The sequence below is a fragment of the Streptomyces sp. NPDC097640 genome, from assembly GCF_040302705.1.
In the GTDB taxonomy this organism is placed as follows: Bacteria; Actinomycetota; Actinomycetes; order Streptomycetales; family Streptomycetaceae; genus Streptomyces.
In genome coordinates this window covers 188,279-418,964 of record NZ_JBEOSB010000001.1, presented here as the reverse complement: position 1 = coordinate 418,964, position 230,686 = coordinate 188,279, and the positions used below count along the sequence as shown (strand labels likewise).

Annotated in this window: 170 protein-coding genes and 4 pseudogenes (2 of these 174 cut by a window edge); 75 read left to right on the top strand and 99 right to left on the bottom strand. The window is 71.0% G+C overall.

What is annotated here, in order from left to right:
* Positions 1-730: the 3' portion of an alcohol dehydrogenase gene (locus ABTY62_RS01310; RefSeq protein ID WP_352127248.1), read on the top strand. The gene continues 296 nt to the left of window position 1, outside the view; only the last 730 of its 1,026 coding nucleotides appear in the window; its start codon lies off the left edge, out of view; the stop codon is at positions 728-730.
* Here ABTY62_RS01310 and ABTY62_RS01305 read toward each other — a convergent pair.
* From ABTY62_RS01305 to ABTY62_RS01285, 5 genes are all read right to left on the bottom strand, one after another.
* Positions 717-1,934 (bottom strand): cytochrome P450, encoded by a 1,218-nt coding sequence (locus tag ABTY62_RS01305; RefSeq protein WP_352127247.1) that lies wholly within the window; start codon positions 1,932-1,934, stop codon positions 717-719. The two genes, ABTY62_RS01310 and ABTY62_RS01305, sit on opposite strands and share 14 nt — an antisense overlap.
* Positions 1,935-1,973: 39 nt before the next feature.
* A complete protein-coding gene (locus tag ABTY62_RS01300) occupies positions 1,974-3,368 on the bottom strand; it encodes an NAD(P)/FAD-dependent oxidoreductase (protein ID WP_352127246.1) in 1,395 nt (464 codons plus the stop codon).
* Positions 3,358-3,585, bottom strand: coding sequence for a ferredoxin (locus ABTY62_RS01295; protein WP_352127245.1), 228 nt, complete (start codon positions 3,583-3,585; stop codon positions 3,358-3,360). Before ABTY62_RS01295 ends, ABTY62_RS01300 begins: the two co-directional genes overlap by 11 nt.
* Before the next feature lie 147 nt (positions 3,586-3,732).
* Positions 3,733-4,365 (bottom strand): UbiX family flavin prenyltransferase, encoded by a 633-nt coding sequence (locus ABTY62_RS01290; protein ID WP_352127244.1) that lies wholly within the window; start codon positions 4,363-4,365, stop codon positions 3,733-3,735.
* 103 nt (positions 4,366-4,468) lie between these two features.
* A complete protein-coding gene (locus tag ABTY62_RS01285; protein WP_352127243.1) occupies positions 4,469-5,983 on the bottom strand; it encodes a UbiD family decarboxylase in 1,515 nt (504 codons plus the stop codon).
* 239 nt (positions 5,984-6,222) lie between these two features.
* Here ABTY62_RS01285 and mdlC point away from each other — a divergent pair, with 239 nt between their 5' ends.
* Positions 6,223-7,806 (top strand): benzoylformate decarboxylase, encoded by a 1,584-nt coding sequence (gene mdlC, locus ABTY62_RS01280; RefSeq protein ID WP_352127242.1) that lies wholly within the window; start codon positions 6,223-6,225, stop codon positions 7,804-7,806.
* A 51-nt stretch (positions 7,807-7,857) separates the two neighbouring features.
* On the top strand, positions 7,858-8,613 hold the full coding sequence (locus ABTY62_RS01275) for an SDR family oxidoreductase (RefSeq protein ID WP_352127241.1): 756 nt from the start codon (positions 7,858-7,860) through the stop codon (positions 8,611-8,613).
* A gap of 7 nt (positions 8,614-8,620) precedes the next feature.
* Here ABTY62_RS01275 and ABTY62_RS01270 read toward each other — a convergent pair whose 3' ends face one another.
* The 3 genes from ABTY62_RS01270 to ABTY62_RS01260 all read right to left on the bottom strand — a co-directional run bounded on the left by ABTY62_RS01270 (position 8,621) and on the right by ABTY62_RS01260 (position 12,280).
* Positions 8,621-9,778: an ArgE/DapE family deacylase gene (locus ABTY62_RS01270; protein ID WP_352127240.1), complete on the bottom strand. Its 1,158-nt coding sequence runs from the start codon at positions 9,776-9,778 to the stop codon at positions 8,621-8,623.
* A gap of 79 nt (positions 9,779-9,857) precedes the next feature.
* Positions 9,858-11,123 (bottom strand): M20 family metallo-hydrolase, encoded by a 1,266-nt coding sequence (locus tag ABTY62_RS01265; RefSeq protein ID WP_352127239.1) that lies wholly within the window; start codon positions 11,121-11,123, stop codon positions 9,858-9,860.
* A 20-nt stretch (positions 11,124-11,143) separates the two neighbouring features.
* Complete coding sequence (locus ABTY62_RS01260) at positions 11,144-12,280, bottom strand: diaminopropionate ammonia-lyase (RefSeq protein WP_352127238.1); 1,137 nt, start codon at positions 12,278-12,280, stop codon at positions 11,144-11,146.
* A gap of 118 nt (positions 12,281-12,398) precedes the next feature.
* Between ABTY62_RS01260 and ABTY62_RS01255 the strand changes: the two genes are divergently transcribed.
* On the top strand, positions 12,399-13,337 hold the full coding sequence (locus ABTY62_RS01255; RefSeq protein ID WP_352127237.1) for a LysR family transcriptional regulator: 939 nt from the start codon (positions 12,399-12,401) through the stop codon (positions 13,335-13,337).
* 48 nt (positions 13,338-13,385) lie between these two features.
* Here the strand turns inward: ABTY62_RS01255 and ABTY62_RS01250 are convergent, their stop codons facing one another.
* Positions 13,386-14,099 carry a GntR family transcriptional regulator gene (locus ABTY62_RS01250; protein WP_352127236.1) on the bottom strand — a complete coding sequence of 238 codons (714 nt, stop codon included), beginning with the start codon at positions 14,097-14,099 and terminating at the stop codon, positions 13,386-13,388.
* A gap of 211 nt (positions 14,100-14,310) precedes the next feature.
* Here ABTY62_RS01250 and manD point away from each other — a divergent pair, with 211 nt between their 5' ends.
* The 9 genes from manD (at position 14,311) to ABTY62_RS01210 (ending at position 25,919) form a co-directional block, all read left to right on the top strand.
* Entirely contained in the window at positions 14,311-15,519 is a 1,209-nt protein-coding gene (manD, locus tag ABTY62_RS01245) for a D-mannonate dehydratase ManD (protein ID WP_352127235.1), read from the top strand.
* Positions 15,516-16,409 carry a mannitol dehydrogenase family protein gene (locus ABTY62_RS47465; RefSeq protein WP_502997380.1) on the top strand — a complete coding sequence of 298 codons (894 nt, stop codon included), beginning with the start codon at positions 15,516-15,518 and terminating at the stop codon, positions 16,407-16,409. The genes manD and ABTY62_RS47465 overlap by 4 nt, the downstream gene beginning before the upstream one ends.
* Positions 16,410-16,421: 12 nt before the next feature.
* On the top strand, positions 16,422-16,970 hold the full coding sequence (locus tag ABTY62_RS47460; RefSeq protein WP_502997385.1) for a mannitol dehydrogenase family protein: 549 nt from the start codon (positions 16,422-16,424) through the stop codon (positions 16,968-16,970).
* An 85-nt stretch (positions 16,971-17,055) separates the two neighbouring features.
* On the top strand, positions 17,056-18,450 hold the full coding sequence (locus ABTY62_RS01235; protein WP_352127234.1) for an MFS transporter: 1,395 nt from the start codon (positions 17,056-17,058) through the stop codon (positions 18,448-18,450).
* A complete protein-coding gene (locus ABTY62_RS01230; protein WP_352127233.1) occupies positions 18,447-19,505 on the top strand; it encodes an L-idonate 5-dehydrogenase in 1,059 nt (352 codons plus the stop codon). Before ABTY62_RS01235 ends, ABTY62_RS01230 begins: the two co-directional genes overlap by 4 nt.
* Positions 19,506-19,713: 208 nt before the next feature.
* Positions 19,714-22,017: a xanthine dehydrogenase family protein molybdopterin-binding subunit gene (locus ABTY62_RS01225; RefSeq protein ID WP_352127232.1), complete on the top strand. Its 2,304-nt coding sequence runs from the start codon at positions 19,714-19,716 to the stop codon at positions 22,015-22,017.
* Positions 22,014-22,946, top strand: coding sequence for an FAD binding domain-containing protein (locus ABTY62_RS01220; protein ID WP_352127231.1), 933 nt, complete (start codon positions 22,014-22,016; stop codon positions 22,944-22,946). The genes ABTY62_RS01225 and ABTY62_RS01220 overlap by 4 nt, the downstream gene beginning before the upstream one ends.
* Positions 22,943-23,425 carry a (2Fe-2S)-binding protein gene (locus tag ABTY62_RS01215; protein ID WP_352127230.1) on the top strand — a complete coding sequence of 161 codons (483 nt, stop codon included), beginning with the start codon at positions 22,943-22,945 and terminating at the stop codon, positions 23,423-23,425. Before ABTY62_RS01220 ends, ABTY62_RS01215 begins: the two co-directional genes overlap by 4 nt.
* 187 nt (positions 23,426-23,612) lie before the next feature.
* The gene (locus ABTY62_RS01210) at positions 23,613-25,919 is read left to right on the top strand and encodes a FlgD immunoglobulin-like domain containing protein (RefSeq protein WP_352127229.1); all 2,307 of its coding nucleotides are present in this window, start codon (positions 23,613-23,615) and stop codon (positions 25,917-25,919) included.
* A gap of 38 nt (positions 25,920-25,957) precedes the next feature.
* Here ABTY62_RS01210 and ABTY62_RS01205 read toward each other — a convergent pair whose 3' ends face one another.
* Positions 25,958-26,578: an L-threonylcarbamoyladenylate synthase gene (locus ABTY62_RS01205; RefSeq protein ID WP_311721988.1), complete on the bottom strand. Its 621-nt coding sequence runs from the start codon at positions 26,576-26,578 to the stop codon at positions 25,958-25,960.
* A 155-nt stretch (positions 26,579-26,733) separates the two neighbouring features.
* Here ABTY62_RS01205 and ABTY62_RS01200 point away from each other — a divergent pair, with 155 nt between their 5' ends.
* A complete protein-coding gene (locus tag ABTY62_RS01200; protein WP_352127228.1) occupies positions 26,734-27,564 on the top strand; it encodes a phytanoyl-CoA dioxygenase family protein in 831 nt (276 codons plus the stop codon).
* A gap of 124 nt (positions 27,565-27,688) precedes the next feature.
* On the opposite strand, the gene ABTY62_RS01195 is transcribed toward ABTY62_RS01200, so the two are convergent.
* The 4 genes from ABTY62_RS01195 to ABTY62_RS01180 are packed head-to-tail and all read right to left on the bottom strand — an operon-like array spanning position 27,689 to position 33,462.
* Entirely contained in the window at positions 27,689-30,283 is a 2,595-nt protein-coding gene (locus ABTY62_RS01195; protein ID WP_352127227.1) for a glycoside hydrolase family 3 C-terminal domain-containing protein, read from the bottom strand.
* Positions 30,284-30,338: 55 nt separating this feature from the next.
* Positions 30,339-31,250, bottom strand: coding sequence for a carbohydrate ABC transporter permease (locus ABTY62_RS01190; RefSeq protein WP_352127226.1), 912 nt, complete (start codon positions 31,248-31,250; stop codon positions 30,339-30,341).
* The gene (locus ABTY62_RS01185) at positions 31,250-32,149 is read right to left on the bottom strand and encodes a carbohydrate ABC transporter permease (protein WP_352127225.1); all 900 of its coding nucleotides are present in this window, start codon (positions 32,147-32,149) and stop codon (positions 31,250-31,252) included. The genes ABTY62_RS01190 and ABTY62_RS01185 overlap by 1 nt, the downstream gene beginning before the upstream one ends.
* The gene (locus ABTY62_RS01180) at positions 32,146-33,462 is read right to left on the bottom strand and encodes an extracellular solute-binding protein (protein WP_352127224.1); all 1,317 of its coding nucleotides are present in this window, start codon (positions 33,460-33,462) and stop codon (positions 32,146-32,148) included. The genes ABTY62_RS01185 and ABTY62_RS01180 overlap by 4 nt, the downstream gene beginning before the upstream one ends.
* 262 nt (positions 33,463-33,724) lie before the next feature.
* On the opposite strand from ABTY62_RS01180, the gene ABTY62_RS01175 reads away from it, so the two are divergent.
* Both ABTY62_RS01175 and ABTY62_RS01170 read left to right on the top strand, forming a co-directional pair.
* Complete coding sequence (locus ABTY62_RS01175) at positions 33,725-34,756, top strand: LacI family DNA-binding transcriptional regulator (protein WP_352127223.1); 1,032 nt, start codon at positions 33,725-33,727, stop codon at positions 34,754-34,756.
* 36 nt (positions 34,757-34,792) lie between these two features.
* A complete protein-coding gene (locus tag ABTY62_RS01170; RefSeq protein WP_352127222.1) occupies positions 34,793-37,102 on the top strand; it encodes a beta-xylosidase/alpha-l-arabinosidase in 2,310 nt (769 codons plus the stop codon).
* A 21-nt stretch (positions 37,103-37,123) separates the two neighbouring features.
* On the opposite strand, the gene ABTY62_RS01165 is transcribed toward ABTY62_RS01170, so the two are convergent.
* Both ABTY62_RS01165 and ABTY62_RS01160 read right to left on the bottom strand, forming a co-directional pair.
* Entirely contained in the window at positions 37,124-37,867 is a 744-nt protein-coding gene (locus tag ABTY62_RS01165; protein WP_352127221.1) for an SDR family oxidoreductase, read from the bottom strand.
* 49 nt (positions 37,868-37,916) lie between these two features.
* Positions 37,917-39,314, bottom strand: a complete 1,398-nt coding sequence (locus tag ABTY62_RS01160; protein WP_352127220.1) for a DHA2 family efflux MFS transporter permease subunit — start codon at positions 39,312-39,314, stop codon at positions 37,917-37,919.
* Between the two features lie 119 nt (positions 39,315-39,433).
* Between ABTY62_RS01160 and ABTY62_RS01155 the strand changes: the two genes are divergently transcribed.
* The 5 genes and pseudogenes from ABTY62_RS01155 (at position 39,434) to ABTY62_RS01135 (ending at position 43,178) form a co-directional block, all read left to right on the top strand.
* The gene (locus ABTY62_RS01155) at positions 39,434-39,769 is read left to right on the top strand and encodes an ArsR/SmtB family transcription factor (RefSeq protein WP_352127219.1); all 336 of its coding nucleotides are present in this window, start codon (positions 39,434-39,436) and stop codon (positions 39,767-39,769) included.
* Between the two features lie 76 nt (positions 39,770-39,845).
* Positions 39,846-41,045 (top strand): NAD(P)/FAD-dependent oxidoreductase, encoded by a 1,200-nt coding sequence (locus tag ABTY62_RS01150; RefSeq protein WP_352127218.1) that lies wholly within the window; start codon positions 39,846-39,848, stop codon positions 41,043-41,045.
* A gap of 97 nt (positions 41,046-41,142) precedes the next feature.
* The gene (locus ABTY62_RS01145) at positions 41,143-42,039 is read left to right on the top strand and encodes an RNA polymerase sigma-70 factor (protein ID WP_352127217.1); all 897 of its coding nucleotides are present in this window, start codon (positions 41,143-41,145) and stop codon (positions 42,037-42,039) included.
* Positions 42,040-42,135: 96 nt separating this feature from the next.
* Positions 42,136-42,522 (top strand): annotated as a pseudogene (locus ABTY62_RS01140) (phosphotransferase); the annotation flags it as partial.
* 140 nt (positions 42,523-42,662) lie between these two features.
* On the top strand, positions 42,663-43,178 hold the full coding sequence (locus ABTY62_RS01135; protein WP_352127456.1) for a DUF6328 family protein: 516 nt from the start codon (positions 42,663-42,665) through the stop codon (positions 43,176-43,178).
* A 79-nt stretch (positions 43,179-43,257) separates the two neighbouring features.
* Here ABTY62_RS01135 and ABTY62_RS01130 read toward each other — a convergent pair whose 3' ends face one another.
* From ABTY62_RS01130 to ABTY62_RS01115, 4 genes and pseudogenes are all read right to left on the bottom strand, one after another.
* Positions 43,258-44,043, bottom strand: coding sequence for a GvpL/GvpF family gas vesicle protein (locus ABTY62_RS01130; protein ID WP_352127216.1), 786 nt, complete (start codon positions 44,041-44,043; stop codon positions 43,258-43,260).
* A 245-nt stretch (positions 44,044-44,288) separates the two neighbouring features.
* On the bottom strand, positions 44,289-44,669 hold the full coding sequence (locus ABTY62_RS01125; RefSeq protein WP_352127455.1) for an ArsR/SmtB family transcription factor: 381 nt from the start codon (positions 44,667-44,669) through the stop codon (positions 44,289-44,291).
* Between the two features lie 54 nt (positions 44,670-44,723).
* Positions 44,724-45,176 (bottom strand): annotated as a pseudogene (locus tag ABTY62_RS01120) (tellurite resistance TerB family protein); the annotation flags it as partial.
* Between the two features lie 161 nt (positions 45,177-45,337).
* The gene (locus ABTY62_RS01115; protein WP_352127215.1) at positions 45,338-46,012 is read right to left on the bottom strand and encodes a CBS domain-containing protein; all 675 of its coding nucleotides are present in this window, start codon (positions 46,010-46,012) and stop codon (positions 45,338-45,340) included.
* Positions 46,013-46,261: 249 nt separating this feature from the next.
* Here ABTY62_RS01115 and ABTY62_RS01110 point away from each other — a divergent pair, with 249 nt between their 5' ends.
* Positions 46,262-47,434 (top strand): Acg family FMN-binding oxidoreductase, encoded by a 1,173-nt coding sequence (locus ABTY62_RS01110; protein WP_502997379.1) that lies wholly within the window; start codon positions 46,262-46,264, stop codon positions 47,432-47,434.
* On the opposite strand, the gene ABTY62_RS01105 is transcribed toward ABTY62_RS01110, so the two are convergent.
* A complete protein-coding gene (locus ABTY62_RS01105) occupies positions 47,435-48,019 on the bottom strand; it encodes a TetR/AcrR family transcriptional regulator (protein ID WP_352127213.1) in 585 nt (194 codons plus the stop codon).
* A 90-nt stretch (positions 48,020-48,109) separates the two neighbouring features.
* Between ABTY62_RS01105 and ABTY62_RS01100 the strand changes: the two genes are divergently transcribed.
* The gene (locus ABTY62_RS01100; RefSeq protein ID WP_352127211.1) at positions 48,110-48,928 is read left to right on the top strand and encodes an SDR family NAD(P)-dependent oxidoreductase; all 819 of its coding nucleotides are present in this window, start codon (positions 48,110-48,112) and stop codon (positions 48,926-48,928) included.
* A 35-nt stretch (positions 48,929-48,963) separates the two neighbouring features.
* On the opposite strand, the gene pdxA is transcribed toward ABTY62_RS01100, so the two are convergent.
* Together pdxA and ABTY62_RS01090 are read right to left on the bottom strand one after the other, a co-directional pair.
* On the bottom strand, positions 48,964-49,977 hold the full coding sequence (gene pdxA / locus ABTY62_RS01095; protein ID WP_352127210.1) for a 4-hydroxythreonine-4-phosphate dehydrogenase PdxA: 1,014 nt from the start codon (positions 49,975-49,977) through the stop codon (positions 48,964-48,966).
* Between the two features lie 34 nt (positions 49,978-50,011).
* On the bottom strand, positions 50,012-51,238 hold the full coding sequence (locus tag ABTY62_RS01090) for a four-carbon acid sugar kinase family protein (protein WP_352127209.1): 1,227 nt from the start codon (positions 51,236-51,238) through the stop codon (positions 50,012-50,014).
* Between the two features lie 356 nt (positions 51,239-51,594).
* On the opposite strand from ABTY62_RS01090, the gene ABTY62_RS01085 reads away from it, so the two are divergent.
* The 5 genes from ABTY62_RS01085 to ABTY62_RS01065 all read left to right on the top strand — a co-directional run bounded on the left by ABTY62_RS01085 (position 51,595) and on the right by ABTY62_RS01065 (position 57,607).
* Complete coding sequence (locus tag ABTY62_RS01085) at positions 51,595-52,575, top strand: aldo/keto reductase (RefSeq protein ID WP_352127208.1); 981 nt, start codon at positions 51,595-51,597, stop codon at positions 52,573-52,575.
* A 43-nt stretch (positions 52,576-52,618) separates the two neighbouring features.
* Complete coding sequence (locus ABTY62_RS01080) at positions 52,619-53,404, top strand: HpcH/HpaI aldolase family protein (protein ID WP_352127207.1); 786 nt, start codon at positions 52,619-52,621, stop codon at positions 53,402-53,404.
* Entirely contained in the window at positions 53,404-54,357 is a 954-nt protein-coding gene (locus ABTY62_RS01075) for a phosphoglycerate dehydrogenase (RefSeq protein WP_352127206.1), read from the top strand. Before ABTY62_RS01080 ends, ABTY62_RS01075 begins: the two co-directional genes overlap by 1 nt.
* Positions 54,358-54,441: 84 nt before the next feature.
* The gene (locus ABTY62_RS01070; RefSeq protein ID WP_352127205.1) at positions 54,442-55,872 is read left to right on the top strand and encodes an Nramp family divalent metal transporter; all 1,431 of its coding nucleotides are present in this window, start codon (positions 54,442-54,444) and stop codon (positions 55,870-55,872) included.
* 256 nt (positions 55,873-56,128) lie between these two features.
* Entirely contained in the window at positions 56,129-57,607 is a 1,479-nt protein-coding gene (locus ABTY62_RS01065; protein ID WP_352127204.1) for a short-chain fatty acid transporter, read from the top strand.
* On the opposite strand, the gene ABTY62_RS01060 is transcribed toward ABTY62_RS01065, so the two are convergent.
* Complete coding sequence (locus ABTY62_RS01060; protein WP_352127203.1) at positions 57,586-57,867, bottom strand: ACT domain-containing protein; 282 nt, start codon at positions 57,865-57,867, stop codon at positions 57,586-57,588. The genes ABTY62_RS01065 and ABTY62_RS01060 overlap by 22 nt on opposite strands.
* A 131-nt stretch (positions 57,868-57,998) precedes the next feature.
* Here ABTY62_RS01060 and ABTY62_RS01055 point away from each other — a divergent pair, with 131 nt between their 5' ends.
* The 3 genes from ABTY62_RS01055 (at position 57,999) to ABTY62_RS01045 (ending at position 61,870) form a co-directional block, all read left to right on the top strand.
* Positions 57,999-58,460: an Lrp/AsnC family transcriptional regulator gene (locus ABTY62_RS01055; protein WP_352127202.1), complete on the top strand. Its 462-nt coding sequence runs from the start codon at positions 57,999-58,001 to the stop codon at positions 58,458-58,460.
* 53 nt (positions 58,461-58,513) lie between these two features.
* Complete coding sequence (locus ABTY62_RS01050) at positions 58,514-59,494, top strand: formylglycine-generating enzyme family protein (protein WP_352127201.1); 981 nt, start codon at positions 58,514-58,516, stop codon at positions 59,492-59,494.
* A 108-nt stretch (positions 59,495-59,602) separates the two neighbouring features.
* Positions 59,603-61,870 (top strand): arylsulfatase, encoded by a 2,268-nt coding sequence (locus ABTY62_RS01045; protein ID WP_352127200.1) that lies wholly within the window; start codon positions 59,603-59,605, stop codon positions 61,868-61,870.
* A gap of 72 nt (positions 61,871-61,942) precedes the next feature.
* Here ABTY62_RS01045 and ABTY62_RS01040 read toward each other — a convergent pair whose 3' ends face one another.
* Genes ABTY62_RS01040 through ABTY62_RS01005 form a run of 8 tightly spaced genes read right to left on the bottom strand, consistent with a single transcriptional unit; the run spans position 61,943 to position 70,582 of the window.
* Positions 61,943-62,740 carry an SDR family NAD(P)-dependent oxidoreductase gene (locus ABTY62_RS01040; protein ID WP_352127199.1) on the bottom strand — a complete coding sequence of 266 codons (798 nt, stop codon included), beginning with the start codon at positions 62,738-62,740 and terminating at the stop codon, positions 61,943-61,945.
* Positions 62,741-62,745: 5 nt separating this feature from the next.
* Positions 62,746-64,248, bottom strand: coding sequence for an aldehyde dehydrogenase family protein (locus ABTY62_RS01035; protein WP_352127198.1), 1,503 nt, complete (start codon positions 64,246-64,248; stop codon positions 62,746-62,748).
* Positions 64,249-64,250: 2 nt separating this feature from the next.
* Positions 64,251-65,084 (bottom strand): ATP-binding cassette domain-containing protein, encoded by an 834-nt coding sequence (locus tag ABTY62_RS01030; protein WP_352127197.1) that lies wholly within the window; start codon positions 65,082-65,084, stop codon positions 64,251-64,253.
* The gene (locus ABTY62_RS01025) at positions 65,077-66,117 is read right to left on the bottom strand and encodes an ABC transporter ATP-binding protein (RefSeq protein WP_352127196.1); all 1,041 of its coding nucleotides are present in this window, start codon (positions 66,115-66,117) and stop codon (positions 65,077-65,079) included. The genes ABTY62_RS01030 and ABTY62_RS01025 overlap by 8 nt, the downstream gene beginning before the upstream one ends.
* Positions 66,114-67,007, bottom strand: coding sequence for an ABC transporter permease (locus tag ABTY62_RS01020; RefSeq protein WP_352127195.1), 894 nt, complete (start codon positions 67,005-67,007; stop codon positions 66,114-66,116). The genes ABTY62_RS01025 and ABTY62_RS01020 overlap by 4 nt, the downstream gene beginning before the upstream one ends.
* A complete protein-coding gene (locus tag ABTY62_RS01015) occupies positions 67,004-67,954 on the bottom strand; it encodes an ABC transporter permease (RefSeq protein WP_352127194.1) in 951 nt (316 codons plus the stop codon). The genes ABTY62_RS01020 and ABTY62_RS01015 overlap by 4 nt, the downstream gene beginning before the upstream one ends.
* A 16-nt stretch (positions 67,955-67,970) precedes the next feature.
* Positions 67,971-69,503, bottom strand: a complete 1,533-nt coding sequence (locus ABTY62_RS01010; protein ID WP_352127193.1) for an ABC transporter substrate-binding protein — start codon at positions 69,501-69,503, stop codon at positions 67,971-67,973.
* Between the two features lie 5 nt (positions 69,504-69,508).
* Positions 69,509-70,582 carry an isocitrate/isopropylmalate dehydrogenase family protein gene (locus ABTY62_RS01005; RefSeq protein WP_352127191.1) on the bottom strand — a complete coding sequence of 358 codons (1,074 nt, stop codon included), beginning with the start codon at positions 70,580-70,582 and terminating at the stop codon, positions 69,509-69,511.
* Positions 70,583-70,731: 149 nt separating this feature from the next.
* Here ABTY62_RS01005 and ABTY62_RS01000 point away from each other — a divergent pair, with 149 nt between their 5' ends.
* Together ABTY62_RS01000 and ABTY62_RS00995 are read left to right on the top strand one after the other, a co-directional pair.
* Positions 70,732-72,222: an amidase gene (locus ABTY62_RS01000; RefSeq protein ID WP_352127190.1), complete on the top strand. Its 1,491-nt coding sequence runs from the start codon at positions 70,732-70,734 to the stop codon at positions 72,220-72,222.
* On the top strand, positions 72,219-72,986 hold the full coding sequence (locus ABTY62_RS00995; RefSeq protein ID WP_352127189.1) for a FadR/GntR family transcriptional regulator: 768 nt from the start codon (positions 72,219-72,221) through the stop codon (positions 72,984-72,986). Before ABTY62_RS01000 ends, ABTY62_RS00995 begins: the two co-directional genes overlap by 4 nt.
* A gap of 9 nt (positions 72,987-72,995) precedes the next feature.
* On the opposite strand, the gene icmF is transcribed toward ABTY62_RS00995, so the two are convergent.
* Both icmF and ABTY62_RS00985 read right to left on the bottom strand, forming a co-directional pair.
* Positions 72,996-76,226: a fused isobutyryl-CoA mutase/GTPase IcmF gene (gene icmF / locus ABTY62_RS00990; protein WP_352127188.1), complete on the bottom strand. Its 3,231-nt coding sequence runs from the start codon at positions 76,224-76,226 to the stop codon at positions 72,996-72,998.
* Between the two features lie 109 nt (positions 76,227-76,335).
* Positions 76,336-77,097, bottom strand: coding sequence for a helical backbone metal receptor (locus tag ABTY62_RS00985; RefSeq protein WP_352127187.1), 762 nt, complete (start codon positions 77,095-77,097; stop codon positions 76,336-76,338).
* A 100-nt stretch (positions 77,098-77,197) separates the two neighbouring features.
* Here ABTY62_RS00985 and ABTY62_RS00980 point away from each other — a divergent pair, with 100 nt between their 5' ends.
* Complete coding sequence (locus tag ABTY62_RS00980) at positions 77,198-77,818, top strand: TetR/AcrR family transcriptional regulator (protein ID WP_352127186.1); 621 nt, start codon at positions 77,198-77,200, stop codon at positions 77,816-77,818.
* A 50-nt stretch (positions 77,819-77,868) separates the two neighbouring features.
* Here ABTY62_RS00980 and ABTY62_RS00975 read toward each other — a convergent pair whose 3' ends face one another.
* Positions 77,869-79,047 (bottom strand): YbfB/YjiJ family MFS transporter, encoded by a 1,179-nt coding sequence (locus ABTY62_RS00975; RefSeq protein ID WP_352127454.1) that lies wholly within the window; start codon positions 79,045-79,047, stop codon positions 77,869-77,871.
* A gap of 240 nt (positions 79,048-79,287) precedes the next feature.
* Between ABTY62_RS00975 and ABTY62_RS00970 the strand changes: the two genes are divergently transcribed.
* From ABTY62_RS00970 to ABTY62_RS00955, 4 genes are all read left to right on the top strand, one after another.
* On the top strand, positions 79,288-80,211 hold the full coding sequence (locus ABTY62_RS00970) for a LysR family transcriptional regulator (RefSeq protein ID WP_352127453.1): 924 nt from the start codon (positions 79,288-79,290) through the stop codon (positions 80,209-80,211).
* Between the two features lie 195 nt (positions 80,212-80,406).
* Positions 80,407-81,114, top strand: coding sequence for an SDR family NAD(P)-dependent oxidoreductase (locus ABTY62_RS00965; RefSeq protein ID WP_352127185.1), 708 nt, complete (start codon positions 80,407-80,409; stop codon positions 81,112-81,114).
* A gap of 12 nt (positions 81,115-81,126) precedes the next feature.
* Positions 81,127-81,495, top strand: a complete 369-nt coding sequence (locus ABTY62_RS00960; protein ID WP_352127184.1) for a nuclear transport factor 2 family protein — start codon at positions 81,127-81,129, stop codon at positions 81,493-81,495.
* 14 nt (positions 81,496-81,509) lie between these two features.
* The gene (locus ABTY62_RS00955; protein WP_352127183.1) at positions 81,510-82,481 is read left to right on the top strand and encodes an aldo/keto reductase; all 972 of its coding nucleotides are present in this window, start codon (positions 81,510-81,512) and stop codon (positions 82,479-82,481) included.
* Positions 82,482-82,523: 42 nt separating this feature from the next.
* Here ABTY62_RS00955 and ABTY62_RS00950 read toward each other — a convergent pair whose 3' ends face one another.
* The 5 genes from ABTY62_RS00950 to ABTY62_RS00930 form a co-directional block, all read right to left on the bottom strand.
* Positions 82,524-83,111, bottom strand: a complete 588-nt coding sequence (locus ABTY62_RS00950) for a histidine phosphatase family protein (RefSeq protein ID WP_352127182.1) — start codon at positions 83,109-83,111, stop codon at positions 82,524-82,526.
* A gap of 31 nt (positions 83,112-83,142) precedes the next feature.
* Entirely contained in the window at positions 83,143-84,792 is a 1,650-nt protein-coding gene (locus ABTY62_RS00945) for a pyruvate, phosphate dikinase (RefSeq protein ID WP_352127181.1), read from the bottom strand.
* Positions 84,789-85,415 carry a transcriptional regulator gene (locus ABTY62_RS00940; RefSeq protein WP_352127180.1) on the bottom strand — a complete coding sequence of 209 codons (627 nt, stop codon included), beginning with the start codon at positions 85,413-85,415 and terminating at the stop codon, positions 84,789-84,791. Before ABTY62_RS00940 ends, ABTY62_RS00945 begins: the two co-directional genes overlap by 4 nt.
* Positions 85,416-85,563: 148 nt before the next feature.
* Positions 85,564-86,928 (bottom strand): hypothetical protein, encoded by a 1,365-nt coding sequence (locus ABTY62_RS00935; protein WP_352127179.1) that lies wholly within the window; start codon positions 86,926-86,928, stop codon positions 85,564-85,566.
* The gene (locus ABTY62_RS00930) at positions 86,925-87,407 is read right to left on the bottom strand and encodes an Lrp/AsnC family transcriptional regulator (protein WP_352127178.1); all 483 of its coding nucleotides are present in this window, start codon (positions 87,405-87,407) and stop codon (positions 86,925-86,927) included. Before ABTY62_RS00930 ends, ABTY62_RS00935 begins: the two co-directional genes overlap by 4 nt.
* 79 nt (positions 87,408-87,486) lie before the next feature.
* On the opposite strand from ABTY62_RS00930, the gene ABTY62_RS00925 reads away from it, so the two are divergent.
* Positions 87,487-88,545 (top strand): Glu/Leu/Phe/Val dehydrogenase dimerization domain-containing protein, encoded by a 1,059-nt coding sequence (locus ABTY62_RS00925; protein WP_352127177.1) that lies wholly within the window; start codon positions 87,487-87,489, stop codon positions 88,543-88,545.
* A gap of 21 nt (positions 88,546-88,566) precedes the next feature.
* Here ABTY62_RS00925 and ABTY62_RS00920 read toward each other — a convergent pair whose 3' ends face one another.
* A complete protein-coding gene (locus ABTY62_RS00920; protein WP_352127176.1) occupies positions 88,567-89,415 on the bottom strand; it encodes a PhzF family phenazine biosynthesis protein in 849 nt (282 codons plus the stop codon).
* Between the two features lie 165 nt (positions 89,416-89,580).
* Here ABTY62_RS00920 and ABTY62_RS00915 point away from each other — a divergent pair, with 165 nt between their 5' ends.
* Complete coding sequence (locus ABTY62_RS00915) at positions 89,581-90,051, top strand: PaaI family thioesterase (protein ID WP_502997378.1); 471 nt, start codon at positions 89,581-89,583, stop codon at positions 90,049-90,051.
* Between the two features lie 12 nt (positions 90,052-90,063).
* Here the strand turns inward: ABTY62_RS00915 and xynC are convergent, their stop codons facing one another.
* The 14 genes from xynC to ABTY62_RS00845 form a co-directional block, all read right to left on the bottom strand.
* Entirely contained in the window at positions 90,064-91,269 is a 1,206-nt protein-coding gene (gene xynC, locus ABTY62_RS00910; RefSeq protein WP_352127452.1) for a glucuronoarabinoxylan endo-1,4-beta-xylanase XynC, read from the bottom strand.
* A gap of 214 nt (positions 91,270-91,483) precedes the next feature.
* Positions 91,484-92,368, bottom strand: coding sequence for a DMT family transporter (locus tag ABTY62_RS00905; RefSeq protein ID WP_352127173.1), 885 nt, complete (start codon positions 92,366-92,368; stop codon positions 91,484-91,486).
* Positions 92,369-92,374: 6 nt separating this feature from the next.
* Positions 92,375-93,271: a DMT family transporter gene (locus tag ABTY62_RS00900; RefSeq protein ID WP_352127172.1), complete on the bottom strand. Its 897-nt coding sequence runs from the start codon at positions 93,269-93,271 to the stop codon at positions 92,375-92,377.
* A 97-nt stretch (positions 93,272-93,368) separates the two neighbouring features.
* Entirely contained in the window at positions 93,369-94,376 is a 1,008-nt protein-coding gene (locus tag ABTY62_RS00895; RefSeq protein ID WP_352127171.1) for an ABC transporter substrate-binding protein, read from the bottom strand.
* The gene (locus ABTY62_RS00890) at positions 94,369-95,169 is read right to left on the bottom strand and encodes an ABC transporter ATP-binding protein (RefSeq protein ID WP_352127170.1); all 801 of its coding nucleotides are present in this window, start codon (positions 95,167-95,169) and stop codon (positions 94,369-94,371) included. The genes ABTY62_RS00895 and ABTY62_RS00890 overlap by 8 nt, the downstream gene beginning before the upstream one ends.
* A gap of 8 nt (positions 95,170-95,177) precedes the next feature.
* Positions 95,178-96,035 carry an ABC transporter permease gene (locus ABTY62_RS00885; protein ID WP_352127169.1) on the bottom strand — a complete coding sequence of 286 codons (858 nt, stop codon included), beginning with the start codon at positions 96,033-96,035 and terminating at the stop codon, positions 95,178-95,180.
* The gene (locus ABTY62_RS00880) at positions 96,032-97,072 is read right to left on the bottom strand and encodes an LLM class flavin-dependent oxidoreductase (protein WP_352127168.1); all 1,041 of its coding nucleotides are present in this window, start codon (positions 97,070-97,072) and stop codon (positions 96,032-96,034) included. The genes ABTY62_RS00885 and ABTY62_RS00880 overlap by 4 nt, the downstream gene beginning before the upstream one ends.
* The gene (locus ABTY62_RS00875) at positions 97,069-97,704 is read right to left on the bottom strand and encodes an OsmC family protein (protein ID WP_352127167.1); all 636 of its coding nucleotides are present in this window, start codon (positions 97,702-97,704) and stop codon (positions 97,069-97,071) included. The genes ABTY62_RS00880 and ABTY62_RS00875 overlap by 4 nt, the downstream gene beginning before the upstream one ends.
* An 18-nt stretch (positions 97,705-97,722) precedes the next feature.
* Positions 97,723-98,889, bottom strand: coding sequence for an alkylhydroperoxidase domain protein (locus ABTY62_RS00870; protein ID WP_352127166.1), 1,167 nt, complete (start codon positions 98,887-98,889; stop codon positions 97,723-97,725).
* Positions 98,886-99,974, bottom strand: coding sequence for an LLM class flavin-dependent oxidoreductase (locus ABTY62_RS00865; RefSeq protein ID WP_352127165.1), 1,089 nt, complete (start codon positions 99,972-99,974; stop codon positions 98,886-98,888). Before ABTY62_RS00865 ends, ABTY62_RS00870 begins: the two co-directional genes overlap by 4 nt.
* Positions 99,974-100,720, bottom strand: a complete 747-nt coding sequence (locus ABTY62_RS00860) for an ABC transporter ATP-binding protein (RefSeq protein WP_352127164.1) — start codon at positions 100,718-100,720, stop codon at positions 99,974-99,976. The genes ABTY62_RS00865 and ABTY62_RS00860 overlap by 1 nt, the downstream gene beginning before the upstream one ends.
* Entirely contained in the window at positions 100,717-101,595 is an 879-nt protein-coding gene (locus ABTY62_RS00855) for an ABC transporter ATP-binding protein (RefSeq protein ID WP_352127163.1), read from the bottom strand. Before ABTY62_RS00855 ends, ABTY62_RS00860 begins: the two co-directional genes overlap by 4 nt.
* Positions 101,592-103,409 (bottom strand): ABC transporter permease, encoded by a 1,818-nt coding sequence (locus tag ABTY62_RS00850; protein ID WP_352127162.1) that lies wholly within the window; start codon positions 103,407-103,409, stop codon positions 101,592-101,594. The genes ABTY62_RS00855 and ABTY62_RS00850 overlap by 4 nt, the downstream gene beginning before the upstream one ends.
* Positions 103,410-103,419: 10 nt before the next feature.
* Entirely contained in the window at positions 103,420-104,562 is a 1,143-nt protein-coding gene (locus ABTY62_RS00845; protein ID WP_352127161.1) for an ABC transporter substrate-binding protein, read from the bottom strand.
* A 431-nt stretch (positions 104,563-104,993) separates the two neighbouring features.
* On the opposite strand from ABTY62_RS00845, the gene ABTY62_RS00840 reads away from it, so the two are divergent.
* Positions 104,994-105,626 (top strand): VOC family protein, encoded by a 633-nt coding sequence (locus ABTY62_RS00840; RefSeq protein ID WP_352127160.1) that lies wholly within the window; start codon positions 104,994-104,996, stop codon positions 105,624-105,626.
* Positions 105,623-106,282 (top strand): GntR family transcriptional regulator, encoded by a 660-nt coding sequence (locus ABTY62_RS00835; protein ID WP_352127159.1) that lies wholly within the window; start codon positions 105,623-105,625, stop codon positions 106,280-106,282. Before ABTY62_RS00840 ends, ABTY62_RS00835 begins: the two co-directional genes overlap by 4 nt.
* Here the strand turns inward: ABTY62_RS00835 and ABTY62_RS00830 are convergent.
* The 3 genes from ABTY62_RS00830 to ABTY62_RS00820 form a co-directional block, all read right to left on the bottom strand.
* On the bottom strand, positions 106,279-106,878 hold the full coding sequence (locus ABTY62_RS00830; RefSeq protein ID WP_352127158.1) for an exonuclease domain-containing protein: 600 nt from the start codon (positions 106,876-106,878) through the stop codon (positions 106,279-106,281). The two genes, ABTY62_RS00835 and ABTY62_RS00830, sit on opposite strands and share 4 nt — an antisense overlap.
* A gap of 65 nt (positions 106,879-106,943) precedes the next feature.
* The gene (locus ABTY62_RS00825) at positions 106,944-107,996 is read right to left on the bottom strand and encodes a ketoacyl-ACP synthase III family protein (RefSeq protein WP_352127157.1); all 1,053 of its coding nucleotides are present in this window, start codon (positions 107,994-107,996) and stop codon (positions 106,944-106,946) included.
* 318 nt (positions 107,997-108,314) lie between these two features.
* The gene (locus ABTY62_RS00820; protein ID WP_352127156.1) at positions 108,315-108,923 is read right to left on the bottom strand and encodes a TetR/AcrR family transcriptional regulator; all 609 of its coding nucleotides are present in this window, start codon (positions 108,921-108,923) and stop codon (positions 108,315-108,317) included.
* Positions 108,924-108,969: 46 nt separating this feature from the next.
* On the opposite strand from ABTY62_RS00820, the gene ABTY62_RS00815 reads away from it, so the two are divergent.
* From ABTY62_RS00815 to ABTY62_RS00805, 3 genes are all read left to right on the top strand, one after another.
* Entirely contained in the window at positions 108,970-109,434 is a 465-nt protein-coding gene (locus ABTY62_RS00815) for an SRPBCC family protein (protein ID WP_352127155.1), read from the top strand.
* A 322-nt stretch (positions 109,435-109,756) separates the two neighbouring features.
* Positions 109,757-111,523, top strand: coding sequence for an ABC transporter ATP-binding protein (locus ABTY62_RS00810; protein ID WP_502997377.1), 1,767 nt, complete (start codon positions 109,757-109,759; stop codon positions 111,521-111,523).
* Between the two features lie 146 nt (positions 111,524-111,669).
* The gene (locus ABTY62_RS00805) at positions 111,670-113,211 is read left to right on the top strand and encodes a helix-turn-helix domain-containing protein (protein WP_352127153.1); all 1,542 of its coding nucleotides are present in this window, start codon (positions 111,670-111,672) and stop codon (positions 113,209-113,211) included.
* Between the two features lie 229 nt (positions 113,212-113,440).
* Here ABTY62_RS00805 and ABTY62_RS00800 read toward each other — a convergent pair whose 3' ends face one another.
* On the bottom strand, positions 113,441-114,700 hold the full coding sequence (locus ABTY62_RS00800) for an MFS transporter (protein WP_352127152.1): 1,260 nt from the start codon (positions 114,698-114,700) through the stop codon (positions 113,441-113,443).
* Between the two features lie 54 nt (positions 114,701-114,754).
* Positions 114,755-115,636, bottom strand: coding sequence for a LysR family transcriptional regulator (locus ABTY62_RS00795; RefSeq protein WP_352127151.1), 882 nt, complete (start codon positions 115,634-115,636; stop codon positions 114,755-114,757).
* A 97-nt stretch (positions 115,637-115,733) separates the two neighbouring features.
* Here ABTY62_RS00795 and ABTY62_RS00790 point away from each other — a divergent pair, with 97 nt between their 5' ends.
* Positions 115,734-116,225 (top strand): GNAT family N-acetyltransferase, encoded by a 492-nt coding sequence (locus ABTY62_RS00790; protein WP_352127150.1) that lies wholly within the window; start codon positions 115,734-115,736, stop codon positions 116,223-116,225.
* Between the two features lie 28 nt (positions 116,226-116,253).
* Here ABTY62_RS00790 and ABTY62_RS00785 read toward each other — a convergent pair whose 3' ends face one another.
* On the bottom strand, positions 116,254-117,627 hold the full coding sequence (locus ABTY62_RS00785) for an MFS transporter (protein ID WP_352127451.1): 1,374 nt from the start codon (positions 117,625-117,627) through the stop codon (positions 116,254-116,256).
* Between the two features lie 174 nt (positions 117,628-117,801).
* On the bottom strand, positions 117,802-119,379 hold the full coding sequence (locus tag ABTY62_RS00780; RefSeq protein ID WP_352127149.1) for an FAD-dependent monooxygenase: 1,578 nt from the start codon (positions 119,377-119,379) through the stop codon (positions 117,802-117,804).
* Between the two features lie 452 nt (positions 119,380-119,831).
* Here ABTY62_RS00780 and ABTY62_RS00775 point away from each other — a divergent pair, with 452 nt between their 5' ends.
* Together ABTY62_RS00775 and ABTY62_RS00770 are read left to right on the top strand one after the other, a co-directional pair.
* The gene (locus ABTY62_RS00775; protein WP_352127148.1) at positions 119,832-120,812 is read left to right on the top strand and encodes a LacI family DNA-binding transcriptional regulator; all 981 of its coding nucleotides are present in this window, start codon (positions 119,832-119,834) and stop codon (positions 120,810-120,812) included.
* 241 nt (positions 120,813-121,053) lie between these two features.
* Positions 121,054-122,508 (top strand): cellulose-binding protein, encoded by a 1,455-nt coding sequence (locus ABTY62_RS00770; RefSeq protein ID WP_352127147.1) that lies wholly within the window; start codon positions 121,054-121,056, stop codon positions 122,506-122,508.
* 42 nt (positions 122,509-122,550) lie between these two features.
* Here ABTY62_RS00770 and ABTY62_RS00765 read toward each other — a convergent pair whose 3' ends face one another.
* Complete coding sequence (locus ABTY62_RS00765; RefSeq protein WP_352127146.1) at positions 122,551-124,497, bottom strand: glycoside hydrolase family 84 protein; 1,947 nt, start codon at positions 124,495-124,497, stop codon at positions 122,551-122,553.
* A 280-nt stretch (positions 124,498-124,777) separates the two neighbouring features.
* Between ABTY62_RS00765 and ABTY62_RS00760 the strand changes: the two genes are divergently transcribed.
* From ABTY62_RS00760 to gnd, 3 genes and pseudogenes are all read left to right on the top strand, one after another.
* A complete protein-coding gene (locus ABTY62_RS00760; RefSeq protein WP_352127145.1) occupies positions 124,778-126,121 on the top strand; it encodes a serine/threonine-protein kinase in 1,344 nt (447 codons plus the stop codon).
* Between the two features lie 45 nt (positions 126,122-126,166).
* Positions 126,167-126,346 (top strand): annotated as a pseudogene (locus ABTY62_RS00755) (D-2-hydroxyacid dehydrogenase); the annotation flags it as partial.
* Positions 126,347-126,444: 98 nt separating this feature from the next.
* On the top strand, positions 126,445-127,896 hold the full coding sequence (gnd, locus tag ABTY62_RS00750; protein ID WP_352127144.1) for an NADP-dependent phosphogluconate dehydrogenase: 1,452 nt from the start codon (positions 126,445-126,447) through the stop codon (positions 127,894-127,896).
* A 46-nt stretch (positions 127,897-127,942) separates the two neighbouring features.
* On the opposite strand, the gene ABTY62_RS00745 is transcribed toward gnd, so the two are convergent.
* Both ABTY62_RS00745 and ABTY62_RS00740 read right to left on the bottom strand, forming a co-directional pair.
* Positions 127,943-128,602 (bottom strand): DsbA family oxidoreductase, encoded by a 660-nt coding sequence (locus ABTY62_RS00745; RefSeq protein ID WP_352127143.1) that lies wholly within the window; start codon positions 128,600-128,602, stop codon positions 127,943-127,945.
* Entirely contained in the window at positions 128,599-128,808 is a 210-nt protein-coding gene (locus ABTY62_RS00740; RefSeq protein WP_352127142.1) for a hypothetical protein, read from the bottom strand. The genes ABTY62_RS00745 and ABTY62_RS00740 overlap by 4 nt, the downstream gene beginning before the upstream one ends.
* A gap of 130 nt (positions 128,809-128,938) precedes the next feature.
* On the opposite strand from ABTY62_RS00740, the gene ABTY62_RS00735 reads away from it, so the two are divergent.
* A complete protein-coding gene (locus ABTY62_RS00735) occupies positions 128,939-129,568 on the top strand; it encodes a TetR/AcrR family transcriptional regulator (protein ID WP_352127141.1) in 630 nt (209 codons plus the stop codon).
* A 26-nt stretch (positions 129,569-129,594) separates the two neighbouring features.
* On the opposite strand, the gene ABTY62_RS00730 is transcribed toward ABTY62_RS00735, so the two are convergent.
* A complete protein-coding gene (locus ABTY62_RS00730) occupies positions 129,595-131,214 on the bottom strand; it encodes a tannase/feruloyl esterase family alpha/beta hydrolase (RefSeq protein WP_352127140.1) in 1,620 nt (539 codons plus the stop codon).
* 437 nt (positions 131,215-131,651) lie between these two features.
* Here ABTY62_RS00730 and abc-f point away from each other — a divergent pair, with 437 nt between their 5' ends.
* The 4 genes from abc-f to ABTY62_RS00710 all read left to right on the top strand — a co-directional run bounded on the left by abc-f (position 131,652) and on the right by ABTY62_RS00710 (position 136,357).
* Positions 131,652-133,286 (top strand): ribosomal protection-like ABC-F family protein, encoded by a 1,635-nt coding sequence (gene abc-f, locus ABTY62_RS00725; RefSeq protein ID WP_352127139.1) that lies wholly within the window; start codon positions 131,652-131,654, stop codon positions 133,284-133,286.
* 79 nt (positions 133,287-133,365) lie between these two features.
* Positions 133,366-134,979, top strand: coding sequence for an ABC-F family ATP-binding cassette domain-containing protein (locus ABTY62_RS00720; RefSeq protein ID WP_352127138.1), 1,614 nt, complete (start codon positions 133,366-133,368; stop codon positions 134,977-134,979).
* Positions 134,980-135,080: 101 nt separating this feature from the next.
* Positions 135,081-135,644, top strand: a complete 564-nt coding sequence (locus ABTY62_RS00715) for a CGNR zinc finger domain-containing protein (RefSeq protein WP_352127137.1) — start codon at positions 135,081-135,083, stop codon at positions 135,642-135,644.
* A 143-nt stretch (positions 135,645-135,787) separates the two neighbouring features.
* Positions 135,788-136,357, top strand: a complete 570-nt coding sequence (locus ABTY62_RS00710; protein WP_352127136.1) for a hypothetical protein — start codon at positions 135,788-135,790, stop codon at positions 136,355-136,357.
* A gap of 289 nt (positions 136,358-136,646) precedes the next feature.
* Here ABTY62_RS00710 and ABTY62_RS00705 read toward each other — a convergent pair whose 3' ends face one another.
* Together ABTY62_RS00705 and ABTY62_RS00700 are read right to left on the bottom strand one after the other, a co-directional pair.
* Positions 136,647-136,841, bottom strand: coding sequence for a hypothetical protein (locus ABTY62_RS00705; RefSeq protein WP_352127135.1), 195 nt, complete (start codon positions 136,839-136,841; stop codon positions 136,647-136,649).
* Positions 136,842-137,094: 253 nt separating this feature from the next.
* A complete protein-coding gene (locus tag ABTY62_RS00700; protein ID WP_352127134.1) occupies positions 137,095-137,544 on the bottom strand; it encodes a hypothetical protein in 450 nt (149 codons plus the stop codon).
* Between the two features lie 350 nt (positions 137,545-137,894).
* Here ABTY62_RS00700 and ABTY62_RS00695 point away from each other — a divergent pair, with 350 nt between their 5' ends.
* The 5 genes from ABTY62_RS00695 (at position 137,895) to ABTY62_RS00675 (ending at position 142,136) form a co-directional block, all read left to right on the top strand.
* Positions 137,895-138,773: an alpha/beta fold hydrolase gene (locus ABTY62_RS00695; protein WP_352127133.1), complete on the top strand. Its 879-nt coding sequence runs from the start codon at positions 137,895-137,897 to the stop codon at positions 138,771-138,773.
* A complete protein-coding gene (locus tag ABTY62_RS00690; protein WP_352127132.1) occupies positions 138,773-139,357 on the top strand; it encodes a hypothetical protein in 585 nt (194 codons plus the stop codon). Before ABTY62_RS00695 ends, ABTY62_RS00690 begins: the two co-directional genes overlap by 1 nt.
* Positions 139,357-140,922: a hypothetical protein gene (locus ABTY62_RS00685; protein WP_352127131.1), complete on the top strand. Its 1,566-nt coding sequence runs from the start codon at positions 139,357-139,359 to the stop codon at positions 140,920-140,922. The genes ABTY62_RS00690 and ABTY62_RS00685 overlap by 1 nt, the downstream gene beginning before the upstream one ends.
* 29 nt (positions 140,923-140,951) lie before the next feature.
* Positions 140,952-141,635 (top strand): DUF169 domain-containing protein, encoded by a 684-nt coding sequence (locus tag ABTY62_RS00680; protein WP_352127130.1) that lies wholly within the window; start codon positions 140,952-140,954, stop codon positions 141,633-141,635.
* A gap of 336 nt (positions 141,636-141,971) precedes the next feature.
* A complete protein-coding gene (locus ABTY62_RS00675; protein ID WP_352127129.1) occupies positions 141,972-142,136 on the top strand; it encodes a hypothetical protein in 165 nt (54 codons plus the stop codon).
* A gap of 22 nt (positions 142,137-142,158) precedes the next feature.
* Here ABTY62_RS00675 and ABTY62_RS00670 read toward each other — a convergent pair whose 3' ends face one another.
* From ABTY62_RS00670 to ABTY62_RS00650, 5 genes are read right to left on the bottom strand one after another with little or no spacing between them, the layout of a single operon-like run.
* Positions 142,159-143,346, bottom strand: a complete 1,188-nt coding sequence (locus ABTY62_RS00670; protein WP_352127128.1) for a glycosyltransferase — start codon at positions 143,344-143,346, stop codon at positions 142,159-142,161.
* A complete protein-coding gene (locus ABTY62_RS00665) occupies positions 143,343-144,176 on the bottom strand; it encodes an alpha/beta fold hydrolase (RefSeq protein WP_352127127.1) in 834 nt (277 codons plus the stop codon). The genes ABTY62_RS00670 and ABTY62_RS00665 overlap by 4 nt, the downstream gene beginning before the upstream one ends.
* Before the next feature lie 2 nt (positions 144,177-144,178).
* Positions 144,179-144,514, bottom strand: coding sequence for an acyl carrier protein (locus ABTY62_RS00660; protein ID WP_352127125.1), 336 nt, complete (start codon positions 144,512-144,514; stop codon positions 144,179-144,181).
* Complete coding sequence (locus tag ABTY62_RS00655) at positions 144,504-149,027, bottom strand: beta-ketoacyl synthase N-terminal-like domain-containing protein (protein WP_352127124.1); 4,524 nt, start codon at positions 149,025-149,027, stop codon at positions 144,504-144,506. The genes ABTY62_RS00660 and ABTY62_RS00655 overlap by 11 nt, the downstream gene beginning before the upstream one ends.
* An 8-nt stretch (positions 149,028-149,035) precedes the next feature.
* Entirely contained in the window at positions 149,036-155,935 is a 6,900-nt protein-coding gene (locus ABTY62_RS00650) for an SDR family oxidoreductase (RefSeq protein ID WP_352127123.1), read from the bottom strand.
* Between the two features lie 535 nt (positions 155,936-156,470).
* Between ABTY62_RS00650 and ABTY62_RS00645 the strand changes: the two genes are divergently transcribed.
* The gene (locus ABTY62_RS00645; RefSeq protein ID WP_352127122.1) at positions 156,471-157,310 is read left to right on the top strand and encodes an SGNH/GDSL hydrolase family protein; all 840 of its coding nucleotides are present in this window, start codon (positions 156,471-156,473) and stop codon (positions 157,308-157,310) included.
* Positions 157,311-157,642: 332 nt separating this feature from the next.
* Positions 157,643-158,233 carry a TetR/AcrR family transcriptional regulator gene (locus ABTY62_RS00640; protein WP_352127121.1) on the top strand — a complete coding sequence of 197 codons (591 nt, stop codon included), beginning with the start codon at positions 157,643-157,645 and terminating at the stop codon, positions 158,231-158,233.
* A 980-nt stretch (positions 158,234-159,213) separates the two neighbouring features.
* Here ABTY62_RS00640 and ABTY62_RS00635 read toward each other — a convergent pair.
* The 12 genes from ABTY62_RS00635 to ABTY62_RS00580 all read right to left on the bottom strand — a co-directional run bounded on the left by ABTY62_RS00635 (position 159,214) and on the right by ABTY62_RS00580 (position 195,841).
* Entirely contained in the window at positions 159,214-160,794 is a 1,581-nt protein-coding gene (locus ABTY62_RS00635; protein WP_502997376.1) for an MFS transporter, read from the bottom strand.
* Complete coding sequence (locus tag ABTY62_RS00630) at positions 160,763-161,530, bottom strand: thioesterase II family protein (protein ID WP_352127119.1); 768 nt, start codon at positions 161,528-161,530, stop codon at positions 160,763-160,765. Before ABTY62_RS00630 ends, ABTY62_RS00635 begins: the two co-directional genes overlap by 32 nt.
* An 11-nt stretch (positions 161,531-161,541) precedes the next feature.
* Entirely contained in the window at positions 161,542-162,687 is a 1,146-nt protein-coding gene (locus ABTY62_RS00625) for a class II histone deacetylase (RefSeq protein WP_352127118.1), read from the bottom strand.
* Positions 162,684-162,992 carry a hypothetical protein gene (locus ABTY62_RS00620; RefSeq protein WP_352127117.1) on the bottom strand — a complete coding sequence of 103 codons (309 nt, stop codon included), beginning with the start codon at positions 162,990-162,992 and terminating at the stop codon, positions 162,684-162,686. The genes ABTY62_RS00625 and ABTY62_RS00620 overlap by 4 nt, the downstream gene beginning before the upstream one ends.
* 51 nt (positions 162,993-163,043) lie before the next feature.
* Positions 163,044-166,874: an aminotransferase class I/II-fold pyridoxal phosphate-dependent enzyme gene (locus ABTY62_RS00615; protein WP_352127116.1), complete on the bottom strand. Its 3,831-nt coding sequence runs from the start codon at positions 166,872-166,874 to the stop codon at positions 163,044-163,046.
* Positions 166,871-167,992: a DNA alkylation repair protein gene (locus ABTY62_RS00610; RefSeq protein ID WP_352127115.1), complete on the bottom strand. Its 1,122-nt coding sequence runs from the start codon at positions 167,990-167,992 to the stop codon at positions 166,871-166,873. Before ABTY62_RS00610 ends, ABTY62_RS00615 begins: the two co-directional genes overlap by 4 nt.
* Positions 167,985-174,083, bottom strand: a complete 6,099-nt coding sequence (locus ABTY62_RS00605; protein WP_352127114.1) for a beta-ketoacyl synthase N-terminal-like domain-containing protein — start codon at positions 174,081-174,083, stop codon at positions 167,985-167,987. The genes ABTY62_RS00610 and ABTY62_RS00605 overlap by 8 nt, the downstream gene beginning before the upstream one ends.
* 3 nt (positions 174,084-174,086) lie before the next feature.
* Positions 174,087-183,110: an SDR family NAD(P)-dependent oxidoreductase gene (locus ABTY62_RS00600; protein WP_352127113.1), complete on the bottom strand. Its 9,024-nt coding sequence runs from the start codon at positions 183,108-183,110 to the stop codon at positions 174,087-174,089.
* The gene (locus ABTY62_RS00595) at positions 183,107-192,298 is read right to left on the bottom strand and encodes an amino acid adenylation domain-containing protein (RefSeq protein WP_352127112.1); all 9,192 of its coding nucleotides are present in this window, start codon (positions 192,296-192,298) and stop codon (positions 183,107-183,109) included. Before ABTY62_RS00595 ends, ABTY62_RS00600 begins: the two co-directional genes overlap by 4 nt.
* Positions 192,299-192,300: 2 nt before the next feature.
* Positions 192,301-193,515: an aromatic ring-hydroxylating oxygenase subunit alpha gene (locus tag ABTY62_RS00590; RefSeq protein WP_352127111.1), complete on the bottom strand. Its 1,215-nt coding sequence runs from the start codon at positions 193,513-193,515 to the stop codon at positions 192,301-192,303.
* Positions 193,516-193,892: 377 nt separating this feature from the next.
* Positions 193,893-195,134: an NAD(P)/FAD-dependent oxidoreductase gene (locus ABTY62_RS00585; RefSeq protein WP_352127110.1), complete on the bottom strand. Its 1,242-nt coding sequence runs from the start codon at positions 195,132-195,134 to the stop codon at positions 193,893-193,895.
* Positions 195,135-195,682: 548 nt separating this feature from the next.
* The gene (locus tag ABTY62_RS00580; RefSeq protein ID WP_352127464.1) at positions 195,683-195,841 is read right to left on the bottom strand and encodes a hypothetical protein; all 159 of its coding nucleotides are present in this window, start codon (positions 195,839-195,841) and stop codon (positions 195,683-195,685) included.
* Between ABTY62_RS00580 and ABTY62_RS00575 the strand changes: the two are divergent.
* A pseudogene (locus tag ABTY62_RS00575) lies at positions 195,788-196,639 on the top strand (carboxyltransferase domain-containing protein); the annotation flags it as partial. The gene ABTY62_RS00580 and the pseudogene ABTY62_RS00575 sit on opposite strands and share 54 nt — an antisense overlap.
* 328 nt (positions 196,640-196,967) lie before the next feature.
* Positions 196,968-198,038, top strand: coding sequence for a hypothetical protein (locus tag ABTY62_RS00570; RefSeq protein WP_352127109.1), 1,071 nt, complete (start codon positions 196,968-196,970; stop codon positions 198,036-198,038).
* 116 nt (positions 198,039-198,154) lie between these two features.
* On the opposite strand, the gene ABTY62_RS00565 is transcribed toward ABTY62_RS00570, so the two are convergent.
* Positions 198,155-198,820: a TetR/AcrR family transcriptional regulator gene (locus ABTY62_RS00565; RefSeq protein ID WP_352127108.1), complete on the bottom strand. Its 666-nt coding sequence runs from the start codon at positions 198,818-198,820 to the stop codon at positions 198,155-198,157.
* A gap of 81 nt (positions 198,821-198,901) precedes the next feature.
* Between ABTY62_RS00565 and ABTY62_RS00560 the strand changes: the two genes are divergently transcribed.
* Both ABTY62_RS00560 and ABTY62_RS00555 read left to right on the top strand, forming a co-directional pair.
* The gene (locus ABTY62_RS00560) at positions 198,902-200,329 is read left to right on the top strand and encodes an FAD-binding oxidoreductase (protein ID WP_352127107.1); all 1,428 of its coding nucleotides are present in this window, start codon (positions 198,902-198,904) and stop codon (positions 200,327-200,329) included.
* Positions 200,330-200,338: 9 nt separating this feature from the next.
* Positions 200,339-200,968: a TetR/AcrR family transcriptional regulator gene (locus tag ABTY62_RS00555; RefSeq protein WP_352127106.1), complete on the top strand. Its 630-nt coding sequence runs from the start codon at positions 200,339-200,341 to the stop codon at positions 200,966-200,968.
* Positions 200,969-201,044: 76 nt separating this feature from the next.
* Here ABTY62_RS00555 and ABTY62_RS00550 read toward each other — a convergent pair whose 3' ends face one another.
* Both ABTY62_RS00550 and ABTY62_RS00545 read right to left on the bottom strand, forming a co-directional pair.
* The gene (locus tag ABTY62_RS00550; protein WP_352127105.1) at positions 201,045-201,995 is read right to left on the bottom strand and encodes an NADP-dependent oxidoreductase; all 951 of its coding nucleotides are present in this window, start codon (positions 201,993-201,995) and stop codon (positions 201,045-201,047) included.
* A 288-nt stretch (positions 201,996-202,283) separates the two neighbouring features.
* Positions 202,284-202,952: a TetR/AcrR family transcriptional regulator gene (locus tag ABTY62_RS00545; protein ID WP_352127104.1), complete on the bottom strand. Its 669-nt coding sequence runs from the start codon at positions 202,950-202,952 to the stop codon at positions 202,284-202,286.
* Positions 202,953-203,127: 175 nt separating this feature from the next.
* Here ABTY62_RS00545 and ABTY62_RS00540 point away from each other — a divergent pair, with 175 nt between their 5' ends.
* The 4 genes from ABTY62_RS00540 to ABTY62_RS00525 all read left to right on the top strand — a co-directional run bounded on the left by ABTY62_RS00540 (position 203,128) and on the right by ABTY62_RS00525 (position 209,863).
* Entirely contained in the window at positions 203,128-206,064 is a 2,937-nt protein-coding gene (locus ABTY62_RS00540) for an alpha-glucuronidase family glycosyl hydrolase (protein WP_352127103.1), read from the top strand.
* Between the two features lie 52 nt (positions 206,065-206,116).
* Positions 206,117-207,244 (top strand): substrate-binding domain-containing protein, encoded by a 1,128-nt coding sequence (locus ABTY62_RS00535; RefSeq protein WP_352127450.1) that lies wholly within the window; start codon positions 206,117-206,119, stop codon positions 207,242-207,244.
* Between the two features lie 222 nt (positions 207,245-207,466).
* On the top strand, positions 207,467-208,474 hold the full coding sequence (locus ABTY62_RS00530) for a glycosyl hydrolase 53 family protein (protein WP_352127102.1): 1,008 nt from the start codon (positions 207,467-207,469) through the stop codon (positions 208,472-208,474).
* Between the two features lie 3 nt (positions 208,475-208,477).
* Positions 208,478-209,863 carry a right-handed parallel beta-helix repeat-containing protein gene (locus tag ABTY62_RS00525; protein ID WP_352127101.1) on the top strand — a complete coding sequence of 462 codons (1,386 nt, stop codon included), beginning with the start codon at positions 208,478-208,480 and terminating at the stop codon, positions 209,861-209,863.
* 135 nt (positions 209,864-209,998) lie between these two features.
* On the opposite strand, the gene ABTY62_RS00520 is transcribed toward ABTY62_RS00525, so the two are convergent.
* Positions 209,999-210,796, bottom strand: a complete 798-nt coding sequence (locus ABTY62_RS00520; protein ID WP_352127100.1) for an AfsR/SARP family transcriptional regulator — start codon at positions 210,794-210,796, stop codon at positions 209,999-210,001.
* 614 nt (positions 210,797-211,410) lie between these two features.
* Here ABTY62_RS00520 and ABTY62_RS00515 point away from each other — a divergent pair.
* Complete coding sequence (locus tag ABTY62_RS00515) at positions 211,411-211,926, top strand: flavin reductase family protein (protein ID WP_311721798.1); 516 nt, start codon at positions 211,411-211,413, stop codon at positions 211,924-211,926.
* A gap of 200 nt (positions 211,927-212,126) precedes the next feature.
* Complete coding sequence (locus ABTY62_RS00510) at positions 212,127-213,038, top strand: ArsR/SmtB family transcription factor (protein ID WP_352127099.1); 912 nt, start codon at positions 212,127-212,129, stop codon at positions 213,036-213,038.
* Between the two features lie 61 nt (positions 213,039-213,099).
* Here the strand turns inward: ABTY62_RS00510 and ABTY62_RS00505 are convergent, their stop codons facing one another.
* Positions 213,100-214,590 carry an amino acid adenylation domain-containing protein gene (locus ABTY62_RS00505; RefSeq protein WP_352127098.1) on the bottom strand — a complete coding sequence of 497 codons (1,491 nt, stop codon included), beginning with the start codon at positions 214,588-214,590 and terminating at the stop codon, positions 213,100-213,102.
* A gap of 208 nt (positions 214,591-214,798) precedes the next feature.
* Complete coding sequence (locus ABTY62_RS00500) at positions 214,799-215,428, bottom strand: TetR family transcriptional regulator (RefSeq protein ID WP_352127097.1); 630 nt, start codon at positions 215,426-215,428, stop codon at positions 214,799-214,801.
* A 201-nt stretch (positions 215,429-215,629) separates the two neighbouring features.
* Here ABTY62_RS00500 and ABTY62_RS00495 point away from each other — a divergent pair, with 201 nt between their 5' ends.
* On the top strand, positions 215,630-216,619 hold the full coding sequence (locus tag ABTY62_RS00495; RefSeq protein ID WP_352127096.1) for a LysR family transcriptional regulator: 990 nt from the start codon (positions 215,630-215,632) through the stop codon (positions 216,617-216,619).
* Positions 216,620-216,748: 129 nt separating this feature from the next.
* On the opposite strand, the gene ABTY62_RS00490 is transcribed toward ABTY62_RS00495, so the two are convergent.
* Entirely contained in the window at positions 216,749-219,307 is a 2,559-nt protein-coding gene (locus ABTY62_RS00490; RefSeq protein WP_352127095.1) for an FtsX-like permease family protein, read from the bottom strand.
* On the bottom strand, positions 219,307-220,101 hold the full coding sequence (locus ABTY62_RS00485; protein WP_352127094.1) for an ABC transporter ATP-binding protein: 795 nt from the start codon (positions 220,099-220,101) through the stop codon (positions 219,307-219,309). Before ABTY62_RS00485 ends, ABTY62_RS00490 begins: the two co-directional genes overlap by 1 nt.
* A 65-nt stretch (positions 220,102-220,166) precedes the next feature.
* Here ABTY62_RS00485 and ABTY62_RS00480 point away from each other — a divergent pair, with 65 nt between their 5' ends.
* Positions 220,167-220,316 carry a hypothetical protein gene (locus ABTY62_RS00480; RefSeq protein ID WP_352127093.1) on the top strand — a complete coding sequence of 50 codons (150 nt, stop codon included), beginning with the start codon at positions 220,167-220,169 and terminating at the stop codon, positions 220,314-220,316.
* A gap of 284 nt (positions 220,317-220,600) precedes the next feature.
* Here ABTY62_RS00480 and ABTY62_RS00475 read toward each other — a convergent pair whose 3' ends face one another.
* The 6 genes from ABTY62_RS00475 to ABTY62_RS00450 all read right to left on the bottom strand — a co-directional run.
* Entirely contained in the window at positions 220,601-221,623 is a 1,023-nt protein-coding gene (locus tag ABTY62_RS00475) for a methyltransferase (RefSeq protein WP_352127092.1), read from the bottom strand.
* Between the two features lie 129 nt (positions 221,624-221,752).
* A complete protein-coding gene (locus ABTY62_RS00470; RefSeq protein WP_352127091.1) occupies positions 221,753-222,721 on the bottom strand; it encodes an ATP-binding cassette domain-containing protein in 969 nt (322 codons plus the stop codon).
* Positions 222,718-222,933 carry an MbtH family protein gene (locus tag ABTY62_RS00465; RefSeq protein WP_311721788.1) on the bottom strand — a complete coding sequence of 72 codons (216 nt, stop codon included), beginning with the start codon at positions 222,931-222,933 and terminating at the stop codon, positions 222,718-222,720. The genes ABTY62_RS00470 and ABTY62_RS00465 overlap by 4 nt, the downstream gene beginning before the upstream one ends.
* Before the next feature lie 25 nt (positions 222,934-222,958).
* Complete coding sequence (locus ABTY62_RS00460) at positions 222,959-224,188, bottom strand: cytochrome P450 (RefSeq protein WP_352127090.1); 1,230 nt, start codon at positions 224,186-224,188, stop codon at positions 222,959-222,961.
* A 40-nt stretch (positions 224,189-224,228) separates the two neighbouring features.
* Positions 224,229-225,047: an ABC transporter permease gene (locus ABTY62_RS00455; protein ID WP_352127089.1), complete on the bottom strand. Its 819-nt coding sequence runs from the start codon at positions 225,045-225,047 to the stop codon at positions 224,229-224,231.
* A gap of 37 nt (positions 225,048-225,084) precedes the next feature.
* Positions 225,085-230,686, bottom strand: the end of a protein-coding gene (locus tag ABTY62_RS00450; RefSeq protein WP_352127088.1) for a non-ribosomal peptide synthetase. It continues 6,188 nt past the right edge of the window; the window shows 5,602 of its 11,790 coding nt (coding positions 6,189-11,790); its start codon lies off the right edge, out of view — the gene reads right to left on this strand; the stop codon is at positions 225,085-225,087.

Genomic DNA, 230,686 nt, shown 5'->3' with positions numbered 1-230,686 from the left:
CCGGCCCTGCCGCGAGGGCGACTTCATCGTGTGCCAGAACCTGAAGGTCCCGGGATGGGCGTACGACGGAGGCTTCGGCGAGCAGGTGATCGCCCCCGCCGACGCCCTGGCCCGGATCCCCGACGGACTGTCGGCGAGCGATGCAGGGCCGATGGCCTGCGCGGGCGTGACCACGTACAACGGGCTGCGGCGCAGCTCCGCCCGGCCGGGCGATCTGGTCGCCGTGCTCGGCCTCGGCGGCCTCGGGCACCTGGGGGTGCGGTACGCGGTGGCGATGGGCTTCGAGACCGTGGGGATCGCCCGCGGCGCCGAGAAGGCCGACTTCGCCAAGCGGTTGGGCGCCCACCACTACATCGACAGCACCTCCGGGACGCCGGTCGCCGAGGCGCTCCAGTCCCTCGGCGGCGCCAAGGCCGTCCTGGCCACCGCCGGGAGCTCCGAGGCCATCACGGCCACCGTGGACGGCCTGGCCCACCGCGGGGAGCTGGTGGTGATCGGAGCGGACGCCGCACCGATGGCCATCACCCCGGCCCAGCTGCTCATGCACGCCCGCGTCGTCCGGGGCCACCCGTCGGGCACCTCCCAGGACGTGGAGGACACCATGGCGTTCAGCGCCCTGCACGGCATCCGCCCGATGACGGAGACCGTGCCGCTGGACCACGCCGACGAGGCCTACCAGAAGATGCTCGCCGGCCAGGCCCGTTTCCGGATGGTGCTCACGACAGGCTGATCGCCACGGGAAGGTGGCGGGGGCCGCGCAGCACGGCGTTGGCGCGGTACGGCGGCGGGTCCTCCAGCAGCCGGAAGTCCTTGACCCGGCGGAAGAGTTCGGGGAGGGCGAGGTGTGCCTCGATGCGGGCGAGCGGGGCGCCGAAGCAGTAGTGGATGCCGGTGTAGAAGCCGAGGTGCTGGTTGTCCTTGCGCTCGGGCGTGAACCGGTCGGGGTCCTCGAAGCGTTTCGGGTCGCGGTTGGCCGCGGCCAGCATGAGCCAGACCGGGGAGCCCTTGGGGATGGTGGTGTCGGCGACGTCGATGTCGGCCAGGGCGGTGGTCCACGGGACGAACTGCACCGGGGGCTCGTAGCGCAGCACTTCCTCGATGAGCGGGGTGGCCAGGTCCGGCTCGTTCTGGAACCGCCGGAGGATGTCGGGGTGGCGCAGCAGGGTGAGCGTGGTGTTGGTGATCAGGTTGACGGTGGTTTCGTGGCCGGCGACCAGGAGCAGCACCGCCGTGGCCACCAGATCCGCCGGTGTCATGCTGCCGCCGGGGCCGGTCTGGGGGGCGAGCGCGCTGAGGATCCCGGGGCGGGGATGGCGGCGTGAGTCGTCGATCAGGTCGGACAGGTAGGCGCCCATCGCCTGGCGTGCCGTGTCTGCCTTCTCCTTACCGTTCTCGCCGGGGTGGGGGTCGACTCCGGCCGCCAGGGCGTCGGCCCAGCCGTGGAAGCGCGGCTCGTCCTCACGTGGCACGCCGAGGACCTTGCAGATGGCCGTGACCGGAAGGGGGTAGGAGAAGTCGTCGACGATGTCGACCTGGTCCTTGCCTTCGAAGGTGTCGAGCAGTTCGGTGACCACCTTGGCCAGGTCTGCTTGCAGGTCGTAGAGGAACCTGGGGCTGTTCGGGGGGCCGAACGGGCAGTTCGCCGCATTGCGCAGCCGGTCGTGTTCGGGTGGATCGGTGAAGATGAAGCTCAGCGGCAGGCCCGTGTTCTCCTCCGATTCCCCGGGGCGGGCGCAGCCGGCCCCGCGGTGGCGTGTGTCGTTGCTGAGCCGTGGGTCGTTGGCCAGGCTCCTCACCTCGTAGTAGGTGCTGACCAGGTAGGTGCCGTCGTCCTCCCGGATGACCGGCTGCTTGCGCAGCTCCGCGTAGAGCGGATACGGATCGGCCCGGTTGGCGTAGTCGTTGATGCGTTCGGACATGCTGCCGAGCGTCATGGTGTCTCCTAGGGGCTTCGGGCGGTCCAGGGCCGGTGGTCAGGCCCGCGACGGGACGAACTCGATACGCCGCTCGCTCGGTGAGTGACCCGTCAGCGTGACGGTGGGCTGGTGGGTGGGGAGGTGGGGGTCGGGCAGGGCGGGATCGATCGGCTGCGGCGCTTCCGTCCGGCGGTCGACCAGGGGATAGTCGGGCGGGAACGGCGCGCCGCGCTCGATCCGCTCCCGGTAGAACCCCAGCCACTTCGCCCGGTCGAAGAAGGCGGCGGCGATGACACGGCCGCGGTATCCGTACACCGCGACGAACGCCTTCTCGGCGAGTGCCCCTTGGGCGATGACCAGTTGGTCGCCCATCGTGGGGACGCCCACGGATTTGATGTTGACGCCGAACTGGACGGACCAGAACGTCGGCAGCCATAGATGCGGACTGCGGTCGGGAGCCGCGCAGATCATGTTGTGGGCGGCGATCTCGGCCTGTTCGACCGCGTTGCCCCAGTGTTCCAGCGCCAGGAACTGGTAGTCGAACAGCGGATGGGGGCTGCGTGCGACGTCACCGGCGGCGTAGATGTCATCGGTGACGATGCCGTTGACGTCGAACACCCGGCATCCGGCGTCGCAGGCGATCCCCCGGGGACCCGCGGCCACCCCGGAGCCGGCGAGCCATTCGGTGTTCCGGATGGCGCCGAGCGCGGTCACCGCCACGTCCACGTCGATCGCCGCGCCATCGGACAGATGGGCGCGCCTGAGCCGTCCGGCCTCGTCGCCCTCCAGCGCGGTCACGCTGGTGCCGCAGCGCAGGTCCACCCCGCGATCGCGCTGAAGCCGGGCCGCCACCTCGCCGACGACCCCGCCGAGCGCGCCCACCAGCGGTGTCGGGCCGCGTTCTGCGACGGTGACCGCAAGGCCCCGCTCCCGGCAGGCGGAGGCGACCTCGGACCCCGTGAAACCGGCGCCGATCACCAGCACCCGGGACGGGCCGGCGGCCAGCTTCCGGTACAGCCGGGCGGCGTCGTGGCGGGTACGCAGCACGAACACCCCGTCCAGCGCCTCCTGTTCGGGGTAGAACCAGGGGCGCGCCCTGGTTCCGGTGGTGATCAGCAGCCGGTCGTAGGCAACCGTGTCGTTGTTGGCCAGGCGTACCTGCTTGGCGTCCCGGTCCAGGCTCTCGGCGGCGACGCCCAGCCGCCACTCGGCGTCGATGTCGCGCCGCCGCGGCAGCGCGGTGTCCTCGGCGTCCGCCCGCCCCAGCAGCACCTGCTTGGACAGCGGCGGCCGGTCGTACGGCTCGTACGGCTCATCGCCGATCATGGTCAGGGAACCGGTGAACCCCGTCTCGCGCAGGGTCTCCGCCGCGCGCAGACCGGCCAGCGAGGCACCGACGACGACGATGCGGCCCGCTCGCCGAAGGACCTCGACATCGCTCTCAGCCGACACGGGGTTCCACCCCCTTCGTCGGCTCGTCGGAGTAGTCGACGAGGATGGCCTGGACCGGACAGGCCGCCGCGGCCCGCTCCACCAACTCGCGCTGCGCCTCGTCGAACTCCGGCGAGAACAGCAGCGCCTCTTCGCCGTGCAGGGCGAACACGTCCGGGGCGAGGAACACGCACTGCGCGAACCCCTGGCACCGATTGAGGTCGACGACAAGTCTCATCTGGAACCCGCTCCCTGCTCGGGCCGCGGTCACCGCAGACTACGCGGCCCCTGCGCTTGGTCCACACGATTGGTCGGCATGCCTCCCCACCAGGATCGACCCCCCGGGAGCGGATCGCAAAGCGGGAACGGCTGTGGCCGGCCTGGTTTATCGCGTTTGCGTGTGCTCGCGTCGCGCCGTGGTGTCGCTGCCGTCCCACTGGTAGCGATCCGTGCCGGCCAGGCCCAGGAACTGCAAGACGCGTTCGACGAACTCCTCCCGCAGCTCCTCGAGTGTCTCCGGCACGTTGTAGTACGTGGGGATCATGGGGTACACGGTGGCTCCCGCCTCGGTGACGGCGACCATGTTGCGCAGATGAATGAGATTCAGTGGCGCTTCCCGGAGGCAGAGGACGAGTTTCCGCCGTTGCTTCAGCATCACATCCGCGGCTCGCTCGACGAGGCTCTCCGTATGGCCGTGAGCGATGCGTCCGATGACGCCGACCGCACACGGCATAATGATCATTGCGTCGGTCGGGTAGCTGCCGCTGGTCACCGGTCCTGACATATCGGCCGGATCCAGGAAGCGTACTTTCGGTGATGTCGCGTCCAAAGCCTCGACCACCGAGTCCGGATCTTCACCGGTGCGGAATTCGAAGGCCACCAGTTTGCGCCCATTGGCCGACACCAGAAGATTGACATGGCCGACCCGGTCGTCCCGCTGAAGCGCGGCGAGCAGGCACTTGGCCACACCGGTGCCGCCCGCTCCTGTGACAGCAACCGTCACATTCTGCTGGGTCACGAGTGTCCCTTTCCTGGCTCATCCCCGTGGTTGAGGACCGCTGTCCGTCACGGTCCGAGAGGCACGCTGATCGGTACCTCGCCGTGTGATCGCCGAAACCCCGTCATTCACCCGGGCGGCGTCCGCCTGCCGCCTCGGACTCGGACTGAGACTCCGACTCGGCGGCGAGGACCTTGGCGCGCACATCCGCCGGGTAGACGCCGTCGAAGGTCGCGGGCGGGACGCGTCCGCTTCCCACCGCCGGGAGCAGCGCGTCGTGCACGACGACGGCACCCCAGCCGTTGTGGAGTTCCTCCTCGAGGAAGCACGGGTACCACGGCATGATCGGCCCGTGCCACTGCTCCTGGCGGAGTGACGGATGCACCCTGGTCGCCAGCGCCCACAGGAGATCCGCGTCATTCGACGGATCCACATCGTCGTCGAGTACGTAGACGACCGGGGAGAGCCGGCCGACGCGGGTGCCGTTCAGTACCTCACCGACGCGGTGCACGAATCGCGCGCTGTCCATCCCCGGCAGCACATCGCGCCAGTTCTGCGGGACCGTGATCACCGTCCAGAAGCAGGCGGCGCCGAGCGGCAGCCAGGCAGTCGTGATGGGCAGTCCCGCCTTCCGCAAGACCGCGACGGCCTCTGCCGAGATACCGGCGGCCGGTGCGACATGCGAGTCGTCCACAGGCCGTCCGGCGGCGGCCAGCGGCCAGATGGGGTTCCCCCGGTACGTGATCGCTTCGATGCCGAACAGCGGCTGTGGCGACGTCTCGGGCAGCGCCCAGCCGTGGAACTCGGCGAACGGGCCTTCCACGGCATCACGCGTCGCGGACAGACGCCCCTCGATGACGACCTCGGCGGAGGCCGGCACTTCCAGGTCGTTCGTCTCACACCTCACCACGTCGACGGGTCTGCCCAGCACCGCTCCGAGATACGCGCCCTCGTCGACCTCGGTCGGGACGGTCATTCCGCCGACGACGGAAACACCCGGGTCGCCGCCCTGGACGAGGGCGTAGGGCATCGGCTCGCCGAGGGCCTCCCACTCGCGCCAGATCATGCCGAGGTGCTGGCTCGGCAGCACCAGTCCGGTCATGTGCCGGTCGTCGATCATCATGATGCGAGAAATGGACCAGTTCGTCCAGCGGCCGTCCGGTGTCCTCGCGACGATCACACCCCACGTGTTGACGTAGGGGCCGCCGTCGTCCTGGTGAACGAACGGGATCGGAAATCGGCCGAGACGAGCCTCGTCACCCAGCAGGATGTTCTCCTTGCAGGGCACCGAGTCGGCTGCCACACGCCGCGGCGGGAGCAGTTGCCTGGCGCCTGCCTCCCTGAGACATTCGACCAGCTCGGCAGGGGTCGTCGTATACGGCAGGCCGAGGGAGAGGGAGATCCGCGCCAGCGGATTCCCCGGAACGCTCGAGAGTGCGCCGGGGGCTCCGATCATGCGGAATCCCTCTCCGACTCCGTCGAGGTGCTCGAAGAACGGGGCGGGCCGGCCGTTCTCGGTGGAGCGTCGCGTGACGGCCGCCGCTTCCAGGTTCGGATCGATCACGCGGGAGATGCGCTGAACATCTCCCAGCGCGTCGAGCGCGGAGATATAGGACCGGAGGTCGGTGATGTCGGCCATCAGTTCCTCACTCCTTTCGATTCGGATGGGTGAGGCATGGGTGAGGGATGGGTAAGGCATGCCGCTCTTTCAGCGTGCCGTCGGCGGCGCGATCCTGCCGGGCGCCCAGTGGCTGCCGCGCGGTCCACCCCGTAGCGTCGGGATTACCGACGCGCACATGGCCGCGTCTGAAGGAAAAGCCACCGTGCTCGCACGAAAGGTGGCAGCTCACGATGACCGCACAACGCACCGTCCGAAGCGTGACCTACGATCTGCTGCGCTCCTTGGGGCTCACCACCGTCTTCGGCAACCCCGGCTCGACCGAACAGCCCTTTCTTCAGGAATTCCCCGACGATTTCACCTACGTACTGGCGCTCCAGGAGGCCTCCGTCATCGCGATGGCCGACGGCTTCGCCCAGGTCACCGGGCGCCCGGCCCTGGTCAACGTGCACTCCTCGGCAGGTCTGGGAAACGCCCTGGGAAACCTGGTGGCGGCGTACCACGGCAGCACTCCCCTCATCGTCACCTCGGGGCAGCAGCACCGGGAGCTGGTGATCGGCGATCCGTACCTGGGCAACCGTGAGGCCACCACCATGCCGAAGCCCTGGGTGAAGTGGTCGTACGAGCCCGCGCGCGCCGAGGATGTCCCGGAGGCGTTCATGCGGGCCTACGCGATGGCCTTGCAGCCGCCCGCGGGGCCGGTCTACCTGTCGATCCCCTTGGACGACTGGAAGCGGCCGCTGGCCGGCTACACCCGCGTCCGGACGGTCGGCAACCGGGTCGCCCCGGACCCGGACCGCCTGCGGCAGTTCGCCGACCGCATCTCCGCCAGCAGCCGCCCCGCGCTGGTCTTCGGGCCGGAGGTGGACCGCGGCGGCGGCTGGGACACGGCGATCGCCCTGGCGGAGAAACTGCGCGCGGCCGTCTACGGCGCCCCGCTGCTGGACCGTGCCTCCTTCCCCGAGGACCATCCCCTCTTCCGCGGGCCGCTCGGGATGTCCGTGAAGACCATCAGCGACCGGCTGACCGGGCACGACCTGGTCGTCGTCATCGGCGCCGAGGCGTTCCGGTACTACCCCTACATCCCCGGCGACTACCTCCCGGCAGGCACCGAACTGCTCCAGATCACCGCGAACCCCGAGGTCGCCGCGGCGGCGCGGGTGGGCGACAGCCTCCTCGGCGACACGCATACGGCGATCGGCCTGCTGCTGAACATGGTGGCGGACGGCTCCGCGCGCACCGCCCCGGCGCCGATGGAGCGGCCACGGGAGCTCCCGCGGACGCCCGACAGCCCGCTCACACCGCCGGAGGTCTACGCAGCGCTCAGCAGAGTCAGGCCGGCCGACGCCGTCATCGTCAACGAGTCGACCTCCACCATGGCGCAGCAGGTCGAGTGGCTTCCGACGGTCAGGACCGGCTCGTTCTTCGCCACGGCCAGCGGCGGTATCGGCTGGGGCACACCGGCCGCGGTGGGAGTGGCCCTGGGCGACCGGGACAGGGGCGTCGAACGGTCCGTCCTCGGCCTGATCGGCGACGGCTCGTTCCAGTACTCCGTACAGGCCGTCTGGACCGCGGCTCAGCACAACCTGCCGATCGTCTATGTGGTCATGCGCAACGGCGAGTACTCCATCCTCAAGAGCTTCGCGGTGCTGGAGGAGACACCGGGCGTCCCGGGCCTCGACCTGCCCGGTCTCGACATCGCCACCGTGGCCCGGGGCTTCGGCTGCCGCGCGGTCGATGTCAGGACCACGGAGGACCTGGAGCACGAGCTCACGGAGGCCCTGGCCGCCGACACCACCACGGTCATCGTGGTGTACACGCAGCCGCAGAAGGCAATGCTGTAGCGCAGCCGACGCGTGCGACGGTGTGCACGCACGAACGATGGGATCTCTGCCGTGCTGAAAGACACCACAGCCGTCGTCACCGGCGCCTCCAGCGGCATCGGCGCCGCCGTCGCGCGAGCACTCGCCGCGGAAGGGGCCACGGTCGCCCTGCTCGCGCGGCGCCGCGACAAGCTGGCCGAACTCGCCGAGACCATCAACACGCGCGACGGCGGCCGGGCGCGGATGTACGAGGCCGACGTCACGCATGCCGACGCTGTACGCGACACGATCGACGCCGTGGCCCGCGACTGCGGCGGCGTCGACATCCTGGTCAACAACGCCGGGGGCGGCTCCTGGGGGCCCGCTGTCACCGCCGAACTGGCCGACTGGCACAACACGGTCGAGCTGAACGTCAACGGAGTGCTCAACGCCACCCACGCCGCACTGCCGCACCTCACCCGCGCCGCCGCGACCCACGGGCGTGGTGTCGCCGACATCGTGACCATCAGCTCCGTCGCCGGGCGCAGAGTGCCCAGCGCGAACAGCAACGTCTACTCGGCCACCAAGCACGCCGTCGGCGCCTTCTCCGAAGCCCTCCGGCAGGAACTCGCCGAGCAGCATGTACGCGCCGGCCTGGTGGAACCCGGCATCGTCGCCACCGAGCTCACGACCAGCGGCCACGCCTACACGCCCGAAGCGGCGAGCGTCGCCGGATACGGCCCGCTCCAGCCGGACGACATCGCGGCCACCGTCGTGTTCATGGTGACCCGCCCGCGCCACGTCGCCCTCAACGAGCTGCTCGTACGGCCGACGGAACAGACCAACTGACCAGGGCTCAGGAGCAGAAGTCCGCGATGGCGGCGGTGAGGATGCCGGTGAGGCGGTCCAGCGAGGCGAGGTCGACGTACTCGGTGGCCGCGTGGGCGCCCGCCCCGTCCACGCCGAAGAGCAGACAGGGGATGCCGGCGCGGTCCAGGAGGGCGCAGTCGGTCCAGAAGGCTTCGGCGCGCACCGCGGGCGGGTGGCCGAGGGTCTGCTCGGCGTGGCGGGCGAGGGTGCGCACGATCAGGGCTTCGGGGTCGGCCGCGAAGGGCTCGCGGTGCAGGCCGCGGGCCAGGCGGTAGCGGAAGTCGGGGACCGTGGCGGCGAGGCGGTCGAGAACGGTGGTCAGTTCGCGCTCGACGCTGTCGGCGTTCTCGCCGGGGACGGTGCGGCGCTCCAGGGTGATGCGGCAGTGCGCCGGGTAGGTGGAGGGTTCCTCGCCGCCGCGGATGACGGAGGCGTGCACGGTGCCGGTGCCCAGGAGGGGGTGTGCCGGGCCCTGTGCGAGGCGCTGTGCCAGTTCTTCCAGGGCGACCAGGAAGTGGCCGGCCTTGGCGATGGCGTCGATGCCGAGTTCGGGGCGTGAACCGTGGGCGGCGCGGCCTTCGATCTCGACGTCGAACCAGGCGAAACCCTTGTGGGCGAGGGTGACTTCGAGATGGCTCGGTTCGGTGACGACGGCCGCGTCGGCGGTGAAGGACTCCAGCACCTCCTCGGTGCCCGAGCTGCCGTGCTCCTCGTCGGCGACGCAGGCGAGGATGACATCGCCGCGCAGGGGTCCGTGGGCGGTGGCGCGGGCGGCAGCGACCATCATGGCCGCGATGCCGCCCTTCATGTCGAAGGCGCCGCGGCCGTACATCCTGCCGTCGCGGATGCACGGGTCGAGCGGGTCGCCGTCGTAGTCGGCGAGGCTGACGGTGTCGAGGTGTCCGTTGAGCATGAGGGAGCGGCCTCCGCCGGTGCCGCGGGCGACGGCGACGAGCGAGGGCCGGCCGGGGCGCTTCTCCAGGCGGTGGACCTCGAAGCCGCGGGCGGCCAGCCATGCGCCGCAGAAGCCGGCGATGGCGGCCTCGCCGCCCCCGCCGGGGACGAGGTCCGGGTTGACGGAGTCGATGGCGATCAGCTCGGCCAGCAGGCGGCCGGGGTCGGTGTCCGGGGGCTCGGGGGGCATCGAGGACCTTTCGAAGTTCGGCTGCCGGCCGGGGATTCAGCGGCAGGGCGGTGAGTGAGGCAGGCGGGCCGCCGTGGGGTCAGTCCTGGTCGGCCAGGCGCAGGAGGGTGGTCGCCAGGACATCGACGCCGTGGGCGCATGCCTCGGGGGTCGAGTACTCGCGGGGGTTGTGGCTGATGCCGTCGTGCTCTCCCCGCACGAAGATCATGGCGGTGGGGCAGAGCGCGGCGATCTCCTGGGCGTCGTGTCCGGCGCCGGACAGCAGGGAGATGTGCTCCAGGCCGTGGTCGTCGGCGGCCTGCGCGATGGTCTTCCGCACCCCCTCGTCGAAGGGGACGTAGACGGTCCTGGCCATGCGCCGGGTGGTCAGCGACAGGCCCGGTTGGCTGCCTTCCAGGTCGTGGAGGAACGTGGCGAGGGCCTTCTCGGCGCGGGCCATCTGAGTGTCGTCGGGGTTGCGCAGGTCGACGGTCATCTCGGCGCGGGCCGGGACGATGTTGGTCAGATCCGGGTGGACGACCAGATGGCCGACGGTGGCGCGCAGCTCGCCGTACTCACCGGAGTCGACCAGGGCCCGCAGGTGGACGACGATCTGCGCGGCCGCGAGGCCCGCGTCGGCGCGCAGGTGGGTGGGGGTGGTGCCGGCGTGGGCGGCGCGGCCGTGGATGGTGATCTCCTGCCAGGAGATGCCCTGCACACCGGTGACGACACCGATCTCGACGCCGTTCTCGGCGAGGACCGGCCCCTGCTCGATATGGCACTCGACGTAGGCGTACGGCGGGGCGAGGTGCACATCAGCGGGGCCGTCGAAGCCGGTGCGGGCGAGTTCGCCGCCGAGGGTGCGGCCGTCGCGGTCGGTCAGGGCGCGTGCGTACTCCACGGTCAGGCGGCCGGCGGCCACGGCGCTGCCGAGCATGTCGGTGCCGAAGCGGACGCCTTCCTCCTCGGTGAAGATGCCGACCTCGACCGGGCGGCGGGTGCGGATGCCGCGCTCGTTCAGGGTCCGTACGACCTCGATGCCGCCCAGGACGCCGAGGCAGCCGTCGAAGGCGCCGGCGGTGGCGACGCTGTCGATGTGCGAGCCGGTCAGCACCGGGGCCGCGGTGGGGTCGGTGCCCTCGCGGCGGCCGTAGATGTTGCCCATCCGGTCGATACGGACGGCCAGTCCGGCCTCTTCCATCCAGGCGATGACCTGGCGGCGGCCGGCCGCGTCGGCGTCGGTCAGGGCGAGGCGGTTGACGCCGCGCAGGCCGGTGCGCTCGTCGTCGTAGGCGCCGATCTCGGCGAGGTCCATGAGGGACTGCCACAGGCGTTCGCCGTTGACAGTGATCTTCGGGCTGGTCATGGCTTGTCTCCGGGGGGTGGTCAGAAGCGGTGTGCGCCGTGGGCGGTGGTGGAGTGCGGGTTGGCGGCCGTGCCCTCGGTGCTCAGCAGGACGACCGTCGACGTCGCGCCGAGGCCCAGCGCCGTACGGCGGTCTTCGGCGCCCGCGCCGGTGAGCACCGCGCGCAGACCGGCGAGAGCCGCGGCCCCGCACGGGCCCGAGGACACGCCGAGGGCGTCGAGGCGGGCGGCCGCGAGGGCGCTGTCGTCGTCGGGGATGGCGACCGCGGCGTCCAGCCCGCCGCGCAGGTAGGGCCAGGCGATGCTGGACGGGGTACCGCAGTTGAGTCCGGCCATGGTGGTGTCGCCGGTGGTGACGCTGACGGGTGCACCGTGGGTGAGGCTTTCGAGCACGCAGGCCGCGGACTCCGGCTCCACCGACAGCAGCGCCGGAGCCCGCCCGGAGGGGTGGCTGCGGTAGTGCGTGATCACGGCCTGGGCCAGCGACCCCACGCCCACCGGGACGGCGACGAGGTCGGGTCCGTCGGCGGCTCCCTGTGCCGCCAACTGCTCGTCGATCTCCGCGCAGAGGGTGGAGTAGCCCTCGACGATCCAGCCCGGGATCTGCTCATAGCCGGGCCAGGCGGTGTCCTGGACCAGGACCGCGTCCGGCGCGGCGGCCGCCCGGGCCGCCCGGCGTACGGCCTCGTCGTACGCCCCCTCGACCTCGGTGACCTTCGCCTGCTCGGCGACGATGGCCGCCACGGCCCCCGCGTGCACGCCCCGCGGGACGAAGACATGGGCGCGCTGCCCGAGCAGGCGTGCCGTGCGGGCCACCGCGCGGCCGTGGTTGCCGTCGGTGGCGGTCACCAGGGTGACCGGGCCCGGCGCCCGGCCGCTCGCGGCCCGCTCGGCCAGGGTGCGGTGGACCGCCCAGGAGGCGCCCAGCGCCTTGAAGGCGGGCAGCCCCAGACGGCAGGACTCGTCCTTGACGAAGACCCGGCCGACCCCCAACTCGTAGGCCAGAGCGGGTAGTTCGTGCAGTGGGGTGGGTGAGTAGGCGGGCAGCGCGGCATGAAAGCCCCGCACCTCGGCGGGTGCCGGATCACACCGCCAGGTACGGGCGCCGGGCCGCGTCAGCCACGGCAGCGCGCGGGGGGAGGAGAGGTTCTCAAGCACACGATCAGGGTCCGGCACCCGCCCAGGATCGGTCCAGCGAATGTTTTCGACGTATACTCATCGGGAAAACCGACCATTGAAGCCGCCGCTGCGCGATGGCGGGGAAACCGGACCGGCGATGTTCGATCTGCACCGGCTGCGCCTGCTGCGCGAGCTCAAGCACCGCGGCACCCTGGCGGCCGTCGCCTCGGCCCTCTCCTACGCGCCCTCGTCCGTCTCCCAGCAGCTCTCCCAGCTGGAAGCCGAAGTCGGCGTCCCGCTGCTGGAGCCGGTCGGGCGGCGGGTGCGGCTGACCGAGCAGGCCGAGATTCTCGTCGCCCACACCGAAGCCGTACTCGAACGCCTGGAGCGCGCGGAGGCCGACATCGCCACCTCGCTGACCGAGCTGACCGGCACCCTGCGCATCGCCTCGTTCCAGACGGCGGCCCTGGCCCTGGTCCCGGCCGCGCTGGGCCTGCTGCGCGATCGGCACCCGAGCCTGCGCGTCCATGTCACGCACATGGAACCGGAGAAGTCCCTGCCCGCCCTGCTGGCCCGCGACTTCGACCTGGTCCTCGCCGAGGAATACCCCGGCAACCCCAATCCGCGCTCCGCCGAACTCGAACAGGAGGACCTGCTCGACGACCCCCTCCACCTCGCCCTGCCCGAACCGGTCGTGGGGCCGGGCACCGACGGCCCGATGGCGGCGCTGCGCTCGCTCGCGGACCACCCCTGGGTGATGGAACCCGAGGGCACGGCCGCCCGGCACTGGGCCACGGCCCTGTGCCGCAACGCCGGGTTCGAGCCCGACGTACGGTTCGAGACCACCGACCTCCTGCTCCACCTCCGCCTCGTCGAGCAGGGGCACGCCGCGTCTTTCCTGCCCGAGCTGGTCTGGAACGGACAGCCCCGGACCGTCACCCTGCGGCAGCTCCCCCGCGGCCAGCGCGCCCGCCGCATCTTCACCGTCGTACGCCGCGGGCGCAGCCGGCACCCCGCGGTCCTCGCGTGCCGGGACGCCCTCCACCGAGCGGTCGCCCTGGACTCCGGCCGGGCATCGGGAAAGCCCGGGAACTGAACCAGCGCCGGGTGCTGGTCATACGGGACACTCCTGGACCCGTCCGGGTCACTCCCAGACCACGACGTTGCGCCGCACCGGCACCCCCGAGGGGTCGGAGGCGAACAGTTCGGGTGAGTGGGCGCGGATGCGCTCGATGTCGCTGAAGACCGCCCTCAGATGAGTGCGCATGGAGGTGCGGGCGAGCTGGACGTTCCCGCCGAGCACCGCGTCGAAGATCTCGTGGTGCTGGGCGGCGAAGACGGCCGGGGACACGTTCTCATGGAGACCGAGGCGCCGGGCCCGGTCCAGATGTCCCTTGGCCGCGGCGACCGTGGACCAGACGTTGCCGTGCCCGCTCAACCGCATCAGGCCCTGGTGGAAGGCCTCGTCCAGCTCGAAGAACTCCTCGAGGCCGAGGTCCGCGCGCTGCTGGCGTTTCAGGTTGTCCCGCAGCTCCTCGACGACCGCGGGGTCGAGCTGTGGGGGCAGATCGTCCAAGGAGGTCAGCTCGACGGCCTCCCGCAGAAATTGCGCGTCCGCGACCTGCGCCGGGTCCACCCGGGACACGAATGACCCGATCTTCGGGAAGATCTGCACCAGGCCCTCCTGGGCCAGCAGGATCAGGCTCTCCCGCACCGGTGTGCGGCTCACGCCCAGGGACGCCGCGAGTTCGTTCTCCGACAGGGCGGCGCCCGGGGCGAGTTCGAGGGTCAGAACCATCTGACGCAGCTTGAGGTAGATAGCGCGCCGACTCGTCCGACGGCGGTTCGATTGAGCCATGCGCCCATCGTACGTATCGGCGGAGCCCGCCAGGCGCCGGTCGGGGAGGTGTGGGCCGACTTTGGGACGCCCGTAAAAACGTGGTGACGGGAGTATTGCCGACGAGCACGACAGGTGCTTGTATACAAGCACTGCGCGACAGGAACTGCCCGACCGATGGCGGACGCCGGTCGGGCAGCCTTGTACCACCGCGCCGCGAGGAGAGCCCCCATTGAGCAAGATCGAACGTGTCGACGTGTTCGTCGCATCCCCCGGGCGCACCTTCGTCACGCTGCGCATCACCACCTCGGACGGGGTGACCGGCCTCGGCGACGCCACGCTCAACGGCCGTGAGCTGTCCGTGGCGAGCTATCTGCGCGACCACGTGGCTCCGCTGCTGATCGGCAAGGACCCCGCCCGCATCGAGGACATGTGGCAGTACCTGTACAAGGGCGCGTACTGGCGTCGCGGGCCCGTCACCATGACCGCCATCTCCGCCGTCGACACCGCGCTGTGGGACATCAAGGGGAAGACCGCCCGGCTGCCCGTCTACCAGCTCCTCGGCGGCCGGTCCCGTGCCGGCGTCCTGGTGTACTCGCACGCCAGCGGCGCCGACGTGCCCTCGCTGCTCGACGACGTCGAGCGCTATCTGGAGCTGGGCTACAAGGCCGTCCGGGCGCAGGCCGCGGTGCCCGAGGTCGGTGGCACGTACGGGGTCCGCAAGGGCAAGGTCTACGAGCCGGCCGCGACCGATCTGCCCGACGAGCAGCCCTGGGACACCGAGGCCTACCTCGGCTTCGCGCCCGCCTACCTGGAGGCGGTGCGGGAGCGCTTCGGCTTCGGCTTCCACCTCCTGCACGACGTGCACCACCGGCTGACCCCGATCGAGGCGGCCCGCTTCGGCAAGAGCGTCGAGGCCTGCCGACTGTTCTGGATGGAGGACCCGACGCCGGCCGAGAACCAGGAGGCGTTCCGGCTCATCCGGCAGCACACCACGACCCCGATCGCGGTGGGCGAGGTGATGAACTCGATCTGGGACGTCCAGCAGCTGATCACCGAGCAGCTCATCGACTATGTGCGCACCACCGTCGTCCACGCGGGCGGCATCACCCACCTGCGGCGGATCTTCGACCTCGCGGCGCTCTACCAGGTGCGCACCGGCTCCCACGGCGCGACCGACCTCTCGCCCGTCAGCATGGCCGCCGCCGTGCACCTCGACGTGACGGTGCCGAACTTCGGCATCCAGGAGTACATGGGCCACGCCGACGAGACCCACGAGGTGTTCCGCAGCGGGGTCACGTTCGCCGACGGCATGCTCCACCCGTCCGAGGAGCCGGGTCTGGGCGTGGAGTACGACGAGAGGGCCGCCGAGCGCTTCCCCTACCAGCGGCGCTACCTGCCGGTCGCGCGCCGCCTCGACGGCTCGGTGCACGACTGGTGAGCGCCACCGCCCTCCCCGCGCTGAACCGCGCGGGGCTCTCCCGCCTCGCCCCCGAGGCGCGCCCCGCGGTCGACCCCGCCGAGTTGCGCGCCAGGGTCGTCCACTTCGGGCTCGGCGCCTTCCACCGGGCGCACCAGGCGGTCTACACCGAGAACGCCGCCGCCCGGTCCGGCGAGCCCTGGGGCATCACCGCCGTCGCGCCCCGGTCGGCGGAGACCGTGCGCGCGCTGCGGGACCAGGACTGCCTCTACTCGTGCACCGAACGCCGCCCGGCGGGCAGCGTCACCCGCGTCGTGGGCTCGGTCGTCGGCGCGCTCGCGATGGGGCCGGACGCCGAGGCCGTCGACGCCCTGCTCGCCGACCCCGAGGTGACCGTGGTCACCCTGACCGTCACGGAGAAGGGCTACCACCGCTCGCCGCTGACCGGCGGTCTGGACACCGCGGCGGCACCGGTCGCCGCCGACCTCGCCGCGGCCCCCGGCGGCCACCTCGCCACCGTGGTGGGCCGGCTGGCCGCCGGGCTGGCCGCGCGGATACGTGGCGGCGCGCCGCCGGTCAGCGTGGTGTCCTGCGACAACATGGCGGGCAACGGCGCCGCGCTGGGCCGGGTCGTCCATGACTTCGTCCGGGCCTCCGCCTGGCCGGACCGCGACACCATCCTGGCCGAAATGGCCGAAAGCGTCGCCTTCCCGGCTACCGTCGTGGACCGGATCGTGCCCGCCACGAGCGAGGCCGAGCGGTCCGCCGCCGCTGCCGCGCTCGGGGTGCACGACGCGCTCCCCGTGACGGGTGAGCCCTACCGTCAGTGGGTGCTGGAGGACTCCTTCGCCGCGCCCCGGCCGCCCTGGGAACGGGACGGCGCCCTGTTCGTCCCCGACGTCGCGCCGTAGCAGCTCACCAAGCTGCGGCTGCTGAACGGCTCCCACTCGGCGCTTGCCTACCTCGGCCTGGCCGCCGGGTGCGCCACCATCGCCGACACCATGGCGGCGGACTGGGGCGAGCGCCTGGTCCGGGCGCTGTGCGCGGAGGTCGCCCCCACCCTCCCCGCCGACGGCCCCGACCCGGTCGCGTACGCCGACGATCTCGTCGTACGGTTCCGCAATCCCGCGATGCGCCACCTGCTGCGGCAGATCGGCTCCGACGGCTCTCTGAAGATCACCGAGCGCTGGCTGCCCGCCCTGCGCGAGCTGCGCGCCCGCGGCGCGGCCACCCCGGTGCTGGAACTCGCCCTCGCCGCCTGGGCACACGCCACCCGCCACGCCCACGGCACCCTCGCCGACCCCGCGGCCGAGGCGCTCGCCGCCTGCTGGGAACCGTCGGACCGGCCCTCGGCGGCGGTGCGCGCGCTGCTGCGCCTGCTCGGCGCGGCGGACCTGGCGGACGACGACGCCCTCGTCGCCGCCGTCGCGGACCGGCTGCCCGCGCTCCGCTCGGGCCGCGTGGAGATCTGAGCCGGCCCGGCCGCCGGCCCGCCCACCGCACATCACCCCTCCCCCGAACACCGCTCACCGTCGTCCCCGAACAACGGAGTTCACCATGCAGGACAGCACCATGACCGAGGAGCAGGCGCGCCCCGCGCAACGCACCACGAGCGATCTGGCCAGAGCCGCCGTCTCGGGCTGGCTCGGTACGGCCATGGAGTTCATGGACTTCCAGCTCTACTCGCTGGCCGCCGCGATCGTCTTCAACAAGCTCTTCTTCCCGGACGTCAGCCCCGCCATCGGCCTGATCGCCGCCATGGCCACGTACGGCGTCGGCTACGTCGCCCGGCTCGCCGGCGCCGTCTACTTCGGGCGGATGGGCGACCGCATCGGCCGCAAGAAGGTCCTGTACCTCACCATCCTGCTGATGGGCGCCTCCACCACCCTCATCGGCGCCCTGCCCACCTACTCCGCCATCGGCGTCGCGGCGCCGATCCTGCTCGTCGCGCTGCGGCTGGTGCAGGGCTTCGGCGCGGGCGCCGAGATCGCCGGGGCCACCGTGCTGCTCGCCGAGTACGCCCCCGTCCGCCGGCGCGGCCTGGTCTCCTCGCTGGTCTCGCTCGGCACCAACTCCGGAACGCTCGCCGCCTCGGGCCTGTGGGCCCTGCTGCTCGGCGTGCTCAGCGAGGAGCAGCTGCTCTCCTGGGGCTGGCGGCTGCCCTTCCTGCTGAGCTTCGCGCTGATGCTGTTCGCGTTCTGGCTGCGCCGTGGCCTCAAGGAGAGCCCGGTCTTCGCCGAGCGCGCCGACGTGGTGGACGGCGTGGCCCTGCGCCGCGACGAGGTCGAGTCCGCCATCGCCGAGGCCGACGACCACCGGGGCGATGTGCTGGCGGCCGGTGTCCGGCAGCGCAAGGGCAAGGCGTTCTTCCTCGCGCTCGGACTGCGCTTCGGCCAGGCGGGCAACTCCGGGCTCGTCCAGACGTTCCTCGTCGGCTACATCGCCACCAACCTCGCCGTCGGCAAGACCGTCCCCACCGACGCGATCATGTACGGCTCGCTGCTGGGCTTCGTCACCGTGCCGCTGATCGGCCTGCTCGGCGACCGCTTCGGACGCCGGGTGCTCTACCTCACGCTCACCGTGCTGACCATGGCAGCGGCCTTCCCGGCGATGCTCCTGATCACCTCCGGCTCCACCCCGGGCGTGCTGATCGGCATGGTGCTCGCCCTGAACGTCGGTGTCCTCGGGCTGTTCTCGCTGGAGAGCGTGACGATGGCCGAACTCTTCGGCGCCCGCTCCCGGTTCACCCAGCTCGCGCTCGCCAAGGAGATCGGCGGGATCCTCGCCACCGCGATCGGCCCGGTCCTGGCGGCCACACTCACGGCCGTCACCGGCAGCTGGTGGCCGATCGCGGCGATGCTCGTCGTCTACTCGCTCATCACCTTCGTCAGCGCGCTGCTCTCCCCCGAGACACGCGGACGCGACCTGGTCCGGCTGGAGGACGCCGCATGAGTACGGCCACGGGAGACCGCCGTATGCGGGCGGTCGTGGTGCACGGCCCCGGCGATGTGCGCGTCGACGAACGGGCCCGGCCGGTGCCGGGCCCCGGCGAGGTCCTCCTGGCCCTGGAGTGGGGCGGGATCTGCGGATCCGACATCGCCTACTGGAAGAAGGGGGCGTCCGGTACGGCCTCGCTCACGCACCCGCTGGTGCTCGGGCACGAGGTCGCGGGCCGGATCGCCGCGCTCGGCCCCGGGGTCACCGGCCTCGGCGAAGGGCAGCCGGTCACCGTCCACCCGGCGCAGCTCGTCGGCGACGGCGTGCTGCCGGAGCGGATCGCCGGACGCACCAACCTCTACCCGAGCGTCCGCTACTTCGGCTCGGCGGCCTTCGACCCGCACACCGACGGCGGGTTCAGCGAGTACCGGGCGGTCCGCGCGGACCAGATCCGGCCGCTGCCCGACGGCGTCGACACCGAACGCGGCGCCCTGGCCGAGCCGTTGGCGGTCGCCCTGCACGCCGTCGGCCGCGTCCCCGACCTGCGCGGCCGTACCGTCCTGGTCAACGGCGCGGGACCGATCGGCTCGCTGGTCGTCGCCGCGGCCCGGCACCGCGGGGCGGGCACGGTCGTCGCCACCGACCTGGCGGCGTCCTCCCTCGCCGTCGCCCGCGCCATGGGCGCCGACGAGACCCGCGACCTCTCGCGCGGCGACGGCCTGCCGCAGGACGTGGACCTCGTCTTCGAGGCCTCCGGCGCCCCGGCCGCGCTCGGCCCGGTCCTGCGCGCCACCTCCCGCGGCGGCACGCTCGTCCAGGTCGGCAACCTGCCCGGTGCCCCTGCCCCGGCGGTCCTCGGTGACCTGGTGACCCGCGAGATCACCTGGATCGGCTCCTACCGCTTCGTCGACGAGATCGACGACGCCCTGCGCGCCCTGCGGGACGGTCTGGATGTGACGCCGCTGATCACCCACCGCTTCCCGCTGGAACGGGCGGAGGAGGCACTGGCCGTCGCCGCCGACCCGCACAGCGGCAGCAGCAAGGTCATGCTGCGGCTGACCGCACCATGAGGCCCGCACCATGAGGCCCGGCGCATGAGACGCGGTTCATGAGGCGCGGCGCGCCCCTCCCGGGCGCGCCGCTCCCCGCCCCGAACGCCCGGCACGGTCGGCATGCGGGTGGCCCTCAGCGGTGAGAAACTCGTACCACCGCGCGTATGAGCGCGTATGAGGCGCCCTCGCCACCCGTCGCAACGACACCAGGCGCAGAGGGGTAGTCGTGGATCAATGGACCAGGCGCGAGGACAAACGGCTTCTCACCGGAAGCGGCCGCTTTGTCGCCGACATCGATGTGCCCGGCTGTCTGGACGCCGTGTTCGTCAGGAGCCCCGTCGGCCATGGCACCCTGCGCGAGATGGACTGCGCCGCCGCCCGCGCGGTGCCGGGAGTGGTCGGGGCCTGGTCCGCCGCGGACTTCACCGACCTGCCCGCCTGCGCGCAGTCGGCCGCCGGCCTCCAGGATCTGCCCCCGGTGCCGTACACCTTGCTCGCCAAGCTGTCCACGGAGGAGTCGGTGACCGGCCGCGAGTGGCCGGCGCTGGTGAAGGACCGGGTCCGGTTCGCGGGCGAGGCGGTCGCGGTGGTTCTGGGCGAGGACCGCTACCGGGCCGAGGACGGAGCGGCGGAGATCGACTTCCGGATCGATCCGCTGCCGGCGGTGGTGACACCGTCCGCGGCGGCGGACGACCGGGTTCGTCTGTTCGACGGCTTGAGCAACGTCGCGTTCGAAGGGGATGCCGGCAGGCCCGTCGAGGAGTCGACGTGGCGGGAGGCGGCGGTCGTCGTGGAGGGCCGGTACCGTCAGCAACTGCTCATGCCCACCCCGATGGAGTGCCGGACCATCCTCGCCGTGCCCGAGGGAGACCGGCTGACCGTGTGGTCGGGGCATCAGATGCCGCACCGGCTGCGCCGTGAACTGGCCGCGTTGCTGGGGTTGCCGACCGACCGGCTGCGGGTGGTCGTCCCGGACACCGGAGGAGCGTTCGGGTCGAAGAGCGCCTCGTTCCCGGAGTTCGTGGTGGTCGCCTTCCTGGCGATGCGGCTCAAGCGGCCCGTGCGGTGGATCGAGGACCGTCTGGAGTCCATGGCGGTCGCGACCCGGGGCCGGGGACAGGATCAGCGGGTACGGCTCGCCGCCGACGGTGAGGGGCGGCTGCTCGCCTACGAGTTGACGGTCGACGCCGATGTCGGCGCGTATCCGCACCTCGGGGTGGGGCTGCCGATGCAGACCGCCTGGATGGCACCGGGTCCGTACGCCACCCCCGAGGTGCACGCGACCGTCCGCTCGGTGCTGACCAACACGATGCTGACGTATCCCTATCGCGGGGCGGGCCGTCCTGAGGCCGCGATCGCTCTGGAGCGGGCGATAAACAACCTGGCCCGTCGGCTGCACACGGACCCTGCGGAACTGCGGCGGCGCAACTTCATCCCGCCCGAGGACTTCCCCTACGAGACGCCCACGGGCCGGCGCTACGACAGCGGGAACTACGCCGCCACGCTCGACCTGGCGCTGGAGACCGTCGGCTACGACGAGTGGCGGGCCGAGCAGGCCCGGCGCCGCGCCGACCCGGACGCCCTGCCCCTGGGCATCGGTCTGTCCTGCTACGTGGAGCGCTCCGGCGGTGAGCCCGGAGGGCTGCACGAGTTCGGGAGCATCGAGGCCGACGAGGACGGCACGATCATCGTCCGTTGCGGGGCCGCGTCGAGCGGCCAGGGCCACGAGACGGTCTTCCCCGCGCTGGTCGCCGAGACCCTGGGCGTCGAGGGGCGGCGGGTCCGGCTGGTCGAGGGGGACACCGACGAACTGGCCGAAGGTCTCGGCTCCTTCGCCAGCAGGTCGGCGCAGGTGGCCGGAGCGATGCTCCAGCACGCCTCCCAGCTGCTCATCGACGAGGCCCGCGACCGGGCCGCACGGCTGTGGCGGGTGCCGGTCGAGGAGGTGGAGTGGTCCCACGGCGCCGTACACCACGGCTCGGCGGCCACGGACGTGGCCGAACTGGCCAAGGCCACGGGTACGTTGCGGGTGGAGGACAGGTTCGAGTCGGGCATGGCGTTTCCGTTCGGCGCCCATGTGGCGGTGGCCGAGGTCGATCCGGAGCTGGGCACCGTGCGGCTGCTGCGGGTGGTGGCGGTGGACGACTGCGGCGTGGCGCTCAATCCCACTCTCGTGCACGGCCAGGCGTTCGGATCGGCCGTGCAGGGGATCGGCCAGGCGCTGTACGAAGGCATCCCCTACGACGACGCCGGCACACCGATGCTGGCCAACGGCCTGCTGGACTATCTGGTGCCGACGTTCACGGAGATCCCACCGCTCGAGATCAAGGACACCTGCACACCGAGTCCCAGCACGCCGCTGGGCGCGAAGGGAGCGGGCGAGTCGGGCTGCATCGGCACCCCGGGCGCGGTCGTCAACGCGGTGGTCGACGCCCTCCAGGTCGCCGACCCCGCCCTGCTTCAGATGCCGCTCACCCCGGATGTGGTGTGGCGGGCGGCCCGCGCCCCCAAGTTCGAGGAGGCCCGGTGAAGCCCGCCGCCTTCGACTACGTCGCGCCGCACACGGTGCCCGAGGCCGTCGAGGCGCTCGGCGACTCCGGGCGCGTGGCCCAGGTTCTCGCCGGTGGCCAGAGCCTGATCCTCGAGATGCACCTGGAGCGCGTCCACCCCGGCCTCGTGGTCGACATCAACCGCGTCCCGGCGCTCGACGAGATGCGGGTGTACGACCACTCGCTGCGGGTCGGCGCGCTGGTGCGGCATCAGGTCTTCGAGTCCCCCGGGGCCGTACCGGGTCCGCTCGGCGCGCTCTTCTCACGCGCCGTCGTGAACATCGCCCACCCTCCCATCCGCGCTCGCGGCACCATGGTGGGCAGCTTCGCCTGGGCGCATCCCGCCTCCGAGTGGTGTGCCATCGGTGTCGCCCTGGACGCGGACGTCGAACTGCACGGCCCGGACGGCGCTCGCGAGGTGGCGGCCCGCGACTACTTCCACGGACCGTACCGGACCGCGCGGCGCCCGGAGGAACTGATCACCTCGGTGCGCTACCCCCTGCTCGGCGACGACACGGGGGTCGGCTTCCTCGAGCACCGGCGCACCCACTTCTGTTTCGCGCAGGTGGCCGTCGCGGCGGCCCTGACCATCGGCGACGGGGTGATCCGCGAGGCGCGGATCGGGCTGGTCAACTGCGCCGACCGGCCGGTGCGGGCACGCGCGGCGGAGCAGCTGCTGACCGGCGCCGAGGCCGGCCCCCTCCCGGTCGGCCACCGGATTCCGGAGGGCCACCCGTTCGCCCGCGCCGGCCGGACGGCCGCGGCGGAGGACGCCTCGCCCGTGGCCGAGCCGTACGCCGATCTCGAGTACCGGCGACAGGCCATCGCGGTCCTGGTGGCCAGGACACTGAGCCAGGCAGCGGCGGACCAGCGGTCGCGGGCCGCCGCGGGCAAGGGAGATCCCCCATGAAGATCACCCTCAATGTGAACGGTGACGCGTACCCGCTCGACGTCGAGCCACGGCGCATCCTCGCCGACGTACTGCGCGAGGACTGCGGTCTCACCGGTACACATCTGGGCTGCGAGCACGGCGTCTGCGGCGCCTGCACGGTACTCGTCGACGGCAGCGCCGTCCGCTCCTGCCTCATGTTCGCCGTGCAGTGCGACGGCAGCTCGGTGCGCACCGTGGAAGGGCTCTCGGGGCCCGATGGCGAGCCACACCCCCTCCAGCGCGCCTTCTCGGCCGAACACGCCCTCCAGTGCGGGTTCTGCACGCCGGGGTTCCTCATGGTGGCCGCCGGAGCAATGGAGGCCGACCCCGCGCTCGGTGACGACCCGGAGGCCGTCGCGGGCCTCGTGGGCTCCAACCTCTGCCGGTGCACCGGCTACGAGCCCATCAGGCGCGCCATCGCCCGCGCCGCCCGGGAACGGCAGAACACCGCCACCTGACGAACCGGCCGACGGGCGTCTGCCCGCGGCGCGGCCACTTTTCCCCCGCCTTCGGCGCAATCTTCTGAAACAGCCGCCGCGGCACGGACGTTGTCCCTACCCTGACGTGGGCCTCGCATGATCGGCAGGCCCACGGGTGACCAGGAGGCGACGGGTCGCCACTGGTCGATCAGCGAGGGGGAAAGAAATGACCCTACGGCAAAGACGTCTCAGACGCTCGGCGCGCTCCGCGACCCTGGTCGCGGTCACGCTCACGCTCGCCTCGGGCGTGGCCGTGTCACTGCCGCCGGCCACCGCCCGGGCGGCCGACGCCACCGAGGTGGTCATACCGTCGCCCGACGCCTACGACGATCGGGCCGAGGCGCTGCTGTCCACCGGCGACACCGGTGTGCTGCACCAGGAGCAGGGCTCCAAGAGCTATCTGTGGACGAATACGTATAACCGGCAGACCATTCCCGTGAAGGCGCTGGACGGTGTGGACCGGGAGTCGATCTTCTCGCACCACGACCAGAGCAACCGCGTCGCCTACGCCACCACCGATGCGGACGGCGCGACCACGATCACTCTGCTCAACGTCGACCAGAACACCAAGTCCACCCTGAGACTGCCGGACGGCTACGCGCACCCCCAGGTGTACGGCGGGTTCGTCCTCGCCACCCGGACCCTGGAGGACGGCACATACGAACTGCGGGTGCTGCGGCCCCGCGCCGGGAACACGCCCTACGACGTGCAGGTGCAGCTGCCCGCGGGCGCCACCGCCGAGTCCGAGCCGGTGGTGCTCGGCGGCGAGAGCACCTCGCTCCTCATCCCCTACCGCACCGGCTCCACCCACGGCTACGGCATCCTCAACGGCATCACCGGCACGGTCGCCCCGCTGCCGGTCACCGGCGAGGCGAGCAGCTTCCGCCTCACGCGCGACACGGTGACCTGGTTCAGCCGCCAGGACGAGCAGGGGGTGCGGGTGCTGCCGCGCGACGGCAGTACGACGACACCGCGGGTCGTCGCGCTCACACCGGGGTCCCCCGACAGCGAGATCACCGCCTACACGGTGGGCCGGAACGTGCTGTGGTACGAAGGGGACCGCGGACCGCTGCGGCTGACGCCGATCGACGGGGCGGAGACCTCACGCGTCCTGCTCACCGATATCGAACAAGGTCTCCAGGGGTCCAACAGCACGCTCACCGCCCTGGGCCGCGACGCGGACGGCACGCGCGCCATCCACCGCTTCACCGTGGACGGCAGCGGGCTCGTGTTCGATCAGCAGCTGCGCGTGGTGGCGCCGGTCACGGTGGCCTACGGCTCGATCCAGGCGCTCGGCCTGGACCGGGGAACCGTCCGCTACGTCAACGCGCTTCAGGAGACACAGCGGCTGCACGGCAAGGACGTCGGCACCGGGCTGGACCCGGCCGCCGGGGACGATCTGCCGGTGTACGGCGACTCCGCACCGGGGCGGTTCGCCGACGGTGGCGACGAGGGCCTGGCCCGGCTGGTGGCGGACCCGGACAACGGCGGCAAGGACGTGCTGGTGACGGGTGACGACCCGGACCGGCCCGTCGACCGGCTGCCGCTGCCCGGCGCGGACGGCCGGATCCTGGACGTCTCCCCCGAGTACGTCCTCTATGAGTCGCAGGGCCCGCTGAAGCGGCAGTACGTCATCGACATCGTTCGCGACCGGATCGTCCGGGAACAGGCCGCGCAGGCCGCGGCCCTGGACTACGCCACTCTCTGGACGCCGTCCCCGGACCGGCCCGGCACCGTGATCGCCACCGATCTGCGGACCGGGAAGCAGACCGGCACCGTGTCGCTCGGCGCGTCGTGCACACCTGAGGAGCTCCAGAGCAACGGCACGCTCCTGTACTGGAGCTGCCCCGAACAGGACCAGGCCGGCATCCAGGACCCGGACACCGGGACGACCTACCCCGCCCCGGCCACCGGAGCCCTCCTCGGTGACGGTTTCCTCGCCGACCACAACACCGTCGACGGAGCGCTCGGCCTGACCGGCCTCAACGAGGACGGGACCACCACCGATCTGGGCACCGTCCTCGGGATGATGCCCACCTCCGCCGCCGACAGCCGGGGCGTCACCTGGGCGGTGGACCGCCGCGCGGGCAAGCTCGCCTATGTGGACAGGGCGGAGACCGTGCACGTCTTCGCGCCCCAGCACGGCGTCTCCGCGCTCTCCGTACCCGACCGCAGCGCCCCCGCCACCTGGGACCACGGCGCGGAAACGGCCTCCTGGAACGCCCAGTGGTGGCTGTCCAAGCCGGCCGCCTCCTGGAAGCTGACGCTGCACAACGACGACACCGACACCGAGGTGCGCACCTGGACCGGCACGTCGGCCACGAGCACCGTCAAGGTCGCCTGGGACGGCACCACCGCCGAGGGCCCCGCCGCGCCCGACGGCGCCTACACCTGGACCCTCACCGCCGCCCCCGCCGACGGTCAGGGTGACCCCGTCACCGTCTCCGGGGCGCTCACCGTCACCGGTTCATAAGGCAGGACGACGTCGGGTCGGCGGAACGCGGCCACGGGCTACTCGAACCGGGCCGTGTCGCCCGCCCCTCGGCGTACGATCTCGGCTTCGCCGCTGGAGAAGTCGATGACCGTGGTCGGCTCGGTGCCGCAGTCTCCCGAGTCGACCACGGCGTCCACCACATGGTCGAGCCGGTCCTTGATCTCCCAGCCCTGCGTCATCGGCTCGTCCTCGCCGGGCAGCAGCAACGTACTGGAGAGCAGCGGCTCACCGAGTTCGGCGAGCAGGGCCTGGGCCACGGCATGGTCGGGAATCCGCACGCCGACCGTCTTCTTCTTCGGGTGCGGCAACTGGCGCGGTACGTCCTTCGTCGCGGGGAGAATGAAGGTGTAGCTGCCGGGCGTCGCCGCTTTGATCGCACGGAACACGTCTTTGTCGATATGCACGAACTGACCCAGCTGAGCGAAATTCTGGCACACCAGGGTGAAGTGGTGACGGTCGTCGAGGTTCCGGATCGACCGGATCCGACCGATACCGTCGCGGTTGCCCATTTGGCATCCCAGCGCGAAACAGGAGTCCGTCGGATAGGCGATGAGCTCGCCGGAGCGGATCCTGTCGACCACATTGCCGATGGTGCGCTGCTGGGGGTTTTCGGGGTGTACGTCGAAATACTTCGCCATCCGCCGAGCCTACGTCATCGCGGTCAGCATGCTGTTCCGCGGCGCCTATCGCTTCTTTTCCATTCGAATATCATGGCGTGAAATCGAAAGCCCTGATCACCGATATGCCCGATTACGTCGCGACGAAGCCACTTTCACCCTGGAGGTTCGCGTCCATGGCCGGTGCCGCAGTCACCTCGCTCTCCGCCCTCAAGTCCGCCTACCGGACCCATGGTTGGTGTGAACCCCCGTACCGGTTCAGCGGCGAGGCCGTCGAACTGATACGGGACCGCGTACTGGCCATGAGCCGGGAGCGCAGGCCCGAGGTCGTCCACGAGCAGGACAGCGGGATCGCCCGCGCCATTCACGGCTGTCACGCCTTCGACGAGGTGTGCGCGGCCCTCGTCCGCCTGCCGTACCTGGTCGCGCTGGCCGAGGAGTTCCTCGGCGGGCCCGCGTACGTCTACCAGTTCAAGGTCAACCTGAAGCAGGCGCACGAGGGGGCCGCCTGGCCGTGGCACCAGGACTTCGCGTTCTGGCACGAGGAGGACGGCATGCCGCGTCCGGACGCCGTGAACATCGCCATCTCCCTGGACGACGTCCACGAGGGCAATGGCCCGCTCATGGCCATACCCGGGTCGCACCGGCTCGGTCTGCTCGACCTCCCCGAGGGCCGGGCGGAGAACGACGCGGAATCCGACTGGCGCACGCATGTGTCGGCGGATCTCGCCTACACCGTGAACGGCCACCGGGCCGAGAACCTGATCCGCGAGAAGGGACGGAAGCTGTTCCTGGGCCCGCAGGGCTCCCTTCAGGTGTTCCACCCCAGCGTCGTCCATTCCTCGACGAACAATCCGTCACCGGACCGCCGCGCGTTACTCCTCATCACCTACAACGCCGTCGACAACGCCCCGGCGCATCCGACCCGTCCCGCCTTCCTGGTCTCCAGGGACACGACGCCCGTCGTGAGTCGGGCCGATGAGCGCCTCGGCCTCGTGGCGGTATGAGGCGCCGGCTCAGCGCTTCGCGTCGTGTCCCTCGTAGCTGAACCATGCGGAAGGCTCCTCTTGTGGTGGCGCTGGTGAGCGGGGGCCGCCGGGCGGGCGCTGGTCGCCCGCCCGGCGGCTCTCGTCAGCGGACGTCGACCCAGCCGGCGAACCGGGCGTCGGCGGCGGAGGTTCCGACATACACGGGTGTCCGGCCCTTCGGCGTCACCCAGGTGTCCCGTGCCTCGTCGAAGTAGGACACCGCGCTCCGGTCGATGCCGACCGTGACCCGCCCCTCCCCGCCGGGCTTCACCTCGAGGGCACGGAAGCCGGCGAGTTGCCGGGCCGGTGTGTCGGCCCGGGTGGGCAGGTGTCCGACGTACACCTGGACCGTCGCCCTGCCCTGCCGTGCGCCGGTGTTGCGCACATCCACCCGTACGCGGCCGACGGTGTCACCGGACGCCGCGGCCGTGATCGCGGCCCGGGTGGCGAAGTGTCCGTAGGACAGCCCGTATCCGAAGGGGAACAGCGGCTTCTGCCCCGTCTTCTGGTACCAGCGGTATCCGACATAGATGCCCTCGGCGTACGACTGGGCCGGGCCGCCGGCCGTCACGGTGCCCGGATACGTCAGCGGGGTGTTCGCCGCCGCGGGGCCCTGCGCGTCCGAGGCGGGGAAGGTGACGGGCAGCCTGCCGCCGGGGTCGGTGTCGCCGTAGAGGACGCGGGCGAGGGCGGTGCCGAACTCCTGGCCGGGATACCAGGCCTGGACGACGGAGTCGACCTTGTCGAGCCAGGGCATGAGCACGGGGCCGCCGGTGTTGAGGACGACGACCGTCCGGGGGTTGGCCCGCGCCACCGCCTCGATGAGCTGGTTCTGGTCACCGGACAGGGCCAGGGTGGAGTGGTCCATTCCCTCGCCCGAGGCGCTCTGGGCGAACACCACGGCCACCTCGGCCTTCCGGGCCGCGGCCACGGCGGCCGGGATCCGCGACTGCGCGGGGGTCTGCCAGCCGAGGCTCAGGGAGGGGCGTCCGAGGGAGGCGGCGTAGTCGACGCGGATGTCGGCCGGGCGGCCCGCCGTGAGCTCGACAGTGCCCTGGATCGGGTACTGCGGCCCCGCGAGGAAGGAGGCGCCCTCCCGGTATCCGGTGGCGATCTTTTTGCCGTCGATGTACAGGGACGCGATGCCGCGACCCAGCATGGTGAACCGGTACAGGCCGGTCTCGGGCGGGGTGAGCGTTCTGCTCCAGCGCACGGAGTACGACGATGCCACTCCCGCCGGGGGCGTGGTGAGCCCCGGGCCGGTCTCGGTCCGCGTGGCGGCCGGGCTGCCGCTGAAGTCGGTGTTGTTCCAGTAGGCGGCCGTCACACCGGGGCTCTTGCCGTCCCCGGCGGTGAGGGCCCCGGTGGGTATGGAGGTCTTCGCGTGGGTGTCCCCGGCGGAGCCCTGGGCCGCGGTGACCGTGGCGCCTTCACCGGCGCGCGCGGAGATCCCCTCCAGCGGGGTGACGTTGCCGCCGACCGTGGTCGGGACGGCCGCGGAGCCGCCGTTCGTGTAGACGGCGTCCTCGCCCGACGGGCCGATGACCGCGATCGAGGCGTCGCGCTGCCGGGTCAGGGGGAGCGTGTCGTGCCTGTTGCGGAGCAGCACCATGGAGTCCGCGGCCACGTCGGCGGCCAGCGCGCGGTGTTCGGCCGTGCTCACGACGTCCTGTGCCTGGTCGACCGGATGGTCGAAGAGGCCGGAGTCGAAGATCGCGAACAGTGTGCGGCGCACGATGTCGTCGAGCCGGGACTGCGGCACGGCCTTGGAGGTGAAGATGTCGGCGGTCCGCCCGCCGCTGCCCTGGTCGTACTGGGGGATGTCGACGCCCGCGTTGGCGGCGGCGGCCTGGTCGCGCACCGCGAGACCGTAGTCGGGGGTGACGACGCCGTCGTACTGGGACTTGAGCCGGTCGAGCAGTTGCTTGTTCTCGCAGGCCTGGGTGCCGTTCACCCGGTTGTAGGAGCACATGACGGCGTCGGCCCCGCCCTTGGTGACCAGGCGGTCGAAGGGCCTGCCGTAGATCTCGCGCAGGGCGCGCTCGGAGACCTTGACGTCGACGCCCCCGGTGCGCCCGGAGGCGGTGGTGAGACCGGTGCGGTAGTACTCCTGGCTGTTGCCGGCGTAGTGCTTCGCGGTGACCAGGACGTTGTGCGCCTTGGCCGCGGCGGCCTCGGCGGTCGCCAGCTCACCGACGAGATAGGGGTCTTCGCCGAGGTTTTCCGCCTGGCGTCCCGCCAGCGGTGTGCGGGTGACATCGGCGGCCGGTCCGAGCCAGACGTTGCGGCCCTTGCCGCGCAGTTCATCGGCGATCGCGGTGCCGATCGCCCTGGCGTGTCCGGTGTCGAAGGTGGCCGCGAGCGCCTGCGAGGAGGGGAACGCGGTGGTTCCGGAGAGTCCGATCCCGCTGGGGCCGTCGTGCGAGTTCAGCAGCGGAACACCGTACTTGGCCAGTGGCGCGAGATCGTCAAGCGCCACCGCGATCTTCTCGTCCTGGGTCAGGACCGACAGCAGTTCGCCGGCGCGGGCCCGGGCCGACTGGTGCGGGTCGCGCCACGGCTGTCCGGCCTCGGCCGGCCGGGCGGTGGCGGGGGTGGCCGCGGTGACCATCGCCAGCACGGAGGCCACGGCGAGCCCCGCCAGGACGCTGGAGCGCCCGGCTCTCTTTCCTGATGTTCTCCGGGATGGGTACGGCATGGCATCACTTCCTGGTGATCGCTGAGTGCCTGAGGTGTGCTCTGGGGGGTGGTCGCTACTTGCCGAAGCCCGCGGTCAGGCCGCTGATGAGCTGGCGGCGGCCCACGATGTACAGGGCGAGGATGGGCATGGTGGACAGGACGACCGCGGCGAGGACCGCGGGGACGTTGACCGTGAACTCGCCCTGGAAGCCCCACACGAACAACGGCAGGACGCGCTTGTCGGGGCTCTGGGTGAGGATCAGCGGGAAGAGGAAGCCGTTCCAGACGTTGAGCGCGTCGTAGATCGTGACCGTGATCAGGGCGGGCCGGGAGAGGGGCAGCGCGAGGCTCCACAGCATGCGCCAGTGTCCGGCGCCGTCGGCCCGCATCGACTCGTACAGCTCGTCGGGGATGTCGCGCAGAAAGTTGACCAGGATGATCACGGTGATCGGGATCGCGAACGCCGCGGAGGGAAGCACGATCGCCGCGAGGGTGTCGTACATCTGCGCCTTGGCGATCAGGTAGTACACCGGGATGATCGTGGCTTGCAGCGGGATGGCGAGGCCGAGCAGAAAGACGCTGAAGGCCCAGCGCAGCGCCCGGCTCGTGCCGCGCACGATCGCGTACGCCGCCAGGAAGGACACCGCGAGCGTCAGCAGTGTCGCTCCGGCCGTGACCACGACGCTGTTCCACAGGTAGTGCGTGAAGTCGTTGTCGAGGACCTGGCGGTAGTTGTCCAGGGTCGGGTGTGTGGGCAGCGCGAGGGGGTTGGCGTCGAAGAAGCCCTCGCGGGTGCGCAGGCTGGTGACGACCACCCAGTACACCGGCACGAGGACGATGGCCAGCCAGACCAGTCCGCCCAGGGCGCCGAGGGGGTTGGTCCGGCGCAGTCGTGCCAGGCGTCCGGGTGACGCCGACAGCCCGGCGGCCGGGCGGGGCCGGCTGGTCCCGGTGTCTGCCTGCGGGACGTGGGAGAGGGCGGACATCACATACCTGCCTGCTGGCTTCGCATGCGCGAGAAGCCGGAGAAGCGGACGACGATCAGCGAGATGAGGAGTCCGGCGGCGACCAGGATGACGGAGATGGCGCTGGCCAGGCCCATCTCATTGCTCTGGAAGCCGGTGATGTACATGTCCAGCGGAAGCAGCCGGGTGGCATAGCCGGGGCCGCCTCCGGTGAGGACGAACACCAGGTCGAAGTAGGTCAGCGAGCCGACCAGCATCAGCGTCGAGGAGGTGACGATCGTGTAGCGCAGCTGGGGCAGGGTGATGTGCCAGAACTGGGCGAGCCTGCCCGCGCCGTCGATGGACGCGGCCTCGTAGAGGGAGGCGGGGATCTGCCGGGCGCCGGCCTGGTAGAGCAGGGTGTGGAACGGCACGAACTGCCAGGCGATGACGAACACGACCGCGTAGAAGGCGAGTTGGGGATCGCCCAGCCAGTTCTGGTTCAGCAGGGGCAGGTTCAGTCCGGCGCCCAGGCCGAAGTTGGGGTCCAGGAGGTTCTTGAAGATGATGGCGATCGCGGCCGAGGAGATCAGCAGCGGGACGAAGTAGAAGACGGCCAGCAGGGCGCGGTAGCGCTGCCTGCCCGCGACGAAGACGCCCAGCAGCAGGCTGATCGGGGTCTGCACCAGCCAGGAGACCAGCATGAACTTGGCGGTGAGCCATAGGGCGTGGCGGGTGACATCGCTGGTGAGGGCCGTGTGCCAGTTGTCGGTGCCGGCCCAGGCCGGGGCGCCCAGGCCGTCCCAGCGGGTGAAGCTCAGATAGCCGACGATCGCCATGGGCACGAGCGCGAACAGGGCGAACAGGGCGAGTGCCGGGACGGCCATGAGGAAGGGCGGGCCGCCCCGCCGGCCGGCCGGGGTTGCTTTGGTGGCGCTCATCCGGCTGCCTTGTCCATCTGCTCGCAGAATGTCTCGGGGCTGATCTGCCCGAGGAAGAGCTGGTCGAGGTGGGTGAGCAGGTCGTTGCCGAGTTCGGGGGCGAGCGCCTGGTCCCAGGAGAGCTGGAAGTTCTCGGCGTCGCGGGTCAGGTGGTAGACGTAGGTCGTCCAGTCCGCGTTGTCGCCGGCCTTGAGCTCGGCGTCCAGGCCCTTCACGGGAGGGACGTCGCCGTTCTTGAGGAGGTTGTCGACGTAGGTGTCGTTGTAGACGCCGTCCTTGAGGTACGACACCGCGGCCTTCTTCTCCTTGGGGCTCGCCTGCGCGGACATGGAGGAGAAGTTGGCGGGGTTGCCGACGACGTCGCCCGCGTCGCCCTTGCCGCCCGCGACGGCCGGGAACGAGGACCAGCCCAGGTGTCCCTCGGAGACGAACTTCGGGGAGCCGGTGGCGATGGTGCTGAACGCCCAGCTGCCCTGGAGGGTCATCGCGGCCTTGCCGGTGTACACCTGGGCCTCGGCCTGGCCGGTGTCGGCGGTGACGGAGGTGAAGCCCTTGGCGAAGCCACCGGCGTCGACCAGCTGCTTGATCATCCGGGCGGCCTCGAGGACGGCCGGGTCGGACCAGGCGCCCTTCTTCCCGGCCGCGATGTTCGCGAACACCTCGGGTCCGCCGATGCGGTCGACCAGGTACTCCAGCCACATCAGGTCGGGCCATTTCGACGCGCCGCCCATGGAGAGCGGGGCGATGCCCCGGGCCTTGAACTTCTTCACCAGGGCGAGCAGCTCGTCCCAGGTCTTCGGCGGCTGTGCGCCCACCTTCTCGAACAGCTGCTTGTTGTAGTAGAGGACGACGGGCTGCACACCGTTGACCGGGACACCGTAGACCTTGCCGTCGAAGGTGGTGGACTTCAGCACGGACGGGAAGATGCGGTTCTTCCACTGCGGGCTCTTGTTCAGCTCGGGCGTGAGATCGGCGACCTTGCCCGCGTCGACATAGCTCTTCAGCCCGCCGCCGCCCCAGTTCTCGAAGAGCACCGGGCCGTTGCCGGCGCCGACGGCCGTGCGCAGCTTCTGCTTGTAGGGGTCGTTCTGGAAGTACTGGATGTCGATCTTGCGGTCCGGGTGGGCCTTGTTCCACTCGGTCGCCGAGGCGCGGAAGGTCGCCTCGGAGCCCTGGGTCAGAGCCCAGACCAGGGTGTCGCCACCGGAGCCGCCCCCGGCGGCGCGCCCGCCGCTGCCGCAGGCCGATACGGTCAGGGCCAGGGCGGCGGCAGCCGCGGTGCCCATGACACGGATGGGAATTCTCGTGGCCATCGTGAGCTCCTTCGCTCTCCAGAGGTTCGTTCGCGTGCTGCGGCACCGCCGTCGCGGCTTGCCGTTTCGCGGCTCGAAACTTTTCGAAACCTCTGCGTTTTCTGGCCGACAAAGTAGGAGGGCGTCGAGTCGAGGTCAAGACGTGGGCGGCATTCAATTTCCCAGAGAGCACGGGATTCTCCCCGCAGCGCACCCGAAAACCACTCTGGACCACGTCGAAACCTTGCGCTAACGTCCCTCGTACATCACCGAAAGGAACAGCATGGCGAAGCGAGGCGTCGAGCGAAGCCGGACGACGCTGACCGGCATCGCCGAAGCAGCCGGAGTCTCCGTGGCCACGGTGTCGAAGGTGGTCAACGGCCGCAGCGACGTATCCCCGGAGACCCGCGCACGCATCGAGCGGCTGCTGGTCGAGCACGACTACGTCGCGCGCGGACCAGGCGGCGCCCAGGCGCCGGTACGCACCATCGACCTCACCTTCGACCAGCTGGTCAACCCCAACAATCTGGAGATCACCAGAGGGGTGACCGAGGCGGCGGCCGAGGCGGGCGTCGATGTCGTCATCGGGGTGACACCCGACGATCCACTCGGTGCCACCTGGGCCCGGAAGATCACCAACGCCGGGCGGGAGGGCCTCATCCTCGTGACGTCCGAGCTCACCCCTCGGCAGCGGGCCCAGTTCGCGCAGGCCGGCATCCCGCTGGTGCTGGTCGACCCGATGAACGTGCCCGACGACAGCGTGCCGAGCATCGGCGCCACCAACTTCAGCGGTGGCATGGCCGCCACCGAACACCTGCTGAAACTCGGCCACCGACGGATCGCGATGATCGAGGGCCGGCACGACGCCGTGTGCAACACCGCCCGGCTGCACGGCTATCAGGCCGCGCTGACCGGCGCCGGTGTCACTCCGGACCCCCGCCTCATCAAGCGAGCCGACTTCCGCTTCGAACCCGCCTACCGGGCCGCACTCGAGCTCTTCGCCATGGACGACCCGCCCACCGCGGTCTTCACCGGCAACGACCTGGAGGCGTTCGGCGTCATCGAGGCCGCCCGGGCACACGGACTCCGTGTCCCGGAGGACGTCAGCGTCGTCGGCTTCGACGACGCCTCCGCGGCCGCCACCTCCGCCCCGCCACTGACCACCGTCCGTCAGCCCTTCGCCGAGATCGGCCGCGCCGCGCTGCGCACCCTGCTACGGCTCTCCCGCGGCGAACCGCTGGACAGCCACCGCGTGGAGCTGGCCACCCAGCTGATCGTCCGGGCCTCCACCGCCCCGCCGCCCACACGCTCCTGACTCCGCGTCCGGAGCCACCATCCCGAGGGACCCACCATGACCACACCTTGGGCCGATCCGGCCTGCCCGCGCGACGACAGGGTCGAGGCCCTCCTCACGGAGATGACCCTGGAGGAGAAACTCGCCCAGCTCGGCAGCGTCTGGCCCGGCGTCGAACGCGTCAGCGGCAATGTGGCGCCCATGCAGGACGTGTTCGCCCGGCACACCGACTTTCCCGCGGCGAGCAAACACGGCCTGGGCCACCTCACCCGCCCGTTCGGCACCAAGCCGGTCGAACCCGCCGACGGCGTACGCCACCTCGCCGCGCTCCAGCGCGGGTTGCGGGAGACCACCCGGCTCGGCATCCCCGCCATCGCGCACGAGGAGTGCCTGACCGGATTCACCGCCTACCGCGCCACCGTCTTCCCCGCCGCGCTCGCCTGGGCCGCCGCCTTCGACCCGGAGCTGGTCGAGCGCATGGCGCACGCCATCGGTACGAGCATGCGCCAAGTCGGCGTGCACCAGGGCCTGTCCCCCGTCCTGGACGTCGTCCGCGACTACCGCTGGGGGCGGGTGGAGGAGACCCTCGGCGAGGACCCCTACCTGGTGGCCACCACCGGCACCGCCTATGTGCGCGGCCTGGAGAGCGCCGGGATCATCGCCACCCTCAAACACTTCGCCGGCTACTCCGCCTCCAAGGCGGCCCGCAACCACGCCCCGGTCTCCATGGGCCCCCGTGAGTTCGCCGACGTCATCCTGCCTCCGTTCGAGATGGCCATCCGTGACGGCGGGGCGCGCTCGGTGATGAACTCCTACGCCGATGTGGACGGCATGCCGGCCGGAGCCGACGCCGGACTCCTCACCCGGCTGCTGCGCGAGGAGTGGGGTTTCGAGGGCACGGTCGTGTCCGACTACTGGTCCGTCGCATTCCTGCGCACCATGCACCGCATCGCGGCGACGGACGGGGAGGCCGGCGCCCGGGCGCTGGAGGCGGGCATCGACGTCGAGCTGCCCGACACCCTCTGCTACGGCGAGCCCCTCGCCGAGCTCGTCCGCGACGGCACCGTACCGGAGCACCTCGTCGACCGGGCGGTGCGCCGAGTGCTCCGACAGAAGGCCGAACTCGGCCTGCTCGACGCCGACTTCAGCCCCGACATCGAAACCGCCGACGGACCGGTCGACCTGGACCCGCCCGCCCACCGGGCCATCGCCCGCGAGCTCGCCGAGCAGAGCATCGTGCTGCTCGACAACCGAACCGGCGTGCTGCCCCTGGCCGCGGACACCGCCTCCATCGCCCTCGTCGGCCCCTGCGCCGACGACCCCAACGCCTTCTTCGGCTGCTACTCCTTCCCCAACCACGTCCTCCCCCACCACCCAGGCCACGACAACGGCGTCGAGACCCGCTCCCTGCTCCATGCCCTCGCCGCCGAGCTGCCCGGGACATCGATCACGTACGAGCGCGGCTGCCCGGTCAAGGACGCGGACCGCAGCGGCTTCGACGCGGCGGTGGCGGCGGCACGCGGAGCGGATGTCTGCGTCGCCGTGGTCGGCGACCGCGCCGGCCTCTTCGGCGGCGGCACCTCGGGCGAGGGCTGCGACGCCGAGGACCTCTCCCTGCCCGGGGTGCAGGCGGAGCTGGTGGCGGCCCTGCTGGACACCGGCACCCCGCTGGTGCTGCTCGTGGTCTCCGGCCGCCCGTACGCCCTCGGCGCCCACGCCGACCGCGCCGCCGCCGTCGTCCAGGCGTTCTTCCCCGGCGAGGAGGGCGGAGCCGCACTGGCCGGAATGCTGTCGGGCCGTGTCACCCCGTCGGGCAAGCTGCCGGTGCAGATCCCGCGAACGCCCGGCGGCCAGCCCGGGACCTATCTGCACGCCCCGTTGGGCGGCAACAGCCAGGGCGTCAGCAACCTCGACCCGACTCCGGCCTACCCCTTCGGCCACGGCCTGTCGTACACCACCGTCGCCTATGACGAACTGACCGTGAGCTCCGAGGAGATGGCCACCGACGGCGAGGTGGAGGTCAGCTGCGTCGTCCGTAACACCGGCGACCGCGCCGGCGCCGAGGTCGTACAGCTCTACACCGCCGACCCGGTGGCCCGACTCCCCCGCCCCGTGACCCAGTTGACGGGCTACTCACGCGTCCGGCTGGCCGCGGGCGAGCAGCGCCGGGTCACCTTCCGCCTGCACGCCGACCGGCTCGGCTACACCGGCCCCGACCTGCGCCGCATCGTCGAACCCGGCGAGATCACCGTCATGGTCGGCGCCTCCCGCACCGACATCCGCCTCGTCGCCACCGTCCACCTCACCGGACCGGTCCGCCAGGTCGGCCACGACCGAGTCCTGCGGACACCGGCGCATATCGACTGAGCAGGCCACGCCGCACGACGGTCACCAAGCGACCGGCCCGAGGCGGTCGATGAAGGTCCCGGTCGGCCCGTCGGCGTCGAGCGTCGCGAGCCTGACGATCGAGTCGGTGCCCTCGGTGACGGTGAGCTGGCCGGTGTGGTGGTTCATATCGGTGGCGGCGAATTTGCGGTTGGCGACTTCTCCGGGGGTGGCGACGTTGAACTTGATCTCCGGGAGGGCTTGGGCATACCGGACGGTAATCATGTTCAGCGCCGCTTTCGACGAGCTGTAGGCGAGCTCGTGCATCGCCGAGACCGGCTGGTCCGGATCGGTCACGACCGCGAAGGAGCCGCCACCGCTGGACACCATCACCACCCGCGGCTGCTCCGCCGCCCGCAGCAGCGGCAGGAACGCATGCGTCACCCGGATCGGGCCGTAGACGTTGGTGTCGTAGACGTCATGGATTTCGTCGGCCGTCGCGTCCGCGGGCGCGACGATGTGTCCGGGCGCGCCCGCGTTGTTGATGAGCACATCCAGGCGGTCGGTGTGCTCGTGGACGAGCCGTACCGCGCCGGCCACCGACTCGTCCGAGGTCACGTCCAGCGGGACCATGACCACGTTCACGCCGCCGGCGGTCAGTTTGCCGGCGGCCTCCCGTCCTCGGCTCTCGTCACGCGAGCCGAGAAACACCGTCCAGCCCAATTCGCCGAGGCGCCGGGCCGCTTCGAAACCGAGTCCCTTGTTGCCTCCGGTGATCAGCACCGAGGTCTGCTGCGAGTTCGTCATGCCCACCGGACACCACTCCCCCCTCGGCTGTGACATGGTGTGACCGGCTTCACAGTGATGTGCGACTGCGGCTTCCGTCGCGCCGCGGGGGCGTGGAAGACCGCGACGCGGGCTCGGACTTCGCCAGCCACAGGCCGGTGAACACGGCGCCGGCCATCGTGACGGCGCCGGCCGCGACGAAGGCGCTGTTGAGGCCGGCCTCGAAGGACGCCCCGCCCGCTTCCCGGGTGCGGACGATGGCTCCGAGCACCGCCACGCCGAGCACCGCACCGATCTGCCGGGTGGTGCTGCTGATGCCCGACGCGAGGCCGCCCTCCTGCGGGCTGACCGCCTGGATGGCGGCGCCGGTCAGCGGGGACATGGTCAGAGCGAAACCGATGCCGACGATCGCCAGCCGCCACCACACATTCCCGTAGCCGGTGTCCGCGTGTACGGAGCCCAGGGCCAGCAGCCCGAGACCGGCCAGGGCCAGACCGGTGGTGACCACGATCCGGAAGCCGTACTTCGCGGCCAACCGGCCCGCATACGGGCTGACGATCACCATGGCGAGGGAGGCGGGCAGGGTCTCCAGGCCGGCGAGCAGAACCGAGCTGCCCTGCACGTACACGAAGAACTGGGAGAAGAAGAAGGAGGAACCCATGAGCGCGAAACCCACCACGACCATGGCCGTGTTGGACACCGTGAACAGTCGCTGCCGGAACAGCCGCAGCGGCAGCATCGGCGTCGAACGACGTCCTTCGACGGCGACGAAGACGGCGAGGATCACCACCGCGGCGGCGAAGCTGCCCAGGATCACCGGCGAGGTCCAGCCGAGGGAACCGCCCTCGATCAGCCCGTAGGCCAGCGCCCCGACTCCCAGGACGGACAGGACCGTCCCCGGGATGTCGATCGCCGGCGCGTCCGGATTACGGGACTCGCCCAGGACGCGCAGACCGGCCAGCAGAAGGACCGCGCCGATCGGCGCGTTGACGACGAAGATGGCGGGCCAGCCGAAGGCATCCACCAGAATGCCGCCTGCCAACGGCCCGGCGGCCAGGCCGATTCCGCTGAATCCGGCCCACAGCCCGATCGCCTTGACTCGTTCCTGCGGAACGGGGTACGCGGCGGCGAGCAGGGCCAGCGAGGCGGGGCTCAGCGCCGCGGCCCCGATGCCCTGCGCCACCCGTCCCACGATCAGCCACCCGATCGACGGTGCGGCGGCGCACATCCCGGACGCGGCGGTGAACACCACGACGCCGGCCAGGAACACCCGCTTGCGGCCGAAGCGGTCGGCGAACACGCCGCCGGACAGCAACAGCATGGCGACCAGCAGCACATAGGCGTCGACGATCCATTGCAGACCGTTCAATTGGGTGTGCAATCGCTGCTGCATATCGGGCAGCGCCGCGCCGACGATGGTGCTGTCGAGCAGCACCATGAACTGGCCCAGGCAGGCCACTGTCAGCAACGCCGCCCGGTTCGATCGAATCCCTAAAGCCACAGCTGTTCCCCTCCGATGGTGCGGGTGCACCCCGGAAAGATAGTTCCATAATCCCGAACTGTCGAACGATGGGATACCGTGCAGGCATGCGACCGCTACCCCAGCCCGCACGCGAGTCATTGACCCTCGCGCCGCTGCTGCACGCACTCGGCGATCCGGTGCGCCTGGAATTGGCGCGGCGGGCCCTGGGCCATCCCGAGTCGACCTGTTCCGCCCTCGCCGACGGCCTGGACGTGCCGGTGTCGACGCTGTCCAACCACTGGCGGATCATGCGCGAGGCCGGGCTGATCAGCATGACCGTCGACGGCAGACACCGGCGGATCCGGCTCCGCGCCGACGATCTGGGCGACCGCTTCCCCGGCCTGCTCGATCCGATCCTGCGCCTCGCCGCGGCCGAGTCGCCGAAGCCTCTCACGGAGTGATCTGCCTCACATGCCGTCACAATGACCGAACACGCGGTGTCTTGAGGCCGAGCCCCGAAGAGACGGAGGAGACACCGTGACTGGCAACACCGAAGTGGTCGTGATCGGCGGCGGATACGCCGGTGTCCTGGCGGCCAATCGCCTGACGCAGCGCGACGACGTGGCAGTGACGCTGATCAACCCGCGTTCGACCTTTGTCGAGCGGGTTCGCCTGCACCAGGTGGCGGGCGGGTCCCACACGGCGGTCGTCGACTACCGGGAGGTCCTGCACGAGCGCGTCCGGCTGGTGGTCGACACCGTGACGCGGATCGACGCCCCCGGGCGCGGTGTGACGATGGCGAGCGGCGGCGTGGTCGGCTACGACTACCTGATCTACGCGGTGGGCAGTGGCAGCGCCGACCCGGGCGTGCCCGGAGCGGCCGAGTTCGGCTACCCGGTCGCCACCCTGGAGGAGGCGCAGCGGCTGCGGACGGCCGTCGACGCCGCGCCCGCGACGGCCGCGGTGGCGGTGGTGGGCGCCGGTTCGACCGGTATCGAGACCGCCGCCGAACTGGCCGAACAGGGCCGCCCGGTGACCCTGGTGTGCGGCGGGGCGCTGGGCCCGTATCTGCATCCGCGGGTTCGGCGCTCGGTGGCCAAGCGGCTGGCCAAGCTCGGTGTGACCGTGCTCGAAGGCCCCGACACCAAGGTGACCGCGGTGACCCGCGACACCGTGCGGCTCAGCGGCGGCCACACACTGCCGAGCACGGTGACCGTCTGGACCGCCGGGTTCGGCGTGCCGGACCTGGCCGAGCACAGCGGGCTGAGCACCGACGCCGCCGGCCGCCTGCTCACCGACGAAACGCTGACGAGCGTGGACGACGTACGCATCGTCGCGGCCGGGGATTCGGCGGCACCGTCGGATCTGCCGCTGCGCATGAGCTGCCAGACCGCGCGTCCGCTGGGAGCGCACGCCGCCGACACCGTGCTGGCCCGGATCGCGGGTGCGCGGCCCGCGGCCATCAACGTGGGCTTCTTCGGCCAGTGCATCGCCCTGGGCCGTCGCGCCGCCACCGTACAGCTCGCTTCCAAGGACGACACCGCCAACAAGTACTCCATCGGCGGCCGCCTCGCCGCCGGGATCAAGGAGCGCGCCTGCCAGGGCGTCGTCAAGGAACTGGCGGACGAGGCGCGCAAGCCCGGTTCGTTCACCTGGCAGTTCAAGGACGACAAGCGCCACCAGGTGCTGCGGACCAAGCGCGGCCAGGCGCCGGCCACCGCCGGTCAGGCCGGCTAGACCACGCGTCGGCAGCCGGCCGCCGAGCACATTCGAGGAGAGAAAGGATCTTGCTGTGGATGCACGCTCGACGGCCTCCGGCACCCCAGGACGGGACATGAGCGACCACGCCGCCGGTCCGGCGACCGAGGCGTTCGTCGCCCACCGCAACCTGCTTTTCACCGTCGCCTACGAGATGCTCGGCTCGGCGGCCGATGCCGAGGACGTCCTCCAGGAGACCTGGCTGCGCTGGGTCGACGTCGACCAGGACCAGGTACTCGACCAGCGCGCCTACCTGGTCCGCATCACCACCCGGCAGTCACTCAACCGGCTGCGCACCATGAAACGCCGCAAGGAGGCATACGTCGGCCCCTGGCTGCCCGAGCCGTTGCTCACCACGCCGGACGTGGCCGACAACGTCGAACTCGCCGAAAGCGTGTCGATGGCGCTCATGCTCGTCCTCGAAACCCTGTCGCCCACCGAGCGCGCCGTCTTCGTCCTGCGCGAGGCCTTCGGCATCGGCTACGACGAGATCGCGGCCGCGGTCGACAAAAGCCCCGCCGCCGTCCGCCAGATCGCCCACCGCGCCCGCCGGCACATCGAGGCCCGCCGCCCCCGCGCGGTGGTCTCCGCGAGCCGGACCCGGGCGGCTCTGGAGGCGTTCCGGCAGGCGCTGGAAACCAGGGACCTCCAGGGGCTGCTCGACGTGCTCGCGCCCGAGGTCGTCGTCGTCAACGACGGCGGTGGCATCAAGCAGGCCGCGCTGCGACCGGTCATCGGCGCCGAGAAGGTGATCCGTTTCCTGGCCGGCGGCCTCGGCAGGACCGCCGCCACGGTCACCGTCGGCCCGACCACGGTCAACGGCAACCCGGGGCTCGTCTTCCGCCTGGACGGCGAGATCGACGGCGTCATGGCGGCCCGCGTCGAGGACGACCGCATCACCGGCCTCTACTACGTCCGCAACCCGGAGAAACTGACCCGCGTCGAATCCGAGACGCCGCTCACCCTGCGATGAACACCGGGTCGCCGAGTCGCGGACTGAGGCGTCAGCGTCGAGCGGGCCGGGGGTTTCCTCTCCGCGCGTAGTCGCCGAGATCACGATCCCGGACCGAACAACACGGTCTTCGTGGGCGGCCTGCCCGCGGCCTTCATCGATTTGGACACCGCGGCCCCCGGCGACCCGCTCGAAGACCTCGGATACATGGCCTGGACTTGGTGCGTCTCGTCCAAACACGATGCCCCACACCCCGACGAGCAAGGTGCGCAGGTACGGATCCTTGCCGACGCCTACGGACTCGACGCGCATGCGCGTGGCGGCCTCATCGACGCGATGCTCGACCGCCAGACACGTAATGCTCGCTGGTGGCGCGAGCAGCCTGACGGTCCGGGACCCCGGCTCGCTTCAGCAGAGCAGATCGTCTCCCGCATCGCATGGTCGGAACGCGAACATGCCTTCACCGTGGCCAACCGGTCCGCGCTCGCGGCCGCACTCCGGTGAAGAGGAAGTCTGCGCCACTGGACCGGCAGCTGCGCGGCAATCTGCCCCGGACATTCGTCCATGCCCATCACTGTCCACCCGTATGGGCTCGCATGAGGTGCTCCCCGTGGGGAAGGGCGGTTGGGTGAGGAGCGCGCGTGATGCATGACGACGGCGAGGCGTCGGGGCATGACGGCCGTGAGCAACCGTCCGGTCGCGTCGAGACCAGGGAGCAGCGGGCCGACCGCAGGTGGGCCGAGCTGCTCCAAGAGGTGCGAGTGACGCAGACGGGCATGCAGATTCTGTTCGCTTTCCTGCTCACGGTCGCCTTCACCCCGCGCTTTCAGAGTCTCGGACACTCGGATCGGACCATCTACGTCGTGACCGTCCTGCTGGGCGCGGCGGCCACCGGAGCGTTGATCGCACCGGTCTCCTTGCACCGGATCGTCACCGGGCGTCGGCTGAAACCGGAGACGGTCCATGTGGCGGCGCGCTTCACCGTGGCCGGACTGGTGCTGCTGCTGTGCACCGTGGAGTCGGCGCTGCTGCTGATCCTGCGCGTCGTCGTGTCCGATGTCACCGCGTTCTGGCTGGCGGCCGCGGCCCTGGTGTGGTTCGTGAGCTGCTGGTTCGTACCCGCGGTCTGGCTCTTCCATCGCTCGCGCAAGGAGCGCTGAGCAGCCTGGAGTTCCCGGAGGGCTTCCTGCCGCACCGGTGCGAGCGGGAGGGTCAGCAATCCGGTCAACGGGCCTATGCCTAGCCGCCTTCCTCCACCCGGCGCAGCGCGTCGGCCACGAAGTCGTACGGCGCCAGCGGCCCCAGCAGCCGCAGCCGGACCCGGCCGTTCCACCGCCGGGCCAGCTCCTCCGCCGCCTGCTCGAACGCCCCGCGCTGCTTGTCCTCGATCAGGAAGGCGGCGTTCACGACCCCTTCGGCGGACTCCGGCTCGGAGGTCGCCACCGCGAGCGCGAACGGCGCCACCCGCTGCTCGATCTCCCGGGCGTCCACCTCCCGCTTGGCGCCGACGGCCTCCACGACCAGCTGCCCCAGCTGGATGCGCAGGTCGTATCCGGCGTCCTCCGGCAGCCCTTCCAGCTCCTCCCGCAGCCGCCTGGCCTCGACGTGCTCGTCGAGCACCTCGCGCAACACCTCGTCCTGGACATAGCGGGCCCGGAGGGTGAACTGGGCGCTGCCCCGGAGCCGGTCGAGGGCCCAGGTGAAGTCGTCATGGCCCTCGGTCAGCAGTTCCTCGGCCACGGCCCGAGGGTCCCGCTCCACCGTGCCGAACCGCAGCGGCAGCACGGGCAGGCCCGAGGCGGCCAGGGAGTCGAGCACCCGGGCGTGGGCGCGCAGGTCGTCCGGGGTGCCGAGCGGCTGGTCCATGGGCACCTCGCTCACCACCGCGGCCAGCCCGCGGTCCCTGACGAAGGTCACCGGGGAGTCCGGGGCCCCGACGGCGGGCAGGTCCTTGACCGCCTGGTCGGCCCCTTCGTCGGGTATCACCCCGTACACGTAGCAGGCAGGTCCATCCCCGGCCATCATGGCTCGTGCTCCCTGTCACTTGTCCGGCTCCTCCGGCGCCGGGGCCGCTCCTCGGCCTCGTCCCCGCGCGCCTCTTCCCTGTCCTCGGCAAACTTGAGACAGGCGTCGACGCCGACCAGCGGCCGGTCACTCAGCGCGTCTATGCGATGACCGACCGCCAGGCGAGTGCACATATGAATATGGATATATCGCCAAGTATGGCGCACTTCGCCGACCAGGTCGGCGACGACGTCACGGCATCGCCTTCAGCCCCGGGAAGCGCGCGTGCCCTGCGGTTCCGCCGGGGCGAGAAGGTAGGAATGGAGCTGGCCGAGCAGTTCGGCGATGCCCTCCTCGTCGGCGCGGTAGCGGACCAACTTGCCGGTGCGCGTCGACTGGAGCAGGCCTCCGCGCCGGAGGACCGCGAGGTGCTCGGAGGTGGTCGACGGGCCGAGTCCGGCGCGTTCGGCGACCTCGCCGACCGTCAGCTCCTCCCCACCGGCGAAGTGCGCGAACAGCCGCTGACGCGTCGTGCTGGCCAGTGCCTTGAGAAAGACCTGAAGGTCGTCGTCGGGTACGGCGGCCTCGGGGCGTACCGCCTGTTCCGTACCGGAGACCGCGCGCGGTGACAGTCGGTCTTCGGACACCTGCGGGAGTTCGCCCAGGGCCCGGTACGGGCGGGGAACTCGGAGCGCGCGGTGCAGGTCGAACTCGGCCGGCGGGATGTCCAGGGCCGAGCAGGCCTCGCGGACGACGGTCCGCTCGCTGTCGTCGAAGTGTCCGTCGGCGCAGCCGATGACGATGCCGATCTGGATGACGGCTCGCGCCTCCGCCGCCTTCCTCTTCGCCTTGCCGATCTCCTGCATCGCGCTCACCTTGCCGAGGGGGAAGTCCTCGGTGAGCTTGTCGAGGTGCTCCTCGAAGCGGCGGTGCAGGTCGCCCGGGGGAAAGTTCTGGAGCACGTCGTTGGTGGCGATGAGCTGGGCGACGCGCTGTCGCTCGGACGGGTCGATCGTGCCGTCCGCCGCCGCCACCAGGGCGCACATCGCCATGCTCGCGTCCCGGAACGCCCCGCTCCGCAACTCGTTCTTCTTCGCCGTGAGCTGGGCCTGCATCGTCTGGGCCGAGTCCTTGATGCGGTCCCACAGCGCCATCTGTATCTCCTTGCCAGTACTGCCCGCCAAATGAGGAGGAAACAGAATCTACAGGTTTGTAGAGAGGCACCAAAAAGAAGCCGTGCCTTCACCATCTTCTCTCGGCCACCGGGCCGCGTCCCACAACGGCTTCCGCATCGCCATGGCGGCGCGCCTGTGTCTCATGCGGCGGTGGCGGGCCCCTGCGTGTCGTCGGCTCCGTAGGCGATGTGCTCGGTGACCGAGACCACCCCGTCCACGCTCCGGCACAGCCGCTCGATGACGGGGACCAGGCTCCTGAACTCCACCGCGCCGCGCAGGGTGACCTCGCCCTCCCGTACGTCGACCGTCACCGCCGACGGGGCCAGGCGCAAGGTCCGGCGCAGCACGTCCCGCTCGATCTCCTCACGGATCGCGTCGTCATGGCGCAGGAAGATCCGCAACAGATCGGCCCGGCTGATGATGCCCAGCAGCTGGTCGGCCTCGTCGACCACCGGGAGCCGCTTGACGCCCTTCGCGGCCATCAGACGGGCCGCCTCGACCACACCCCACTCCGGACGCGCGCACACCGCGGGCGCCGACATCAGCTCCCCGGCCCTCGTTCCCTCGGTCTTCGCGCGCTCCCACGCCTCCGGGTGCGGGATCGGCACCCGGCCGGCTGGGTCGGCCTGGCCGGAGGACTTGCGCAGCAGATCGGCCTCGGAGACGACACCGACCGGGTGGCCGGAGCCGTCCACGACCGGCACGGCGGTGACATCGTTCTCCGCCAGCAGCTCCACGATCTCCTTGAACGGCATCTCGCGCGGCGCCCGGACCACGTTGCGGGTCATGAGCTCCCCGACCGTCCTGTGGTGCATTGTCCCGACTCCTTTCGGACACTCGCCGTCCGGCCGCCCCGTGTCCGCCACGCGGCGGAGCCGCACATGGACACTGCCAGCCTCGCAGCCCGCGGCCACCGCCGCATGAGCCCCACGGCCCCGCTCACCGGCCACTCGGCCCGACGCGAGGGCCATCGGGTACCCGCGCGAGGACATTCCGCCCATGCCATCGCTCGTCGAGCGTGAAATTCTGGACGAAGGAAGACGGGCAGAGAGGCGGGGATGCCGATGCGTGCCCATATCGGCGACCAACTGATTGTCGAAAGCCCGACCACCGGCGCGACCAGGCGAGACGGCGAGATCGTCGGGGTCCATCACGAGGACGGAACGCCTCCGTACGACGTGCGCTGGTCGGACTCGGGACGGGTCTCCCTCGTGTTTCCCGGACCGGATGCCCATATTCACCACACCGGGCACCCGCTCTCCGACGCGGAGGTGACGGCGCTGGTGCGCGATGCCGCGGCCGCTCCGTCGATGCACAACGCGCAGCCCTGGCGTTTCCAGTACTTCCGCGGCGAAGGCCTCTTCCATGTGGTCGCGGACCTGACGAGAACCCTGCCGCACTCCGACGCCGACCTCCGCGCCCTCCACCTGGGCTGCGGCGCCGCCCTGATGAACCTGCGCGTCGCGGCCGCTCACACGGGCCGGCGTCCGGCGACCCTGCTGCTGCCCGACCCCGACGACCCGACCCTGCTCGCCGCCGTATCGGTGACCGGCCCCCTCGGCGCCGGCGAAGACGACCCCGGCGCCCTGTACCCGGCCGTCCACACCCGGCACACCAGCCGCTCCCCCTTCGCCGAGACCGAGATACCGCAATCCGTGCGCGCCGCCCTCCGTGCGGCGGCCGAGGCGGAGGGCGTCTCGCTGTCCTTCGCCTCCGGATGGCATCTCCAGACGGTGCTGGATCTGGCCCTGGAGGCCGAGGCGCGCAACCTCACCGACCGCGGCAGCGCCGAGGACCTCACCCGCTGGTCCCGGCTGTCCGACCAGACGCCGCGGTCCGCCGCCGAAGGGGTGCCGCCCTACGCCTTCGGGCCCCGCCGACGGGGTGGCAAGGCCCCCGTACGGGACTTCGCGGGCGGCGCACCGGTGCCCGGCCGCGAGACCGCGGATTTCGAGAGCTCCCCCCAGCTGGCGCTGCTGGCCACCCCCGGCGACGGGCCACGGGACTGGCTGCGCGCGGGGCAGGCCATGGAACGCGTCCTGCTGACCGCGACGCTCGAAGGGCTGTCCAGCTCGTTCGTCACCCAGGCCCTCGAGTGGCCCGACCTGCGCTGGCCGCTGCGCGACCCGGTGGCGGGGACGGGGCACGTACACATGGTGCTGCGCCTCGGCTACGGCCCGCCGGGCCCCAGAACACCACGCCGCCCGACCCGCCACATGCTCGACATCCTGCCCTGATCACCCCTCCGCGCCAGGCCGTCCCGGCTTCGCGGCGAGGCCGCGCAGCGCGAGATGCACCTGGTGTTCGGTCGCCTGCGGGTCGGAGCCGGGGAGCAGCTGCGCGATGCGGATGAGTCCGAGGAGTTGATAGGCGATGTCCTGAGCGGTCACATCGGTGGCGAGGGTGTGATCGGTCCGGGAGCGGTCGACAGCCTGTTGGCCGATCCCGGTGAGGTGGGCGAGGCATCGCTCGAGGTCCTCATCCGACGGTGATCCGCCGACGAGCAGATCGACCATGGCCCTGTTGCGCGAGAGTTGAGCCATCGTCGCGGTGAAGAACTCGCGGAGGCCGGCGATCGCGGACGCCCCCTCCGGGAGGGCCGCCCCGGCGAGTTCGGCCAGATCGCTACCCATCGCGGCCTGCACGAGGTGTTCACGGGTGGGGAAGTGACGGTAGAGGGTCCCCAGGCCGACGCCCGCCGCCGCGGCGACGGCGCGCATGTCCACGGCCATGCCGCCGTCCCGGAAGGCCTCTCCCGCGGCCGCCAGGATCCGTTCCCTGTTGGCGACGGCGTCTCGTCGCTGCTTCCGGTCCTCTGTCACGCCCTCACCCTAGCCGAATCGGAACACCCGTTCCGCTCCGTGCTGGCTTAATCCGGAACACGCGTTCCGGAAATGACAAGAGGTAGGGGCATGAGGACGATCGTGATCACCGGAGGCACCGACGGCATGGGGGCGGCGCTGGCCCGCCACTTCCTGAGCGCGGGTGACCGCGTCGTGGCGATCGGGCGAAGCCGCGCCAAGTTCGACGCGCTGCTCACGACCGTGACGGGCGACGACCGGTCAGCGAAGCAGCGGGCGGAGTTCATCGCGGCCGATCTGTCGTCGGTCGCCGACAGCCGCCGCGTGGTCGAGCACCTGCGGGCGCACCACGAGAGCATCGACGCACTGATTCTCGCCGCCTCCTTCATCCGGCAGCGTCGACACACCACGGCCGAGGGGCATGAGGCCTCCTGGGCGCTGTTCTTTCTCTCCAAGTACCTGTTCGTCACGGGGCTCGCCCCGCTCCTCCGCGCGGCTGAGAGACCGGTCATCGTGAACACGGCCGTTCCCGGAGCGCGAGCCGGTGCGATCGACTTCGACGACCTCGAGATGCGCGAGGGGTTCACGTTCACCAGGTCCAACGCGCAGCAGCGCCGCGCGAACGAACTGCTCGGTCTCCTGGCCACCGGCGAGAATCCGGGCCTCGCCTACGTGACCTGGGGTCCGGCTCGGCTGGTCCGTTCCAGCTTCGCCGGCGACGTCGGGAAGGGCATGAAAATCGCCGCCGCGGTTCTCGGGAGGCTGCTGGGCCAACGCCCGGATGCCGCGGTCGGACCGATCATCGACATCGTCGACGCCCCGGCCCCCGGAAGGGCCGCCTACCGCGGCGCCAAGAAGCGCACGCTCACCGTCGGCGACCACGACGACAGGGACGCCGCGCGCCTGGCAGCGGCGGTCGGGGACGAGTAGGCGCGGGCGGCGCGGTAGCTGCGGGGGACGGCGGTTCAGGCGGGCGGGGCGGGCGGCACCGTAGCCATCTCGGCCGCCTGGCGCAGCGCCTCGACCATGCTGCCGGCCTCCGCCGTGCCCGTTCCGGCGATGTCGAACGCGGTGCCGTGGTCGACGGAGGTACGGATGACGGGCAGGCCCACGGTGAGGTTGACGCCCGCCTCGATGCCCAGGACCTTGACCGGGCCATGGCCCTGGTCGTGGTACATCGCCACGATCAGGTCGTAGTCGCCGCGTGAGGCGAGGAAGAAGGCGGTGTCGGCGGGGAGCGGACCCCGGGCGTCGACGCCCTCGGCGCGCAGCTTCTCCAGGGCCGGGACGATCTTCTCGCCTTCCTCGCCGTAGCCGAACAGGCCGTTCTCGCCCGCGTGCGGGTTGATGCCGCAGACGCCGATGACGGGGTTCGGGGTGCCGGCCCGGACCATCGCGTCGTGGCCGCGGCGCACGGTGCGCTCGACGAGGCCCGGCTCGATGCGGTTGACGGCGTCGATCAGGCCGATGTGGGTGGTGACGTGGATGACCTTCACCTTCTCGGTGGAGAGCATCATCGAGACCTCCTCGGTCCCGGTCAGGTGGGCGAGGAGTTCGGTGTGGCCGGGGTAGATGTGGCCCGCGGCGTGCAGGGCCTCCTTGTTGAGCGGTGCGGTGCAGATGGCGTGCACCTCGCCTGCCACGGCGAGTTCGGCGGCCCGCTCGATGTACGCGTACGCGGCGCCGCCCGCGACCGGCGACAGCTCGCCCCAGGCCAGGTCGGCGGGGAGCAGACCGAGGTCGACGACGTTGACGCGGCCGGGCGTGAACTCGGCGTCGCGCGGGTGGTCGACGGCGGCGATGTCGCAGTCCAGGCCGAGGATGCGGGCGGCCTCGCGCAGCCGCAGGGCGTCGCCGATGACGACGGGGCGGCAGCGGGTCAGGACGGCGTCGTCGAGCAGCGCGGCGACGACGACCTCGGGGCCGATGCCGGCACCGTCGCCCATGGTGACGGCGATGAGCGGGAGGGCGGTGGGCATGAGAGCAACTCCTACGCGGATGGGGGGGGCGGGGTCAGGAGGCGGCCAGTCGGGGCCGTAGCGCGACGGCGATGCGCAGCAGCGAGTCCTCGGCGCCGTAGCTGCCGGGGCGGGTGACGACGTGGCGGCCGTCGGGGGTGCGGGAGTGGACGGCGCCGTGGTGGATCTGGCCGAGCGGCTCCAACTCCCGTATGCCCAGGGCGTCCAGGGTGGTGCGTGCGGTCTCGCCGCCGGTCATGACGAGGTCGGGGCGGCCCGGGTACGCGGCGGCGAGCGCGCCGAGGGCGGTGCTGAGGGCCCGCCCCGCGCCGGGGCGCGGGCCCGACGAACCGTCGATGGACAACACGGTCAGGGCGGGCGCGGCGCCATGACTCGGCAGACGGACCGTGCCCGCCGCCAGGTCGGCCGGGTCCAGCGGCACATGGTGCGCGCCGACCGCGGTGAGCCGCGCGATCTGCGCGACCGCGCCGGGCTCGGCGGTCCCCACGACGAAGAGCAACGGAGTGCCGTCCCGGGTGGGAGCGGGCGGGGGTGCGGCGGCAGCGGGACGCGGCAGCGCGCGCCCGAGCGCGGCCGCCAGGCCACCGCTGCCCAGGAGCCGGAATCCGGGGCCGAGCCGCAGCGCCGCCGCGGCCACCGCGTCCAGGTCCGCGTCAGTCTCGGCGTCCGGAGCGGGGTGCGCACCGGATGCGGCGATCCGCCGGAACTCCGCGTCCAGCGCGGCGGGTTCGGACCGTACGACGTCGAGGGGGACGGTATGGACCGGCAGACCGGACAGCGCCTCGGGCAGCGAGCGGGGCGCGGACGCGCGTTCCGCGCGCCAGCCGTCCGTACGGTGCAGCGGAACGCCGTTCACATGCACCACGCCGCCGGTCACGGTGCGCCGGGCCACGGGCAGCGCGGGGGCGATGACGACGGCCTCGGCGCCCTCGGCGTAGGCGGCGGCCTCCGCGGCGAGATGGCCGCGCAGCTGTGAGTCGACCTTCTTGTAGAGCAGTCGGGGCGGACCGGACCGCGCCGCGCGCAGCGCCGTCCGCACGGCCTCTTCCGCGTCGGCGACCGGCAGGTGGCGGGTGTCCAGGTCCACGACGAGATCGTGCGCGGCGGCGGTCCCGGCCACATCAACGGCGCTGAGCGACAGTCGGATGGGACCGCCGAGCGCGCAGGCGGTCTCCGCCGTGCCGGACAGGTCGTCCGCGAGCGCGACGACGTACGGCGGTACGGGCGGCGAGACGGATGGACGTGGGGGCGGGGAAGCCACGGGTCGAACCTCCTTGGGCGTGCCGGCAGGGGGCAACCCGGTAAGGATCATGACACAAGTTGCGTGAAGCGCGCGAGGCCCCTTGCGCGAATTACGCAGCCGTGCGAGCGTTCCCGTGGCGCCGACGGCCGTCACCCGCGGACCGCGTCGCCCTCGTGGACGCGACGCGTACCGGCTTACACAGCACATCGCGCCGAGCAAGGCCGTAGCGCAGCGCAGCCGCCGGAGACCACCACGGCGACCGGTCGAGGCCGCGCAGCCGTACGGCCCCCTCCGCGATGCGCACATCACGCATCAGAGCGCGCATGAGCACAAAACCGCACCACCCGCACGACCCGCCCCGGAAGGAACCCGCCGTGACCGCCGGCCTTGAACTCCCGCACGTCCCCGTCCCGCTGTCCCGTCTCGTCCTCGGCACGATGACGTTCGGCGACACCGCCGACCGCGCGACGGCCGCCGCGATGGTCGACGCCGCGCTCGACGCGGGCATCACCGGCGTGGACACCGCCAACGGGTACGCGGGCGGCGAGAGCGAGCGCATCCTCGCCGAGTTGCTGCCCGGCCGCCGCGACCGGGTCGTGCTCGCCACCAAGGCCGGCATCCCGCACCCCGACCAGGGCGAGCACGCGCCGCTCTCCCCCGAGGGCCTGCGCGCGGCGCTCGACGGGAGCCTCGAGCGCCTGGGCACCGACCACGTCGACCTCTTCTATCTGCACCAGCCGGACCGCGCGACACCGCTCGCCGAAACCCTGGCGGCCGTCGCCGAGTTCGTACAGGCGGGCAAGGTTCTCGCCCTCGGCGTCTCCAACTTCGCCGCCTGGCAGATCGCCGAGCTGAACCGCGTGGCCGACGAGGTCGGCGCGCCCCGCCCGGTCGTCGCCCAGCAGCTGCACAATCTCCTCGCGCGCCGCGTCGAGGAGGAGTACACCGAGTTCGCCGCCGTCACCGGGCTGCGCACGATGGTCTACAACCCGCTCGGCGGCGGCCTGCTCACCGGCCGCCACAGCTTCGAACAGGCCCCGGCGGGCGGGCGTTTCGGGGACTCCAAGCTGGCCGCGATGTACCGCGACCGCTACTGGAACGAGGATCTGTTCCGCGCCGTAGCCGACCTCACCCGCATCGCCGCCGACGCGGGCCTGCCGCTGACCGACCTGGCGCTGCGCTGGCTGCTGTCGCGGCCCTCCACCGACGCGCTGCTGCTCGGCGGCTCCAAGGTCGAGCACCTGAAGGCCAACATCGCCGCCGCGGCCGCGGGCCCGCTGCCCGCGGACGTCCTGGCCGCCTGCGACGAGGTCGGCGCCCGCCTGCGCGGCCCGATGCCCGCCTACAACCGCTGATCTCACCGCCCACCCCCATCGCTATCCCACAACGGAGACAAACATGGCCACCGGCCGCACGTCCGCCGAGTTCACCGCCGCACTGCGCAACCGCGAGCAGCTCATCGGCTACTGGTCGCTGCTCGACTCGCCGATCGCCGCCGAGCGCCTCGCCCGCATCGGCTACGACTATCTGGCCTTCGACGCCCAGCACGGCCTCTTCGGCTACCAGGGCATGCTGAACAACCTCCTCGCCACCGACACCAAGGGCAGCACCGCCGTCGGCATGGTGCGGGTGGAGGCCAATGACCTCACCTACATCGGCAAGGCGCTCGACGCGGGCGCCACCGCCGTGATCGTCCCGCTGATCGACAACGCCCAGGACGCCGCCGACGCCGTCGCCGCCGTCCGCTATCCGCCGCTGGGCCGCCGCTCGTACGGCCCGATGCGGGCCCAGCTGCGCATCGGCCCGAACCCGGCCGACACGCACGAGCAGACCGCCGTCCTCGCGATGATCGAGACGGCCGACGGCCTGGCCAACGTCGAGGAGATCTGCGCGACCCCCGGCCTGGACGGCATCTACGTCGGCCCGTCCGACCTGCGCCTGGCCATCGGCGGCGCGACCTCCACCGACCCTGCCGTGCAGGATGAGTTCGAGCAGGCCCTCGCCCGCATCCGCAAGGCGGCCGAGGCGGCGGGCATCGCGGCCGGCATCCACAACGCCGACGGCGCGAGCGCCGCCCGCCGCCTCGCCGAGGGCTTCACGTTCGCGACGGTCTCGGCCGACGTCGTGCACCTTCAGCAGGTCGCGACGTCCCACCTGGAGGCGGCGCGGGGCGGGGCCCGCTGATGCCGACCACGCTCATCACGACGCCCACCTTCGCCCGGCACTCGGCGCGCCCCTGGCAGATCCTGGAGGACGCCGGGGCGGGTCCCCTGCGCCCCTACGAGGACGTGGCGCTGCCCACCGCCGAACTCCTCGAGTACGCGGCCGGAGCGGACGCGTTGATCGTCGGCATGGACCCGATCACCGCCGAGGTGATGGACGCCGCGCCCGGCCTCAAGGTGATCGCCAAGCACGGCGTCGGCGTCGACACCATCGACGTGGCCGCCGCCCACGCCCGCGCGATACCGGTGGTGTGCGCGCCGGGCAGCAACTCGCGCGCGGTGGCGGAGTACACCTTCGGCCTGCTGCTGTCCGCGACCCGCTCCCTCACCGCCTCGCACACCGCGGTGGCGGCGGGCGGCTGGCCGAAGCTGTTCGGCCCCGAACTGCACGACAGGACGCTGGGGATCGTGGGCTTCGGCCGCATCGGCCGGCTGCTGGCCGGCTACGCCCGCGCCTTCGGGATGGAGCTGCTCGCCCACGACCCGTACGTCTCCGACGCCGACGTCCGTGCGCACGGCGCCGAACCGGCCGCGCTCGACGCGCTGTTGGCGCGCGCCGACGCCGTCAGCCTGCACACCCCGCCCGATCCGTCCGGCGCCCCGCTGCTCGACCGCGCCCGCCTGGCGGCGATGAAGCCGGGCGCGATCCTGGTCAACGCCGCGCGCGGCGGCCTCGTCGACGAACGCGCGCTCGCCGAGCTGCTCGGCTCCGGGCACCTCGGGGCCGCGGCCCTCGACGCGTTCAGCACCGAGCCGCTGCCCGCCGGCCACCCGCTGCGCGAGGCCCCGCGCACCCTCCTCACCTCCCACATGGCCGCCTGCACGCCCGAGGCCAACCAGGCCATGGGCGCGATGGTGGCCGAGGACGTCGTCCGCGTGCTGGCGGGCAAGGAGCCGCATCACCAGGCGCGCTGAGACACCACCCCACACACCCCCGCCACCGACCCCTGTCCCCGTTCCGGATACCGGCGACGACGCCGGAAGCCCTAAGGACCTGATATGGCCACCACGACCGACGGCGCCACGGCGACGCCGCCGCCACCCGCGCAGATCGATCCGTACGCGCTGCGCGCCGAGGACGCCCGCCCGGCCCCCGTGACCTTCCGCGGCCGAGTGCGCGAGCTCGGCCCCGGTCTCGTGCTGTCCGCCGCCGTCGTCGGCTCCGGTGAGCTGATCACCACCACCTCGCTCGGCGCGAAGGCCGGGTTCGCGCTGCTGTGGCTGGTGATCGTCTCGACGGCGGTCAAGGTGTGGGTGCAGATGGAGCTGGCCCGCTGGACGATCCTCAACGGCCGCCCCGCGCTCGACGGCTTCCGTGACGTCGGCCCCCGGATCGGCCGGCTGAGCTGGATCAACTGGCTCTGGATCGGCATGGACTTCGCCAAGATGTTCCAGCGCGGTGGCATCATCGGCGGCACCGCGGCGGCCTGTTCGATCCTGCTGCCGATCCACGGGGCGGCGCTGAGCACCTCGTCCCTGACCATCTGGGCCCTCATCGTCACCGGCGCCGCCATCCTCATCCTCCAGACGGGCAAGTACCACGTCGTCGAGCGGGTCGAGGTCATCGGCATCACGCTCAAGACCGTCATCACCGTCGGCCTGGCGCTCGCCCTGCCGTTCACCGCCTTCGGGTACGGCACCGAGCAGTTCGCCGACGGGCTGAGCTTCCAGATCCCCGCGGGCACGATCGGCATCGCACTCGCCATGTTCGGCATCACCGGCGTCGGCGCCGACGAGATGACGACGTACACCTACTGGTGCATGGAGAAGGGCTACGCCCGCTGGACCGGCCCCGACGACGGCACCGAGGAGCGCGCCCGGCGGGCCGAGGGCTGGCTCAAGGTCATGCGGCTCGACGTGGGCGTCTCCTGGATCATCTGCACGGTCTGCACCCTGTCCTTCTACGTCATCGGCGCCTCGGTGCTCCATCCACAGGGCCTGGTGCCCGAGGGCAACGGCATGATCACCACGCTCTCGCACATCTACACCGACACGCTCGGCCCCTGGGCCGAGTACCTGTTCCTGGCCGGTGCGATCGCCGTCCTCTTCTCGGTCACCGTCGCCTCGTCGGCCAGCGTCCCCCGGCTGTGGACCAACACCCTCGGTCTGCTCGGAGTGATCAACTGGAAGGACATGCGCGTGCGCACGCGCACCATCCGCATCCTCACCTGCTGCCTGCCCCCGGTGTGGATGTGCATCTTCCTGTGGGTCCAGTCCCCCGTCCTGATGGTGCAGATCGGCGGCATCGGCGGTGGCATCTTCCTGCTGGCGGTCGTGGTCGCGGTCTGGCGCCTGCGCTACACCGGCGTCCCGCCGCGGTTCCGCGCCAACCCCTGGCTGACCGCCGCCCTCGTCCTGAGCAGCGCGGCGATCCTCTTCCTCGGGGTGTACGGGGTGCTCGACACCCTCGAGCTCACACCCGGCAGCTGATTCCGGGGGCGAGTGCGCGCGGCCCGGCGGCCGCTCACCACCATCGGCGAGGACCTGGCCAGGCGCCAGGTCCTCGCCGATGCGTTTGCGGGACGGCGGTACCGGGGCCGTGGATGTTCTCCCATGGGCATGTCCCACATGGTGCGGCGGCAACCCGTGTGCGGATTCCCCATTGCCGTGTTCAACCGCCCCCCATCAGGATCTTGCGCGCGCACCCCGCCCCGCGAGGGCGAATTCGAACGAACGGGAGATCCGTATGGCCGCGAACCCCCTCAAGACGTCGGAAGCGGAGGTGAGCGGCAAGGAGACCTGGCTTGCCCGGCTGGCCTTGCGGTTCACCCGTTTCTCCGAGAAGTGGCTGCCGGACGCTCTCGGCTTCGTCCTGATCGGCACCTTCGTGGTCTTCGCCCTGGGGCTCGTCTCAGGGGAGAGCCTGCTCGGCAAGCCGAGCGACCCGGAAGCGACCAGCGGCTTCGGCCTCGTGGACGCCTGGGGCAAAGGGTTCTGGTCGCTCATAGAGTTCACGCTCCAGATGGCGATCATCGTCATCGCGGGCTACGCGGTCGCGGTCTCGCCGCCGATGGCCCGCCTCATCGCCCGGCTCGCCGCCGTGCCCCGAACCCCGCGCGGCGCCATCACGTTCACCGCCGCCGTCGCCATGGCCACCTCCTATGTGAACTGGGCCTTCAGCCTCGTCTTCACGGCCATCCTCGCCAAGGAGATCGCCCGCCGGCTGTCCGGAGTCGACTACCGCGCCATCGGAGCCATGGCCTTCCTCGGCCTGGGCACCGTATGGGCCCAGGGTTTGTCGGGATCGGCCGCGCTCCAGGTGGCCAGCGCGACCTCCAGCCCGGCCGCCGTGCAGAAGATCATCGCCGAGGGGCGGGGCAGCGGGGTCATTCCCCTGACCGACACCATCTTCCTCTGGCAGGGCATCGTGGCCACGGTGATCGTCTTCGTGGTGGCGGTCACCATGGCGTGGTTCCTGGCCCCGTCGCCGGAGCGGGCGATGACCGCGGAGCGGCTCGGCATCGATCTCGGGCCCGCGCTCCGCACCAAGAGCCCGGACTCCCGGCGCAGCCGCCCCGGCGAGTGGGTCGAGTTCAGTCCGACCCTCACCATCGCGCTCTTCGTTCTGGGTGTCTGGTATCTCGTCCGCCACTTCGCCCAGGCCAAGGGCAATCCGCTCAACGCGCTCGATCTCAACACCGTCAACCTGATCCTCATCCTGCTGGCCCTCATCCTGCACTGGCGGCCCGTCCACCTCGCCCGCGCCTTCAGGGAGGGAGCACCGGCCGCCTCGGGCGTGTTGCTGCAATTCCCCCTGTACGGCGGCATCTTCGGGATGATCGCCTTCACCGGGCTGCACCAGACCATCGCGGACTGGCTGGTGTCGGTGTCGAACGAGTACTTCTACCCGGCCCTCATCGGTGTCTACAGCTGTGTGCTCGGCGTGTTCGTGCCCAGCGGCGGTGGCAAGTGGGTGGTCGAGGCGCCCTACGTCCTCGGGGCGGCCAACGAGCTGCACGTGAACCAGGGCTGGATGGTCGTGGTGTACGACCTCGGCGAGGCCAGCGCCAATCTGCTCCAGCCGTTCTGGATGCTGCCCACCCTCGCGATCCTCGGCCTGAAGGCGCGCGACATCATGGGCTACACCTTCGCCATGTTCCTCGCGCTGTTTCCCACGGTGCTCGTCCTCGTGACGTTGCTGGCTCAGACCCTCACCTTTCCCTGACGGATCGAAGCGGCGTCGGCGAGGCGCACGACCCTGACGACGTCGGGTGACCGGTTCAGGAACTGGACGAGCTGCTGCAACCTGATGTCGTCCGCCGTGTCCACTTCGATGGTGATCGTCCGCAGCCCGTCGACGGGCGCGGCGACATCCATGGTGACCACGTCGAACTGGCGATGGGCCAGGATCGAGGCGACCCGGGCGACCGTCAAGGGCATGGCGGCGACATCGAGTCGCAGCAGTGGTGGTTTCGCGGCTGACATGCGGGACACGGTTCCAAGGGCCGGATCCGTTCACAACAAGGGTGCGCACAGCGATGCGCGGCACGCTCCGATCGAGCAGTCCGTCCAGGTCGGGAGTGGGCGTTGCGGTAAGTGCTGCTTACACTTGTGGCATGTCGGCACCCGTACATCTCGACTCGGTCGATCTACAGATCCTGGAGTTGTTGCGAGCCGACGGGCGGCGCACCGTTCGCGATATCGCGCGCCTGGTGCAGCTCACACCGGCGCCGGTCCGTCGGCGCATCGCGCGCCTCGAGGAGTCGGGTGTCATCACCGGCTACACGATCACGACGGATCAGGCCAAGCTCGGTCAGGGCCTTCAGGCGGTCACCGAGCTGCGCTTCACCGGCGACACGGACATCCACGACATCGTGGAGTTCGCGTCGACGCTGCCGGAGGTCGACGAGGTGTTGACGCTCACCGGCGACGTGGACGCATTGGTCCGGTTGCATGTCGACAACGTCGACGACCTTCAGAAGGTGGTCAATCGTCTGCGTCGTAAGGGCGTCGGTGTGCTCCAGACGAAGACGCTGATCGTCATCGCCTCCTGGCAGCGGGGAACTCCCGTGCCCTGAGGTCGATGGTGTGGTCAGTCGCGTGAAAAACACCAGCCGCGGTCGGAGGAGCGATGTCAGGCGCGTGTTGCGCCCCCACGCCAGGGGGCGACCGGAAGAACCCCGAGCCCCCCGCCGTTCGGCCCCAGGCCTCGGAGCGGGACCGGGCACAGGGGCTGCGCGCCATGCTGCGCATCCCCGGAGGGACGTATCTGATGGGGGGCGATGACGCCGACGCGTTTCCCGAGGACGGTGAGGGCCCGGTTCGGGCGGTGCGGCTGTCGCCGTTCCTCATCGACGCGACCGCCGTCACCAACAGGCAGTTCGCGGCGTTCGTGCGCGACAGCGGCTACCGGACCGATGCCGAGCGCCACGGCTGGTCCTTCGTGTTCTACGCGCTCGTCCACCCCGGTGCCCGGCACCTGGTGCGCGACACGGTGCAGCAGGCGCCCTGGTGGCTCGCGGTCGAGGGGGCGTGCTGGCAGGCCCCCTACGGGCCGGGGTCGTCATGGACCGATCTTTCGAACCACCCTGTCGTCCATGTGTCCTGGCGCGACGCGTCCACCTACGCGGCATGGGCGGGCAAGCGCCTGCCCACGGAGGCGGAGTGGGAGATGGCGGCGCGTGGCGGTCTGGAACGGGCCCGCTTCCCCTGGGGGGACGAGCTGCTGCCCCGGGGGCAGCACCGCTGCAACATCTGGCAGGGGCGGTTCCCGCGGGTCAACACGGGCGAGGACGGATATCTGGGCACCGCGCCGGTCAAGACCTACCGGCCCAACAACCTGGGCCTGTACAACACCTCGGGCAACGTGTGGGAGTGGTGCTCCGACTGGTGGAGCACCACATGGCACGCCGCCGAGCGCCCGGAGACCCGCCGGGACCCGGCCGGACCGCTCAGCGGGGAGGCGAAGGTGATCCGCGGCGGCTCCTATCTGTGCCATGAGTCGTACTGCAACCGCTACCGCGTGGCCGCGCGCACCTCCAACACACCTGACAGCAGCACCGGGCACATGGGGTTCCGCTGCGCGGCGGACCTGCCCCGGGCGGGCCGGTAGGCGAACCGCCGGATGGTTGACACCACTACAGGAGCGGGTGAAACTTACGCTCGGACTACTGGTAAGACCAGTTAACCTGAGCCTTCCTTGGTCAAAGGAGCTTCCTGGATGACCACCGCCTCTCCGTATCCGCCGTCCGAGAGCGGCACCTTCCAAGGCAGGATCGGCACCACCTACGAGGAGTCGACTCCTTGGTGGCCCGATCAGCAGACGCTCCCCGCGGACACGCCCAATGTCGTGGTCATCGTGCTCGACGACGTCGGCTTCTCCGACCTCGGCTGCTTCGGCTCGGACATCGACACCCCGGCCATGGACGCCCTTGCCACCGACGGCCTTCGCTACGCGAACTTCCACACCACCACGCTGTGTTCGCCGACCCGAGCCTCCCTGCTGACCGGCCGGAACCACCACTCCGTCGGCATGCGCATGCTGTCCAACTTCGACACCGGCTTCCCCAGCGGTCGCGGACGGATCACCAAGGCCGCCGCGATACTGCCCGAGGTGCTGCGCGACAGCGGCTTCAACACCATGGCCGTGGGCAAGTGGCATCTGGCGCCGATGGAGCAGACCACCGCGTCCGGGCCGTACACTCAGTGGCCGCTGTCCCGCGGGTTCGAGCGCTACTACGGATTCCTGGAAGCCGAGACGGACAGCTTCTATCCGGAGCTGTTCCACGACAACCACGCCGTGGATCCGCCGAAGAGCCCGGAAGAGGGCTATCACCTCAGCGAGGACCTGGCCGACCGGGCGATCGAGTTCGTCCGGGACCAGACGTCCGTCACTCCCGAGAAGCCCTTCTTCCTGTATCTGGCGTTCGGCGCGGCGCACGCCCCGCACCAGGCCCCCCAGGAGTACCTGGACAAGTACCGGGGCCGGTTCGACCATGGCTGGGACGCCGAGCGCGCCACCCGGCACGCCCGCCAGATCGAACGGGGCATCCTGCCACCCGGCACCGATCTGGCGCCGCGCAACCCCGGGGTCGTGCCCTTCGACGAGCTGTCGGACGACGAGAAGAAGCTGTCCGTACGCCTCCAGGAGGCCTACGCGGCGATGCTCGACCACACCGACCACCAGATCGGCCGGCTCATGGAGTTCCTGGAGCGGATAGGTCAGATGGAGAACACCATCACCATCCTGCTCTCGGACAACGGGGCCAGCCAGGAAGGCGGGCAGAAGGGTTCGCTCAACCCCACGGCGTTCCAGAACAGGATCCCCGAGGACCTCGACGAGATGGTCGCGCGGATCGATGACATCGGCACCACCCGCGCTCATGCCAACTACCCCTGGGGCTGGGCACAGGCGGGAAACACGCCGTTCAAGCGCTACAAGCAGAACACCCACGAAGGCGGTGTCCGCTGCCCGCTCATCGTGCGGTGGCCCCGGGGGCTGCCGCGCACCGGTGAGATCAGGCAGCAGTTCCACCATGTGTCCGACATCGCCCCGACCCTCTTCGAACTGCTCGGTCTCCAGGCGCCCTCGGTGTACAACGGCATCCCGCAACTGCCGATCCACGGTGTCAGCATGGCCTACACCTTCGGCTCGCCGACCGCGCCGACGCGCAAAGAGGCCCAGTACTTCGAGATGTTCGGACACCGCGCGATCTGGCACGACGGCTGGAAGGCCGTCGCCTACCACGAACGCGGCACATCGTTCGACGCGGACCAGTGGGAGCTCTACCACCACGACAGCGACTTCTCGGAGTGCAACGACCTGGCGCAGGCGCGGCCCGAGCAGCTACAGAAGATGATCTCCCGCTTCTGGGTGGAGGCGGGAAGATACGACGTGCTGCCGCTGGACGACAACGGATTCGCCTACCGGGCGAAGATTCCGCGTCCCGGCTCCCCGCGCAGGCGCACCACCTTCACCTACTACCCCGGCATGGCTCATCTGCCCATCGCCGCGGTGCCACCCGTGATGAACCGCGGACACCGCATCACCGCGTACGTCGACCGCGCCACCGCGTCGGACGAGGGTGTGCTGGTGTCCCTGGGCAGTATCAGCAGCGGATACGTCCTGTACGTCAAGGACAACCGGCTGGTCTACGAGTACAACTTCCTCGGCACCCGGTACGCGGTGACCTCGGCGGAGGAGCTCCCGGTCGGCCCGGCGGAGCTGACCTTCGAGTTCGTCAAGACCGGTGACATGCGGGGCACCGGACACCTGTATGTGTCGGGCCGGCCGGTCGGCTCCGAGGCCATTCCGCGGGTCCTGCCGCACTTCCTGGGGTGGCAGGGCCTCGACGTCGGCCGGGACACCCTGTCGCCCTCCTCGCCCAACTACGACGGCGAGTTCGCGTTCACCGGAGCGTTCGAGAAGGTCGTCTTCACGGTCGCGCCGGACGAAGAGGGCACGGAGCCCTTCGAGCGGATCGACTGACGCCCTCCGCCATGCGACTGGGAGCGACGCGGAGCCCTTCGGGGCCCGCGTCGCTCCCATTTGGTCGTCCGGTCAGTTGGGCGGCGTGTAGCGTCCGTCGATCGCCGTCCAGCCTCCGTCCACGAACAGCTGGCTCCCCGTGACGAAGGACGACGCGTCCGACGCGAGGTAGACGACCGCGCCGGCCAGCTCGTCGGGCCGGGACCAGCGGCCCAGGGCGCTCTTGGTCGCGTAGGCCTCCGACCACTCAGGCACGGCCTTGATCTGCGTGGTCAGCGGAGTGTCCACGATGCCCGGGGCGATGGTGTTCACCCGCACACCGGACGGGCCCAGTTCGGCCGCCGCGGTCCGCGCCAGCTGGACGAGGCCCGCCTTCGTGGCCGCGTACACCCCCTGCCCCGGCTCGACGGCCACCGCGCGGATCGAGCTGAAGCCGATGATGCTGCCCCTGCCGCGTTCGGCCATGCCACGGCCGAACGCCCGCACCAGGTCGAAGGACGCGCGCAGATTGAGCGCCACGACCCGCTCGAACTCCTCCGCCGTGTAGTCGAGCAGGCGCTTGCGCACGTTCGTCGCGGCGGTGAAGACGAGCACGTCGACGGGGCCCAGCTCCTCGGCGGCGCGCGCGACCGCCTCGCCGTCGAGCACGTCCAGGGCGTACGGGACGAGGCCCGGCCCCATCGACGCCGACTCCGTGGCCGCCGTCAGATCACGGTCGGCGCAGACCACCTCGGCGCCGTGCGCGGCGAGCGCCAGGGCGCTCTCGCGGCCTATTCCGCTGCCCCCGCCCACCACGACGGCCTTGCGGCCGTCGAGCCTGAACAGGCGGGAGTACGCGTCCACCGCATCGGTGCGGTCCTCTGCTTGCATGGTCCTCACGGTTTCGTTGTCGTCGGACGGATCACTGCCATACGGGTCACGGTGAGCTCTTCGATGGCGAACCTGGGGCCCTCCCGTCCGGCGCCGGAGTCCTTCACGCCGCCGTACGGCATGACGTCGGAGCGGAAGCCGGGCACCTCGTTCACCACCACTCCACCCACCTCCAGGCGGTCGAGAGCGGCGAACGCCGTATCGAGGGCGCTGGTGTAGACGCTCGCGTGCAGTCCGTAGCGCGAGTCGTTGACCAGGTCGAACGCCGTGTCCAGATCGGGGACGGAGCGCACCGCCACCACGGGGCCGAAGACTTCCTCGTCCCAGACGGGCAGGCCACGGTCCACATCGAGCAGCACGGTGGGCTCGATCACCCCGTCGGTGACCCTGCCTCCGGCCACGAGCGACGCCCCCGCCGCCACCGCCTCCTCCAGCCACGCGCGGACCCGTTCGGTCGACCGCTCGTCGATGAGTGCCGAGACCCTCGTCGCCGGATCGCGGGGATCGCCCACGGCCACCTGGGCCACCCGCTCCGTCAGGCGGGCCACGAACTCGTCGCGCACGGCGTCCACCACGATGACCCGCTGCACGCTGATGCACGCCTGGCCCGACGCGTAGTACCCGCCGCGCACCACCGCGTCGGCGGCGGCGTCGAGGTCGGCGTCGGCGGCGACCACCAGGGCGGCGTTGGAGCCGAGTTCGAGCAGCACCTTGGTGGGTGCCGCGTCCCGGGCGATCCGGTGGCCGACGGCGGCGGAGCCGGTGAAGGACACCGCCCCGATCCGGCGGTCGGTGGTCAGCGCGACGCCCACCTCGGGGCCGCCGGTCACCAACTGCACCGCGGCCTGGGGCGCGCCCGCGGCGCGAAGGGCCTCACGGAGGAGGTGCACCAGCCACAGGGAGGCCAGCGGCGTCTGTGGCGCCGGCTTGGCGATGATCGGGCAGCCGGCGGCCAGCGCCGGCGCGATCTTGTGCGTGACGAGCAGCAGCGGGTAGTTGAAGCCCGCGATGCCCGCCACCACGCCGATCGGCTTGCGGATCCAGAAGCCGAGCAGCCCCTCCCCCGACGGCAGCAGGTCAAGCGGCACCGTCTCGCCGTGCAGCCGGGCCACTTCCTCGGCCGCCGTCAGCAGGGTCAGCAGGGTGCGATCCACCTCGACACGGCAGTCGACCAGCGGCTTGCCGGTCTCCAGGACCAGGAGCCGCTCGAAGTCCGCGCGCCGGGAGGCGAGCGCGTCGTGCGTCGCGATCAGCGCCGCCCTGCGGGTGTGCGAGGGGAGCCTGCCGACCTGTTCGCGGACCGCGACGGCCGCGTCCACCGCGCGGCGCGCGAGGTCGGTGTCCCCGACCGGGGCCCGCGCGACGAGCGTCCCGTCGTAGGGGAAGCGGACGTCCTCGGCGGCGGGTGCCGCCACCCAGCTGTCGCCGATAGGCAACCCCGTCGGGAACTGGGGGAACTCCAACACCTGGGCGCTTTCGCCACCGGCGGGTTCGACGTGGGTCGTCACGGTCAGTACTCCCGGTTGAGGTCGGCCGCCGACACTCCGGACAGGGCCTTGCCCAGCGTCGGAACGGCGGCGATCAGCCTGCGCGTATAGGAATGTTGCGGATCCTCGTACACCTGCTCCGTGGGCCCGGACTCCACGATCTGTCCGCCGTTCATGACCGCGACCCGGTCGCACACATGGCGGACCACGGACAGGTCGTGGGAGACGAAGACCAGCGTGAGGGACAGCTCCTCGACGAGGTCGGCGATGAGGTTGAGCACCTGGGCCCGTACGGACACGTCCAGGGCGCTCACCGGCTCGTCGGCCACGATGATCTTCGGGCGGGGGGCGAGGGCACGGGCGATCGAGATGCGCTGCCGCTGGCCGCCGGAGAACTGGTGCGGATACCGGTCCGCCGCGTCGGCCCGCAGGCCGACGGCCTCGAGCAACTCGGCCACCCGCTCCCGGCGGTTCGGGTGCCCCTGTGCGACAAGCGGCTCGGCCACGATGTCGCCGACGCGCATACGCGGGTCCAGCGAACTCATCGGGTCCTGGAACACCAGTTGAAGCCGCTCACGGACGAACCCGAGCTGTCGCTCCCTGAGCCCGGTGATGTCCCGGCCGTCGATCGCGACGCCACCGCTGGTGGGGCGGTCGAGCCCGGCCAGAATCCGCAGCAGGGTCGACTTGCCACACCCCGACTCGCCCACGATGCCGAACCGCTGTCCCTGGGGGACGTCGAAGCTGACGCCGCGCAGGGCGTGCACCGGCGGGCTGGGGTGGCGCAGCGAGGTACGAGGACGGTGGTAGACGCGTGTGACGTCGCGGACGCTGATGGCGGTCGGCTGCTCAGCCACGGCCGGCCTCCTGGTTCATCGGTGTGCCCTTCGCGGGTGCGCGGCTCCCGGATGCCCGGCTCTCCGCCGGGTGGAAGCATGCGTAGCCGGAGTCCGGCCCGGTCGGGATCCATTCCGGCCTGGTGGCGCACGCCTCGGTCGCGTGGGCGCATCTGTTTCTGAAGACGCATCCGGCGGGGAAGTGGCCGGCCGGCGGCACCGATCCGGGGATGGTGGCCAGTCGGCCGCGGTCGTCGACCACGGTCAGGTCCGACGCGCCGATCAGGCCCTGGGTGTAGCGATGCCGAGGGCGGGTGAACACCTCCTGGACCGGGCCGGACTCGACCAGCCGCCCGCCGTACATGACCATGACCCGCTCGCAGGCGGTGGCCACCACGGCCAGGTCGTGGGTGATGAACAGCATGGCCGACCTGCGGTCCTGGACGCCTCGCACGATCAGGTCGAGCACCCGCGCCTGCACCGTGACGTCGAGCGCGGTGGTGGGTTCGTCGCAGACCAGGAGTGCGGGGTCGTTCGCGAGGGCGATGGCCAGGACCACCCGCTGCCGCTGGCCCCCGGAGAACTGGTGCGGGTAGGCCTGCGCGGCGGCCGCGGGGTCGGGGAGCCCCACCTGGGCGAGCAGTTCCACGGCGGCGGCCCGGGCGGACGCCCGGTCGGGCCTGGTCCGGTGGACCAGCAGCACCTCGGCGATCTGCCGCCCCACCCTCATCGTGGGGTTCAGCGCGGTCATGGGCTCCTGGAAGACCATGGCCATCTCCTTGCCCCGCACCCGGGACATCCGCGCCTCGTCGGCACCGACCAGATCGTGGTCGACTCCGGCGAGCCGCACCGAACCCGAGGCCCGGAGCCCTTCGGGGAGCAGGCCCATGACGCTGAGCGCGGTCAGCGACTTGCCCGACCCCGACTCGCCGATCAGGCCGACCCGCTCGCCGGCCCGGATCGTGAAGCCGACATCCTCGACGAGCTTGCGGCCGCCCACCGTTACGTCGAGGTTCCGCACGGCCAGCACGTCGCCGGCTACGTTGCCGGTCATCGGCGGTCCTCCAGCTTGGGGTCGAAACGGTCGCGGAGGCCGTCACCGAGCAGGTTGAATCCCAGCACCGCCACCGCGATCGCGATGCCCGGGAACACCGCGAGCCGGGGGGCCAGCGACAGCAGTTCCTGGCTCTCCTGGAGCATCCGCCCCCAGGACGGGGTGGGGGGCGGGGTGCCGAAGCCCAGGAAGGACAGCGCGGCTTCGGCGAGGACGGCGATGGCGAAGCCGACCGACGCCTGCACGATGACGAGACTGCTGACGTTGGGCAGGACATGCCGCACGGCGATCGCGAACGGCCCGCGGCCCGCCGCGCGCGCCGCGGTGACGTATTCGGTCTTCATGACCTGCAACGTGCCGCCGCGGATCAGCCGGGCGAAATTGGGGATGGACGCGATGCCGATGGCGACCATCGCGACCAGCGTGCTGGCGCCGTAGACGGCGGCGAACATGATGGCCAGCAGGAGCGCCGGGAAGGCGAGCAGCAGGTCGTTGGCGCGCATCAGCAGCTCGCCGAGCCAGCGGGGCGCCATTCCGGCGGCGATGCCGAGGGGCACACCGACCAGGGCGGCGACCCCCACCGCCACAAAGCCGACGAACAGCGTGGTGCGCGAGCCCACCAGGATCTGGCTGAACACGTCGCGGCCGAATTTGTCCGTGCCGAACCAGTACTCCAGCGACGGCTTCTCCAGCCGCGCCGAGGCGTTCACCAGGGTCGGGTCGTGCGGGGTCCACACGAAGGACAGCAGCGCCATGCCGAACACGACGGCGACGATGAGACCGCCCACCAGCAGGCTGCCCGTCACCGGGCGGCGCCGACGGCGGATGTCGGGCACAGCGGACGCGGCGGCCTTGATGTCCGGAGCGGACCTGGTGTCCGGAGCACTCATGACGCACCCACCCTGAGCCGCGGGTCGATCACCAGATACATGATGTCCACCAGGAAGTTCACCAGCAGCACCGCCATTGCGATGATCATGACCACGTCCTGCACCATGATGAGGTCCCGGTTGGAGACGCTGTCCAGCAGCAGGCTCCCGAGCCCGGGGATGACGAAGACCCGTTCGATGACGACGGCGCCCACGAGCAGCGTGGCGAGATGCAACGCCAGGACGGTGACCACGGGCACCGCCGCGTTCCGCAGGCCGTGCCGCAGCAGCGCCTGCGTCGGGCGGAGTCCCTTGGCACGTGCGGTGCGCAGATAGTCCTCCCGGAGGACGTCGAGCACGGCGCTGCGGACATAGCGGGTGAGCATGGCCGCCTGCACCAGCCCGAGGGACAGCGCGGGCAGCACCAGTTGCTTGAGGAACATGACCGGATCCTGCGCCGGGGGTGTCCAGCCGTTCGCCGGCAGCCACCTGAGCCGCACCGCGAACACGGTGATCAGGAGGATGCCCGCAAGGAAGGCCGGGACGGCCACGCCGACCTGGGACAGGGCCGAGAGAATGAGCCCGGACGGCTTGCGGTGCCGCACCGCCATGAGCGTGCCCATGGGGATCGCCAGGAGGCAGGCGAACGCCATCCCGGCGCCGACGAGCCACAGGGTGACCTGGAGGCGGTCGGCGATCTGCGGGCCGATCGCCGTCTGTGAGATGTAGGAGTTCCCCGGGTCGAAGGTCACCAGTCCCTTGACCCAGCTGAAGTACTGGACCACGAGCGGCCGGTCGAGCCCGAACTGCTCGCGCAGTTGCGCCACCGCCGTGTCCGAAGCGCTGACACCGAGGGCGACGCGGGCCGGATCCCCTGGCAGCACCGCCATGAACGCGAACACCAAGACGGAGCTCACGACAAGGCTGGCCAGGAGGATGCCGACCCGCTGCACCAGACGGACGATCATCGGTTGAGTCCGCCTTTCACGACCGGCCCAGGCCGGTGAGATCCAGGGACTCGGAGACATTGTCCACGGGCAGGCCGGTGATCTCCTTGTCCGCCACCATCAGGTTCGGCAGCAGGAACAGCCAGTCGGCCGCGGCGTCCTTGGACAGCAGCCGGGCGGCCTCCCGCATGGCGGTGATCTGCTCCGCCTGGGTGCCCTGGTCCGCCTTCTTCAGCAACGCACGGAACTCAGGGTTGTCGTAGTGGGTGTAGTAGCTCTTGTCCCCGAACACCGTCTGCATGTCGCGGGGTTCCAGATGTCCGATGATGGACATGTCGTAGTCGGCGTTCTTGAACACGGTGCTCAGCCAGGCGGCGGGGAACTCCAGCTGATCGAGCTTGACCTTGAACCCGGCCTGTTCGAGCTGGCTCTTGACCACGGTGCCGCATGCGGTGGCATAGGGCAGCGTCGGAATCCGCAGCCGCAGCGTACGGCCGGCTTCGCCGGACTCCTTGAGGAGCGTCTTGGCCTTGTCGCGGTCGTACGGATACTGGTCGGTGAGGTCCTGGTACCACGGGTCGGTCGGCGGGACCATGCTGCCGATGAGCTTGCCGCGCCCTGCCCAGCAGGTGTCCAGCAGGGCCTTGTGGTCGATGGCGTAGCGGACGGCCTGGCGGGCCTTCAGGTTCTTCAGCGGGCCCGAGCCGTTGTTGAGGGAGAGGAGCACCTCGCCGTTGGTGGTGCCCTCGATGACCTTGTAGTTCGAGTTGTTCGCGAACCGGTCCAGAGAGTCCGGGGTCTGCATCGTGCCGATCACGTTGATGGTGCCCGTGAGCAGCGCGTTGTTCATGGCCGTCGGGTCCTTGAAGTACTTGAGGGTGACCGACGCGAAGTGCGGTTCGCTCCCCCAGTAGCCATCACGACGGGCCAGCGTGATCGAGTCGCCGCGGTTCCACTTCTTCACCACGTACGGGCCGGTGCCCACCGGCTCGGTGGCCAGCTTGCTCACGCCGGTCCGGCTGAACATCACGCCGACGCGGGTGGTCATCCGGTACAGCCAGTCGTTGCTCGGCTCTTTCAGGGTGACCTTGAGTTCGGTCGGTGACACCGCCTGCACCGTGTCGACGACGTCCATCTGGGCCTTCTGCGCGATCGTCCAGTCGGACTTGACGTGTTCGATGGAGAACTTCGCGTCCTCGGCGGTGAACGGTGCGCCACTGCTGAACTTGGCGTCCTTCACCAACTGGAACGTGTACGTCTTGCGGTCCTTGGACAGGCTCCAGGACTTGGCCAGTTGGGGCTGGATCCTCCCGGACTGGTCCACCTTCACCAGGTTCTCGTAGACGTTGTAGAGCAGTGCCTGGGGAATGGCGGCACCCGCGGTCTTGGTGATGTCGAGGTTGGCCGGCTCGGCGTTGAGGCCGATCTTCAGGGCGTCGTCGGTCTTCCCGGACTTGCCGCTGCCACCTCCGTCCGCCGTGGACCCGGCCGAGCAGGCTGCCAGCAGTAGGGACGCGAGCGTGGCCGCGACCACCCCGGTGTGTCGCGTCAGCTGCTTGTGGTCTCTCATAAGTGCTACCCCTGGCTTTCCATGGTGTGCAGGACAGCGGATGACACATCCGCCGTGGTGGCGTTTCCGCCGAGGTCCGCCGTGTGGTGCCGGGCATCTCGCAAGGTGCCCGTCACCGCGTCACGGATGCGGCGAGCCGCGCTGGTGTGTCCGAGGTCGTCGAGCAGCAGCGCTCCGGAGAGCATGCACGCCACCGGATTCGCCACACCCCTCCCGGCGATGTCGGGTGCGGAGCCGTGGACCGGCTCGTAGACCCCCGGCACGTCGCCGCCCGGAAGGATGTTGGCGCTGGGCGCCATGCCCATACCGCCGGCGAGCACCGCGGCGAGGTCGGACAGGATGTCGCCGAACAGGTTGCCGGCGAGCAGGACATCGAGCGACCGCGGAGCCTGGATCATACGCGCGGCCATGGCGTCGACCAGCACGGTTTCCAACTGGACCGCCGGATACTGCTCGCCGACCTCGCGCACCACCCGGTCCCACAGCGGATAGCCGTAGCGCATCGCGTTGGACTTGGTCACCAGGCACAGCCGCCCCGACCGCCGGGCGGCGAGGGCGAAGGCATGGTGCGCCGCCCGCTCGATGACACGGCGGGAGTGCACCGCGACCTCGATGCCGAGATCGTGTCCGCTGCCGGCGTGCGCCACCCCGCCGGCGCCGACGTACTCGCCCTCGGTGTTCTCGCGAACGATGACCAGGTCCACGCCGTCGGTGTCGCGCACCTTGGTGGGCACACCGGGGAACGCGCGCACCGGGCGGATGTTCACGGCGAGGTCGAGCTGCTGCCGCAGGCCGATGATCAGGCCCCAGACCAGTTCGTGATCCGGCACGTCGGGACGTCCGACGGCGCCGAACAACACGGCGTCCGTCTTCTTGACGAGGTCGGCCGCATCGGCCGGCATCGCCGCCCCCTGTCGCAGGAACCGCTCGCCTCCCCAGTCGAACGAGGTCACGTCGAGCCGGTGGCCGTCGGCCTCCAGCGCGGCCTGGAGCACGGGCACGGTGGCCGCGACGACCTCAGGGCCGATTCCGTCACCAGGTATGACGGCGAGCCGCACGACGTTGGTGTCCCGCACCATCAACGCACCTTCCCCTCTGACTGGCCTGACCAGTAAGCTGACTTGCCAGGTACCGTGACGACTGAGGCTGTACTTGTCAAGGGTTCGAATGCCCCAGGTATCGCGAGGGGCGCCCGCCCAGCGGTAGCTGGGGGAGGAGGAGAGTGCGAGTGCTCACGGAACAGGGCCTGGCCGCCATGCCGGCCGTCGAGATGATGGCCCGCTTCGCCGACCGCACGCTGTCGCCGGTCGAGGTCCACGACGCCGTCCAGTCGGTGATCGTGGCGCGCGAGAGCGTGCTCAACGCGTTCTGGGTGCGGGATCCGGACGAGTCCCGCAAGGCGGCCCTGGCCAGCGAGGCGCGATGGGCGGCTGGGGAACCGCTCGGCCCCATCGACGGCGTGCCCGTGACGCTCAAGGAGAACGTCGCCCGCAGGGGCGTCCCCATGCCCTCCGGCAACGCGGGGACCGAGCCGGTCGTCCCCGAGGCGGACGCGCCCATCACCGCGCGGGTCGTCGAGTCCGGTGGGGTGATCCTCGGGTCGACCGTGATGCCGGACTGGGGCATGCTCTCCTCGGGAGTCTCCAGCCGGCACGCCATCACCCGCAGCCCCTGGGACCCCGCCTGGACCACGGGCGGCTCCAGCTCCGGCGCGGGGGCCGCGGCCGCCGGAGGCTACGGCCCACTCCACGTCGGCACCGACATCGGCGGGTCGATCCGGCTGCCGGGCACCTGGCTGGGCCTCGCCACGCTCAAGCCCAGCTACGGGAGGATCCCGCTGGACGCCCCGTACCTGGGGCGCGCCGCCGGCCCCATGACGCGCACCGTGGCGGACGCGGCCCTGTTCATGAGCGTCCTGAGCCGACCGGATCCGCGGGACTGGTCGAGCCTTCCGCCGCAGGACATCGACTGGTCGGCACCGGCCGGCGAGGTGCGCGGACTTCGGGTGGGGGTGCAGTTGGACGCGGGCTGCGGAGAGCCCTGCGACGCCGAGATCCTGACCGCAGTGAACCGTGCCGCCGCGGTCTTCGAGGCGGCGGGCGCCGTCGTGGAGCCGGTGGACCCGTTCATGAGCCAGGATCTCCTGGACGACCTGGATCTGTTCTGGCGGGTGCGGTCCTGGAACGACTTCCGCGAACTGGCGGCCGAGGCCAAGCTGCGTGTCCACCCCAGCATCATCCGATGGTGCCAGGGGGGCGCGGATGTGCCGGGCACGCGGGTCCTCCAGTGCTACCAGCAGATCATGCGCATCCAGGAGCGGACCGTGGCGGCGACGCTCCCGTACGATCTGGTGCTCTCGCCGGTGGCTCCGGTGGCGGCGTTCCCCGCCGAGCAGCCGATGCCGTTCCTGGAGGACGCGAAGACGATGTCCCACATCGGCTTCACCGCGCCGTACAACATGTCGGGCCAGCCCGCGGCGACCGTGAACTGCGGCTTTACGGCGGACCGCCGGCCCATCGGAGTGCAGATCGCGGGCCCCCGTTTCGACGATCTCGGTGTTCTGAGGGCGGCCGCGTGGTACGAACGGAACCGGCCTGCCGAGGCGGTCCCGCACTGGCCGGACGGCGTCCCCGGGGCGACCACCGGAGAGACGGCCGGGGAGACGACCGGGGAGACGACCGGGGGAACAACGACAGCGCTCGAAGGGGAGAAGCCGTGAGTGACGGGGCACAGTTCCAGCAGGTCTCGCCGGTACGGCTCTACCAGCGCATCGTCGAGCAGATCGAGCAGGCGATCACGCGCGGTGATCTGAAGCCCGGTCAGCGGCTGCCGAGCGAGCGGGAGCTGGTGACCCAGTTCGGGGCGAGCCGGCCCACCGTGCGGGAGGCCCTGCGCGTACTGGAGAGCAACGGCCTCATCCGCTCGCGCCCGGGCGACCCGAACGGCCCGGAGATCCTGCCGTTCTCCTCGGCGGGCCTGACCAAGGAGATGACCCGGCTCGTCCAGTTCGACAATGTGTCGATGGCCGAGCTGATCTCGTTCCGCATGATCCTCGACGGGTCGGCAAGCATGCTCGCGGCCCGGCTGCGGTCCGAGGAGGAACTGTCCGCCATGGAGCGGACGATCGCCGTCATGGCGGACGCGATCGAGACGGGGTACGACGAGTTCAGCAAAGCTGACGTCGCATTCCATGAGGCCGTGGCCGTCGCCAGCCGCAACTCCCTCATCGAGGTGTGCAACCAGGTGGTCCGGGGCGCCGTGCTCTCGCTGATCTCGGACAAGGTCGCCCAGGCGCACAACCGCAAGGCGCTCATGCGGGAGTCGCTCCAGCACCACCAGGAGGTGCTGGAGGCGATCCGCGCCCGGGACGGCGTGGCGGCGGCGCGCATCTCGCGGCGCAAGCTCTACGACTACTACGCCGGGTACGTCCCCGAGAGCGAGCAGGGGCCGCTGCTCGCTCTCCTGGACGACGAAGAGAAGTAAACCTCTCGGTCAGACGTTGCGCCGGTACTGGCCGCCGACCTCGAAGAACGCCTCGGTGATCTGCTCGAGCGAGCAGACCCGGGCGGCGTCCATGAGGACGGCGAAGACGTTGTGGCCGCCCACCGCCGCGTCCTTGAGGGCGGCCAGGGCGGCCTGCGCCTGGTCGCGGTGGCGGGCCTGGAAGTCCCGCACGCGCTCCAGCTGGGACTCCTTCTCCTTCTCGGTGGCGCGCGCCAGCTCGATGGCGCCGGGCTCCGCGGTGTCCGCGTGCGGGCTGCGGAAGGTGTTGACCCCGATGATCGGCAGTGTCCCGTCGTGTTTGCGCTGCTCGTACAGCATCGACTCGTCCTGGATACGGCCGCGCTGGTAGCCGGTCTCCATGGCGCCGAGCACACCGCCGCGCTCGCTGATCCGCTCGAACTCGGCGAGCACCGCCGCCTCGACCAGGTCGGTGAGCTCATCGATGATGAACGACCCCTGGAGGGGGTTCTCGTTCATCGCGAGGCCCCACTCCCGGTTGATGATCAGCTGGATGGCCAGGGCCCGGCGGACCGACTCCTCGGTGGGGGTGGTCACCGCCTCGTCGTAGGCGTTGGTGTGCAGGCTGTTGCAGTTGTCGTAGATGGCGATGAGCGCCTGAAGGGTGGTGCGGATGTCGTTGAAGTCCATCTCCTGGGCGTGCAGGGAGCGGCCCGAGGTCTGGACGTGGTACTTCAGCTTCTGGCTGCGCTCGTTCGCCCCGTAGCGGTCCCGCATCGCCACCGCCCAGATGCGGCGGGCGACCCGGCCGAGCACGGAGTATTCGGGGTCCATGCCGTTGGAGAAGAAGAAGGACAGGTTCGGGGCGAAGTCGTCGATGTGCATGCCGCGCGCCAGGTAGGCCTCGACATAGGTGAAGCCGTTGGCCAGGGTGAAGGCCAGCTGGCTGATGGGGTTCGCCCCGGCTTCGGCAATGTGGTAGCCCGAGATGGACACCGAGTAGAAGTTGCGGACCTTGTGCGCGATGAACCACTCCTGGATGTCGGCCATCATCCGCAGGGAGAACTCGGTGGAGAACAGGCAGGTGTTCTGGCCCTGGTCCTCCTTGAGGATGTCGGCCTGCACCGTGCCGCGCACGCTCGCCAGCGCGTGTGCGCGCAAGCGAGCGGCTTCCTCGGGTGACGGGTCGCGGCCCTCCGCCGCACGGAACATGTCGACCTGCTGGTCGATCGCGGTGTTCAGGAAGAACGCCAGGATGGTCGGCGCGGGTCCGTTGATCGTCATGGAGACCGAGGTCGTCGGCGCGACCAGGTCGAAGCCGTCGTAGAGGGCCCGCATGTCCTCCAGCGTGGCCACCGACACTCCGGAGGTGCCGACCTTCCCGTAGATGTCGGGGCGTTCGCCGGGGTCGCGGCCGTAGAGGGTGACCGAGTCGAAGGCGGTGGACAGCCGGGTGGCCGGCTGGCCCTCGGAGAGCAGCTTGAAGCGCCGGTTGGTGCGGAAGGGATCGCCCTCGCCGGCGAACATCCGCGCCGGGTCCTCCCCGTCGCGCTTGAACGGGAACACCCCGGCCGTGAAGGGGAAGTAGCCGGGCAGGTTCTCCCGGCGCCAGAACCGCACCAGCTCCCCGTGGTCGGTGAATCTGGGCAGGGCGACGCGGGGGACCTTGTTGCCCGACAGGGACTCGCGGGTCAGCGTGGTGCGGATCTCCCTGTCGCGGACCTTCACCACCTGCTCGTCGCCGGAGTAGGCGGCCACGACGGCGGGCCAGTTCCCGATCTGCTCCGTGATGTCGCGCGGGAGCTGCCGGCGGGCGTCGTCGAGCAGCGACTGGACGTTTCCGGCGTCGGAGCCCGCCTCGACGAGCTCGCCCCTGACCGCGTCCAGGCGCTGCGCCCGGCGGGCCGCCTCGGCCAGCCGCTCGGTCTCCGCGTGGTACCCGCGGACCGTCTCGGTGATCTCGGCGAGGTAGCGCACCCGGTCCGCGGGCACCACCTGCCGGATGCCGGAGGAGTGGCGTACGTCGACCGGCGGCAGCGCGCCCTCGGACAGCGGCAGGCCCTGCCCGGCCAGGGTGGTCCTCAGGTGCTGGTAGAGCGCGGTGACACCGTCGTCGTTGAACGTGGCCGCCGAGGTGCCCAACACCGGCATGTCCTCGGGCCGTTTGCCGAACGCCTCGCGGTTGCGGACCAGTTGGCGGCCCACGTCACGCAGTGCGTCCTTGGCGCCGCGCCGTTCGAACTTGTTGATCGCCACCACATCGGCGAAGTCGAGCATGTCGATCTTCTCCAGCTGCGAGGCTGCGCCGAACTCCGGCGTCATCACGTACATCGAGGTGTCGACGAACGGCACGATCGCCGCGTCCCCCTGGCCGATGCCCGGCGTCTCCACGATCACCAGGTCGAACCCGGCGGCCTTGACCACGTCGATCACGTCGGACAGATGCTCGGGCAGCTCGCGGCTGCCGCGCGTGGCGAGGCTCCGGAAGAAGACCCGGTGGCCGTCCAGGGAGTTCATCCGGATCCGGTCACCGAGCAGCGCACCGCCGCCACGGCGGCGGGTCGGGTCGACCGCGATGACCGCGATGCGTAGCTCACCCTGCTGGTCGAGACGGAAGCGGCGCACCAGTTCGTCGGTGAGCGACGACTTCCCCGAGCCGCCGGTGCCGGTGATGCCGAGCACCGGCGTGCCCTGCTCCGCGGCGGCGGCGCGCAGCCGTCCCAGAAGATCCGGGGGCAGTTTGCCGAGTTCGGCGCCGGTGATGGCGCGGGCGATCGCGAACCGGCCGCCGGCGAGTACGGCGGCGGCGTCGGCCGGCCCGCCGTCCCAGAGGTCGAAGTCGCAGTCCCGGATCACCGAGTTGACCATCCCGGCGAGGCCCAGCCGCTGGCCGTCCTCGGGAGAGAAGATGGTCACTCCGCTCTCGCGCAGCCGGGCGATCTCCTCGGGCACGATGACGCCGCCTCCGCCGCCCACCACGCGGACGTGCCCCGCTCCCCGCTCGCGCAGCGACTCGGCCAAGTACTCGAAGTACTCCACATGTCCGCCCTGGTAGGAGGAGACCGCGACGCCGTGTGCGTCCTCCTCGAGCACCGCGTCCACGACCTCGCGCACGGACCGGTTGTGTCCGAGGTGGATCACCTCGGCCCCCTGCGACTGGAAGATCCGCCGCATGATGTTGATCGACGCATCGTGCCCGTCGAACAGCGCCGAAGCCGTAACCAGGCGGACAGGGTGCACGGGGCGGTGCAGATCGCTCATGAGGGCCTTCCCAGACAGGTCAGGATCGCTGACCGTATAGATACTAGGACGTCCTAGTAAATTACTGAAGGTGAGAAGGGTGTGAAGAGAGGCACAGTGCGCGTGCGTCTCACTCCAGCCGGAGATCCTTCAGCATCTCGTGTGCCGGCAGCAGCGACGGGCCGTACCAGGTGATCAGCCGACCGCTGACCAGGCGGGTCGGGGTGCGGTGGAAGGCCTCGGGGCCGTCGCTCTCGGTGAACACATACGGCTCGTCGGGCAGCAGGACGACGCCCACGTCCGGTCGGTCGATCTCCTCCAGCGCCACATGCGGGTAGCGGTCCGGGTGCTCGGCGAACGCGTTGGCGATACCGGCCCGGCGCAGGAGGTCGCCGGTGAAGGTGGACCTCCCGACCACCATCCAGGGATCCCGCCAGACCGGAACCGCCGCGGTGGCCGTGGCCTCGGGGACGGGACCCGACCACAGCTCTCGTGCCGCGTCGAGCCAGTCCGGGACCGGAGCTCGGAGCGCCTCGGTGAACAGCCGCTCGAGCGAGTCCAGGGCTTGCGGGACGGTCTCGATGACGGTCACCCACACGGGCACTCCCGCGGCGCGCAACCGGGTGACGTCGAGTTCGCGGTTCTCCTCCTTGTTGGCGATCACGAGGTCCGGCCGCAGCCGGACGATCGCCGCCCGGTCGGGGTTCTTGGTGCCTCGCACGCGTACCACGTCGAGGTCGCCCGGATGAGTGCACCACTGGGTCGCCCCGACCAGGGCGTCCGGATGTCCGGCGGCGACCGCCTCCGTGAGCGACGGCACGAGGGACACCACCCGGCGTGGCGGACGGGCCAGGTCCACAGCGGCGCCCATGTCGTCGTACAGCAGCGGCATGACTGCTTCCCTCGCTTCTCTCGGTGTGACGTATCCATCGTGGCGAAGCGGCCTCCGAACAGCCCCGGGCGTCATAGTCGACCGGTCGTAAACTGGCTCCATGGGACGGACCAGTGATGCTCGCGAGAGAATTCTGAGCGCCGCGCGGTCGCTCATCGAAACACACGGCTACTCGGCCCTGGGGGTGGCTGAGATATGCAGGACGGCCGGCGTGCCCAAGGGGAGCTTCTACTACTTCTTCGATTCGAAGGAGTCCCTCGCGCTGGCCGTCATCGACGAGCACTGGGCCGGTCAGCAGCGCACCTGGACGGCCGCTCTCAGCGGTGACGCCCAACCGCTGCTGCGTCTTCGCCGGCTGTTCGAGGAGACGGCGGCCGGCCTCCACGCCGCCCAGCAGAGCTGCGGCACCGTCTCGGGGTGTCTGTTCGGGAACCTCACCCTGGAGCTATGCAACCAGACCGAGGCCATCCGCACCCGGCTTCAGGAGATCTTCGACGCGCAGGTCGAGATGGTCGACTCGGTCATCAACGAGGCCCGCGAGCGGCAGGAGGTCGAGGTGGCCGAGACGCGGGAAGCCGCGCGGGCGGTGATTGCCCAGCTCGAGGGTCAGGTGCTGTTCGCCAAGCTCTACAACAGCACCGACCGGCTGGGCCCCTTGTGGCAGAACTGCCTTGCCCTGCTCGGCGCCCGTGCGCCGCGGGAGGCCGTGGCCGGCATCTGACACTCGCCCGCCGCGACGACGCGACGGGCGGGGCCGGGGCGCATCCGGATTCAGAAGCCGTCGGGGGCTTCCTGGGACACCTTTCGCGCCTCCCCGGGTGTCGGCTGTGGTGCCGGAGCACCGTGGCGCACCACCATCACGTGGTTCGGGAAGCCGATGCGCAGCACGGCGGCGGCCCCGGCGGCTGCCAGGACCACCACGGCGGCCAGGATCAGGGCCTGGTGATAGCCGTGGCGGAGCAATGGCGCAACGGCCAGGGGGCCGAGGATCTGACCGACGGAGTATCCGGCGGTCAGGAGCGCGACCGAGCGGGGAAAGCGCAGGTGGGCCCCCGCGGCGAGGGCCAGCGTGCTGACGCCGATGAAGGTGGCGCCGAACAGGGCCGCGGAGACGAGGGCAGCCGCCGCACCCCCGACGAGCGCCGGCAGAGCGATGCCGGCCGCTTGGACGACGAGCGCGACGAGCAACAGATCAGGGCGGGACCAGCGACGCCCGAGCCGCGCCCACAGCGCCGAGGACGGTACGGCCGCCAGACCGACCAGCACCCAGGCGCCGCTGCCGACCCACCCCGGAGAGCTCTGCTCGATCGCGGCGACGAGGAAGGTCCCGGCGACGATGTAGCCAACGCCTTCCAGGCTGTAGGAGGCGAACAGCAAGCCGAACCAGCGATGCGTGCGGATCCTCGGCCCACCGGCCGCCGCCCTGCCCCGTTCCGCGGTGATCACGGGAGCCGGCTCGGGGCGCAGGTTCCACGAGGCGACGGTGAGGACGGCGGCGAGGGCCGCCGAGGCCCACCAGGCGGCCCGCCAGTCGGCGACGGAACGCACGGCGAGGACCAGGAAGCCGGACAGGGCGATGCCGGCGCCCACTCCACCGAAGGCCCAGCCCGGCAGGTGGGCGGGGTGCTCGCGCAGATGGCTGTGGAGCGAGCTGACGGCGATGACGAAGATCAGTGCGCTGGCGACGCCGGCCAGCAGCCGCAGCGCGATCCACACCGCCGTGCTGTGGGTGGCAGGCAGCGCCGCCAGGCTGCCGGTCAGCGCGATCAGGGAAGCGCGCAGGAGGACGGGCGAGCGGACCAGTGCGGGCGCCAGAATGCCGGCGAGCGCGCCGACGAGGTAGCCGATGTAGTTGGCGGTGGCCAGGTCGGCGCCCGAGCCCGCGGACAGTCCCGCCTGGGCATGCATCAGGGGGAGGATCGGGGTGTAGACGAACCGGCCGACTCCCATGCCCGCGGCGAGCGCCGCGGCGGCTCGGGCGACGTGGCCCCACGGGGCGAGGAGCGGGGCGCTTCCCCGGGCCGCCGGCCGGGCGCCGCGGTCGGATCGCACGGCGGCCGGCATATCGGGGCCGGGAGGAACGGTCACTTCACGTCGGGTCTCCACGCCCTCATCATCGGCCCGCCGTCAGAAGCCGGGCCACGACCGGCCGTCTCTCTCCTGGGAGGCATGGCCTCTCACCGACGTACGATGGCGGGCGTGGAGCTGCGCCAACTTCGATACTTCGTCGCCGTGGCCGAGGAGCTGAACTTCGGCCGGGCCGCCGAGCGGCTCCTGATCGCCGGACCGTCCCTGTCCCAGCAGATCAAGGCGCTGGAACGCGACCTCGGGGTGCGCCTGTTCGACCGCGACCGCCGTTCGGTGTCCCTCACCCCGGCCGGCTCGGCCCTGCTCCCGCACACCCGCGCGCTGCTGGAACGCGCCGACGACCTGCAACGACGTGCGCGTCGGTTCTCGGGCTCCGAACCGGTCCGGCTCGGCTACGTCAACTGGCTTCCCGCCGACCTGATCGCCCGCACGTCCGCCGTGGCCCAAGTCCACGTCGACGCGTGGGTCGCCCCCTCGCACAGCCAGGCCGCCCGGGTCGCCGACGGGAGCCTGGACCTCGCGGTGTGCTGGGTGCGCACCGCGGACCTGGAGCGGCACAATCTGCGCGCCCGGCTCATCGGCGCCGACCGGCTCCATGCCGTCGCCACCGGCAAGGACACCGGCGAGGTGACCGCCCGGGACACCGTCGTCCTCCTGGACGACGACATCACCTCCTGGTCGTCCTGGAACGCCTACGCCGAGCAACTGGCCAGGGACACCGGGGCCCACGCGATACGCATCTCCGACGGCGGCATCACCGGCCCCGCCTTCTTCGACCACGTCCGCCGCGGCGGCCGCCCGGTCATCAACTCTCCCAAAGGCCAGACCACCCCGCTCCCGCCCGACCTGGTCCAACGCCCCGTCGTCGCACCGCAGATCCGCTGGACCTGGTCCCTGGTGTGGCGCAGCGGCGAAGTCCGTGCCTCGGTCCTCGCCGTCGTCGACGCCCTCTGCGACGGTGTCGGCGACTTCGGAATCCACGGCCCGGATGCCTGGCTGCCCGACGGCGACCCGTATCGGCGCTAGGAACCTCCACCACTCCCCCGCCCCCGACGTGCACTGGGAGTCCAGGCCTCTCAGGTGCGAGGGAGCAAGTCCCGGCCCAAGCGCTCTTGACCTTTGACTTCGCCCGGCCGGCCGCCTAGCTTCTCGAATAGGCGACCGGTCGGCTAGTTCTTCGTCCGGTCGCGACATCCCCACCCCATTCCGGAGAAGGTCATCATGAGCACTCAGAAGGTCGCAGTCATCACCGGCGGCTCGCAGGGCATCGGCGCCGGTCTCGTCGACGCCTACCGCAACCTCGGCTACGGCGTCGTCGCCACGTCCCGCACCATCGCCCCCTCCGACGACGCGGCCGTCCTGACCGTCCCGGGCGACATCGCCGACCCGGCCACCGCCGAGCGTGTCATCGCCGCCGCCATCGAGCGCTTCGGCCGGGTGGACACCCTGGTCAACAACGCCGGAATCTTCGTCGCCAAGCCCTTCACCGAGTACACCCAGGACGACTACGCCACCGTGATCGGGGTGAACCTCACCGGCTTCTTCCGCCTCACCCAGCTGGCCGTCGAGCGGATGCTCGCCCAGGGCGGCGGACACATCGTCAACATCACCACCAGCCTGGTCGACAACGCCGACGCCCGGGTCCCCTCCGTGCTGGCCTCGCTGACCAAGGGCGGCCTCCAGTCCGCCACCAAGTCACTCGCCATCGAGCACGCCACCCGCGGCATCCGCGCCAACGCCGTCTCGCCAGGCACCATCAAGACGCCCATGCACCCCGAGGAGACCCATGAGGACCTCGCCGCGCTGCACCCGGTCGGCCGGATGGGCGAGCAGAGCGACATCGTGGACGCGGTGATCTACCTGGAGAACGCCCCGTTCGTCACCGGCGAGATCCTCCACGTCGACGGCGGCATGAGCGCGGGTCACTGAAGGAGAACAGACATGACGGACACCGAAGCGATCCTCCATGACGTGCTCGGCCGGTGGAAGGCGGGCGTCGACAACCACGAGCCCGATCGGGTCGCGTCCCTCTTCACCGAGGACGCGATCTTCCAGGGGCTGCATCCCTACAGCGTGGGCAGGCAGGGCGTCGCCGACTACTACGCGTCCCAGCCCCTGGACTTGTCAGCCGCCTACCGGATGGTGGAGAGCAGGCGACTCTCCGAAGACATCGTGCTCGGCTACCTGGCCGTCGACTTCTCGTTCACGGACCGGCCGACGATCGGCGTCAACATCCTCGTCCTGCTGAAGCACTCGGAAGCCGGTTGGCTCATCAGCCACTACCAGGTCTCCCGCCTCGGCGAGCACTGAAGGCAGAACACAGCATGCGTAACACCACACTCGGCACCCACGGACCGCGGGTCGGCGTCATCGGCCTGGGCGCCATGGGAATGAGCTTCCTTTACGACATGGCCGCCCCGCGCGACGAAGCGACGTCCGTCTCCGTCATCCACCAGGCCCTCGACCTGGGCGTGACCTTGATCGACACCGCTGATGTCTACGGTCCCCACACCAACGAGGAACTTGTCGGCCGGGCCCTGACCGGCCGGCGTGACCGCGCGGTGCTCGCCACCAAGGTCGGCCGGGTGGTCGTCGACCCCACCGGCGGCCCCGACAACCTTCCCGTCCTCGCCGGCAACGGCCGTCCCGAGCACATCCGTGCCTCCATCGACGCCGGCCTGCGCCGCCTGAACACCGACCACGTCGACCTCTACCAACTCCACCGCGTCGACCCCCAGGTCCCGATCGAGGAAACCTGGGGCGCCATGGCCGAGGCCGTGGCCGCCGGCAAGGCCCGCCATCTGGGCCTGTCCGAGGTCACCGTCGAGCAGATCCAGCGCGCCCGGGCCGTGCACCCGGTCGCCACCGTGCAGTCGGAGTTCTCCCTGTGGACCCGCGACGTCCAGGCCGAGGTCCTGCCCTACTGCCGACAGCACGGCATAGGCCTTCTGCCGTACTCGCCTCTGGGCCGCGGCTTCCTCGCCGGCCGCTTCACCTCCTTCGACCAACTGCCGCACAACGACCACCGGCGACGCCTGCCACGCTTCCAGCAGGACAACCTGCGGGCCAACCTCGCCATCGCGGCCAGGGTCCGCGAAGTCGCCGACCGGATCGAAGCCACTCCCGCGCAGGTCGCCCTCGCCTGGCTCGTCGCCCAGGGCCCACACGTCGTGCCCATCCCCGGCACCAAGACCCCGGCCTACCTCGTCGACAACGCGGGTGCGGCAGATCTCCGGCTGTCTCCGGCCGACCTCGCCGACCTCGACGCCGTCCCGCCCGCCGTCGGCGCCCGGTGATGACCGCCCCACCCGGGCTGAACGCCACGGTCACGCTGCCCTTCATGGCCGCGTCCCGTTCCCGAACCCCGTCCATCGCAGCTCGGCCGGCAGGTGGCCCATGTCGTTGTACAGCACCACCGTCGGCGCCATGCCGTCGCGGTACTCGATCACCGTCAGTGCCGTGTTCCCGCAGTTCAGCCCCAGCCAGCGCACCGGTGGCGCGTCGAGGGCGTGCCGGAGCAGCCAGGCCACCGGATAGGCATGGGTGACCAGGACCTCGTGCGTCTCGGATTCCGCGGGGCGCGCGAATCTGTCGGTGAGGGCATCGGCGAGGCGTGAGCCCGCCGCGGCCTCCTCGGCGTCGTACCCGTCGAAGAACGCCGCCCACGCCGGTGGCGGGTCGTCCGGTACCTGCGGTACGTGATCGACCAGTTCGGCCGCTTCCCGCACGGTGGCGTCCGGAAGGTGCCTGCCGACGATCCGCGCGGACCGCACCGCCCTGGGCAGCGGGGAATGCCACACCGCGCCGATCGGAAGCCCGGCCAGGCGCCGCCCGAGCAGTTCCGACTGCCGCTGCCCGACGTCGGTCAGCTCGCCGAACGGGTCCGCCGCGCCGTGCCTTGCCAGATATACGTGCCGAGTCGGCATCGCCGATCTCCTTTCGGACTCTTGCCCGTCATCAGGCGTGGGAGGATCGCAGTGCGGCATGGGCCGCTTCGAGCCGCTGGGATTCGTCGCGTTCGGAGTGGTCCCCCGAGGTGTCGTCGGCCCATTCGAGCAGTCGGTGGAGGTGCTCGTCGGCCGCGTTCGTGATGACGCGGACGCTGCCGAGGGCGACCTCGCCGCTGGTCCCGTCGATGGTCACGAGGGTGCCGTCGCCGAGGGTGCGCCCGCCGGCCGTCACGGTGCCGTTGCCGGCATCGACGGTCAGGTCGGCGGCGCCCACGACCGCGGGCTTTCCCATGGCACGCGCGACGACCGCGGCGTGGCTGGCCGGCCCACCGCGAGCGGTGACGATTCCCGCGGCGGCGGCGAGGCCGTGCATGTCATGGGGAGAGGTCTCAGGGCGCACCAGGATGACCGGGTCGCCTTCGGCCATACGTACCGCTCGGTCCGCCGTGGTCGCCACCCGGCCGGCCGCGACACCGGGGCAGGCGCCGAGACCCCGGGCGAAGACATCGGCCTCCTCGGGCGACGCCATGCGTGGTGTGCGGACCTGCCGGAGATGGATCGGCGACACCCTGAGCAGCGCTTCGTGGCGTTCGATGACCCGCTCGTCGGCGAGTTCGGTGGCCACGCGCACCGCGGCGCCTCCGACGAACCGGCCGGGCCGGACCTGAAGAATCCACAGCTCGCCGGCCTGGAACGTGAACTCGACGTAGCAGGCGTCGCGGTAGTGTCCCTCGATCCGGCTCAGGGCGTCGAGCAGCTCCGCCCACACCGCCGGCTCCCGCTCGGCGAGTTCGCGCAGCGGCCGGGGCATCGATCTGCCGGAGACGACGTCTTCTCCTTGGTGTCCGAACAGGACGTCGCCGAAGGGGGTGTTCTCACCGGTGTTGGGATCGCGGCTGAACGCGACTCCGGTGCCGCTGCGGTCGTCGCGGTTCCCGAACACCATCCTCTGGACGATCACGGCCGTTCCGAGGTCGTGCGGGATGTCGTGCAACGCGCGATAGGTGTGTGCGCGTGGTGTGTCCCAGGACGAGAACACGGCCTCGACCGCCAACGTCAGCTGGCGGGTCGCGTCGTCGGGGATCGGCTGTCCGCACCGTTCTCGGACGAAGTCCTCGACCGCCTTCATCGCATCGGTGAAGCGCGCTTCCGCGTCCTTGGCCCCTCCCCCGTGGACGGCTCCCACGTCGTCCGCGCCCTCGTTCATGACCGCGTTTGTGACCGCGTTCGTGACCGCGGAGGCGAAGCTCGACAGGAAGCGCAGCCGTGAGTCCAGCGCGAACGGCCGGTCGCCCGTCTCGGCGGCAAGGCCCTCGGTGGCTTCGGTCGTGAGGCCGAGGTTGAGGACCGTGCTCATCATGCCGGGCATCGACACACCGGCCCCGGAGCGCACGGACACCGCCAGCGGCCTCCCCGGTCCGCCGAAGGCACGCCCGGTGGCACGTTCGAGACCGGCGACGGCCGTCGTGAGCTCGTCGTCGAGTCCGTCGGGCAGACGTCCTTCCCGCAGGAAGGCACGGCATGCGTCCGCGGTGATGACGAACCCGGCGGGCACCGGCAATCCGAGACGGTGCAGAAGGACCAGGCCAAGTGCCTTGCCACCCAGCGTCTCCGCCGCCTCCTCGACCTCGGCGGAGATCGCGCGAATCCACCTCATCGCGGCAACCCGAGGGTGACGAGCAGGTCTTCGTGCAGCTCCGCCCATATGGTGTGGTACGAGGCGGTGCTGTCGGTCACATACTCCAGCGCGCCGGAGGCGGCGCGATCGAGCGCTCCCGCGAGGCGGTCGTGGTAACGGCCGAATCGCGACAGCGCCGCGGACAGCTCGTCGCGGACAGGGGCGGCGCGCCGGTCGAGATCGGCGAATCGGTCGAGGACCCGGGAGTCGTAGGCGGGGTCGCTGTGGTCGTTGGCGTGCATGACGCCGTCGACGGCTCGGAGCTGCCATGCCGTGCAGAGGTCGAGCAGCTCAGGGTTGAGAACGAGAAACCGCTCGAATGCCGCCTGAACGGCTGCGCGGGCCCCGGCCGACTCGAGTTCGTCGGCGATGCGCCCGGCGTTCGCGGCGCGGCCGGCGTCCGTGAGCATCCAGAAGGACATGTCGCCGGACATCCGCGCCACGAGGCCCTCGACCCCGAGATCGATGAGCTCGGACTCGACGTCGAACTCGCCGAGTCCCGTGGCCAAGTGGAGACGGGCGAGGCTGGCGGCGCCGACGCAACGCAGGGCGTGCAGCACCAACAGACTGGTGTCCGTCGTATGAGTTTCGGACCAGGTCATGTCGTGTCCCACGCGGTTCTCCGATGCTCACGTTTTTCCGATGTCGCCATCATCTGGATGCTGGTTGTATCATGGCACGGGAACGCAAGGGGACACGATGGCGAGGCCGACACGCCCACGCAGTCGGACGTGATGGCACCGCGCAGGCTCAGTCGGCTGACGCTCTCCAGCCATCTCGAGCAGCGATGAGCATCGCCCCGTGGTGCAGGTCGAGGCCGCAGGCGGCGGTGGGCTCCCCGCTTGGGGTGAGTTGACCGGGGCCTTGGAAGGCGTCGGTGTGGAGGCGGAAGGCCTCGGGCTCGGTACAGCTGAGGGTGCGTAGCCGCCAGGGTGCTGAGGGGGGCTCGTCGGGGCGGGGCGGCAGGGCGAGTTGGAGTTGCGCGTCGGCCGGACGTTCTGTCCCGTAGTCGTCGTAGGCCGCCGTCCAGGCGGCCGAGACGAGAACTGCCTGAGAGGGCGTGCCGAACACGGGTGAGCTGTCGGTGAGGGAAGGTGGCGTTCGTTCCACAGCCCGATCGGCCCAGGTTCGGCTCACGTCACGGAAGGCCGCCGCACGGCGGCGGGCACCGCGTCGCGATCCCGCGGCCAGGATCGCTTCACCCGCTCCCGAGAAAGCCCGGCACAGGTCGAGCACCGGGACATGATCGGCGCGGGCGGCGTGACGCACCGAGCGGAGCTCCAGCATGGCGCGGTGCAGGAGGGTGGCGGCAGCATAGGCGTCGGCCCCCAGGTGTCCGGCAGACGGCCGTCGTGGGCGGTCCGACGGGCCGGTGCGGGGCGGGGTGACGGCGTCTGCGCGCCGGCCGGCGGCCGAGAGATGCCATGAGCGGTCGTCAAGGTAGTACTCGCCGCCGGCGGCGCGGAGCCGGCCGCCCGCGCCCAGAGATATCTCGATCCCGCCCACACCGGGGTCCAGGACCGCTCCTCGCGTGTCGGAGAGGTCGAACACGGCGTCGGTGACGCCCTCCAACGCCACCTTCAGCAGGGGAGGCCGCTCGGGCGTGCTCTCATCGACGGCGTACCTGCGGGGAACGAGCAACTGGAGGAAAGCGGTCAAGCGCGTACCGGCGCGCTCCACACGAAGGCGGCGGACGGTCGCCGTCGCCAGGTCGTAGTCGGGGACCAGATCGTCCACGTTCTGCCGGGTGAGCCGGCAGAACGGTGGCATGACGTGCCCCCAGCCGTCCCGGCCTGGCATGTACGGCTCGGCCGGCGGCAGGAGCGACTCGAGTTCGTACCCCGCGATCGCGGCCTGCTCGGTCATCCATCTGCGCCGCCCCTCGCCAAAGTCGGCCATCCACGCCAACGCGGCGAGAGCCCGACGCTCACGCTTGGTGGCATTGGCCGTGCTCGCGGCCCGGAACAGCGGAAAGAGGTTGTTGTCCCACACATCCGATACCGCGCGGATCGTTTCCCGGTCGTAGAAACGGACATCCGCCGCGGCCTCCGCGATCTGCTCGACCGAGCGGTCCAGGAGCGCCGCCAGCACCGGCATGGCCGATCCGCGGCTCACGTCTGCGGGCGGACTGCCGGGCGTTCGGGCAGCGGGTCGAGCACCGGGTTGGTGAGGTGCTGGTAGATGATCGAGGTGCGGAAGCCGACGATCTCGCGGCGGTTGGTGAACTGGTCCAGGAGAAAGGCGTGCAGATGGTCGATGTCCTGGGCCGTGACGTGGACGAGGAAGTCGTCGCTGCCGGCCATCGTGTAGACGGACACGACTTCCGGTAGCCGGGTCACCGACTGCTCGAAGGCGGCGACGACATCCCGGCGCAGAGGCCGGACCTGGGTGAACACCATCGCCTGGACCGAGCGGTTGAGCGCACGCAGCGAGACCTCGGCCCGGTACCCGTGGATGATGCCGCGCTTGTGCAGCAGCCTGGTGCGTTCGAGGCAGGTGGACGGTGCGATGCCGAGCTTCTCGGCGAGGGCACGGTTGGACAGCCGGCCATCGGCCTGTAGGTGGTGCACGATCGCCGAATCAAGTTCGTCCATGATTACCTCCACGATTCCTCTGCCGAATTTAGTTCGGCACTCGGCCGACGATCCGTGCATTCACTCTAGCTTCGCCTGCATGAGCCAAGCATTTGCACATGAAGAGGTGGTCGTCCGCCGCGGAAGCCGCTCCGGGCTGCCGCTGATCGTCGCTGTCCACTCCCGGGCCCTGGGCCCGGCGGTCGGCGGTTGCCGGCTGCGCCGCTACGACAGCTGGCAGGACGGTCTGGCCGACGCGCTGCGCCTGTCGGAGGCCATGACCTACAAGGCCGCGGTGGCCGGTCTGGACTTCGGGGGCGGCAAGAGCGTGATCGCCCTCGACAAGGAAACCGAACTCACCGCGGGCCTGCGCGAGGCCGCGCTGGAGGACCTGGGCGAGCTGATCGCTTCCTTCCAGGGGTCGTACCGGACCGGCCCCGACATCGGCACCGGCCCGCAGGACATGGTGGTCCTGCGGCGCTTCTCGCCGTACGCGTACTGCGCGCCGGAGGAGCACGGCGGGACCGGGAATTCCGGCGGCCCCACCGCCACCGGCGTCCTGGCCGCCCTGCACGCCGGCGCCCGGCATGTGTTCGGCGACGCCTCCTGCACCGGCCGCACGGTGGTCATCAGCGGATTCGGGTCGGTCGGCAGCGGTATCGCCGCCGCCCTGGCCGCCGAGGGGGCACACGTCGTGGTGTCGGACGTGGAACAGTCCCGCAGGGACGCCGCCCTGTCGAGCGGCTACGGATGGGTCGAGCCCGAGCAGGCCCTGTCCACACCGGCCGACATCCTCGTCCCGGCGGCCGTCGGCGGCGTACTCGACGCGGCGACCGTCCCCCGGCTCACCGCGCCCCTGGTCGTCGGCCCGGCGAACAACCAGCTCACCGAGGAGTCCGTCGCCGACGCCCTCGCGGAGCGTGGCATCGCCTGGATCCCCGACTACGTCGCCAGTGCCGGTGGCATCGTCTACGCGCTCAGCCGGGAATCGGAGCACCACAGCCATGAGGCCGCCCAGAAGCGGGTGGAGGGTATCGGCGACACCGTCGGCCACGTACTCGACCTGGCTCGCTCCACCGGCGTCACCCCGCTGCGGGCAGCCCGGCAGATCGCCGAGGACCGGCTCGCGTCCGCCGCCTCACCCGTCCGGGGCGCCTGACGGCGAGGCAGCCATCGCCGGTCACAGGGTGATGGTGCCGCGGATATAGGTGGTGGCGGCGCCGCTGACCCAGACGGTGCCGTCCGCGTCGGCGGTGATCTCGATGGTCCCGGCCCGGCCCAGGCGCGCTCCCTGGGAGACCCGGTAGGTGGCGGGCGCGGCGCCGGTGGCGGTGAGCCACTGCCCCACAGAGGCGTTCATGCTGCCGCACACGGGGTCCTCGGCCACGCCGCAGCGGGGGGCGAAGGTGCGCATCTCGAAGTCGTGGTCGGAGCCGTCGGGGTAGGCCCCGACGGCGCCGACCATCGCGGTCGGGATGAGGGAGAGGTCGGGTTCGAGGGCCAGGACCTCGTCGGCCGTGGCCAGCTGGATCACGGCCCAGCCAGGGCCGTTGTCGACCCACTGGTGGGCGAGGACACGGTCACGCGTGATGCCGAACGCGGCGACGATCTCGTTCAGGTATTCGCCGTCGAGCGCACCGCCGCGGACCAGTGGCGGGGCGGCGAAGGACAGAGTGCCGTCGCCGCGGCGCACACCGACCAGGCCGGCGCCGCACTCCTGCACGATGCGGTCGGCGTGGTGCGGTGTGCCGCCGTCGTCCAGCCACGCGCGTGCGGAGCCGAGGGTGGGGTGCCCGGCGAACGGCAGTTCGCCCTGGGGCGTGAAGATGCGCAGCCGGTAGTCCGCCTCCGGAGTGGTGGGGGGCAGCACAAACGTGGTCTCGGACAGATTCGTCCAGTTCGCCAGGCGCTGCATCTCCTCGTCGGTCAGGTCTGTCCCATCAAGGACGACCGCGACCGGGTTGCCTTGACAGGGACTCGTGGAGAACACGTCGACCTGCGCAAACGAGCGTGCGCGCGGGATAGTCATCGTGGGCCCTTTCGGCAGCATCGGCGGAAGCATGTCCATCCCAATGGATGCCGGTACGGGCGGGACAGAGCCACTCACGAAAAAGTGGACTGCTCGATCGCTGAGTGGCCATGCAAACACTTTCGACGAGGTCGCAACTAGTCTTCCCTCACGACGAACCATGCGATGTCCGCCGGAGGAGAACACGTGGAAGACCGGACGCACCGGGAACAGTCGAGCCCCGAGACGCGGAAGCGCATCCAGGACAGCTTCGCCCGGCAGGGGCTGATGAGCCACCTCGGTGCGCGGATAACACACATCGCGCAGGGCTGCGTCCACATCGTGCTCCCGGCCCGCCCCGAGGTGACCCAGCAGCACGGCTACTTCCACGCCGGCGCCACCAGCGCGATCGCGGACACCGCGGGCGGCTACGCCGGCTTCACCCTGTTCCCGGAGGACACCGAGGTGCTCACCGTCGAGTACAAGATCAATCTCCTCGCGCCCGCCCTCGGCGACCACCTCGAGGCGGTCGGGACCGTCCTGAAGTCCGGCCGCACCCTGACCGTCTGCCAGTTGGAGGTGTTCGCCGCCCAGGACGGCCGGCGGAAACTCATCGCCAACGGGCAGCAGACCCTGATCTGTGTGAACAGGCCCTGAGGGTGGTCTGCCTCACCCGGTCACGAAGGTGGTCACGCTCCGGGCGGGAAGCTCGCTCGTAAAGGAGCCGTTGGACACGTTGATCGCACCCCGGGGTTCGAGGTTCCTGCTCGCGTCCGTCAACCAGGACGACACGCTGGACGAGGTGTTGTTCACCAGGGTGAACGGCTGACTCACCGCCGAGGTCCCCTTGTTGATGGCGACGACGACCACCTTGGAACCTCCCTTGTACGCCGAGACATAGAGATTCGACTGGGGATTCGACGTCGCATCGATCCGCACGTACCCCGGGCGGACGAACCTCGAGAAGTGCGCCATGTTGGCGCCGCGCTTGCTGATGCGCCCGTCTTCCCTCATGGGGCCGTAGCTACGTCGTATGTACCACCACACATACGCCTGGAACTCGGCATCCACCAGGGCGCGGTGGATGTGCTCCCCCACATCGAGCGCCCGGGGCCAGAGGTCGGCCGAATCGCTGCTGTTGGGGTAGTACACCTCGGTCATCCAGAGTTCCTTGCCCCTCCCTCTTTCCTTGAAGAGGGGATAGGGAAAGTTCTGGAACGGGGTGCCGTAGAGGTGCGCCCCGAGAATGTCCAGGTTGGCGAGGGCTCCCGCGTCGTTGAGAATCGGGTCCGAGAAGCTCTTCACATACTGGAAGGACTCCGGCGCGATGACCTTGGTACCGATCGAGCCGGCGTTGTCCCGCAGGAGCCGGACCATCTCGCTCGGAGTCCACCACGTCCAGTCATGCGCGTAATCGGGCTCGTTCTGCACCGAGATGGCATACAGGTTCACCCCGTTGTCCCTCATGAACCTGTAGAAGTCGTCCAGGTGCTGCGCATAAGCGCCATACATGTCGTACCGGAGCCGTCTCGCGTTGGACTGATCGCCGTGGACGAAGGTCTCGACCATCTGGGCGGGGGGATTCCACGGCGACGCGATGACGGTCGCCCCGTACTCGGCCGCACGCCTCGCCGTCGCCACCTCGCGGCTCCAGTCCGCCCGGTTCTCATGGACGGGGATTCTCAGCACGGATAACCCGAGCTGGCCCTCGCCGCTGCCGAATGCCGTGTCCCTCTGGGCGGGCGTCAGGTCGCTGATCCAGAGCGTGTGGTTCATGCCGCCGAAGCCCCGGATCGTCTGCCGCTCCGCCGACGGGTCGACGATCACTTGGGCAGCCGCCGCTGCCGATGCCCCCACGGCCGGTGTCGCGGCCATGAGGACCGGCAGGGCACCGATCGTCGCCAGCACAGACCTCCGGCTCGGGGATTCCGGCCCCCCGGCCGCGGATTCGTTCCGAGGTAGCACCATTTGTTCCGCCTCCTGGATGTTGGCGTCGGTCTGCGCTGCCTCGGTGGACGGCGTAACCCCGCCACCCTTGGGAGCGCTCCCATTCACGGCAGTGCCTGCGGATCGCTGGCAACGTAACGACTCAACCCGCCACCGTCAACCCTGGATCGGGCCTGCCGGTCGGCATCGCGGGGTGCCGGCCGAGCAGCAGGACCCCGATGACCACGGCGATGAGGCCGCCGACCTGCCAGGCCAGCGCGGTGGGGGTGACGCGGAGCTGGTCCCCGAGGAGACCGATGCCGCAGGCGATGCCGGCGATCGGTTCCGCCGCCGTCAGGGCCGGCAGCGACATGCGCAGCGGCCCCGCTTCGAAGGCGCTCTGTACGAGCATCAGTCCCGTCACGGCGAGTGCCACGACCGCGTAGGGCTGCCAGGTGGTGACCAGCGCAAGGAGACCGCCTGTCGAGAAGATGCCGGTCGACATGCGGGTCAGCGCGTCCTGGATGCCGTAGAGAAGGCCCCCGGCCGCGGCCAGCAGCGGTGGCTCCTTGATCAGCCGTAGGTGCTTGGCGATGATGACCAGGATCAGCGAGGAAGCGAGCAGCAGCGCGATGACGAGCACCTGCCGGACCCCGCCGACGGGGGCAGTGGCCCCTTTCGGCTGTGCGGCGACGATGAACGCCGTCACCCCTCCGCTGAGGAGGGCCACACCGATCCACCCCGACCAGCCCAGGCGCTGACCGCTGAGCCACCGGGCGAGGATCACGGCGAAGAGCAGGTTGGTGGCGAGCAGCGGCTCGACGCTGGAGACATGCCCCCTCGCGAGGGCGAAGACGCCGAAGATCTGCCCGGCCACCATGCAGGCGATGCCGGCCAGCCATGTCCGGTCCCGCACCAGGTCGAGCAGCAGCCGGAAGGAGAGCATGTCGGCGAGTGGGGCGCGCTCCGCGGCGTGCTGCTGGAGTACGAAGCCGAGCCCCAGCAGGCACGCGGCGGCGAGACCAAATGCGTAGACCGCGCCCGACACGTCCGGTCAGCCTCCTCGAAGCCGGCGGGTCTCCCCTTCACCGATCGCCGGCGAGCGCGACAGGATCACCACACAGGCGGCCAGGAGCAGGCCACTGGCCGCGGCGAACAGCAGATAGAGGCCACCGCGCACCATCTCCCCGAAGACGGTGACGCCCCACAGGACGGACACCAGCGGATCGGTCAGCGTCAGGGCCGGCTGCGCGGCGACCAGCCGACCCGCGTGCATCGCCGACTGGAGCAGGAACATCGCCAGCGCGCCGCAGACGATCATGCAATACAGCTCCCATCCCGTGAACACGCCGGCGATGCCCGCTTCGCCGAACCGGACCGTGACCGCCTTGATGAACGCCGCCGTCAGGCCGAACTGGCACCCCGCCGCCATGCCGAACCCCGCGGCCCGCCGCGCGCTGCCTTCCCGCTGATCCCGGGCGACACGGCCGCGCCGCGCCCACTCGAACGCCGCCGCTGTCGCCACCATGGTCGCGGCGCCCGCCAGCAGCCACTCGTACCACGGCACCTCCTGCGCGTGCCCGGCGGACGGGGCGAGAAAGAACAGCAGTCCGGCCAGCGCCGCCGCCATACCAAGGGCCGCGCCCGCCTCCCGCGGCCTCAGCGGCGCGCGGAACACCCATGCCGCCAGGAACAGGGTCAGTGGCAGCTCACAGACCAGGATCGGCTCCACCACGGACAGCTCACCACGGCCGAGCGCGGCGGCTTGGAGAAGGAAGCCGACGACGACCCCGGCGAACCCGGCGAGCCACACCGGCTGACGCAACAGCTCGCCGATGAGTTTGGGCCGCAGTGCCAATTCGGGAGGCATTTCACGGTTCGCCTTGCGCTGCAACACCGAGGAGATGGCGTTGGCGCAGGCCGCCAGCACCGACAACAGGTACGTGAGCACGTCCAGCCGATCAACCAGGACATATAAGGATATTCGTTCCCCATGCTACCGGCCGTCTCCGGTGACGTACTGATCTTGCTGAGGCAGCCGACCTGCGTCAACGCTCCGTGGCCAGGGCCTCCGCGGCGATCGTGTGGTCGATCGCCGCGTCCCAGTCGACGCTCTTGGTCAGGACGCCGGACGCCTTGAGTTCCCTCTCCTGGCGTTTCAGATCGGAGAGGAAGCGCTCGTTGGGCGCCGAGAGCAGATACTCACGGCGGCGGAAGGTGAGCGCGGCGACCTCGGCGTCCAGCTTGTTGGCGGAGGCGAAAAGCCGAAGCGCCTCGTCGTGGTGGGCGTTGACCCAGGTCAGCGCCTTGCGGTAGGTGCGGAGCGCCTTGGCTATGGTCTTCGGGTACTTCTTCACATAGTCCCGGTGGCCGTAGATCACCACGTAGTTCTCGACCAGGCCCTGGCCGGTGAGCAGCGTGCGGGTGCGCTGGGAGGCCTCGAGCTGGGCGACGAACGGGTCCCAGGTCTGTACGGCGTCCACGGAGCCGGACAGCAGGGCGGCGGTGATCTGGTCGGTGGTGAGGGGGATGAACCTGATCTCGTCCGTGTCGATTCCGGCCTTCTCCGCCGCGCGCAGGACGAACAGGTTGGCGTTGATCGTGGTGCCGTAGGAGCCGAGCTTCCTGCCCTTGAGATCGGTGACGCTCTTGATCCCGGAGTCCTTGCGGACCAGCAACGCCTGGGTGCGCGGGCTGTGTTCGACGAGGGCGACGACGGTGAACGGCTGGCCGGAGAGCTGGATCGGCCCCAGCCCGCCGACCCCGAGATCGAGTGCGCGGCCGGCCACCGACTGCTGGATGACGGTCGGGTCGAGGACCTTGAGCGACACGTCGGTGCCGTCGCCGCGCAGCGCCGAGGCGAGGGTCTTCTGCTTCTGTAGCACGTCCATCACGATGTAGGGCGGCTGGAATCCGATCCTGAGCTGCCCCGCGACGCCCTTTCCCGCCGAGCCGGAGGCCGCGGCGCCGGGCCCGCACGCCGCGAGCGATGTCGCGGCGGCGCCGCCCGCCGCGGCTCGCAGCAGTCCGCGCCGGGACAGAGAGAGGTCAGGCATGGTGCTTCTCCTCGGAAGGATCGGTGCGTGGGGAATCGGGGTGTCGGGAGAGGCCGCTCAGGGCGAAGTCCCCGAGCAGTGCCGCGCGGTGCTCGGCGAAGCGCGCCGAGGCCCGGTCCCGCGGGTAGGGCAGGTCGATCTCGTGGACGCGCCGCACACGCCCCGGGCGGGGGTCGAGGACGACGACGCGCTGGGCGAGGGCGACCGCCTCGTCGATGTCGTGTGTGACCAGGACGGCGGTGACGTGATGGGCGGCCCAGATGTCGTGCAGGGCGTCCTGGAGCCGGATCCGGGTGAACGCGTCCAGTGCGCCGAAGGGTTCGTCCAGAAGAAGGACGTCAGGAGAGGGCGCCAGGGCGCGGGCGATGGCCACGCGCTGCGCCATGCCGCCGGACAGCTGGCCGGGGTAGGCGTCGGCGAAGCCCTCCAGGCCGACCAGCTCCACGAGTTCGGCCACCCGTCGCTCCCGCGCCGCGCGGTCGCCCCGCAGCCCGGCGCCGATGTTCTTGGCGACGGACTGCCACGGGAAGAGGCGGTGTTCCTGGAAGACCAGGCCGCGCGAGGCATGCGGCCCGGTGACCGGTTCACCGCCCGCGGACACCTCCCCCTCACCCCGGGTGTCCAGGCCCGCGACGGCCCGCAGGAGGGTCGACTTACCGCAGCCGGACGGCCCGACCAGGGCGGTGAACTCGCCCGGCGCGATGTCCAGGTCGACGCCGTCGACGGCCCTGAGAGCACCGGCCGGGGTGGTGAACGTACGGCCGTAGCCGCGCAGGGACAAGGCGATGCTCATGGCCCGGATCACGCTCCCGCGTGCAGGTCGCGCCAGCGCAGCAGCCGTCGCTCCGCGGCCCGTACGAGCAGGTCGACGGCCTTGCCCGCGACGGCGAAGACCAGCAGCGCCGCGATCACGACATCGACCCGCGACAGCTCGCGTCCCTGGTTGAGCATGAAGCCCAGCCCGGAGGTGGCCCCCAGGAGTTCGGCGAGGACCAGCAGCACCCAGGCGACGCCGAGCGCGTACCGGATGCCGTTGAGGATCTCCGGGAGCGCCGCGGGCAGGACGATCCGGCGCAGCACGGTGGGCCGGCTCCACTGGAACACCCGTCCCACCTCGATGAGTTTGCGGTCCACGTTGCGGATGCCGCCGAACGTGTTGAGGTACACCGGAAAGAAACTGCCCACCGCGACCAGCACCACCTTCGGCGCCTCGTCCAGCCCGAGCCAGACGATGAGCAGGGGCGACAGGCCGGACACCGGTACGGTGCGCAGCATCTGCACCGAGGTGTCGAGCAGCCGCTCGGACAGCGTGGACAGGCCGACGAGCGAGCCGAGCAGCAGCCCCAGCGACGCGCCGATCACAAAGCCGGAGGCCCAGCGCTCGGTGCTCGCGGACAGGTCGGTGACGAGAGTGCCGTCGCGGGCGGAGTCCCACAGGACACGGGCCACCGCACCGGGCGAGGGCAGCAGCAGTGGATCCATCCAGGTGTTCCAGGAGGCCAGCTGCCACATCCCGAGCACGCCGAGCGGCAGCAGCCACGGCAGCGGATCGGGCCGGCGGACGACGCGTCGGCGCGTACCGGCGGGACCCGTCTTCCGCTGCGCCGGTTGCTCGGCACGGCGGGTGTCGGGTGGCGCCGCCCTCGTCCCGGTGGTCACGGGAGCACCTCCCCGCTCGCCCCCGCGCCCACGGGGGCCAGCAGCGGGGCGACCTCGGTCGCGATGAGCTCCAGGTTGCGCAGCGACTCCTCCACCGTCGCCCCGTAGTGGACCTGCACGATCAGCTCGGTCGTGTACGGCAGGATCCGGTCGCGGTTCAGCTGCTCGGCGATCTGTTCCGGATGGCCGTGGAAGAAGTTGGACCGCGCGAGATAGTCGTCGAAGCCGAGGCCGGGCGGGAACTCCCCGTTGCGGAGCGGGCCTTCGAGATAGCGGCGGACGATCCTCCGGAACTCCCCCTCGCTCGCCGCGGGGTCCTTGGTGGCGAACAGCGCGCGCGAGACGGCGATACGCGGCGCCGCTCCGGGCCCCGCGGCCAGTTGTTCCAGGTAGGGCTCGACCACGCGCAGCTGGTCGAGATCGGTCGGGCCCGGCACCCCGAGCGCGCGGCGCGCCAGCAGCAGGCCCGCGCCCCGGGTCCCGGCCTCCGCGCCGCCGCGCGGATTGGCGGAGGACCACCACACCCGGTCGGCCAGCCCGGGGACGGGCGGCTGGAGCACCGGGCCGTCCGGGCGGTCTCCCAGCGGCTCGCCGCGCAGGGCACGCAGCGTCCGGTCGAGCACCCGCGAACCACGCTCCCGCCGGCGTGCCGGGTCGATGCCGAATGCCGCGAAGACCCTTTCCGCCTCGGGGCCGAATCCGCCGTTTCCGAGGCCGAGTTCGAGCCGCCCCTCGCTGATCTCGTCGACGACGGCGGCGTCTTCGGCGAGCCGTACGGGGTCCTCCAGGGGGGCGATCACGACCGCCGTGCCCAGCCGGATCCGGCTGGTCCGCGCGGCGACGGCGGCCAGGAACGGCAGCGGCGAGGGAACGCGTCCGTAGTCGTCCTGGAAGTGGTGCTGCGAGATCCAGCCGGTGTCGTAACCGAGTTCGTCGGCGGTCCGGAAGAGGCGCAGGAGACCCCGGTAGGTCTCCCGCGTGTCGACGGGACCGTTCGCGTGGGTGAGGAAGCCGAGCCGGATGCGGGAGGCCGTCATATCTCCTCCGGACTGCCGGTCAGGACCACTCGGCCGGTGACGCTCTGCGGGTTGACGAGGAGGTTGTAGATCGGGCACTTGCGCTCGACCGTCTCGTGCAGCTCGCGGATGCGCGCGCCGGTGGCCGGTGAGGTGATGTGCACGGTGTACGAGATGTTGTGCGGGTAGATCGGCACCTGCTCGAACCCGGGCTGTCCGGCGCGCGGGTCCTGGTCGGCCTGCACCTCGACCTCGAGGGAGTCCAGGGGGATCCGCAGGTCGGCGGCCTGGATGAGGAAGATGTGGGTGAGGCAGCTGGACAGTACGCCGAGCTGGATCTCGGGCGAGGCGGGCCCGAGGTCGTAACCGGCGAAGTCCGGCGGGGAGTCGCTGAGGATCTGGTGGTGGCGGATGCGGATGCGCCGTACGCCGCTGCGCTCCTCGGCCTTGGTCCTGGCTCGCAGCCGGTTCGGTTCGGTCACGGAGCCGGTGCGCTCGGCCTCCCGCTTGGCGAGCAGCGCGGCGCGCTTGACCTCGAGATAGGCGCGCAGGCCGGGCCGCGGGTCGGAGGCGGTGTCGAGCAACTGGTCCGCTGTCCGCGGCGCTTCGTCGTTGTTCTTGCGGGTCGTGTTCGCTGTGGCGGTGGGTGGCATGTCCGTACCTCTTTCGGTTCAGGGCTGCGCGGGCGGTTCGGGGTCGCCGAGGGTGAGCATCAGGCGGTTGGCCCAGGCGAAGAACGCGGCGGCCTGGGTGGCGTCGAGGATGTCCGGGTCGTCGAGGCCGAGTTCGCGCAGGGCGGCGATGTGGGTGTGGTCGGCCGTCGGCGGTGTCGTGGTCAGTGCGGCAGCGAGGTCCGTGATGGCGCGCCAGCGGTCGTCCAGCGGGGTGTCCACGCCTTCGTCGAGCAACCGCTGGACATCCTCGTCCCGCTTGCTGAGCTGCGAGGCGAAGCGGCTGTGCACCGAGGCGCAGAACACGCAGCCGTTCACCCGCGAGGTCACGGTGGCGGCGAGTTCGCGCTCCTGTCGGGGCAGTCCGCCCCGGGTGTAGAAGATGCCGTTGTCGGTGGCGGTGCGCTCACCGAGCACCGCCGGGTCCAGGGCGAGCAGCCGGAAGTACGGGGACTGGAGCCGCTGTCCTGGCAGGACCGCGCGCTGCTCGTCCGTCACATCCTCGACCGCGACGGGCTCAAGCCAGGGCGTCCAGCCCAGCTGTTCCTGGGTGAATCCGGTCCGGGGCGCGTCCAGCGGACCGCGCGCGGGGCCCGGCGCGGGCCGCTCGTCCCCGCGGATCAGCGCCAGGCCGGCGAGCAGCCGGACCTGGAAGCTGACGTACGCGACGAGCTGCGACACCGTGATGATCGCTGCCGCGTCGAGCCCGGCCTCGGCCAGGGCGTCCAGGTCGGCGGGGGTGGCCGCCGCGGGGCGCAGGACCAGCAGGTCGGTGTGGGCGAGGATGGCGCGCAACCGGCCGTATACAGCCAGCGGGTCGGGGGCGGACGGTTCGGTGGCGGGGCGCAGCGGTCGGACGTCCTCGACGGCCGCCACCAGCTCCTTCGTCACACCGTCGGCACCGCCCGCGCCGAGCAGCTGCCCGGTGTAGTGCTCGGCCAGGACCTGGTCGCCGTGCAGCCGTGCCACCCGCAGCGCGGCCGCGAACCGCTCGGTGGTGGTCACGGAGGTGGCGGGGGCCGCGGGTGCGAACAGCGCGTCGTAGCTGCCCTGCGTGTGCCGGGTCGCCTCCGGTCGGCGGGCGCGCAGCCGCGCCAGCGGTGAGCCGGGGGCGATGGCGAGCAGTGTGCCGATCAGATCGGTGGGTGTGCCGGATGGGGTGGTCATTGTGGGTGGCCTTCCTCGGGGCGGGAACGGGTTGTGGTGGCGCCGCGCTCGGGGGCGGTTTCCGGGCCGGCGCGGAGCCCGTCGTCACGGCCGGGCCGCCAGCCCAGCGCCGGGGCGACCTCGGTGGCGATCAGCTCCAGCGACCGGAGCGTCTTCTCGTGCGACGGGTCGATCGAGTGGACCTGGATGATCAGGTCACTGGCCAGCGGGAGCAGCCGGTCGGCGCCGAGCGAGGCGATGACGTCCTGGGGGCTGCCGACATGGGCGTCGTCCTGGGTGCGGCGGGCCGCGGTCTCCCCCGCCGTCGCGGCGAACCGGCGGAAGCCGTCCTCGGCGTCCGCCAGCGCCTCCGCGCGGCTCGGCGCCACGTACACCGACCGGGACAGGCCGATCCGGGGAGTGGCATCCGGCCGCTCCCAGTGCTCCAGGTAGGCCGAGGCCAGGGGGTGTTGAGCGGTGCCGAGCGGTACGCGGGGCGGCTCCGGCCGGCCGTCCGGCACCGGGCTGAGCGCGGTACGGGCGAGCAGCAGACCACTGCCGTTCCGCGCGGCCCGGACCGCCCCCGCCACGCCGAAAGTGGCCTCCCAGAGCCGGTCGCCCAGGGTGTCGGCGGGTGGGAAGAGGGGCGGGGCGCCGGGCACGGGCTCCTTGCCGGACAGCGCGTCGCGCACCGCCTTCAGGGCCTGTTCGTAGGTGTCGCGGCGGTCCTCGGCCCGTCGGCCGAAGACGGAGAACACGAGGTCGCCGCCGCCCGTGCCGAAGCCGAGTTCCAGCCGTCCGCCGCTGAGCGCGTCGAGCACGGCCGCGTCCTCGGCGAGCCGGAACGGGCTCTCCAGGGGCAGGGTGATGATCCCGGTGCCGAGCCGCAGCCGGGTCGTGCGGGCCGCGGCGGCCGTCAGGAAGACCAGCGGCGACGGCAGCCCGCCCTGGTCGTGCAGATGGTGCTGGGCGACCCAGCCGGTGTCGAAGCCGAGTTCCTCGGCGGCGGTGAACAGCTCCAGGGCCCGTGCGTACAGCTCGGCGGGCGGGATGTCGTCGACCAGGCGGGTGAAGACGCCCAGCCGGAAGGGGTTTCGTAGCGGCATCAGGTGGCCTTTCCGAGGTAGGACTCGCGGACCGACGGGTCGTCGAGCAGCGCGCCCGCCCGCCCGTGCAGCACGATCGATCCGGTGCGCAGCACATAGCCGCGGGAGGCGATGGACAGGGCCAGTTCGGCGTTCTGCTCGACGATGAGCACCGCGACGCCCAGCGTGTGGTTGATGTCGGCGATCATGTCCAGCACCCGGTCGACGAAGAGCGGGGACAGACCCATCGTGGGTTCGTCCATGCAGATCAGTCGCGGTCTGCTCATGAGCGCCCGGGCGAAGGCCAGCATCTGCTGTTCGCCGCCGCTGAGGGTGCCGGCGTGCTGGGTGCGGCGTTCGGCGAGGCGCGGAAAGGACGTGTAGAGCCGCTCGATGTCCTCGCGGATCTCGCCGCGTCCCCTGCGGGTGAAGGCGCCGAGGTGCAGGTTCTCCTCGACCGTCATACCGGTGAAGACCCGTCGGGCCTCGGGGACGGAGGCGATGCCGCGGCGCACCCGGGCCCGGGGAGGCAGGGTGTCGATCCGCTCGCCGTCCAGCAGGACGTGTCCGGCGGCCGGGCGCAGCAGGCCGAGGACGGTCTTCATGGTGGTCGACTTGCCGGAGGCGTTGCCGCCGAGCAGGGACACGATCTCGCCGGGTCCGACCTCCAGGGACACCTGGGCCAGGGCCTGTGAGGGGCCGTAGAAGACGTCTATGTTCCTGAGTTCCAGCAGCGGCGGGGCCGTGGCGGGCGTCGGCACCATCATCGGGTCGCCTCCTCGTGTCGCGCACGGCGGCGGCCGAGGTAGGCCTCGACGACCCGCTCGTCGTCGCGAACCTCCGCGGGTGTCCCGGCGGCGATCGCCTGTCCTTCGTCCATCACGATCACCCGGTCGGAGACCGTCATCACCAGGTCGATCTTGTGCTCGACCAGCACGATCGTCTGTCCTTCGGCCTTCAACTCCAGGAGCTGGTCGAGCACTTCGGCCGTCTCGGTCTGGTTCATCCCGGCCGTCGGCTCGTCGAGGAGCAGCAGCGTCGGTTCGAGGGCGAGTGCGCGGGCGATCTCGGTGCGCCGACGGTTGGCGTACGACAGGGTGTGTGCGCGGTGGTCGGCGCGGGGGAGCAGCCGGGTCCCGAAGCGGGCGAGCTGTGCCTCGGTCCGCGCCGCGGCCTCGGACCGTTCGCGTCGCACGGCCGGGGGTTGTACGAGGGCCAGCAGCAGCTCGGCGAGCAGGGGGATCCAGCGCAGCACGGGCAGATGGCGCAGCCGGGCGAAGGGCCGGGTGCGCGTCAGCTTGGCGTACTGGCCGACGTTGACGTTGTCCGCGACGGGCAGGCTCGCGAAGACCCGGCCGTTCTGGAAGGTGCGGGCGATGCCCAGTTCCGCCCTGCGCTCGGCGGGCAGCCGCTCGATGCGGCGGCCGTGCAGCCGGATCTCGCCGCTGTCGGGGGTGAGCAGCCCGCCGAGCAGGTTGAGCGTGGTGGTCTTGCCGGAGCCGTTGGGGCCGATGACGCTGACCACCTCGCCCTGCCGGACCTGGAACGAGACGCCGTTCACGGCACGTACGGCGCCGAAGGAGCGGGCGAGGCCGGCGACCTCGAGCACGGGCGCGGGGAGGGGAGGGTGTTCGGCCGTCATGCCCGCCTCGCCCACAGGCCCTGCGGCCGGAACCGGATGAGCAGCAGCAAGAGCACTCCGTAGGTCAGAAGTCTGGCGTCCTGCGCCATCCGCAGGACCTCGGGGGCGCCCACGAGGACCACCGCGCCCAGCACGGCGCCGAACGGGCTGTTCATCCCGCCGAGCACGATGATGGTCAGGGCGAGCATGGACAGGTCCGGGCCGAACATCGTCGGGTCCAGATAGCTGTACTGGTGGGCCAGCAGGCTTCCGGCGAGCCCGGCGACGAAGGCGCCGACGGCGTACGCGAGCGCCTTGTAGTCGGCCGGGCGCAGGCCCGAGGCGCTGAGCGCCGTCTCGTCCGCGCCGACCGCCGACCAGATGGTGCCGAGGAAGGACTTCTGAAGCCGGACGACGAGGCCGAGCGCGACCAGCAGCACGGTCAGGTCGAGGAGATAGGTGTCCGTGGGCGTGATGATCTGGTGGCCGAAGAGGCTGGGCGGCGGGATCGCCGTGATGCCCAGCGGGCCGTGCGTCAGCCAGTCGAGGTTGAGGATCGCGGCCACGGTCACGGCGCCGATGCCGAGGGTGGCGATGGACACGTAGTGGCCGCTGAGCCGCCACGTCGGGGACATCAGCAGGGTGCCGACGACCGCGGCGGCCAGTCCGGCGGCGAACAGGGCGGCCAGGAAGGGCCAGCCGTGTTCGCCGGCGAGCAGCGCCGAGGTGTAGGCGCCCACCGCCATGGGCCCGGCCTGGCCGAGGGAGACCTGGGCCGCCGAACCGGAGACGAGGGTGAGGGAGAGCGCCAGGATCGCGAAGATCAGCACCTGGGTGCCGGTCGTGAGCTGGTAGTCGTCCGCCACCCATGGCACGACGCCGGCGGCGACCCCGACCAGGGCCAGGGCGTGCCACCACCGCAGCCGGAAGGGCCGGCCGCCGCCGAGGAACGTGCCCGTCAGCGGCTCCGCGGAGATCAGCGGCACCTTGCCCAGCAGTCCCCCGGGCCGGACCCAGAGCACGAGCAACAGGACCCCGAAGATGATGAGGTTGTCGACACCGGCGCCCCAGTAGGAGATGCCGAAGGCCTCGACGATGCCCAGCGCCAGTCCCCCGAGCACGGCTCCGGGCAGATTGCCGAGGCCGCCCAGGGTGGCGGCGGTGAAGGCGGTCAGCCCCGCGGCCGTACCGGCGCTGGGCGAGACGTTGCTGTTGTACATGCCGACCAGGACACCGGCCAGGCCGCCGAGCGCCGAGGCGAGCATGAACGACAGGTTCCGCACCCTGCCGACGGGCACGCCCATCTGGAGCGCCGCGTCGGAGTCCTGGGCGGTGGCGCGGATGGCCTGCCCGTACTTCGTGAACTTCAGAAAGCCGCCGAGCAGCAGGATGCAGCCGACGCTCACCGCGAACATCACCACGTCGAGGGTGCCGAAGCGGAAGCCCCCCACATGGAAGTTGAGGGTGTCCAGGGCCTGCGGGAACCGCCGGGTGTCGGGGCCGAACACCACCTGGGAGAGGTTGTCCAGGACCACCGACACCGCGTACGTGGCCAGCAGCGCAGCGATGGGCGGAACCTTGGCCAGCGGCCGGACCGCGAGCAGGTTGACGGCCAGGCCCAGGACGGCGGTGAAGGCGCAGACGCCGGCGATCGCCGCCCAGAGCGGCCAGTGCTGCTCGGCGATGAGCCACCAGCCGGACATGGTGCCGACCGCGAAGACCGACCCCTGGGCGAAGTTGACCACATTGGATACGCCGAAGATCAGCGAGAGTCCGATCGCGACGAGCGCATAGGTGTTGCCGTGGATGATCCCGGCGAGGAGTGTGTCGATCATGGTTCGGCCGTCATCCCTCGGCCGGGACCTGCTCGCCGTTCTTGACGATCACGGCGACGGGGGTCGGCGGGTCGGCAGGACGGCGGTCGGACTGGAAGCGGAACTTTCCGTACTGCACGCTCGGCAGATCGGCCGAGTTCTTCAGCCCCTGGTACACGCCCTGCCGGGTGGCGCCGCCCTTCTTGGCCGCGTGGACCAACTGGGTCAGCGCGTCGTACGCGTACACCTCGAACGCGCCCGGGACGTGCCCGTACTTCGCCTTGAACGCCTTGGTGAACGCCTTGACCCGGGGCTCGGTGGAGTTGGGGAACCAGGTGGCCGTGGTGAGCGCTCCCTCGGCGTCCTTCCCCGCGAGCTTGATGCCGGTGGCCGTCAGCTGCTCGGTGAAGATCTTGGCGGTGACCCCCGCCTTGGGCGCCTGGGTGAGGATCGCCGCCGCGTCGTTGTCGTAGCCGATGTCGTAGACCAGATCGGGCTCGGAGTCGCGGGCCTTGATCAGCAGCGGCCGGAAGTCGGTGGTGGAGGGCAGGTAGGGGGCGCTGTAGGTGACCGTCAGCCCGAGCTTCTCCGCCCGCTCCTGGAAGATCTCGAAGACCTGCTTGCCCCAGTCGGTGTTCTGGTAGACCACCGCGATCTTCTTGCCGAACTTCGCCAGTTCATCGGTCTGCTGGACCTCGGCGGTGGCCTGCGAGATGCCCGGGCTCCACATGTACTGCCCGCCGAGGGTGAACTTCGGCGAGGAGTTGGTGAAGCCGTACTGAACCAGCTTGTTCCGCTCGTAGACCGGCGAGGCGGCCATCGAGGCGGGGCTGGAGAAGTCGCCGAGCTCCGCGATGATGTTTCTGTCGTTGACGAACTTCTGGGCGATCGGCACGGACTGCTTGGGGTCGGACTGGCTGTCCTCCCACTTCAGCTTCACCTTGCGGCCGTTGATGCCGCCGTCGGCGTTGATCTGGTCGAGCGCGAGGTCGAAGCCCTGCTTGTAGAACTTCCCGTACTCGGCGTACTGGCCGGTGACGGGAGCCGAAACCCCGAAGTAGACGGGGCCGGTGCTGTCCGCCGACGTGCCGGAGCCTTCGCCGCACGCCGACAGGGCCAGCAGGGAGGTGGTCGTCAGGGCCCCGATGAGCAGGCGTCTCTTGCTGGATATCACGGTCGTACTCCTGGTGAGGACATGGCATCGCGAGGTAGCCGCCCGGACATGCGGGCGCACACGGCAGCGGTCGGCCGGAAGAGAATGAAGAGGGAGAAGAAAGGCGAAAAAACGCCACATGGCGGGTCAGAGACCCGTAAGAGGCGGACAAGGCCGCGGACGAGGATCGGAGACTACCGATCCCTCGCGGGGGCGGACCCGGCCGAGGTCAGATGCGACAGAGCGTGCCGGAGACGCGCAGCAGGTCGATGTGGCGACGCAGGGCGCGGGCGAAGCCGACGAGGCGGACGGGGGTGCCGTACACAGCGGACTCAGGCTTCACGGCAACTCCCTCCCGTCAGACGCTCGGACTCGATGGGCTCCGACCGTAGCCGCGCCCTTTCCGCACGTCAAGGCTTGAACGTATACACGCGTGTACGTAGTCTCCCGGGATGAACGCCCATCCCGGATCCCTCGACCACGTCGTCCTCGCCACGCCCGATCTCGAGGCGACGGTCGCCGACTTCGCCCGGCGCACCGGCGTGCGGCCCGCCCCCGGCGGCGCCCACCCGGACCGGGGCACCCGCAACTACCTGGTGTCGCTGGGCGGTTCGGGTTATCTGGAGATCATCGGCCCGGACGCGGATCAGCCCGAGCCCCCGCGGCCCCGCCCCTTCGGCATCGACCGGCTGACCGGTCCCAGGATGGTGACCTGGGCCATCAGCCCGCCCGACCTGGATCGGGCCGTGGCCGATGCCCACGCGGTCGGCTACGACCCGGGACCGGTACTCCCGATGAGCCGCCGCCGCCCGGACGGCACCCTCCTGACGTGGCGACTGACCTCCTTCGACACCGCGCACCCCTCCGGGCTGGTCCCGTTCCTCATCGACTGGACCGGATCGGCCCACCCCACCCAGGCCGGCCTCCCGCAGACCCCGCTGCTGGACCTGTCCGCCCGCACCCCGGATCCGGACGGGGTCCGTGCCCTCATCCTCGCCCTCGGCACCAGTCTGCCGCTGAGCTCGGGCCCCTTGAGGCTGTCCCTCACCGTTGACACCCCTCGTGGACCGGTGACCTTCACATGAGCGTCTACGACTCCGCCGCCGTGCAGTACGAATCCATCCGCGCCATGATCGTCGGCGGTGAACTCCCGCCAGGGGCCGTCCTCCTGGAGACGGCCCTGGCGAAGAAGCTCGGCGTCTCCCGCACCCCCGTGCGGGAAGCGCTCGCCCGGCTGGCCCAGGAGGAGCTGATCAACCGCGAGATACGCGGCTACGTCGTCAAGACGCGGACCCCGGAGGAGATCCGCGAGATCTACGACGTCCGGATCACCCTCGAGTCCGCCTGCGCCGCGGCGGCCGCGGAACAGGCGTCCCGTCGTGACCTGGCCGCCCTGGAGCACATCACCGCCGAAGCCGAACACTGTGCGGACCAGGAGAAGCACGCCGAGCTCAACACCGAGTGGCACCAGGCCCTGCGCGCCGCGGCGCACAACGGCACGATGTCCCGGCTGCTCGACGGACTCGGCGTGCTCCAGCAGATCTACAACCCGCAGATGACGCAGGTCGACCACCTGGACCAGGCCCTCCGCGCGGGGCAGGAGGAACACGTCGCGATCCTCGACGCCATCCGCCGAGGCGACGCGGAAACCGCGCGCACGGCGATGATCGGTCATCTGTCCCGCACCCGGGACCTGCGGGTGGATGCCTTCCAGAGGAACCACACGGCCATCCGGTGTTAGCGCCGGATGCCGCCCACGGGCAGGACCGCCCCGGTGCCGCACAGATGCTTGATGGCAGCGGCGAAGGAATAGCAGTCGAAGAGCGCCGAATGCTCCTTCCCTGCCGCGGGCCTGGGAAGGCCGAGCACCTGCCACAGGCGGCCGACGTTGCTGTTCTCCGTCTCCGGCGCGACGGCGTTCAACCAGGGACGAATATTCAGGAAATGGGCGGCGAGAAACCCGTGCTTGACGTCTTCCCCTCGGGCTCGCGCCCAGCCCACGTTCTCCCCGAGAACCACCATGTCGTTGCCGTAGGAAAGCACCGACTGCCCCCGGCAGAATCCGAGGAAGTCGCCGAGTGCCTCTGCCGCGGAGACCCCTTCCCGGTCCACCGTCTCCTGCTCGATTCCGGTCAACTCGATGAAGTAGGGGGACAGCTGCGGATTGACCACAGGCCGCACGACTGCCTCGTACTCCTCGGCGACGGAAAAGTCCTCACGCAGGCGCAGCGCACCGATCTGCACAATCTCACGAAGCTGTCCCGGCGCTCCCCAGTCCTGCTCGAGTGCCCCGTGCCATGTGGTGAATTCAAGGTCGAACACAACGAACGTGGACACAACGGGTCTCCCTCTCGCGCAAGTGGCTGCAAGGCTAGCGTCAAGCGCGGCCCGCCGGCGCCCCGTCAGTTACTCGCCTGCGGCCACTCCGGATCCGCCACGATCTCCACGACGGCGCAGCCGAAGGTGTACCCGTGGCCGACGCTGGACAGCACGACCTTGTCACCCGGTTTGACGGCCCCGGTCTCCAGAAGATGGTTGAGTCCGGCGAACTGGTCGCCCGCTCCCAGGTGGCCGAGGCGGCGGCCGAATTCCCAGTTGGTCTGTTCGACGTCGATGCCGGCGATCTTCTTGACCTCGTCCCAGTCGATCACCGCCCGCCCGGCGTGCGGGTACACGAACCGGGCGACGTCCTCGACACCGATGCCCGCCTCGCCCATCGCCTGCTCCATGACCCGCTGCTGCCCGGCGGCGCCCGCCCTGGCCGTATCGGCGACCTCCACGTCGCTGCTGCTCAGGTATTCCTTGAAGCGCCCCCGCAGGCTGACCGGCCACCCGTGCTCGCCCGCGGCGGCTGCCCACGGGCTCGTCCCCCGGTACGCGCCCTCGTGCGTCGTGTCGCAGATCACCGCGGTGGACAGGAGCCTGGCCACACCCGAGCCGCGCTTCAACACCACCGCCGTGGCCCCGTCGCCCCGGGGCGCCCTCTTGTCCGAGCGGTAGCGGTCGTACATCGGCAGCTGGTATTTGTCGCTGGTGGTGATGAGCGCGGCGCTGGACGGCCCGCCGGCCGCCACATAGGCCGCCACGAGGTCGAGCGTGCCGATGCCTCCGTTGGACGCCTGCTGTAAGTTCATCGCCGGGGCCCGGCCACCGACGGTACGAGACTGGATATACGCGGCGGGCGCCCAGTGGTCCAGGCCCTGGAATCCAAAACTGGTGACGTGTGCGACGAGCATGAAGTCGTCGTGCGCGGCCGTGCTGCGGCTCAGGGCGCGCCGTGCCGCCTCCACGGCCAGGTCGGCCTGGCTGAGGTCGTCCACGACGCTGACGCTCACCAGGTCGTCGACCTTGCATTCATCGGCGTCGTAACGCCCTTCGGCCACGGCCTGCCATACGTCCTCACTCCGGCCCAGCCGGACGCCCGACGCATCGATATAGAGGTCGTTCCATCTCATGTCCGCGTTTCCCTTTCCTCTGACAACCATGTCGCTGCCGCAACCTGTAGTCAGCCGCGCCCGGGAACGTCGAGTGGAACTCGGGCACATCAAACCGAAAGGGAACGAGCCTTTGCGTAATCCCCGCCCGAAAGCCGCGCCACCCCAGGAAAACCTGGAAACATCCCCCGTTCACCGCTGCATTCGACATCATCATCACCGGCGGCGGCCCAGCCGTCAGCAGAAGCGCCGCAAAGCTTTAGTCAAAGGAAATCGCGGAACATTGGATACGCCCAGTATGCACTGATCGTCTCCCATCGCCGATAAACGGCGAATCCATCACTCCGAGCCGTAGAACAGCCTCAGGAACTCCTCCATCGCCGCGTCGACAGCGGCGCGGTCACCGGTGGCGAGGAGGTCGAGCAGCAGACCGCGGACGGTGGCAAGGCCCAGCCTGGCGCGGTTCCGGGCCAGGGCAGGGTCCGTCCCCGCGCCGACCTCGGCGGCCTCGAGCGGCTCCAGCCAGTCCGTCACGAGCCCTTGGAGCACCGGGACGGCCTCGGGCCGGCCCCGGAGCGCGTGCCCGCAGACTTCGAAGAACAGCCGCTCCTGACCGGCCACCCGAGGATCCGTCAGCTGCTGCCACAGCCGCCGCGCGACATCGGCGGGCGAGAGACCGGGCTCCAGGCGGAGCCGGGACAGCAGTTCGCGCTGGCGCCGCTCCGACGCCCGGACGATCTCGATGAGCAGCTGTTCCTTGGAGCCGAAGTAGTGGATCAGCATGCGGTGGCTGACGCCGATCGCGGCGCCCAGGCGGCGCAGGCTCAGATCCGCGATGCCGTGCGCCGCGACGTGGTCGACTGCCGCGTCCACCAGTTGTGTGCGCCGGTCCCCGTCCGTGCCGTGCCCGGCCTCGCCGTCGGAATGCGCGTCGTCCGTAGTCACCACGTCGCGAGTGTACCAATCGGTACATCGAGCATGTACCGTCTGGTACATGAAGTCCGTCACCGTGTCGATCGACGTGCCGCAGACGCCCGAGCAGGTCTACGACTTCCTCGATGTCATGGCTCACCATGAGCGATTCACCAACCACTACCTCACCGACTATCGCTACAGCGGCCCCGACCGCGGCGTCGGATCGCGCGCCACGGTCACCGTGGCGCTGGGCGGCACGAAGACCGACGTCGGCATCGAGGTCGTCGAGGCCGACGCGCCGCGGCGCATCGTCGAACGCAACGTCAGCGCGGGCGGCCGGCGGCTGGCCCACGGCACCTACGCCATCGAGCCGCTGCCAACCGGCGGGAGCCACATCTCGTTCACCTACGCCTGGGCACGGGCCCCGCTCGCCGACCGGCTGCTGGCCCCTGCCGTACGGGCCACGATGCGGCGCGCCAACGGCACGGTCATGCGACGCCTGGCCGCCGAGTTGGCTCGCCACGTGCCCACGACCGACTCCTGACAGCTGTACGACGCGGGACACAAGGCGGCACGGCGGCCCTGGTCGATGGCAAGGCGGTGGCGATGGCTGAGAAAAACGCTTGGACGCCACGGTCGCCGTCACGGGACACTGCGCCTTCGGGCCGGTCCGTACCCGCACCTTGACGTTGCCACGACCTTCGCGGGGGCTCCGTCGCCGTGTCGCGTCTGTGGGAGGACGACCCGGACGAGGGAGGAAACGGCAGGCCCCGGCAGAAACATATGACGGGCCGCCATACGACAGACCCAGGGGTGGAATGGGATCGCCTGAATCGCGCGAGGTCCCGCCGGGCACGGGCCCGGTGATGCTCGCACTTCGTTACTACGGACGCGAGTTGTCCCGGCTACGGCGGGTGGCGGTGCCCGCGATGCTCCTGCCGGCGCTGGGCAACATCGGCATCTTCTACATCGGGCCGCTGATCGTCGCGAAGCTCGTGGGCCGAATCGCCGGCGACTCCGGTGTCTCGACCGGCACGACGCTGCCCTACGTACTCGGCTTCGTCAGTGTCCTACTGCTGGCGGAGTTGCTGTGGCGCATCGGCCTTCACTGCCTGAACCGCCTTGACGCGCACGGCATCGAGCATCTGTACGTGATCGGTATGGACGAGTTGTTCGCCAAGGACGCGGCGTTCTTCCACGACAACTTCGCCGGGTCGCTGACCAAGCGGGTCCTGAGCTTCGCCGCCCGCTTCGAACAGTTCATCGACACGCTGGCATTCTCGGTCGTGGCCAACTTCGTGCCGCTGGTGTTCGCCTCGGTCGTGCTCTGGACGTATGAACCGCTGCTCGTCGTCGGGCTCTTGGTGATGATCGTACTGACGGCGCTGTGTGCGATGCCCCTCATCCGGCGCCGCCAGCGGCTCGTCGACCAGCGCGAGGAGGCGATCGCCCGGGTGGCGGGCCACGTCGCCGACAGCCTGATGAACATGGCCACGGTCCGGGCGTTCGCCGCCGAGGAACGGGAGGCCGCGGAGCACCGGTCCCGCGTCGCGGAGTCGCGGCGACTCACGCTGAGGTCCTGGGACTACGGCAATCTGCGCATCGACACGCTGGTCGCGCCGCTGTCCGTGCTGACCAACACGCTGGGCCTGCTGCTCGCGGTCGCGCTCGGCGGGGGCACCCACAGTGTGGAAGCGGTCGTGGTCGCCTTCACGTACTACTCCAACGCGACGCGGATCATGTTCGAGTTCAACCAGATCTACCGTAGTCTGGAGAGCTCGATGACGGAGGCCGCGCAGTTCACCGAGTTGCTGCTGACACCGCCGACTGTGCTCGACCCGGCGTCGCCGGAGCCGCTGCGGGCCGAGGGCGCCGACGTCCGCTTCGAGAAGGTGACCTTCGCACACGCGGGCGCGGAGACACTGTTCGACGGCCTCGACCTGGCCGTGCCCAGCGGGACGAAGATCGGTCTCGTCGGCCGGTCCGGCGGGGGCAAGACCACGCTCACCCAACTGCTGCTGCGGATGACGGACATCGACGCCGGCCGGATCCTGATCGGAGGGCAGGACATCAGCAGGCTGCGCCAGGCCGACCTGCGCAGCCTGATCGCCTACGTGCCACAGGACCCGGCGATGTTCCACCGCACACTGCGGGACAACATCGCGTTCGCCCGACCCGACGCCACCGACGCCGACATCCGCCGCGCGACCGAGGCGGCGCATGTCACGGAGTTCGCCGATGCGCTGCCGGACGGCTTCGACACCATGGTGGGCGAGCGCGGTGTCAAGCTGTCCGGCGGACAGCGTCAGCGGGTCGCCCTTGCCAGGGCGATCCTGCGCGACGCGCCGATCCTGCTGCTCGACGAGGCGACCAGCGCCCTGGACTCCGAGAGCGAGATCCTCGTCCAGGAGGCTCTGTGGCGGCTCATGGAGGGGCGGACGGCGCTTGTGGTGGCCCACCGGCTGAGCACCATCGCCACCATGGACCAGGTCGTCGTCCTCGACCGCGGACGGATCGTCGAGCAGGGCCCGCACCAGGAACTGCTCGCGTCCGACGGCGCCTACGCGAAGCTGTGGCAGCACCAGGTGGGCGGCTTCCTCGATGACAGCCCCGCACGGGCCGACCTGCACTGATCCTCGTGTCGCCCCGTGTCCTCCGGCCTGATGTGTACGCCACTCCCCCAGGCTCCGTGAACCGGTCAATAAAGTAGGCGGTGTGCGGGCCGCGGATCGGGCCGCGCGACGTGGCGAACCACGGGGGGTGAGGGAGGAGCACTGCTGTGGAGGCACGGGCGCACGCCGGGTGGCTGGATGAGTTGCTGCACGAGGTGCGGCGGCAGATGGCCCGGGGAGCCGGGGCGGATCCGCGCGCGGTTCTCGACTGGCTGAGTCGGCAGATCGACGCCGATGTCGCGCTGGTCGGGAGCGCGGGCGCGGTGGAGGCGGCCACCACGCGCTTCCCGCGGCAGATACTGCCCTCGCTCGAACCCACCCTCGCGCGGCTGGCCGGCGGGCGGATGGCCGCGGCCGCCACCGAGGCCGGCGCCCTTCAGGTGCGTTTGGAGGCACTCGGCCCCCGCGCACCACGCCCGGTCCTGGTGGTGGCGGGCGCCTCGGCGCCCTCACCCGGCGCGGCGTCGCTGGTCTCGCACGCCGGGAGCGTCATCGCGCTCCTGGACCGGGCGCAGGACGCGGACACCACCTTCCGCGGCTATCAGCACAAGGCGCAGCAACTGCGGTTCGCCGTGTTCAGCGCCCTGCTAGCGGGGGATCTCACGCTGGCCCGACGGATGACCACCGGCGCCGTCCCCGCGTTGCTGGACTCCGAGCGGCTGCGCGTCTATCTGCTGCAATGCACCTCCGAGGACCGTGACCGGCTGGCACAGACCCACCAGGACGGGGCGGGCTATCACGGCACGGGGCTGATGGTGCACTGTCCGGCCTTCAAGGAACACCTCATCTGCCTCGTCGCCGACGACGCCGACACCGACACCGACACCGACACCGACACCGACACGGCCCACGGTCAGGGCACGGTGCTGCGCCGTCTGGTCCGGGAGAACCCGCACTACGCGCTGGGCATCAGCAGCCCGTATCCGCTGGGCGCCACGGCCGAGGCGTACGGGCAGGCCCTCCACGCCCTTGCCGCGGCGCGCCAGACGCCCGAGCGGGTGGCCGCCTACCTCGGCCGGACACCGCTGGTGCCACTGCTGCCCTACGAGGATGCGAACGCCTGGGCCCGCGCCTTCCTGCGGCCGCTCGGGTCCACCCCGAGGGTCACCCTCGACATCACCCGGCTCGCCGTCACGTTTCCCCGGTCCGCCGTGGCCCGGCTGCTGGACATCAGCCGCAACACCGTCTCCCACCACCTCAGACGGGTGGAGACGACCCTCGGTCTCGACCTGAGCGACGTTCGCACCCGGGCTGCCCTCGACCTGGCCTTCTGCCTGTCCGGACCGCGTCCGGACGACGTGTCCGGTGGCTTCGGCGGTTCCGGCGGATCCGGCGGTCAGTACGGGCGGCCGACGCCCACCCTGGACGAACTGCTCCGCGCCGAGCCCGCGCACGCATGGGCACGGGAATTCCTCCGCCCATTCCAGGACACCCGCGGCCGCGCCCTGCACACCACCCTGTGCGCCTGGATCGACGCGAACACGGACGCCCAGCGGACCGCCCGCCACCTGGGCCTCAGCCGCAACACCGTCAGGGCCCATCTGCGCGCCGCGGAACACCTGCTCAACCGCGACCTGCTCACCACCGGTTCCGGAATCCACGACCTGGTGCACGCCCTGCACATCACCGGCCTGTCCCCGGCGGGCTGACCGTGCACCGTGCACATATCACGGGCACACGGTGCGCACCGTGCACCGTTGCCCGCCCCGCTGATCCGTTTTAACGTCACTCCTGCCGCACAGCACGGGAACGAAGCCCCGGCTCCCAACGTGACGACGGCCTGCATCACCACGTGGGGAGTGATCCAGGCCGTCGCCGTACGGTGTCTCACTGCTCCGAGGGCTTCTTTCCCGCGCTGGGCGCGCCGGAGCGGGCAGATCATGTCCGCCCAGGTCGGCGGGTGCGGCGTTCCGCGCCGGCCGTGACCGCCAGGGCGACGACGGTGAGCAGGGACAGCAGTGCCCAGGCCGGTGTGAAGCTGCCGGTGAGATCGACCAGCAGGCCGAGCGCGGGCGGCACCGTGACGATGGCGATCTGGTTGACGGACATGGCCAGTCCCAGGGCGAAGCCCGTCCTGTCCGGTGGGGCCGCTTCGGTGACGTAGGCGACCCACGGGCCGTACCAGCCGAATCCGAAGAAGCCGAGCCAGACGAAGACGCCGGAAGCGACGACCGGTGCCCGCCCTGCCGGTGTCATCAGCACGGCCAGCCCGGCGACCACGGCGACCATGCAGACCAGCACGATGGCATAGCGTCCTGACCTGCTCCGGTCGCTCCAGGCCGCCAGGCATATCCGGCCCGCGACGCCCGCGCCCTGGGATGCCACGAGGATCAGGGCCGCCTGCCCGGCGCCGACCGATGACGCCCGGTGGAGGTGGAGCACCGTCAGGATGCCCACGCCGCACTGCACCGAGATCAGGCTGGTCCCCGACAGCATGATCTTCACCGCGGACGGTTCACGGAGCATGCGCAGCCGGGCCCGGAGCTGTGCCGCGAGCGGGGCCGACGGCTCCTTGTCCTGTGGGCCGGGCAGCGCGGGCGGCCGACGGTAGCAGCCCATGAAGAGCCCGGCCCCGAGCAGCGCGACGAAGCCGCCGGTCAGCAGTGTCGCCCGCCAGCCGAACTCCTCGGCGACGAGCGGGAGTACGGCCGAGGCCAGCGCCGCCCCCAGTGGCAGCCCGGCCTGCCGGACACCCATCGCGAAGCCCCGCTGTGACGCGTCGAACCAGGACGCCACCGACTTGCTCCCACCCGGCTGGACGGTGCTGTATCCCGCCCCGACCACCACCAGCGCGACCAGCAGGGCCGCGTATCCCGGGGCCAGGCTCCCCGCGCCCAGACCCAGCGCGACCACGCCGGCCCCGATCCCGACCACCCAGCGCTCGCTGTAGCGGTCGAGCAGCTCACCCGCCACCAGCAGCCCGGCCAGCGGCACGAACTGGGCCGCCGAGACCAGCAGACCCAGCTGCGCCGTGCTCAGGTCCAGGGCCCGCTGAAGGTGGACGCCGAGCGCTCCGATGCCGCCCACGAAGAAGCCGGACGCGGCCTGGGTGAAGGTGGCGATGCCCAGCACGATCCAGCGATAGCGCCACGGGTCGCCGGCCTGGGATCCGGCACGTCCGGCCGTCTGTTGTGTCATGCCGACCACACTGCGGTAATGGCCTTATTACCCTCAACCCTTACAGCGTGGCGGTCATGACTCGGACACCGCGATGAAGGCTCGCACGAGGGGACGGTCGTCTCCGCGGCGGGTGGCCATGAAGATCTGGCTTTGGGGAGTGGGCCCGTCGAGTTCGACCCTCCGGACGCCAGCGGGGAGCAGTGTCGTGACGCTGTAGGGGGCGATACTGACGCCGAGACCGGCGGCGACGAACGTGACGATGGTGTGCCAGTTCGAGAACTCCTGCGCGACGTGGACGTCGACGCCCGCATCCCGCAACGGCCGCGTGTTCACGTCGAACGCGTGAGCCCCGGCTGAACGCGGGAACAGGATGAGTGGGTCGGCGGCCAGGGCCGTCGCCTCCACACGGTCGCCCCTCGCGGCGGGGTGCTCTGCGGGGACGATGGCGACGAACCGTTCCGTCGTCAGCGGCGACAGGTCGATATCATCACGCTCCTCGGGGTCCCGCACGATCCCGACGTCAGCCGTGCCTCGTCGCACGGCCGCCAGCACGTCGACGGTGAAGCCGTCATGAAGTTTCACCTGGACATCCGGACGACGGCGCGAGAACGCGCGGAGCCGTTCGCTGACGATGGTCGTGGCAGAGGTGATGAAGGCGACATCCAGGCGGCCGGCCTCGCCGCGCCCGACACGGCCGGCCTCGTCGAGGTCGGCCGCCAGACGACCCAGAAGGTCTCTCGCACGTGGCTGGAACGCCTCTCCCGCCTCGGTGAGGCGGACACTTCGGGACGTCCGTCGGAACAATTCGACACCGACGATCTTCTCGAGCTGTCTGATCTGCTGAGACAGGGCCGGCTGAGCGATGTGCAGCCGCTGGGCGGCACGGCCGAAGTGGAGTTCCTCGGCCACAGCCAGAAAGTACCTCAGATGACGAAACTCGATCGCGCGATCCATACACCGAGCTTATTGATGACAGCTCCTCTATGTATTGGACGTATGGGTGGGCAGGCCGGAGGCTGGTGAGCAACCCCACCGGAAAGGAAACCGCCCGATGCCATTCGCCCCCGCCCCGACCACCATCGCCTCGATCACCTCCCCGAGTGACGCCGCCGCGTTCCGGGCGCTGAACGAGGAATGGATCTCGCGCCTGTTCACCCTGGAGGAAGAGGACCGGGCCGTTCTCGAGGATCCGTTCGGCCGCATCGTGGGCCCAGGCGGCGACGTGCTCCTGGCTCACGAGCCGCACAGCGGCACCGCAGTCGGATGCGTCGCGCTGCTGGCCTATCCGGACGCTGTGTTCGAGCTGGCGAAGATGGCCGTGGCCCCCGCCGCGCAAGGACGCGGCATCGGCCGCCGACTTGTCACCGCAGCGATCGACCGCGCCCGTGAACTCGGCGGGACCCGGCTGTTCCTCGGCACCAACAGCAAGCTGGCCCCCGCCATCCACCTCTACGAGGACGCCGGGTTCGTCACGATCACCCGCGACCGCCTACCGGTGGCCGACTACTACGCCCGCGCCGACACCCTCATGGAACTGAGGTGACGCCGTCCGAGGGATGAACACCAGCGGCTCAGATGGAGGGAGTCATGGATTCCGAGGAGGCCGGCGAGGGCGCTGCGTGTGTACGGCGGTGAGTTCGCAGCAGGATGACAGCCACCGCGGCGGCGGCCACGAACGCGCCGGTGGCCATCGTGATGTAGCCGTGGACCCCAGTGGCCGAGTTCACCGTTTCTCCGTCGACGACCAGGTTCGTGGACTTGAGTACGGCTGAACCCACGAACTTCAGGATCACCGCCCCGGTTGCCACCATGACCATGACCATGCTGGACACGACGCCCTGTCGTTCCGGGGGTGCGAGCGTCCCCGCCATGTTGAAGCCGGATGTCACGAGCGTTCCCGCTGTGAGGCTCAGCAGAAAGGAGCAGACGACCGCGAGAGGGAGCAGGGAGTCCCCGAAGAACATCCCGACGGTTCCCACCGTTCCGAGTGCCACTCCACCAGCGAGGGCCGCGGCCGGGCCGACGCGTGTTCCGAGCACCCCGGCCAGGGTGCCGCCGAGCACGATCCCGATCGCCGGTACGCCGTACAGCAGGCCCAGCGCCCCCGGGGCGGCGAGTCCGTACCCGAGTTGCTGATCCGGGGAGACCTTGGCGATGAGGCCGAAGAGCGTGAGCATGCTCTGGTACGCGCCGGTTCCGAAGACGACCACAAGGAGCGTGAGCACCAGGGGCCTGCCGAGGTTCCTGATGTCGATCACGGGCTCGGGAATCCGGCTCGCCACCAGGAACCACCTGGCCAGCGCTGCGGCGCCGCCGACGAGGAGAGCGAGCGGACCGGCGGCGAACCAGCTGAACTCCGCCCCGAGGCTGACATAGCTGAGCACCGCCGCCAGACCTCCGCCGAGAAGAAGGGCCCCGGCGATGTCCACATTGCCCGGTGTCCTGATCGTGGACTTGGGGACGAGGGTGCGCACGAGGATCCCCGCGACAGCCGCGAAGATCGCCGATGCGACGAACACGCTCCGCCAGCCGAACTCCGCGGCTGTTAATTCGAAGAGCGAGGGCATCACGATGCTGAGAAGGGCGGAGCCCGAGGTCACGATGCCCGTGGCGATCATCGCCATGTCCGGTGCACACATGTCACGGATGAGGGCGACCGTGAGGAAGACGGCTCCCACGGCCGCTCCCTGGAGCAGGCGCCCGAGGATGAACACCCAGAGGTTGGGAGCGACCAAACACACCAGGGCGCCCGCGAAGGCGGTGATCAGCGTCATGACCAGCACTCTGCGCTTGCCATGGATGTCGGCGCTCTTGCCGAGGAGCGGCGCCCACATCGCTCCCGCCAGCAGCGAGCTGGCGTCAATCCACGCCGACTGATCGGTGCCGAAGTGGTCGAGCATCTCGGGAAGGACGAGGAGTGGTGCCGTGACGACCGTGTCCACCATGGTGTTCACGAGGATCAGGATGGCCACTTGGCCGACGAGCCGCCTGTTCCAACTCGTGTGTTGTCCGGCGCTGCCAATGCCGCTGTCGTGCATGAAACGCTCTTCCTGTTCGGTACGGCGGGACGGGGGAGATGAGTGCGGGCACGCCGCGATGTGCGACGTGGCCGGGGGGGGTTAGCGGGGCCTGGCCGGGTTTCCGATCGGCCAGAACGGGGCCAAGTGGTCGATGAGGTCCGCCTCCCGACCCTGGTCGACGGAGGTGCGGGCGGCGATGTATCCGTCGGGCCTGATGAGGATGAGTTCACCCGGGTGGAGCCGGTAGACGCGCCGGAACTCCCCCTTGGCGTCGACGAGGCCGCTGCCCGGAGCCGGGCCGATGCGGTGCACGCGCAGGTGGTGCGGCTCGGCGTTGTCGAGGGCGACCGGATCGGTGTGCTCGTGGACGACCAGGGACCAGTGCGGTCCCCTCATGAGGTCGAAGAGGTCGCCGCTGAACGCCACACCCTCCAGCCCACCGGCGTTGGGTGCCCGGTCGCCCGCCACAGGACCGGACGTGGCCCGCCCATGGCGGTAGTTGACCGGACTGGTGCGGTAGTGGACCCCCAGCCCGCTGTTCATCGCACCGTCGCCGATGTCGGCGAGTGCCGAGCCCAGTCCGTCCCCGCTGCCCCGGCCCACCTGACCCATGACCCTGATCATCTTGCTCGTGCTCATCCCCAGGACGGTCCTGGCGACCGGGATCCGTTCGGCGGCGTAGGTGTCCAGCAGGGCCGGAGGGGCGCCTTGGAGCACGCCGGCGAGTTTCCAGCCGAGGTTGTAGGCGTCCTGGATGCCGGTGTTCATGCCCTGTCCCCCGGCGGGGGAGTGCACATGGGCGGCGTCCCCGGCGAGAAGGACCCGGCCCTGGCGATAGCTCTCCACCATGCGGGCGTTCACTCGGTACGCCGACAGCCAGGTCGCGCTCTTCAGAACCACAGCACCGTGGCCGGCGCGTTCGTCGAACAGTCGCTGGTAGAACTCCAACGACGGAGTTCCCGGCTCCTCGCCGGGCAGGATCGGGCTCTGGAACTGCCACACGTCGCTGCCGAGCGGAGTCAGGCCGAGCATCCCGCGTTCGGACGGCCAGATGTGCATATGGCCGCGGTCGAGGTCCGGCCCGTTGACGTCGCCGAGGTACCAGCGCTGCTGCTCATAGGTCTTGCCGACCAGAGGGAGCCCGATGTGCTTGCGGGTGCCGCTCCTGCCCCCGTCCGCTCCCACGACGTACCGGGCGCGGGCGGTCTGCTCGCCGTCCGGTGTGCGCAGGGTGACGGCGACAGCGTCGTCACCCTGGTCGAGACCGGCCATTTCAACACCGAACTCCACGCGTCCGCCGAGTTCTTCGAGCCGTTGCCGCAGCGCGCTCTCGACGTCGAACTGGCCGATCCACAGCGCGTCGGGATACGGGGTGTGAAACGAGGTGCTCGCTCGGGCCGAGATCGACGGCTTGTCCACGACCGCGCCGGACGGTTCGTGAAACCGCAGGGGAAGCTCGGCGACTCCGCGCCGCAGGACGTGGTCGACGGCGCCGAGGTCGTCGAGCACTTCCAGGGAGCGGGGCTGGATGGTCTTGGCCCTCGTCGCGCGGTTCGGCACCGGGCCCCGCTCGACGATGCGGTGGGCGACCCCGCGACGGGCGAGGTCGCACGCCAGGGTCAGGCCGGTGGGGCCGGCTCCGATGATGAGGACCTCGGTGTCGCATACGTCAGCCATGGCGTCCTTCCCGGGATGTGGTGTGCACGACGGTGTGTTGTCGCCGAGCGCGTCACCTCACAGTGATCCGCTTTTCTGGGACGGATCTGCGCGAGTCCGGGTATGTCATGCGAACCGGGAGCGCCTTCGGTGGAAACCGGCAGGCCGCGGCTGCCGGCCGGCCGGCAGCTCACAGAAACTCACAGAGAGCAGGCTCGTCGGGATACCGACACCAGCAGAAACTTTCTCCGCTCGCGACGGAGAAGGAAACATGAACCTGTGACCGAGGCCACAGGTTCATCGGCAGGAGATGCGAGAATGTCCACCGGGCACGCCCACGCGACGCCGTTCAACCAGCCCGCCCCCGCTGCCGGTGAGCGGGCTGCTCGAGGACCGGGAAGGCGACCTTGGCGGACTACGCAGCTGACGGAGCGACAGACCATGAAGGCGGCCAGGGTGACACGTCCCGGCCGGTGACCATCGCGTACATCGCCGAGTCGGCGGGGGTGTCGGTCCCCACCGTGTCCAAGGTGATCAACGGCAAGTCGGGGGTTTCCGCGGACACCCGCGCCAGGGTGGAGGAACTGGTCAACCGATACGGCTATCGCAAGCCCGCCGGCGCCAACCGGAGCAACGTCGTGGAGCTGGTGTTCCGCGAGCTCAGGGACATGTGGGCGGTGGAGATCATCCGGGGTGTGGAGCGGGTGGCCCGCCGGCACCGCGTCGGCCTCATGGTGTCCGAGTTCGGTCTGCACGACACCGCGCCGACCTGGGAGGACACCGTCTCCCGGCGCCCCAACTGCGTTCTGTCCGTGGCTCAGCTCTCCGAGGCGGAACGGGAGCAACTGACGGCGAAGGGCATACCGTTCGTCGTCTTCGACCCGACCATGGAGTTGCCGGACGACGTGCCGTTCGTGGGCGCCACGAACTGGTCCGGCGGCCGGGCCGCGACCCGCCACCTCACCGAGCTCGGGCATCGCCGCATCGCAATGATCAGCGGCCCTCAGGACGTGCTGTGCTGCTGCGCCCGGCTGGACGGATACCGCTCCGCGATGCGGGCCGCAGGCCTGCCGGTCGATCCGGAACTCGTCGTGTACGCGGAACTCACCCGCGAGGGCGGCTGTGCCGCGGCGCGTTCTCTGCTCGCCCTGCCCGAGCGCCCGACGGCGATCTTCACCGGCAATGACCCTCAGGCGCTCGGCGTGTACCAGGCGGCGCGCGAGGCCGGTCTGCGCATCCCCGACGATCTGAGCGTCGTCGGTTTCGACGATCTGCCGGTCGTGGCCTGGGTCGACCCGCCCCTGACCACCGTCCACCAACCGCTCACCGAGATGGCGGTGGCGGCGACGGAGCTGGCGCTCACCCTCGGCCGGGGTGAGGCCGCGCCCCAGGTCGGGTTGGAGATCGCGACGACTCTGACGGTCCGGGCCAGCACGGCTCCCCCCAAGGGCTGAGTTCGCGAGGCAGATCCGCCCGTCTCATCCATCGCAGCCGAGGCGCACCGGCTGTCGAGATGAGACGCGCGTGGCCATTGACCACTTGAGTGGCCATGACTAACCTCCGCCGAGAAACTATCCGGCAGGCATCGCGAAAGTTTCGCACCTCAGTCAGGTGCTTGCCACGTGTTCGCGGCCCCTGACCGCAGCACACGTCTCGAATCCACCCGCGTTGGTTGTCAACCCGCTGGAGGAACTCATGCGGAGGTTAGTTCACAGGTACTGGACCCGCTTCACGGGGTTGGCCGCGGTCGTGTCGCTGGCCCTGGCCGGCTCGATCACGGCCGCCCCGCAGTCGGCGGAAGCCGCCTCAGCCGCGATCACGGCGTCGGTGTCGGTCGACGCCAATCGCGCACTGGCAAAGATCCCGACGACCGGTGTCGGTATGAATGTCGCCGTCTACGACGGGAACATGAACCATTCAGCCGTCCCCGGGCTGCTCAGGGACGCCGGTGTCGGCATGATCCGCTACCCCGGAGGCAGTTACTCCGACGGGTACCACTGGCAGACGCACACCGTCGAAGAAGGCTACGTCGCCCCCAACACCGAGTTCGACACCTTCATGGGCACGGCCCGCTCCGTCGGCGCACAGCCGGTCATCACCGCCAACTACGGTTCGGGCACGCCCGACGAGGCCGCGGCCTGGGTGCGGTACGCGAATGTGACCAAAGGCTACGGGGTGAAGTACTGGGAGATCGGCAACGAGGTCTACGGCAACGGCCTCTACGGCGCGACCTGGGAACTCGACCGGCATTCCAGCAAGACCGCCACCACGTACGCGACCAATCTCCTTCAGTACGCCACGGCGATGAAGGCCGTCGACCCGACCATCAAGATCGGCGCGGTGCTGACCACTCCAGGATCCTGGCCGGACGGTATCACCGGGCCGGGCGACTCGATGGACTGGAACCACACGGTCATGTCGATCGCCGGATCGAAGATCGATTTTGTGATCGTTCACCACTACCCGATCGGCAACAGCCAGGCCGATCTGCTCGGCAAACCTCAGGCCGAGATCCCGGGCATGGCCACCGCCCTGCGCTCCCTGATCAACCAGTATGCCGGAAGCAACGCTCCGAACGTGGGCATCGCGGTGACCGAAGTCGGCGCCAACGCCTACAAGAACACCTCCCCGAGCGGGCTGTTCGCCCCGGACGAGTACCTGACATGGATGGAGAACGGCGCGTTCACCGTCGACTGGTGGAACCTGCACAACGGCACGGACTGCAGCCATGTGACCACGGTGGAGGGCGCCACCGACTACGACGACGGAGGGATACTATCCAGCGGCGCCTCATGCGAGCCACCGCTGAACACGCCCTTCCCGCCGTACTACGGCGCTCGGATGATCACCAAGCTCGGCGCGCCGGGTGACACCCTGGTCCGGGCCGCCGGCTCGACGCCGTTGGTGTCCGCGCATGCCGTGCGGCGGGCCAACGGCGACGTGAGCGTCATGCTCATCAACAAGGACCCGGCCAACGACGCCACGGTCACCGTGGCCTACAGCGGCTTCACCCCGTCATCGGCGACGCCCACGGTCCACTCGTATCTGAAGAACGCCACGTCGATCGGTTCCGCCACGACGGGCAGCGCGGCCCGCCAGACCGTCCCGGCGTACTCGGTCGTGGTCGTACAGCTCCGGTCGGCCGGCTGAGCCGACGGGCCCGGACCACCGTCAGGGGGCGGGCGCTCCCGCTCAGCCGAGTCGGGGCGCCGCCGCCAGGAAGGTGTCGAGCACTCCGTCGGCGACGCGGACCGGGCCCTCGGGGCGGGTCTCGCCCGGGATCGTGCGGATCCGCCCCGCCTGCCCGGCCAGCGACGACGCCTCGGCGAACCACTGCTCGGCCTGCTGGGTGTCGCCGTCGAGCCGGGCGCCCAGCGCGTCCAGGGTGCGCTCGAACGCGCGGCCCCACAGCGCCAGCGCGTCCAGCCACGGCGCGCAGTCAGCCACGAAGCCGCGGTCGGCCACGCCCGCCCTGATGGTGGCCGACGCGGTGGCCAGCAGCGTCGCGGAGGGGCGCAGGGCCTCCAGCGCCTCCCGCCGCTGTCCGGCGTCCCAGTCGGTACGGAACAGGGCCAGCCGGGCGGCCAGTTCGGGCGCCTGGGGCTGCCAGGGTTCGGCGCCGAAGGTGGGCGCGAGGTGCTGGGTGTCGAAGAAGGACAGCAGCGCGGACACGGTGGCCGGGTCCGGCTCGTCCCCCACCAGGTATGCGGCGGCGGCCCGCCAGGTGCGGTCCGGGTCGTAACCGGTGTCGTTCCAGGCGAAGTCCGCCCCGCCGAACAGGGCGACCTTGCTGGCGGCGGCCTGGTTCATCGGGTTGAGGACCAGACCGGAGAGCTGCTGGTGCAGACCGGGCTCGCGGGCGTCGTACGGGGCGAGCAGCAGCCGCCCCTCGGCCTGGCCGTAGTCGTTGACCGGGTAGTTGTCCCAGACGAACACCTTGCGCCCCCAGACGGCGGCGGCCCGCGCGGCGTCGGCCACGGTGATCCGCGGCGGCACCACGTCGGTGCCGGTCCACATGACCTCGACCCGCGGGTCCAGCCGCTCGCGCAGGGTCCGCTTGTACGCGGTGTCGGTGACGTCGCCGTACTCGGTCGGCACCGTCTGGAGCGGCGCGTTGCCCTCGCGGGCGTCCAGGAACTCCTTCTGCACCCGGTTCAGCAGATCGGCCTGCGCCTCGGCCGCGGCCCGCTGCGAGGGCTCGCCGTAGGCGGCGCGGTCGGCGGCGCAGTTCCACCGGGTGTAGCTGATGTCGTCCAGCGGCACCGAGAAGCTGCGCACCCCGAGGTCGTACATCGCCCCGAGCTTGGCCTGAAGTGCCGTGAACTCGGCGGGATCGCTGTAGCACAGGGAGGTGCCGGGCGAGAGCGCGAAGGTGAACCGCACATGGTGGCCGGCGGCCTGCCGGACGAGTTCACCGAGCTGGGCGAGCTTGTCAGCCGGGTACGGCTCGCGCCACTTCTCCCGGTGGTACGGGTCGTCCTTGGGTGCGTAGACATAGGTGTTCATCTTGACGTCCCCGTAGAACGCCAGCTGGTCCATGCGCTCGGCGTGGGTCCACGGGCTTCCGTAGAACCCCTCGATCACCCCGCGCAGCGGCATCAGCGGATAGTCCAGCACCGAGACCGAGGCGATCCTCCGGGCACCGGTGACCAGTTGGCGCAACGTCTGCGCCGCGTAGTACGTCCCGTCGGCGTCCGCGCCCGCGAGCGCCACCGAGGTGCCGCGCGCGGCCAGCGCGTACCCCTCCGCGGGCAGTTCCTCGGGCGCCCGGCCCCCGGCGGCCGTCAATGCCTCCGCGACCCGGGCGTCGGCGAGCAGCCCCACGGTCACCGTCAGCTCCGGCCCGGAGCCGCCCCGCAGGCGCTTCACCCCCGCCCGGCGCAGTACGGAGGCGACCAGCTCGCGCGTGGGCCGGTCCACCTCGTCGCCGTAGACCACTCGCACCACGGCGGGCACCGTGACGTCCGGGCCCAGCCGGGCCATCGCCTGCGGGCGCGGCACGACGGACGGCAACGGGTCGGGACCGCCCGCCGGCGCGGCCCCGGCGGTGGATCCGGGGAGCAGCAGCCCGAGGAGGGCGAAGAAGGTGAGGAACGCGATCACAGCGGCCGGAGGGCGGGAGGTACGGCGCATGGGCATCTCCTGCGTGGCGTGGTGTACGGCGACGGTGCACGACGGTGACACGTGGAGCGGAGTGAGCGACGAGGCAGGCGCGGTGCCTGGTGCGCGGCCTTCCTTGAAACACATACCCACGGCCCCGAACCGGTGAATCCCGGCGCGGCCGTTCGAAGTGGCGCGGACGGCCGCGCGGGCCTGCTCGGGGCCCCTTGTGGTCGGTTTCCGGGCATCAGGTGTACCACCTCCCGCAGTTGCGCCATGATCCCGGTGCGGAAGTGAACAGAAACGGGGAGGCACGGCAGTGCGGGATGAGCTCTTGGGGGGCCGTTACCGGTTGGTGCGGCAGCTCGGCGAAGGCGGTATGGGGCAGGTGTGGGAGGCGCAGGACGAGTCGCTGGGCCGGCCCGTCGCGGTCAAGGTGATCTCGCTGCTCGCCGGCGGTGGGAGCCATGGCACCGAGGCGCGCGCCCGGTTTCTTCGCGAGGCGCGGATCACCGCCCGCCTCCAGCACCCCAACATCGTGACCATCCACGACATCGGCGAGACGGGCACCGGGGACGGCAAGGCCCCGTTCCTGGTAATGGAGCTGGTCCGAGGCGAGGGCCTGGACGCGAAGCTGCGCCAAGGCGTCGTCACCCTGCGGGACGCCGCGCGGTGGGGCGCGCAGATATGCGACGCGCTGGCAGAGGCCCACGATGCCGGAATCATGCACCGGGACATCAAGCCCTCCAACGTCCTCATCACGCCGTCCGGCATCGTGAAGGTCCTGGACTTCGGCATCGCGCGGGCCGCCGACCCCTACGCGACCGCGGACCGCCTCACCCAGACCGGCTTCATCGTGGGCACACCTCCGTACATGGCCCCCGAACAGGCACGCGGCTTCCCCGAACCGCGCAGCGACCTGTACGCGCTCGGCTGCGTGCTCTTCGAACTGATCACACGCCGGCTGCCGTTCCAGGCCCCCGACACCGTGGGCTATCTCTCGGCGCATCTCACCGAGGAGCCGCCCACCCCCAGCTCCGTGTCCCCGGGCATCCCGTCCGCCTGGGACGGTCTGGTGCTGACCCTGCTGCGCAAGGGCCCCGACCAGCGGTACGGGACCGCGGCCGACCTCGCCCGGGCCCTCCGGCGACTCGACGACGTACCAGGGCACATGCCACCGGGAGGCGGGGCCACCCCGCCCCCGGCGATGCCCCCCACGGCTCCGCTCCCGCCGATGGCCCCCGCGCCCGAGGGGCGCGGAGCCGCGACTGCCGCGGTGACCCTGGCGCTGCTGTGCCTTCCCGGGCTCCTGTACATCGTCGCCACGACCTTCAAGTACCTCTCGGACCCCTCCGCGCCCACCGGGGTGATCGCGATCAATCTGGTGTTGGGCATCGTGGAGATGGTCGTGCTCGCCATGGGCGCGCTGCTGTTGCACCAGCGCAGGACGGCCGGACGCAGGATGATCGCGACAGCCGGCTGTGTGGCGGCTCTGCACTGCTTGAGCGTCTTTGTGCAGCACCAAGTGGTGGGAGGGCCGCCGGACATCGTATTGATCGCCAACGTCATCGGCCCGCTGACGGCCGCTCCGGCGATCGCCGCCATGGTCGCGGCCCTCCAGCCGTCCACAAAACGCTGGTGTTACCGCACGGCAGGGCGCTGACGAGGGGTCGCGTCCGGGGCATGCCCCACGTCCGTCTTCGAGACGGAGCCGCTGCCGGCCGGCAGCCCGCTGTGGGACCACGACCGCGTGCTGGTGAGCCCGCACACCGCCGCGCTCGACACGGCGGAGGACCGCCTCATCGCCGAACTCTTCGCCGCCAACGCCACCCGGCTCCTCGGCGGACAGGGCCTGATCAACCGCGTGAACACCGTCGAGTTCTCCTGACCAGGACGACGGCCACGCACATACCCCCACATCACCGCCGCCCCGGCCGCAAGCGCCAGAATGACACCCGGCGCACCCACCGATGGAAAGAGGTCCAGATGAACACCAGCGCAGCGGCCAATATCGGCGTCGTCGGGCTGGCGGTGATGGGATCGAACCTGGCGCGCAACCTCGCCTCCCGCGAAGGCAACACGGTCGCCGTCCACAACCGCACCTACGCCCGCACGAAGGAACTCGTCGCCGAGCACCCCGAGGCGGGATTCATCGCCAGTGAGTCGATCGACGACTTCGTCGCGTCGCTGGCGAGGCCGCGCACCGCGATCATCATGGTGCAGGCCGGGGCGGGCACGGACGCGGTCATCGACCAGCTCGCCGAGCGCTTCGAGCCCGGCGACATCATCGTCGACGGCGGCAACGCGAACTTCCCCGACACCATCGCCCGCGAGAAGAGGCTGGCCCCCACCGGCATCCACTTCGTCGGTGTCGGCATCTCCGGTGGCGAGGAAGGCGCCCTCAACGGTCCCTCGATCATGCCGGGCGGATCGGAGGAGTCCTACCGGACCCTCGGGCCGATTCTCGCGTCCATCGCCGCGGTCGCCGAGGGCGAGCCCTGCGTCACACACGTCGGCACCGACGGCGCCGGCCACTTCGTCAAGATGATCCACAACGGCATCGAGTACGCCGACATGCAGTTGATCGGCGAGGCGTACGACCTGCTGCGGACGGTCGGCGGTCTCCAGCCGCACGCCGTCGCCGACATCTTCGCCGAGTGGAACCAGGGGCCGCTCGAGTCCTATCTCATCGAGATCACCGCGGAGATCCTGCGCCAGGTGGACCCCGCCACCGGCAAGCCGTTCGTGGACGTCGTGCTGGACCAGGCGGGCTCCAAGGGCACCGGCGTATGGACCGTGCAGAACGCCCTCGACCTCGGCGTCCCCGTGGGCGGCATCGCCGAGGCCGTGTTCGCCCGTGCCGTCTCCTCCAAGCCGGCGCAGCGCGCGGCGGTCCGGCGGCTGGCCGCCCGCCCGGAGATACAGCAGGTCGACGCCGCCGCCTTCGCGGAGGACCTCGCCAAGGCCCTCTACGCCTCGAAGGTCGTCGCCTACGCGCAGGGTTTCGACGCCATCATCGCCGGCGCGCAGAAGTACGGCTGGGACGTTCGCAAGGACCGGATCGCCAAGATCTGGCGTGGCGGCTGCATCATCCGTGCGCGTTTCCTCAACCGCATCGCCGAGGCGTACACCGAGAACCCGGACATCGCCACGCTCCTCGAGGCCCCCTACTTCGCACGGGCCGTTGTCGAGGGGGAGGCTGCCTGGCGTCGCATCGTCGCCACCGCCGCCCTCTCCGGCGTGCCGGTGCCGGGCTTCGGCTCCGCGCTCAGCTACTACGACTCGCTGGCCGCCGAGCGGCTCCCCGCCGCGCTCGTCCAGGGCCAGCGCGACTTCTTCGGCGCCCACACCTACCGACGGACCGACAAGGAGGGCACCTTCCACACGCTCTGGTCCGGCGACCGTACCGAGGTCGAGATCGAGGGCTCCGCCCACTGACCCCGAGAAAGCCGAAAGGCGGGCGATTCGTGGAGGCCGTCCCGGCTCAGCGGTTCGTCGGGGCGGCGTCCGCGTGGGCGGTGCGCAGGGCGGAGAGGAAGGTGTCGGCGGACTGGGCGCCGGAGACGCCGTAGGCGCGGTTGAGCACAAAGAACGGCACGCCCGTGGCGCCGTAGCGGCGCGCCTCCCGGAAGTCGGCCTGCACCGCGTCGTCGTACGTGTCGCCGTCGAGCACCCGCCGGGTCTCGTCCTCGGGGACACCGACCTCGGCACCCAGCCGCACCAGCGTGTCCCGGTCGTCGACGACTTCGCCCTCGCACAGGTGGGCGCGCAGCAGCCGCTCGTGCATCCGGTCGCCCAGTCCGTGTGCCGCGGCCAGGTGGCTCAGGCGATGGGCGTCGATCGTGTTGACCGAGACGGCCCGTTCCAGGTCGTACGTCAGGCCCTCGGCGGCTGCGAGGTCGGTGACCTGCCGGACCATCGCCCTGACCTGTGCGATCGGCGCGCCCGTCTTCTGCGCCAGCGTCTCGAAGACCGGCCGGCGGTGGCCCTTGAGGTGGGCGGGGTCGAGCTGGAAGCTGTGCCAGTGGACCTCGACCTGCTCGGCGTGGTCGAACCGGTCGAGCGCCGACTCCAGGCGCCGCTTGCCGATGTAGCACCACGGGCAGACGACGTCCGACCAGACGTCGATACGCAGCGCGCTCACAGGGCACACACCCCGTCCGTGCAGACGGCCGCGTCGTCCGGACCGAGGAGCGTGAGAGAGGGTGCGGCTTCCTCCGCGCCCGGAGCGTCATCGGCCGTGGTGGCCGCTCCGTCGGAGGCGGCCTCGGCGGGCTCTCCCGCCGTACCGTTCCGGAGAGAGGGATCAAGCATGAGGAGTCCCTTCGTCATGATGTCGATGACCTCCATGCGGAGCTATTCTGACCCGTGGGTCAACTTCGACTCCGACCGTAACACGTAACTTGACCCCGTGGTCAATCTATGGGTGACGCGAGGGTGCGACCATGAAGGCCGCCCACACGACGAGGAGGAACCCCGGATGCGCGCCGACGCGCAACGCAACGCGGAGAAGCTGCGGACGGCGGCAGCCGAACTCTTCCGCGAACGCGGGCTCCAGGCCCCCCTGAAGGAGATCGCCCGCCGGGCCGGCGTGAGCCACGGCACCCTCTACAACCTCTTCGGCACCCGCGAGGCGCTCATCGACGAGGTGGTCACCGACCTGGCCGCGGACCGTCTCGACGAGGCAGCCCAGCAGGCCCTGGCCCGTGACGACGCCTGGGACGGATTCACGTACTACATCGAGACGGTCTGCGAACTCCAGGTCACCGACCCCGCGATCAGCGACGTGGTCACCGGCCGCTATCCGGACGCCCAGCGGCTGATGGCCGTCTGCGAGCGTTCCCACGCCGCCGCCACGCGCATCATCGAGCGAGCCCAGCGGGCCGGCGCCCTGCGCCCCGACTTCACCCGCGAGGACCTGCTGTTCATCTTCGGCACCAACGCCCTGCTGTCCCGGGCCGCCAAGGACACGGCCCCCGGCGCCTGGCGCCGGGGCGTCGCCTTCATGCTCGACGGCCTGCGCGCCGAAGCCGCCCACCCGCTCCCCACCGCCCCGCTGACCGCGCAGCAGCTCTACGCGGTGATGGGCAACCTCGCCGGCGCGCCGTAACGGGTGGGGCGGCGTCGCCGTCCCGGTCAGTACCGGGACGGGGAGACGCACCGGAAGCTGGAGGCGGCGGCCGGGTCGCCGTGGCCCTTGTAGCGGGACACCTGGGGGTAGCCGCACAGGTCACGGCCGACGTTCTGCCCGGAGGCGTTGATCAGGGTGGCGGGCAGGGTCTTGGGGGCCTCGCCGTGCTCGACCCAGGTGGTCAGGGCGGCGAGGCCGTCGGCCGAGCCGTCGTTGCCGTTGAGGCCGCAGTGGTTGGTGCCCGGGGCGAGGACGAGGCGGTAGAAGTCGTCGACCCGCTTGGTGCCGCCCATGCCACGCTCGACCTGCTTGCGGTACTCCACGGTGCCCTGGGTGGGGATGTACTCGTCGGCCTGGCCGTGCCAGGTCAGGAGCTTGCCGCCGGACTCGCGGAAGGCCGAGAGGTCGGGGTCGTCCGTGCCGATGACCTTGTCGTACTCGGCCTCGGACTGCTTGAACAGCTGCGTGAACTGGCTGTAGGTGATCGTCGATACGTCAAAGGACGGCTGCTTCTTCAGCCATGTCGCGACCCAGTACGCGGGTACCTGGAAGGGCACCCCCTTGACGTCGCCGTTCGCGTCGGGCTCGGTGGTGCCCGCCAGGCCCGACAGGTCGGCCCCGACCGGGACCCCGGGCCACAGCTTCTTGCCCGACGCGGTGCGGGGGCCGTCCCAGATCCCGCGCACCACGGCCGCGTCGGCCGCCGTGATGGTCAGCTCCTTGCCGTTGCACACGACCTTGGTGCCGATCAGCCCGCGCGGGTCGAAGTCGCACCGTTGCACGTCGTCGACCAGGCCGTCCTTGACGCCGTCGAGCGAGTCACAGGCCTTGACGGCGGCGTCGGTGAACGCCTTGAACTCACAGGAGGACGGGTAGGTCTTCTCGTTGTTCATGACCACCTGCGGCCACAGGGTGGCGACCTCGAACTCGTCCCAGTTGATCGCGGGCGCGTCGGCGAGGATGCCGTCGTAGTCGTCGGGGTAGCGCTGAGCCTCCATGTAGCCCTGACGTCCGCCGGTGGAGCAGCCGGTGAAGTAGGAGTAGGAGGCGGCCTTGCCGTAGACCACGTCGACGACCTGCTTGCCGACGACCGCCGCCTCGTGCTGCGAGCGGGAGGCGAAGTTCTTCAGCAGGGCCGTGTTGACCTGCCCCTGGCCGTTCAGAGCCCAGTTGATGTCGAGGACGTCACCGACGCCGGCGTCGGTGGTGGTCGCGGCATAGCCGTTCTTGACCGCGGTGGCCATACCGACACCGTTGTCCCCGGCCGCGTAGGCGCTGCCCCCGAGCGCCTGGAAGCGGCCGTTCCAGCCGCTCGCGGGCAGCCAGGTCCGCACCTGGGCATGGTCGCCGTCGCCCGGGTGGGTGAGAGTGACCGTCACCTCGCAGTAGGCCGGAACGCCGGTGACCGTGCCGCCCAGGATCCCGGTCCCGTGGACGGTTCCGCCCGCCCGGCGGACCGCCGCCACGGACTCCACCTCGGTACCCGCAGGCGCCTTCAGGGCAGGCGCCGAGCAGCCGAGCGGCGCGGAGGCGGAGCTGTTCCGGGGTGCCGCCGACGCGGCCGGGAGGCACACCGCCGCAGCCAGCGGCACGCCGGCCGCGAGGACCGTCAGAAGTCGTCTCATTGTTTCCCTCCAAGAAGCAGGTGTGCGCCTGGACTCGGCGACACGTGTGCACATCACATGAGCAGGACGGTGGACAGGTCGACGGGTTCACCGCGGACGACCTCCGCGCGCATGTCTCCGTGACCCAGGTGTGCGACCCGAGGCAGCCTCTGCCGCGGGTTCGCTGAGGAACGGCCCAGACCTTATCACCGGTTAAACCGGTGACGGAATACCGAGCAGCGCGACGACGGCGACTGCTACGCTGTCAGCGACGTAGACCGTGTATCGAGGAGTCACAGACGTGGTGGGTGAAGACGACATCTCCGGGTGAGACCCGGATCTGACGGCCACCGGACGCGCCCAGGAGCGCCGCCGATGTGGCCGGCTTGTCGTACCCATTTTTCCCACGCCTGCCCAGGGCAGAGCTGTCTGCCCGCAACACGCTCGAGGTCACCTCCATGTCCGACGCCGCCGTCGTCTGCTCGAATCTCTCCTTCGCCTGGCCCGACGACACCCCGGTCTTCCACGACCTGTCCTTCACCGTGAACACCGGCCGCACCGGCCTGGTCGCCCCCAACGGCTCCGGCAAGAGCACCCTGCTCAAGCTGATCGCCGGCGAACTCGAGCCCGCCACCGGCTCGGTGTCCGTCAGCGGCACCCTCGGCTACCTCCCGCAGAGCCTCCCCCTCACCGGCAACCTCACGGTCGCCGAGGTGCTCGGCGTCGCCGCGGTGATCCGCGCCCTGGACGCCGTCGAGTCCGGGGACGTGAGCGAGGAGCACTTCACCACCATCGGCGACGACTGGGACATCGAGGAGCGCACCCGCGCCCAACTCGACCGCCTCGGCCTGGCCGACCTCACCCTGGACCGCAGCCTGAGCACGCTCAGCGGCGGCCAGGTCGTCTCGCTGGGCCTCGCCGCCCAGCTGCTCAAGCGCCCCGATGTGCTGCTGCTCGACGAGCCGACCAACAACCTCGACCTGGCGGCCCGGCAGAAGCTCTACGACGTGCTGGCGGACTTTCCCGGCTGCCTGCTCCTGGTCAGCCACGACCGCGCGCTGCTCGACCGTATGGACCGCATCGCCGAGCTCGGCAGCGGCGAACTGCGCTTCTACGGCGGCAACTTCACCGAGTACGAGGAGGCCGTGCGCGCCGAGCAGGAGGTCGCCGAGAAGAACGTCCGCAACGCCGAACAGGAGCTGAAGCGGGAGAAGCGGGAGATGCAGCAGGCCCGCGAACGGGCCGAGCGCCGCGCCTCCAACGCCGCGCGGAACCTCAAGAACGCCGGACTGCCGCGTATCTTCGCCGGCAACATGAAGCGCGGCGCGCAGGAGTCCGCCGGCCGGGCCGGCCAGATGCACGCGACCCGGGTCAGCGAGGCCAAGGCCCGGCTCGACGAGGCCGGACGCTCGTTGCGCGAGGAGCAGCGCATCACCCTGGACCTGCCCGACACCCAGGTACCGGCCGGGCGCAACCTCTTCCTCGGCGAGGGGATGCAGGTCCACCACGGCGACAGGGCCGTGTTCGCCGACGGCGGCGTCGACCTGACCGTCCGGGGCCCCGAGCGCATCGCGCTGACCGGGCCCAACGGAGCCGGCAAGACCACCCTGCTGCGTCTGATCACCGGCGACCTCAAGCCGGACAGCGGGGAGATCAAGCGCAACGACGGCCGCATCGCCTATCTCTCGCAGCGCCTGGACCTGCTGGACCTGGACCGCACCGTCGCCGAGAACTTCGCCGCGTTCGCCCCCGACCGGCCCGAGGCTGAGCGGCTGAACCTGCTCGCCCGCTTCCTCTTCCGGGGCTCGCGGGCACACCTGCCGACCGGTGTCCTCTCCGGCGGCGAACGGCTGCGCGCCACCCTGGCCTGTGTGCTGTGCGCCGAACCGGCCCCCCATCTGCTCCTGCTCGACGAGCCGACCAACAACCTCGACCTGGTCAGCGCGGGCCAGCTGGAGAGCGCGCTGAACTCCTACCAGGGCGCCTTCATGGTGGTCAGCCACGACGAGCGGTTCCTCGCCGAGATCGGCGTGAACCGCTGGGTGGCGCTGTCCGACGGAGCGCTCAAGGAGACGGGGGCGCCCGCGGTGTGAGCCGCCGACGTGTGACGTGGCCCGCGTCCGAGGCCCCGCGCCCGGCGGGCCGACCACCGATCACGTTGGACGGTTCCCTGTGCCCCAGCCCGCTCTGCTCGCCCACGACCTCGTCCGCACCCTGGGGGGCCGGCGCGTCCTCGACGGCGTCTCGCTGACCGCCTCCCCCGGCCACCGCATCGGCCTGATCGGGGAGAACGGCGTCGGCAAGTCCACCCTGCTGCGGGTGCTCGCCGGCGTGGACGAACCCGACACGGGACGCGTCTCCCGCCCCGCCGAACTGGGTTTTCTGCACCAGGAGATGCCCTTCGACGCCCCCTCGACCATCGCCACGGTGCTCGACGAGGCCCTCCGCGAGGCCCGCGAGGACCTCGCGGAGCTGGAACGGCTCGGCGAGGACCTCGCCCACGTCCCGCAGGACCATCCCGGCCACCAGGAACTCCTCGACGCCTACGGCAGGCGGCTGGAACAGGCCCAGGACCGGGAGTCCTGGGACGCCGACCGCCGCGCTGCCCTGGTGCTGAACGGCCTGGGCCTCGGCGCGCTCGGCCACGACCGCACGCTCGGCTCGCTGTCCGGCGGGCAGCGCGGCCGGCTGGCCCTGGCCGCGCTGCTCGTCCGGCGCCCGCGGGCGCTGCTGCTGGACGAGCCGACCAACCACCTCGACGACGGAGCCGCCGCCTTCCTGGAGGAGCAATTGCGCGGCCTGCCCGGAGCCGTGGTCGTCGCCAGTCACGACCGGGCGTTCCTCGACGCCGTCTGCACCGATCTGATCGACCTCGACCCGGCGGTGGACGGCCCGGTCCGCTACGGCGGCAACTACAGCGCCTACCTGTCCGAGAAGCGCGCCGAGCGGGAGCGCTGGGAGCGGCGGTACGCCGAGGAGCAGCAGGAACTGGAGGAGCTGCGTCACGCTGCGGGCGTGACCGCGCTTCTGGTCGCACCGGACCGGGGGCGGCGCGACAACGAGAAGATGGGGTACGGCCACCGCGCGGGCCGGGTGCAGAACCAGATCTCCCGCCGGGTACGCAACGCCACCCGGCGGCTGGCGGAGCTGGAGCACAACCGCGTCGCCGAGCCGCCGCGCCCGCTGCGGTTCGCGGCCGGGGAACTGGCCGCGCGTGCGGAGGAGGGCCCGCGGCCCCTGGTGTCCCTGCGGGACGTACGGGTGCCGGGCCGGCTCGCGCTGGCCGGCCTGGAGGTGTCGGCGACCGACCGGCTGCTGGTCACGGGCGGCAACGGAGCGGGCAAGTCGACGCTGCTCCAGGTGCTCGCCGGACGCCTCACCGCCGAGGGCGAGGTGCGCAGGCGGCGCAGGCTGACGGTGCGGCTGCTCACCCAGGACACCGTGTTCGACCGGCCCGACCGCACGGCCCGGGACACCTACGAGCTGTCGCTGGGACCGGAGCGGGCCGGGAAGGTGCCACTCGCCTCCCTCGGTCTGCTGCACGAGGCGGACCTGGACAAACCGGCCGGACAGCTGTCGGTCGGACAGCGCCGCCGGCTCGCGCTGGCCCTCCTGGTGGCCCGGCCGCCCCAGCTGCTGCTGCTCGACGAGCCCACCAACCACCTCTCCCCCCGCCTGTGCGACGAGCTGGAGGCGGCGCTGGGCACCGGGCCGGGTGCGGTCGTGGCCGCGAGCCACGACCGCTGGCTGCGCCGGCGGTGGCAGGGCCGTGAACTGCGGCTGTGACCGGGCCAGGGGCAGCACACGATCACCCCCTCCCGGATGAGCACCACCCAGAACGGTGACAATCCTTGCGGTACGGAGCAGTCACCCGTCAAGATGGTGATGTGAATCTTAACCATGTCTTCGTATGCGGGAACCCGGCCCTCGACTTCGCGGCCACCCTCCGCGCCCGGCGCTCGGCCCGGTTCGAGATGTTCGTGTCGCCGGAGCGGCTCAACGCCTGGTACCTGGAGTCCGGACTCGTGGACACGATCACGCCCGGCAAGGAGGACGACGTCCGCGAGGCGACCACGGTGCGCGAGGCCGTCTACCGGCTCATCACCAACCGCCGTCTCGGCGAGGAGTACGACCGGGAAGCGCTCGCCGTGGTCAACGGAGCCGCGCGCAAGACCCCCGTGACGCCGCAGCTCACCCTGACCGGCCGGCACACCGAGGCGACCCCCGAGCAGGCCCTGGCCACCGTCGCCCGGCAGGCGGTCGAACTGCTCAGCGGCCCGGACGTCCCACTGCTGAAGGAGTGCGGCAACCCCGAGTGCACGCGCGTCTACATCGACCGCTCCCGGGGCATGCGGCGGCAGTGGTGCGGCATGGAGTCCTGCGGCAACAAGATCAAGGCTGCCGCCTACCGCGCCCGCAAGAAGACCACGCCCGCGGTGACCGTGCACTGACCCCCTGCTCCAGGGGGTCACACGCACCGCTGCGCCCCCGAGTGAACATGCACGGAATACCGTCCAGCGTTGACACCTGTCTACACGGGCCCTCGGCGTGGGTACCATGCGCAACGTCATCCACATCGAGGGAGTGAACGGTTGTGACCAGCCAATCAGCCGACACGCTCCGATCGCGGTACGTAACACAAGCCGCTTCGGACCTGAAAGAGAACCGCCGGCGACAGCAGGAACTGGCGGAGAAGATCGCGATGTTGAAGCAGGAGGAAGCCCTCCTGGCGGACATCCTGAACCTCGCGCAGCGGTACGAGGATTCCGCGGACCCGTCGCGTCTGCCCGAACAGGCGCAGGACGAGCCCGTCGTCACGAAAGCGAAGCCAGCGCCCACGGGAGCCGCGTCGCGGCGCCCGGCGCCGGCCAAGGCCGCTCCGGCGGGCAAGGCGGCGAAGGCCGGCGCACAGGAGAAGTCGCACCAGCCTCTGCTCGGCAACCTCCTGGCGGATCTGCTCGGCAACCACAACGAGCCGCGCCTGGCGAAGGAGTTGCGCGAGGAGCTCCTGGAGAAGCACCCGGACCGCACCCCGACACCACAGGTGGTGCGGAACACCCTCGAGTCCCTCGTCGCCAAGGGACGCATCCAGCGTCTCAAGCAGCAGCGTTCCGTCATGTACACCCTCGTGAAGCCGACAGGCGGCGAGGAGACGGCCGACTGACCCTTCGTCAGGGGAAGCTCGAAACCGCCGGACCGCACCCCGACAGCACCACACTCCTCCCGCAGGTGGTCGTGCCCGGAGTCGGGGGCGGGACCCGCGGTCAGGGGTGGCTCAGGCCGCGGCGCGGGCGTCGACGGTGACGGGGATGTTGCCGCGCGTGGCCTTGGAGTAAGGGCAGACAAGCGCCACCCGGCCGAACACGTTTCCGCGTTACCAGTCAAGGCGGTGGCGAAATCACGACAGCCCTCCCATCACCTGCCAAGGCGGTGATTGGGGGCTTTCCGCTGACTTACAGCCCCAGATCGAGGGCCAGGCACGAGTAGTACTTCCAGGAGCCCGCGGGGTCATAGGAGGCATTGATCCCTCCACTCGGCGCGGCCTCCACCTCTTCGGCCATGTCCTCGAAGCGGATGCGCTCGGGGAGCCTGCCGTAGCGCGCGTGGCGCGCCGCCGCGTCGGCGTCCATCGCGAGGTCCTTGTTCATGACCGTTCTCCACTTCGTCGACCACGGATCGCGTCCCGCTTGTCACCTCGGGCGACTTTCAGCATGCACCCCTAGGCGTCACCAGTCAAGGCGGTGACGAGTTGCGGGAGCACATGTGCGTGGCCGGTATCACATGTCGCCCGACGGGATCAACGGCCTTGGCGCGTCCTGATGCGCCTACGGCCAACGTCTCGCTGACCTCGGGGTGTTCGCACGCGCCCCGGCCGAAAAACGGCCCACCCTGCGCGAGGCGTCACTCGGTTCGGCGGCGGACTGCTGAGAGGAGGCGTCGCATGCCGACCACGTGCCCACCCGTCCCGATGACGAGCCGTCGGTAGAGGCCGCCGGCCAGACCGGGAAAGGCGGCTCGGCTTTCGGCACGCAGGCGCGATCGCCCCGGGCTGACGTGTTCGAGGCGGAAGATCAGGGCGTAGGACGAGAAACGATGGCGCCCCTGGAGGACCAGCTCCCGCCCCGGGACCGCAGCCGCCACCCGCCAACCGGGAAGCGTCGAGCCTTCGGCAAGGGGGCGTGGCCCGGACGCTGCGCGATCGGCGCACCCCACCAGTTTCACGTAACCGGCCACGCCAGGGCCCGAGAACGACCCGTCCAGAGTTTCGGCCAGACCGCGCCAGACCTCGTCGGTCTCCGCTGCGATGACCGTCGTGTGCTCATCGATGTACGGCAACGAAGCGATCTGCATCAAAGCCTCCATGAGGTTCCCTCAGGGGTGGGAGAGACGAGCTGATCACACCACTGCTCACCGGGAACCGGTAGGTGGCGGGAATGAGGGCTGAGGGTGGACCAGCGTGATATCCGCCGGGATCTTCTCCTACGCCATCCGGCCCGTCCCCGCCACCCACAAGTCCGGATTCGCCGAGTGCCTCAACCGGGCTACGCTGGTAACAAGCGCCTCACGAAGGCAAGGGCCTGCCCGCCCAGGGAGAGGCTCGGCGGCGTTCAGGCCACGTCGGCCCAGCTGGTAGGGCGTGATGTCCGTGCGGGGCGAGGCAGGATCCATCAAGCGACCCGAAAGGGAAGAGATGATCGATCATGTCGACGAGCGACATCGCCCTGACCGCCCCGAACCAGTTTGTTGAGGCATCCAACGGGGTGAAATACGCCTACCGGCGGTTCGGCACTCCCTCCCCCGGCGTGCTCCCGCTGGTGATGTTTCAGCACTTCCGCGGCAACCTGGACAACTGGGATCCGCTGCTGCTCGGCGCCCTCGCGTCCGGCCGGGAGGTCATCCCGGTCGACAACGCCGGGGTCGGTCTGTCGTCCGGGACGGTGCCGCACACCATCACGGGGATGGCCCGCGACGCCATCGCCTTCATCGACGCGCTCGGGCTGACACGGATCGACCTGCTCGGGTTCTCCATCGGCGGTATGGTCGCCCAGGAACTGACCCTGATCCGCCCCCAGCTGGTCCGCCGGCTCGTGCTGGCCGGCACCGGACCCCAAAGCGGCCAGCTGATGCACGGCTGGATCAACGACGTCCAATACCTCGCCAACGTCGCGGACAATCATCCCGAGGACCTGCTGTCCTTGTTCTTCGAAGTCACCCCGACCAGCCAGCAGAAAGGCCGGGAGTTCCTGGAGCGGCGCGCCTCCCGCACATCGGACCACGACAAGCCCGCCGGTTTGCAGGCCCGCGACGCCCAGATGGACGCCATCACCCAATGGGGCATCCCCGCACCGTCCCGGCTGCACCGGCTGGCCGGGATCACCCAGCCGGTCCTGATCGCCAACGGCGACAACGACATCATGATCCCGACCGGAAACTCCTGGCTGATGGCACAGCATCTGCCCAACGCACGTGTCCGGATCTACCCCGACTCCGGCCACGGCTTCCTCTTCCAGTGGCCCGAGGAGTTCGCCAAGCTGGTGCACAGCTTCCTGTCCGGGGCCGGCGAGGAGAAGGCCCCGTGATGGACACGACCGACCGGCTACGGGTGACCGCGCTGCGGGCGCTGCTGTGGTGGCTCGGGCATGGACTGGTGCTGGCGTCGCGGTTGAGCGCACCGGTCCGGTCGCAGATCACACGCAGTCTCACGGTCGAGATCTCCGCCGACGACGGCCCCTCACGGCACTGGGTGTTCGACAGCCAGCGGCGCCGCGTGTCCAGCTCGGCCGGAAGAGCCAGGGCACCCGACTTCGCGGTCCGCTTCGCCGGCAGCGGTCAGGCGCTTCGTCATCTGACATCGCCGGATGGGATCGACCGCATCATGCGCGGCCGGATGCACGGGACCGTCCGGGTCGAGGGAAACCATCTGATCCTCTTCTGGTTCCGCGGCCTGATGCGTCAGCTGGTGCCCATCGGCGGGGCGGGTCCTCCCCGGCAGGCCCTGCCGGGCGCGTACGTGGCACACGATCCGGCCTCGAACGGTGTCGAGCAGATCACGATCGAGCCGGCTGTACGGCAGCTGGATCCACTCTGGACCGATGCCTGGAACGCGCGGGCCAAACTGTGGATCGTGCGGGGGGCGAACGGCGAACCGTTGCGGGAGCCGTGATGAGCCCGCGCGCCGAGACCTCCGAGGAGGGAACGCCGATGGCCGCGCTGAACGACCGTGCGCTCGGCTGGCTGCGGTTCATGTGGGACAAGGCGACCACCCCGGACGACTGGAGCGACCAGGGCGAACCGCATCCGTGGTGGGACCGCTACACCGCGCCGCCCATGTGCGCCTTCCCCCGATTCGACCTGCACTACATGGCGTACGCCCTTCCGGTCATGCTCGAAGCGACGCCGGCGTGGCGGGAGGTCTACACCCGGATCGCCGACGAACTCATCCGCCGCTATGTCTCGTTCTGGGGCGCGGTCGACTGGTGCACACTGATCGGCCCTGATCCCGGTGTGGACCGCTACCCGCCCGAGTGGCTGACCTTCATCCCGGAACCGCTTCGCGGCCGCTACCCACCACCAGGATGGACGGGAAACGGGGTCGAGCCATGGGGGCTCCAGCCGGACCCGGTGGGCGCCGACGGCAATGTGTTCTACCGGGGCTGGCTGAACCTGCTCCTCGGGATACGCCGCTACGTTTCCGGAGAGGCCGGCGAGCGCGAACCCCTCCACATCACCGGGTACCAGAACCGCCAGTTCACCTGGACCCACGCACGGATCGCGGAACTCATCTCCGCCCAGTTCCGTACCCGCCCGCAGGGCCCGCACTGCGAGAACACCAAGATCTGGCCGTTCTGCGTCAGCGCCGCCGGGCTCGGGCTGAAACTCTACGACTCACTGCTCCGAACCACCCTGCACGAGCCGTTCCCGCACTGGGTCGACTACGTCCGCCGGCACTACATGAGCCTGACCCGCACCGGCGAGCTGCGCACCTTCGCGCTCTACTACGACCCGATGGAGCAACGCCTCCACACCCTGCCCGGGCCCTCGGTGGCCCACGGGGTGTTCCCCTGCCTGCTGTATCTGTACCCGCAGGACCGCGAGTTCGCTCTGTGGACCTACGAGCTGGCGATGCGGCGACTCGGCTGGAACAACCCGGATCTGCCGCTGAGCAAGCTCCACCCCGACCCCAACCACCTCAGCACGGCCATGTGGATGGCACACGAGGTGGAGGACACCGCCACCGAAGACCGCATCCGGGATTTCGTCGAGCGTGAATACCAGCCCCGGTTCTTCGGCGAGGAGAACGACCGATTCGCGTTCTGGTTCGGCTACGACTCCACCTGGCCGCGCGGGCAAGTCAACGCCACCCTGATGCTCGCCGAGAGCGGCAGCCCGGGAGCGTGGTGGCGGATCTTCAACGAACCCCGGCTCGCGTCGGCATCGGAACCGCAGCTCCGCGGCGTCGACTACCCCGACATCGGCATCCGCCACGCCCGGAACGACATGGCCCACCACGTCCTCAGCATCGAGACCACGGCCGCCACGCCCTCACGGCGAGGACATCCCACCAGCTTCACCATCGACCGGCTCCCCAGCCCCGCCGAGGCATCGGTCACCGTCGACGGCCGGGACTCGGCCGGCTGGGACGTCACTGACGGCGACTCCATACGAGTCCACCTGGACATCGGCGACCACCGGATCCGCGTCGCCTTCCCGGGCGGCGGCTCCCGGTAAAGCGGTTCCCGGACATATAGGGTGCCGCCATGACGCCCGCGTCCGCTTTCGCAACGCCGCTCATCGAACTTCTCGGCCTGGCATACCCACCCGTCGCCATCACCTTCGGCACAGAACCCGCCACCTCCAGCGGCGAGAGGCTCCCAGCCCAGCCGGCAGGCTGCTGCTTCTGGGAACCCGCCCAGCGCCGCCCCCTCGACACGCACGCCGCGGACCACGCCAACTGTAGTACCGGAAGCTACACGCACGGCCTGACCGACCTGGCCGCTGCCGCCTCAGGGTCCGACACCGCCGCCCTGGTCAGCAGTGGTTGGATCACGCCGGCGGACCTCACCTCCGTCGCACACCTGCCGATCCGGCCGACGTCGATCCGCTACGAACCGCTCACCGACGTGACCAGCCCGGACGTCGTGCTCGTCCGGCTGTCGCCGTCCTCGCTCATGACCCTCCACGGCGCATGTCCGGACCTGCGGCTCGCCACCAGGCCACAATGCCAGATCATTCCGCTGGCCTACGGCGGCCAGGTCGCGGTCAGCCCTGGATGCGCCATCAGCCGGGCCCGCACCGGGCTGCCGGCCGAAGAGATGACCTGTGCGCTGCCCGCCGGGAGCCTTCCCGCGGTCATCGACCGCCTGCGGCAGGCCGTAGCCGCCGACCGGGCGGCCGTCGACTATGCCACCACCGACCGCCGGCGCTTCGAGCCACTGGACTGACATGTGTGAGCTGCTCGCCAACGCCATCGCGGCCCATGGCGGGATCGGACGCTGGCAGGAGCTGGCCGAGGCGCGAGCCACGATTGTCAGCGGCGGCCTTCTGTTCGACGTAAAGGGCCTGCCGCAGGATCCCGCGCCCCGCGAGATGACCGTCCGACTGCACGAGGAACACGCCTCGGTGCGGCCCTTCGGCTCTCCCGATCAGAGGACCGACTTCACACGGTCTGGCGCGGACTGCGGGCCGCCTTCCCGAGCTATATCGCCAGCCACAGCACCCACCAGGACTTCTACTTCGGCCCCGACCACCGGCTGCGGCGCCACGACTACCACGTCGACGTGGCCGGCGGATTCGCCACCGCACAGTATGTCCACGACTGCGTAGAAGCGGACGGCATCGTACTGCCGACCAGACGCCGGGCATACCGCCGCGACACCGACGGCCGCCCCATCATGACGCAGCTCATGGTTTCGATCGACCTCAGCGACGTCACCTTCAGCTGAGAATCTTGTTTCGCTTGGCACACTATTTATTCCGACGGAGCATCAGGAGTGCTTCGAGGCGGTCGGCCGCTGCCACGCTTCCGCCTGCCGTCCGGAACGAGCGGCTTACCGCCCGCGCCGCCGCGCGGTGCCCCGACGCCTCGTCCAGGACCGTGTCGACGGCGTCGGCGATCCGCCGCGCGTCGGCGCGGCCGAAGCGCAGCCTGACGCCCGCGCCCGCGTCGGTGACCTGGCCCGCGACGATGGGCTGGTCGTCCCTGATGGGTGCGACCACCAGCGGGACGCCGTGCCACAGGGCCTCGCAGACGGTGTTGTGCCCGGCATGACAGACGACGGCGTCGACGCGGGCGAGCAGCGGCAGTTGGGGAATGTGCGGGCGCAGCAGGATGTTCTCGCCCGTTCTGGTCACGCTGCCGGCGGGGTCGACGACGACGGCGCGTACCCCGGCCATGCCGGACAACGCCTGGACCGCGGCGTTCAGGAACGGCGCGCTCGCGTCCGCGTTCGCGGTGCCGAGGCTGACCAGGACGGTGCGCTCCGCTCCCGCCAGCCACTGCCAGGGAAAGTCCGCGGACGGCGGGCGGTCGGTGACGGACGGGCCGACCAGCCAGACGTGTCCGGGCAGTTCGACCGGGCCCAGGAGCGCGCGTGTGGTGTAGGCGAGCACGCCGTGCGGGGACATCCTCGGATCGGCCGTGCCCCTGCCGTCCGCGATCCGGCCGCGCAGCGCCTCCAGCAGCCCGTCCAGCCAGGCCGCCACCTTGGGCATCCCCGCGAGCGGGTCGACCAGCTCGGCCGAGGTGGTCGCGGAGGTGACCCAGGTCAGGCCGAGCGACTCGGCGACCATGCCGCCGGCGACGGTCTGCTGGTCGGCGATCACGAGGTCCGGGCCGAACTCCTCGATGGCCTCCCGTGTCGGGGGAGCCATGTGGTCCGCCAGCGGGATCAGGAAGCTCTCCCACAGGAACCGGAAGGCCGCGGGTCCCTTCAGTTCGGCGGTCCGATCGGCGATCTTGGTGGCGCGGTCCGGCACCAGGTGGGGCCGCACACAGGGGTACACATGCGCCTCGGGTCCGGCCAGGCGGCGCACCAGGTCGGCCGGGCCCGCCCAGGCGATGTCGTGGCCCCGCGCGGCGAGCGCGGCGGCCGTGCCGACCGCCGGGTTGATGTGGCCGACCAGGGGCGGCACGACAAACAGGAACCGGCTCATCGAACCCCCTTCGCGGGGGTGTGGATGTCGTCGTGGGTGTCGTCGTGGATGTCGTCTTCCAGCCATTCCAGCAGCAGTTCGGCCGTCTCCCTGGTCCGCTCCACGAGCACCGAGTGTCCCTGATCGGGCAGGACGACGGTGCGGCAGTGGCCGAGGGTGGCGGCCAGGTGGCTCGCCTGGGCGGCGAGTTTGGAGTCGGCGCCGAAGACGGCGAAGACGGGGCAGCGGATGTCGGCGAGCCCGTCGTCCAGGACCCGGCTGCGCGGAATGTCCTCGCTCAGCGTGGTGGCGTCCAGGATGTCCCCGGCGAGTTGGAACGGGCGCGCGTTGCGCTCGGGGTCCTCGGCGAGCCAGGTGCGCACCTCCTTGACCACCAGGCCGCCTTCCTCGCCGGTCAGGCCCTCGGCCATCTTCTCGGCCCACGACTTCACCGGCGGCTCGGACTCGATCGCGATGACGGACCGGACGCGATCGGGGCGGGCGGCGGCCAGCCCGTAGGCGATGGCCCCGCCGAAGGAGTTGCCCACGACGTGGGCCGGGCGGTCCTCCCCGAGGGCGTCGAGGAGCCCGTCGAGGTCCGCCACGAAGTCCTCGAGGCGGTAGCCCGTGGCGGGGCGGCCGGTCCGCCCGTGCCCCCGCAGGTCGTACATGAGGACGTCCATCCCCCGCTCGGCGAAGGCGGGGCCGAGGGAGAAGTAGTAGCTCGCCAGGCTGTCGATGAGCAGGCCGTGGACGAGCACCACCAGGGGCGGCGGCCCGTCGGCCGGCGGCCCGGCCGCGGTCATGCGCTGCACGTGGACGTCCAGTTCACCGACGCGGATCTTCGCCATCCTCAGACCGCCTCGGCCGCGGGCTCGGCGGGAAGGGACGCCACGACGTGGCGCACCAGGTCGCCGACGGTCAGCGCGATGAGCTCCTCGAGGCCGCGGTCCGCGATGAAGGCGGCGAAGTTGACGGTGTCGCCGTAGTGTTCACGCAGCGCCGCGGTGAGCGTGACCAGGTCGATGCTCTCCAGTTGGAGGTCGTCGTGGAACAGGGTGTCCATGGTGATCTCGGCGTCGTCGAGCCCGTACTCGCCGAGGACCTCGCGCAGCATGCCCGTCACCTCGTCCAGCACGGTCTGCTCGGCCGGAGTGGGGCGTCCGGCTCCGTGGGCTTCAGCGGTCATCTTCGCTCTCCTCCTCGTGGGTGGCCATCCAGCCCACGACGTAGTTCCTGGGGGGCAGTCCGGGCGGGTTGCCGACCGCTCTGTGCTGGACGTGGTACGTGCCACCGCCGGTGCTGACGGTGAGGGTCGTATCGGTGGCGGCGGTGATCTCACAGCTCTCGGGGCCGCGGGCCTTGGCGACGGCTTGCCCGGCGACCCGGAAGCGGGTGAGCCACAGGGCCTCGGGTTCACCGGTGTCGCGGACAAGGGAGCCGAGCAGGTCCCGCTCCCGGGTGCCGAGTGCGGCCTCGAAGGTCCCGCCCGGGCGCTCGGTGACCTCCTCGATGTCGATGCCGCAGGGGCCCGTCCTGGCGATCGCGACCGCGGCCTCCGCCCGGTGCGCGCAGGAGACGTGCAGGTCGGGGAGGGTGCGGCCGTAGGCGCCCGTGACGTGGGGGCGTCCGGCGGGGTCGTTCGCGACCCGCACTTCGGCGGGGAAGATCCCGCCGCTCCCGGCGTCCCACATCCGCCGCCGGACGGCGTCCTTGACCGCGATCCGGCCGAGCAGCCACTGGCGCCGGCCCCGGGGAGCGTATGTCTCGTAGGCGGTACGTTCCTCGCCGGCCAGCATGTTGCGCATGATCAGTTCGCGGGTGGCCAGGTCGGGCCACCGCTCGTGGACCAGGACCCAGCCGCCGTCCTGGGGCTCGGAAAGGGTGTGGTGCTCCGGTTCGCGGTCCACCCGGCGGACCTGCGGATCACTGTCGAAACGGCGGTCGCGCCAGCCGCTGAACTCCGCCCAGACACGGCCTCGATGAACCAGCTGCATATCGGCTTCGAGCGTGGTCTCGGTGACGGAGACGATGCGGATCAGACAGTCCAGCCGATCGCCCGGCGCGGGGGGCGGGCCGTGGAAACGGATCTCCCGCATGCCGACGGGGAAGACGGTCGTGCGCGTGGATCGCTGCGACATGATCCAATAGCCGAGCAGCTGGCCCACGTTGTCCAGCAGCGCTCCGGGGGCGGGCGGGGTGGTGAGGACTCCCCGCACATGCGCGTCGCCGATCGCGGTCAGCTCGGTCACGCCCTGGAAGCTCGGGCCGTGGAACATCCAGCGCCGGGTGTACAGCTCGCGGGCGGTCAGATCGCCGGGGCGCTCCTGCTCCGGCGGGAAGGTCCACGGGCCGGGTGGGTGCCGGTCGTGGCCGCGTGCGAGCTCGACGGTGGCGCGGGCGTACGGGCCGAGGGTGGCCGTCACCCGGGCCGTGCCCGCGGGATGCGGGGGCGCGGGGGTGACGTGGACGGGGATGTCGACCGTGGGGACGGCGGTGATCCACTGGTTGAGCCGGACGTCGTGGACGGCCACCGCACGCAGGCCGGGGGCGGCCCGTTCGGCGAAGTCCATGAGGTGTCCGATGACCGTGGTGCCGGGTACGACCGGCCAGCGGTCGGCCGTGTCGGCCTGCGGCGGCTGTTTGAAGAAGCAATGGTCGAGCAGGTACGGCATGGTGTCGACGGAGATCCGCAGCGAGGTGTGCAGCTCACCGGGCGGCGGCGTGGCGGGCGGGACCTGACGTGCGTACGCGGTGGCCCTGGGCGCGGTGGGGGCGGCGACCGCCCGGGAGGCGTCGCGGCGGCCCGCGCCGAGGACGTCCGCCGCGAGCGCCGCGGTGTCGTCGAGCAGCGCCGCGAACTCGGCGGCCAGCGGGTCCCGGTCGCCGAGGACGTCGAGGGCGTCGTGGGCCGAGGGCCGTGCGCTGCCGGCCGCCCGGCGCGGCGGGGTCAGGGCCGCGCCGACCGCGGTGCGGGTGGGTTCGTCGAGGGAGATCAGCGCCCCGCCCAGGTCGAGCCGGACCGGGCGGTACGCGGCCTTGCGCGCCCGGGTGGCCGTCGGGTGGAGCACGCCCTGGTCCGCCCTGGCTCCGTCGGCCCAGAGCGCGGTGGCCACGCGGCGCAGTTGGGGAAGGCCGGAGCGGTGCGCCGAATGGGCGGGAACCACGAGGTGATCGCGGCCCCGCAGGGTGTCCGCGATCAGTGATCCGAGCTGGCCGGCGCCGAGTTGGACGAAGGCGCGGAAGCCCGCCGCGTACATGGCCTCGATCAGCTGCCGGAAGCGGACCGGTTCCAGGAGGTGGCGGATGAACAGGTCGTGTACCGCCTCCGGTCGCGAGGGGTACTCGCCGCACGTGGTCGCGGACCAGACCGGCAGCTTCGCGGGGTGCAGCGTGTAGGCCTCCGCCGCCTTGCGTATCGGGCCCAGCGCGGGCCGGAGCATGGGGGTGTGAAAGCCCGAGCGGAACGGCAGGATCTGCGAGATCACGCCCTGCCCGCGGAAGCGGGCGACGAACTCCTCGACCGCTTCCGACGGGCCGCAGATCATGGACTGGCTGGGGGCGTTGTCATGCGAGAGCACGACCCTCGTCTGTCCCCGGAGAGCTTCCACGACGCGGTCGGCGGGCGCGCCGATCACCGCGAAGGCCAGGCCCGGCACGCGCAGCGCGTCGGGGTCGAACGAGGCGAGGAAGGCGTCGACCTCGTCCTCGGCGTGGATGCCGGCGGCGGCCATGGCGGTCCACTCGCCGAGGCTGTGTCCGGCGAGCGCGTCGGGCACGACACCCATCCGCTCCAGCGCGGCGTGCAGGAGGCGGCCGAGCTGGAAGACACCGGTGCCCTGGCGGCCGACATCGCCGACCGTGACATCGGTGCCGGACAGCGACCATGGCAGGCCGAAGTGTCGGGCGACGTCGTCGCAGTTGGGTTCGAAGTCGGCTTCGAGGCCGGGGAAGACGAAGGCGAGTCGGCCGCCTGCGTCGCCCAGCAGTGGCTCGGGGACGAACCACACGTCGCTCCTGCCGCGCCACGGTCTGCCCCGGTCGACCGCCTTACGAGCGAGCGCGAGCCGCCCCGCGGTCGGATCCACCACGCCGAGCCGGACGGGGCCGACGGGCTCGGGTCCGGTCCCGTCGGCCGCGGTGGCGCGGAGGGTGGCGTCGTCGCGGTCCAGCAGCCGGGCCAGTTCGGCGGGGGTCGCCGCGGCCAGCCGCAGCACCCGCTCGGGCTCGCGCAGCACGGCCGCGGGGCCGAGCGGGCCGGCGGGGCCGGTCGGAGCGGCGGGGCCGGTCGGGGCGGTGCGGGGCTGTTCCAGGACGACATGGGCGTTGATGCCGCCGAACCCGAAGGCGTTGACCGCGGCACGGCGCACGGGGCCGTGGACGTCGGGCTCCCAGGGAACGGCGGCGTCCACGGTGGTGAAACGGGTGCGGGCGAGCGCCGGGTGCGGGTCGTCGCAGTGCAGGGTCGGCGGGAGGACGCCGTGGTGCACGGCGAGCGCCGCCTTGATGAGCCCGGCGATCCCGGCGGCCGGCATGGTGTGGCCGATCATCGACTTGACCGAGCCGATCACGCCACGGGGCGCGTCCCCCGGCGGGCCGAAGACCGCCGCGACGGTCTCCAGTTCCGCGCTGTCCCCCGCCGGGGTGGCGGTGCCGTGGGCCTCGAGCAGCCCCACGGCACCGGGCTCGGCGGGATCCCGGCCGGCCCGGCGCCATGCCTGACGGATCGCCTCGGCCTGGCCCGCGGAGTCCGGGCTGAGCAGGCCGCCGGTGCGGCCGTCTCCCGCGACCCCGGTGCCGGTGATCACGGCGTAGATCCGGTCGCCGTCGCGCTCGGCGTCGGCGAGCCGCTTGAGCACCACCACGCCGGTGCCCTCGCCGATGAGCACTCCGTCGGCGTGCCGGTGGAACGGGCGGATGCGCTGGCTCCGGGACAGGGCTCCGAGTTGGGAGAACACGCTCCACAGCGTGATGTCGTGGCAGTGGTGGACTCCCCCGGCCAGGACGACGTCGCAGCGGCCGGTCTCCAGCTCACGGGCCGCGTGGTCGACCGCGATGAGCGATGAGGCGCATGCGGCGTCCACCGTGTAGGCCGGACCGCGCAGGTCCAGGCGGTTGGCGAGCCGGGAGGCGGCCAGGTTGGGCACCAGGCCGATGGCCGACTCCGGGGCCTCGGGCCCGAGTTGCTCGGTGAAGGCGCGGCGCACTTCCTCGAGGCGCCGCTCCCCGAGGTCCGGCAGGAGTTCCCGCAGCGTGTGCACGAGCTGGCCCGCGGTGCGCACCCGCTGGTCGAGGCGGACCAGGCCGGGCGTGAGGTAGCCGCCGCGGCCGAGGATCACCCCGGCGCGGCGCCGGTCGGTGAAGAGCCCGTCGGCGTCGCCGGCGTCCTGGACCGCCTGGGACGCCACCCGCAGCGCGAGCAACTGGTCGGGCTCGGTGGCCCGTACGGACGCGGGCATGATGCCGAAGGCGCTGACGTCGACGTCGGCGAGCTCGTCGACGAACCCTCCGCGCCGACAGTAGACGCGGTCGGCGCGGCGTTCGGCGTACGGGGCGTAGTACGCGGTGTCCCAGCGGCCCGCGGGGACGTCGGTGATGGCGTCCGTCCCCTGGACGAGGTTGTGCCAGTAGGTGTCGAGGTCGGGGGCGCCGGGGAAGAGCGCCGACATGCCGACGACGGCGATCGGACAGGGTTCGGCCATCGCCGCCGTCACCACCCCGACGCGGTGTAGACGACGGCGGTGTCCTCCTGCGGCCCCCAGGCCAGTTCGCGCAGCAGGCTGATGGCGCCCTCGTCGGGGTCGATGAGGCGGATGCCGCGTTCTGCGTAGACGCGCATCAGTTCCGGGGTGACCATGCCGTTGTTGGTGCCGGTGGGCGCCCATGGGCCCCAGTGCACGGTCAGGCCCCGGCGGCCGGTGGCGTCGGACCAGTCGCGGCCGATCTCTTCGAGGGCGTCGTTGGCGGCGGCGTAGTCGGTCTGTCCGCGGTTGCCCAGGGTGGCCGCGATGCTGCCGAACAGCACCGCGAAGCGGGGGCCGTGGGGGAGCCCGCTGACGGCGTCGAGCACGGTCCTGGCGCCGTCGGTCTTGGTGCTGAAGACGCGCTGGAACGACTCCGGGGACTTCTCGGCGAACAGCTTGTCCTCGATCACGCCCGCCGCGTAGACGATTCCGTCGAGCCTGCCGTGTTCGGCGTGCACGTTCTTCACGGCGCGGTGTACGGCCTCGGTGTCCAGCACGTCCACGCAGTGGTAGCGCGCGGGGCTGCCCAGCCGGGTGAGCCGGCGAACCGTGTCGCGGACCTCCCGCTCGGCCCGGATCCTGCCGATCTCCCGCTCGACCCGGCCCGGGGTTGTCAGGCCGCCCGCGATGAGCGCGGCTCGCAGGTCGGCGTCGGAGGTGGCGGCTGTCGCGAGGGCCTCTTCCGGGGAGGGCACCGGGGTGCGGCCGAAGAGTTCCAGGCGGCAGCGGGCGGCGGTGGCGAGCGTGGTGGCGAACCGGGCGGCGATGCCCCGCGCGCCGCCGACGAGGAGCACCACCGATTCGTGGTCGAGTCCGCAGGCCGCGGCCTCCGCGGCGCCGTCGTCGGAGGGTCCGGCTCCGGCCGTGCCCAGGGTTCCGCGGTCGGTCTCGGTCATCCGCAGCCCGCGCCGGGTGCTCGCCGTGCGCAGCACGACCGGCTCGCGGTCGACGGAGGTCAGCTCCGCGGCGATCGCGTCGGCCGCGGTGGACGGGGCCGTTCCGGCGGGCTGCTCGACGACGCGGGCGATGGTCCGCGGGTACTCCCGGGACAGCGAGCGGAAGAGTCCGCGCAGTCCCTCCGCTGCTCCGGCGACCAGCATCCAGCGTGGTCCGGCCGCCAGGGCGGACCGGTAGAGGGGGACGGCGCCGGGAAGCACCGGCTCGGGGGCCGGGCCGCTGTCCGGGGAGATCAGGTGGATCAGGCCGTCGAAGCGGCCGCCGTCGGGTATCCCGGTGGCGGTCACCGCTCGGGCGCCGTATGAGCCGAGCCGCTCGGTGACGGACACGGCGAGCGGGCCCTCGCCGAGGATCAGGAAGGTGCGTCCGGCGAGTTCGGTGGGGGCCAGGGTGGCGGGCGCGAGGTCGAACTCCGTCATCACCAGGCGCTTCGGGGTCGTGACGACGGGTTCGGTGTCGGGGGCGCGGGTGGCGGAGCCGTCATCCGGGGACTCCGGGGACTCCGCGGACTCCGGGGACTCCGGGGACTCGGGGGCCACGGTCTCGGTCTCGGTCCGTGGGTTGTCGTCCTGCCGTGCGGCGGCGATCAGTTCGGCGATGCCCGCCGCCGTACGCGCCTTGGCCAGCCGCTCCAGGCCAGCGTCGTCGGTGGCGGGCAGGGCGAGCCGCTGGGCGAGCTGTCCGGCGATCTCGGCGCGCTTGATGGAGTCGACGCTCAGGTCGGCCTCCAGGTCCAGGTCGGGTTCGATCATGTCCGCCGGGTAGCCGGTGCGCTCGCCGATCACGTCCAGGACGACCGCGAGGACGGAGTCCCCGGCCGACTCGGCCGGCGCCGGGTCCGGCGCGGGCTCGGGCGCGCGCTCGGGAGCGGCGGGTGCGGCAAGCGCGGGAAGGGCCGTAGCGGTCACCTCGCGGGGTACGTACTCCATGGCCGGCGGCCCGGGGCGGAGGCCGGATCCGGTGCCGAGGTAGCCGAGCAGGACATCGCGCTGGGCGTTGATCAGTTCCCGACTTGTGCGGAGGAATTCCCTGACCAGGGCCTCGCCGCCGGTCCCCGTCGGGACATGGGCGGGGTCGGCGTGGAGTGGCTGTCCATGGTCTCCATGGCTGTCGGGACGGGTGGTCACCAGGGCCTCCGGGATGCGCTGGGCGGGGTGCAGGGCTGTGGCGGGGATGGCGCCGTCGGCGGTGCGGATGAGGTGGCCGTCGACGGTCCAGCCCGCGCGTCGGCGGCGGGGGGCGTGGGCCGCGTCGATCGCGTCACGGCCCTGGAACAGCCAGCCGGTGCGTACGTCGGCCCCCGCCGCGGCCAGTTCGGCGAGCGCGGAGAGAAAGCCGGTCAGCCCCGTACGGCGCCGGGTCTCCAGGGTGACGGTGCGGTGCGGGCGGTCGCCGAGGATCTCGGTGACCTGTCGGCTGAGCACCGCGCCGGGACCCGCCTCGACGAAGGTCCTGGCGCCGGCCGCGTACATGCCCTCGATCTGCTCGACGAAGCGCACCGGCGCCCCGATCTGGGCGGCCAGTTCGCTGCGTATCCCCTCGGGTCCGGCGGGATACACCCGGGCTGTGCGGTTGGACCACACCGGGATGGACGGCGCTTCGACGGGGACCGAGGCGAGCGTCGCGGCGAGGGTCTCGCCCGCGGCGGCGACCAGGGGGCTGTGGAAGGCGCAGGCCACCGGGATCCGCTGGGCCTTCAGGCCCCGGACACGGAGGCGTTCGACGGCCGCCGACACCTCCCCGGTGGGGCCGGAGATCACCGTCTGACGGGGCGAGTTGCGGTTGGCGACGACCACGGACCCCGCGTAGCCGGCCTCCTCGAGGTGTGCGGTGACGTCCGGTGCCGAGGCGGCGACGGCGGCCATGGTGCCGGGGTCGCCGGCGCCGGTGGCGGCGACGACGGACTCGGCGCGCGCCCTGCTGCACCACAGCAGTTCCTCGGGGCCGAGCACACCGGCCGCGGCGAGTGCGACGAGTTCGCCGTAGCTGTGTCCGGCCGTCATCGCCGGGCGGACACCGACCCGGCCGAGCAGGTGGTGGGCGGCGAGTCCGGTGATGCCGAGCGCGGGCTGGGCCACGCGGGTGTCGGTGACGCGATCGGCCTGGCTCTGCCGTCCGGCCTCGTCGAAGGCGGCGGGCGGGTGGAGGATCGCCGCGGCGGACTCGTCGAGGCGCAGGAAGCGCTGGAGTTCGGGGAAGGAGACGAAGAGATCGGCGAGCATGCCCGGGCGCTGGCTGCCCTGGCCGGGGAAGAGGAAGGCGATCTCGCCGGGTTCGGTGCCGTCCGCGAGGTGGATGCCGTCGTCCGGGGCGTGTTCCCCGTCGACGGCCCGGCGCAGCGATGCGGAAAGCTCCGGCACGGAGGAGGCCAGCACGGCGATCCAGGTGGGAAGGCCGCGTACGGCCGCGGGGTCGGCGCGGCGGGAGGCGGCCAGGGCGAGGTCCCGCAGCCGGGGCGCTCGGTGGGCGGAGCCGTCGGCCTCGGCGAGGGCGAGGAGGTCACGGGCCGCCTTGGCGGCGGCCTCGTGGTCGGCACCGCGGAAGAGGAACAGTTCGGCGGGCCACTCGTCGCGGGCGTGGACGGGTGGGGCGCCGTCGTCGTGGGCGCGCAGGACGACGTGGAAGTTGGTGCCGCCGAACCCGAAGGCGCTGACCCCGGCGACGCGCTCGGCGGGCGGCACGGGCCAGGGCCTGGCCCCGGTGTGGAAGACGAAGGGGCTGGTGCGCTCGTCCCAGCCTGGGTTCGGGTGCCGCAGGTGCAGCGTGGGGGGTTTGACGGCGTGGTGCAGCGCGAGCGAGGTCTTGATCAGCCCGGCGAGGCCGGCCGCGCATTTGGTGTGGCCGATCTGGGACTTCACCGAGCCGAGGGCGCAGCCGCCTGGGTCGGCGCCGGCCTGGGTGAAGGTCTCGGTGAGGGCGCCCAGTTCGGTGCGGTCGCCGACGACGGTGCCGGTGCCGTGCGCCTCGACCACCCCGACCTCGGCCGGTGAGATCCCGGCGTTGCGGTAGGCCCGGGTGAGCGCGCGGCGCTGGCCGTCGGCGCGCGGTGCGGTCAGGCCGAGGGCCCGGCCGTCGCTGGAGCTGCCGACGCCCTTGATGACCGCGTAGATCCGGTCCCCGTCGCGCTGGGCGTCGGCGAGCCGCTTGAGGACGACGCAGGCCACGCCCTCGCCGAGCGCGATGCCGTCGGCGGAGCGGTCGAAGGGCGCCGAGCGGCCGGAGGGGGACAGGGCGTGCGCCGAGGCGAAGAGCAGGTAGTCGTTGATGCCGTTGTGCAGGTCGGCGCCGCCGCACAGCACCAGGTCGCTGGTGCCGCCCGCCAGCTCCTTGCAGGCCACATCGACCGCTGCGAGGGAGGAGGCGCAGGCGGCGTCGACCGTGTAGTTGGCGCCGCCGAGGTCGAGGCGGTTGGCGATCCGTCCGGCGATGACGTTGGCGAGGATGCCGGGAAAGGAGTCCTCGGTCAGGCCGGGCAGCTGCTCGTCCAGCTCGGGAGGCAGCTGTCCGAGGTAGGAGGGCAGGACCGTACGGAGGGTCATGGCGCTCGACAGGTCACTCCCCGCCTCCGCCCCGAACACCACCGAGGCGCGGCCTCTGTTGAAGGGGCGGTCGGCGTAGCCCGCGTCGGCGAGCGCGCGCCGCGCCACTTCCAGGGCCAGCAGCTGGACGGGCTCGATGCTCGGCAGGGAGGCGGGCGGGATGCCGTAGTCCAGCGGTTCGAAGGGGACCTCGGGCAGGAAGCCGCCCCAGCGCGAGGGGGTGTGCTCCCCCGCCCCGTCCTCGGCGTAGTAGAGGGAGGCGTCCCAGCGCGAGGCGGGCACCTCGGTGACCGCGTCGGCGCCGGACAGCACGTTTCCCCAGAAGGACGCCAGGTCGGGCGCCTGGGGGAACACGCAGGCCATGCCGACGACGGCGACGTCCAGCGGCTCGGGGGCGGCGAGGGGCTCGTCCTCGCCGGTTCCGAGGGCGAGCCTGCGCCGCTCGAGGAAGGTCCGCGCGCCGGTGGTGACCGAGGCGTGCAGCGCGGCGACGGTGGTGACGTCCCACCGCAGGACGGCGACCTGCCCGGCCATGAACATGCCCTGGGAGAACTGACGGTCCTCGCCGACCGCGCGCAGCACCCCGCCGACCCGCTCGATGCCCTTGCTCGCCAGCCGCAACCGCCCCACGTTGAGCCTCTCCAGCCGCTCCCACATCTCGCGGCTGGACACCTCACCGGTGCGCAGTTCCTCCTTGACGGCGGCGAACTCTTCGGTGAAGGGGCTGGGCACACAGCGGGTGGCGTGGCCGGGGGCGGTCTCCAGCAGTTCGGTGTGCTCGGCTTCCCGCATCTGCTCCTGGAACAGCGGCTGTACCGCTCCCGCCGCGACGACCTCCTCGGTGAAGAGGTAGGCGGTGCCCATGAGGAGTCCGACCGCCGCGCCGCGTGCGGCCAGCGGAGCGGTCATGGCGGCGACCATGGCCGCGGACCGCTCGTCGTGCACACCGCCGGCGAACAGCATCTGGAGTTCGGTGGCGGTGTCCCCTCCGGCGGTGGCGAGGAAGTCGTCCACCACGTCGAGCTGTGCCTGCCACAGCGCGAAGCTGGTGCGGGGGCCGACGTGCCCGCCGCACTCGGAGCCCTCGAAGACGAACTTGCGCGCGCCCGCTTCGAGGAACTGGCCGAGCAACCCCGGCGAGGGCACATGCAGAAAGGCCGACACGCCGGCCTTCTCCAGGACCGCCGCCTGTGCGGGACGACCTCCCGCGACGATGGCGTGTGAGGGGCGGATCTCCCGGATGACCTCCAGCTGGGCGTTCTTGATCTCCTCGGCGGCGAAGCCGAGGACGCCGACGCCCCAGGGCGCGTCGCCCAGAGCCGTCCGGGTCTGCTCCAGTACCGCGCGGGTCTGCTCCGCACCGGACAGCGCCAGCGCGATGAACGGCAGCGCTCCCTCGGCGGCGACGGCGGCGGCGAAGGCGGACTGGTCGCTCACCCGGGTCATCGGCCCTTGGACGAGCGGGAGTTCGGTGCCGAGGGCGCGGCTGCCCGCGCTGTCCGGACCGAGTACGGATGTGTCGGTGGCGAGCGAGTCGGCCACGGCGTCGCGTATGCCGCGTATCGCCGCGCCCAGCGTGCCCCAGCGCCGCTGGAAGCGGCGCGGCAGGAAGGCGTCCTGCCCGATCTCCAGCGCCGCCGCGGTGTCGTCCGAGCCCGGGGTGTGCCGCCGCAGCACGCGTCGGCCGCCGGTGACCACGGTCTCCGAGCCGTCGAGTCCGCTCAGCAAGCCGGTGATCTCCGCGGGCAGTTCCGCCTCGGCGAGCAGCGCGGTCTGGGTGTCCAGCACCACTCCGGCGGCCCCGCCCGCGACGGCCGCCGCGGCGGTGTGCGGACCGATGCCGCCGCAACACCACACCGGCAGCGCGTCCGCTTCGTTGGCTTCATCGGCTTCATCGGCTTCGTTCGCGAGCAACTGCTGCAACAGCACAAACGTGCTCAGCTCACCGCACCGGCCGCCGGCCTCGTGGCCGCGGGCGATCAGCCCATGGGCTCCGGCGGCCACGGCGGCCAGGGCCTCGGAGCCGGACGTCACCTCGACGAGCAGGCGTCGCCCGGGGAAGTCGGCGGCGGTCGCCGTAGCACCGGCGGCCAGCACCACGGTGTGGACGCAGGCGGGGAGGTCCTGCGGCGGGAAACCACGGCCATCGGCCAGCCGTACGCCGAATCCGGCGCGCGACCAATCGGCGGCGAGCCCCAACTGCTCACGCGCCGACCGGTCACCGGCCGTGAGATCGAGCACGCCCAGTCCGCCTGCGCGTACGGCGGCCGCGGTGAACCGTGCCGACGCGACACCGAACGGATGCACCGCGAGGACGAGGTCCCTGATCCTCGATGTGCCACCGTCAGTGCTGTTCTGGAGTATTGGCATGGAAAACTCTCCAGGAAACGAGGAAGCGCATGAAGCAAAGCTCAAGAACGACGCAAGTGGCCCGTTATCCGAGATACGCGAAGGCGTGCACGGGAAAAAGGGCAAGATGAGCTGCCATGAGTCAAGCGCCTCGGAAAGGGTGGGGGGTAAGGCGTCCGAGAGCGGGTAGCGGCAGGGACATTACTACGAAGTACAGCCACCGCGCCCGGCTTATTCGGTTACAGCTTGGTGTCGACGGAGCAATGCAGTGATCAGTTCGTTCCACCCCTCCCCCGCATGTCCCCGGACAACACTGTTGAGATTCCCGTTATGCTGCTGGACTCCATATACATATCCCTGGTCGGCTGCCAGGATCACGCCCGAAGGACGAAATAGGCGCCGAGAAACGGTTGACAGGACCGCGCCATCCTTATTACGGTCCGCCGAGTCGACACCCGGGATTTCACCGCGGGTGATCTGATCACGGAACTCCAGGGCCGACGCTTCGGCCGACAGTTCCGCCACTAAGACCGCACCCACACTCCAGGAGTGAAGAATGCGCTCTTTAAGAAATCGCAAACGCCTCACGTCCCTCTCCCTCACGCTGGCCGCCCTCTGTCTGGCGGCCACGGCCACATCAGGTGCGTACGCCGCCGACGCCGAGCCGACGGCGGCGGCCGGCACGTACGTGGCACTGGGCGACTCATACGCCGTCGGGCCCGGCACACGCGTCTACGACAACCCCGACGACCCGTGCCGCCGCGGGCCGTTGACGTACCCCCGGCTGTGGGCACAGCAGCACCCCTCGTACGCCTTTGTGGAGGCGTCGTGCTCCGGGGCCACCACGGCGGAGCTGACAAGCCAGCAGGTGCCGCAGCTCACCGCGGACGCCACGCTGGTGACGGTGCAGGTGGGCGGCAATGACGTCGGCTTCGTCGAGGTGCTGAAGAACTGCATCCTCACCATCGACGACAAGGACTGCGTCGCCGGAGTGGAGGCCGCGAAGGCCGCCGCGACCGGCAATCTGCCGAGCGCGCTGGCGAGCACCTACGCGTCGGTGCGGGCGAAGGCACCCAACGCCAAGGTCGTGGTGGTGGGCTATCCGCGGCTGTACACGATCGGCGGCAGCTGCGGGATCCTCGGGCTGAGCGACACCGAACGTACGGCGCTCAACTCGGCCGCCGACACCCTCGACTCGGTCCTCGCGGAGCAGGCCACGAAGGCCGGGTTCACCTTTCTCGACCCGCGTGCCGCGTTCGACCCGCACACCATCTGCTCGCGCGGCGAGACCTGGGTGACAAGTCTGGAGTGGAGCAAGATCAACGAGTCCTACCACCCCAATCAGGCCGGGCACCGTGACGGATACCTGCCCTTGCTGACCGCCCTCGCGGGCTGACCACGGCGGGCTGTGCGGCGATGCCGGACAGCCCGCTCCTTTCTCGCCGGACCCACCGCCCCGCGAGCCCGGCAACCCCCTCCCGACCCGACGGGCCCCGCGCGGGCCCGGTTCCTTTTGAGGCGGTTGATGCCGCATTCCCTCACACGTCGCTCCCGGTAGTCCACCGGAGCGCACTTCGACGCGCCACTTCGGCCCGGGCAAAGTCCTATACATCTGAATCCTCAGTGGCATCATCAGGGCGTACAGATAAGCAACATGACGTGCGGCGGTGATTTTCGAGCGGCACACGCGTTGGCACACCTTCAGTACGTCGAGGACGGGGCAGCGAGATGTCGCAAGGAGTCCGGGCACAACAGCGGGAGCAGACACGACAGACCCTGCTGCTCGAGAGCAGGCGGCTGTTCTCGGAGCTCGGATACGGCGCCGTGGTCCTGTCGCAGATCGTCGGCGCGGCGGGCGTGACCAAGGGCGCGCTGTATCACCACTTCGCCAGCAAGTCCGACCTGTTCCGTGCCGTGCTGGAGCAGGTGCAGCAGGAGGTGGGCGAGCACATCGCCGTCACGGCAGATGTGCGGGCAGACCCCTGGGACCGGCTCATCGTCGGCTGTCAGGCATTCCTCAACGCCTCCACCGATCCGGCGGTCCAGCGCATCCTGCTCATCGACGGGCCGGCGGTCCTCGGCTGGAGCGAATGGCGGGCGATGAACGAGGCCACCTCGGGCGGCCACCTGACCGAGGTGCTCGTCGACCTGATCGAGGAGGGCACGATCGCCGCACAGCCGGTCGAGCCGCTCATGCATCTGCTGTCCGGCGCGATGAACGAGGCGGCTCTGTGGCTGGCGACTTCGGGGAACCCCCGCGACCTGGCGGACACCGCGAAAGCGCTGGCTCAGCTGCTGGAGGCGCTGCGCGCGCGGTGAGACGAGGGCGCTGGGGCGCGCGCCGTGCGCTCCGGGGTGCTGTGGGCGCAGACGAAGCAGCCGCCCTGGCCGCGCCGGATGTTGTTCAGTGTCGGCGCGCCGATGTGACCGCACCTCGTGCAGCGGCACTTCCACTGGTCGCGCACCCGCCCGGGAAAAGGTTCGAGAGGTTCCATGCCGATCGCACGCATCTGCGCCTCGGCGGCCACCGGATCCACCGGCGCCCTGCCGGCGCAGGCGAGGCATCCGCCGCCACCGGCTCGGATCTTGAACAGTCGGGGGTGGACAATGTGGCCACAGGCCGTATGGCGGCAGCGCCACTTCACCCGGGCGCCCGGATAGGGCTCAAGCGGTTCGAAGCCCGCCGCCCGCATGTCCACCTCCGCCCTCTCCCGGCCGGCGGCGCGTCGCCGTTCACCGGCGGCGGTCCACCCGCAGTAACGGCAGCCCGAATTCAAACCGGTGCGCACCGAGGTGAAAGTGGGTGCGACGCGGTGTGCTCCCTTGGTGCAGCGGCAATCCCAGGCCACATTCGCCCCCGGGTAGGGCGCCAGTGGTTCGAGGCCCGCCGCGCGCATCACCGCGGCCGCGGTCTCGGGGTCAATTCTTCCGGGCATGGCACGTCTCTCTCTCAACCGCGAGAACCGCGTCCCGTGCGAGCACTGATCGGTCGGCGGTGCGATGACGTGGATCCGGACACATGGGGACACGCTCCAGTCTTCTCCTGTCCGACATCTGCTTCGAGGGTGGTTCGAACCGCGCGCACCAGTGGTTTCTGTGTGTCCGACCACGGCCGGGCGGGATTGGTTCGACCAGGGTGAGTTCACGGGGTGGCAACCCGGCGGCCGAGGCCGACATGCCACTCCCCATTTCGCGTACCGGCAGCATGTAAAAGTTAGTGACATACCGTCGGTATGTCAACACAGGACGTCCAGGCGGCCCACACCCATCCGGGCCACCTGGAGCGTCAACAGAGTTGGTTATGAGGCCCGTTCGGCGGTTTCGGCGACCGGCTCGGCACCGGCGGCGGACTCCTCGCCGACACCGGTGGGAGGGCTCTTGATCACCACGGCCACCAGGACGGCGCTGCCGAGCGCGAGCAGCGCCCCGATGCCGCCGATGACGTTCATGCCCTCGGTGAACGCGGCCCGTCCGGAGTCGACGAACGCCGCGGACAGGTCCGCGGGCAGGTTCTTCGCCGCCTCGAGTGCTCCCGCGAGAGTGTCGCCCGCGCCGTCCGGAACCCGTGCGGGAACGTCCACCTCGCCGCGGTACACGGCGGTGCCGACGCTGCCGAGCGTGGCCACGCCGAGCGCCATGCCCAGCTCGGTGCTGGTCTCCGAGAGGGCCGAAGCGGACCCCGCCTGCTCGGGCGGGGCCGATCCGACCACGATGTCGGTGCCCAGGGCCACCAGCGGGCCACCGCCCGCGTAGGCGAAGGCGAAGCCGGTCACCACCTGCGCGACCCCGGACGAGCTGTCGGCGAGGGCCAGCATGCCATGGCCGACGGCCGACACGACCAGGCCGGCGGCGACGACATACGCGGGCCGGAACCTGCTCGCGGCGACCGGGGACAGCACGGACGTCACGATCAGCGCGAAGGCCGCCGGCAGCAGGTACAGGCCGGCCTTCATGGGCGACAGTCCACCGACGAGTTGCAGGTACTGCGTCACGAACAGATACGTACCGCCCGCCACCAGCATGCTGAGCAGAAGTGTCACCAGTGCGGTGCGGAAGGTCGGGTTGGCGAAGAGGCGGAAGTCCAGCAGTGGACTTTCCAGGGTGCGCTGCCGGCGGACGAAGACGACCGCGACGACCAGGCCCACGACGAGTGCCAGCCCCGGCACCGTGGACACTCCGTCCTTGGCGATCTCCTTGAGCCCGTAGATCACCGGCAGGATGGCCGCCAGGGACAGTGCCACGCTGGCCAGGTCGAGGCGGCCGGCGTCCTCGTCGCGGTACTCCGGGAGCAGCAGGGGCCCGGCCACGAGCAGCAGCGCCATGATGGGCACGCCGAGCAGAAAGACCGACCCCCACCAGAAGTACTCCAGCATGGCACCGCCGACCACCGGGCCGAGCGCGACACCTACGGAGAACATGGTGACCCAGATGGCGATGGCCATCCCCCGCTGCCTGGGGTCGGGAAACATGTTGCTGATCAGGGCGAGCGTGGACGGCATCAGCGTGGCGCCGGCGATGCCGAGCGCCGCCCGCGCCGCTATCAGCATGGCCGGGTCGGTGGCGTACGAGGCGACAACCGAGGCGACTCCGAAGGCCGCGGCGCCGATCAGCAGCAGCTTCCGGCGGCCGATGCGGTCGCCGAGCGTGCCCATCGTGACCAGGAAGCCCGCGATCAGGAAACCGTAGACATCGATGATCCACAGCATCTGGGTGGCGGACGGGTCCAGCGCCTCGCTGATGTGCGGCACGGCCAGGTGCAGCACACTCACATCGATGGAGAGCAGAAGCGTGGGAAGCGCCAGCACGGCCAGGCCCAGCCACTCGCGTGGGCCGGCCTGGCGGGGAGAGTCAGCGATGCTGCTCAAGGTCTTTCCTTCCAAGTAAGCCGCGGTCCTCGGCCACCAGATGGCGAGCGATGACCGCCGCGTTGGCGTGTGCGTACAGATAGAAGTGGCCGCCGGTGAACATCAACCGGCGGAACCCGCCGGTCGTTTCGAGCGACCACAGGTGCAGCCGCTCGGCGATGACGACCGGGTCGTCCACCGCGCCGACGGCCAGGACGGGCACGCCGGTCCCCGACAGCGGCCGCTCGTACCGTTCCATCGCTTCGAGGTCGGCCCGGACGGCGCGCAGGGTCGGCTGGACGAGGTCCGCCCGGGACATGAACCCGGGCACCATGCCACCGATGTCCCGCAGATGCTCCAGCAGTTCCGTGTCGCTCCTGAGGTGTGCGAACGGCGGCTCGCTGGGGAAGCACGGGGGCTGGCGGGCCGACACGGCGAGCAGGGTGGGCGCAAGGCCCTTCTGTTCCATGGCCCGGGTGAGTTCATAGCCCAGGACGCTGCCGAAGCTGTGCCCGACGACCGCGTACGGCAGCGGTTCCAGGTCCGCGAGATCACGGCTGAGGGCCTCGACCAGCGGCTCGACGCGGGTCAGGGGCGGCTCACCGATGCGCGCGCCGCGTCCCGGCAGCGATGCCACAAGGAGTTCGACATCCGCGGGGAGCACCTGCCACCAGGAGCGGAAGGCGGACGGCCAGCCGCCGGCGTGCGGGAGGGCGACCACGCGGCGGCGGGGAGGCGGCCCGGTTCCGGGCGCACCGGCCCGCGGTCTCATCCACCAGTGGCTCATCGGCTGCTCCGGGCCCGGGGCCGGACGGGGGCCGACTGCCGGGTGAGCAGCGGATGGTGGGATTCCAGGTGTTCGATCACCCGGTTCTGGTGCCGTTGCAGACGCTGTCCCGGAAGGTGTTCCAGCGAGTGCAGGAACGGGTCGTTCGGGGCGGGGAGACCGGCGATCGCGCTGGCCGTGCTCAGCACCAGCGTCGGCTGGTACCAGGCCGAGTAGCCGCCCTCATGGGCGAAGACGATCCTTCCCTCCGTCAGTTCGCCGGCGAGGCGGCACATCATCGAGGTCATGGCGTGGAGCGTGCGGCTGGTGCACATCATCCGGCCCATCGGATCGTGACCGCCCGCGTCGAGGCCCGCCGCCACCAGGATCAGACCGGGCCCGAAGGCCCGGGCCGCGGGTTCCACGACGCGGCTGACGGCCGCGAGGTACGCCTCGTGTCCGCTGCCCGCGGGCAGCGGCACATTGAGTGTGCTGCCCGCGCCCGCACCGGCACCGGTCTCCATGACGAGGCCGGACGCCGCCGGGAACAGCCCGTCCTGGTGGATGGAGATGTACAGCACGTCGGGATCCTCGTAGAAGACCCGCTGGATGCCGTTGCCGTGGTGCACGTCCCAGTCGAGGATCAGCACCCGGCGCACCCCGTGGCGCTGCGCGGCCCGGGCGGCGATGGCCACGTTGTTGTAGAGGCACAGTGCCATCGCCCGGTCGGGTTCGGCGTGGTGTCCGGGCGGCCGCACCAGGCAGTAGGCCCGGTGGAACCGCCCGTCCAGGACATCCGTGGTGGCCTGCACACAGGCCCCGGCGGCGAGCCTCGCGGCCTGGGCGCTGTGGTAGTTCACATGGGCGTACACGCCCGCGTCTCCCGCGCCGATCGCCGATGCCGCCTCGACGCGTTCGATGTGCTCCGGTGTGTGCACGAGCCGCAGGTCCTCGTCCGAGGCGGGCGTCGGTGTCACGGCGGTGAACCGGTCCATGACACCGGACGCCCTGACCAGCCCCTCGGCCCGCCTGAGGTCCGGGTCCACGGCGAACTGCCTCAGCGGCTCGATCCCGGGCCCGACCGGTACGTATCCCGAACCGGGCCCGGGGTCGTGCCAGAAGCAGAGCTCATGGCTGTACCACGCGGGTTCGGGAGTGCTCACGGTGCGGACACACCCAGCGAGGCCCGGCTGATCCCGGAAACCTGCTCGATGTACCGCAGGTAGTACTCCCGCTCCTCGTCCGGGGTGCGCTTGGCCCGGAAGGTGGTCCCGAGCAGCTCCAGCACCTCTTCGGCCTCGTCGGAGGTGAGTCGTCGCTCGCCCACTTCCTCCTCGACGGCACGGATGCGCGTGGCCGGCTCCACCACGCCCTTGGCGTGTTCGCCCGGGTCGGTGCCGTGATTGCGGGTCGAGGCGATGGTCTTCAGTACGGCTGCGAAGAACGCCGCGGCGTCGATGTCGGTCATGTCCAAAACCCCCTGAGAGTCATGTGGTTGGTGAAGAGGCCTGGTCGCCGGTCAGGAGATGAGGCCGCAGGACCGGCCCGCCTTCTCGAGCGTGGCGACCGCGGTGTCCAGGTCGGCTTCCGAGTGGCTGAGGTTGACGATCGTCCGCAGGCGCGGCAGTGTCCGGGGCACCGCCGGATAGACGATGGGCTGCACGAACAGCCCGTCGAGCTGGCACAGCCGGGCCATGGCGATCGCCTGCTCGGCGCTGCGGCAGATGACCGGCACCACCGGCGTCTCACTGGCGAGCGTGTCGAAGCCAAGGGCGCGCAGCTGCTCGCGGTACCGGGTGGTTCTGGCCCGCAGCTCGCGGGTGAGTTCGGGGGCGGCCGCCATCACCTCGATCGCCGCCTTGGCGGCCGCCACCTGGGCCGGAGTCGCAGCGGCCGAGAACATCCAGCCGCGCGCGTTGTTCTTCAACGCGAAGACGAGGTCGCGCGATCCGGCGACGTAACCGCCCGCGCTGGGAACGGTCTTGGACAGCGTGCCCATCTTCACGTCGACGCGCTCCGGGTCGATGCCGGCGTGTTCGGTGATGCCGCGCCCGGTGTCACCGAGCACGCCGAGGCTGTGCGCCTCGTCGACCATCAGCGGGGCGCCGTAGCGCTCGCACAGCTCCACGATGCCCGGCAGGTCGGCCACGTCGCCGTCCATGCTGAAGACGGCGTCGGTCACCACCAGCCGGCCCGCGTCACCCGCCTTCTTCAGGGCTCGCTCCAGGTCGGCCAGGTCGTTGTGCGCGTACGTGATGACCTCGGCCCCCGAGAGCCGGTATCCGTCGAGGATGCTGGCGTGGTTGTACACATCGCCGATGATCACGTCGCCCGGGCCGACCAGCGCGCCCACCGTCGCCACGTTGGCCATGTAGCCGCTGGAGAAGACGATGGCGTCCTCGGTCCCGAGGAACCTGGCGAGCGTCAGCTCCAGCTCGCGGTGCAGATGCAGGGTGCCGGCCAGGAGCCGCACGCCGTGGGCGCCGGTCCCGTGCCGCTCCACCGCGTCCAGGACCTGCTGGTCGATGTAGTCGTGCCCGATGAGTCCCAGGTAGCTGTACGAAGCGAAGTTGAGGAACCAGCGGCCGTCGAACCTGATCCGGGCGCCCTCGGCCCGCTCGATGACGGGCTCGTAGAAATACTCGTCCCGGGCGACCACGAGGCGGTCCTCCGCCGAGAGCGCGTCGATGCGCCGGTCGAGGAAGGTGCCGTCGCTCCGGGGGGACAGCCGCCCGGGCAGGGTGCGCCGGGGTATGCGCACGGCGGTACGAGGTGTCACGGGAACCGTGGACGTGGCCGGCGGCGGGGAGGGCGGGGTGACGCGGGGCCGTGCGGGGCTCGGGGCCGGGCTTTCCGCGGGCCGCGCGGGCGCCGCCGGACGGTAGCGGTCCCAGTCGGGGACGAAGGAGTCGGCGACAGTTCCCGCGGGAGCGGGTACCGCGAGGTCTTCCCGCGGAGCCGGTGCCGGGGAGGCCGCCGGTTCGGGCGTCCGGAGTGATGCGCCGTCCGCGGGTTCGCGGACCGCACCGCCCCCCGCCGCCGAGTCGAGGTGGCCGAGCAGGGGGCGGATGCCGCTGTGCTCGAAGAACACCATGGGGTCGACGTCGAGTCCGTCGCCGGACAGGGCCGCGGCCAGCTCGACCGCCATCATCGAGTCGAGGCCCAACTCCAGCAGGTCGTCCTCGGGTGTGACGTCGTCGACGTGAAGGATCTTCTGCACAGCGGTGGCGAGCGGCGGCCACAGCCCGCTTTCCGGTGTGACGGTGGTCATGGGTTCACCCTTCGCTTGCGCGGCGGCGGACAGGACGTGGTTCGTGGGGGGACGGCTGAGGGCCGCGTGCAGCAGGGCGACGCCGTCGTCCGCGGTGAGGGCCGGGATGCCGTGCTCGGCGGCCCGCACGGCGATGTCCTCGCCCATGCCGACGGTCCACAGGCCCCAGGCGAGGCTGTACCAGGGCTCGCCGTCGGCGCGTTTGCGGGCGGCGTAGCCGTCCAGGTAGGCGTTGGCGGCGGCGTAGGAGCTCTGGCCCAGGTTGGCGCGTACGGCCGATATCGACGAGAACAGGACGACGAAGTCGGGCCGGTCGTGCGCGGCCACCAGATCGGCGATGGCGTGCACCCCACCGATCTTCGGGCCGAGGACCTCCGCCACCTGGTCCGGTGTCAGGCTGCGGGCCAGGCCGTCGCGCAGCACTCCCGCGGTGTGGAAGATCCCGTCGTAGCGCGCGGCGCCGTCGAGCACGGCGGGCAGGGAGCGTACGTCCGCGGCCACGACGTCCACCTCGCAGAGCGTGGAGAGCCGGTGGATGCGCCGCCTGGCCTCTTCACGGTCCGGCACGGTCCTGCCCACCAGGGTCAGGTGCGCGCAGCCCGCCGCGGCCAGGAACTCCGCCACCCGCAGGCCGATGGCGCCCATGCCGCCGGTGATGAGGAAGCGCCCGCCGCGGAACCGGGCCGGCCGGCCGGTGGCGGGCCGGGCCGGTTCGAGCGAGGGTGTGTACCAGGATCCGCCGCGCCGGGCGAGTTCCGGCTCCGTGTGTCCCAGAGCGTCCGGCAGCGGTGTGGGCCGGCCGCCCCGGGTGCTGCCGGGTTCCAGGTCGACCAGGCGCACGGTGGTGCGGGGATGTTCCACGCGCAGCGTGCGGCCCAGGCCCCACAGCGCGGTCATGAAGGGGGCGACGGGCTCCTCCCCCGTGACCGAGTGGGCCGCCGTGGTGACGATCAGCAGGTCCGGCATCGGGGGACGCGCCGCGAGCCGGCGTACGAGGGTGAAGGCGCCCTGGAGTGCCTCGGTCGCCTGTGCCTCGGTCGTGATGTCCTCGGGCGCGACGTACACCACCTCACGCACGGGGCCGTCGGCGAGTGTGGCGTCGAGACGGTCCGCGGTCAGCTCGCCGGGCGCCAGCCGTACGACGGGCCGGTCCTGCGGTGCCGGCAGGTCGTGCGCGGAGACGAGCAGCGTGACACCGCCGGAGGACGGCGGTGCTGCGGTCGGCTCGGTCTTCCGCCAGGTGACGGTCTCCAGCAGGCCGGGGGGCCGTAACACCGCTCCGGGGGGCGGCGCCTGAGGCCGCTCCCGCGCCTCGGACACCGGGGCCTTGAGGGTGATGCGTTCGAGTTCGAGCAGTACCTCCCCTTGCTGGCTGCATACGGTGGCGCGGCCGCGTACGGCACCGCCGGCGCCGCCGGGCGGCGTCGTCTCCCGCTCGACCAGGGCCAGGACCGTTCCCGTGATCGGGCGGCGGGCCACGATCCGGCCGATGTACCAGGGCAGGCGCATCCCGGCCGCTCCGGCGTCGAGCATGCCGAGGAGCTGGAGGACGCCGTCGAGCAGCGGGGGCGGTAAGAAGCCCGCCCAGCGCAGGTCGTCGGAGGCGCGCAGGACCGCCAGCATCCGGCCCGGCCCCCGGGACACGGACCGGATCGCCTGGAAGGCCGGCCCGTAGGTGATGCCGCTGGCGCGCCGCCACCCGGCCACGTCCGCCAGCGGGACACTCTCGGTGCAGCCGGCCCGCAGCCCGGCGACGTCGAGGTAGCGGGGCGGCGGCAGGGGAACGCCGTGGCAGTGGGCCGTGCTGTACTCGACCGGCTCGTCGGCGTCCGGCGAGCGGACCGAGCACCGTCCGTCCTCGGTCATGACGCCCACCAGCTCGATGTCCGGCCCTGCCACCCGCAGCGGTCTGCGGAAGGTGACATGCTGCAACGTCCACAGGCTGCCGGGCCGCCGGTCCTCGCAGGCGCGGAGCATGACATCGACCTGGGTCGCGGCCGCGATGACCGGGGTGGCCCCGATCCGGTGGTCGCGGACCACCGGATCGGTCGCGCCGAGGTGGAACCGGACGCCGTTCATGTCCGCAGATCGAATCGCTCGGTGGCCTTCACCAGGCCGTTGACCTGAATGTCGACGAGGTGTTCGCCCGGGTAGTACTTCCGGGTCTGAACCTCCTTGATCGGGTGGGACTTCCGCAGGCTCCGCCGTTCACCGGCCTCGAGCTCGAGGGTCGTGAGCTTGAAGACCTTGGGGATGGTGCGGCCGTTCTTGCGCATGTGGTGGACGACGTAGTCGACGGTGACGCTGTGGGCCCGGTCGTCGGTGTTCTCGATCTCGAAGTCGATGACGAGGGTGTCCCCGACGGCCACCGACCCGGGGGTGACGCGCAGGCGGGATGTGTGGACCCATTCGCCGCCCGTCGCGCCGAGGAGGGCCAGTGCCTGCTGGTCGCCCTTCTTCACCAGGGTGCGCAGCCCGTGCCTGACGGTCCAGGTCGTCTCGGCGGTGGGGCTCTCCTCCAGCCAGCGCAGCGCGGTGGCGAGGGCCACGCCGGGGGTGTCCTTCGAGATGTCGTTCAGGTTGTTCGCGACGGACTTGCGCACATACTCGGAGGGGTCGCTGCGCAGGGGTTCGAGGATCTCCAGGACCGGCTGCGGATCCTTGACGAAGATGTCCAGGGTGCGGGCCCAGGGCAGGCGTGGCCGGACCCCCTCGCTCGCCAGACGCCGCACGTTGTGGCTCGGGCTGTGGGCCCACCGCGCGACGCGTTTCATGGTCGGCTCGTAGTGGCGCTCGATGTAGGGCCGGATCGCGTACTCGCCGGTGTGCCGCTTGGTGATCTCCTCGATGGCGTCGAGGGACAGCTCGGGGTGGTCGAGCCCGTACTCCTCCACGAACCTGGCCACCGGCATCAGATACCAGCTGGTGTTGAACATGCCCTCGCCCTCGGCGAGTTCCTCACCGAGAATCGACAGGAGGATCGGGACGGCACCGGGGTAGTCCTGCGGCAGCCGGGTGCGCAGGCCCTCGGTCAGGACGAGAACGCGGTCCTTCAGTTCCTTGTCCGGGATGCGCCGCTCCACCTCGGCGGCGTAGCCCTCGGCGTCGAAAGCGGGGTGCGCGGGGCGGATCATCCCGCCGAGGAGGTGTGCCGCCTCGCCGTTGAAGTGTCGCTTCAGTCCGTACTCGCTAGCCATGATGCTGGTGCCTTTTCCTGTCGTCGGGACGTGTGCCGGCCGTGGCGTCCGGGGTGTCCCGGGCGTCGGCCGGGATCCAGAAACGCTGTCGGTGGAACCGGTAGGTGGGGATGGTGGTGGTGCGCTGGTGTTTGCCGTGGTGGAGGCCGGTCCATGTCAGGTCCGCGCCGGTGTGGTTGTGGTGGGTCGCCAGGGCCGCGTGGAGCTGGGCCTGGTCACCTCGGTCCCGCCGGAGCGTGGCGATCCAGGCCGGTTGAACGCCCGGGCCCCCTTCCGCGAGCGCGGCGCGGGCCAGGGGGATGAGCTGCGGGTGCGGCCCGATCTCCCACACGGTGTGCGGACGCGCCTCGCCCAGGGTGGTGACGGCCTGGCCGAACCGGACGGCCCGGCGGATGGCCTGGGCCCAGTGCCGGGGGTCGGTGGCGGTGTCGGGGGTGTGCCAGGTACCGGTGAGTGTGTTGGCGAAGAGGATCACCGGCGGGGTGAGGGTGGTGGCGGCCACGACATCGGCGAACGGGGCCACGGCTCCGTCCATCAGCGCGGAGTGGAAGGCGTGGCTGACCGCCAGCGGCCGCACACGTTCGGAGGTCTCGGTGCGAAAGCGGTCGATGGCCTGCGCCGGCCCGCTGATGGTCTGCATGCGGGGCGCGTTGTAGGCGGCGATCTCGATGCCGGGATACGGCTGGAGCGCGGCCGTCAGGGTGTCGGCGTCGGTGTGGACGACGGCCATGGCCCCGACGGCGGGCTGGGCCTGCATCAGCCGGCCGCGCACGGCGGTCAGCCGCAGCAGGTCGGGCAGCGTGAGCACGCCGGCGGTCCAGGCCGCGGTCAGTTCACCGAGGCTGTGCCCGGCGACCACATCGGGACGGATGCCGGCCGCCTCCAGCCAGCGGACGAGGGCGACCTGCACGCTGACGATGCCGATCTGCGCGTACCGGGTCCGGTCCAGCAGGTGCCGGGCGTCTCCGTAGAGCAGTTCGAGCAGCGGGACGTCGGTGTGCGGGGCCACGAGTTCGGCGCACTCGTGGAGCGCGCCGCGGAAGTGCGGCTCGGTGGCGAACAGCCCCTTGCCCATGTCGGGGTACTGGGAGCCCTGCCCGGTGAAGAGGAACGCGGTGGGCGTCGTCCCGCCGGTGTGCCGGGTCGTCGGGGTGGTTCCGGCGGCGACGGCGGCGAGCCGGGTGGCCAGTTCTTCGGCGGTGGCGCCGTGGACGGCGACCCGGTGGCGGTGCACCGCCCGGGCGGTGTTCGCGGTGTGGGCGAAGTCCCCGAGCCGTTCCTCGTCCGTGGCGGCCACGTGGTCGGCGTAGGCGCCGGCCAGGGCGCGCAGGGCCGGCTCGCCGGCGGCGCTGACCCGCACGATGTGGCTGTCCTGCGCGAGAGGTGCCCGGCCGGACGTGGCGGGCGGCTCCTCGACGATCACGTGTGCGTTGACTCCGCCCATCCCGAAGGCGCTGATCGCGGCGCGCCGCGGGCGGACGCCGCGCGGCCAGGGCTGTGCGCGCCCGGCGAGATAGAAGGGGGTGTCCTCGAAGCGGATGTGGTCGTTGGGGCGCGTGACATGGAGCGTCGGCGGAATCCGGTCGTGTTCCATGGCCAGCAGGGCCTTCACCAGGCCCGCGAGGCCCGCCGCGGGCTCCAGATGGCCGATGTTGGCCTTCAGCGACCCGATCGCACAGTACTGGGAACGGCCTGTGTGCATGCGCCACGCCCGCGTCAGCCCGTCGATCTCGATCGGGTCGCCCAGCCGGGTTCCGGTGCCATGGGCCTCGACCAGCTCGATGGTGTCCGGGGAGACGTCCGCGTCCCGCAGGGCGGCGGCGATGACGTCCCGCTGGGCCTTGGGGCTCGGTGCGGAGTACCGGGTGGTCCGGCCTCCGTGGTTCACAGCCGCGCCCTTGACCAGGCCGCGGACGCGGTCGCCGTCCCGCTCGGCGTCGTCGTACCGCCGCAGCACCACGGCGACGGCCCCTTCGCCCGGCACGAACCCGTCGGCGGTGTTGTCGAAGGCGCGGCAGCGGTGCCGTGGTGACAGTGCCATGAGATCGCCCATGGAGCGGAAGTACTCGGGGCTGATGGCGGCGTGCACGGCTCCGATCACCGCCGTGTCGATGTCTCCGGCGCGCAGGTGCTGAAGGGCCGAGTGCACCGCCACGAGCGACGAGGAGCAGAGGGTGTTGACGACTGTGCTGGGTCCGTGCCAGTCCATCAGATAGGACAGCCGGTTCGCGATCATCGCCTCCAGGCCGAGGCCGCGCCCGTCGGGGATGCCATGGCGCGCCCGCTCCTCGTGATAGTGGTCGTGGCTGTAGGCGATCCACAGGCCGGTGACGCTGCCGTCTGCGCGCTCGCCGACCCGGCCGCCGTCCTCCAGGGCTTCCCAGACCGTCTCGTAGACGATCCGCGCCTGCGGGTCGATCAGCGGGGCTTCGCGGGGCGAGACGCGGAACGGCGCGGGATCGAACTCGTCCACGTGGTCCAGGAACGAGGCGTACGGCGACGGCTGGTCAGGCCGGCCCCAGCGGCCGTCCGGCAGCGGGCGTACGGTGTCCCGGCCTTCGTGGAGGAGTTCCGCGAAGTCGGCGAGGCCATCCGCTGTCGGCAGCCGGACGGCCGCTCCCACGACCGCGATGTCGCGTGGGCGGGGCGCGTGGTCGGCGGCCTGGCGTGCGGGGCCGGTCCGCCGGAGGGCCGGAGCCGGTACCGCCGGCTCCGGCTCGGGGGCCGGCGCCTCGTCGGCGGCACGGGACGGCTCGGCGGCCGGATCCTCCGGTGCGAGGGCGAGCTCCGGTGCCTCTCGCACGACGAACTCGGCGAACTGCCGGGGGGTCGGGTACTCGAAGAAGACCGTCGGATAGAGAGACAGGCCAGTTTCCTGGGAGATGCGCTCGCTCAGCGACACCAGGCCGACCGAGTCGAACCCTGCGGACAGGAACTCCGTGTCGGCGTGTTCCTCGGCCGTTTCCGTCAGTTGCAGAAACCACGCGAGCACCCGCGCGACATCCGACGGCTGATGCGCCGGCTGATGCGCCGGTTGATGCGTCGGCGCGGCGACCCGGGGCGCGGTTGGAGGCGGCTCGGCGGGGACGTGGGCCGGTGGCGATGTCTCACTGTCCGCGCCGAACGCCTGCGCGGGCACGCGCTTGGACGACATGTCGGCGAACACGAGCAGCGGCCGGCCTGTCGCGTCGGTGACGGTCTGGGTGACGCGACAGGCCTCGTCGTTCCAGAAGGCGATCTCCGTACGGACATAGGCCGCGTCGTCCAAGGGCCCGTGGACGTCCACCCGGCCGACGGAGAGCGGGATGAACGCCGAGGCGTCCGCCGCGCCGAACACCGGGTTGCCGGGGGCGATCGCGGCGATGGTGACGCTGTCGAGCAGCCCCGGGAACAGCTGGACACCGGACGGGTTCAGCTCCCGCTGGCGGCGGCCCTCGACGCGGGCGAGCGTGCCGCCGTCCGGCAGGCCGGCCACCCAGGAGATGTTCCGGTAGTAACGGCCGTGGTGGTATCCGACCCTCCGCAACCATCGGTACAGACCTGAGCCCGCGTGGATGTCGCAGCGGTCGTCCACCAGCGAGGCGACCGGCACGGCGGCGGGCTCGGGCGCGTGCTGTGTCAGATACCGGCCGGTGACGAAGGGCTCGCCGCTCTCGGCGTCCTCGACCGTGAACCGGCCCTGCCCATCCACCCGGCACACCACCCGGCGCGCCCCGGAGGGGATCAGCGGGCGGTGGAACAGGACGTCCCCGACTCCGTGGAACGGCTCGCCGCGCACGGCGGCGCCCTCGCGCAGGAAGTCGAACCAGGCCACCCCCGGAAGCATGTTCTTCCGGTGCACGGCGTGCTGGGCGATGGGGACCTCACCGGGTCCGAACACCCGGGAGAAGGCGTACCCGGCGGTTCCGTCGTCCGGGACGAGTTCCGTGGGCGTCCCGGGTTCGGCCGAGCGCAGTGGCTCACACAGGTCGAGAGCGGGACCGCTCGGCTGGGCCACGGGCAGCAGACGCTTGTGCCAGGCGCGCCCCGCCTGGAACGCGGACCAATCGATGTCCAGGCCCGCCGCGAAGAGTTCGGCGGCGAGCGCGGCGAGGACCGCGGCCACGTCCCGCTCGCCGTGGGCCCGGCCCAGCCGTGCGCAGACCTCGCGGTCGCCGACCCCGTCGTCCTCGGGTACGGGCGCCGCGTCGTCGTCACGCCTGAGCACGTCGGCCAGGGCCTGCTCCAGGGGGACGCGCCCCCAGGCGAAGTCCCGGACCACCTCCCATCCCGGGGGCAGGTCCACCGAGTCCTCCGGCAGCCCCAGGTCGCGCAGTGCCACCGCGACGGCGACTCCCTGGCTGATCCGGAGCAACTCGCCCGAGAAGCCCTCCAGCCGGGCGCCGGTCGCCGCCTCGAAGAGGCTGATGACCTCGTGCACGGCGGGCGTGGAGCGGTCGAGCACGGACAGCCACGCGGCCGGCACGACCCCCGGGCGAACCCGCACTTCGGCCCGGAGCTGCCCGGATCCGGGCAGGTCCCCCCGGAGCAGCCACGCCCGTAGTGCGGAGGCCAGCTCGTCGGCGTCGGCGCCGGTGACGGCCATGCGCTCGCGGCGGTGCGGACGGGCCAGGCGTGCCGTGGCGCACACGTCGTCGAGGTCGCCGGCCACCGTGGGCAGGAACCGAAGCCACTGCGCGGCCAGTTCGCGCAGTGCGTACGGGCTGTCGGCCGACAGGGGCAGGACGTGGACCGTCCCGGGCGCCGCCTCCGCCCGCGTCCGCCTCGACGGGGCCTGGGGTACGGCCTCGGCGACGACGTGCGCGTTGGTGCCGCCGAAGCCGAATCCGCTCACCGCGGCCCGGCGCACCGGCACATCGGGCCAGGGGCGGTGGGTGGCGGGCAGATAGAAGGGGCTGTCGGACAGGTTGAGGCGGGGGTTGGGCGCGTCGACCGCCAGCGCCGGGATGACACCCTCGCGCAGCATGACGACCACCTTCGCCAGTCCTGCCAGGCCCGACGCCGAGTGGAGGTGGCCGATGCGGCGCTTGAGGGAGCCGAGCGCCACGGCGTTCCGCGGCACACCGTGCCGGCCGAACACCTCCGTGAGGGCCCGCGCCTCGATCGGATCGCCGATGGCGGTGCCGGTGCCGTGCGCCTCCACGTACTGGACGGTGGCCGGGTCGACGGTCTCGTACGCCTTGCTCAACAGCTCCACCTGCGCGTCCAGGTTCGGTGTGGTGACACCCATGGTGGAGCCGTCGTTGTTGACCGCCGCCACGTTGATCGCGCCGAGGATCAGGTCGTGGTCGGCCAGTGCCGCCGTCATCGGCTTCAGGACGAGCGCGACGGCCCCCTCCCCCGGCACATAGCCGTTGGCCTTGGTGTCGAAGGTCTGGCACAGGCCGTCCGGGGACAGGGCTCCGGTGCGCGAGAGCATGACGAACGTCAGTGGATCGATCAGCAGGTCGACCGCGCCGACCACGGCCAGTTCACTGGCGCCGGCCGCGAGGCTCTGGCAGGCGAGCCACACGGCCGTCAGGGAGGAGGAGCAGGCCGTGTCGACGGCCAGGCTGGGCCCCGACAGGTCGAAGCGGTCCGACAGCCAGGCCGCCATGAAGTTCTGCGACCGTCCCCACAAGGCGGCGGGCCGGCCGGCGAGGTCCGAGGAGTCGGCCAGGCCACGTCCTTGGTCGAAGCCGTATCCGTTCATGCGCGCGGCGATGAACACGCCCGCGTTCAGCCTGCGCCGGGACCTGAGGTACCCGGAGTCCTCCAGGGCGCGCGCACCGACCTCGAGCATCATCCGCTGCTGCGGGTCGAGGTGAACGGCGTCCTCGGCGGTCAGGCCGAACGCCTCGTGGTCGAAGGAGAACACGTCGGGCAGGAAGGCGCCGCGGTGATGGGAACCCTGGTGGGGGCCGTCACCGAGGTACAGTTCGCGACGCCATCGGCTGGGCGGGACGTCATCGACCTCCACGCCGTCGCGCCCCAGCAGGTCCGTCAGGTCCACGACGTCCTCGGCGCCCGGGAGCCGTACCGACAGTCCGATGACGGCGATGCGGCTGTCCACCTCGCTCACCACAGTCCTTTCGTCGATGTCGTTGGTCATGGCTCACCGCTCTCGGTCGCCGGTGAGCAGGGGACGCAGCAGGGCGCTCAGCGCGGCGACGCGTTCGTCGTCGGCGGTCGCCTGCCGGACCGGGGCGGGCCGGGCCGGGGCGGGCCGGGCCGGGGTGGGCCGGGCCGGGGTGGGCCGGGCCGGGGTGGGCCGGGGTGGGGCGGGCTCCGCCTCGGTGGCGGCCGACACGGGCTCCACGGTCGTGGCGAGCGCCGTGGCGAGGTCGTCGGCCGTCCGCGTCCGCATCAGCAGCGACGGATCGACGGTGAGACCGGCCCGCTGCTCCAGGGCCGTGGCCAGCTCCGCGATGACCAGGGAGTCGAGCCCCAGGCCCCGCAGCGGGCGTTCGCCCGGGTCCTCGCCCAGCACATGGACGAAGGCATCCCGCACCGATGCGCGCATCGCCGCCCGGTTCCGCCCGGCCGCCGCCGGCGCGGGGATGACCGTGCGGATGTCGGCCATGGAGTCCGCCGACTCGGGCATGGGCGCGGGCGTCCGTCCCGGGAAGATCACCGCGCCGCCGGAGAGCACATGGCCGAAGAACGCGGCCTCCGCCTCGTCGGCGCCGAGGGAGTGGGCAGCGGCGAAGGACGCGTCCGCCTCCATGCCGATGTCCGTCCAGTTGGGCCAGGCGTGCGCGGTCACGACGGTGTCGGAGGTGTTCTCTCGTTCGGCCAGGGCGAGTTGATAAGCGTTGGCGAGGCTGTAGTCGACGAGGCCACGTCCGGCCAAGGCCTGTGTGCCGGCTATGGAGGACACCAGGACGGCGAAGTCGGCGCCCTGCTCCTTCGCCAGGCGTACGGCGTTGAGCGAGCCCGCCACCTTGGGGGCGACCACCTTGGCCGCGTCGCTCCAGGTTCTGCGGTGCATGGCCCCGAACGGATTGACCCCGCCGGAGCAGTGCACGATGCCGCGCAGCCGGGTCCAGCGCGATCCCAGCTCCTCGGCCACGGCGGCGAGGGCCGACGCGTCCGACACATCGCAGGGCAGGTACACCACCTCGGCGCGGCGCGCCAGATCCCGCAACACGGTGGACCGGGAGGCGTCGATCACCGACCTGCCGATGATGCCGATACGCCGTGCGCCGCGGTCGATCAGCCCCTCGGCCAGGCGCCGTCCCACGGCACCCAGTCCGCCGGTCACCAGGTAGTACCCGTCGGCGGACACCTCGTAGGGCGGGCCGGGCACCGCGCCGACCAGGTCCGGGGCGTACCTGATGCCCCGTCGGTAGGCCGCGGCCGTGCCGGGTTCCGTGTCCCCGGGGCTGTGGTGGAGGGCGGCGTACTCGGCGGCGATCTGCCGGGCCCGGGCCTCGGCCGGGTCGGCCGGGTCCAGGTGGACGACCGCACACGGCTTGCGGCTTTCGGCGCAGGCGGCCGCCGTTGCCATGGCCACGGCAGCCGCTTCGGGCCGCAACGCAGCACGTTCCCCGGGGTGTACCGCGGCACTGCGGTAGCCCGCCCGGAGCAGCCTGCCATTGGGGGGCAACTCTGCGATGAGACCGCCCAGTTCGGACCAGAACGTGCTCAGGTCGAGCGAATCATCGGTCGGGGACGCGTCGACCACGATGACGGAGTCGGCACGCCGCCCCGGCTCCGCGACGAGCGCACCCCGGGCACGGAGTTCCGCCGTGAGCGCGTCCCTGAGCGCGAGGTCCGCGGTGACCAGGCGCACCACGCCGGATACCGCCGGGGGAACGGCGGGCAGCTCCCGGGGCCGCCACTTGACTCGTAGCGCCTCGGAGCTGTTCCGCGGTGGCGCCGACGCCGCGGCCGGGTGCGTGCGCCAGTGCCGCTCGGAGGCGAACGGATACGTCGGAAGGTCGGTGATACGCGCGCCCGGAGCGGACAGCTCGGCCCAGTCCACGTGGGCGTACCCCGCCCGCACCAGGTCGACGACGGCGCTGTGGCGGTGCTGTTCCGCGTCCACGCGGGTGCCGTTCGCGGCGTGTTCGGCGGTCAGGTGGACATCGGCGCGGGCGATCGGCACGCGGCCGGCGGCGACGGCGCGCAGGGCCGTCGCGAGCTCGGTGGCGTCGTGTCCGTGGACAGCCGTCTGGAACTCGAGCGGGGAGCGGCCGACATTGGCCGTGTGGCACAGGTCGGCGGTCTCCCACGCGTCGCGTGCGGTGTCGAACCGGTCGGCGTAGGTGGTGGCGAGGGCCCGTACCGCGGCCTCGTCCGCACCCGTCACCCGCACCACATGACTGTCCTGCCCCAACACCCCCCGCACCGGAACAACAGGCGGCTCCTCCACAATCACATGAGCATTCACCCCACCCATACCAAACGCACTCACCGCAGCACGACGCACCCCACCACCCCGCGCCCACACCCACGGCCGATCCACCACAAAAAACGGCGTCTCCTCAAACCGAATGTGATCATTCGGCCGCCGCACATGCAACGACGCCGGAACCACCCCATGCTCCATCGCCAACAACACCTTCACCAACCCCGCCAAACCCGCAGCCGGCTCCAAATGACCGATATTCGACTTCACCGAACCCAACGCACAAAACTGCGAACGACCCGTAAAACGACGCCACGCCCGCGTCAACCCCTCCACCTCAATCGGATCACCCAAACCCGTCCCCGTCCCATGCGCCTCCACCATCCCAATCGAATCCGGCGACACCCCCGCATCCCGCAACGCCGCCACCACCACCTCACACTGCGCCCCACCACTCGGCACCGTCAGACCACTCGTACGCCCCCCGTGATTCACCGCACTCCCCCGAATCACCCCCCGAACCCGATCACCAGCCCGCAACGCCGCACCCAACGGCTTCACCACCACCGACACCACCCCCTCACCCGGCACAAACCCATCCGCCCCCGCATCAAACGCCCGCACCACACCCGAAGGGGACAGGGCACGCAGGTTCTTCATGGCGACGTAGTGCAGCGGTGACATGGCGATGCGGACGCCCGCGACGATGGCCTGCTCGCACTCGCCGTCACGGATGCTGCGCACCGCCGAGTGCAGAGCCACCAGCGACGACGAACACAACGTGTCGATCGTCATGCTCGGACCCCGCAGATCCAGGAAATAGCTCAACCGGTTCGCGAGGAGGGCGTTGTGGTTTCCCAGGCCGCTGTGGGCGTCCAGTTCGGGCTCGATGTTGTACTCCCGGTAGTGCTGGTAGCTGGCGCCCACGAACACGCCCGTGGCGGGGGACAGTTGGCGCGGCGGCAGTCCGGCCGACTCCAGGGCCTCCCAGGTCGTCCGCAGCAGCCAGCGCGCCTGGGGGTCAAGCACCTCGGCCTGCTTGGGAAAGAAGTCGAAGAACCCCGCGTCGAACTCCTCGATGTTGTCGACGAACCCCCCGAAGTCGGGTTCCCGTTCGTTCGCGTAACGGCCCCACCGATCGCTCGGCGCCGGGCGGATGGCCGTGTCCGCGCGGGCGAGCAGCGACCACAGCCCGGCCGCGTCCCGGGCGCCGGGCAGGGCGAGGGCGAAGCCGATGATGGCCATGTCGTCGGCTCCGGGCGCGTCCTCGGCGTCCGCCGGCTCGCTCGCGGGCGGGCCGGCCGTGACCGGTGTGAACACGCCGTCGGCGGCCCGCCCGGCCACATACGCGGCCAGGGCCTGGCAGTCCGGGGAGTCGAGGACGTCCGCGGGGCTCAGCTTCGTCCCGTACGTCTTTTCGATGCGGGCGGCGATGTCAGTCGCCAGCAGGGAGTCGAGTCCTGCGGCGGACAGCGAGGTGGTGGGCGTGATGCCCGGATCGCGGAACACCTCCCGGACCAGCGCGACGACCGCGGCCTCCGCCACCGCGGCGCGGTCTCCGCGCGTAGCACGACCGGACACCGATGCCGGTGCGAGGGCGTCCACCGGGCGCTGCCGGGGCTCGCCGGTCGTGTCCGGCGCGCCCTGTGCGCCCTGTGCGGCCACCGTGCGGTACTCGATGTCGCTGAGCCGGACCAGGGCGCGGCCGTCGGCGGAGAGCAGGGTCGCCTCACCGCGGCGCCCCCGGTCGTTCTCGGTGTCGTCGGCCTCCAGCAGCACATACGCCGTCTGCGCCGGGTCGCCCCAGCTCGCCACCTGCCCGACGGAGACCGGCAGATACGTGGCCGGCGGTGCTGCCGTGTCCGCGAGCGTCAGTACGGCCATGCTCTGGAGGGCGGCGTCGAGCGCGACCACCGTCCGCTCCAGTGCGCTGCCGGCCGGGCCGTCGACCCGCGCGAGCACGCGGTCCGGTCCGTAGCGCACGTCGAGGAGGGGCCGCAGGGGTGCGTCGAGGTCCATCCCCCGCGCCGCGAACCAGGCGTACAGGCCCGCCGGTTCCAGTGTCCGGCCGAGCCCGGCGCGCAGGGCGTCGATGTCCCGTTCGGCGGGCGCTTCGGCCGGCCGGCCGTCCTGGACACCCGGCTCGAGACGGGCGATGACCCGGTCGCCGTACCGGAAGGTGGCCGGCCCCGTGCGGGTGGTGTCGTCCAGGTCGCTGGTGAGCTGATGGGTGCCCGTTCCCCGTCCCGGGAAGGTGATCCGCCGCAGGACACGGGCCCTCTGGAGGCCGAGAGCCAGTGGCAGCGCTCCGGGCACGGTCGGTTCGCCGAACACGCGGTGGGCGCGCGCCAGCCGGTGAACGCTCTCGGCAACGTCCGCGGCGTCGTCTTCCCGCGCACGGTCGGACGGCGCCCGGAACGGGTACGGCGGCAGCGTGATCCGCCTGGTGGGCACCCCCTGGTACACCGTGCGCCAGTCGACGCTTCCGCCGCCCACGTGGAAGAAGGCGAGTGCACTGCTGAAGCGGGCCTCGGGAAGGCGGAGTTGGGTCGCGAGCCGCGCCGCGCCCACCGAGGTGAACGCTGCCAGGCGCTCGAAGAATGCACCATCGGCGACGGCTGCCTCGCCGTTCAGGGCCGTGCCGTTGCGCAGGACGGTCCCGTGAACACCGGAGCCCTGACGCACGACCCACTCCAGCCCGACGGTCAGTTCGTCGGCCGTGGAGCCCAGGACCGCCACGCGGTAGCGCTGGTGGTCGCGTCCCAGCGCCGCCGAGTGGCACAGGGCGGCCGGGCTCGGCGGCGTGTCCCGCCGCAGCAGCCGGTGGATGTCCGTCGCGCGCCGGACCAGCCCCTCGGGGGTGTGCGCGGACAGGACGAGGAGGTGCTCACCCAGCACGCCGGGCGGGTCGACGTGCTCGACCGGTCGGTCGGCCGCGTACTCCTCGACAACGACATGTGCGTTGGTGCCGCCCATGCCGAAGGCGCTGATCCCCGCGCGGCGCGGTCCGCCGGAGTGCCACGGCCGCGGCTCGGTCGGGACGGCGAACGGGGCGGAGTCCAGGTCGAGGTGGACACCGGGGGTCTCGAAGCCGGCGAGCGGCGGTATCTCCCGGTGTCGCAGGCACAGCAGGACTTTCATCAGGCCGGCGAGTCCACTGGCCGGTTCCAGGTGGCCGATGTTGGCCTTGACGGAGCCGATGTGGCACGGGTCCCGGCGTGCCGGGTCGGCGCCGAACACCTCGGTCAGGGCGGCGAGTTCGACCGGATCGCCCAGCCGGGTCGCCGTGCCGTGCGTTTCGATCAGGGAGATGTCCGCCGGGGCCACATCCGCGTCCGCCAGGGCCGCGCGGACGACCGCCGTCTGGGCCTCGCTGCGGGGCACCGGCAGGGCACTGCCGCGGCCCCCGTGGTTGACGGCCGTACCGCGGATGACGCACCAGACCGGGTCCCCGTCCCGCTCGGCGTCGGCCAGTCGCTTCAGCATCACGGCCACCGCTCCCTCGCCCGGGACGAAGCCGTCGGCCCGGTCGTCGAAGGGGCGCGGCCGGGACTCGGACAGGGCGCCGAGCTGGCTCAGGCTGCGGTAGTACCACGGTGTGAGCCCGACGTGGCAGGCCGCGACGATCGCGGCGCCACAGCTCCCCGCGCGCAGGGCCGCGACCGCCTGCTGGACGGCGACCAGCGACGAGGAGCAGAGCGTGTCGACCGTCTGCGACGGGCCCGTCAGATCCAGTGCGTAGGAGATCCGGTTGGCCAGCACCGCGTTCAGGGACCCGAGCGCCGTGTAGGGCCCGACGGTTTCCAGCCCTTGGGCATCGCGGTGATGTGTGTAGGTGGCGCCGACGAAGACGCCGATGTCGTGGCGGTCGGCGAGGCCGCTGTCGTCGCGCACCGCCCAGGCGTGTTCCAGCAGCAGCTTCTGCTGGGCGTCCATCTCCTCGGCCTCGCGGACGGACACGCCGAAGAACGCCGGGTCGAAGCGGTCGATGTCGGCGAGGAAGGCACCCGTACGGCAGTATGTGCCGGTCATGTCCGGGCCGCGCCGCTCGAAGTGCGCGTCGATGTCCCAGCGTTCGGCCGGGACCTCGGTGAAGGCGTGCCCGCCGGCGCGGAGCAGGGTCCACAGCCCGTCCAGGTCGTCGGCCCCCGGCAGATCGCCGGACACGGCGACCACGGCGATGTCCTCGGGGCGGGCGTCGTCATCGGTGGACGGGTCCGGCTCCGGCGCCACGTGGTGGGCCGGCGGGGTGGGAGGCGGAACGGACGGCGCCGGTGCGGGAAGGGTTTCGGCCGCTCCGTAGCGGTCCGTCAGCGCCTGCGCCAGCTCGGCGAAGCCGCCGTACTCCAGGAAGAGCGTGGCGGGGAGCCGGATGTCCCACCTGTGGGACAGCTCCTCCGACAGCTCGACGCTCATGATCGAGCTCATCCCGTAGTCCGCCAGCGGTGTGGCGCGGTCGAACGAGGTGAGCCCCAGGCGCTGCGTCAGGAAGTTCTCCAGTTCGTCCTGGACGCGGTCGGCGGCGGCGGCGTGCACCTCGGTGCCGGTACCCGGTGAGGTGCCGGTCACCGGTGGGGTGCCGGTCACCGGTGGGGTGTCGTCGGCGAGGGTGTCCGAGGCGTCGGGATGTGCGATGACCACCTGGCGCATGTCCTCGCCCAGCACCGCGACGAGCGCGTCCAGCGCCTCGGTCGTGCCCAGTGGCCTGACACCCCGGCGCCGTAGCTGGTCGGCGACGGCCGTGCCCATGCCCACCTCGCCCCACAGGCCCCAGTCGACGCTGAGCCACGGTGTGCCGCGCGCGTGCGCGAAGGCGTCGAGGTAGGCGTTGGCGGCGGCGTACCCGCCCTGTCCGAGGTTGCCGAAGGTCCCGGAGACGGAGCCGAACAGGACGGCGAAGTCCAGGTCCGGACCGGCGACGGCGGCGGCGAGTTCCCGGACGCCGTCCGCCTTGGGCCGCATCACCTCGGCGATGTCCTCGGCGGTGGTCGAGCGGAGCAGCCCGTCCCGGAGGGTGCCGGCGGCGTGCACCACTCCGTGCAGATCGCCGAAGTCCGCGCGGATACGTGCCACCACGGCCCCGAGTTCGCCCGGAACCGTGATGTCCGCGGCGTACGAGACGATGGAGCAGCCCGGTGCCCCGATCGCGGCCGGCCGGGCCTGGTCGGCGCCCTCCCCGCCGGTGCGGCTGACGAGCGCGACAAGGCCGGCGCCCTCCCGCGCGAACCGGGCGGCGACCTCCAGGCCAAGACCGCCGTGCCCGCCCAGGATGAGGTAGCGGCCGCCCTTCCTGATGGGCCGCGCTCCGGAACGGGCGGGCCGGACGCGCAGGCGGACGGGCTCATGGCGGACGCCGTGCCGGTAGCCGACCTCCGTGGGACCGTCGCCGAGCTCGGACACGAGCGCGTCGAGGGAGGAGTCGTCGAGGTCGATGAGGCGTGGCCGCAGCCCCGGGTACTCGATGGCGGCGGTGCGGACGAGACCCCAGAGCGCCGCGCGTGCGGGAACGGCGTGGTCGTCGTCCGCGACCGGCTGCGCGGACCGGGTCACTACGAAGAAACGGGCGTGGCGCTGCCGCGCGCCGAGGGTCTTCAGCGCGGCGAAGCACCCGTACAGTCCGGCGTCGAGCTCCGCCGCCTCGGACGGAGTGTCCCGCACGGGGCCGCTGTTCCCCAGGTGTACGACTCCGGCCACCGGGTCGCCCACCCAGTCCCACAGCCGCCGGAACGCCTCATCGTCGGCGGAGGCCAGCGCCCGGCGATCCCCGTCCTCGGTGTCCGTCGGGAACCTGGAACCGAGGACCGCCTCCACCACGCGGGCGCCCTCGGCGCGCAGTCGCCGGACCGTGTGCTCGCCGGGCCCGCCGGTGTCGCCGTCGTGCAGGACCACCCAGGTGCCCGTCGCGGGCTCGCGTCGCGGGCCGGGCATGGCGGCCTGCCGCCACCGGATCGAGGAGAGGGGCTGTGGAACGCCGGCCGACGACCGGAGCGCGGATCCCGGTGGGGTCGCGCGGCGCATCCGTACGCCGGTGAACTCCGCCGCCACTTCCCCGGCCGGCCCGAGCACCAGGGCATCCGCGGTCGCGTAGGCGCCCTCGGCACCGGTGCGGCGCACGAGTACGGTCACACCGGCCGTCCGGGCCGACAGATCCGCGAGGACCGCGACGCGTCCGACGCCGATCGGCAGCATGGGCAGCGGACCGGCCGCTCCCTCAAGGTCCTGGAGCGCGCAGCTGACGACCTGGAACACGCCGTCCACCAGCAGCGGGTGAGCATGCCAGGGAAGGGGCTCGGTGTCGGTGCGCAGGATGGCCCGGGCCATGCCCGCCCCGACCGTGAGTTCCCGGACCGTGCGGAAGTCGGGCCCGTACTCGAGTCCCGCCCGCGACCAGCTGTCGTACAGCTCCTCCGGGGCGATCGTGCGCGTGCCGGTCACAGGCCGGACCGGGTGGCGCGGGGCGCCGTCGCCGAGCGGGCGGCCGGTGCCGGTGGACAGCGGCTTGCGGTCGCCGCCCAGCACGGCGCTGAGTTCGAAACGGGTCGGCCGGGCGTGCGTCATCTCGAGCCTGACGGCAGCCGTCGCGCCGTCGTCGAGGGTGAGGGGCCGCAGAAAGGCGACGTCGGTGAGTTCCAGCGGCACGAACGGCCGGCGCTCGGCGATCCCCGCCATCGCCATCTCCAGCTGCACCGAGGCGGGCAGCAGCCCGGACCCGTCGGCACGGTGCTGGGCGATGAGGGGTTCGTGTCCCGCGAAGATCTTCTCGTAGGTCTCGGTTCGGTGCGTCACTGTCCCTCACTCCGGGTCGCGTAATGGCGGTTGAGCAGCGGATGGCTGACGGCACTCGTCACGGTGCGGCGGGCGGAGGGCGCGGTCAGCTCCTGCCGGTTGAAGGGGTACGTGGGAATGGTGGTGGTGCGGTGGTTCTTGCCGGCGTGGAGACTGCTCCAGTCCAGGTCGGCGCCCGTGTGGTTGACATGGGTGGTCAGGGCCGCGTGCAGCTGGGCCTGGTCGTTGCGCCCGCGGCGGAGCGTGGGAATCCAGGCCGGGGTCGGCTCGGAGAGGGTGGCGCGGGCCAGGGGCAGCAGGTGCGGATGCGGCCCGATCTCCCAGACGGCCCGAGGGCTGGTCTCGCCGAGCGTCGTCAGGGCCCGGAGGAAGTGCACGGGCCGGCGGATGGCCGCCGCCCAGTGCTCAGGATCGGTGGCGGTCTCCGCGGTGTGCCAGGTGCCGGTGAGGGTGGTGGCGAACGGGATGGCGGGCGGTTTGAGCGGCGTGGCCACCATGGCCTCGGCGAACGGGGCCACGGCCGGTTCCATGGCGGCGGAGTGGAAGGCATGGCTGACCGTGAGCCGCTGGGTGCGGTGCGGGGTCTGCTCGCAGAACCGGGTGACGGCCTCGGTGGGACCGGTGATGGTGTGCTCCCGGGCGGCGTTGTACGCCGCGATCTCGACGCCGGGATACGGCCGCAGTGCGGCGGTGAGCGTCTCGGCGTCGGTGTGGACGACGGCCATGGTCCCGTCGCCGGGCTGCGCCTGCATGAGCGCTCCCCGCAGCGCGGCCAGGCGCAGCAGGTCGGGCAGGGGGAGCACGCCGGCGGCCCAGGCCGCGGTGAGTTCGCCGAGGCTGTGCCCGGCGACGGCGTCCGGGCGTACCCCCACCGCCTCCAGGAAGCGGACCAGGGCGACCTCGACGCTGACGATGGCGGCCTGCGCGTACCGGGTGTCGTCCAACAGGTGCCGGGCGTCGCCGTGGAGCAGGTCGAGCAGCGGAACGTCGAGGTGGGGCACGACGAGTTCGGCACACTCGTGCAGCGCGTCGCGGAAGTGGGGTTCGGTGGCGAGGAGGCCCTGGGCCATCTCGCCGTACTGGGACCCCTGTCCGGTGAAGAGGAAGGCCGTGGTGGGCCTTCCCGTGTGCCGGACGGCGTGAGTGCGGCCGTTCGTGATGTCGGTGAGCCGGCCCGCCAGTTCCCCGGCGGTGGCGCCGTGGACCGCGACGCGCCACCGTTGGGCGGCGCGGCCCGTGTTCGCGGTGTACGCGACATCGCCGAGCCGGTCCTCGGGGGTGGCGGTCAGCTGGTCGGCGTAGGTGGTGGCGAGGGCCCGTACCGCGGCCTCGTCCGCACCCGTCACCCGCACCACATGACTGTCCTGCCCCAACACCCCCCGCACCGGAACAACAGGCGGCTCCTCCACAATCACATGAGCATTCACCCCACCCATACCAAACGCACTCACCGCAGCACGACGCACCCCACCACCCCGCGCCCACACCCACGGCCGATCCACCACAAAAAACGGCGTCTCCTCAAACCGAATGTGATCATTCGGCCGCCGCACATGCAACGACGCCGGAACCACCCCATGCTCCATCGCCAACAACACCTTCACCAACCCCGCCAAACCCGCAGCCGGCTCCAAATGACCGATATTCGACTTCACCGAACCCAACCCACAAAACTGCGAACGACCCGAAAAACGACGCCACGCCCGCGTCAACCCCTCCACCTCAATCGGATCACCCAAACCCGTCCCCGTCCCAAGCGCCTCCACCATCCCAATCGAATCCGGCGACACCCCCGCATCCCGCAACGCCGCCACCACCACCTCACACTGCGCCCCACCACTCGGCACCGTCAGACCACTCGTACGCCCCCCGTGATTCACCGCACTCCCCCGAATCACCCCCCGAACCCGATCACCAGCCCGCAACGCCGCACCCAACGGCTTCACCACCACCGACACCACCCCCTCACCCGGCACAAACCCATCCGCCCCCGCATCAAACGCCCGCACCACACCCGAAGGGGAGAACGACCTGAGCCGTGAGCCGAGCTGGAAGTACTGGGGCGACATCCCCATGTGCACACCGGCGACGATGGCCTGCTCGCACTCGCCCTCACGGATGCTGCGCACCGCCGAGTGCAGAGCCACCAGCGACGACGAACACAACGTGTCGATCGCCATGCTCGGACCCCGCAGATCCAGGAAATAACTCAACCGGTTCGCGAGAATGGCGTTGTGGTTTCCCAGACCGGCGGCCGTCTCCACGACGTCGCCCACCACCATGTCCCGGTAGTGCTGGTAGCTGGCGCCCACGAACACACCCGTGGATTCCCGCACCCTGCCCGCCAGGCCCGCGTCCTCCAGCGCGCGCCAGGCCGACTGGATCAGATGACGCTGCTGGGGGTCGATCCACTGTGCCTCGGCGGGCGACAGGCGGAAGAACCCGGCGTCGAAGTCGGTGAGCCCGTCGACGAAGCCGCCTCGTCGGAGGTATACGGTGCCGGGCTTGCCCTCCGTGCCGTAGTAGGCGTCGATGTCCCAGCGTGACGCGGGTACTTCGCGCAGGCAGTCCTCGCCGGCCAGCAGGGCGCGCCACAGCTCCGTGGTGTCCCCGGCGCCCGGGAACACTCCGTCGACACCGATGATGGCGATGTCGTGGCGGTCCGTGTCGGCCGTCCCGGCGGTCTCGTCGGATGGCGGGAGGGCCGTCGAGGTGATCGACGTGGCGAACACCTGGGCCGCGCGGGTGTCCATGGCCGGGGGCTCTTCGGGAGCCGGGGGCTCTTCGAGGGCCTGGGGCTGTTCGGGGGCCTGGGGCTGTTCGGGGGCCTGGGCCGACCCGGCGTCGGTGCCGGGTACGGCCGTGACGCCGTACTCCTCGCGCAGTTCGGCGGCGAGTCTGTCGACCGTGCCGACCTCGAGCACCAGGGTGACCGGTATGTCGACGTCCAGCATCGCCCGGATGTCCTGGGCCAGCGAGACGGCGAGCACGGAGTCGAGCCCCTGCTCCTGAAGTGGCCGGTCCACTTCGAGGGCTTCGACCTCCATCTCCAGCGCGGACGCGACCTTCCGGGCCAGGGCGGCGTCGAGGCGGTCGGCCCCGCCGGGCCGCCCCGGCATGGCCCGGTGACCGTTGCGCTCGGCGGCCGGGGCCACCGGCGGGGCGGTACGGACGGCATCCCGCGACGTGCCGGGCCGCCCCGTCCCGTTCGGCGAACTCGGTGAGAGCCGCTTCCAGGTGATTCCGCGGGCCTCCAGCACCGGTTGGTCGCCGTCGAGGATCACCAGGCTTCCGGTGAGCAGGCCGGTGTCGGCTCCCGTGTCCCGGTCGCGCCGGGCGTACACCCGGGCGGTTCTGGGAAGGCGGCCGAGGACCGTGAGCCGCTCGATGGCGAAGGGGACGTACAGCCCTTCAGCGCCGCACGCGGCGAGCGCGGCCTGGAACGCCCCGTCCAGGAGCCGGGCGTCCACCGCGCCGTGCGGCTGCGCCCCGGCCCGCAGCAGGCCCGTCGCCTGCCCGGGCGCGGTGGCCAGGGAGGCGACCGTACGGAAGCCGGGACCGTAGCGCAGTCCGTCCCGTTCGAAGGCGCGGTACATCGCGTCGACGTCCACGGCCGTGAAGCCGTCGCCGGAGGCCGGGACGGCGAGCACCGGCTCCTCGACGCCGGTCACCTCGGCATCGCAGACCAGGGCTCCGGCCATGTTGCGGAACCGGATCGAGGTTCCGTCGCGCTCGGCCGAGAGGGCCTCGGGCCCCTCGACGGCCACGCGGAACGTCAGATCGCGCAGGCCGAACCGGTCCCCGCCGAGGAACTCGGCGACCCTGCCGGGGTAGGCGGCACCGGGCAGGGTCGGCTTGCCGAGGACCACGTGTTCGTCGGCCTCGGGCTGCTCGGCCCACGAGTTCATGGGACGACCGGCCGGCGCGGTGGCGTGCGGCGGGAGCGCGGGCCTCGGCCGGCCGGCAGGCTCCAGCCAGAGGTACCGCTCCTCGTGCGGCGCGGTCGGAAAACGCACCCGCGCACGCCCAGGCCCGGCGACGAGGTCCACGCCCGCGACGAACCGCCGGGCCAGCGCGTCCAGTTGTTCCCGGTCGGCTCCCGCGTCGAGCGGCGCCGTCCGCGTGCCCTCGGTACCGAGGGCCACCCCGACGTACAGGGAACGGGCTTCGCCCACGCCGGCCAGGAACAGCCGCAACTTGTCCTCGAGCTGCTCGAGGCTGTCCACCACGCAGGCGAGTCGGTGCGAGGCGGCCGGGCGGCACAGGCTCGCGTCGCTCAGGGCGGCCAGGGGCGGGCAGTACGCGGAGCTCACCATCATGACGAGCCGCTGTGCGAGCGTGTGCAGCGCGGCCTGGGACCCCGCCGACAGGGCGAGCAGTCGCGGCCCGTGGTCCGTGGTGTGAAGGTCCCCGGAGCGGGCGGCCTCGACCACGACGTGGGCGCCCGCGCCTCCGAAGCCGAAGCTGCTGACTCCGGCGACCCGCGGCCCCTCCCAGGGCTGCAGCCGGTCGGCGACGAACAGGGGTGAGTCGTCGAAGTCGAAGGCCTTGTTCGGGGTGGTGAAGTTGAGGGACGGCGGGATGCTGCCGGCCTGGAGCGCGAGAATCGTCTTGATGAGGCCGGCCATCCCCGCGGCGGGCTCCAGATGGCCGACGTTCGTCTTCACCGAGCCCACGGCCACCGGTCGCGAGGCGGCCTCGCCGAGGACCGCGTGCAGCGCCTCGAGTTCGATGAGGTCGCCGAGTTGTGTGCCGGTGCCGTGCGCCTCGACGTAACCGATGCCGCCCGCGGTGATCCCGGATGCCTCCAGTGCCTTGCGCAGCACCGATTCCTGGGCCGGCCTGCTGGGCGCGGTGAGGAAACCGGCGCTTCCGCCGGTGTGGTTGACGGCCGTGCCGCGGATCACGGCCAGGACCGGGTCGCCGTCGCGTTCGGCGTCCGTGAGCCGTTTGAGGACGACGACACCGCAGCCCTCGCCGCGTACATAGCCGTCCGCCGCCTCGTCGAAGGTGCGGCACACCCCCTGCGGTGACAGCATCCCGTTGCGTGCGAAGGAGCGTGTCTTGCCGGGGGTCAGCACGAGATTCGCGGCGCCGACCACGGCGGCGTCCACCTCGCCCGCGCGCAGGTGCATGGCCGCCTGGTGCAGGGCGACCAGGGCCGACGAGCACGCCGTGTCCACCGCGAAACTCGGTCCCGACCAGCCGAAGGTGTGCGACAGCCGGTTGGCGACCATGGAGATGGCGGTGCCCGTGGCCACGTGTGGGTCGGCGTGGCCGGTGCTGTCGGCCACCAGCTCCGGGAAGTCGCTCGCGATCGTTCCGATGAAGACTCCGGTGTCGGCGCCGAGCGACGTGTGGTCGTGGCCACAGCTCTCCAGTGCCTCGGCCGCCACACTCAGCAGGATGCGCTGGAGGGGGTCCATCCGCCGTGCCTCACGGTCGGTGAGGCCGAAGCGCGCGGCGTCGAAGTACTCGACCCCGTCGATCCAGCCCATGTGCACGTCATCGGCGTCGGACCAGAGGTGTGCCCAGCCCCGCTTTCCGGCCGGTGCCTGTCCCACGCTGGACACGCCGCCTACGAGGTTGAGCCAGAACTCGTCGGGTGTGGCGGCCCCGGGGAACCGGCACGCCATACCGATGACGGCCAGCGCGCTGTCGTCGGCCGGGCGCCGTGCGGGCTCCGGCGTCACGTCGGCCGCGACCGGCGTCTCCGCCACGGGTGCGGCTTCGTCCGCCCCGGCGTCGGTGATCGGCACCAGACCCTCCGCCCCCAGCAGCCGGGCCAGCTTGGCCGGCGTGCCGGTCGCGAAGATCAACGGAGGGCTGATCTGGGCGTCGAGCTCACGGCTGAGCCGCGCCGCGGCGACCGTGACGTTGGCCGATTCGCCGCCGAGGTCGAAGAAGTTGGCCTGCACCGCGAAGTCGGTGTGTCCCAGCGTGGCCGCGAAGCTCCGTGCGATCGACTCGGCAAGGGCTCCCTCGGTGACGCCGCTCCCCGGGGCCTTTGCGGGCTCGGCCGCGGTGGTCGGGACGATGTTGTCCCGCGTCGGCAGCGGCAGCCGCGCCCGCGCGACCTTGCCGTTGCCGGTCAGCGGCAGTGCTTCGACACGTACGTAGGCGTCGGGCACCATGTAGTCGGGCAGCAGCCCCCTGACGAACTCGTCGAGCTGCGGCTTCGCCGCCGTGGCGGCACCGACCAGATAGGCGGTCAGCCGCGGTTCGCCCCGTCCCTCGAACCGTGTCGCGACGACCACGGCCGCGCTGACGCCGGTGAACCGCTCCAGCACCCGCTCGATCTCGGCGGGTTCGATGCGGTTGCCCCGCACCTTCACTTGGGTGTCGGCACGGCCGAGCCACTCGATGGCCCCATCGGTGTGCAGCCGTACCTCGTCACCGGTCCGGTACATCCGCACACCGGTGTGCGGATGGGTGACGAAGGCGTCCGCGGTCAGGTCCGGGCGGTCGGCGTAGCCGCGTGCGAGCCCGGCGCCGGAGATGTACAGCGCACCTGTCGTCCCGGCGGCGCTCGGCTCCAACTGGCCGTCCAGGACGTGCAGTTCGAGGTTCGGCAGGGGATCGCCCAGGGGCAGGAAGGACCCCGGGGACGTCATGCGGTGGCAGGAGGCCCAGATGGTCGCCTCGGTCGGCCCGTAGAGGTTCCACAGCTCCCGCGCCGACGCGTGCAGCGGTTCGGCGACGCTCATGGGCAGGGCCTCGCCGCCGGAGAGGACGGTGAGCCGCGCGGCCGGGGTCCAGCCGGTTCCCAGCAGCAGACGCCACATGCTCGGCGTCGCCTGGGCGACGGTCACCTCGCCGATGAGCTCTGCCAGTCGGCGCGGATCGCGCGCCACGTCGCGGGAGGCCAGGACGACCGTGGCGCCGACCGTCAGCGGAAGGAGCAGTTCCAGCAGGGAGATGTCGAAGGCCACCGTGGTGTGCGCGAGCATGCGGTCGTCGGCCGAGGAGCCGAGGCGTTCGCCGATCCCGGTGAGGAAGTTCGCCAGTGCGGCGTGTTCGATCTCCACGCCCTTGGGGTCACCCGTCGACCCGCTGGTGAACAGGGTGTACGCCAGGTCGTGGCCGCCGACCTCGGCCGGCCGCGCCGCCGCCGAGCCGTCCGCGTCCGGCACGCGCAGGGCCGGGCCGAGCCGCGCTCCCAGAGCGTGTGTACGGGCGTCGGTGAGGATCAGGTCGCACCGCGCGACCTCTGTGTAGCGTTGCAGCCGTTCGACGGGGTAGCCCGGGTCGAGCGGCAGGAACGCGGCACCGGCCCGCAGGACGCCGAGCAGCGCGGGGAGCAGCCGAACCCCCCGGTCCACCAGCACGCCGACCACCGAGCCGTTCTCGATGCCCTGGTCGTGGAGGCGGGCGGCGACCGCGTCCGCCCAGGCGTCCAGTCCGGCGTAGTCCAGCGTCCGGTGGCCGCTGCGCACGGCGACGGCTTCGGGCCGGTCGGCGACCGCCGTGGCGATGAGCTCGAGGACGGTCGGGCCGGCCTCGGCTTCCATCGGCCCGCCGACGGTCGGGCCGGCCGCCGCGGGCTGCTCACCCGCCGCCTCCGGTGCCGCGGCGAGGGGGGCCGACGGTGCGGCGGGCGCCGTTTCCTCGCCGTGGAACAGCGTGGTCAGCGCTATGTCCTCGATCCGTTCGGTGAAGGCCAGCGCCTCGTCGTGCGCCATCGCGGTCTCCCGTACGAAGACCGTGGGCGGACCGTCGTCGAGGCACAGCAGCGCGATCTCGGTGTGCGGTTCGGCGGACGCCTCCTCCCCCACGCTCCGTTCCAGGACCATCAGCCGCGTGAACGTCGCCTCCTCGGAACCCAGCGGACGTCCCGCCAGGCCGAGGCGCACCTCGAGGTCGGCGGCGTAGCCCTTCCGGGAGGCCGCCTCGTCGAGCTTGTCCAGCAGGGACCGGGTGGTGTCCGACGCGTACCGGACGGGAAAGCGCGCGGTGGCGATGCCATGCGTGTGCTCCGCGAGGACCCGTGCGGCCGACGGCGACCAGGCGAAGTCGAAGGTCCGCTCCCCCGTGCGCTCCGCCACGGCCTCGAGGAAGGCCCGGACCACCCCGGCCGCCTCGTCACGCGAGGCGGGGGTGAAGGCCAGCTCGTAGCGTCCGTAGTGGGCGGTGGCGGCGGTGAAGTCGTCCGCGGGCAACTGCACCGGTCGCAGCTCCCGCAGCCGCGTCTGCCACCACGGCTCATGCGCCCGCAGCGGCTTCTGTGCGGCGGCGATGGCCCCGAGCCGCTCCGCCGAGGCGGCGGGCATCGCGGCGCCCTCGATGATGCCCAGCCGCTGCGCGGCGGCCTGCCCGCTGAGGGCGCTGCCGTCGACGGCCGTGAAGTCGCTCAGGACGAGGTCCGCGTCCGGCGCGGACAGGGTCAGCGCCGAGGTGGTCACCGACAGCGCGACGGTCTCGGAGCGGGGGTCGTCCCGGGGGATCAGCCTGATCTGCCGGGTGAACACCGCGCCCTGTTCGGTGACGAGCGTCGGCAGCCCCAGCGGGTTGGGGAAGGATCCGTAGTCCAGGGCCTTGGAGATCCGCGCGGCCTCGGCGGCCGTGGTGCCGGCGTGGATCAGGCCGCCGGACGCCATGCGGGCGGAGCGTCGGTAGAACCGCCGTTCGCGGTCGCCGGTGTCGGTGGCGGTGGCGGTGGGCGGGGGCAGGGTTCCGGCCACCACGTGCGGAACGAGCTCGCGGAACAGCTCGATCCCGCTCTCGGCCGTCTCGTAGGTCAGTGACAGGGCGGTGGAGTGGTCGCGGATCGGGAACCACCGCTCCAGCAGCACGCTTCCGGCGTCGACCGCCTCCGTCATGCGGTGCCAGGTCGCCGCGTGACGGGTCGCGCCCTCGTACAGTGCCCAGGCCGGAACGTGGCTGCCGGAGTACCGGGGCAGCGGGCCGTCATGGAAGTTGATCGCGGCGACCCGGGGCAGTTCGAGGATGTCACCGGACAGAATCCGGAAGTTGACCATGCTGAAGAGGTAGTCGAACGGCCGCTCCGACAGCGCCACCGCCAGGTCGCCCCGGGGGTCGAGCAGGGGGACGGCGTGCTCGGCCGCCCACGCGGCCGCGGCCGGGTCGTCGCTGAGGATCCCCTCGATGCGTACGCCCGCGTCGAGGAGTTGGGCGGCGCACTGGGTGAGGACCCGGGTTCCGCCGATGATGAAGCAGTTGGTCGGCATGTTCACCCCTGGGCCGCGGCGGAGTCGACGGGGTGGGCGGAGCCGGCGCTCGGCGCGGCGTCGGAGCCGTCCGCGGGGTCCGTGGTCTCGGCCGCCACCCAGGCGTCGATCTGGGAGACGACCTCCTCGTCGAGGGAGAGCTGCCCGGGGGCCCACATCGGGTTCGACAGACCGCGGTGGGTGCGCTCGCACATCTCCCAGTCCTCGTAGTTCGCCTTGTCCCACAGCGCGAAGACGGCCTCGTGGGAGAAGTCGTCCTTGGCCGTCTCCGAGGGGTGGAAGAGCCAGAAGTGGCGCACGAAGCAGGTGCCGGGGCTCTCGGGCCAGACCCACTGCATCATCACGTAGTCGGCGGTGAACCCGAACAGCAGATTGGGCAGGATCGTGATCCAGTTGATCCGCTGCCGGTCCGCCTCGGGCACCAGGGGCATGGGGACGCGCCCGCTGCGCCCCGTCATGGAGACGGAGTTGAAGCCGCCGCGGATCGACTGCCAGGCGCCGACGATGTCGCCCTTGAGGTCGTAGGTGCCCGCGTCGTCGAAGTCGGTGATGCGGTGCAGGTCCTTGTGGGCCGTCGGGAAGTGCAGGCTCTCGTTGACGTTGTGCGCGACGAGCTTCCAGTTCGAGGCGACCGGATAGTCCTTGGCCTGCACACACTCCAGATCGGCCAGCTCGTAGACGCGCGCGAACTCGCCCAGCTCGCCCAGGGAGGCGTCGAGGTCCGGGGCGTCGTCGGAGAAGGCGATGAACACGACGCCGTAGCGGATCTCCGTGCGGATGGGCAGCAGCCCGTTCTTCTCCTTCTCGAAGAAGTGGTCGAAGTACGTGCCGTTGAAGCTCTTGAGTTGGCCGTTGCGGTCGTAGACCCAGCAGTGATAGAGGCAGACCAGGCTCTGCCGCTTCCCGGCGGCCTCCTCCACGAGCTTGTAGCCACGGTGGCGGCAGTAGTTGTGGTACGCCTGGATCCCGTTGTCCCCGTGCAGGAGGAGGACCGACCCGGTGCCGATGTTCAGGGTGCTGTAGGCGCCCTTCTGCTTGAGGCGGGACACATGGTCCACCGGGAGCCAGCGCCGGCCGTAGATGCGGGCCATCTCCCGCTGGTACTGCTCGTGGCCGGTGTAGAACTCGTGCGAACGACCGACGCCGCCGGTCTCGAAGTAGGGCCTCTGCTCGGACTGCTCGCTGATCAGGTGGAACATGCTGGGCGCGCGTGTCATCTGCTGGGCTCCCTCGGAGGGTGCGTGGAAGGCGGTGGCAACGTGCCGATGCCCTCGGGCCCGCGGGGCGGAGTGACCGCGGTGTCCGATGCCGCGGGAAGCACCCTCGCCGCCTGCGCGGTACGACGGCACAGGGCGGCCCGAGGAAGGGGAATGACGGAAAACACCGTGAGGTTGCTGCGGATCGACGGGGCAGCACCCGGAGCAGGACACCGCGCTTTCGGACGTCGCGGCGCCCGGGGAGCCGTGTGCGCGCGGAGGCGTGACGTACGGCTGCCGATGCTTTCTGTACGGAGTGCTTGGCGCGTCAGCCCGCGACGGCGGCTGCCACTCGCGGTCGTCGGGTCGACCGCCGGGCCGGTCGGCGGGCCTGAGGCTCAGCCGGCGGGGTCGTAGATCCGCTGGTCCTGCGGCACGCCGGCATCGTCGTAGAGGCGCTCAAGGGCGTCCGGGGCGTAGATCTCGTGGTCCTCGACGACGCCGCCGATCAGCCCGAGCATCTTGTTGGTCCACTCCTGGCTCTTGCTCATCGCGTCCATCGTGGCGCGGAAGAAGGGCGGTAGCTCGGTGAGTTCGCTCAGGGTGGTCGTGAAGTCGTAGACGCCGGAGCTCTCCTCGTCACGCACCTTGTTGTACTCGGCCAGTGCCTCCTCCATCGGACGCTCGCCCGCGAGCCCCTGGTGGATGCGGTCGGCCAGGATCTCTCCGTGGAGGAAGGCGTCCGTGATGCCCCACCCGGTGTAGGGGTCCTTGTGGTAACCGGCGTCGCCGACGAGGGCCCAGCCGGGCCCGTACGCGCGGCGATAGTAGTTGTCCGGGTAGCGCATGGGCCTGAAGTCCTCCTCCCGCCTGCCCTGGTCGCGCAGTTGGACACCCATCTCCGGATCCACGTCGTCGAAGACGGCCTGGAAACGTGTCTCCACGTCCTGGCGGAATTCCTTGAGCAGGCGCCGGGTGCCGATGATGGCCAGCATGTGCAGGCCGTCGTTGGTGGGCCAGGTGCCGAACCACTGCTCGTTGAAGCCGGCCTTGTGGTGCAGGCCCCAGTCGAGGCCGCTGTAGTACGAGTAGTAGATGAAGCCGGCGGCGGGGCGGACGTCGTACAGCTCGGCGCCGACCTTCTTGGCGACGGTGGAGTGGAACCCGTCGGCGCCGACGACCACGGTGGCGCGCAACTCGCGCTCCGGACCGTCACCGTCGCGTCCCCGGATGCCCACGACGCGGTCGTCGGCGAAGACCAGGTCGGTCACGGTGAATCCCTCGACGACCTCGGCGCCGGCCCGGCGGGCCGCGTTGACCAGGATCTCGTCGAGCACGGTGCGGCGCGGGCAGTACACCGCGTCGATGCCGCCCACGGGGTCGGCGAAGCCGTTGAGCTGGATCCCGCGATACGAGTAGTGCATCTTGTTCAGCGCCGGGGTCTTGGCGGCGATGATCTCGTCGAGCAGCCCCCACTCCTGAAGCCGCAGGAGCCCTGCCTGGTGGATGTAGTGCGTGGAGACGGTGTCGCTCGGGAAGGAGCTCCGGTCCACCACGAGTACCCGGTGCCCCTGTCGCGCAAGGAGCATCGCCAGCGGCGATCCGGCACAGCGGGCGCCTACAACTATGACGTCGTACACGTATTTCCCCCCATCATTAAGATTAGGTTTCCTTGCGGTAAACCATGCCTGCCGATGCGCCCTGGTCATTGGCGCATCGGCGATGAAAGGGAGGCTATGAGTATCGGCAACCGGTGGTCAAGACTTGGTCGAGATAAAGAAAGTGCAACGCACAGGCGGGGCGGTACCTGTTTCCATCGTCAGGCGGCGGAGGCTCGAGCAGCACCCCGCCCAGGGGCAGCATTTACAGCATTTACTCGAGGAAGCCAGTGTTGACGACAGGTGCCATAGGCCACGAATCCGGTCAATCAGCCACTCTTGGCTACGGCTTGACGCACACCAAGTGGGCAAACCGGAGGAAGCACTTCCGTCCAGAACATCGGACCTCTGCTCCGAATTACTCGGTTGAAGTAACCCTTGCAGTTAATAGATGAATTCTCGTCCAGCGCGGCCGAAAACTATTTCCTCGTTGAACGGTCTTGATTCTTCCGGGCCACGGGAAGCCGCGTCCGGACGCTCCACTCATTCGCCGGCGCGGGCCGACTCCCCACGGATGCGTCCGGCCCGGTTCACACCGCGCTGGAGCTCTCCAGGGAGCGGCCGAGAGTCTCGGGGGCCATGGCGAGGGAGACCAGAACGCCGATGATCGACCGCGCCGGGAGCCGCCCGCGGGACTGCTCGAGCTGGTCCCCGCGGCCCGCACCCTGTTCGTCGCGTACGACCCCCACGTCACCACCGGCGACGCCCTCACCCACACCCTGGCCGGCCGAGTGGCCGGGCTGAGCGGGAAGCGGGCCGCGGACGCCGGGGACGGGCTCGGCGTGCTGGACGTGCCGGTCCGCTACGACGGCCCCGACCTCGCGGCCGTCGCCGAACACACCGGGCTGTGCACCGCCGAGGTCGTCGCCCGCCACACCGCCCCCCTGTACACGGTGGCGTTCTCCGGGTTCGCTCCCGGCTTCGGATATCTCACCGGCACCGACCCGGCGCTGCGGCTGCCGCGCCGAGCCGAGCCGCGCACCGGGTTCCGGCCGGTGCGGTGGCAGGACGCGCTGACCCTGGCCAACCGTCTGATCGGCAACCCTGAGGGCGCGGCCACGTTGGAGGCCACCTTCGGCGGGCTGCGGCTGAGACTGCGCGCCCGCGGGCCCGGCGGCACCCCCTCCGTCCGCTATATGGCGCTCACCGGCGCACCCTGCCCGGCCCGGCTCGACGACGGCCGCACGGTCGCGCCGAACACGCCGATCGCGGTGTACGACGGCCAGGTCCTCGAACTGGGTGCGCCGCCCTCCGGGTTGCGCACCTACGTCGCCGTACGCGGCGGCATCGACGTCGAGCCCAGCCTCGGCTCCCGCGCCACCGACCTGCTCTCCGGCCTCGGCCCCGCACCGCTCACGGCCGGCGCCCTGCTCCCGGTGGGGGCGCCCGGCGGCCAGATGCCCGGCGCGGACCTGGCGCCCCGCGCCGCCCCTCCCCGCCCCGCCCCGCCCCGCCGGACGACATCACGCGACGACTGGTTCGACCCCGTCTCCGTGCGGACCCTGTACCGGCAGCCTTGGGAGGCCACCAGCCGCAGCAATCGAGTCGCCGACCACCCGGTCACCGGCGGCTATCCGGTGATCGGCGTGGCGCACGCGGCCGATCTGTCACTGGCCGGGCAGATAGGGCCGGGGGACGAGTGTGGTTCCGGCCCGAGTAGGGGGTCGGCGGTGTTTCTCAGGCCCGTGAGACAGAAGGGGCGGTATTGGCTGGTACGCCACTGCTGTACCTCGTGTTCCACATCTACGGTCTGGTGTCGATCAAGTCCTTGCGAGTTATGGCCAGTTGGGCCTCAATTGACTCAAGGAGCATCACATGACACAGAGCACCTTCCGGAGCCGGCGTACCGCCACGCTCCTCGTCGCGGCCGCCTCCCTGGCCGTCGGCCTGGTCGCGTCGCCCGCGAATGCCGCGACGACCTGGGAATCGCTACCGGTCCCCGCCACTGACGTGAACTTCTCGCTGCTGCCCTTCGACAGCCAGAACGCCTACGCCACGACGAAGACCTACTGCTGGGGCTGCACCTCCGTGGAGAAGCTGTGGCAGCGGTCCGGCAGCACCTGGAAGGAGCTGAAGCCGCCCACCGACGCCGCGTTGGGCACGTTGGCCGGTACTGGCCCCAACGACCTGTGGGCGATCGGCCGGAAGGACATCGGCTCCACTGTCTGGCATGTCCACCACTACGACGGCACCAAGTGGTCGTCCGACCTCAGCCCCGATACCCGGAACTTGGAGATTCTCGGCGCCGAGGCGGTCAGCAGAACCAGCCTGTGGGGCGCGGGCAACAACCGGAAGGACGGATGGACTCCGACCGTCACCCACTGGGACGGCCAGAGATGGAACACCACCACGTTCACCGGCATAGACGGAGGCTTCGACGCCATCGACGTGCGGTCCGAGAACGACATCTGGGCCGTCGGCTATCGCGACAAGGGCGGCGTCCCGGCCGACTACCAGCCGCTGGCCATGCACTACGACGGCACCAAGTGGAGCGAGGTGCCGGTTCCCGAAACGCCGGGCGAGATGAACATCCTGCGTACCGTGTTCAGCAATGGTCCGAACGACGTGTGGGTCGCCTCCGACAGCCACGTCTCGCACTGGGACGGCGCGACCTGGACGCGCAGGGACATCCCCTCCTCCGGCCGCGTCGCGTCGTTCGCCAACTACGGCGGTCAGATCTACGCCGGCGTGTGGGTTGACTTCAGCGGCGGCCCGAAGCTGCTGCGCTGGAGCGGCACTTCGTGGGTGGCCGACACCTCGCTCACCAACGGCACCACGGTCGGGCAGCTGGCCACGACCCCGGACGGCGCGCTGTACGCCCTCTCCCAGGGCGCCTCGTCCCCGTACAACTATCTCTCCCGCCTCGCCCCGCCGACCGCGCGCTGACCCGAAAGGTTTCAAAGGCTTCAAAGGCTTCACACGAGAGGAACCACCCATGGGCGACCTCCAACGGCCGGGCGCCGTTGGAGGCTTCGCCGGGCGCCGGCGTGGAGCTCATCCGGTCACAGTCCGTGCGTGGCGCGGAAGAACTGGTCGATCTCCCGGCGTCCGGGTGCGGGCTGGGACAGGGGCTCGGAGCCGGGGGCTCGCAGGCCGTCCAGGAGGACGCCCGTGTACCGGTCCGCCAGGTCGGAGACGGGTTCGTCGTCCGCCGAATCGGATGTGTGCCTCGGCGGGATGGAATTGAGCATCAGGACGATGTCGTAGGCGTTGACGTCGTCGCGCAGGACTCCCGCCCGCTGGGTACGGGTCACCAGGTCGTCCAGGGCGGCGAGGAGCTCGGTACGGACGGCGCTGAGTTCGGGCCCGGCGTCGGTGGCCCGTCCGCGGGACACGGGGAAGAGCTGGCTGCTGCGCAGCCGGGTCATGTGGCGTACGACCCGGCCGAAGGCGGTCCACGTGACCGGTTCCTCGGCCAGGGCGCGCCGGACCTGGGCCAGGCTCTCTCCCATCACCTTGATCGCGATGCGCTCGACCAGCACGGCCTTGTTCGGGAAGTGCCGATAGATCGTGCCCATGCCCAGGCCGGAGCGCTTGGCGACCTCCGCGATCGACGCCTGGTAGCCGAGGTCGGCGAAGACCTGCTGGGCGACATCGAGGATCTGCTCGACGTTCTGTCGGGCGTCGGCACGGAGCGGCCTGTCCGCCGGGGGTGTGGTCGGTGTCATTTGCTCACGATGTTAACCTCCGACAGGGTAATCGGAAAATCAATTTCCGGTTAGCATGACGCCCGCGTGAGGAGACCCCAGATGAGCGTCCCGACAGATTTCCGCCCGGACTTCCCCGCCGGCTTCCGCGGCCGGGTGCTGCGCCCCGGCGACGCCGGATACGACGCCGCATGCGCCGTGTACCAGGGCCGCGCCGCCGACGAGGGACCCGCGCTGATCGCCCAGTGCGCCGACGAGGACGATGTCGCCACCGTCCTGCGGCACGCTTCCGCCCGTGGCATCCCGGTCGCCGTGCGTGGCGGCGGACACGGCTCCGACGGGTACGCGATGCCCGGCGGCGCGCTGGTCGTCGACCTGTCGCGGATGAAGGCGATCACCGTCGATCCGTGGCTCCGGGTGGTGCGGGCCCAGCCGGGGGTCCTGCTGGGCGAGTTGGACGCCGCCGCCCAACGACACGGCCTGGCCGTACCCGCCGGCACGGTCAGCGAGACCGGGGTCGCCGGGCTGACCCTGGGCGGTGGTATCGGCCATCTGATGCGACGTTACGGCGCGACCGTCGACAACCTGCTGGCCTGCGAGACGGTCACCGTGGACGGCCGCAAGGTGCGCGCCGACGAGACCGAGAACCCCGAGCTGTTCTGGGCGCTGCGCGGTGGCGGCGGCAACTTCGGGGTCGTCACCGCGTTCGAGTACCGCGCGCACCCGGTCGGCCCCGATGTCGTGGCCGGGTACCTGATCTTCCCCTTCGACCAGGCCGCCGACATCCTCGGCAAGCTCCCCGCCCACATGTCCACGGCCCCGCGCGAACTGAGCATGCTGGCCGCCGTCACCCCCGCCCCCGCGCTGCCCGCGCTGCCCGAGGGGGCTCATGGCGAGCCGGTGCTCGTTCTCGTCCCCGTCTACTGCGGCGACCCGGAGCGGGCCGACGAGTTCATCGAGCCGCTCGTCGCGCTCGGCGACCCGCTGGCCAACCTGGTCACGCGGATGCCGTGGGTGCGGGCCAACAGCATGCTGGACGCCGGGGCTCCTTCCGGCAGGCGCATGAACCTGCGCGGCGGCTATCTCCCGGCCCTGTCAGCCGATGCCATCGAGGTCCTGCTGGCGAACTGGACCGCCGCGCCCCGCACCCCCGACGGCGTCACCACCGTGAACCTCTGGTGCATGGGCGGCGCGATATCCGAGGACACCGCCGAGGACGCCACCGCCTTCTCCCGCGAGGGCGCGGCCTGGCTGTGGGAGGCCATCAGCACCTGGGCGGCACCGGACCACGACATGCGGTACGACCAGTGGGCATCGGCCGTCGACGTGGCGCTGGAGCCGCTCTCGCTGAGCAACGGCTACACCAACCTCACCGACGACCGGGGTGCGGCGTGGCGCGGCGGAGTGCACGGCAGCCCGGCCAAGCACCGGAGGCTGCGCGCGGTCAAGGCCGCGTGGGACCCGGACAACCTGCTCCGCTTCAACAAGAACATCGCCCCCGCTGACACGGAGCCCGAGCCCGCCGGCTGAGCCGCCGTGATGAAATCTCCTGACGGCGACGGTGCGGCCGACCCCGAGCGTGCCGACGCCGCCCGCAACCGTGCCCGGCTGCTGGCAGCCGCCCGTCGCCTGATCGGCGAGCACGGTGCCGAGCGCGTGACCATGCAGGCGGTCGCGCGGGAGGCCGGTGTGGGCAAGGGCACCCTGTTCCGCAGGTTCGGCGACCGGGACGGTCTCCTGCTCGCTCTCCTGGAGGAGGCGGAGGCCGACTTCCAGGGCGCGTACACCTTCGGTCCGCCTCCGCTCGGCCCGGGCGCACCGGCGGCGGACCGGCTCACGGCGTTCGGCCATGCCTTGATCGATCGCACCGCCGCCACCACTGACCTGGGCGCCGCTCTGGGACGACGGCTCCTCCCCAGGCACCGCAACGCCTCCGAGACGGGCCGCGCCTTTCACCGTCATGTCTCGGCTCTCCTGCGGGACGCGGGAGTCGACGGCGACCACGACATGCTCGCCCACGCCCTGCTCGCCTTCACCAACTTCGAGACGGCGGACTATCTGGGCCAAGAGTGCGAGGTTCCCGTCACCCGCCTTCAGACGGCCTGGACGGAACTGGTTCGACGGGTGACCCGGCCGGATGACAGCACGGGCGGCGGCTCGCACGCCTGAGCCCGGCACAGCCGCCTGGCCCCGCTCGGTGCGATGGGGCCAGGCGGCTGTCGGCGAGGGGTGAAGTCCCTTTCCCCTACTGGCCGTCGACCCTGACGACGATCTTGCCGCTGGCCTTGCCCGCGGCGATGGTGGCAAGTCCATCGGCGGCCTGATCGAGGGGCAGGACGGTGGTGACCTCGACGGTCAGGGTGCCGGCGGCCGCCTGCTCGGCGAGCGGGGCGATGGTCTCGGCACCGGGTGCGGCGAAGACGCCGGTGCCGGTGAGGCCGGCGGCGGCGAGGGCCTCGGCGTCGGGTGCCGTCGTGGTGGTGGCGACCCTGCCGCCCTTGCGGACCGCGGCCAGGGGCACGTCCCCATTGGCGAACCCGGTGAGGTTCACCAGCGCGTCGACGCCCTCGGGGTGGACCGCCCTGATCTGGTCGACGACGGAGCCGGCCGTGAAGTCGACGACGGCCCTGGCGCCCAGCTTGATGAGCCGGTCGGTGTCGGCGGGCGTGCCGGTGGCCACGACCGCCGCACCGCGGGCGGCCAGCAACTGGACCGCGTAGGAGCCGACGCCGCCGGAGGCACCGTTGACCAGCACCATCTGTCCGGGCTCGGGGGCCACGGCGTCGACGACGGCCGCAGCGGCCGCGCCGGCCAGCGGGATCGCGGCCGCGGCGACGAAGTCGAGGTTCGCGGGCTTGACACACACGTTGGCGGCGGGCAGCACCGCGTACTCGGCGAGGACACCGGCCTGGATGGGCGCGACGAACGGGACGTGCCCGAGCACCTCGTCGCCGGGGGCGAGACGGTCGACGCCGGCGCCCACCCGCTCGACGACGCCGGAGGCGTCGCGGCCGAGTACGAGCGGGTACTCGTGCTGCGCCATGCCGGCCGTCATACCAGCCGCGATCATGTTGTCGATGGCGTTGAGACCGGCGGCCTTGATCTTGATCAGCACATGGCCGTCGGGGACCTCCGGGGTGGGTAGTTCGGCGAGGACGGGCTGCTCACCGGCGGCCGGGACGTGCAGTGCACGCATGACTTCTCCTGAATGTGTGAGTAATGGGGGTGGACGCGCCGATCTCCATCGCGCACCGCCTTTCCGGGTGTGTGTCCGGCCGGGTCAACCACATAAGTGACGCAGCTGCGTCATTCATTGAGCCGACTTCGGGCACCCTGATGGACATACCGGGATGAGATGCGCACCACTACGGGCGCCCTTGCTGGCGAAATCGACACACGCCCCCTAGGGGCGCGGCTATCTCACGCTACCATCAAGTGTGGCACCCGCGTCATTTATGGCCTTCTGATCCGCACGGATCACGGATCAGGAGGATGCGGCGCCCTGGTCGTCCTCGTGCATCCGCAGCAGGGCCCGATAGGTCTCGACCATGGTCGGCGGGGCGGGAAGGGGCCCGGCGCCCGGTGCGGCGAACGCCTGAAGCAGGTAGGCGATGAGCCGAGGGGAGAGCGTGCCGGCGATGTCCCCTGCCCCGGCCACGATGCCGGCGTGCGCGATGAGCACAAGGATCATGTCCTCGGGCGTGAAGTCCTCCCGCAGGGCGCCCGCGGCCTTGGCGCGGGCGATCAGCATGCCGATGCTCTCGTAGGCGCGACGACGCTGCTCCTCGAGCCTGATGCTCTTCGGGAACGTCATCGTCAGGACCTCGGTGAAGCCGCGGTCGCCCAGTTGCATGCCGGCCAGGCTCTCCACGAACGTGGTGAAGCCGTGCCACGCGTCCGGCTCGGCCAGGGCCGCGTCGGCGGCGTCGGCGTAGGCCGCGGCCTTGTCCTCGAACACCGCCGCCACCAGATCCGCCTTCGTGGGAAACCGGCGCCGCAGGGTCGGCTCCCCCACATCGGCGCGCTTGGCGATGTAACGCATCGAGACGCCCAGGCCTTCGTCCGCGAAGACCTGACGGGCGGCCGCGATGACACGCTGCCTGTTCCGCTCGGCGTCCGCCCGCAAGTGCTTGTCCGGTCCCATTGCAGCCATGCGCCGATCATATCGGGGCAACTGGAGCACCTGCTCCAGTTATGCCGGCCGCCCTCGGCGGGCGCCCTGGATGCGGAGTCCGTTGCGTTGACACCTGTCGTGACGCGTGTGACGGTGGCGGGGCTTGGTCCTGACCTGGATGCGCACTGTTCGTTCATCAACGGAAGTGGGAGTCATGAGCTCAGGAATACCGCGCCGCAGCATTCTGTCCGCGGCCGCCCTCGGAAGCGCGGTCGGTTCGCTCAGCCTCTCCGCGACGGCGTCGGCGCAGCCGGACCTCGGCACCGAACCGTCGGCGGCCACGCTGCCCGCCGAGGACGGGTACGACCTGTGGCTGCGGTACGGACAGGTGGAGGACCCCGGTCAACTCCAGCGATACCGGGCCGCCTTGGAGTCCCTGGTCTGGCAAGGAGGCGGCCCGCTCCAGCGGTCGGCGGTGGACGAGTTGGCCCGCGGGCTCACCGGGCTGCTCGGTACACACGTAGTGCCACGCACCGGATCCGGCTCACGCGCGGCGCTTGTGGTGGGCACCCCGACAAGCTCCGCCCTGATCCGAGAGCTCGTCCCCGCGGCCGACCTGGCCGAGCTGGGCGACGAGGGGTACGTCATCCGCCGGGCCACCCGGCGCGGCAGGGTCTTCACCGTGGTGGCGGCCCACGCCGACCGCGGTGTGCTCTACGGTGCGTTCCACCTGCTGTGCCTCGTACAGACCCGACGGCCGCTGGAACACGTCGACCTCGCGGAGCGCCCGGCCGCCCCGCTGCGCGTGGCCAACCACTGGGACAACAAGGACGGTTCGATCGAGCGCGGCTACGCCGGCCGGTCCTTCTTCGACTGGGAGAAGCTGCCGCAACTCGACAACCGGTATACGGACTACGCGCGTGTCATGGCCTCGCTCGGCATCAACGGCGCCGTGATCAATAACGTCAACACGCCTTCGGACTACCTCGCGGAGCCGTTCCTGACCAAGCTGGCCGCGCTGGCCGGTGTACTGCGCCGCTACGGGGTGGCGCTGTACGTCACGGCGAACTTCGCCGCCCCCATCGACCTGGGCGGGCTGAACACCGCCGACCCCCTCGACCCGGGGGTGCGCAGCTGGTGGGCGAAGAAGGCCGAGGAGATCTACGGCAGGATCGAGGACTTCGGCGGCTTCCTGGTGAAAGCCAACTCCGAGGGGCGCCCCGGGCCGCTGGACTACGGACGCACCCATGCCGACGGGGCCAACCTGCTGGCGGGCGCGCTGAGACCGTACGGCGGGATCGTGATGTGGCGGGCGTTCGTGCACGACAGTGACGAGAAGTGGGACCGGCAGGCCTACCTCGACTTCACGCCGCTGGACGGGAAGTTCGCGGACAACACCGTGGTGCAGATCAAGAACGGGCCGATCGACTTCCAGGTCCGCGAGCCCGCCCACCCTCTCTTCGGCTCACTGCCGCACACCAACTCGGTGATCGAACTTCAGGTGACGCAGGAGTACACCGGGCACGCCGCCCATCTGTGCTATCTGGTCCCGCAGTGGAAGGAAGTCCTGGACTTCGACACCCTCAAGGCCGGCGAGGGCAGCACCGTGGCCCGTGTCGTGACCGGCCGCGTGCACCCCTACTCGCACTTCGGATTCGCCGGCGTGATGAACTTCGGCGATGCCAGGAACTGGACCGGCTCACACCTGGCCGCCGCCAACACCCACGGCTACGGGCGGCTCTCCTGGAACCCGGACCTGTCCGCACAGGACCTGGCCACCGAGTGGACCCGGATGACCTTCGGCAACGACCCCGACGTCGTCAAGACGGTCACCGCCCTGCTCCGGGACTCCTGGCGCACCTACGAGGACTACACCTCGCCGCTGGGCACGGGATACCTCACCCATCCGCCGGACGGCTCGGTGACCGGGCACCTCGACCCCAGCCCGACCACGACCACCCAGTTCCACAAGTCCAACCGCGAGGGCATCGGCTACGACCGCACCGCCGCCACCGGCAACGGCTACACCGAGCTGTACGCGCCGGCGATCCGGGACGCCTACGAGTCGCCGGCGAACTGCCCCGAGGAACTGCTCCTCTTCCTGCATCACGTCCCGTACACCCACGTGCTGGACAACGGCAAGACCGTGATCCAGCACATCTACGACACCCACTTCTCCGGCGCGGCGCGGGTGGCGGACATGCGCACGGACTGGGAGGGGCTGCGCCGCCGCGTCGACCACCGGCGGTTCACCGAAGTGCGCCGCCAGTTCGGGGAGCAGAACACCAGGGCCGCCCAGTGGCGGGACACCCTGGTCGCCTACTGGTTCGAACTGAGCCGGATCCGGGACGAGCGCCGCGGCTGGCTCCAGGCGATCGTCGCCCCGGCCGACACGGCGCTGCTGGGCGGGGAGCGCAACGAGCTGCCGGTGCAGGTGGTCAACGCGACGGGCTCCGGGCTGCGCGCCGTGACCACGCTGGACGTACCCGAGGGCTGGCAGTCCGAGGAGGCGACCTGCTACGTGGCCTCGCGGGAGGGCGAGACGGTGAAGATGCCCGTCGTGCCGCCGCCGACCCCCGCCCTCGCCACACTGCACGCCCGCCCGAGGTCGGGCGCGGTGCAGGTCCTCGACTCCTCGCTGCGCAGCCTGGCCAGGGCCGTCGTCGTCCCGCCCGCCGCGCGTTGCGTGCACGCGCTGGACGCCGGGCCCGACTCGGCGCCGGTGCTCAAGGACTACACCCGTCTCTCGCCGGCCGGCGTCTGGCACGAGGGCGCCGCATTCGGCTGGGTCGGCAACAGGCCCGCCGCCACGGACACCGGGCTGTTCGATGTCGTCCGCCGGGACTACGTACGCAGCGGCGCCCCGACCGTGCTGCGGCTGAGACTGCCCGCCGGACGCTGCACCGCGCATCTGCTCACCGGCGACTCCAACACCTTCAACAGGCCGCTGATCGTCCGTGTGGACGGGACCGAGACGGCCCGGAGCGAGCAGCTCGACGGCCGGGAGTTCACCTGGCTCCGGATCCCGCTGGACGGCGGCTCGTCCGGACGCGAGGTGGACCTGGAGCTGTCCACGGAGAAGGACAAGACCTGGCATCTCAGCGCCTGCGTGGTACTGGCGGAAGACATTCCTCGATCAGCTCGAGCATGAAGTGAGCGGGTTAGAATCGTTCAAATCTGCTCACAGGGGGGCCGTGTCCGACATGCTCGTTGCGCAGCGGCATGAGCTACTGGTCAGGGAGCTGGAGGCATCCGAGGGCCTGAGGGTCACCGAACTGGCCGCGCGCCTGAAGGTCTCGCGCGCCACCATCCGGCGGGATCTGCTCGAGTTGGAGGCCGGAGGGCGGGTGACCCGGGTCCGCGGAGGTGCCGTGCTCGCGGCATCCCACACCGCCCGGCCCGGGCAGCCGTCCGGGTCACGGCCGGCGGGCGCGCCGTCGGGCCCGCTCCGCGCCGATGCCAAGCCGGCTTCGGCACATACGCTCGGACTGCTGGTCCCGTCGGCGCACTACTACTACCCGCGCGTCGTCGCCGGTGTGCAGGCCGTGGCCGCCGAGCGCGGCGTCCGCGTTGTCATCGGCCTGAGCGACTACACGTACCCGAATGACACACAGCAGCTCGAGGAGCTGGCCGCGTCCGGCGCCACCGGGCTGCTGGTGACCTCCGCCACGGGCCACATCCTGCCCCAGGAACCGTTCGAACGGCTTCGGGCCGTCGGGCTGCCCTTCGTGCTGATGGAACGTCGGCCGTACGGCCGCTACGTACCAGGCGAGTTCGTGGCCACCGATCACCAGCAGGGCGCGTTCGGTGCGGTCGGGCACTTCATGAACCTGGGGCACGAGAGGGTGGGGCTGTTCACCAACGGCAGCCCCACCGCGCCCCTGCTCCGCGAGGGGTACGAAGCGGCCGTCCGGCACCTGGGCCTTGTCTCCGGTGCGCCGGTCCTGGACAGCGGACGCCCCCGGCTGGGCCCCACGGAGGCCACCCGGCTCTATGACCGGTTCATCGAGGAGTGCCTGGCCGACGGCGTCCGGGCCGCGCTGGTGCACTCCGACCACGACGCGATCGAGCTGATGCGGCGGATGCGTTCCCAGGGCCTGCGCACGCCGGACGACATCGCGCTGATCGCCTACGACGACGAGATCGCCTCCCTGGCCGATGTGCCCCTGACCGCGGTGGCGCCGCCCAAGCACGAGATCGGTGCCCAGGCCGCGCGGCTGCTCCTGGAACGCCTCGACGCGCCCGACCCCTCAGCCGTACCCGTCCGCCAGTTGCTGATCCAGCCCCGGCTGATCGTCAGGTCCTCCTGCGGGGCCGCCGCCCGGGCCTGAACCCTTGAGCCCAACTCACCGCCGTCTATTGACACTTGATGCCCTCGAGCGCAGCATTATGCAGCAATCTGCTGCTCAGTGATTCAAATGCGTCGCAATGATTCACCGAGTCATCTCAAGATCTGTCATGAACCTGATCACCCTTGCGTCATGTCCGCCCATTGCCGGAGAAAGGTGTGGAACGTGGAAGCGGGACAGGAACATGAGCAACGACCGGCTGGTGTGCGCCGCCGAACGGTACTGCTGGGCGCCGCGGCCGGCGCCGGAGCGGTGGCGCTCGGAGCCGCCATCGCCCCCAGCCAGGCACAGGCCGCAACGTTCGTCCGAGGCGCGGACATCAGCTGGATGCCGCAGATGGAGGCGAACGGCTACTACTGGAACAACAGCGCCGGAACGCGGCAGGATCTGTTCACCATCCTCAAGGGGTACGGCATCACCGCGGTCAGCCTGCGGACCTGGGTCGACCCCTCCAGCGATCCGGCCAACGGGCACTGCACCATCGAGGAGACCGCGCAGCTGGCACAGCGGGCCAAGAACGCCGGTATGCAGGTCCTCATCGGATTCCACTTCGGCGACACCTGGAACTCGGCCGGTGTGCAGAACCCGCCGGCGGCGTGGGCCGCCATGAACTACAGCCAGATGCTCGACGCGATGTACGACTACGTCTACCACTCGTGCAACGTCATCAAGTACTACGGTGTCACGCCCGCCTGGGTGAAGATCGGCAACGAGACCAACTCCGGCATCTGCAAACCGGTCGGCAGCCTCAGCCGCCCGAATCAGATGACAGGCCTGCTGAACGCCGCGTACGACATGTCCAAACAGGTCTTCCCGAGCACCCCGGTGCTGGTCCATCTGGCCCAGCCGCAGAACCTGAGCGGCGTCCAGAACTTCCTCAACGCCTACCGGGACAACGGCGGGAAGTGGGACATCACCGGCCTGTCCTCGTATGCGCAGGGCGGCAACGTGCCCGGTGTTCTGGCCAACATGCAGACCATCCAGTCCAGCTACGGCAAGCCGGTCATGCAGGTGGAGTACGGCGGGCCGGTGGGCAAACCCACCCAGGTGCGCGATTCGCTACGGGCGTTCATCACCGGGCTACAGGGCTTCGGCAGCCTGGGCACCTTCTTCTGGGAGCCCGAGGGCTATCCCTCGTTCAACAGCTACAACAGCTCGGCCTGGGACGACAGCAGCCGGCGCCCCACGGCGGCCATGGACGGCTTCCTCTGACACGTGACGGCCAGGAGTTCCCTCAACCATCTGGAGCGAGCGATGAAATCTGCCCTCGGGGTGACACCGGCCCTCCTCGTCTCGACCGTCACGTTCCTGTCGACCGCCGTCGCGATCGCCCCCAGTTCGGCGGCCGTGAGCAGCGCGGCGGCCGGAGCGGTCTACTACGTCGCCCCCAATGGCAGCGACAACGCCGCGGGAACACTGGCCGCTCCCTGGGCATCGATCGCGCATGCGCAGGCCGTCGCCGCAGCGGGCGACACCGTGTATTTCCGGGGCGGCACGTACGCCTACACCCATGGGATCAACAGTTGCAAGAGCCAGACGGACCGGGTCGATGCGATCACCCTGAACAAGAGCGGCAGTTCGGGTAATCCGATCCGCTACATGGCCTACTCTGGAGAGAAACCGGTCTTCAACTTCTCGCGCATGACGGACGACTGCCGGATCAAGGGCTTCGATGTCACCGGCAGTTGGATCCACCTCAAAGGGCTGGAAGTCACCGGTGTCCCGCAGAACAACAACCTGAACCATGAGTCCTGGGGGATCTGGATCTCCGGGAGCAACAACACGTTCGAACAGATCAACACCCATCACCACATGGGGCCCGGCCTGTTCATTCAGAACGGAGGAGGCAACCTCGTCCTCAACTCGGATTCGCACGACAATTACGACCCGAACAGCTCCGGCGGGGCGGGCGAAAACGCCGACGGATTCGGTGCGCACATCTCTGCCGGAAATCCCGGGAACGTGTTCCGGGGATGTCGCGCATGGTGGAACTCCGACGACGGTTTCGACCTCATCAACGCCTATTCGCCCGTGACCATCGAGAACTCCTGGGCTTGGCGGAGCGGATACATACCCGGGACCACCACCGGATCGGGCAACGGAAACGGGTTCAAGGCGGGTGGCTACGGCGGCGACTACGACGCCGGCGCCGTCAAGCACACCGTCCGCACCTCCGTGGCCTTCGCCAACAAGGCGGCGGGCTTCTACGCCAACCATCACCCGCTCGCCAACGACTTCTTCAACAACACCAGTTACGGCAACCACCCCGACTTCAACATGCTGGGAGTCGATTCGAGTGGCGCCGCCGTGGGCCGGGGCAATCTCCGCAACAACATCGCCTACACCGGCACCCTGACATCGAACATGACCGGCACCAACGCCGCGTACAACTCCTGGAACCTGGACATCCCGCTGTCGGACGCACAGTTCCAGAGTGTGTCGACGTCCGGCTGGGATGCGCCCCGCCAAACCGGCGGCGGTCTGCCCGTACTGCCCGGCCTCCACCTCGCCGCGAACAGCACCCTGATCAACAAAGGCGTCGATGTCGGTCTGCCCTACAGCGGGCAGGCGCCGGACCTCGGGGCGTTCGAAGTCTCCTGAGCCGTCGGCGCCGCGGCCGGGGCGTGGCCCGGTGGTGTGCACGCAGAAAGTGCCTTCCTGCCGCTTCCCAGCGCAGAAGGCACTTTCGCTGTTCCGGTCACCCACCGGACGTCCGGCGGGTGAGACGCGCCGGTCTCACCTCGTGAGTACGTATCGGCCCGTGTTGATTCCCCGGGGCTCTCCAAGTGCCTCGGCCTGCTGGAGAATCGCCTGGTACAGGCGGCGCATGGAGCGACCGGGCTCCACTCCCAAACCCTCGGCGAGTCGCCGACGCGCCTCCTGGAAGGCGGTCAGCGCCTCCGACTGCCGGCCCTCGCGGTACAGCGCGAGCATGAACAATTCCGTGAGCCGCTCGCGTTCCATGTGACGTTCCGCCAACTGTCTCAGCTCGGGGATGGCGACCCGCCCAAGGCCTGCGGTCAGCCGGAGCTCCGTCAGATCCTCATAGACGGTGAGTCTGCGCTCCTCGAGATCCGCGGCGCTGATCCGGCAGCGCACTCCGTCTCGCGCCTCCATCAGCGCCGGTCCGCGCCACAGGCTCAGCGCCTCCGCGAGCAGGCGGCAGGCGGCGACGGGATCGTCCGTCGCGAGTTCGTTGCCGGCATCGGCCAGCGAGGTGAAGCGGACCGCGTCCACCGCGTCGGCGGGCACGTCCAGAACATAGCCGTTCCGGGTGGTGCAGAGCTTCTTGCCACCGCCCGGGCAGGTCGCCGACATCGCCCTCCGGATTCTGACTATATGCGCGTGTAGAGCGTTTCGCGCATTGGTCATGCTCTGGTCCGCCCACAATTCGTCAATAAGCTGTTCAAATGAAATTACTCTACCGGGAGATAAGGCCAGAAGCGTGAGTACCATGCCGGCCCGTCTGGAGGCCATCGGCTTTTTCTTGTCGACGGTCGATATTTCCAGCGGCCCAAGCACTCTGAACTGCATGATCATCCTCCAGGAATCGACCTAATGATCGAGTCGAATTCTGCCTGCTGGCGGCCGGATCATGGACATACCATCTGAGCAGCACAGGACACATCAAACGGTATGGATGGAAGGAAGGACCACAGGATCGAAGCGCGGCGTCGGTGCGGCGCCACGGCGAGCTGCAATGAAGTCGCCGGCTCGGCCCTCGGGGGACTCTCTGCCACACTGCTCGACTGCCCTGACGCGATGCTGACGCCACCACCGGCGGATCGCCAGGCGTCGAACCGCGACTGGGTCCCCTCGCGATGCTCGTGTGCGCCTTCGCCACCGCGGTCACCGCACTCGAACGCGACCGGCACCAACCGTCCGACGGCCTGTATCCCGCTGCCCCGCAGGCGATCCGCACCTCAGGACTTTCATCGACGGCTGAAAGTCGTGGCCTGTCGCGACCTGCCCGCCTAGGCTCCACCTTTGTGCGCCTGAGGCGCGGCTGGACTTCCTGGGTCGAGAGCTGCGTGGCGACAGTGGGCCAATTGCTGTACACGGAGACCGATTTACGCGCATCGCCACGGTCAGTCCCTCTACTCGTACATGCGTATTCTGTCCGACTCCGGAGGCGGAGCCCGAAGACCATGACCGATTACGAAACCCTGTCGGCCAAAGAGGCCGGACCCGACGAGTTCCGCGACATGATGAGCGGATTCCCCTCCGGTGTCTCGGTGGTTACCGCCATCGGTACGGACGGCCAGCCGCGCGGAATGACGTGTTCCTCTGTGTGCAGCGTCTCGCTGGCACCTCCGACGATCGTCGTCTGTCTGCGGTACGGGAGCCCGACCCTGGAGGCGGTGCTCGACAGCGAGACCTTCGCGCTCAACCTGCTGCACTCCCGCGCCAAGTCCGTCGCCCTGCTGTTCGCGTCGGGCGATCCCCGACGCTTCGACACGACGCCATGGCGCTCCGGTCCGTCGGCGGGCGGCCCTCATCTGGTGCGGGACGCGCACTCGATAGCGGACTGCGCGGTGATGCTCACCCAGCGGGTGGGCGACCACGTCGCGGTCTTCGGCCGGACGCGGCTGATCGCCCGACACCAACAGCACCCTCCCTTGCTGTACGGCCTGCGCGAGTTCCGCCCGTGGGCGGCCACCTGACCGCTGACCGACTCGCGCTCGCGGCGGCCGTCGCCCTGACGGCCGCCGTTCGGCATGAGCATCAGTGTCCGATCAGCTTGGCGTCAGGCGGTCTCGAGAGAGTACTCGTGCGGGATGCCATCCGCTGGGTTGGTGAGAATCCGCTGATTGCCCGACTGAGGCTGCACCGGTCATGCCACGCGCCTTCGAGAGGTTGGTTCATGCAGAGGATCCACTTCGACAGCGGAGACCTGCTTCGGGTCAGCCTCAGGGCCACGGCCGGGGCGGCCATCGAGACCGCACTCGCCCAGCACCAGCTCGCGGTGGGCGGCAACGCCTGTTCCGCCGTGTGGCGGCGGCAGGCCGCCGCCTGCCTTCCGAGGCGGGCGTTCACGCCGCCGGCCGGTTCGCCACCCGGGGATCCGGAGATCCCGGCCGGGACGCGCCTGACCGGCGACGGCTTCCTGCCGGAGGTGTGGCGCCGGGCCGTCGCGCCGTACTGGGAGCGGCTGGTGGGCCATCTGGAAGCGGAGTGCGACGCCCGCGGGCGCATCGCGATGGCGGGCGGCGTCCAGCAGTTGCTGGCGACGCTGCACCCGAGGATCAGGTGGCGGAACCCGGTGCTGACGGTCCCCGGCGGCCCGGACGAGGACGTCCACCTGGACGGCCGCGGCCTGGTGCTCTGTCCTTCCGTGTTTCTCAGCCACCGACCCGGGATGGTCGTCCGTCCGCGCCCGAACGACGAACGGGTGCTTCTCGTCTTCGAGGTACCGCTGGACCCCCGGGTTGCCGAGCGGATCTGGGGGGCGCCGCCGCGACCGCAGTCCGCCTCACTGAACGCGCTGGTCGGCCGCACCCGCGCCGCGGCGTTACGGGTCCTGCGGGTGGGCTGCACCACCAGCCAGCTCGCCGACCGGCTGGGTATCTCCGCGGCCGGGGCGAGCCAGCATGCGTCGGTGCTGCGCGAGGCCGGCCTGATCACCACGCGCCGCTTCCGCAACACGGTGCTGCACACCGTGACGCCGCTCGGCATCGCCCTCCTCGACGGGCACGGGTTCGGCTCGAGCTGGAGGGCGGGCGCGCCGCCCCGGCTCGCCGCCGTCCCGTCGCGCAGCGCGCCCGCACTCGGGTGAACCACCGGGCGGGAGGCCCGGTGGCGCCCCCCTCGGCGCCGGCGGCCGCCTGATGAGCCCGTCACCCGTGGGCTCGACGTGCCAGGGCGCGGCGGTCGAGCTTGCCGCTCAGTGTGAAGGGCAGTGCGGAGACGATCTCCACGCTCGACGGCACCATATGCGGCGGCAGCAGCCCACTCAGATGAACCCGCAGGTCCCGGACGCTCGGCGGGGCCGCGGTCGTCGGCACCACAAAGGCGGCCAGGACCTGCTGCCCCATGCCGTCGCGGACCGGCGTCACAGCGGCACGGGCCACCGCCGGATGGAGCCGCAGCGCGGCCTCGATCTCGGCCGGCTCCACTCGGTGGCCGCGGATCTTGAGCTGCTGGTCGAGCCGCCCGAGGAATTCCACCAATCCGTCGTCAAGGCAGCGCACGCGGTCGCCTGTCCGGTAGGCCCGGGTGCCGTCGTCGAGGGATACGAACTGCTCCTTGGTCTGCTCCGGCGCCTGCCAGTATCCCCGTGCCAGCCCGGCGCCTGAGATCAGCAGCTCTCCCGCCGCCCCGTCCGGGACGCGCTCGAGCCGGTTGTCGACCACCCGGATCTCCGTGGCGCGGATGGGGCGGCCTATGGGCACCGTCGCTCCTGGACGCCGCGCTGCCTCGGCCGACCCCACCTCGTAGGTCAGCGAACCGATCGTGGTCTCGGTCGGCCCGTAGTGGTTGATGATCCGGCATCGGCTCCGGCTCCGGACCCGGTCGACGAGCTCCCAGGGCAGCGCTTCCCCTCCGAGGAGCAGCGTCTGGTGCGGCAGCACGTCGGCATCCGGATAGCTCAGGAGCGCCGCCAGATGCGAAGGGGTGATCTTCAGGTGGTCGATGGCATGGGTGTGTGCGTAGTCCGTGAAGCTCAACGGATCGATGACCACCTCGCTCGGTACGAGGTGGACGCAGCCGCCGGAGAGCAGCGCGGGGAACACCGCGGTGTTCCCGAGATCGGTGGCGAGGCTCGTGACGCTGGCGAACGATCGGGGCTCGTCGGCGCAGCGCAGCAGGGACACCATGTGGCGGGAGTAGTTCGCCAGTCCGCCGTGGGTCACCGCCACGCCCTTGGGGGCGCCGGTCGACCCCGACGTGTACACCAGACAGGCGAGATCCGCGGGGTCCGGGGGTTGCAGGCGGACGGTCGGTGCCTGCGGCAGATCGCCGAGCCGGATCGCCGTCCCGGTGAATCCTGGCTGCGGTTGATCGGTGAGGAGGATACGGGCCTGTGAATCGGCCAGCTGCGCCGTCAGCCTGCTCTGTGGTTGTTCCGCGTCCAGGCAGACATACGGCGCCCGGGAGCGCAGCACGCCCAGTAACGCGACCAACTGCTCGGTTCCGCGTGCGGCCAGTACGGCCACCGGCTCGTCCGTCGTCGCGCCCTGGGCGACGAGCGCATGCGCGAGGCGTGTTGTCGCGCGGTCCAGCTCCGCATAGGTCAGACGTCCGCCGTCACCGACCAGCGCGGGGCGGTCCGGCCATCGGGCTACCTGCTGCTGGAATTGCTCCATTACCGTGTGTTCAGCTGACATGAAAGCCTCCCCGGCGTGGAACCGGGAAGTTCCACGGGTAATAGTCTGGAGTACGGTGGATGAACCGCCCCGGGTCGAATGGAGACTCAATTTCCGAGCACGGCTGCAAGATCGCTCCTTCCACGTACTACGCTCGCGGGAAACGCCTCGAAACTAAACTCGCCAGATCTCTACCGAACGCGGCGCGGTGCACCGGTGCCTGGGGTGATCAACCACATCGCTGGTCGCCGCGGTGGTCTTTGACATCGGCATCGCCACGGAGCGCGGCGGACCCGCCACGGACCATCTCCCAGATTCGGGTCAGCTCGGCGACGGACTGGCCGGCGGTGAGGTTGTGCCTCCGCGCCCGCTGCCGGATGGTGATCTCGGCGCCAGTGACCAAGTGTGTGGCCAAGGCGGCAACGGCTGCCCGATCGGTGACCGTTCCCAGTTGGCCTTCGTGTGCGTGCCGCAGCTGCTGATGGATCGCCGGCACCCAGGCCGAGAACCAGTCCGGTTCCCCGGACTGCTCTCGCGCCAGTCGGGCGGCCGCGCGGACCGCCACGTCGCTTTCGAGCAGCCCGGTCAGTGCCAGCGTCAACGAGACCACCGCCTGGACCGACTCCTCACGGCGCGCCGTAACCGCTGCGACCAGTGTCGTGGTGGCGGCACCGCCCTGCTCCCGGACCGCGACCGCGAGTTCTTCCTTGTTGGAGAAGTGGAAGGTCAGAGCCCCGACCGATACGCCGGCGGCGCGGGAGACCCGCGACAGGGACGCCCCGCTGTAGCCGTTCCGGTCGAACTCGCCGGCTGCCGCGCTGACCAGGGCCTGACGGGTGCGGGCTGCCCTTGGTTGCATCGTCGTGATCCTTCCCGCGGAGGGCACACCGTAACCGTGACCAATTGGCGGCTGCGTGAAAACCCTTGCAAAAAGAAACCATTTTATTATTATCGTAGCTCGGCCTAATGGATACTACGACTGACGTCGACCACAGGGGGCCTAACGGTGCATCACTCATCCGTATTAGCATGATCACCGCCATGAGGAAGGTACGGGGGCGTGGAGATAGAGGTGCGGCATGCGCGTATCGTCGAGATGATCAATGCGACTGGGAGTCTGTCGAAAGCCGCGATGAAGATCGGCATACCGCAACCGAGCCTGTCGGCCCAGTTGCGAAGAATTGAGAAGGCCGTGGGTGGGAGCCTGTTCGTACGCTCCCGGAGCGGTGTCACACCCACCCCGCTCGGAGAGCGGGTCATCCCCATGCTCGCGGCGCTGGCGGAGCAGGCCGACGCGGTCATCGCCGAGGCGGCCGTCGACACGTCCAGCACCCTGCGGTTCGGGACCGCCGAGTGGACACCGCCGACCCTGCGCGGTGCGCTGCGCTCGATGCTTCCCAATATCGACATGCGGACCGAGACCATCCTTCCGGCGGACGCCGTCGACACGGTGCAGCGAGGTGCACTCGGTGCGGCGATGGTGTCGAGCATGGGCTCGATCGTTCCGATCGAGCTTTCCGACCGCGACCTCGCCAAGGCGACGATCGTTCGCGATCCGGTCTGGCTGGCGCTGCCGGTCCGCCACCCTCTCGCGGACCACAGCGTCCTGAGCGCCGCTCAGTTGGAAGGGCTGTGGTGGATCGGCTATGCCCGACAGCACTGGTTCTCCCCCGTCGAACGACATCTGCTCGACGGTCTGGGCCAGCGCGATCGCAGCGTCTCGCACTATGCGGGGGGATATCACGAGGCCATGAGCTGGGTGCGGCATGTCGGCGCGGCCGCCCTCACCCCGCTGACGGGCGCCACGTCCGACGTCCGCGTCGTTCCACTGGCCGACACCCATTACACGGAGCTGACGCTGGTGTGGCACAAGGACGCGATGAGCAGTGGCACCGCACGTCAGCTGGTCGAGGTCATTCGCCGTTACTACTACCAATATGCGTGGTCCTTCCCGGGCTATCGATCGTGGCTGGGCGCCCTGACCGACGTACCGTCGGAGGTCCCTGACCCATCGCGCCTGGTGACGGCGGACAGCTCACCTGGTTTCTGAGTGGGCCCCCGCGGCGGCAGGCCGGGGGTTTACCTGCCGCCGCGAGGCTGTGCCGCAGACTCCGTCAGCACCCGGGGTCTGCCGCACGGGTAGGGTCCGGCCGGACAAGGGCTGCCCGGCCGGCCGTGGTCATGGAGCGACGGTGGCTTCCACCGGCCTCGCCCGCAGCGCGACCCACGTCGGGAACAGGATCGTCGCGAACGTCAGCGCCACCGCGGTCCCGACGATCGTCGGGTAGATCCACCCGGGCCCGCCGGGCAGCACCGACCCGTCCAGGGCGATCCCGAACGGGATCAGTGCCCCGGCGGCGACCCCGGTGCCGAGCAGGATGCCGACCAGCGCCGTCACCAGCGCCTCGACCGACATCATCCACATCACCTGGCTGCGGGTCGAGCCGATCAGCCGTTGCAGCGCGAACTCGCTGCGCCGCTCGGCGGTCGCCACCATCAGCGAGTTGATCAGCGCGATCACGGCATAGCCGACCACCACCGCGGCCAGCAGGAAGCTCGCCACCCGGCCGGTCTCATCGCCCTGCTCGTGGGCCGCGGTCGCTTCCGAGCGGTCCGCGACCACGAGCCCCGGCACATCGCCCGCCGCCTTCCGCAGCGCCGTCTTCAGGTCCGAGGTCGACACCCCCGGCTTCGCCTTCACCAGGATCTGCGGCAGCAGGCCGTCCGTTGTGCGCGGCAGCAGCGCCTCCGCGGGCACCATCGCGTAGCCGAACCCGCGCGGCGGGGTGAACGATCCGACGACCGTCATCGTCGTCGCCTCGCCGTTGCCCCAGCGCAGCCTCACCCGGTCGCCGATGTCCTTGTCGTTGTCGCGCAGCACATCCGTGGGCAGCACGATGCTGTCGCCGGTCAGTTTCCCGTAGTCGCCCTTCACCACCGGGCGCGCGATCGTCTGCCGCGCGCCGGACGCCGTGACACCCTGGAGGTCGAGCCGGCTCGGCCTGACCCGACGATCCGCGTCGTTGTCGCCCTTGCCCTCGTCGAGGACCTTCTCCAGACGCCCCCCGCTGGACACCGAGGCGGACGCTCCGGCGACCTGCGGCAGGCGGGAGAGCGTGTCCACGAGCGACGGTGGGAGAGCACCGTTCTGCGAGCTGACCACGGCGTCCGCCTTCAGGCCGTCGGCGAAGATCCGGTTGCTGGCGTCGTCCTGACTGGTCTGGAGGTAGATCAGCGCCGTGGCCAGCCCGGTCGCCAGCATGATCGGGATGACCGCCGAGGCCAGCCGGACCCTGCGCACATACGCGTTCAGCATCGCCAGCCGCCCCGACAGCCCGGTGAACCAGCCGACCGGCCACCGCAGCGCGGCCGCCAGCCAGCGGCACAGGCCCGGGGACACCAGGGCGATCCCGACCGCCCACAGCATCGCGGAAGGCGCGGCCGTGCTCGCCGCGATCGGCCCGGTCATCACCGACGCCGTCACGATCGCCAGCGCGCTCGCACCGCCCAGGAACAGGAACGCCAGGATCATGCGGATCGGGCTGATCCAGCGGGTCTGGAGCGTCGCCTCTGCCATCGCCTCGGTCGGCCGGACCTTCGACACCCGGCGGGAGGCGATGAACGCGGCTGCCAGCGCGGCGAACAGCGTGGCGCCGAATCCGACGAGCTTCGGGATGAATCCCATGCTGAAGATCATCACGCCCGGGATCAGATCCTGATCGACCAGGACGTCGTACATGAAGTGGCCGAACGCGAGGCCCGGTGCGAGCGACAGGCCGGCCGCGACCACCGCGATCACCGCCGTTTCCGCCATCACCATGCGGCGCAACTGCCCCGGCGTGACCCCGGTCGTGCGCAGCAGCGCCATCTCCCGGCGGCGCTGCTGCATCAGCATGCCCACCGTGCTGCCCACGACGAAGATCGCGACCATGGTGGCCAGGCCGCCGAACGCGCCCGCCAGCGGGATCAGGTTCTGCTTGCCGCTGATCGCGTCCGGGAACTCGGCAACTCCCCGGTCGTCGCCGTGGAGTACCTGGGCACCGCGGCCCGCGACGGCGTCACCGATCGCGTCGGTGAGCGTCGCCAGGTTGGTGCCCGGGGCGGCGAGCACCCCGATGTCGTCGATCTTTCCGGGCCGGTCGTACAGCCGGGTGGCCTCGTCGTCGGAGAACAGCAGCGCGGACTCGGTGGCGGTCCGGCTCTCGGCGATTCCGGTGACCCGGAAGTCGTGCGGGATGCCGCGCACCGACGCCTTCAGCCGCTGGCCCGGTCGCAGGCCCAGCTTTTTCGCGGTGGCGCTGTCCACCACGACCTCGCCGGACACGGTCGGCTTGGCGCCCGCGACCAGCTTGTACGGCGAGAGCGACGCGCTGGCCCAGCCGTGCCCGGACGCGTCGGCAGGCCGGCCGGCCAGCGCGGTGATCGGCACCGAGATGTCCGGCACGGCCGCGGCCACGCCGGGCACCTTGGCCACGGCGTCCACCAGGTTCTCGTCCAGCAACACCCGCTCGGTCATCGGCTCGGTGGCGGTGCCGACCGCGTGGCCGGGGTAATCCTGGCTGCCGGTCACCACGACGGGCGCCGCGGCCAGCCGCTCGGCCTTGACGTTGGCGCGGATGCCGGTCTCCAGCAGACCGCCGCAGCCCTGTACGACGACGGCGCCGACGAACAGCGCGATCAGCGACGCGAGGAACCCGCCCTTGCGGTAGCGCAGGGTCTTGAGCGCGAGACGCAGCATCAGACCATCCGCTCCGCGCCCACGGCCTGCTGCTTCCGGGCCCACGCGCCGAGTTGGGTCATCTGCCTGGCCACCTGCTGGACGGTGGGCCGATGGAGCTCGGCGCTCACCTGACCGTCCACCAGGAACACCACGCGGTCGGCGTGCGACGCGGCCACCGGGTCGTGCGTCACGATCACCGCGGTCTGCTCGCCGGAATTCACCGCCTCGCGCAGCAGTCCCAGGATCTCCAGCGCGGTCTCGGTGTCCAGGGCTCCTGTCGGCTCGTCTCCGAACAGCAGGACCGGCCGGGTGACCAGGGCGCGGGCGATCGCCACGCGCTGCTGCTGACCGCCGGAGAGCTCGCCCGGGCGGTGCTTGCGCCGGGACGTGAGGCCGGTGCGCTCGATGACCTCGTCCACCAGCCCGCGGTTGGGCCGTTTGCCCGCCAGCCGCAGCGGGAGCGTCACATTGTCCACCACGTTCAGCGCGGGCAGCAGATTGAAACTCTGGAAGACGAACCCGATCCGGTTCCTGCGCAGCTTGGTCAACGCGCGCTCTTTCATCGCCGTCAGGTCCTCGCCCTCCAGGAAGACCTGGCCGGACGTCGGCCGGTCCAGGAGAGCGGCGCAGTGCAGGAAGGTGCTCTTGCCGGAGCCGGAGGGCCCCATCACGGCGGTGAAGGTGTGGCGCTGGAAGCCGAGCGACACTCCGGCCAGCGCCGCCACACTGTTGCGCGAGCGCCCGTACACCTTACGGACGTCCTGTAAGCGCAGCAGCTCGTCCGTGGTCGGCCGCCCTTGCGTCGAGCGCATGAAGATCTCCTTGGTCTCGGGGAATTCCATCAGTTCGGGCCGATCACAGGAGGCGTCGAAGCACGATGGAGCTGGAAAATGCTGGTGCTGAAGAACGTGTGGGCACCATTGACGAACCGCAGTTCGAATGCGCCGATGTGCTCGACGGTGAATCCGCCGAAAGCAGGGCCCTCGACGCAGCAGAACTTCGTCCGCATGGCGCTCCCGAAATCTGAGATCTGACGGATGCACAGGTCGTTGCCCAAATCGCGGTGCGGATGATGACACTAGCGGAACTGCGCCGTCCCGGAACATGGGGCTAGCCCTACCTTCGACCGGTGGACAACCCGCTATAACCGCGTCAGCCCCGTGTCAGTTGCGCGTCAGCCATTTGTCAGTGAGGGGCATACGCACGGTCGTGTCAAGGGCAAGACGAAGGGGCGCCCCCGGCTGTCCCAGAGTGATCCGGTCCCAGGCGGACCGGATCACCGCAGGCGGGGGCGCCCCTCTTCGCTCATCTTCAGTCCTCGGCGGGCACGCCCTCGATGGCGTAGAGCTCCGCACCGCCGCTGAAGTACGGCATCGCCACCGCGCGGGTGAACCGGAAGCCACTGGCGGAGAGCAGAGTCCGCCACTCCAGCTCGGTGCGCTCCTTGCCGCCGTTCATCAGCATCATGGTCAGGTCCAGCATCCGCGCCAGGCCCGGCTCGTTGCCCGCCGGCACGATCCGCTCCAGGATGACCACCCGGCCGCCGGGTCTGATCGAGTCCCGCATCCGGCGCAGTGCGCGAACGCTCTGCTCGTCGTCCATGGCGTGCAGCACACAGCTGATCAGGTAGGCGTCGCCCTCGGGGAGTTCGTCGAACGCGCTGCCCTCGCGCACCTCGACGCGGTCCTCCACACCCGCCTCCTTGAAGTGGCGCATGGTGCGGTCGATTCCGGCGGAGATCTCCACCAGCACGCCCTTCATGTCGGGGTGCTCGTGCAGCACGGCGGCGAGCATCGAGCCCGTTCCGCCTCCGACGTCGACCAGGGTGCCGATGCCGTCGAAGGGGTACGTCTGCGGCAGCGGCAGTTGCTCGGTCCAGGTGGCGGCGCCCATTCCCTTGCGGAACGCGTTCCCGGTGTCCTCCACCGTGTTCAGGTAGTCCCACAGCGGCATGCCGTACTCGATGTCGAACGCGCGGTCGCCGGTGCGCACGGCCTCGGGCAGCGCCCCGTAGGCCCGGTAGACCTCTCGGCCGTAGAACAGCACGAGGTCCTTGACCGAGTCCTCGGTGTCGGAGCGCAGGTAGTCGGCCAGCGGGGTCGTCCCGAACCGCCGGTTCTCCTCCTCACGGAAGTATCCGGCGCCGGCCAGCGCGCGCATCAGCCGGTAGAGCGACTCCGGGTGTGTGCGGGTCAGCTCCGCCAGTTCGTCGATGCCACGCGCTCCATCGGCCAGATGATCGGCCACCCGCAGCCGTGCGGCGGAGTACACCGCGGCGCTCAGCCACCCCGCGTACATGGTCTCACGCACCCGAACACTGCTCACTTCGCTCATAGCCTGTCCTTTGAGTGTCTTTGAATCGCCTCGATCGGATGCGACGAGGCACCGGCAATACCTCGAAAACCTAAGAACGCACGAGCCTGAGCCCGTCCGCAGCCGAGGATCCCGGACCGCTGACGGACTTCACCCGTTGTCGGCCGAGTGGCCGACCAGGTTGAGGAACACGTCGTCCAGCGTCGGCCTGCGCAGCACGAAGTCCGCGACGTCGACGCCCGCCTCGCGGAGGGCGATCGCGGCGGCACCGACGCCCTGGGCGCCGTCGTTGAGCTGAACCGAGACCCGCCCGGTCACAGCGTCCACGGTGGGCGGCGACTGGGCGATCGGGGCGAGGGCGCGCACCGCCGCCGCGGTGGTGGCGGCGACCTCGTCGGCGCCGGCCGAGGCGACCAGCTGCACCTCCAGCCGGTCCTCGCCCACCTTGCGCTTGAGCTCGTCCGGCGTGCCCGCCGCGATCACCCGGCCCGACTCGATCACCACGATCTCGTCGGCCAGCCAGTCGGCCTCGTCCAGGTACTGGGTGGTGAGCAGCACAGTCATGCCGTCGTCGACCAGGCCGCGAACGGTGCTCCACAGGACGATCCGGCTCGCCGGGTCGAGACCGACCGTCGGCTCGTCCAGGAACAGCACCTCCGGCGACCCGATCAGGCAGCTGGCCAGGTCCAGCCGTCTGCGCATGCCGCCGGAGTAGGTGCCCGCCGGGCGGTCGGCGGCATGGGTCAGCTCGAACCGCCGCACCAGCTCATCCGCGCGTTCCCGCGCGACCCGCCGGCTCATGTGCAGCAGTCTGCCGAACATCACCAGGTTCTCGCGGCCGGTGAGCAGCTCGTCGACCGCCGCGTACTGCCCGGCCAGCCCGATCCGCCTGCGCACCTGTGCCGGCTCACGGGCCACGTCGAACCCGGCCACCTCGGCCCGGCCGCCGCTCGGCTCCAGCAGCGTGGACAGGATTCGGACCGCGGTGGTCTTGCCCGCCCCGTTGGGGCCGAGCAGGCCCAGCACCGTACCCGCGCCCACGTCGAGGTCGATGCCGGCCAGCGCGGTGACCCCGCCGTAGCGCCGGGCGAGGCCTTCTGCCCTGATGGCGGACGTCACCGCTGGGCCACGCGATCCCGCAGCGACTTGGGCCGCATGTCGCTCCAGTGGGTCTCCACGTACTCGACCGCCTCGGCCCGGGTGCTCTCCTCGTGCACGACGGTCCAGCCGTCCGGCACCTCGGCGAACGACGGCCAGAGCGAGTATTGCTCCTCCGAATTGGTGAGCACCACGAAAGTGCCGTTCTCGTCGTCAAAGGGATTGCCGCTCATTTCTCCACTCCTCCTTTACGCGATTTCACCGTTCCGCGGTGAGTGCAACCGGCAGCCCGACGTACCCGTAGACGAAATTGGAGTACAGTCGCCGCGGCTCGCCGCGCAGTTCGATTTCCGCGACCTGGTCGCGCAACGCCTCCAGCACCGCGGAAACGTGCGCGCGCCCCAGGAACGCGCCGATGCAGTAATGCGGGCCGTGGCCGAACGCGACGTGCCGGTTGGGCTTGCGGCCGAGGTCGAACCGCTGGGCGTCCGGGAAGGCGTCGTCGTCGAAGTTCGCCGAGGAGTTCCACAGGGTCACCACGTCGCCCGCGCGGATTACCTCGCCCCCCAGCGGCACGTCCTCGAGCGCGCGGCGCCCGAAATGCATGGCAGGTGTCGTCCAGCGCAGCACTTCCTCGGTGGCGTCGGCGAGGCTGACCTCCCCGTTCTTCAGGGCCCGCCACTGGTCCGGGTGCTCGGTGAACGCGATCAGCGCGCCGATCGAGGACATCCGGCTGGACTCGTCCGCGCCGAGCACCAGGCTGTAGCAGTTGAAGACGATCTCGTCCTCGGACAGCGGCTCGCCGTCCACCAGCCCGGTGGCCAACGCGCTGATGACGTCCTCACCCGGCGACTTGCGGCGCTGCTTGGCCAGCTCACCGAAGTAGAGCAGGATCTCGTTGCGGGCCAGCCACTCCTCCACCTGCGAGTCGTCCTCGTCGTAGCGGGAGAGGGTGCGGTTGTTCCACTCGACCAGCTTGCCGCGGTCGGCGACCGGGATGTCCATCAGGTCGCCGATGGTGTTGATCGGGATGTGGTCCGCGACATCGGTGGCGAAGTCCGCCTCCCGCCGCGCGACCACATCCGTGATCAGCTGCTGGGTACGCCTGCGCACGAGCTGGCCGACGTGCTCCAGTACCCGCGGCGAGAACGACTTCAGCATCAGCTTGCGGGTCTCGCGGTGCCGGAGGCCGTCGGTGACGGCGAGCATCTTGCCGCCCGCGGAGTCACCGCCCTGGAGCAGCGTGGACAGCACGTTGCCCTTCTCCGACGTGAACCGCTTGTTGTCCTTGTAGACCGCCAGCACATCGTCATAGCGGGATATGGCCCAGAATCCGGGCCGGTCCTCGGCGGGCGGATTCCAGTGGACCGGCGCCTCGGCGCGCAGCTCGCGCCACATCGCCGGCAGGTCGACGTCGATGAACGTGCGCGGGTCGGCCAGGTCCGGGAACCGCAGGTCTTCGCGCGCGTCGGCCGGTTGCGCGGTCATGACGTCTCCCTCGGCATCGAAACTCCTTCGGTGGGACTGGTCAGTGCTGACTGGTCCGGTAGCGCCGCATGCTGATCACGCCGGTGATCAGCAGCACGGCCGCGAGGGACACCACGCACACGAGGGCGGAGTGGGTGGCGGCGAACCCGGAGACGTTCTGCGGGTTGCCCCACAGCTGGCGCACCGCCGTGACCACGGCGCTGACCGGGTTCCACTCGGCGACCGGGCGGACCAGCGCGGGCATCTTGTCGGGCGAGATGAACCCGGTGGACAGGAACGAGAACAGCACGGCGATGAGGCCGCCGACCGACTCGATGGTCTCCAGGTTGCGCCAGAGCAGGCCGAGCATGATGCCGACCCAGACCATGGCGTAGATGAACACGGCCGCCACCCCGAACCCCGCCAGCACGGACAGCGGGTCGGCGTGCGGGCGCCAGCCGAGGATCAGGCCGGCGAGGGTGACCACGGCGATGCCCAGCACGCCCATCACCAGATCGCCGAGCGAGTTGCCGATCAGCACGGTGGCTCTGGAGATCGGCAGCGAGCGCATCCGGTCGACGAGACCGCTGCGCAGGTCCAGCGCGACGGCCACCGCCGTGGGCGTGATGCCGGCCAGGCCCACCTGCATCAGCCCACCGGCGAAGATGTACTCGGTGTAGTCGGAGTTGCCGGGCGCGACGACCGATTCGCCGAGCAGATAGCCGAACGCCACCAGCACGATGATCGGGTTCATGATGATTCCGACCAGCCTGCCGGGCGCGCGGCGCAGCCTGCGCAGCCGCCGGCCCGCCACCGTCTCGATCTCGATCATGGCCGATGCCAGGGCACGCTCCCGGACCCGCACCACCTCCGTGGTCATGCCGCACTACCTTTCATATCGAGCTCCTGCACGCACATCAGGCCGAAACATCCTTCAGCAGACGGTTGATCACGGCGGCGAGCCATGCCTGCGGGGCCGGGTGCATGAGGTACTCGTGCCCGACGTCCACGGCGTGCCTGGTGACGTGTCCGACGTACGGCCGCCAGCGGTCGACCAGCTCCGCCGCCTCCGCGTCGTCGCGGTCGGCGGTGGCGGCCACCAGGTGCATCTCGCCGTCGTAGTGCTGCGGCACGAACTCCCGTATCAGCGCCCCGTGCCGGTGGGACAGCGCCATGATCCGGCGCACCCGGTCCTCGCCGAGCGCGAGCAGCGGATGCTCGCCGTGACGCAGCACGTCCAGCACGTCGTCCGGGGTGAGTTCGCGCCCGTCGAACTGGGCTCGGTCGTGCCCGATCACCTCCATGACGTTCACCAGCATCTCGGACTCGGACCGCTGCTCCGCCGGTTGGTCGTGCTCCGGGTAGCCGTCCAGATTCACCACGAGGGCGACCTGCGCTCCCGCCTTCCGCAGCCGGGCCGCGAGTTCCTGCACCACCAGGCCGCCGAACGACCAGCCGAACAGGTGGTACGGGCCCTCGGGCTGGATCTCCCGGATGCGGGCGAGGTACTCGTCGGCCAGTTCGCCCACGCTCTCCGGCAGCTCCGCCGCGCCGGACAGCGCCGGCGACTGGAGCCCGTAGACCGGGTGGCCCGGCTCCAGCCGCAGGGCCAGGCCGATGTACGGCAGCGCGAAGCCGACGCCGCTGTGCACGAAGAACAGCGGGGCGCGGTCGCCCTCCGGACGGATCGGAAGCACCGGGGCGACCGGGTCGAGTTCCTCGACCCCCTCGGCGTCGTCGAACACGCGGCCCATCGCCTCGCCGCGCCAGGCCGCCACCCGCTCGGCCGGCTGCCGCTCGCTCGCGATCGCGGCCAGCCGGGCGGCCGTGCGATGGGTGAACAGGTCCGAGATATCCAGCCGGAGCCCGGCCCGCACGGCGCGGTTGATCAGCCCGGGGGCGAGCAGCGAGTGCCCGCCGAGCTCGAAGAAGTCGTCCAGTACGCCCGCTTCGGGCAGGCCGAGCACATCCGCGAACACGCCGCAGAGCAGCTCCTCGAGCACCGTCTCGGGTGCGCGCTGGTCGGTGACCGCCGCCTCCGGCGCCGGCAGCGCCGACCGGTCGACCTTGCCGTTGGGAGTCAGCGGCCAGGCGTCCAGTACGGCCAGGGCGGACGGCCGCAGATACTCCGGCAGCCACGCGGCGAGCTGCGCGCGCAGCTGCGCCGGCTCCGGCTCGGCGCCCGGCTCGGACACGACATAGCCGAGCAGCCGTGACCGTTCGCCGTCGACGGTCACCAGGGCGTCCCGGACGCCCGGAAGCGCGCGCAGCGCGGCCTCGACCTCGCCGAGCTCGATCCGGAAGCCGCGGATCTTGACCTGGTGGTCGCTGCGGCCGACGTACTCGAGCCGACCGTCGTGGCCCCAGCGGACCAGGTCGCCGGTGCGGTACATCCGGGAGCCGGGCGGGCCGAACGGGTCGGCGACGAACCGGTCCGCGGTCAGACCGGGGCGGCCGTGGTAGCCGCGGGCGAGCCCGTCACCGGCGATGTACAGCTCGCCCAGCACGCGGTCCGGCACCGGTCGCAGCGCGGAATCCAGCAGGTAGACCCGGGTGTTCGCGATCGGCAGGCCGATCGCGGGCGCCCCGGCCCGCTCGGGGTCCAGCTCGGAGGATGTGGACCAGATCGTGGTCTCGGTCGGGCCGTAGACGTTGAGCACCGAGCGGGTCGCCGCGGCCAGGCCGGCCGCCAGCGGCTCGCTGATCGCCTCCCCGCCGGTGATCACCCGCAGTCCGCGCAGCGCCTCGGCGTCCGCGTCCAACAGCGCCTGCCACAGGCTCGGGGTCGCCTGCATGACCTCGATCCGCTCGGCCGTGATCAATGCCGCCAGCGCCTGCGCGTCGCGCACCGCCGCCCGGTCCGCGAGGACGACCTCGCTGCCCGTCAGCAGGGGGACGAACAGCTCCAGGTTGGCCATGTCGAAGCCGAACGTGGTGGTCGCGAGGAAGCGCTCCCCCGCCGCGACCGCCAGTCTGCCGCGCATGTCGGCCAGCAGATTGCGCAGCGCACCGTGCGGCACGGCGACGCCTTTCGGGCGGCCGGTCGAGCCGGATGTGTAGATCAGGTACGCCGCGTGGTCCGGCAGCAGCCCGGCGGGCTCCGCGGGGGCCGTCCCGTCCGCCTCGGCCGGCTCGTCCAGCCCGCCTGTTTCATCCAGTTCGTCCAGTTCCTCGACCAGTAGCCGCGGCACATCCGTGTCCGGCAGCTCGGCCGAGGTCGCCGCGTCGGTGATCACCAGCAGCGGCCGTGCGTCCTCCAGCATGTAGCGGATGCGGTCGACCGGGTGGTCCGGGTCCAGGGGCAGATACGCCGCCCCGGCGCGAACCACCGCGAGCGCGGCGACCACCAGGTCCGTCACGCGTGGCAGCGCGATGCCGACCACCGTCTCGAGACCGGCGCCCCGCGCGAGGAGCGCGGCGGCCAACCGGCCGACCCGCCCGTCCAGTTCCCGGTAGGTGAGCGCGTGTGCGCCGCAGCGCAGTGCGACCCGGTCCGGGTTGCGGAGCGCCGACTCGGCGAACAGGCCGGGCAGCAGCGCGGTGGGCACGGCGGCCGCGGTGTCGTTGCGCCGCACCAGGATGCGCTCCCGCTCCCCCGGCTCCAGCACCGTCAGCGCGCCCAGCCGCTCGTCCGGCCGTTCGGCGACGGCGCGCAGCAGCCTGGTCAGCCGCTCACCCAACCGCTGCGCCGAGGCCCGGGTGAAAAGGTCCGAGCTGTACACCAGGACGCCGGAGACGCCGTCCGGCGCGCCGTCCGTCCGCCGTTCGAACAGGTCGAAGGCCAGGTCCACCTTGGGCCGCGTGGTGTGGAGCGGCTCCTCGCGGCAGTCGAAGCCCGGCAGCCCCAGCACCGACGCGCCGTCGTCCGGGGTGAACTGCACCAGCACCTGGAACAGCGGGTGTCTGGCCATCGACCGGGCCGGGTTGAGCGCCTCCACGAGGTACTCGAACGGCACGTCCTGCCGGGCGTACGCGGCCAGGTCGGTCTCCCGGACCCGGTCCAGCAGATCCACGAAGCTCGGGTCGCCGCTGGTGTCGGTGCGCAGCACGAGCGTGTTCACAAAGAACCCGATCATGTCGTGCAGGCCCTCGTCGTCGCGGCCGGCGACCGTACTGCCCAGCGGGATGTCCGTGCCGGCGCCCAGCTTGGTGAGCAGGGCCGCGACGGCGGCCTGCATGACCATGAACAGCGTGCTGTTGTGCTCCTGGGCCAGCTTGGCGAGCGCGTGATGCAGGTCGGCGTCGAGATCGAAGCGGACCATGTCGCCCGTGTGGCCACTGACCGCGGGCCGCGCGAAGTCGCGTGGCAGCTCCAGTTCGTCCGGCAGATCGGCGAGCACCTCGCGCCATTCGTCCAGTTGCGTGGACAGCGGGCCGTCCGGATCCCGCTCGGAGCCGAGCAGATCTCGCTGCCACACCGCGAAATCCGTGTACTGGAGGGCCTCCGGCGCCCAGTCCGGCGCCCGGTCCGCCAGCCGCGCGGTGTACGCCTCGGCGAACTGCCGCAGCAGCGGTCCGGTCGACACACCGTCCACCGCGATGTGGTGGAACACGATGAGCGACACCGACTCGCCGTCGTCCAGCCGGTACAGGTGGGCCCGCACCGGGCACTCGGTCTCCAGCTCGAAGCCGCGGTCCACCTCATGTGCCAGCTCGGCCGCGAGGTCCGCTGCCGCCATGTCCACGACCCGCAGCCGCGGCCGGAACTCCGGCCTCGGCACCTGGTGCGGCACCCCGTCGGCGTCCTGGGGGAAGACCGTGTGCAGGACCTGGTGGCGTGCCACGACGTCGCCGAGCGCCGCCTCGAACGCCTCCGGGTCGGGCACGCCCGAATAGCGCACCGCGATGGGCACGTTGTAGGTGCCGGTTCCGCCTTCGGCCATGTGGTTGAGGAACCACAGCCTGCGCTGTGCGAACGACAGCGGCCACAGCTCGCCGTCGGCGAGCGCGGCGGCGGGCCGCAACGGCGGCCGGCTCGCCTGTTCGGCCTCGGGCAGCAGCGCTGCCAGCGCGGCCGGGGTGGGCGCCTCGAACAGCGCGCGAACCGGCAGGTCGACGCCTGTCGCGGCGCGCACCCGGCCCAGCGCGAAGATCGCCAGCAGCGAGTGCCCGCCCAGCTCGAAGAAGTCCTCGTCGAGGCCGACACCGGTCCTGCCGAGTACCTCCGCGAACACGGTGCACACCAGCTGCTCCGCCGGGGTCCGCGGCTCGCGGCTCTCCTCGGACACGTTCGGCTCGATCGCCGTCAGCGCGGGGCGGTCCACCTTGCCGTTGGGCGTCAGCGGCAGCTCGTCGAGCAGCAGCACCGCCGACGGCACCATGTAGTCGGGCAGGGCCGCCGCGAGATCGGCCTTGATGACGGCGGTGGCCGGCACCTGCGCGCCCGGGGCGGGCACGACGTAGCCGGACAGCCACGTGTTTCCGTCCTTCCCGTCCACGCGCGCCGCGGCCTCCCTGACGTAGGGCAGCGCGCGCAGCGCGGTCTCGACCTCGCTCAGCTCGATCCGGAACCCCCGGACCTTGACCTGGTCGTCGAGCCTGCCCAGGTATTCCAGGTCGCCGTCCGCGCCCCAGCGGACCAGGTCGCCGGTGCGGTACATCCGGCTGCCGTCCGCCGCGGCCGGATCGGCCACGAACGCGGTCGCGGTGCGCGTGGCCAGGCCCAGGTAGCCGACGCCGACACCGGCGCCGCTCACGAACAGCTCGCCGGGCACGCCGCTGGGTACCGGGCGCAGGTCGGGGCCGAGCACGTGCAACGTCGTGTTGCGCAGCGGTCTGCCGATCGGCACCCGCCGGGCCGCCGCCAGCGGTGTGCGGATCTCGGCGTGGGTGACGTCGTCGGAGCACTCGGTCGGGCCGTAGCAGTTCAGCATCGGGACCTGTGGGAACCTGGCCAGCCAGCGGTTGCACAGGTCCGGCGGCACCGCCTCGCCGGTGATCGCCAGCCAGCGCAGTGTGCCGAGGTCCACCTCGGAGCCGTCGGTCTCCCACCCGGCGAGCGCGGCCGACAGCAGGGACGGGACCACCTCGAGCACGGTGACGTCGTCGGTCCGCACGGTCTCGAACAGCACGCGCGGCTCGCGGGCCACGTCGTGGTCCACCACCCGCACCACGCCGCCGACCAGCAGCGGCGTCAGCATCTGCCACACCGAGATGTCGACGGTGACCGGCGCGTTGTGGATGAGCCGGTCCTCCGGGGTCAGCCGCAGTCCCTCGACCTTGGCGAGCAGGTGGTTGACCATGCCCGCGCGGTGGACCGCGACCGCCTTCGGCCGGCCGGTCGACCCGGACGTGAAGATCACGTAGGCGAGCGCCTCCGGGGCGTCCACGTCCGGCGCGAGATCGGCGGCCTCGTCCACCCCGTCCCCCAGCGGCACCAGCTCGGCCCGCACCTCGTGCTGCTCCGCCAGCACGGCGAGCAGTTCGGTGCCGAGGGCGCTGTGGGACTCATCGACCACCAGCCGGGTCGCCCCGCTGTCCAGCAGGGTGTCGACGAGCCGGCTCGGGCTCGCCGTGACA

Bases quoted from the DNA above. Each gene is read 5' to 3' on its own strand.
- ABTY62_RS00555 (WP_352127106.1), top strand. From the start codon at position 200,339: ATGAAATCTCCTGACGGCGACGGTGCGGCCGACCCCGAGCGTGCCGAC.
- ABTY62_RS01200 (WP_352127228.1), top strand. From the start codon at position 26,734: ATGGCCGGTGCCGCAGTCACCTCGCTCTCCGCCCTCAAGTCCGCCTAC.
- ABTY62_RS00840 (WP_352127160.1), top strand. From the start codon at position 104,994: ATGAACGCCCATCCCGGATCCCTCGACCACGTCGTCCTCGCCACGCCC.
- ABTY62_RS00940 (WP_352127180.1), bottom strand. From the start codon at position 85,415: ATGACCTGGTCCGAAACTCATACGACGGACACCAGTCTGTTGGTGCTG.
- abc-f (WP_352127139.1), top strand. From the start codon at position 131,652: ATGTCCGACGCCGCCGTCGTCTGCTCGAATCTCTCCTTCGCCTGGCCC.
- ABTY62_RS01255 (WP_352127237.1), top strand. From the start codon at position 12,399: ATGTTCGATCTGCACCGGCTGCGCCTGCTGCGCGAGCTCAAGCACCGC.
- ABTY62_RS01060 (WP_352127203.1), bottom strand. From the start codon at position 57,867: ATGTCAGCCGCGAAACCACCACTGCTGCGACTCGATGTCGCCGCCATG.
- ABTY62_RS01230 (WP_352127233.1), top strand. From the start codon at position 18,447: ATGAGTACGGCCACGGGAGACCGCCGTATGCGGGCGGTCGTGGTGCAC.
- ABTY62_RS00835 (WP_352127159.1), top strand. From the start codon at position 105,623: ATGAGCGTCTACGACTCCGCCGCCGTGCAGTACGAATCCATCCGCGCC.
- ABTY62_RS00660 (WP_352127125.1), bottom strand. From the start codon at position 144,514: ATGACCGCTGAAGCCCACGGAGCCGGACGCCCCACTCCGGCCGAGCAG.
- ABTY62_RS00515 (WP_311721798.1), top strand. From the start codon at position 211,411: ATGACCGATTACGAAACCCTGTCGGCCAAAGAGGCCGGACCCGACGAG.
- pdxA (WP_352127210.1), bottom strand. From the start codon at position 49,977: ATGCCCACCGCCCTCCCGCTCATCGCCGTCACCATGGGCGACGGTGCC.
- ABTY62_RS01110 (WP_502997379.1), top strand. From the start codon at position 46,262: ATGCGTGCCCATATCGGCGACCAACTGATTGTCGAAAGCCCGACCACC.
- ABTY62_RS00815 (WP_352127155.1), top strand. From the start codon at position 108,970: ATGAAGTCCGTCACCGTGTCGATCGACGTGCCGCAGACGCCCGAGCAG.
- ABTY62_RS00850 (WP_352127162.1), bottom strand. From the start codon at position 103,409: ATGATCGACACACTCCTCGCCGGGATCATCCACGGCAACACCTATGCG.
- ABTY62_RS00465 (WP_311721788.1), bottom strand. From the start codon at position 222,933: ATGAGCGGCAATCCCTTTGACGACGAGAACGGCACTTTCGTGGTGCTC.
- ABTY62_RS00500 (WP_352127097.1), bottom strand. From the start codon at position 215,428: ATGCAACCAAGGGCAGCCCGCACCCGTCAGGCCCTGGTCAGCGCGGCA.
- xynC (WP_352127452.1), bottom strand. From the start codon at position 91,269: ATGGCCGCGACACCGGCCGTGGGGGCATCGGCAGCGGCGGCTGCCCAA.
- ABTY62_RS01215 (WP_352127230.1), top strand. From the start codon at position 22,943: ATGAAGATCACCCTCAATGTGAACGGTGACGCGTACCCGCTCGACGTC.
- ABTY62_RS01210 (WP_352127229.1), top strand. From the start codon at position 23,613: ATGACCCTACGGCAAAGACGTCTCAGACGCTCGGCGCGCTCCGCGACC.
- ABTY62_RS00645 (WP_352127122.1), top strand. From the start codon at position 156,471: ATGCGCTCTTTAAGAAATCGCAAACGCCTCACGTCCCTCTCCCTCACG.
- ABTY62_RS00700 (WP_352127134.1), bottom strand. From the start codon at position 137,544: ATGCAGATCGCTTCGTTGCCGTACATCGATGAGCACACGACGGTCATC.
- ABTY62_RS00550 (WP_352127105.1), bottom strand. From the start codon at position 201,995: ATGCGTGCACTGCACGTCCCGGCCGCCGGTGAGCAGCCCGTCCTCGCC.
- ABTY62_RS01270 (WP_352127240.1), bottom strand. From the start codon at position 9,778: ATGCCCCCCGAGCCCCCGGACACCGACCCCGGCCGCCTGCTGGCCGAG.
- ABTY62_RS00965 (WP_352127185.1), top strand. From the start codon at position 80,407: ATGAGCACTCAGAAGGTCGCAGTCATCACCGGCGGCTCGCAGGGCATC.
- ABTY62_RS00800 (WP_352127152.1), bottom strand. From the start codon at position 114,700: ATGACACAACAGACGGCCGGACGTGCCGGATCCCAGGCCGGCGACCCG.
- ABTY62_RS01180 (WP_352127224.1), bottom strand. From the start codon at position 33,462: ATGGCCACGAGAATTCCCATCCGTGTCATGGGCACCGCGGCTGCCGCC.
- ABTY62_RS00615 (WP_352127116.1), bottom strand. From the start codon at position 166,874: ATGAACGGCGTCCGGTTCCACCTCGGCGCGACCGATCCGGTGGTCCGC.
- ABTY62_RS00480 (WP_352127093.1), top strand. From the start codon at position 220,167: ATGGAGCTGGAAAATGCTGGTGCTGAAGAACGTGTGGGCACCATTGAC.
- ABTY62_RS00705 (WP_352127135.1), bottom strand. From the start codon at position 136,841: ATGAACAAGGACCTCGCGATGGACGCCGACGCGGCGGCGCGCCACGCG.
- ABTY62_RS00870 (WP_352127166.1), bottom strand. From the start codon at position 98,889: ATGACCACCCCATCCGGCACACCCACCGATCTGATCGGCACACTGCTC.
- ABTY62_RS00780 (WP_352127149.1), bottom strand. From the start codon at position 119,379: ATGGCTGACGTATGCGACACCGAGGTCCTCATCATCGGAGCCGGCCCC.
- ABTY62_RS00640 (WP_352127121.1), top strand. From the start codon at position 157,643: ATGTCGCAAGGAGTCCGGGCACAACAGCGGGAGCAGACACGACAGACC.
- ABTY62_RS00765 (WP_352127146.1), bottom strand. From the start codon at position 124,497: ATGCCCATGCGCCGTACCTCCCGCCCTCCGGCCGCTGTGATCGCGTTC.
- ABTY62_RS01295 (WP_352127245.1), bottom strand. From the start codon at position 3,585: ATGAGACTTGTCGTCGACCTCAATCGGTGCCAGGGGTTCGCGCAGTGC.
- ABTY62_RS00920 (WP_352127176.1), bottom strand. From the start codon at position 89,415: ATGACTATCCCGCGCGCACGCTCGTTTGCGCAGGTCGACGTGTTCTCC.
- ABTY62_RS01055 (WP_352127202.1), top strand. From the start codon at position 57,999: ATGTCGGCACCCGTACATCTCGACTCGGTCGATCTACAGATCCTGGAG.
- ABTY62_RS00950 (WP_352127182.1), bottom strand. From the start codon at position 83,111: ATGCCGACTCGGCACGTATATCTGGCAAGGCACGGCGCGGCGGACCCG.
- ABTY62_RS01185 (WP_352127225.1), bottom strand. From the start codon at position 32,149: ATGAGCGCCACCAAAGCAACCCCGGCCGGCCGGCGGGGCGGCCCGCCC.
- ABTY62_RS01205 (WP_311721988.1), bottom strand. From the start codon at position 26,578: ATGGCGAAGTATTTCGACGTACACCCCGAAAACCCCCAGCAGCGCACC.
- ABTY62_RS01165 (WP_352127221.1), bottom strand. From the start codon at position 37,867: ATGACGAACTCGCAGCAGACCTCGGTGCTGATCACCGGAGGCAACAAG.
- ABTY62_RS00810 (WP_502997377.1), top strand. From the start codon at position 109,757: ATGCTCGCACTTCGTTACTACGGACGCGAGTTGTCCCGGCTACGGCGG.
- ABTY62_RS01135 (WP_352127456.1), top strand. From the start codon at position 42,663: ATGCATGACGACGGCGAGGCGTCGGGGCATGACGGCCGTGAGCAACCG.
- ABTY62_RS01190 (WP_352127226.1), bottom strand. From the start codon at position 31,250: ATGTCCGCCCTCTCCCACGTCCCGCAGGCAGACACCGGGACCAGCCGG.
- ABTY62_RS00865 (WP_352127165.1), bottom strand. From the start codon at position 99,974: ATGCCGCTACGAAACCCCTTCCGGCTGGGCGTCTTCACCCGCCTGGTC.
- ABTY62_RS01155 (WP_352127219.1), top strand. From the start codon at position 39,434: ATGCGACCGCTACCCCAGCCCGCACGCGAGTCATTGACCCTCGCGCCG.
- ABTY62_RS01145 (WP_352127217.1), top strand. From the start codon at position 41,143: ATGAGCGACCACGCCGCCGGTCCGGCGACCGAGGCGTTCGTCGCCCAC.
- ABTY62_RS00890 (WP_352127170.1), bottom strand. From the start codon at position 95,169: ATGAGCATCGCCTTGTCCCTGCGCGGCTACGGCCGTACGTTCACCACC.
- ABTY62_RS00655 (WP_352127124.1), bottom strand. From the start codon at position 149,027: ATGGCCGAACCCTGTCCGATCGCCGTCGTCGGCATGTCGGCGCTCTTC.
- ABTY62_RS00855 (WP_352127163.1), bottom strand. From the start codon at position 101,595: ATGACGGCCGAACACCCTCCCCTCCCCGCGCCCGTGCTCGAGGTCGCC.
- ABTY62_RS00795 (WP_352127151.1), bottom strand. From the start codon at position 115,636: ATGGATCGCGCGATCGAGTTTCGTCATCTGAGGTACTTTCTGGCTGTG.
- ABTY62_RS01045 (WP_352127200.1), top strand. From the start codon at position 59,603: ATGACCACCGCCTCTCCGTATCCGCCGTCCGAGAGCGGCACCTTCCAA.
- ABTY62_RS00925 (WP_352127177.1), top strand. From the start codon at position 87,487: ATGAGCCAAGCATTTGCACATGAAGAGGTGGTCGTCCGCCGCGGAAGC.
- ABTY62_RS00740 (WP_352127142.1), bottom strand. From the start codon at position 128,808: ATGGAGGTCATCGACATCATGACGAAGGGACTCCTCATGCTTGATCCC.
- ABTY62_RS01010 (WP_352127193.1), bottom strand. From the start codon at position 69,503: ATGAGAGACCACAAGCAGCTGACGCGACACACCGGGGTGGTCGCGGCC.
- ABTY62_RS00980 (WP_352127186.1), top strand. From the start codon at position 77,198: ATGGGACGGACCAGTGATGCTCGCGAGAGAATTCTGAGCGCCGCGCGG.
- ABTY62_RS01195 (WP_352127227.1), bottom strand. From the start codon at position 30,283: ATGCCGTACCCATCCCGGAGAACATCAGGAAAGAGAGCCGGGCGCTCC.
- ABTY62_RS00565 (WP_352127108.1), bottom strand. From the start codon at position 198,820: ATGACACCGACCACACCCCCGGCGGACAGGCCGCTCCGTGCCGACGCC.
- ABTY62_RS01080 (WP_352127207.1), top strand. From the start codon at position 52,619: ATGGCCACCGGCCGCACGTCCGCCGAGTTCACCGCCGCACTGCGCAAC.
- ABTY62_RS00630 (WP_352127119.1), bottom strand. From the start codon at position 161,530: ATGAGACCGCGGGCCGGTGCGCCCGGAACCGGGCCGCCTCCCCGCCGC.
- ABTY62_RS00825 (WP_352127157.1), bottom strand. From the start codon at position 107,996: ATGAGATGGAACGACCTCTATATCGATGCGTCGGGCGTCCGGCTGGGC.
- ABTY62_RS00475 (WP_352127092.1), bottom strand. From the start codon at position 221,623: ATGAGCGAAGTGAGCAGTGTTCGGGTGCGTGAGACCATGTACGCGGGG.
- ABTY62_RS00570 (WP_352127109.1), top strand. From the start codon at position 196,968: ATGACACAGAGCACCTTCCGGAGCCGGCGTACCGCCACGCTCCTCGTC.
- ABTY62_RS00545 (WP_352127104.1), bottom strand. From the start codon at position 202,952: ATGGCTGCAATGGGACCGGACAAGCACTTGCGGGCGGACGCCGAGCGG.
- ABTY62_RS00785 (WP_352127451.1), bottom strand. From the start codon at position 117,627: ATGGTGGACACGGTCGTCACGGCACCACTCCTCGTCCTTCCCGAGATG.
- ABTY62_RS00895 (WP_352127171.1), bottom strand. From the start codon at position 94,376: ATGCCTGACCTCTCTCTGTCCCGGCGCGGACTGCTGCGAGCCGCGGCG.
- ABTY62_RS01040 (WP_352127199.1), bottom strand. From the start codon at position 62,740: ATGCAAGCAGAGGACCGCACCGATGCGGTGGACGCGTACTCCCGCCTG.
- ABTY62_RS01250 (WP_352127236.1), bottom strand. From the start codon at position 14,099: ATGGCTCAATCGAACCGCCGTCGGACGAGTCGGCGCGCTATCTACCTC.
- ABTY62_RS00485 (WP_352127094.1), bottom strand. From the start codon at position 220,101: ATGCGCTCGACGCAAGGGCGGCCGACCACGGACGAGCTGCTGCGCTTA.
- ABTY62_RS00960 (WP_352127184.1), top strand. From the start codon at position 81,127: ATGACGGACACCGAAGCGATCCTCCATGACGTGCTCGGCCGGTGGAAG.
- ABTY62_RS01100 (WP_352127211.1), top strand. From the start codon at position 48,110: ATGAGGACGATCGTGATCACCGGAGGCACCGACGGCATGGGGGCGGCG.
- ABTY62_RS00915 (WP_502997378.1), top strand. From the start codon at position 89,581: ATGTCCGCCGGAGGAGAACACGTGGAAGACCGGACGCACCGGGAACAG.
- ABTY62_RS00690 (WP_352127132.1), top strand. From the start codon at position 138,773: ATGGACACGACCGACCGGCTACGGGTGACCGCGCTGCGGGCGCTGCTG.
- ABTY62_RS01115 (WP_352127215.1), bottom strand. From the start codon at position 46,012: ATGCACCACAGGACGGTCGGGGAGCTCATGACCCGCAACGTGGTCCGG.
- ABTY62_RS00665 (WP_352127127.1), bottom strand. From the start codon at position 144,176: ATGGCGAAGATCCGCGTCGGTGAACTGGACGTCCACGTGCAGCGCATG.
- ABTY62_RS00620 (WP_352127117.1), bottom strand. From the start codon at position 162,992: ATGACCGACATCGACGCCGCGGCGTTCTTCGCAGCCGTACTGAAGACC.
- ABTY62_RS01005 (WP_352127191.1), bottom strand. From the start codon at position 70,582: ATGGTGCGGGACACCAACGTCGTGCGGCTCGCCGTCATACCTGGTGAC.
- ABTY62_RS00880 (WP_352127168.1), bottom strand. From the start codon at position 97,072: ATGACGGCCTCCCGCATCCGGCTCGGCTTCCTCACCCACGCGAACGGT.
- ABTY62_RS00610 (WP_352127115.1), bottom strand. From the start codon at position 167,992: ATGGCTAGCGAGTACGGACTGAAGCGACACTTCAACGGCGAGGCGGCA.
- ABTY62_RS01305 (WP_352127247.1), bottom strand. From the start codon at position 1,934: ATGACGCTCGGCAGCATGTCCGAACGCATCAACGACTACGCCAACCGG.
- ABTY62_RS00930 (WP_352127178.1), bottom strand. From the start codon at position 87,407: ATGGACGAACTTGATTCGGCGATCGTGCACCACCTACAGGCCGATGGC.
- ABTY62_RS00945 (WP_352127181.1), bottom strand. From the start codon at position 84,792: ATGAGGTGGATTCGCGCGATCTCCGCCGAGGTCGAGGAGGCGGCGGAG.
- ABTY62_RS01025 (WP_352127196.1), bottom strand. From the start codon at position 66,117: ATGACCGGCAACGTAGCCGGCGACGTGCTGGCCGTGCGGAACCTCGAC.
- ABTY62_RS00560 (WP_352127107.1), top strand. From the start codon at position 198,902: ATGAGCGTCCCGACAGATTTCCGCCCGGACTTCCCCGCCGGCTTCCGC.
- ABTY62_RS01050 (WP_352127201.1), top strand. From the start codon at position 58,514: ATGTCAGGCGCGTGTTGCGCCCCCACGCCAGGGGGCGACCGGAAGAAC.
- icmF (WP_352127188.1), bottom strand. From the start codon at position 76,226: ATGAGCGATCTGCACCGCCCCGTGCACCCTGTCCGCCTGGTTACGGCT.
- ABTY62_RS00985 (WP_352127187.1), bottom strand. From the start codon at position 77,097: ATGCCGCTGCTGTACGACGACATGGGCGCCGCTGTGGACCTGGCCCGT.
- ABTY62_RS00860 (WP_352127164.1), bottom strand. From the start codon at position 100,720: ATGATGGTGCCGACGCCCGCCACGGCCCCGCCGCTGCTGGAACTCAGG.
- ABTY62_RS01235 (WP_352127234.1), top strand. From the start codon at position 17,056: ATGCAGGACAGCACCATGACCGAGGAGCAGGCGCGCCCCGCGCAACGC.
- ABTY62_RS01065 (WP_352127204.1), top strand. From the start codon at position 56,129: ATGGCCGCGAACCCCCTCAAGACGTCGGAAGCGGAGGTGAGCGGCAAG.
- ABTY62_RS00535 (WP_352127450.1), top strand. From the start codon at position 206,117: ATGCTCGTTGCGCAGCGGCATGAGCTACTGGTCAGGGAGCTGGAGGCA.
- ABTY62_RS00510 (WP_352127099.1), top strand. From the start codon at position 212,127: ATGCAGAGGATCCACTTCGACAGCGGAGACCTGCTTCGGGTCAGCCTC.
- ABTY62_RS01075 (WP_352127206.1), top strand. From the start codon at position 53,404: ATGCCGACCACGCTCATCACGACGCCCACCTTCGCCCGGCACTCGGCG.
- ABTY62_RS00970 (WP_352127453.1), top strand. From the start codon at position 79,288: ATGGCGGGCGTGGAGCTGCGCCAACTTCGATACTTCGTCGCCGTGGCC.
- ABTY62_RS00730 (WP_352127140.1), bottom strand. From the start codon at position 131,214: ATGAGACGACTTCTGACGGTCCTCGCGGCCGGCGTGCCGCTGGCTGCG.
- ABTY62_RS01015 (WP_352127194.1), bottom strand. From the start codon at position 67,954: ATGATCGTCCGTCTGGTGCAGCGGGTCGGCATCCTCCTGGCCAGCCTT.
- ABTY62_RS00770 (WP_352127147.1), top strand. From the start codon at position 121,054: ATGCGGAGGTTAGTTCACAGGTACTGGACCCGCTTCACGGGGTTGGCC.
- ABTY62_RS00505 (WP_352127098.1), bottom strand. From the start codon at position 214,590: ATGTCAGCTGAACACACGGTAATGGAGCAATTCCAGCAGCAGGTAGCC.
- ABTY62_RS00650 (WP_352127123.1), bottom strand. From the start codon at position 155,935: ATGCCAATACTCCAGAACAGCACTGACGGTGGCACATCGAGGATCAGG.
- ABTY62_RS00605 (WP_352127114.1), bottom strand. From the start codon at position 174,083: ATGACCAACGACATCGACGAAAGGACTGTGGTGAGCGAGGTGGACAGC.
- ABTY62_RS01170 (WP_352127222.1), top strand. From the start codon at position 34,793: ATGACCACACCTTGGGCCGATCCGGCCTGCCCGCGCGACGACAGGGTC.
- ABTY62_RS00455 (WP_352127089.1), bottom strand. From the start codon at position 225,047: ATGACCACGGAGGTGGTGCGGGTCCGGGAGCGTGCCCTGGCATCGGCC.
- ABTY62_RS01285 (WP_352127243.1), bottom strand. From the start codon at position 5,983: ATGGCCGACATCACCGACCTCCGGTCCTATATCTCCGCGCTCGACGCG.
- ABTY62_RS00680 (WP_352127130.1), top strand. From the start codon at position 140,952: ATGACGCCCGCGTCCGCTTTCGCAACGCCGCTCATCGAACTTCTCGGC.
- ABTY62_RS00875 (WP_352127167.1), bottom strand. From the start codon at position 97,704: ATGCCACCCACCGCCACAGCGAACACGACCCGCAAGAACAACGACGAA.
- gnd (WP_352127144.1), top strand. From the start codon at position 126,445: ATGAACACCAGCGCAGCGGCCAATATCGGCGTCGTCGGGCTGGCGGTG.
- ABTY62_RS00790 (WP_352127150.1), top strand. From the start codon at position 115,734: ATGCCATTCGCCCCCGCCCCGACCACCATCGCCTCGATCACCTCCCCG.
- ABTY62_RS01175 (WP_352127223.1), top strand. From the start codon at position 33,725: ATGGCGAAGCGAGGCGTCGAGCGAAGCCGGACGACGCTGACCGGCATC.
- ABTY62_RS00955 (WP_352127183.1), top strand. From the start codon at position 81,510: ATGCGTAACACCACACTCGGCACCCACGGACCGCGGGTCGGCGTCATC.
- ABTY62_RS00685 (WP_352127131.1), top strand. From the start codon at position 139,357: ATGAGCCCGCGCGCCGAGACCTCCGAGGAGGGAACGCCGATGGCCGCG.
- ABTY62_RS01130 (WP_352127216.1), bottom strand. From the start codon at position 44,043: ATGATGGCCGGGGATGGACCTGCCTGCTACGTGTACGGGGTGATACCC.
- ABTY62_RS01265 (WP_352127239.1), bottom strand. From the start codon at position 11,123: ATGACCAGCCCGAAGATCACTGTCAACGGCGAACGCCTGTGGCAGTCC.
- ABTY62_RS00975 (WP_352127454.1), bottom strand. From the start codon at position 79,047: ATGGGAGTCGGCCGGTTCGTCTACACCCCGATCCTCCCCCTGATGCAT.
- ABTY62_RS00460 (WP_352127090.1), bottom strand. From the start codon at position 224,188: ATGACCGCGCAACCGGCCGACGCGCGCGAAGACCTGCGGTTCCCGGAC.
- ABTY62_RS00695 (WP_352127133.1), top strand. From the start codon at position 137,895: ATGTCGACGAGCGACATCGCCCTGACCGCCCCGAACCAGTTTGTTGAG.
- ABTY62_RS00590 (WP_352127111.1), bottom strand. From the start codon at position 193,515: ATGACACGCGCGCCCAGCATGTTCCACCTGATCAGCGAGCAGTCCGAG.
- ABTY62_RS00520 (WP_352127100.1), bottom strand. From the start codon at position 210,796: ATGCAGTTCAGAGTGCTTGGGCCGCTGGAAATATCGACCGTCGACAAG.
- ABTY62_RS00540 (WP_352127103.1), top strand. From the start codon at position 203,128: ATGAGCTCAGGAATACCGCGCCGCAGCATTCTGTCCGCGGCCGCCCTC.
- ABTY62_RS01070 (WP_352127205.1), top strand. From the start codon at position 54,442: ATGGCCACCACGACCGACGGCGCCACGGCGACGCCGCCGCCACCCGCG.
- ABTY62_RS00595 (WP_352127112.1), bottom strand. From the start codon at position 192,298: ATGCCGACCAACTGCTTCATCATCGGCGGAACCCGGGTCCTCACCCAG.
- ABTY62_RS01020 (WP_352127195.1), bottom strand. From the start codon at position 67,007: ATGAGTGCTCCGGACACCAGGTCCGCTCCGGACATCAAGGCCGCCGCG.
- ABTY62_RS00735 (WP_352127141.1), top strand. From the start codon at position 128,939: ATGCGCGCCGACGCGCAACGCAACGCGGAGAAGCTGCGGACGGCGGCA.
- ABTY62_RS00490 (WP_352127095.1), bottom strand. From the start codon at position 219,307: ATGCTGCGTCTCGCGCTCAAGACCCTGCGCTACCGCAAGGGCGGGTTC.
- ABTY62_RS00670 (WP_352127128.1), bottom strand. From the start codon at position 143,346: ATGAGCCGGTTCCTGTTTGTCGTGCCGCCCCTGGTCGGCCACATCAAC.